Origin of the sequence: Salinicola sp. LHM (assembly GCF_034479735.1) — a bacterium.
In the GTDB taxonomy this organism is placed as follows: domain Bacteria; phylum Pseudomonadota; class Gammaproteobacteria; order Pseudomonadales; family Halomonadaceae; genus Salinicola; species Salinicola salarius.
The window spans coordinates 3,267,211-3,496,876 of the sequence record NZ_CP140261.1 but is presented as its reverse complement, the minus strand read 5'-3'; the positions used below and the strand labels follow the sequence as shown (position 1 = coordinate 3,496,876).

Annotated in this window: 194 protein-coding genes, 11 tRNA genes and 1 pseudogene (2 of these 206 running past the window's edge); 133 read left to right on the top strand and 73 right to left on the bottom strand. The window is 63.3% G+C overall.

The window, feature by feature from the left end; all coding sequences use genetic code 11:
- The 3 genes in view from R5R73_RS15925 to R5R73_RS15915 are tightly spaced (at most 6 nt apart) and all read left to right on the top strand, a layout consistent with a single transcriptional unit that may run on beyond the window.
- A protein-coding gene (locus R5R73_RS15925) for a FecCD family ABC transporter permease (protein ID WP_087718303.1) crosses the window boundary here: on the top strand, positions 1–148 show its final stretch. The gene continues 821 nt to the left of window position 1, outside the view; only the last 148 of its 969 coding nucleotides appear in the window; its start codon lies off the left edge, out of view; the stop codon is at positions 146–148.
- Positions 149–154: 6 nt separating this feature from the next.
- Positions 155–1,264, top strand: coding sequence for an iron ABC transporter permease (locus R5R73_RS15920; protein ID WP_322528014.1), 1,110 nt, complete (start codon positions 155–157; stop codon positions 1,262–1,264).
- Positions 1,261–2,151 carry an ABC transporter ATP-binding protein gene (locus R5R73_RS15915; RefSeq protein ID WP_322528013.1) on the top strand — a complete coding sequence of 297 codons (891 nt, stop codon included), beginning with the start codon at positions 1,261–1,263 and terminating at the stop codon, positions 2,149–2,151. Before R5R73_RS15920 ends, R5R73_RS15915 begins: the two co-directional genes overlap by 4 nt.
- Before the next feature lie 12 nt (positions 2,152–2,163).
- Here the strand turns inward: R5R73_RS15915 and R5R73_RS15910 are convergent, their stop codons facing one another.
- On the bottom strand, positions 2,164–2,622 hold the full coding sequence (locus R5R73_RS15910; RefSeq protein WP_208625383.1) for a GNAT family N-acetyltransferase: 459 nt from the start codon (positions 2,620–2,622) through the stop codon (positions 2,164–2,166).
- Positions 2,619–3,488 (bottom strand): DMT family transporter, encoded by an 870-nt coding sequence (locus tag R5R73_RS15905; protein ID WP_322528012.1) that lies wholly within the window; start codon positions 3,486–3,488, stop codon positions 2,619–2,621. Before R5R73_RS15905 ends, R5R73_RS15910 begins: the two co-directional genes overlap by 4 nt.
- A gap of 310 nt (positions 3,489–3,798) precedes the next feature.
- Between R5R73_RS15905 and R5R73_RS15900 the strand changes: the two genes are divergently transcribed.
- The 9 genes from R5R73_RS15900 (at position 3,799) to R5R73_RS15860 (ending at position 13,615) form a co-directional block, all read left to right on the top strand.
- Positions 3,799–3,963, top strand: coding sequence for a hypothetical protein (locus R5R73_RS15900; RefSeq protein WP_157957081.1), 165 nt, complete (start codon positions 3,799–3,801; stop codon positions 3,961–3,963).
- A 52-nt stretch (positions 3,964–4,015) separates the two neighbouring features.
- Positions 4,016–4,624, top strand: coding sequence for a DedA family protein (locus tag R5R73_RS15895; RefSeq protein ID WP_110635426.1), 609 nt, complete (start codon positions 4,016–4,018; stop codon positions 4,622–4,624).
- Positions 4,625–4,654: 30 nt separating this feature from the next.
- On the top strand, positions 4,655–5,134 hold the full coding sequence (locus tag R5R73_RS15890; RefSeq protein WP_110635429.1) for a DUF192 domain-containing protein: 480 nt from the start codon (positions 4,655–4,657) through the stop codon (positions 5,132–5,134).
- Between the two features lie 323 nt (positions 5,135–5,457).
- Entirely contained in the window at positions 5,458–6,432 is a 975-nt protein-coding gene (locus R5R73_RS15885; protein WP_110635580.1) for a TAXI family TRAP transporter solute-binding subunit, read from the top strand.
- Between the two features lie 174 nt (positions 6,433–6,606).
- A complete protein-coding gene (locus R5R73_RS15880) occupies positions 6,607–9,207 on the top strand; it encodes a TRAP transporter permease (protein WP_322528011.1) in 2,601 nt (866 codons plus the stop codon).
- Positions 9,208–9,328: 121 nt separating this feature from the next.
- Positions 9,329–9,775, top strand: coding sequence for a DUF4385 family protein (locus R5R73_RS15875; RefSeq protein WP_071231476.1), 447 nt, complete (start codon positions 9,329–9,331; stop codon positions 9,773–9,775).
- A gap of 42 nt (positions 9,776–9,817) precedes the next feature.
- Entirely contained in the window at positions 9,818–10,606 is a 789-nt protein-coding gene (locus tag R5R73_RS15870) for an MOSC domain-containing protein (RefSeq protein ID WP_071231477.1), read from the top strand.
- A 581-nt stretch (positions 10,607–11,187) separates the two neighbouring features.
- Positions 11,188–11,847, top strand: coding sequence for a carbonic anhydrase (locus R5R73_RS15865; protein WP_322528010.1), 660 nt, complete (start codon positions 11,188–11,190; stop codon positions 11,845–11,847).
- Positions 11,848–11,926: 79 nt separating this feature from the next.
- Positions 11,927–13,615 carry a SulP family inorganic anion transporter gene (locus R5R73_RS15860; protein ID WP_276231991.1) on the top strand — a complete coding sequence of 563 codons (1,689 nt, stop codon included), beginning with the start codon at positions 11,927–11,929 and terminating at the stop codon, positions 13,613–13,615.
- Positions 13,616–13,691: 76 nt separating this feature from the next.
- On the opposite strand, the gene R5R73_RS15855 is transcribed toward R5R73_RS15860, so the two are convergent.
- The 3 genes from R5R73_RS15855 to cra form a co-directional block, all read right to left on the bottom strand.
- The gene (locus R5R73_RS15855) at positions 13,692–14,174 is read right to left on the bottom strand and encodes a GNAT family N-acetyltransferase (RefSeq protein ID WP_322528009.1); all 483 of its coding nucleotides are present in this window, start codon (positions 14,172–14,174) and stop codon (positions 13,692–13,694) included.
- Entirely contained in the window at positions 14,171–16,090 is a 1,920-nt protein-coding gene (locus R5R73_RS15850) for an alkaline phosphatase D family protein (RefSeq protein ID WP_322529615.1), read from the bottom strand. The genes R5R73_RS15855 and R5R73_RS15850 overlap by 4 nt, the downstream gene beginning before the upstream one ends.
- Positions 16,091–16,286: 196 nt before the next feature.
- Complete coding sequence (cra, locus tag R5R73_RS15845; protein ID WP_322528008.1) at positions 16,287–17,270, bottom strand: catabolite repressor/activator; 984 nt, start codon at positions 17,268–17,270, stop codon at positions 16,287–16,289.
- Between the two features lie 307 nt (positions 17,271–17,577).
- On the opposite strand from cra, the gene ptsP reads away from it, so the two are divergent.
- The 4 genes from ptsP to R5R73_RS15825 all read left to right on the top strand — a co-directional run bounded on the left by ptsP (position 17,578) and on the right by R5R73_RS15825 (position 24,024).
- Complete coding sequence (ptsP, locus tag R5R73_RS15840; RefSeq protein ID WP_322528007.1) at positions 17,578–20,502, top strand: phosphoenolpyruvate--protein phosphotransferase; 2,925 nt, start codon at positions 17,578–17,580, stop codon at positions 20,500–20,502.
- On the top strand, positions 20,502–21,467 hold the full coding sequence (gene pfkB, locus R5R73_RS15835; protein WP_322528006.1) for a 1-phosphofructokinase: 966 nt from the start codon (positions 20,502–20,504) through the stop codon (positions 21,465–21,467). The genes ptsP and pfkB overlap by 1 nt, the downstream gene beginning before the upstream one ends.
- A gap of 26 nt (positions 21,468–21,493) precedes the next feature.
- The gene (locus R5R73_RS15830) at positions 21,494–23,287 is read left to right on the top strand and encodes a PTS fructose-like transporter subunit IIB (RefSeq protein WP_322529614.1); all 1,794 of its coding nucleotides are present in this window, start codon (positions 21,494–21,496) and stop codon (positions 23,285–23,287) included.
- 194 nt (positions 23,288–23,481) lie between these two features.
- Positions 23,482–24,024, top strand: a complete 543-nt coding sequence (locus tag R5R73_RS15825; RefSeq protein ID WP_276231995.1) for an O-acetyl-ADP-ribose deacetylase — start codon at positions 23,482–23,484, stop codon at positions 24,022–24,024.
- Positions 24,025–24,072: 48 nt separating this feature from the next.
- Here the strand turns inward: R5R73_RS15825 and R5R73_RS15820 are convergent, their stop codons facing one another.
- The 4 genes from R5R73_RS15820 to folB all read right to left on the bottom strand — a co-directional run bounded on the left by R5R73_RS15820 (position 24,073) and on the right by folB (position 27,389).
- The gene (locus R5R73_RS15820; RefSeq protein ID WP_322528005.1) at positions 24,073–24,765 is read right to left on the bottom strand and encodes a response regulator; all 693 of its coding nucleotides are present in this window, start codon (positions 24,763–24,765) and stop codon (positions 24,073–24,075) included.
- 15 nt (positions 24,766–24,780) lie between these two features.
- On the bottom strand, positions 24,781–26,370 hold the full coding sequence (locus tag R5R73_RS15815; RefSeq protein ID WP_322528004.1) for an ATP-binding protein: 1,590 nt from the start codon (positions 26,368–26,370) through the stop codon (positions 24,781–24,783).
- Between the two features lie 123 nt (positions 26,371–26,493).
- Entirely contained in the window at positions 26,494–27,036 is a 543-nt protein-coding gene (folK, locus tag R5R73_RS15810) for a 2-amino-4-hydroxy-6-hydroxymethyldihydropteridine diphosphokinase (protein ID WP_303856497.1), read from the bottom strand.
- On the bottom strand, positions 27,036–27,389 hold the full coding sequence (gene folB, locus R5R73_RS15805; RefSeq protein WP_087718278.1) for a dihydroneopterin aldolase: 354 nt from the start codon (positions 27,387–27,389) through the stop codon (positions 27,036–27,038). Before folB ends, folK begins: the two co-directional genes overlap by 1 nt.
- 148 nt (positions 27,390–27,537) lie before the next feature.
- Here folB and R5R73_RS15800 point away from each other — a divergent pair, with 148 nt between their 5' ends.
- The gene (locus R5R73_RS15800; RefSeq protein ID WP_322528003.1) at positions 27,538–28,221 is read left to right on the top strand and encodes a glycerol-3-phosphate acyltransferase; all 684 of its coding nucleotides are present in this window, start codon (positions 27,538–27,540) and stop codon (positions 28,219–28,221) included.
- On the opposite strand, the gene tsaD is transcribed toward R5R73_RS15800, so the two are convergent.
- A complete protein-coding gene (tsaD, locus tag R5R73_RS15795) occupies positions 28,202–29,230 on the bottom strand; it encodes a tRNA (adenosine(37)-N6)-threonylcarbamoyltransferase complex transferase subunit TsaD (protein ID WP_322528002.1) in 1,029 nt (342 codons plus the stop codon). The two genes, R5R73_RS15800 and tsaD, sit on opposite strands and share 20 nt — an antisense overlap.
- 301 nt (positions 29,231–29,531) lie before the next feature.
- On the opposite strand from tsaD, the gene rpsU reads away from it, so the two are divergent.
- The 4 genes and pseudogenes from rpsU to R5R73_RS19305 all read left to right on the top strand — a co-directional run.
- On the top strand, positions 29,532–29,747 hold the full coding sequence (gene rpsU / locus R5R73_RS15790) for a 30S ribosomal protein S21 (protein ID WP_075560838.1): 216 nt from the start codon (positions 29,532–29,534) through the stop codon (positions 29,745–29,747).
- 235 nt (positions 29,748–29,982) lie between these two features.
- On the top strand, positions 29,983–31,887 hold the full coding sequence (dnaG, locus tag R5R73_RS15785; RefSeq protein WP_322528001.1) for a DNA primase: 1,905 nt from the start codon (positions 29,983–29,985) through the stop codon (positions 31,885–31,887).
- A gap of 266 nt (positions 31,888–32,153) precedes the next feature.
- Positions 32,154–34,001, top strand: coding sequence for an RNA polymerase sigma factor RpoD (gene rpoD / locus R5R73_RS15780; RefSeq protein ID WP_071231493.1), 1,848 nt, complete (start codon positions 32,154–32,156; stop codon positions 33,999–34,001).
- A gap of 193 nt (positions 34,002–34,194) precedes the next feature.
- A pseudogene (locus tag R5R73_RS19305) lies at positions 34,195–34,500 on the top strand (hypothetical protein); the annotation flags it as partial.
- On the opposite strand, the gene R5R73_RS15775 reads toward R5R73_RS19305, so the two are convergent.
- The 4 genes from R5R73_RS15775 to R5R73_RS15760 form a co-directional block, all read right to left on the bottom strand.
- Positions 34,415–38,374: a NahK/ErcS family hybrid sensor histidine kinase/response regulator gene (locus R5R73_RS15775; RefSeq protein WP_322528000.1), complete on the bottom strand. Its 3,960-nt coding sequence runs from the start codon at positions 38,372–38,374 to the stop codon at positions 34,415–34,417. The pseudogene R5R73_RS19305 and the gene R5R73_RS15775 overlap by 86 nt on opposite strands.
- A gap of 96 nt (positions 38,375–38,470) precedes the next feature.
- Positions 38,471–38,986, bottom strand: a complete 516-nt coding sequence (locus tag R5R73_RS15770; RefSeq protein ID WP_110635484.1) for a hypothetical protein — start codon at positions 38,984–38,986, stop codon at positions 38,471–38,473.
- Positions 38,987–39,077: 91 nt separating this feature from the next.
- On the bottom strand, positions 39,078–40,862 hold the full coding sequence (locus tag R5R73_RS15765) for a sodium:solute symporter family protein (protein WP_322527999.1): 1,785 nt from the start codon (positions 40,860–40,862) through the stop codon (positions 39,078–39,080).
- Between the two features lie 6 nt (positions 40,863–40,868).
- Entirely contained in the window at positions 40,869–41,129 is a 261-nt protein-coding gene (locus R5R73_RS15760) for a DUF4212 domain-containing protein (RefSeq protein ID WP_071231497.1), read from the bottom strand.
- Positions 41,130–41,846: 717 nt separating this feature from the next.
- Here R5R73_RS15760 and R5R73_RS15755 point away from each other — a divergent pair.
- The 3 genes from R5R73_RS15755 to ttcA all read left to right on the top strand — a co-directional run bounded on the left by R5R73_RS15755 (position 41,847) and on the right by ttcA (position 45,223).
- A complete protein-coding gene (locus R5R73_RS15755) occupies positions 41,847–43,664 on the top strand; it encodes a putative nucleotidyltransferase substrate binding domain-containing protein (RefSeq protein ID WP_322527998.1) in 1,818 nt (605 codons plus the stop codon).
- Between the two features lie 11 nt (positions 43,665–43,675).
- Positions 43,676–44,293, top strand: coding sequence for a 3'-5' exonuclease (locus R5R73_RS15750; RefSeq protein ID WP_110635494.1), 618 nt, complete (start codon positions 43,676–43,678; stop codon positions 44,291–44,293).
- A 75-nt stretch (positions 44,294–44,368) separates the two neighbouring features.
- Positions 44,369–45,223 carry a tRNA 2-thiocytidine(32) synthetase TtcA gene (ttcA, locus tag R5R73_RS15745; protein WP_322527997.1) on the top strand — a complete coding sequence of 285 codons (855 nt, stop codon included), beginning with the start codon at positions 44,369–44,371 and terminating at the stop codon, positions 45,221–45,223.
- 56 nt (positions 45,224–45,279) lie between these two features.
- On the opposite strand, the gene hpxO is transcribed toward ttcA, so the two are convergent.
- A complete protein-coding gene (hpxO, locus tag R5R73_RS15740; RefSeq protein WP_322527996.1) occupies positions 45,280–46,452 on the bottom strand; it encodes an FAD-dependent urate hydroxylase HpxO in 1,173 nt (390 codons plus the stop codon).
- 273 nt (positions 46,453–46,725) lie between these two features.
- Here hpxO and R5R73_RS15735 point away from each other — a divergent pair, with 273 nt between their 5' ends.
- The 13 genes from R5R73_RS15735 (at position 46,726) to R5R73_RS15675 (ending at position 58,269) form a co-directional block, all read left to right on the top strand.
- Complete coding sequence (locus R5R73_RS15735; protein ID WP_322527995.1) at positions 46,726–47,451, top strand: alpha/beta family hydrolase; 726 nt, start codon at positions 46,726–46,728, stop codon at positions 47,449–47,451.
- A 77-nt stretch (positions 47,452–47,528) separates the two neighbouring features.
- A tRNA-Val gene (locus R5R73_RS15730) sits at positions 47,529–47,604 on the top strand.
- A 54-nt stretch (positions 47,605–47,658) separates the two neighbouring features.
- Positions 47,659–47,735, top strand: a tRNA-Asp gene (locus R5R73_RS15725).
- A gap of 104 nt (positions 47,736–47,839) precedes the next feature.
- A tRNA-Asp gene (locus R5R73_RS15720) sits at positions 47,840–47,916 on the top strand.
- 45 nt (positions 47,917–47,961) lie between these two features.
- A tRNA-Val gene (locus R5R73_RS15715) sits at positions 47,962–48,038 on the top strand.
- Between the two features lie 4 nt (positions 48,039–48,042).
- A tRNA-Asp gene (locus R5R73_RS15710) sits at positions 48,043–48,119 on the top strand.
- 331 nt (positions 48,120–48,450) lie between these two features.
- Positions 48,451–50,463, top strand: a complete 2,013-nt coding sequence (locus R5R73_RS15705) for an NADPH-dependent 2,4-dienoyl-CoA reductase (protein ID WP_322527994.1) — start codon at positions 48,451–48,453, stop codon at positions 50,461–50,463.
- Positions 50,464–50,726: 263 nt separating this feature from the next.
- On the top strand, positions 50,727–51,776 hold the full coding sequence (locus tag R5R73_RS15700; RefSeq protein WP_110635506.1) for a threonine aldolase family protein: 1,050 nt from the start codon (positions 50,727–50,729) through the stop codon (positions 51,774–51,776).
- A 323-nt stretch (positions 51,777–52,099) separates the two neighbouring features.
- Positions 52,100–54,022 carry a PrkA family serine protein kinase gene (locus R5R73_RS15695; RefSeq protein WP_071231341.1) on the top strand — a complete coding sequence of 641 codons (1,923 nt, stop codon included), beginning with the start codon at positions 52,100–52,102 and terminating at the stop codon, positions 54,020–54,022.
- 112 nt (positions 54,023–54,134) lie between these two features.
- Entirely contained in the window at positions 54,135–55,418 is a 1,284-nt protein-coding gene (locus tag R5R73_RS15690; protein WP_322527993.1) for a YeaH/YhbH family protein, read from the top strand.
- Positions 55,419–55,468: 50 nt separating this feature from the next.
- Positions 55,469–57,025, top strand: coding sequence for a SpoVR family protein (locus R5R73_RS15685; RefSeq protein ID WP_071231343.1), 1,557 nt, complete (start codon positions 55,469–55,471; stop codon positions 57,023–57,025).
- 107 nt (positions 57,026–57,132) lie between these two features.
- Positions 57,133–57,408, top strand: a complete 276-nt coding sequence (locus R5R73_RS15680) for an Lrp/AsnC family transcriptional regulator (protein ID WP_071231344.1) — start codon at positions 57,133–57,135, stop codon at positions 57,406–57,408.
- 6 nt (positions 57,409–57,414) lie between these two features.
- Complete coding sequence (locus R5R73_RS15675) at positions 57,415–58,269, top strand: DNA/RNA non-specific endonuclease (protein ID WP_322527992.1); 855 nt, start codon at positions 57,415–57,417, stop codon at positions 58,267–58,269.
- A gap of 171 nt (positions 58,270–58,440) precedes the next feature.
- On the opposite strand, the gene R5R73_RS15670 is transcribed toward R5R73_RS15675, so the two are convergent.
- The 3 genes from R5R73_RS15670 to R5R73_RS15660 form a co-directional block, all read right to left on the bottom strand.
- Positions 58,441–58,527 (bottom strand) — tRNA-Leu (locus tag R5R73_RS15670).
- A 31-nt stretch (positions 58,528–58,558) separates the two neighbouring features.
- A tRNA-Leu gene (locus R5R73_RS15665) sits at positions 58,559–58,645 on the bottom strand.
- A gap of 63 nt (positions 58,646–58,708) precedes the next feature.
- A tRNA-Leu gene (locus R5R73_RS15660) sits at positions 58,709–58,795 on the bottom strand.
- Between the two features lie 269 nt (positions 58,796–59,064).
- Here R5R73_RS15660 and rnr point away from each other — a divergent pair.
- The 10 genes from rnr to R5R73_RS15610 all read left to right on the top strand — a co-directional run bounded on the left by rnr (position 59,065) and on the right by R5R73_RS15610 (position 69,100).
- Complete coding sequence (gene rnr, locus R5R73_RS15655; RefSeq protein WP_322527991.1) at positions 59,065–61,503, top strand: ribonuclease R; 2,439 nt, start codon at positions 59,065–59,067, stop codon at positions 61,501–61,503.
- 49 nt (positions 61,504–61,552) lie between these two features.
- Positions 61,553–62,368, top strand: coding sequence for a 23S rRNA (guanosine(2251)-2'-O)-methyltransferase RlmB (gene rlmB / locus R5R73_RS15650; protein WP_322527990.1), 816 nt, complete (start codon positions 61,553–61,555; stop codon positions 62,366–62,368).
- A 265-nt stretch (positions 62,369–62,633) separates the two neighbouring features.
- Entirely contained in the window at positions 62,634–63,053 is a 420-nt protein-coding gene (rpsF, locus tag R5R73_RS15645; protein WP_071231347.1) for a 30S ribosomal protein S6, read from the top strand.
- A gap of 26 nt (positions 63,054–63,079) precedes the next feature.
- Positions 63,080–63,307, top strand: coding sequence for a 30S ribosomal protein S18 (gene rpsR, locus R5R73_RS15640; RefSeq protein WP_035472385.1), 228 nt, complete (start codon positions 63,080–63,082; stop codon positions 63,305–63,307).
- A gap of 76 nt (positions 63,308–63,383) precedes the next feature.
- Complete coding sequence (locus tag R5R73_RS15635; protein ID WP_071231348.1) at positions 63,384–64,235, top strand: hypothetical protein; 852 nt, start codon at positions 63,384–63,386, stop codon at positions 64,233–64,235.
- Positions 64,236–64,251: 16 nt separating this feature from the next.
- Entirely contained in the window at positions 64,252–64,698 is a 447-nt protein-coding gene (rplI, locus tag R5R73_RS15630) for a 50S ribosomal protein L9 (protein WP_071231349.1), read from the top strand.
- A 282-nt stretch (positions 64,699–64,980) separates the two neighbouring features.
- Positions 64,981–66,366 carry a replicative DNA helicase gene (dnaB, locus tag R5R73_RS15625; RefSeq protein ID WP_071231350.1) on the top strand — a complete coding sequence of 462 codons (1,386 nt, stop codon included), beginning with the start codon at positions 64,981–64,983 and terminating at the stop codon, positions 66,364–66,366.
- A gap of 105 nt (positions 66,367–66,471) precedes the next feature.
- Positions 66,472–66,765 carry a hypothetical protein gene (locus tag R5R73_RS15620; RefSeq protein ID WP_087718258.1) on the top strand — a complete coding sequence of 98 codons (294 nt, stop codon included), beginning with the start codon at positions 66,472–66,474 and terminating at the stop codon, positions 66,763–66,765.
- An 89-nt stretch (positions 66,766–66,854) separates the two neighbouring features.
- Positions 66,855–68,627, top strand: a complete 1,773-nt coding sequence (locus R5R73_RS15615) for a bifunctional diguanylate cyclase/phosphodiesterase (RefSeq protein WP_322527989.1) — start codon at positions 66,855–66,857, stop codon at positions 68,625–68,627.
- Positions 68,628–68,797: 170 nt separating this feature from the next.
- A complete protein-coding gene (locus R5R73_RS15610) occupies positions 68,798–69,100 on the top strand; it encodes a DUF6482 family protein (RefSeq protein WP_071231353.1) in 303 nt (100 codons plus the stop codon).
- Between the two features lie 44 nt (positions 69,101–69,144).
- Here the strand turns inward: R5R73_RS15610 and R5R73_RS15605 are convergent, their stop codons facing one another.
- Positions 69,145–69,477: a hypothetical protein gene (locus R5R73_RS15605; protein WP_276232014.1), complete on the bottom strand. Its 333-nt coding sequence runs from the start codon at positions 69,475–69,477 to the stop codon at positions 69,145–69,147.
- Between the two features lie 138 nt (positions 69,478–69,615).
- On the opposite strand from R5R73_RS15605, the gene hemH reads away from it, so the two are divergent.
- Positions 69,616–70,599, top strand: a complete 984-nt coding sequence (hemH, locus tag R5R73_RS15600; RefSeq protein WP_276232015.1) for a ferrochelatase — start codon at positions 69,616–69,618, stop codon at positions 70,597–70,599.
- Between the two features lie 52 nt (positions 70,600–70,651).
- Here hemH and R5R73_RS15595 read toward each other — a convergent pair whose 3' ends face one another.
- The 7 genes from R5R73_RS15595 to R5R73_RS15565 all read right to left on the bottom strand — a co-directional run bounded on the left by R5R73_RS15595 (position 70,652) and on the right by R5R73_RS15565 (position 76,975).
- The gene (locus R5R73_RS15595; protein WP_170835863.1) at positions 70,652–71,050 is read right to left on the bottom strand and encodes a Na+/H+ antiporter subunit G; all 399 of its coding nucleotides are present in this window, start codon (positions 71,048–71,050) and stop codon (positions 70,652–70,654) included.
- A 5-nt stretch (positions 71,051–71,055) separates the two neighbouring features.
- Complete coding sequence (locus R5R73_RS15590; RefSeq protein WP_071231356.1) at positions 71,056–71,325, bottom strand: K+/H+ antiporter subunit F; 270 nt, start codon at positions 71,323–71,325, stop codon at positions 71,056–71,058.
- Entirely contained in the window at positions 71,322–71,819 is a 498-nt protein-coding gene (locus R5R73_RS15585; RefSeq protein WP_071231357.1) for a Na+/H+ antiporter subunit E, read from the bottom strand. Before R5R73_RS15585 ends, R5R73_RS15590 begins: the two co-directional genes overlap by 4 nt.
- The gene (locus R5R73_RS15580) at positions 71,816–73,333 is read right to left on the bottom strand and encodes a monovalent cation/H+ antiporter subunit D (protein WP_322527988.1); all 1,518 of its coding nucleotides are present in this window, start codon (positions 73,331–73,333) and stop codon (positions 71,816–71,818) included. The genes R5R73_RS15585 and R5R73_RS15580 overlap by 4 nt, the downstream gene beginning before the upstream one ends.
- A complete protein-coding gene (locus R5R73_RS15575; RefSeq protein WP_087718253.1) occupies positions 73,330–73,680 on the bottom strand; it encodes a Na+/H+ antiporter subunit C in 351 nt (116 codons plus the stop codon). The genes R5R73_RS15580 and R5R73_RS15575 overlap by 4 nt, the downstream gene beginning before the upstream one ends.
- Positions 73,680–76,484: a monovalent cation/H+ antiporter subunit A gene (locus R5R73_RS15570; RefSeq protein WP_322527987.1), complete on the bottom strand. Its 2,805-nt coding sequence runs from the start codon at positions 76,482–76,484 to the stop codon at positions 73,680–73,682. The genes R5R73_RS15575 and R5R73_RS15570 overlap by 1 nt, the downstream gene beginning before the upstream one ends.
- Before the next feature lie 296 nt (positions 76,485–76,780).
- Positions 76,781–76,975, bottom strand: a complete 195-nt coding sequence (locus R5R73_RS15565; RefSeq protein WP_071231361.1) for a hypothetical protein — start codon at positions 76,973–76,975, stop codon at positions 76,781–76,783.
- A gap of 352 nt (positions 76,976–77,327) precedes the next feature.
- On the opposite strand from R5R73_RS15565, the gene R5R73_RS15560 reads away from it, so the two are divergent.
- The 3 genes from R5R73_RS15560 (at position 77,328) to R5R73_RS15550 (ending at position 81,669) form a co-directional block, all read left to right on the top strand.
- Positions 77,328–78,722 (top strand): lytic murein transglycosylase, encoded by a 1,395-nt coding sequence (locus R5R73_RS15560; RefSeq protein WP_322527986.1) that lies wholly within the window; start codon positions 77,328–77,330, stop codon positions 78,720–78,722.
- A 215-nt stretch (positions 78,723–78,937) separates the two neighbouring features.
- Positions 78,938–81,199 carry a flagellar biosynthesis protein FlhF gene (gene flhF / locus R5R73_RS15555; protein WP_322527985.1) on the top strand — a complete coding sequence of 754 codons (2,262 nt, stop codon included), beginning with the start codon at positions 78,938–78,940 and terminating at the stop codon, positions 81,197–81,199.
- A complete protein-coding gene (locus R5R73_RS15550) occupies positions 81,196–81,669 on the top strand; it encodes a hypothetical protein (RefSeq protein ID WP_322527984.1) in 474 nt (157 codons plus the stop codon). Before flhF ends, R5R73_RS15550 begins: the two co-directional genes overlap by 4 nt.
- 80 nt (positions 81,670–81,749) lie before the next feature.
- Here the strand turns inward: R5R73_RS15550 and R5R73_RS15545 are convergent, their stop codons facing one another.
- Positions 81,750–82,460 (bottom strand): 16S rRNA (uracil(1498)-N(3))-methyltransferase, encoded by a 711-nt coding sequence (locus R5R73_RS15545; RefSeq protein WP_110635546.1) that lies wholly within the window; start codon positions 82,458–82,460, stop codon positions 81,750–81,752.
- 215 nt (positions 82,461–82,675) lie between these two features.
- Here R5R73_RS15545 and purD point away from each other — a divergent pair, with 215 nt between their 5' ends.
- From purD to coq7, 4 genes are all read left to right on the top strand, one after another.
- Entirely contained in the window at positions 82,676–83,971 is a 1,296-nt protein-coding gene (gene purD, locus R5R73_RS15540; RefSeq protein WP_322527983.1) for a phosphoribosylamine--glycine ligase, read from the top strand.
- 167 nt (positions 83,972–84,138) lie between these two features.
- Positions 84,139–85,011 carry a phosphoribulokinase gene (locus tag R5R73_RS15535; RefSeq protein WP_071231367.1) on the top strand — a complete coding sequence of 291 codons (873 nt, stop codon included), beginning with the start codon at positions 84,139–84,141 and terminating at the stop codon, positions 85,009–85,011.
- 33 nt (positions 85,012–85,044) lie between these two features.
- Positions 85,045–85,389 carry a histidine triad nucleotide-binding protein gene (locus tag R5R73_RS15530; protein ID WP_071231368.1) on the top strand — a complete coding sequence of 115 codons (345 nt, stop codon included), beginning with the start codon at positions 85,045–85,047 and terminating at the stop codon, positions 85,387–85,389.
- Positions 85,390–85,466: 77 nt separating this feature from the next.
- Complete coding sequence (gene coq7, locus R5R73_RS15525; RefSeq protein ID WP_110635555.1) at positions 85,467–86,108, top strand: 2-polyprenyl-3-methyl-6-methoxy-1,4-benzoquinone monooxygenase; 642 nt, start codon at positions 85,467–85,469, stop codon at positions 86,106–86,108.
- Positions 86,109–86,231: 123 nt separating this feature from the next.
- On the opposite strand, the gene R5R73_RS15520 is transcribed toward coq7, so the two are convergent.
- A complete protein-coding gene (locus R5R73_RS15520) occupies positions 86,232–86,363 on the bottom strand; it encodes a hypothetical protein (protein WP_277354971.1) in 132 nt (43 codons plus the stop codon).
- 87 nt (positions 86,364–86,450) lie between these two features.
- Positions 86,451–86,909 (bottom strand): hypothetical protein, encoded by a 459-nt coding sequence (locus tag R5R73_RS15515; RefSeq protein ID WP_071231370.1) that lies wholly within the window; start codon positions 86,907–86,909, stop codon positions 86,451–86,453.
- 388 nt (positions 86,910–87,297) lie between these two features.
- On the opposite strand from R5R73_RS15515, the gene R5R73_RS15510 reads away from it, so the two are divergent.
- Entirely contained in the window at positions 87,298–88,065 is a 768-nt protein-coding gene (locus R5R73_RS15510) for a hypothetical protein (protein WP_110635558.1), read from the top strand.
- A 9-nt stretch (positions 88,066–88,074) separates the two neighbouring features.
- Here the strand turns inward: R5R73_RS15510 and R5R73_RS15505 are convergent, their stop codons facing one another.
- Positions 88,075–88,587, bottom strand: a complete 513-nt coding sequence (locus tag R5R73_RS15505; protein WP_071231372.1) for an opioid growth factor receptor-related protein — start codon at positions 88,585–88,587, stop codon at positions 88,075–88,077.
- 149 nt (positions 88,588–88,736) lie between these two features.
- On the opposite strand from R5R73_RS15505, the gene istA (R5R73_RS15500) reads away from it, so the two are divergent.
- From istA (R5R73_RS15500) to R5R73_RS15490, 3 genes are all read left to right on the top strand, one after another.
- The gene (istA, locus tag R5R73_RS15500; RefSeq protein ID WP_416221188.1) at positions 88,737–90,260 is read left to right on the top strand and encodes an IS21 family transposase; all 1,524 of its coding nucleotides are present in this window, start codon (positions 88,737–88,739) and stop codon (positions 90,258–90,260) included.
- Entirely contained in the window at positions 90,253–91,026 is a 774-nt protein-coding gene (gene istB / locus R5R73_RS15495) for an IS21-like element helper ATPase IstB (protein ID WP_322527534.1), read from the top strand. The genes istA (R5R73_RS15500) and istB (R5R73_RS15495) overlap by 8 nt, the downstream gene beginning before the upstream one ends.
- A 211-nt stretch (positions 91,027–91,237) precedes the next feature.
- Positions 91,238–91,936 carry a HEPN domain-containing protein gene (locus R5R73_RS15490; protein WP_071231373.1) on the top strand — a complete coding sequence of 233 codons (699 nt, stop codon included), beginning with the start codon at positions 91,238–91,240 and terminating at the stop codon, positions 91,934–91,936.
- An 88-nt stretch (positions 91,937–92,024) separates the two neighbouring features.
- Here the strand turns inward: R5R73_RS15490 and R5R73_RS15485 are convergent, their stop codons facing one another.
- The 7 genes from R5R73_RS15485 to R5R73_RS15455 form a co-directional block, all read right to left on the bottom strand.
- On the bottom strand, positions 92,025–93,050 hold the full coding sequence (locus tag R5R73_RS15485) for an IS481 family transposase (RefSeq protein WP_322527982.1): 1,026 nt from the start codon (positions 93,048–93,050) through the stop codon (positions 92,025–92,027).
- 42 nt (positions 93,051–93,092) lie between these two features.
- Complete coding sequence (locus R5R73_RS15480; protein WP_322527981.1) at positions 93,093–93,893, bottom strand: DUF3944 domain-containing protein; 801 nt, start codon at positions 93,891–93,893, stop codon at positions 93,093–93,095.
- An 11-nt stretch (positions 93,894–93,904) separates the two neighbouring features.
- Positions 93,905–94,846: a GTPase family protein gene (locus R5R73_RS15475; RefSeq protein WP_322527980.1), complete on the bottom strand. Its 942-nt coding sequence runs from the start codon at positions 94,844–94,846 to the stop codon at positions 93,905–93,907.
- A 33-nt stretch (positions 94,847–94,879) separates the two neighbouring features.
- Positions 94,880–95,911 (bottom strand): WYL domain-containing protein, encoded by a 1,032-nt coding sequence (locus tag R5R73_RS15470; protein WP_322527979.1) that lies wholly within the window; start codon positions 95,909–95,911, stop codon positions 94,880–94,882.
- Between the two features lie 305 nt (positions 95,912–96,216).
- Positions 96,217–96,636, bottom strand: a complete 420-nt coding sequence (locus tag R5R73_RS15465) for an OsmC family protein (protein WP_110630446.1) — start codon at positions 96,634–96,636, stop codon at positions 96,217–96,219.
- A 96-nt stretch (positions 96,637–96,732) separates the two neighbouring features.
- Complete coding sequence (gene murU, locus R5R73_RS15460) at positions 96,733–97,398, bottom strand: N-acetylmuramate alpha-1-phosphate uridylyltransferase MurU (RefSeq protein WP_071231378.1); 666 nt, start codon at positions 97,396–97,398, stop codon at positions 96,733–96,735.
- The gene (locus tag R5R73_RS15455; protein ID WP_322527978.1) at positions 97,395–98,426 is read right to left on the bottom strand and encodes an aminoglycoside phosphotransferase family protein; all 1,032 of its coding nucleotides are present in this window, start codon (positions 98,424–98,426) and stop codon (positions 97,395–97,397) included. Before R5R73_RS15455 ends, murU begins: the two co-directional genes overlap by 4 nt.
- 356 nt (positions 98,427–98,782) lie before the next feature.
- Here R5R73_RS15455 and R5R73_RS15450 point away from each other — a divergent pair, with 356 nt between their 5' ends.
- The 8 genes from R5R73_RS15450 (at position 98,783) to R5R73_RS15415 (ending at position 107,240) form a co-directional block, all read left to right on the top strand.
- Positions 98,783–101,248: an LPS-assembly protein LptD gene (locus R5R73_RS15450; RefSeq protein ID WP_322527977.1), complete on the top strand. Its 2,466-nt coding sequence runs from the start codon at positions 98,783–98,785 to the stop codon at positions 101,246–101,248.
- A gap of 88 nt (positions 101,249–101,336) precedes the next feature.
- Positions 101,337–102,296, top strand: coding sequence for a peptidylprolyl isomerase (locus R5R73_RS15445; RefSeq protein ID WP_322527976.1), 960 nt, complete (start codon positions 101,337–101,339; stop codon positions 102,294–102,296).
- Entirely contained in the window at positions 102,296–103,303 is a 1,008-nt protein-coding gene (gene pdxA / locus R5R73_RS15440) for a 4-hydroxythreonine-4-phosphate dehydrogenase PdxA (RefSeq protein ID WP_322527975.1), read from the top strand. The genes R5R73_RS15445 and pdxA overlap by 1 nt, the downstream gene beginning before the upstream one ends.
- Before the next feature lie 15 nt (positions 103,304–103,318).
- Complete coding sequence (gene rsmA / locus R5R73_RS15435; RefSeq protein ID WP_087718237.1) at positions 103,319–104,164, top strand: 16S rRNA (adenine(1518)-N(6)/adenine(1519)-N(6))-dimethyltransferase RsmA; 846 nt, start codon at positions 103,319–103,321, stop codon at positions 104,162–104,164.
- Positions 104,161–104,544, top strand: coding sequence for a Co2+/Mg2+ efflux protein ApaG (gene apaG / locus R5R73_RS15430; protein ID WP_087718236.1), 384 nt, complete (start codon positions 104,161–104,163; stop codon positions 104,542–104,544). Before rsmA ends, apaG begins: the two co-directional genes overlap by 4 nt.
- A 105-nt stretch (positions 104,545–104,649) precedes the next feature.
- Positions 104,650–105,498: a symmetrical bis(5'-nucleosyl)-tetraphosphatase gene (locus R5R73_RS15425; RefSeq protein WP_110630432.1), complete on the top strand. Its 849-nt coding sequence runs from the start codon at positions 104,650–104,652 to the stop codon at positions 105,496–105,498.
- Between the two features lie 197 nt (positions 105,499–105,695).
- Positions 105,696–106,025: a thiosulfate sulfurtransferase GlpE gene (gene glpE / locus R5R73_RS15420; protein WP_071231386.1), complete on the top strand. Its 330-nt coding sequence runs from the start codon at positions 105,696–105,698 to the stop codon at positions 106,023–106,025.
- 33 nt (positions 106,026–106,058) lie between these two features.
- Positions 106,059–107,240, top strand: a complete 1,182-nt coding sequence (locus R5R73_RS15415; protein WP_322527974.1) for a polynucleotide adenylyltransferase — start codon at positions 106,059–106,061, stop codon at positions 107,238–107,240.
- Positions 107,241–107,388: 148 nt separating this feature from the next.
- On the opposite strand, the gene R5R73_RS15410 is transcribed toward R5R73_RS15415, so the two are convergent.
- Positions 107,389–108,735: a gluconate:H+ symporter gene (locus R5R73_RS15410; protein WP_322527973.1), complete on the bottom strand. Its 1,347-nt coding sequence runs from the start codon at positions 108,733–108,735 to the stop codon at positions 107,389–107,391.
- 208 nt (positions 108,736–108,943) lie between these two features.
- On the opposite strand from R5R73_RS15410, the gene R5R73_RS15405 reads away from it, so the two are divergent.
- Positions 108,944–109,501 (top strand): gluconokinase, encoded by a 558-nt coding sequence (locus tag R5R73_RS15405; protein WP_322527972.1) that lies wholly within the window; start codon positions 108,944–108,946, stop codon positions 109,499–109,501.
- Between the two features lie 21 nt (positions 109,502–109,522).
- Here R5R73_RS15405 and R5R73_RS15400 read toward each other — a convergent pair whose 3' ends face one another.
- The 3 genes from R5R73_RS15400 to R5R73_RS15390 all read right to left on the bottom strand — a co-directional run bounded on the left by R5R73_RS15400 (position 109,523) and on the right by R5R73_RS15390 (position 112,438).
- The gene (locus R5R73_RS15400) at positions 109,523–110,530 is read right to left on the bottom strand and encodes a LacI family DNA-binding transcriptional regulator (protein ID WP_322527971.1); all 1,008 of its coding nucleotides are present in this window, start codon (positions 110,528–110,530) and stop codon (positions 109,523–109,525) included.
- Between the two features lie 120 nt (positions 110,531–110,650).
- Positions 110,651–111,580 (bottom strand): lysine exporter LysO family protein, encoded by a 930-nt coding sequence (locus tag R5R73_RS15395; protein WP_322527970.1) that lies wholly within the window; start codon positions 111,578–111,580, stop codon positions 110,651–110,653.
- 126 nt (positions 111,581–111,706) lie between these two features.
- Positions 111,707–112,438 (bottom strand): hypothetical protein, encoded by a 732-nt coding sequence (locus R5R73_RS15390; RefSeq protein ID WP_087718227.1) that lies wholly within the window; start codon positions 112,436–112,438, stop codon positions 111,707–111,709.
- A 165-nt stretch (positions 112,439–112,603) separates the two neighbouring features.
- Here R5R73_RS15390 and R5R73_RS15385 point away from each other — a divergent pair, with 165 nt between their 5' ends.
- Positions 112,604–113,614 (top strand): hypothetical protein, encoded by a 1,011-nt coding sequence (locus R5R73_RS15385; RefSeq protein ID WP_256961087.1) that lies wholly within the window; start codon positions 112,604–112,606, stop codon positions 113,612–113,614.
- Between the two features lies 1 nt (position 113,615).
- On the top strand, positions 113,616–114,362 hold the full coding sequence (locus R5R73_RS15380) for an HIRAN domain-containing protein (RefSeq protein WP_087718225.1): 747 nt from the start codon (positions 113,616–113,618) through the stop codon (positions 114,360–114,362).
- An 80-nt stretch (positions 114,363–114,442) separates the two neighbouring features.
- Here the strand turns inward: R5R73_RS15380 and R5R73_RS15375 are convergent, their stop codons facing one another.
- The 3 genes from R5R73_RS15375 to R5R73_RS15365 form a co-directional block, all read right to left on the bottom strand.
- Positions 114,443–114,658, bottom strand: a complete 216-nt coding sequence (locus R5R73_RS15375) for a hypothetical protein (RefSeq protein WP_087718220.1) — start codon at positions 114,656–114,658, stop codon at positions 114,443–114,445.
- A gap of 130 nt (positions 114,659–114,788) precedes the next feature.
- Positions 114,789–115,730, bottom strand: a complete 942-nt coding sequence (locus R5R73_RS15370; protein WP_087718218.1) for a 2-hydroxyacid dehydrogenase — start codon at positions 115,728–115,730, stop codon at positions 114,789–114,791.
- Between the two features lie 80 nt (positions 115,731–115,810).
- Complete coding sequence (locus R5R73_RS15365) at positions 115,811–117,217, bottom strand: PLP-dependent aminotransferase family protein (protein ID WP_087718217.1); 1,407 nt, start codon at positions 117,215–117,217, stop codon at positions 115,811–115,813.
- 196 nt (positions 117,218–117,413) lie between these two features.
- Here R5R73_RS15365 and doeA point away from each other — a divergent pair, with 196 nt between their 5' ends.
- From doeA to R5R73_RS15330, 7 genes are all read left to right on the top strand, one after another.
- The gene (gene doeA, locus R5R73_RS15360) at positions 117,414–118,613 is read left to right on the top strand and encodes an ectoine hydrolase DoeA (RefSeq protein WP_322527969.1); all 1,200 of its coding nucleotides are present in this window, start codon (positions 117,414–117,416) and stop codon (positions 118,611–118,613) included.
- A 204-nt stretch (positions 118,614–118,817) separates the two neighbouring features.
- A complete protein-coding gene (gene doeB, locus R5R73_RS15355; protein ID WP_322527968.1) occupies positions 118,818–119,885 on the top strand; it encodes a N(2)-acetyl-L-2,4-diaminobutanoate deacetylase DoeB in 1,068 nt (355 codons plus the stop codon).
- A 120-nt stretch (positions 119,886–120,005) separates the two neighbouring features.
- The gene (locus tag R5R73_RS15350) at positions 120,006–120,488 is read left to right on the top strand and encodes an Lrp/AsnC family transcriptional regulator (protein WP_322527967.1); all 483 of its coding nucleotides are present in this window, start codon (positions 120,006–120,008) and stop codon (positions 120,486–120,488) included.
- A 255-nt stretch (positions 120,489–120,743) separates the two neighbouring features.
- A complete protein-coding gene (locus R5R73_RS15345) occupies positions 120,744–122,207 on the top strand; it encodes an NAD-dependent succinate-semialdehyde dehydrogenase (protein ID WP_322527966.1) in 1,464 nt (487 codons plus the stop codon).
- Positions 122,208–122,549: 342 nt separating this feature from the next.
- Entirely contained in the window at positions 122,550–123,950 is a 1,401-nt protein-coding gene (locus R5R73_RS15340; protein ID WP_303854566.1) for an aminotransferase, read from the top strand.
- Positions 123,951–124,090: 140 nt separating this feature from the next.
- The gene (eutB, locus tag R5R73_RS15335; RefSeq protein WP_322527965.1) at positions 124,091–125,077 is read left to right on the top strand and encodes a hydroxyectoine utilization dehydratase EutB; all 987 of its coding nucleotides are present in this window, start codon (positions 124,091–124,093) and stop codon (positions 125,075–125,077) included.
- 178 nt (positions 125,078–125,255) lie between these two features.
- Positions 125,256–126,203: a cyclodeaminase gene (locus R5R73_RS15330; protein WP_322527964.1), complete on the top strand. Its 948-nt coding sequence runs from the start codon at positions 125,256–125,258 to the stop codon at positions 126,201–126,203.
- A gap of 51 nt (positions 126,204–126,254) precedes the next feature.
- On the opposite strand, the gene zwf is transcribed toward R5R73_RS15330, so the two are convergent.
- On the bottom strand, positions 126,255–127,871 hold the full coding sequence (zwf, locus tag R5R73_RS15325) for a glucose-6-phosphate dehydrogenase (protein ID WP_322527963.1): 1,617 nt from the start codon (positions 127,869–127,871) through the stop codon (positions 126,255–126,257).
- 173 nt (positions 127,872–128,044) lie between these two features.
- Between zwf and R5R73_RS15320 the strand changes: the two genes are divergently transcribed.
- The 6 genes from R5R73_RS15320 to R5R73_RS15295 all read left to right on the top strand — a co-directional run bounded on the left by R5R73_RS15320 (position 128,045) and on the right by R5R73_RS15295 (position 135,555).
- Positions 128,045–128,368 carry a YrhK family protein gene (locus tag R5R73_RS15320; protein ID WP_322527962.1) on the top strand — a complete coding sequence of 108 codons (324 nt, stop codon included), beginning with the start codon at positions 128,045–128,047 and terminating at the stop codon, positions 128,366–128,368.
- 103 nt (positions 128,369–128,471) lie between these two features.
- Complete coding sequence (locus R5R73_RS15315; protein ID WP_322527961.1) at positions 128,472–129,887, top strand: amidase; 1,416 nt, start codon at positions 128,472–128,474, stop codon at positions 129,885–129,887.
- 116 nt (positions 129,888–130,003) lie between these two features.
- A complete protein-coding gene (locus R5R73_RS15310) occupies positions 130,004–131,131 on the top strand; it encodes a lactonase family protein (protein ID WP_071230626.1) in 1,128 nt (375 codons plus the stop codon).
- Positions 131,132–131,913: 782 nt separating this feature from the next.
- Positions 131,914–133,626 (top strand): thiamine pyrophosphate-dependent enzyme, encoded by a 1,713-nt coding sequence (locus R5R73_RS15305; RefSeq protein ID WP_071230627.1) that lies wholly within the window; start codon positions 131,914–131,916, stop codon positions 133,624–133,626.
- A 93-nt stretch (positions 133,627–133,719) separates the two neighbouring features.
- Positions 133,720–134,655, top strand: a complete 936-nt coding sequence (locus R5R73_RS15300) for a DNA/RNA non-specific endonuclease (protein WP_210766246.1) — start codon at positions 133,720–133,722, stop codon at positions 134,653–134,655.
- 84 nt (positions 134,656–134,739) lie between these two features.
- A complete protein-coding gene (locus R5R73_RS15295; protein ID WP_071230629.1) occupies positions 134,740–135,555 on the top strand; it encodes an MBL fold metallo-hydrolase in 816 nt (271 codons plus the stop codon).
- Here R5R73_RS15295 and R5R73_RS15290 read toward each other — a convergent pair whose 3' ends face one another.
- Together R5R73_RS15290 and R5R73_RS15285 are read right to left on the bottom strand one after the other, a co-directional pair.
- A complete protein-coding gene (locus R5R73_RS15290; protein ID WP_071230630.1) occupies positions 135,556–136,743 on the bottom strand; it encodes an HlyD family secretion protein in 1,188 nt (395 codons plus the stop codon).
- 37 nt (positions 136,744–136,780) lie between these two features.
- A complete protein-coding gene (locus tag R5R73_RS15285) occupies positions 136,781–138,334 on the bottom strand; it encodes a DHA2 family efflux MFS transporter permease subunit (protein WP_071230631.1) in 1,554 nt (517 codons plus the stop codon).
- A 434-nt stretch (positions 138,335–138,768) separates the two neighbouring features.
- On the opposite strand from R5R73_RS15285, the gene R5R73_RS15280 reads away from it, so the two are divergent.
- A complete protein-coding gene (locus R5R73_RS15280) occupies positions 138,769–139,617 on the top strand; it encodes an oxidoreductase (protein ID WP_071230632.1) in 849 nt (282 codons plus the stop codon).
- Between the two features lie 92 nt (positions 139,618–139,709).
- On the opposite strand, the gene fucP is transcribed toward R5R73_RS15280, so the two are convergent.
- Positions 139,710–141,008: an L-fucose:H+ symporter permease gene (gene fucP, locus R5R73_RS15275; RefSeq protein ID WP_322527960.1), complete on the bottom strand. Its 1,299-nt coding sequence runs from the start codon at positions 141,006–141,008 to the stop codon at positions 139,710–139,712.
- Positions 141,009–141,529: 521 nt separating this feature from the next.
- Between fucP and R5R73_RS15270 the strand changes: the two genes are divergently transcribed.
- The 3 genes from R5R73_RS15270 (at position 141,530) to R5R73_RS15260 (ending at position 144,392) form a co-directional block, all read left to right on the top strand.
- Positions 141,530–142,774, top strand: a complete 1,245-nt coding sequence (locus R5R73_RS15270; RefSeq protein WP_322527959.1) for a CynX/NimT family MFS transporter — start codon at positions 141,530–141,532, stop codon at positions 142,772–142,774.
- A 51-nt stretch (positions 142,775–142,825) separates the two neighbouring features.
- The gene (locus R5R73_RS15265; RefSeq protein ID WP_322527958.1) at positions 142,826–143,338 is read left to right on the top strand and encodes a cupin domain-containing protein; all 513 of its coding nucleotides are present in this window, start codon (positions 142,826–142,828) and stop codon (positions 143,336–143,338) included.
- 169 nt (positions 143,339–143,507) lie between these two features.
- Positions 143,508–144,392 (top strand): NAD(P)-dependent oxidoreductase, encoded by an 885-nt coding sequence (locus tag R5R73_RS15260; protein WP_322527957.1) that lies wholly within the window; start codon positions 143,508–143,510, stop codon positions 144,390–144,392.
- Between the two features lie 96 nt (positions 144,393–144,488).
- Here R5R73_RS15260 and argC read toward each other — a convergent pair whose 3' ends face one another.
- A complete protein-coding gene (gene argC, locus R5R73_RS15255) occupies positions 144,489–145,466 on the bottom strand; it encodes an N-acetyl-gamma-glutamyl-phosphate reductase (RefSeq protein WP_322527956.1) in 978 nt (325 codons plus the stop codon).
- Between the two features lie 63 nt (positions 145,467–145,529).
- Complete coding sequence (locus R5R73_RS15250) at positions 145,530–146,750, bottom strand: pyridoxal phosphate-dependent aminotransferase (RefSeq protein ID WP_322527955.1); 1,221 nt, start codon at positions 146,748–146,750, stop codon at positions 145,530–145,532.
- A 280-nt stretch (positions 146,751–147,030) separates the two neighbouring features.
- Between R5R73_RS15250 and R5R73_RS15245 the strand changes: the two genes are divergently transcribed.
- The 3 genes from R5R73_RS15245 (at position 147,031) to R5R73_RS15235 (ending at position 149,488) form a co-directional block, all read left to right on the top strand.
- A complete protein-coding gene (locus R5R73_RS15245) occupies positions 147,031–147,912 on the top strand; it encodes a 3-keto-5-aminohexanoate cleavage protein (protein WP_322527954.1) in 882 nt (293 codons plus the stop codon).
- Positions 147,913–148,010: 98 nt separating this feature from the next.
- Entirely contained in the window at positions 148,011–148,982 is a 972-nt protein-coding gene (locus tag R5R73_RS15240; RefSeq protein WP_322527953.1) for an L-carnitine dehydrogenase, read from the top strand.
- 17 nt (positions 148,983–148,999) lie between these two features.
- A complete protein-coding gene (locus R5R73_RS15235) occupies positions 149,000–149,488 on the top strand; it encodes a thioesterase family protein (RefSeq protein WP_322527952.1) in 489 nt (162 codons plus the stop codon).
- A gap of 151 nt (positions 149,489–149,639) precedes the next feature.
- Here R5R73_RS15235 and R5R73_RS15230 read toward each other — a convergent pair whose 3' ends face one another.
- Positions 149,640–150,629 (bottom strand): GlxA family transcriptional regulator, encoded by a 990-nt coding sequence (locus R5R73_RS15230; RefSeq protein WP_322527951.1) that lies wholly within the window; start codon positions 150,627–150,629, stop codon positions 149,640–149,642.
- A gap of 214 nt (positions 150,630–150,843) precedes the next feature.
- Here R5R73_RS15230 and R5R73_RS15225 point away from each other — a divergent pair, with 214 nt between their 5' ends.
- The 7 genes from R5R73_RS15225 to R5R73_RS15195 all read left to right on the top strand — a co-directional run bounded on the left by R5R73_RS15225 (position 150,844) and on the right by R5R73_RS15195 (position 158,729).
- Positions 150,844–152,208 carry a nodulation protein NfeD gene (locus R5R73_RS15225; protein ID WP_322527950.1) on the top strand — a complete coding sequence of 455 codons (1,365 nt, stop codon included), beginning with the start codon at positions 150,844–150,846 and terminating at the stop codon, positions 152,206–152,208.
- 96 nt (positions 152,209–152,304) lie between these two features.
- Positions 152,305–153,093 (top strand): slipin family protein, encoded by a 789-nt coding sequence (locus tag R5R73_RS15220; protein ID WP_322527949.1) that lies wholly within the window; start codon positions 152,305–152,307, stop codon positions 153,091–153,093.
- A 71-nt stretch (positions 153,094–153,164) separates the two neighbouring features.
- A complete protein-coding gene (locus tag R5R73_RS15215) occupies positions 153,165–153,869 on the top strand; it encodes an HAD family phosphatase (RefSeq protein WP_322527948.1) in 705 nt (234 codons plus the stop codon).
- Positions 153,870–154,100: 231 nt separating this feature from the next.
- A complete protein-coding gene (locus tag R5R73_RS15210; protein ID WP_322527947.1) occupies positions 154,101–155,378 on the top strand; it encodes an Nramp family divalent metal transporter in 1,278 nt (425 codons plus the stop codon).
- Positions 155,379–155,455: 77 nt separating this feature from the next.
- Positions 155,456–155,878, top strand: a complete 423-nt coding sequence (gene mntR / locus R5R73_RS15205) for a manganese-binding transcriptional regulator MntR (protein WP_071230646.1) — start codon at positions 155,456–155,458, stop codon at positions 155,876–155,878.
- A 435-nt stretch (positions 155,879–156,313) separates the two neighbouring features.
- Positions 156,314–157,801: a SulP family inorganic anion transporter gene (locus R5R73_RS15200; protein ID WP_322527946.1), complete on the top strand. Its 1,488-nt coding sequence runs from the start codon at positions 156,314–156,316 to the stop codon at positions 157,799–157,801.
- A 67-nt stretch (positions 157,802–157,868) separates the two neighbouring features.
- Positions 157,869–158,729, top strand: coding sequence for a universal stress protein (locus R5R73_RS15195; RefSeq protein WP_322527945.1), 861 nt, complete (start codon positions 157,869–157,871; stop codon positions 158,727–158,729).
- A 68-nt stretch (positions 158,730–158,797) separates the two neighbouring features.
- On the opposite strand, the gene R5R73_RS15190 is transcribed toward R5R73_RS15195, so the two are convergent.
- Positions 158,798–159,403 (bottom strand): hypothetical protein, encoded by a 606-nt coding sequence (locus R5R73_RS15190; RefSeq protein ID WP_110630345.1) that lies wholly within the window; start codon positions 159,401–159,403, stop codon positions 158,798–158,800.
- Positions 159,404–159,771: 368 nt separating this feature from the next.
- Between R5R73_RS15190 and R5R73_RS15185 the strand changes: the two genes are divergently transcribed.
- The 9 genes from R5R73_RS15185 to R5R73_RS15145 all read left to right on the top strand — a co-directional run bounded on the left by R5R73_RS15185 (position 159,772) and on the right by R5R73_RS15145 (position 167,427).
- A complete protein-coding gene (locus R5R73_RS15185) occupies positions 159,772–160,302 on the top strand; it encodes a CinA family protein (RefSeq protein ID WP_322527944.1) in 531 nt (176 codons plus the stop codon).
- A 179-nt stretch (positions 160,303–160,481) separates the two neighbouring features.
- On the top strand, positions 160,482–161,546 hold the full coding sequence (gene recA / locus R5R73_RS15180; RefSeq protein ID WP_071230651.1) for a recombinase RecA: 1,065 nt from the start codon (positions 160,482–160,484) through the stop codon (positions 161,544–161,546).
- 19 nt (positions 161,547–161,565) lie between these two features.
- The gene (locus tag R5R73_RS15175) at positions 161,566–162,060 is read left to right on the top strand and encodes a regulatory protein RecX (protein ID WP_071230652.1); all 495 of its coding nucleotides are present in this window, start codon (positions 161,566–161,568) and stop codon (positions 162,058–162,060) included.
- A gap of 435 nt (positions 162,061–162,495) precedes the next feature.
- Positions 162,496–165,099 carry an alanine--tRNA ligase gene (alaS, locus tag R5R73_RS15170; RefSeq protein ID WP_071230653.1) on the top strand — a complete coding sequence of 868 codons (2,604 nt, stop codon included), beginning with the start codon at positions 162,496–162,498 and terminating at the stop codon, positions 165,097–165,099.
- Between the two features lie 74 nt (positions 165,100–165,173).
- Complete coding sequence (locus R5R73_RS15165; RefSeq protein ID WP_071230654.1) at positions 165,174–166,418, top strand: aspartate kinase; 1,245 nt, start codon at positions 165,174–165,176, stop codon at positions 166,416–166,418.
- A gap of 229 nt (positions 166,419–166,647) precedes the next feature.
- Positions 166,648–166,845 (top strand): carbon storage regulator CsrA, encoded by a 198-nt coding sequence (csrA, locus tag R5R73_RS15160; protein WP_071230655.1) that lies wholly within the window; start codon positions 166,648–166,650, stop codon positions 166,843–166,845.
- A gap of 217 nt (positions 166,846–167,062) precedes the next feature.
- A tRNA-Ser gene (locus R5R73_RS15155) sits at positions 167,063–167,155 on the top strand.
- A gap of 71 nt (positions 167,156–167,226) precedes the next feature.
- Positions 167,227–167,303, top strand: a tRNA-Arg gene (locus R5R73_RS15150).
- 47 nt (positions 167,304–167,350) lie between these two features.
- Positions 167,351–167,427 (top strand) — tRNA-Arg (locus R5R73_RS15145).
- Positions 167,428–167,594: 167 nt separating this feature from the next.
- Here R5R73_RS15145 and R5R73_RS15140 read toward each other — a convergent pair.
- The 7 genes from R5R73_RS15140 to R5R73_RS15110 form a co-directional block, all read right to left on the bottom strand.
- Positions 167,595–168,587: a tRNA dihydrouridine synthase gene (locus R5R73_RS15140; RefSeq protein ID WP_071230687.1), complete on the bottom strand. Its 993-nt coding sequence runs from the start codon at positions 168,585–168,587 to the stop codon at positions 167,595–167,597.
- 278 nt (positions 168,588–168,865) lie between these two features.
- Positions 168,866–170,371 (bottom strand): tripartite tricarboxylate transporter permease, encoded by a 1,506-nt coding sequence (locus tag R5R73_RS15135; protein ID WP_247643223.1) that lies wholly within the window; start codon positions 170,369–170,371, stop codon positions 168,866–168,868.
- An 82-nt stretch (positions 170,372–170,453) separates the two neighbouring features.
- Positions 170,454–171,002 carry a tripartite tricarboxylate transporter TctB family protein gene (locus R5R73_RS15130; protein WP_071230656.1) on the bottom strand — a complete coding sequence of 183 codons (549 nt, stop codon included), beginning with the start codon at positions 171,000–171,002 and terminating at the stop codon, positions 170,454–170,456.
- Positions 170,999–172,012, bottom strand: a complete 1,014-nt coding sequence (locus R5R73_RS15125; RefSeq protein WP_210766247.1) for a Bug family tripartite tricarboxylate transporter substrate binding protein — start codon at positions 172,010–172,012, stop codon at positions 170,999–171,001. Before R5R73_RS15125 ends, R5R73_RS15130 begins: the two co-directional genes overlap by 4 nt.
- Before the next feature lie 113 nt (positions 172,013–172,125).
- Positions 172,126–172,656 (bottom strand): chromate transporter, encoded by a 531-nt coding sequence (locus R5R73_RS15120; RefSeq protein WP_071230657.1) that lies wholly within the window; start codon positions 172,654–172,656, stop codon positions 172,126–172,128.
- Positions 172,653–173,231: a chromate transporter gene (locus tag R5R73_RS15115; protein ID WP_071230658.1), complete on the bottom strand. Its 579-nt coding sequence runs from the start codon at positions 173,229–173,231 to the stop codon at positions 172,653–172,655. The genes R5R73_RS15120 and R5R73_RS15115 overlap by 4 nt, the downstream gene beginning before the upstream one ends.
- A gap of 3 nt (positions 173,232–173,234) precedes the next feature.
- Complete coding sequence (locus R5R73_RS15110; protein ID WP_071230659.1) at positions 173,235–174,866, bottom strand: gamma-glutamyltransferase family protein; 1,632 nt, start codon at positions 174,864–174,866, stop codon at positions 173,235–173,237.
- A 194-nt stretch (positions 174,867–175,060) separates the two neighbouring features.
- Here R5R73_RS15110 and R5R73_RS15105 point away from each other — a divergent pair, with 194 nt between their 5' ends.
- A complete protein-coding gene (locus tag R5R73_RS15105) occupies positions 175,061–175,798 on the top strand; it encodes a GntR family transcriptional regulator (RefSeq protein WP_083387217.1) in 738 nt (245 codons plus the stop codon).
- Positions 175,799–175,818: 20 nt separating this feature from the next.
- On the opposite strand, the gene R5R73_RS15100 is transcribed toward R5R73_RS15105, so the two are convergent.
- On the bottom strand, positions 175,819–176,430 hold the full coding sequence (locus tag R5R73_RS15100) for an IMPACT family protein (protein ID WP_071230660.1): 612 nt from the start codon (positions 176,428–176,430) through the stop codon (positions 175,819–175,821).
- Between the two features lie 89 nt (positions 176,431–176,519).
- Positions 176,520–176,993 carry a LexA family protein gene (locus R5R73_RS15095; protein ID WP_071230661.1) on the bottom strand — a complete coding sequence of 158 codons (474 nt, stop codon included), beginning with the start codon at positions 176,991–176,993 and terminating at the stop codon, positions 176,520–176,522.
- A gap of 261 nt (positions 176,994–177,254) precedes the next feature.
- On the opposite strand from R5R73_RS15095, the gene smc reads away from it, so the two are divergent.
- From smc to R5R73_RS15075, 4 genes are all read left to right on the top strand, one after another.
- Positions 177,255–180,758: a chromosome segregation protein SMC gene (gene smc / locus R5R73_RS15090; protein ID WP_322527943.1), complete on the top strand. Its 3,504-nt coding sequence runs from the start codon at positions 177,255–177,257 to the stop codon at positions 180,756–180,758.
- A 207-nt stretch (positions 180,759–180,965) separates the two neighbouring features.
- Entirely contained in the window at positions 180,966–182,273 is a 1,308-nt protein-coding gene (zipA, locus tag R5R73_RS15085) for a cell division protein ZipA (protein ID WP_110630327.1), read from the top strand.
- Positions 182,274–182,439: 166 nt separating this feature from the next.
- Positions 182,440–184,476, top strand: a complete 2,037-nt coding sequence (gene ligA, locus R5R73_RS15080; protein WP_322527942.1) for an NAD-dependent DNA ligase LigA — start codon at positions 182,440–182,442, stop codon at positions 184,474–184,476.
- Positions 184,473–184,742 (top strand): YheU family protein, encoded by a 270-nt coding sequence (locus R5R73_RS15075; protein WP_071230665.1) that lies wholly within the window; start codon positions 184,473–184,475, stop codon positions 184,740–184,742. The genes ligA and R5R73_RS15075 overlap by 4 nt, the downstream gene beginning before the upstream one ends.
- 364 nt (positions 184,743–185,106) lie before the next feature.
- Here the strand turns inward: R5R73_RS15075 and R5R73_RS15070 are convergent, their stop codons facing one another.
- Complete coding sequence (locus R5R73_RS15070) at positions 185,107–186,420, bottom strand: 2-hydroxycarboxylate transporter family protein (RefSeq protein WP_322527941.1); 1,314 nt, start codon at positions 186,418–186,420, stop codon at positions 185,107–185,109.
- Positions 186,421–186,764: 344 nt separating this feature from the next.
- Here R5R73_RS15070 and R5R73_RS15065 point away from each other — a divergent pair, with 344 nt between their 5' ends.
- Both R5R73_RS15065 and R5R73_RS15060 read left to right on the top strand, forming a co-directional pair.
- Complete coding sequence (locus R5R73_RS15065) at positions 186,765–188,366, top strand: ATP-binding protein (protein WP_322527940.1); 1,602 nt, start codon at positions 186,765–186,767, stop codon at positions 188,364–188,366.
- 3 nt (positions 188,367–188,369) lie between these two features.
- A complete protein-coding gene (locus R5R73_RS15060; protein WP_276232070.1) occupies positions 188,370–189,101 on the top strand; it encodes a response regulator in 732 nt (243 codons plus the stop codon).
- A gap of 76 nt (positions 189,102–189,177) precedes the next feature.
- Here the strand turns inward: R5R73_RS15060 and mnmC are convergent, their stop codons facing one another.
- The 3 genes from mnmC to R5R73_RS15045 form a co-directional block, all read right to left on the bottom strand.
- Entirely contained in the window at positions 189,178–191,211 is a 2,034-nt protein-coding gene (gene mnmC, locus R5R73_RS15055; RefSeq protein WP_322527939.1) for a bifunctional tRNA (5-methylaminomethyl-2-thiouridine)(34)-methyltransferase MnmD/FAD-dependent 5-carboxymethylaminomethyl-2-thiouridine(34) oxidoreductase MnmC, read from the bottom strand.
- A gap of 202 nt (positions 191,212–191,413) precedes the next feature.
- On the bottom strand, positions 191,414–191,713 hold the full coding sequence (locus R5R73_RS15050; RefSeq protein WP_303855408.1) for a YciI family protein: 300 nt from the start codon (positions 191,711–191,713) through the stop codon (positions 191,414–191,416).
- Positions 191,713–192,264 carry a septation protein A gene (locus R5R73_RS15045; RefSeq protein ID WP_071230669.1) on the bottom strand — a complete coding sequence of 184 codons (552 nt, stop codon included), beginning with the start codon at positions 192,262–192,264 and terminating at the stop codon, positions 191,713–191,715. Before R5R73_RS15045 ends, R5R73_RS15050 begins: the two co-directional genes overlap by 1 nt.
- 110 nt (positions 192,265–192,374) lie before the next feature.
- On the opposite strand from R5R73_RS15045, the gene R5R73_RS15040 reads away from it, so the two are divergent.
- Together R5R73_RS15040 and R5R73_RS15035 are read left to right on the top strand one after the other, a co-directional pair.
- A complete protein-coding gene (locus R5R73_RS15040; RefSeq protein ID WP_322527938.1) occupies positions 192,375–193,298 on the top strand; it encodes a PHP domain-containing protein in 924 nt (307 codons plus the stop codon).
- Between the two features lie 117 nt (positions 193,299–193,415).
- The gene (locus tag R5R73_RS15035) at positions 193,416–194,036 is read left to right on the top strand and encodes an L-threonylcarbamoyladenylate synthase (protein WP_071230671.1); all 621 of its coding nucleotides are present in this window, start codon (positions 193,416–193,418) and stop codon (positions 194,034–194,036) included.
- 12 nt (positions 194,037–194,048) lie between these two features.
- Here the strand turns inward: R5R73_RS15035 and R5R73_RS15030 are convergent, their stop codons facing one another.
- Together R5R73_RS15030 and R5R73_RS15025 are read right to left on the bottom strand one after the other, a co-directional pair.
- Entirely contained in the window at positions 194,049–195,743 is a 1,695-nt protein-coding gene (locus tag R5R73_RS15030) for a methyl-accepting chemotaxis protein (protein ID WP_071230672.1), read from the bottom strand.
- A 131-nt stretch (positions 195,744–195,874) separates the two neighbouring features.
- Positions 195,875–196,762 (bottom strand): ion transporter, encoded by an 888-nt coding sequence (locus R5R73_RS15025; protein ID WP_071230673.1) that lies wholly within the window; start codon positions 196,760–196,762, stop codon positions 195,875–195,877.
- 317 nt (positions 196,763–197,079) lie between these two features.
- Between R5R73_RS15025 and R5R73_RS15020 the strand changes: the two genes are divergently transcribed.
- The gene (locus tag R5R73_RS15020) at positions 197,080–197,646 is read left to right on the top strand and encodes a heme NO-binding domain-containing protein (RefSeq protein WP_071230674.1); all 567 of its coding nucleotides are present in this window, start codon (positions 197,080–197,082) and stop codon (positions 197,644–197,646) included.
- 41 nt (positions 197,647–197,687) lie between these two features.
- Entirely contained in the window at positions 197,688–199,571 is a 1,884-nt protein-coding gene (locus R5R73_RS15015) for an EAL domain-containing protein (RefSeq protein WP_322527937.1), read from the top strand.
- Between the two features lie 253 nt (positions 199,572–199,824).
- On the opposite strand, the gene R5R73_RS15010 is transcribed toward R5R73_RS15015, so the two are convergent.
- A complete protein-coding gene (locus tag R5R73_RS15010; RefSeq protein ID WP_322527936.1) occupies positions 199,825–200,715 on the bottom strand; it encodes a CYTH domain-containing protein in 891 nt (296 codons plus the stop codon).
- 188 nt (positions 200,716–200,903) lie between these two features.
- Between R5R73_RS15010 and R5R73_RS15005 the strand changes: the two genes are divergently transcribed.
- From R5R73_RS15005 to glrR, 6 genes are all read left to right on the top strand, one after another.
- A complete protein-coding gene (locus tag R5R73_RS15005; RefSeq protein WP_071230677.1) occupies positions 200,904–201,584 on the top strand; it encodes a TIGR00153 family protein in 681 nt (226 codons plus the stop codon).
- 55 nt (positions 201,585–201,639) lie between these two features.
- Complete coding sequence (locus R5R73_RS15000; protein ID WP_071230678.1) at positions 201,640–202,908, top strand: inorganic phosphate transporter; 1,269 nt, start codon at positions 201,640–201,642, stop codon at positions 202,906–202,908.
- A gap of 127 nt (positions 202,909–203,035) precedes the next feature.
- The gene (gene argA, locus R5R73_RS14995) at positions 203,036–204,346 is read left to right on the top strand and encodes an amino-acid N-acetyltransferase (RefSeq protein WP_071230679.1); all 1,311 of its coding nucleotides are present in this window, start codon (positions 203,036–203,038) and stop codon (positions 204,344–204,346) included.
- Between the two features lie 824 nt (positions 204,347–205,170).
- Positions 205,171–206,727 (top strand): sensor histidine kinase, encoded by a 1,557-nt coding sequence (locus R5R73_RS14990; RefSeq protein ID WP_247643224.1) that lies wholly within the window; start codon positions 205,171–205,173, stop codon positions 206,725–206,727.
- Positions 206,712–207,248 (top strand): hypothetical protein, encoded by a 537-nt coding sequence (locus R5R73_RS14985; RefSeq protein ID WP_139284240.1) that lies wholly within the window; start codon positions 206,712–206,714, stop codon positions 207,246–207,248. Before R5R73_RS14990 ends, R5R73_RS14985 begins: the two co-directional genes overlap by 16 nt.
- 232 nt (positions 207,249–207,480) lie before the next feature.
- Positions 207,481–208,860: a two-component system response regulator GlrR gene (gene glrR / locus R5R73_RS14980; RefSeq protein WP_322529613.1), complete on the top strand. Its 1,380-nt coding sequence runs from the start codon at positions 207,481–207,483 to the stop codon at positions 208,858–208,860.
- 215 nt (positions 208,861–209,075) lie between these two features.
- On the opposite strand, the gene xseA is transcribed toward glrR, so the two are convergent.
- A complete protein-coding gene (gene xseA / locus R5R73_RS14975) occupies positions 209,076–210,458 on the bottom strand; it encodes an exodeoxyribonuclease VII large subunit (protein WP_322527935.1) in 1,383 nt (460 codons plus the stop codon).
- Positions 210,459–210,750: 292 nt separating this feature from the next.
- On the opposite strand from xseA, the gene guaB reads away from it, so the two are divergent.
- From guaB to R5R73_RS14950, 5 genes are all read left to right on the top strand, one after another.
- A complete protein-coding gene (guaB, locus tag R5R73_RS14970) occupies positions 210,751–212,220 on the top strand; it encodes an IMP dehydrogenase (RefSeq protein WP_322527934.1) in 1,470 nt (489 codons plus the stop codon).
- A 260-nt stretch (positions 212,221–212,480) separates the two neighbouring features.
- A complete protein-coding gene (gene guaA, locus R5R73_RS14965) occupies positions 212,481–214,055 on the top strand; it encodes a glutamine-hydrolyzing GMP synthase (RefSeq protein ID WP_322527933.1) in 1,575 nt (524 codons plus the stop codon).
- A 188-nt stretch (positions 214,056–214,243) separates the two neighbouring features.
- A complete protein-coding gene (locus R5R73_RS14960) occupies positions 214,244–214,903 on the top strand; it encodes a DNA methyltransferase (protein WP_303855228.1) in 660 nt (219 codons plus the stop codon).
- Entirely contained in the window at positions 214,900–216,507 is a 1,608-nt protein-coding gene (locus R5R73_RS14955) for an Eco57I restriction-modification methylase domain-containing protein (RefSeq protein ID WP_303855230.1), read from the top strand. Before R5R73_RS14960 ends, R5R73_RS14955 begins: the two co-directional genes overlap by 4 nt.
- The gene (locus R5R73_RS14950) at positions 216,500–219,088 is read left to right on the top strand and encodes a DEAD/DEAH box helicase family protein (RefSeq protein ID WP_322527932.1); all 2,589 of its coding nucleotides are present in this window, start codon (positions 216,500–216,502) and stop codon (positions 219,086–219,088) included. The genes R5R73_RS14955 and R5R73_RS14950 overlap by 8 nt, the downstream gene beginning before the upstream one ends.
- Before the next feature lie 54 nt (positions 219,089–219,142).
- On the opposite strand, the gene R5R73_RS14945 is transcribed toward R5R73_RS14950, so the two are convergent.
- Complete coding sequence (locus tag R5R73_RS14945; RefSeq protein WP_322527931.1) at positions 219,143–220,384, bottom strand: FAD-dependent oxidoreductase; 1,242 nt, start codon at positions 220,382–220,384, stop codon at positions 219,143–219,145.
- Positions 220,385–220,672: 288 nt separating this feature from the next.
- Complete coding sequence (locus R5R73_RS14940) at positions 220,673–221,488, bottom strand: helix-turn-helix transcriptional regulator (RefSeq protein ID WP_322527930.1); 816 nt, start codon at positions 221,486–221,488, stop codon at positions 220,673–220,675.
- Positions 221,489–221,595: 107 nt separating this feature from the next.
- Between R5R73_RS14940 and R5R73_RS14935 the strand changes: the two genes are divergently transcribed.
- The 5 genes from R5R73_RS14935 to istB (R5R73_RS14915) all read left to right on the top strand — a co-directional run bounded on the left by R5R73_RS14935 (position 221,596) and on the right by istB (R5R73_RS14915) (position 226,555).
- Positions 221,596–222,405, top strand: coding sequence for a sulfite exporter TauE/SafE family protein (locus R5R73_RS14935; protein ID WP_322527929.1), 810 nt, complete (start codon positions 221,596–221,598; stop codon positions 222,403–222,405).
- A gap of 287 nt (positions 222,406–222,692) precedes the next feature.
- Positions 222,693–223,109 (top strand): helix-turn-helix domain-containing protein, encoded by a 417-nt coding sequence (locus R5R73_RS14930; protein ID WP_322527928.1) that lies wholly within the window; start codon positions 222,693–222,695, stop codon positions 223,107–223,109.
- The gene (locus tag R5R73_RS14925; RefSeq protein WP_322527927.1) at positions 223,109–224,176 is read left to right on the top strand and encodes a type II toxin-antitoxin system HipA family toxin; all 1,068 of its coding nucleotides are present in this window, start codon (positions 223,109–223,111) and stop codon (positions 224,174–224,176) included. The genes R5R73_RS14930 and R5R73_RS14925 overlap by 1 nt, the downstream gene beginning before the upstream one ends.
- 89 nt (positions 224,177–224,265) lie before the next feature.
- On the top strand, positions 224,266–225,789 hold the full coding sequence (gene istA, locus R5R73_RS14920; protein WP_416221188.1) for an IS21 family transposase: 1,524 nt from the start codon (positions 224,266–224,268) through the stop codon (positions 225,787–225,789).
- The gene (istB, locus tag R5R73_RS14915) at positions 225,782–226,555 is read left to right on the top strand and encodes an IS21-like element helper ATPase IstB (protein ID WP_322527534.1); all 774 of its coding nucleotides are present in this window, start codon (positions 225,782–225,784) and stop codon (positions 226,553–226,555) included. Before istA (R5R73_RS14920) ends, istB (R5R73_RS14915) begins: the two co-directional genes overlap by 8 nt.
- A gap of 280 nt (positions 226,556–226,835) precedes the next feature.
- On the opposite strand, the gene R5R73_RS14910 is transcribed toward istB (R5R73_RS14915), so the two are convergent.
- Together R5R73_RS14910 and R5R73_RS14905 are read right to left on the bottom strand one after the other, a co-directional pair.
- Complete coding sequence (locus tag R5R73_RS14910; RefSeq protein ID WP_322527926.1) at positions 226,836–228,074, bottom strand: DUF3322 domain-containing protein; 1,239 nt, start codon at positions 228,072–228,074, stop codon at positions 226,836–226,838.
- A 10-nt stretch (positions 228,075–228,084) separates the two neighbouring features.
- A protein-coding gene (locus tag R5R73_RS14905; protein WP_322529612.1) for an ATP-binding protein crosses the window boundary here: on the bottom strand, positions 228,085–229,666 show its end. It continues 1,796 nt past the right edge of the window; 1,582 of the gene's 3,378 nt are visible here — the last part of the coding sequence; its start codon lies beyond the right edge, outside the window; it ends in the stop codon at positions 228,085–228,087.

Below are 229,666 nucleotides of genomic sequence, written 5' to 3'. Positions count from 1 at the left end.
GCTGGGGCCGATCATGATTCTCAGCGCCGACATTCTGGCGCGACTGTTGGTGGCGCCCTCGGAGATGCCGCTGGGTGTGATTACCGCGCTGGTCGGGGCGCCGGTGCTGATCGCTGTCGTCCGTGCCCACCGATTGCCCGCGCTGTGACGCCTGATGAAGACTCGTACCCTGACACCGCCCGCCTGCCCGATGAATCGTCCTGATGCCGGCGTGACGCCTCCGCCCGGCTCGTGGCGCCTGAGCTGGGCGCTCGGCGAGCGCGACTATTCGATCCTGATCGAGCGTCGCGCCTGCTTCGTCTGCCTCGGCTTGCTGGCTGCGCTGCTGGCCGTTTCGCTTCTGTCGCTATGCCTGGGCACGCTGACGTTGAGCCCGCGGGAGGCGCTGGCCGGCGTCTTCGGTTACGGCGATCCGGTCAGCGCTTTCGTCGTCCAGGAGCTGCGTCTGGTGCGATTGGCCGCGGGTGTCGCGACCGGCGCGGCGTTTTCGCTCTCCGGCTGCCTGATGCAGACGCTGGCCCGCAACCGTCTGGCCACGCCCGGGATCGTCGGCATCGACAACGGCGCCACGGCCTTTGCCGTTGCCTCGGTCGTGGGGCTCGGCACGAGCCTGGCGCCGCCGCCGATGGCGCTGGCGGGGGCCGCCACGGCGACGGCCATTACCTTTGCGCTGGCCAATGACGTCGGGACGCGCGGCTATCGCTTCATCGTGACGGGGATTGGCGTCGGCGCGGTCTTCGGGGCGTTGACGCAGCTGCTGATGGCGCGGGTCGCCATCGACACCGCCAACGCCGCCTATCCCTGGACCGTCGGCAGTCTCAACGCCCGCGACGGTGCCGCGCTGGTCTGGCTCTGGTACGGTCTGGCGATCGGCCTCGTGGTGGCGTGCTATCTCTCCCGGGCGATGCGGATACTGCGCTTTTCGGACGCCGTGGCCCAGGGGCTGGGCTACCGCGTGCGCGCCTGTCGTTACACGGCGCTGGTGGTGTCGGTGGCGCTCGCAGCACTGGCGGTCGCGGTCGCTGGCCCGGTCGGGCTGGTCGGGTTGATCGGCCCGGAAATCGCCCGCCAGCTCTCTTCGCACCGGGGCGTTTCGCTGATCGCTTCGGCACTCTCCGGGGCGATCGTGATGGTCGCCGCGGATCTGGTCGGGCGGTTACTGCTGGCGCCGATCGAAGTGCCCGTCGGTATCGTGACCGCGATCGTCGGGGCACCGTTTCTTCTGTGGATACTGTTACGTCCTGCACCGAGGTTCCAGTCATGAACTCGTTTGCCGCTATCTCGTCCGATGCGTCACTGTCGAATGCGTCGCCCTCGAACGTGTCGCCGGACGTCGCACCGCCCCTGGCCGCGCGCCAGCTCTCGTTGAGCTACGGGCGGGGCAGCGCGCGGCGCACGGTGATCGATGCGCTCGATCTCGAGCTCCCTGCCGGGCAGGTGACGGCGATCGTCGGCCCCAACGGCTGCGGAAAGTCGACGCTACTGGCGAGTCTGGCGCGTCTGCATGTGCCGGATCGGGGCGCGGTGCTGCTCGACGGTCACGATATCCAGCGTCTGCCGGCGCGCGAGATGGCGCAGCGGCTGGCACTGCTGCCGCAGGAAACTCTCGCGCCGGAAGGCCTGACCGTCGCCGAGCTGATCCGCTTCGGACGGCAGCCGCATCAAAGTCTGTTCAAGCAGTGGTCGAGGGACGACCGGCGCGTGGTCGACGAAGCGCTGGCGGCGGCGGATCTGCACGCGCTCGCCGACCGGCCTCTGGATGCCATGTCCGGCGGTCAGCGCCAGCGCGCCTGGATCGCCATGGCGATCGCCCAGCAGACGCCGCTGCTGCTGCTCGACGAACCGACTTCCGCGCTCGATCTCGGCCATCAGCTGGAAGTGTTCGAACTGATTCGGGACCTGGCCGCGGCAGGCAAGACGCTGGCAATGGTGGTCCACGATCTGGTCAGCGCCTGCCGCTTTGCCGACTACCTGGTGGCGATGCTGGACGGCAGGATCGTCGCTGCCGGCAGACCGAGCGACGTGGTGACGACGGCGCTGGTTCGCGATCTCTACGGCGTGGAATGTACCTTGATGCAGGATCCGGCTACCGGCAGCCCGCTCTTGACCAACATCCGCTCGGCTCGTCACTCCGCGGAACCATCCACCTAGGGCGGGTCCGGCTCAGGCGTTGGCATCTTCGACCAGCACGCGGGAAAACTTGACGATCTCGTCGCGGCGATCGGCCCAGCCCAGATGCTGCCAGAAGCGGTGGGCTTCGTGATTGTCCGCCAGGGTGTCGAGATGCACTTTCTCGATGCCCGCTTCCAGCAGCGCCGCCAGGCAATGATCGACCATCGTCCGGGCGAGCCCCAACTGGCGATAGTCCGGATCGACCATGACGTGTTGCAGATAGCCGCGGCGGCCATCGTGGCCTGCCATGGCGCAACCCACGATGCCTTCCCCGTTGGCCGGGCGCGCCACGAAGCTCAACCCCGGGTTGCGCTCCAGATAGCGTTGCGTGGCCGCGTAGCCGTCGGCGGTTCTCAGCACCACGCCCGGCGTGCGTAGCATCATCGCGGTGAAATCCGCGTGATCGTCGAGTGTCATGGGCAGGATATCGGGGAGGGCGGGATGACTCATGAAACGGGCCTCGGCTTGCGTTGACGGCGAAAACGGATGTTGATGATGGCCAGCCCGGCGATGACCATGACGCCGCCCGCGACCTTGTTGATGCCCAGCGGATCGTCGAGCAGCCAGACGCCGAGCATGACGGCGAACACCGGCATCAGCAGCGTCAGCGGCACCACGCGGCTGACGGGGTGCTTCTGCAGTAGCCGGTACCATAGCCCGTAAGCGGCGATCGAGGACATCACGGCGGTATATACCACCGCGCCCCAGCCGGCCCAACTGGCCTGGCGAAGCGCCAGCCACTGGTCGTCCTCGAAGATCCAGCTGCCCAGCGCGACCAGGGGAATCGCGAACAGCGAGATCCAGCCGGTCATGGTCAGCGGCGCGATGGGCGGGGCGAGCTTGATGATCATGGTCGAGACCGCCCAGAAAAAGGCGCTGGCGAGCAGCAGGGCGGTGGGGGCCGGTGGCGGCAGCGACGGGCCTCCGGCCAGCACCACGACGCCACCGAAGGCGAGGATCAGGCCGACGACCCGGCGGGGCCCCAGCTTCTCCTTGAGAAACATCGCTGCCAGCAGGGTGGCAAACGGGGTGCCCATCTGGACCAGAAGTGCACCGGTACCGGCTTCGGATTGCTGGAGCCCGAGAAACAGCAGCGGGAAGTGCAGGCCGCCGAAGGTGACTGCCAGCAGCAGGATCCAGGGGAGTTGCTGACGCGAGATCCGGGTGAACGGCACGACCAGCACCGCGACCAGCATGAAGCGCAGTACCGTCACCAGCAGCGGCGGCAGATCCTCGACCCCGAGCTTGATCACGATGATGTTGAAGGCCCAGATGATGATGATGCCGAGACCGATCAGTAAATCCTTGAGGGGCACGCGCAGTACTCATCGTTGAATGATGTGGTTGGAAGACGTCGCTGAAAGGCGTCGTCGAGACGTTGCTAAATGGCGTCGATATTCCATTGTCTCAACGACTCGGGCGAGAGCAAGGTTATTTTGAGATGTCACGCGACCGGCCATGAAACGCCGACAGGCCCTGGCATGCCATCGCAAGAGTCACGGGCGATGTCCGCCTGCCGGCGGCGAACTCGGCATCCCGCTATCCGAGGAATGCGCTACCATGCGTCAACGTCTTCCGAAGGTTGACGCCCCGATTTCGAAATCATCGCCACCGAGAGCCCGGAACATGTTCAAGGGAATCGTCTTCTGCCTCTGTTTTCTCGTCGTCCAGCTGTTCGTGCTGTCCTACATCGACCATCGGGTCGGCCAGGGTGAATCCGCCACGCGTCAGGCGGCCACGGCGCAGAACGGCTCGCGCCAGCGCGAATCCGGGACGGAGGAGCAGGCGTGACGGCATGGCACTGGCGTGAGAGGCATGGCATCCCGCCGGCGGGAGCCGTTGCATGTATTCACTGATTCAGCAGGCGGTCGATACGCTGAGCTACTTCGGGCTGGTGCTGCTGATGTTCGCGGAGAACCTGTTCCCGCCCATTCCCTCCGAACTGATCATGCCGCTGGCGGGTTACCTGTCGAGCCAGGGAAAGCTTTCGCTGATCGGCGCGATCGTGGCGGGCACGGTCGGCTCGGTGCTGGGAGCACTGCCGTTCTACGGCGTCGCTCGCTGGTTCGGCCATGACCGGATGTCCGCTTTCGTCGAGCGACACGGCCACTGGCTGGCGCTATCGCGGCGGGACCTGGATCGCGCCGATCGCATCTTCAAGCGCCACGGTGGCTGGATCGTCCTGTTTGGCCGGCTGGTGCCCGGCGTGCGGTCGCTGATTTCGTTGCCGGCCGGGGTCTACGCCATGCCGATCGGGCGCTTTTTGCTGCTCACCGCGTCGGGCAGCGCGATCTGGAGCGCCTTCCTGGCCGTGGCCGGTTATCAGCTGGCCGAGAATTTCCGCGCGCTGGAAGCCTATATCGGCCCGGCGTCGAAGCTGGTGCTGGGTCTGCTGGTGCTGGCCTGGCTCTATCATATCGGTAAGCATTACTGGCGCCGTCGCCACGGGTGAGGCGGCACAGCAACGGTGAGGAGGAAGGGCATGCTGGCGAGGGTTCGGGACTGTGGGGTATGGGCATTGTGCGCGCTCTTCGCGGTACCGGCATGGGCGGAGACGTTGCCGGGCCAGACGGTGACCCTCGACGACGGCCGGCATGAGCATACGCTGCATGTCGAGGTGGCGCGGACGGCATCCGAGCGCGCGCGCGGGCTCATGGAGCGCGAGTCGCTGGCGGAGAACGCGGGCATGCTGTTTCTCTACGACCGCGAGCAGCCGGGCAGCAACGCTTACTGGATGTACAAGACCAGGATCCCGCTGGATATCGCCTTCATCGGCGGTGACGGCATGATCCGCTCGCTCAGGACGATGCCTCCCTGTCATGCGACCTCGTCTCGAGAGTGCCCCGTCTATCCGGCAGGCGCGCCGTTTCGGGCCGCGCTCGAGGCCAACGCCGGCTACTTCGACGCCCATGGCCTGGCCGTGGGGGATCGAGTCGATCTCTCCGCCTGGCTGACGCCATGACGGCATTCGCTTCCGGCATGAGGCATGCCGATCGTGAAAGGTCATTGGCGCGAAACGAGCCCCGGAGCCTCTGGAGGCGGTAAGCAATGGCAATGGCAGGCCAACCGTTGGGCGAGACGGGCGGCAGACCGTCATCTCGCGGTTTTGCCTGGCTCGAACTCACTATATGATGGCGCGCCGTCAGGGATAAGATATGTTGCAATAGGCAAGTCCACGGGCACGGTGCGATTCGAATCACACCCTGACGCACGCCGGCCAGCCCGTTGTCTTCGCGGTCGGGAAACCGATCAACACAATAAACGGGAAATCTTCGAGGTATGCGCATGAAACGCCATGCATTAACCGCAGCCGTTCTCTCCTCCGCCCTGATGGGCGCCGCATCGATCTCCACGCCGGCCATGGCTCAGGATCAGCAGTACATCACCATCGGTACCGGTGGCCAGACCGGCGTCTATTACGTCGTCGGCCAGTCCGTCTGCCGGATGGTCAACCGCAGCGCCGAAGAGAGTGGTATCCGCTGTAACGCACCGTCCACCGGTGGTTCCGTTGCCAACATCAACGGCATCAAGTCCGGCGAGCTAAACATGGGTGTCGCCCAGTCCGACGTCCAGTACAACGCCTTCAATGGTGAAGCGCAGTTCGACCAGCCGATGGAAAACCTGCGCTCGGTCTTCTCGCTGCATGGCGAGCCGCTCACTATCCTGGCCCGCGAAGACGCCAACATCCATTCCATCCAGGATCTGAAGGGCAAGCGCGTCAACATCGGCAACCCGGGTTCCGGCCAGCGCGCCACCATGGAAGTGCTGATGGACGCGGAAGGCTGGGACACCAGCGTGTTCTCGCTCTCCTCCGAGCTGGGCGCCGCCGAGATGGCTTCCGCGCTGGCGGACAACAACATCGACGCCATGGCGTACGTCGTCGGTCACCCCAACGGTGCGATCCAGGAAGCGACCACCACCGTCGCCTCCAACCTGGTGCCGCTGAACGACGAGGCCGTCAAAGGGCTGGTCGAGAAGTTCCCCTACTACAGCATGTCCACCATTCCCGGCGGCATGTACGAGGGTAACCCGGACGACGTCGAGACCTTCGGTGTGCGCGCGACCTTCGTCACGTCTGCCGACGTCGACGACGAAGTCGTCTACCAGACCGTCAAGGCCGTGTTCGACAACTTCGACCGCTTCAAGCGTCTGCACCCGGCATTCGCCAACCTGACACCGGAAGACATGATCAGCCAGGGGCTTTCCGCACCGCTGCATGAAGGCGCCAAGCGCTACTACAAAGAGCAGGGCTGGCTGTAATTGCCCACGGCGTCATTCCTGACGGAATGCGTTGAATCTTCGGCGCGGCGGTTGGTTGCAACCGCCGCGCCGTTGGATCGATACCCCGCGACGTCGACCGTCGCATCGAATCAAGCGCGAAATGATGTCTCCCGATATCCTTTCGCCTACCGGCTGCCAAGTCAGGATCTGCTCATGACGGATAACAAGGCTTCTGGCCCCGATCAGGCCAAGCTGGACGAACTGGCTGCGACCGACACCGGTGGTCGCAAGCTGACCGGAACGCCCAACCGCATCCTGCTGGGTGTGGCGGCGCTGTGGTCGCTGTTTCAGCTCTGGATCGCTTCGCCGCTACCCTTCATCGTCGGGTTCGGCGTCTTCAGCGCCACCGAGGCGCGCTCCATTCATCTGGCGTTCGCCGTTTTTCTCGCCTTCATGGCCTATCCGGCGTTCAAGCGCTCCCCGCGCGAGCGCATGCCGATCCTCGACTGGATCATGGCAATCGTGGCGGCATTCTGTGCTTCCTATCTCTACTTCTTCTACGCACAGCTGTCCCAGCGTCCCGGCGCGCCGATCCTGCAGGACGTGATCGTCGGCGTGGTGGGGATCGTGCTGCTGCTCGAGGCGACACGTCGTGCGCTCGGCCCGCCGCTGATGATCATCGCGCTGATCTTTCTGGTCTACTCGCTGGCCGGACCGTACATGCCGGGCATGCTGGCCCACCGTGGCGTAAGCTTCTCGGGGCTGGTCAACCATCAATGGCTGACCACACAGGGCGTCTTCGGCATCGCGCTGGGGGTCTCCACCAGTTTCGTGTTCCTGTTCGTGCTGTTCGGCGCGCTGCTCGACAAGGCCGGTGCGGGCAACTATTTCATCAAGGTGGCGTTCTCGCTGCTGGGACACTATCGCGGCGGTCCGGCCAAGGCGGCCGTGGTCTCTTCCGGTTTGACCGGTCTGATTTCCGGTTCCTCGATTGCCAATACGGTCACCACCGGCACCTTTACCATCCCAATGATGAAGCGCGTCGGCTTCAGCGCGACCAAGGCCGGTGCGGTGGAAGTCTCTTCGTCCGTCAACGGTCAGATCATGCCGCCGGTGATGGGCGCGGCAGCCTTCCTGATGGTGGAATACGTCGGTATTCCCTACATCGAGGTGATCAAGCATGCGTTCCTGCCGGCGGTAATCTCCTATATCGCGCTGCTCTACATCGTCCATCTCGAAGCGCTGAAGGCGGGCATGCAGGGGTTGCCCAGCGGTAATCCGCAGCGGCCGTGGCTCAACAAGATCCTCGGTTTCCTGACCGGCCTGGTCGGCATCATGGCGATGGCATTCGCGGTCTATTACGGTATCGGCTGGCTCAAGCCGGCGCTGGGCGGTGCGGCGCCCTGGGTCATCGCGCTGGGTGTCGGCGTGATCTATGTGGCGTTGATGAAGCTCGGTTCCCGTTATCCCGAGCTGGAAGTGGACGATCCCTCACAGGAAATCACCCAACTGCCGCGCACCCGGCCGACCGTCATGGTGGGTCTGCATTACATCCTCCCGGTGATCGTGCTGGTGTGGTGTCTGATGGTGGAACGTCTGTCGCCGGGCCTGTCGGCATTCTGGGCGACCGCCTTCATGATCTTCATCATCCTGACCCAGCGGCCGATCGATGCCTTCTTCCGCGGCAAAAGCGACCTGGCCAACGACATCAAGCGCGGCGGCATGGATCTGTGGGACGGGCTGATCGATGGTGCCCGCAACATGATCGGCATCGGTATCGCCACCGCCACCGCTGGCATCATCGTCGGTGCCGTGGCCCAGACCGGCGTCGGCCTGGTGCTGGCGGATCTGGTCGAGACGCTGTCGATGGGCAACCTGCTGCTGATGCTGCTGCTCACCGGCGTGCTCAGCCTGATCCTGGGCATGGGCCTGCCAACGACCGCCAACTACATCGTGGTGTCGGCGCTGCTGGCGCCGGTCATCGTCCAGTTGGGCGAGCAGAACGGCCTGATCGTGCCGCTGATCGCCGTCCACCTGTTCGTGTTCTACTTCGGCATCATGGCCGACGTGACGCCACCGGTGGGGCTCGCCTCGTTCGCGGCGGCGGCGATCTCCGGCGCCGATCCGATCCGGACCGGCTTCCAGGCGTTCTACTACAGCCTGCGAACGGCGGCGCTGCCGTTTCTGTTCATCTTCAATACCGACCTGCTGCTGATCAACGTCGACTGGCTCCACGGGATCCTCATCTTCATCGTGGCGACGGCGGCGATGCTGATCTTCGCCGCGGCGACCCAGGGCTTCATGCTGGTCAGGAGCCGCTGGTACGAAAGCCTGCTGCTGCTGCTGGTCGCCTTTTCCTTGTTCCGCCCGGGTTTCTGGATGGACATGGTCGATGCCCCCTATGAAGAAGTGCCGCCAGCGCAGTTCGAGCAGGCGCTGGGGGAGATCGGGCCTAACGAACACCTGATGACACGTATCGAGGGTCTCGACGCCTACGGCGCGCCCACCAGCTTCGTGATCCAGGTGCCGGCGACGGAAGGCGACACCGGTGCCGAGCGGCTCTCGAGCCTCGGCCTGCATCTGATGCAGGAGGAAGGCAAAGTGCTGGTCGACATGACCGATTTCGGCAGCCAGGCGGAAAAGCTGGGCTTCGATTTCGATCAGGAGATCGTCTCGGTGCGTATCCCCACGTCGCAACTGCCGAAAGAGCTGATGTGGATCCCGGCGCTTTTGCTGTTCGGGCTGGTGGTAGCGCTCCAGCGACGTCGGCGCGAGCCCAGGGCCAACAAGCCCCAGCAGGTCGCGGCGACCTGACGTAGCATTAAAGGCGTGGCAACATGACGGTCGTCTCCTCGGAGACGGCCGTTTTTCGTCCCCGCGATGTCTCGCGCCGCCTTCGCCGCGCGATCCGGTCGCGACCCTGAGCGAGGTGACCGTGAGTTTCCCCGATGCGTCCATCGATTATCGTCGGCATCCGGAATGCTATCGGATCGGCCACGGCGAGCGCGGTGTGTTCCATGTCCAGCCCTACAAGGATGAGCTGCTTCCGTTGTGGGCCATCCGCAACGAGGCCGACGCCAGACAGGCCGTCGCCGAGCTGCACGCGCGGTATTGCGACTATCGTGAACGAGGCGACTTCGTGGGCATGGACATGGCGCGGAAATATCTGCAGATGGGATATACCCGCGCGCGACGCTATGCGCGCTACCCGGGTGGGCGCAAGAAGGACGCCCAGGGCCGTCTGCGCCAGCCGCGCAACGTCGATGCCGAGAAGGCTCGCATCGCCGAGTGCTACCGCGAAAGACTGGATCGCGTGCGCGCCGACGAGGTCTATCAGCAGGCCAAGCGCGAGCATCAGCGTCGCCTGAAATCCAGGCGCTGATCGCCCCGAATCAAAAGATCATCTTTGCGACAGGAGCCTTTCATGCCAGCGCTTGCTGCCATTCATCGTTATCCGATCAAATCCACGGCCGGCTCGTCGCTGCAGCGCGCTCGGGTCGAGGAAGAGGGCCTGGTCGGCGATCGCCGCTTCATGGTGGTCAAGCCCGACGGCACCTTCCTCACGGCGCGCACGCATCCCCAACTGCAACTGGTGCGGGCGCAGTTCGATGGCGAGCGTCTGACCTTGACCCACGGCACGCTGCCGCCGGTGGATGTGGCGCGCCAGGAGTTCTCGGGGCAGCCGTTCGACACCCAGGTCTGGGCCGACCCTTTCAGTGCGACCACCACGCATGCCTCGCTCGACGACTGGTTCAGCGAGGCCGCGGGCGAGCCCGCACGGCTGCTGTGGCTGGGGGAGCGATCGCCGCGCTATCGGGAGTCGATCGGCGTGAGGGTCAGCTTCGCCGACGGCTATCCGCTGCTGCTGATCTCCGAGGCCTCGCTGGAAGATCTCAATGCCCGCACCGACGGGACTCATGTGATGGCCCAGTTCCGGCCCAACCTCGTCGCGACCGGCACCGAGCCCTACGCCGAGGATGGCTGGAAACGCATCCGGATCGGCGACGTGACGTTTCGGGTCGATGCGCCATGCTCTCGCTGTGCCATGGTGACGGTCGACCCTGCCAAGGGTGAAAAACGGGCCGACAAGGAACCGCTCAAGACCCTGGCGGGCTACCGCCGAGGCGAGAAGGGCAAGGTCTATTTCGGTCAGAATCTCGTGGCGGAAAATAGCGGTGACATCGGCGTGAACGACCCGATCGAGGTGCTGTAATCGTCGCTGTGACATGAACCGGGCATGAACGTTATCGGCGGGTAACGTTCATGCTCTCCGAGCCCCCTTGCTGGCATGAAAGGGTTCATCTTCACGCAAGGTTGTCGTGCCTTCTGTTACATTAGATTTTATTAAATTTCTGATGTTTCCCACCTTCCTTTTCCCTCCCTGAAGCCTACTGTCATGCAGGGTTCATAAACGCGATCGACGGCGGGTGGAAGGCCCGATTTTACGTTTCTTGACAATTGGCAGCTGTCAGCCCAGCAAGACAAGACGATGATTTCGTCGTCATCCTTCGTTATTCCTGAATCAACATTCAATCACGTAGCCTTACAAAATTTGCAGGCTGCAAAGCGGTTTTTGCTTGCCCATTCTGCCTCTCCACCGTACGACTAAAAGCCAGGTCTGCGCCTTTCGTCTCATGCTCGAGTCGCCGCAATGACGACGACGGCCAGGCCGACATTACCGCTGGGAAGTCGAGCTCGAATGCCGAAACGACCGTGTGAAAACCGGGTTCGTCGATCGTCGCTATCGCCACTACACAAAACGCCACTGCACAACACTGCACAAGGAGTGCCTCCATGCAATTCTGCGACCGTCTGCTTCTCGAGAACCGGGCCTGGGCCGATGACATGATGGCCTCCGATCCCGACCTGTTCGAGCGTCTGAACCAGGGGCAATCGCCCGCCGCGCTGTGGATCGGCTGCTGCGACAGTCGGGTGCCGGCGGAGCAGATCTGCAATGCCAGGCCCGGAGAGCTCTTCATCCATCGCAATATCGCCAATCTGGTGCATGAAGACGATGCCAACGTGTCGAGCGTGCTCGAGTACGCAATCAACGCGCTGAAGGTGGATCACATCATCGTCTGCGGGCACCGCGGCTGTGGCGGCATCCAGGCAGCGGTGGGCGGCGGCGACGCCCTTCGGACGTTGCCCCATGTCGACAGGCATCTGGGGCAGGTCAAGCAACTGGTCGCCGAGCGGGGCGCCGAACTCGCGCAGTTCTCGCAACTCGGCGACAAGGTCGATCACCTGGTCGAGCTCAACGTGATCGCGCAGATCGAACGGCTTGCCGGCCTGAAACTGATTACCGAGAGCTGGCAGGCGCGGCGGGCGCCGAGCCTGCATGGCTGGGTCTACGATCTGGCGAGCGGGCACCTGGAGGAAGTCTATCGTCGCGAGGTCGAGGGAGCGGAAGACAGGCTCGACGAGCAGCACTGGCAGCACGTGGCGGCTGGTTAAAAGCTGATCTTCGAGAGCAACCAAGAGCAATAAACCACGCCATTTTCACGCTGTGACTCAAGGATTCGAGGACACGACAATGACGGCATCGAGACAGACGGCATCGAGACAGACGACATCGATCCAGAAGACATCGGCCCAGAAGACATCGAGACGGACGACGCCCGCAGCGTCGGCGTCTCAAGACGGCTCCGATACGTTCCATGACACCGGCCACGACAGCCCCGATACCTTCTCGTTCCGACACCTCTCCCGCGATGTCCCGGCGGGCATCGTGGTCTTCCTGGTCGCGATTCCGCTCTGCCTGGGGATCGCGCTGGCCTCCGGCGCGCCGCCCATCGCGGGGCTCGTCGCCGGCATGGTTGGCGGCCTGGTAGTGACGATGTTCAGCGGCTCGGCGCTCAGTGTCAGCGGCCCGGCAGCGGGACTGACGGTGATCGTGCTGGATGCGATCGAGCAGTTGGGCAGCTTCGCCGCATTTCTGATAGCAGTCATATTGGCCGGCGTACTGCAGCTCTTGATGGGCGTGTTCAAGCTCGGTCGTATCGGTGCCTTCGTGCCAACCTCGGTGATCAAGGGCATGCTGGCGGGGATTGGCCTGATTCTGGTGCTGGGGCAGTTTCCGATGGCGCTGGGGCATCCGCTGGACGACATGCCATCGATAACCGATCCGGTGGCGCTGTTCAGTGGCATCTCGCCGCTGGCGACCGGGATCGCGCTGTTCAGTCTGGGCCTGCTGATACTCTGGGAGCAGCCGGTGATCAAGCGTCATCGCGTGCTGGCACTGATCCCGGGGCCGCTGCTGGTGGTGCTCGGCAGCATCGCGATCGATCGCCTGGTCGGCGGTGCGATGCCTGGCTGGGCGCTGGGGGCAGGGCACCATATCGATCTGGGCGGGTTGTCCGGCCCGGCGGAACTGATCGGGCAGATGACCCATCCCGACCTCGGCGCACTGGCCAACCCGGCGGTCTATACGGTCGCGATTACCATCGCCATCATCGCCAGTCTCGAGACCCTGCTGAGCCTGGAGGCCATCGACAAGCTCGATCCTCTCAAGCGCCACTCGCCGCCGCATCGCGAATTGAAGGCGCAGGGCATCGGCAACATGGTCTGCGGGCTGGTGGGCGCACTGCCGGTGACGGCGGTGATCGTGCGCAGCTCCGCCAATGCCAACGCGGGTGGCCGCACCCGGCTGTCGAGCCTGATCCACGGCAGCCTGCTGCTGGTCAGCGTGGCGTTCCTCGCCATGTGGCTGGAGCTGATTCCGCTGGCGACGCTGGCGGCGATCCTGCTGCATACCGGCTACAAGCTGGCCAGGCCGGCGCTGTTCCTCGATCAGTATCGCGAAGGCATGCGCCGTTTCATCCCGTTCACCGTCACGGTGATCACGATCCTCGCCACCGATCTGCTGATGGGCGTGCTGGTGGGGCTGGTGTGCAGTCTCTACTTTCTGCTGCAGTCCGGTTACCGCTCGGCAATCGCCTGCACCCGGCGCGGCGATCACATGCTGCTCAAGTTCCAGCAGGACGTCTCGTTTCTCAACCGCGAAGAGATGCGCCAGTGTCTCGATACCGTGCCGGACAACGGCGAGCTGATCATCGATGCCATCGGTGCCAACTACATCGATCCGGATATTCGCGAGGATATCGACCGTTTCGTCGAGCACGCCGCGGCCAGGGGAATCGTGGTCGAACTGCGCGATGTCGAAGGGACGACCGGCACGTTTGGCGATGTCGAGGCGCTACCGGGCACCGCTCGCGCCGGTTGACGAAAGCGCGACACCGCGCGCCCACCGCCGCGTCCTCTACCGGGCGCGGCGGTGGGCGTATCGAGACGAAGGCGCGTTACAGCGACTTGCGCAGATAGATCCGCTTCAGCCCCCGCTCTTCGGCGCGGTGCGTCTCGACATAGCCGTAGCGTCGATAGAGCGCCAGATTCTCGTGCATCTGCTCCTGGGTATAGAGCGTGATGCTGTCGAACCCGTGGTCGCGAGCGTACGTTTCCGCCATCTGCATCAGTCGCTTGCCGAAGCCTCGGCCTTGCGCGGCGGGGGAGACCGCCACGTTGTCCAGCAGCAGCGTATCGGGCTTGGGAATCAATACGAGAAGTCCGACCGGAGCACCGTCGTCGCTATCGCAAGCGTCATCGACATCGAACAGCAGGTTCACGTAGCCGGCGGCGATGTAGGGCGCATAGCCGTTATCATCGACGTCGCGCATCGGCCCTGGCGTCATGCCGATGCGGGCAACGTAATGGCCATAGGCGGCGTCGACCAGCGCCTCGACAGCGGCGAGATCCGGGGCCCGGGCCAGGCGGATCGTGCTCATCGGTGTTCCTCGTGGAAACGAGTGTCGCAGTCATCGGCGCCCAGTTGCATGACTTCCCGGGGCGCGCCCTGATCGTCGAGCAGGACCTGGCCGATACCGGCCCGGTTCCACAGCCGCTCGCCCTTCGAGGCGCGTTCGGGATAGTAGGGATCCACTGCCATGCGACGCCGCTTGGTGAGCCAGTTGAGCGGCGACCAGGGCGCGTAGAGCCAACGGTTGAGGCGGTCGAACCAGTCGAGCAGGGTGTCGGGGAAGGTGTTCTTGAGGCCGCTGCTGGTGATCTGCCACATGCGGGGGCTGTTGCGATGCTGGCGAATGGTGATGGCGTAGACGAACGAGTAGTGCACGTCGCCGGAGAGAATCACGTAACGCTGGGGTGTGCGGCTGTGGCGCAGGATGTTGAGCATGGTGTGGGCCGCGCCGGGATGCGCCATCCAGTTCTCCGCGTCGACCAGCAACGGCTTGCCGAACCAGGTGAAGACGCGCTGGATGCCTTCGATCAGCTTGACCCCGAAGATCGGCGCCGGAGAGACGATGATCACCGAAGGTTCCTCTAGCAGTTCCTGCTGGAATTCGCTCAACGCCTCCCAGTCCATCAGGCCCGAGGGGTGATGCCGGCGACGCTCGCTACGCCAGCGCCGGGTGCGTGTGTCCAGCACCACCAGGCGCGGCGTCGAGTCGAGGGTGTAGCCCCAGCCGGTGAAGCGCAGCAGGCGCGTCACGAGCCGGTTGTGCGTCTCGCAATCGAGCCGGCCGTCATGGCCGGCCGAGTCGAGCCATTCTCGGCTGGCGGCCAGCGGCTCGGCCAGGCCGTCGGGATCGTTGCCCCATCCCTGACACAGCAGGTACGCGATCAGCGCATTACCCACGATCCGGCGCGAGAACGGATGTTCGTAGACTGCGGCCTCCCAGGCGGCGGAGAGATTCCAGTCGTCGGTGACGTCATGGTCATCGAAGATCATCAGCGTGGGCAGATGGGCGAACAGGCGCGCCACGCCCGGCAGGCCGGCAACGAATGCATCGATGTGGCGCTGTTCGGCGCGGTAGCGATCCTGCTCCTCGGCGGCGAGTCGAGGAACCTCCACCTCGATCAGACGCCACGGTGTCGGCGACCACACCAGCAGATACATCGCCAGCAGCTCGGCGAAGGTGATCAGGTGATTTTCCGCGCTGGCAGTGGTGAAGATCGGCTTGCGCACGCCGCCGAAGAACTTCTCGCGCAGGGCCTCGGTGGAGCGGATCGCCGGCAGCAGATCGTCGCGGTGATAGTAGGTTTCGTCGCGGGCGTAGAGCTCGCTGCCGCTGGCGATCTCCGTCCCCTCCAGGCACTCGTCGTAGAGCCCGAGCCGGGCGATCAGTGCATGAATGGCGGCGAGCATCGGGCCGGCCACGTCGTCGGCGTAGATCTGGTCGCCGGTCATCAACAGCGCCGCCGGCCGCGCGGCGCTGTCGGCGTGGCGCTCGCTCAGCCAGCGGTCGGCGCGAACCAGGCCATCGGCGCTGGCGTGATGCGGCTTGCGGCAGGAGCCGTGGAGCAGATTGTCGTAGCGCGAACGCAGCACCAGCGTAGGCAGCGGCTCACCGTCGTAGCAAAGGGCCTCGCCCCAATCCCGCATCGAGCGCCAGCCGGTGCCTTTCCCTTCCTCATTCACGCCCCCTTCGGCATTCACGCTCCCTTCCGCATTCGCACGATAGGCGAGGTCGTAGGCGATGCGGACATCCCGGGGCAGGGCGTCGTCGAGCGGCAGGTCGATCAGGTGAAGATGTGCGTGGCGACCGACGGCCAGGCGAGTCGTGGCCGACTCGAGATCGTGGTGCTGCGAGAGGTCATCGGTACATAGCGTCAACTGAAGTTCTAGCGGGCGCGAAGCGACCAGCCACATCACCAGTCGCTGCGGCATGGCGCGACGGAGCATCGGCCCGGCCAGGATGTCGGGAAGATCGTCTGACAAGTGTCGTTCCTGATACGTCGGTGGACTACGCTCTGTCCGAAAATGGCTGCGCTCGCCAGCTTTCAGCTAGATTGCAGACAAAGCTCAAGCATACTTCAGTCGCGACGTTCAGCCCACGCTCTGCCGTGGGCGATCCGTCTCGCCCGGCATTCACCGTCGTTCAACGTCGACGCTTGAGCGTCCTGTCGATCACGTCCAGCCCCGGCACGTACTGGCCGCGGGCCGCCTGCATGGCGCGCGCCAGGGCCTGTTCGGCGACCCGGTCGTGATCCTGGGGGAGCGAGTTGACCTTGCACGGCAGGAAGTCGAGCAGCCGATCGTCGCCGAATGTCGCCAGATGCAACTTGGCGGGTGGCGCACCGTGTTCGAGCAGAACGTCGAGCAGCCCGTCCATCAGCGTGTAGGAGGCGGTGACGATGGCATCCGGCAAACCGCCCTCGTCCAGCAGGCGGCGCATCAGTGCGGCGCCGCTGTCGCGATCGTAGCGTTCACCGCTGAAGCAGCGCGGGCGGCACAGAGGCCTGTCGAGCAGGGCGTCGAGGAAGCCACGCCGCCGCTCGGTGCTGATCGACAGATTCGGCACTGCGTCCAGCCACACCACGTCCGACACGTCGTCGGCCAGCACCGAACGGGTCAGCATTTCCCCGGCAGCGCGACCGTTGGTGACGATGTTGACGAATCGCTCGGGGTCCAGCGGGCGGTCGATGGCGATCACCGGCAGCCCCTGGGCCGACAGTTCGGTATAGAAGGGATCCTCGGGGCTCAGGCTGCTGGCGACCAGCAGCACGTCGCAGCGCTGGGCGCGCAGCGACTTCGCGACTTCGCGCTCGCTTTGCGGATCGTCGTCGGAACCGGCGATCAGCAGTTGATAGCCCTGCTGGCGCGCGCCGTGTTCGAGCCGCTTGGCCAGGCGCGCATAGCTGCCGTTCTCCAGATCCGGCACGATCAGGCCCAGCGTCCGGCTGTCGCCGCCGCGCAGGGCCGCCGCCTGGGCATCGATCCGGTAATCGTGGGCACTGGCGATGGCCAGCACGCGGGCTACCGTGGCCTCGCTGATGCGACGCGTCCTGGCCTGGCCGTTGAGCACATAGCTGGCGGTGGTACGAGAAACGCCGGCCAGTCGGGCGATATCGGCAAGCTTCATGCAAGGCTCCTGCAACGTTCATGATCGACGATGACGCGTCCGCACGGTGGGGAACGATACCGCGTCGGGCCGCCCCGGCCCAGCCTGATTTTACGCTCGGCGCTATCCGGCCCGTTCCGTCGCAGAGATCGGCGGCGAAGGTCTGCGGCGAAGGTCTAGCTTGTCAAACGGCCGACGAACGGAGAGCATGTCGACACGACAGGTGACACGATTCAGCAAAAAGTCGGAACATCGCGATGTCCCGGTGGTATCGGAAGCGCCGCTGCCCCATGCTACGGACATCGAACGACCATTCGGAGAGATCGTTATGCTGACCCTCCAGCCGCAGGACGCGGCGCTCAATTGCCAGGCCGACAGCTGGCAGGATGCACTGGATCAGGCCGCCGCGTCGCTGCACCGGGCCGGCCTGGTCGAGGCGAGCTATCGCGACGCGCTGCACACCCGCGAGGCGCAGGGTTCGACCTTCCTCGGCAGCGGTATCGCCATTCCCCACGGCACCCCGGAAAGCCGCGAACAGATTCACCGCACCGGCGTGCGGCTGCTGCAGTTTCCCCAAGGCGTGACATGGCACGACGGCAACCGCGTCTATCTGCTGGTGACGATCGCCGCCGCCAGCGACGAACATCTGGACGTGCTGCGGCGATTGACGCACGTGCTCGACGACGAGAGCGTGGCCGAACGCCTGGCCAACGCCGACACGGCCGAGGCGATGGTCGCTCTGCTGGCCAAACCTCGGCTCAAGGCGCGTCTGGATGCCGGCACGCTCTGCCTGGGCTTTCCGGCGCGGGACCGTTTCGAGCTGGCGCTGGCGGCGGCCGCGCGGCTGCGCCAGGCCGAGTGCGTCGATGCGCGCTTCGTTGCCGCGATCACCGAGCAGGAACCGATCCCGCTGGGCCAGGGGCTGTGGCTGGTGAGCGCTGCCGCAGGCGTCAGTCAGCCGGCGCTGGCGCTGGCGACGCCGGAGCGCTCGTTCACCGGCCCGAAAGGCGTGGTCAATGGCGTGTTCTGCGTGGCGGCGCAAGGCGACGTTCATCGGGAGCTGCTGGAGCGGCTGGCGGATCTGCTGGATAGCGGCGAAGGCGAAGCGCTGGTCGACGTCGATGCCGACCACGTTCTGGCGCGGCTGTCCGGCGAGTCGAGCCACGCCGAGACTGCTCGCGTGACACTGCTCAACGCTCACGGACTGCACGCCCGCCCGGCCAAGCTGCTGGTCCAGGCGGCCCGCGAGCAGTCCGTGCCGGTTCGCGTGCGGCTGATGGAAGGCGCGGCGGAGACGGTTTCCGCCGCCAGCCTGACCAAGGTGATCGGGCTCGGCGCCCGGCGCGGCCAGACGCTGATCTTCTCCGCCGAAGGCGGGGGCGAGGGTAAGAGTGCCCAGGCAGCATTGGCGGCGATGGTCGCCGCCGTCAAGGGTGGGCTCGGCGAGTCCGTTCGGCCGCTGGCGGATGCCGCCGGCGCCAGCCACGTCTCGCGGCGCGATGCCGTGGGCGAGGCAACGGGCGAGATCCCCGGAACGGCGGCACCGGAGCCCATCGCCGACGATACCGCGTTGCCCGCCACCGCCGCCTCGCCGGGGCTGGCGATCGCGCCGGTCTTCGTGATGCGCGCGCCCAGCTTCGACTATCCCGAGCGGGCCCGCGATCTGGCGCCGGAAAAACAAGGTGGCGCAGAACGTCAGCGCGAGCGCCTGCGCGCCAGCCTGGTCGAAGCGCGTGACCAGTTGCGGGCGTTGATCGGCACCGCCAAGGGCGGGGACGTGGCCGAGATTCTCTCCATGCATGCCGAGATGCTCGATGATCCCGAGCTGCACGAGGCTGCCTTCGAGGGCATGCGCGACGGCATGAGCGCCGAAGCGGCGTGGTGGCAGGCGATCGATACCGCCGCCCGCGCCCAGGAGGTGCTGGCGGATCGGCTGCTGGCCGAGCGCGCCGCCGACCTGCGCGACGTGGGGCGTCGCGTGCTGGGCGTGCTGTGCGGGGTCTCCATGCCGGCACCGCCGCAGCGCCCGTACATTCTGGTCACCGACGATATCGGCCCCTCCGACGTGGCGCGCCTCGATACCGCCCAGGTGCGGGGGCTGTTGACCGCCCGTGGCGGCGCGACCTCGCACAGCGCGATTCTGGCGCGCGCTTTGGGTATTCCTGCCGTGGTCGGTGCCGGTGAGCGAGCGCTGACACTCGCCAACGACGATGAGCTGATTCTCGACGGCGATCTCGGTCGCGTGATCGTGCGGCCCAGTGCAGAGCGCCGCGATCGTGCCGAACTGCGACTCAAGGAGCTGGGGCGGCTGCGTCGCGAAGCGCACGGCCTGCGCTTCGAAGAGGGCCGCACGGCGGATGGCCGGCGTATCGAAGTCGCTGCCAATCTGGGCAACACCGCCCATGCCGAAGATGCGGTCGAACATGGCGCCGAAGGCGTCGGATTGCTGCGCACCGAGTTCCTGTTCATGGCGCATCCCGAAGCGCCGGATCTGGAGACCCAGATCGGCGAGTACCGGCGTGCCTTCGATGCGCTCGACGGCCGCCCGCTGGTGGCGCGTACGCTGGATGTCGGCGGCGACAAGCCGCTGCCCTACTGGCCGGTAGCGGCGGAGGACAACCCCTTCCTCGGCCTGCGGGGCATCCGGCTGGCGCTGACCCGCCCGGACGTGCTGGAAACCCAGCTGCGGGCGCTGCTCACCGCCGCCGGGGATCGTCCGCTGCGGATCATGTTCCCGATGGTCAAGGACGTCGACGAGTACCGTCAGGCCAGGGCGATCGTCGACCGGCTGCAGCAGGAGATTGGCGCGTCCGATGTCCAGGTCGGCGTGATGATCGAGATTCCCTCCGCGGCGCTGCTGGCGCCGAGCCTGGCGGCGGAGGTCGACTTCTTCTCCATCGGCACCAACGACCTGACCCAGTACACCCTGGCGATCGACCGCGGCCATCCCGAGCTGTCGTCCCAGGCGGACGGCCTGCATCCGGCGGTGCTGCGGCTCATCCGCATGACCGTGGATGCGGCTCACGCCGAGGGCAAGTGGGTCGGCGTCTGCGGCGAGCTGGGCTCGGACGCTGCCGCCGTGCCGGTGCTGGTCGGGCTAGGCGTCGACGAGCTCTCGGTCTCCGTGCGCCAGGTGCCGATGGTCAAGGCACGCCTGCGCGGGATCACCGAGGAGAGCGCCCGCCTGCACGCCGAGACGGCGCTGGCCCAGGCCACCAGCCAGGCCGTGCGCGATGCGCTGGAGGCGCTCTAATGGCGCACGTGCTGGTGGTGACGCTCAATCCGGCGCTGGATCTGTCGATCCAGCTGCCGCGGCTCGAGCCGGGCGCGGTCAATCGCACGCGGTCGTCGCATCTGGCGGCGGCCGGCAAGGGCCTCAACGTGGCGCAGGTGCTGGTGTCGCTAGGTCACCGGGTCACGCTGTCCGGCTTTCTGGGGGCGGACAACGACACTGCGTTCGTCCAGGCCTGTCGGCGCGACGGGATCGAGGATGCCAGCCTGCGTCTGCCCGGCGAGACCCGGATCAACGCCAAACTGGCCGAGGACGACGGTCGCGTGACCGACATCAACGGCCCGGGCATCGAGGTCTCCGAGGCGGCGCTGGCCGAATTGACGGCCGATCTGGTCGCGCGCTGCAAGGCGACATCGCCGGCTGCGGTCGTGGTGACCGGCAGCCTGCCGCCGGGCGCGACGCCGGAGGCGCTGGCGGCGCTGATTCGAGCGCTCAAGGCCAGCGGTGTGCCGGTCTGGATCGACACCAGCGGCCCGGCCCTGACCGCGGCGCTGGCGGTATTGCCCGACGCGGCCAAGCCCAATGAACAGGAACTGGCCGACTGGGCCGGCGGCCCGCTGACCGATCCGGCGGCCCAGCTCGATGCGGTCCGGCGTCTGCACGCTTCCGGCGTCGAGGAGGCGATCCTGTCGCTGGGTGGTGACGGCGTGCTGTGGGTCAGCCGGCGCGGAGAGTGGCGCGCCACGCCGCCCCGGGTCGAGGTCCGGAATACGGTGGGCGCGGGCGATACGCTGCTGGCCGCCCTGCTGCATGGCGTGATCGCGGATCAATCACCGCAGGAGGCGCTGCGCCAGGCGACGGCACTGGCCGCCGAAGCGGTGCGCCATATCGGTGTCGGCAATCCGCACGCCGGCGACTTCCAGGAATTACTGCAACAGACGAGCGTCAGCCGCTGCGGCGAAGCGCGCGTCGGGGGGAATGCATGAACGGGGAACGTATGGATGGGGAGCGCATGAACGTCATTCTGATTACCGCCTGCCCCAGCGGCATGGCGACGACCTTTCTGGCTGCGAGACGCCTGGAGCAGGCCGCCAAGCGTCGCGGCTGGGAGGCCCGGACGGAGATGCATGGCGAGCTCGAAGCCGTCACGCCGGTGTCGGAAGCGGCGATCGCCGCGGCGGATCTGATCGTCGTCGCAGCAGAGCGGGTGCCCGAAGCCGCTCGCTTCGATGGCAAGCGGCTCTATCGCGCGCCGATCCAGCAGGCGCTGCCCGACCCCGAGGCATTTCTCGAACGCGCCGCCCGCGAGGCGACGACGTTCGATGCCGCCAGCGAGCCCGCGGCGCCTCCGACGGCGAAGTCGCCCGAGGCTTCCGGCGTCAAGCGCATCGTCGCGGTCACGGCCTGCCCGACCGGCGTGGCGCACACCTTCATGGCGGCCGAAGCGCTGGAGCAGGCCGGGCGGGCGCTGGGCCATCGGATTCATGTCGAGACGCAGGGATCGGTGGGTGCGCAGAACCCGATCAGTGACGAGGATATCGAAGCGGCGGATGTGGTGCTGCTGGCCTGCGACATCGAGATCGACGACGCCCGCTTCGCCGGCAAGCGGGTCTATCGCACTTCCACCGGCAGCGCGCTCAAGCAGCCGCAGCAGACGATCCAGCGCGCGCTGGACGAGGCGCAGGTGGAGTCGGCCGGCAGCGAGCGCAAGAGCGGCGGATCCCCGAAGAGCGCCAAGGAGCGTGGGTTCTACAAGCACCTGCTGACCGGGGTCTCGTTCATGCTGCCGATGGTGGTGGCGGGCGGGCTCTGTATCGCGCTCTCGTTCGTGTTCGGAATCAAGGCCTTCGAGCAGGAAGGGACGCTGGCGGCGGCGCTGATGCAGATCGGCGGCGGCACCGCCTTTGCGCTGATGGTGCCGGTGCTGGCCGGTTACATCGCCTATTCGATTGCCGACCGTCCGGGCATCGCGCCGGGCATGATCGGCGGGATGCTGGCTTCGACGCTGGGCGCCGGCTTCATCGGCGGGATTCTGGCCGGCTTCCTGGCCGGCTACTCGGCCAAGGCGGTGACGCGCTACGTCAAGCTGCCGGCCAGCGTGGAGTCGCTGAAGCCGATCCTGATCATTCCGCTGCTGGCGAGCCTGGTCACCGGCCTGATCATGATCTACGTGGTCGGCACGCCGGTGGCGGCGGTTCTGTCGGCATTGACCGCTTTCCTCAACGACATGGGCTCGACCAACGCGGTCCTGCTGGGCGTGCTGCTCGGCGCGATGATGTGCTTCGACCTGGGCGGGCCGGTCAACAAGGCAGCTTATACCTTCGGCGTCGGGCTGCTCTCGACCGAGACCTACATGCCGATGGCTGCGATCATGGCTGCGGGCATGGTGCCGGCCATCGGGATGGGCCTGGCGACGTTCCTGAGGCGCAGCCGGTTCGCCCAGGCCGAGCGCGAGGCGGGCAAGGCGTCGTTCGTGCTGGGGCTCTGTTTCATCAGCGAGGGGGCGATACCTTTTGCCGCCAAGGATCCGCTGCGCGTGATTCCGGTGTCGATGGTCGGCGGCGCGGTGACCGGGGCGCTCTCCATGTGGTTCGGCGTCAAACTGATGGCACCGCACGGCGGCCTGTTCGTGCTGCTGATCCCGAATGCCGTCAACCTGGCGCTGCTCTATCTGCTGGCCATCGCTGCCGGCTCGGTCATCACCGGCGTCGGCTACGCCCTGCTCAAGCGTGGCGAGGCAGGCATGACGCCGGCCGCTGCCTCGTCCGAGCCCACGCCCGCCGAGGCGAGCCGTCAGGCCTCCTGATTCGAAACGGCTCTGGTTCGGAACGGCTCTGGTTCGAAACGGCTCTGGTTCGAACCGGCCTAGGTTCGCCAGCGTCGGCATCGCAGCCTACATTGTTTGAAACGATGGGTTGGCAAACACGGGTTGGCAGCGATTCGGTCGTTGCCAACCTTTTGCGTTTTGCCAATCGGGTGTTCGTGAACTGGAGGGAGGCTATGAAGATTCACTGGCAGGGCGACCGTCTGGTCGTTGCCGAGGGCGATATCACCCGCTTCGATGGTGATGCGATCGTCAATGCCGCCAACAAGAGTCTACAGGGCGGTGGTGGCGTCGATGGCGCAATCCATCGCGCAGCCGGCCCCGAACTTCTCGAGGCGTGCCGCGAATTGCGACGCACGACCTGGCCGGAGGGGCTACCCGTGGGCGAAGTGGCGATGACGCCGGGGTTCCGGCTGCCGGCCTCTCATGTGATCCACACCGTGGGGCCGGTTTTCGCCAAGTCGGCGGATCGCTCCGAACAGCTGGCCGACTGTTACCGTAACTCGCTGCGACTGGCGGAAGAGCATCGATTCACGCGGCTGGCGTTTCCGGCCATCTCGACCGGTGTCTACGGTTATCCGGCCGATGCAGCTGCCGCCATCGTGGCCGGCGTGATGCGCGAGCTGCTGCCCACGCTTCCCGACCTCGAGGTGACGCTGCTGTTCTTCTCGGCGGCGAATGTCGATACCTTCCTGACCCACGGCGCCCCGGGCGGCTGACCGGGGCCGGCGCTTGCCGGCCAGCGTCGAGACCGGGCCGGGAAGGCATCACTCCTCGGGCTGATACTTGTAGCCGACGCCGTAGACCGAGCGGATGATGTCGCGGTCCGGCCAGACATCGGCGATCTTGCGCCTGAGCTTCTTGACGTGACTATCGACGGTACGCTCGGAAACGATGCGATGATCGCGATACATGTGATCCATCAACTGGTCGCGGGAGAAGATGCGGCCCGGACTATGCATCATCACCTTGAGGAGCTGGAACTCGACGGCGGTGAGATTCAGATCCTCGCTGCCCGCCATCGCGCGCCAGCCATCTTCGTCCAGCGTCAGGCGGTCGCCTTCGGAGAGCGACTCGTCCGCGCCGGTGGTGCCGTAGCTGCGGCGCAGCACGGCCTTGACGCGAGCCACGACTTCCCGGGGGCTGAAGGGTTTGCAGATATAGTCGTCGGCGCCCAGTTCGAGCCCCAGCAGGCGATCCACTTCCTCGACACGGGCGGTCAGCATGATCACCGGAATGGTGGGAAATCGTTCGCGGATCTGGCGGCACAGGGTGAGGCCATCGGTGCCGGGCAGCATCAGGTCGAGCAGGATCAGCATCGGCTGGTTCTCCTCCAGCCACGCCATCACGGCGTTGCCGTGATCGATGTGATCGGAAGCGTAGCCGCTCTTCGACAGATAGTCGGCGACCAGGCGTGCGATCTTGGGTTCGTCCTCGACGATCAGAATGGTGTCGTTCATCAAACCGGCTCCCTGTCAGTTGGCGTGGCTGCCGTGTCTATCGGATGGTTCGTTATATCGCTTGCTGGATCTTTCATCGGGCTGTTCGTGGCACGGCGCATGGGCGGGCGGACCGGATGAATCGTCGGCGCGCTCGGTGAATGATTCCGTGGCCATGTCGGCGGGAAGCTCCCGCGGAAACGTCAGCGTCCAGCGCAAACCGCCGAGTGGCGAAACCGAGGGCACCAGCGTGCCGCCCTGCGCTTCGATCAGCGCATTGGCGATCGACAGCCCCAGGCCGCTGCCACCGCTGCGGCGATTGCGCGACCCTTCCACCCGGTACAGCCGTTCGGTCAGGCGGGGCAGTTCGTCCTCCGACACGCCGGGGGCGGTGTCCTCCCAGACGACGGTCGCCTGATCGCCATGGCGCTTCAGCGTGACGCGCAGCGTGCCGGGGCTGTCGGTATAGGCGATGGTGTTGGACAGCAGGTTGTCCCAAAGCTGACGCAGACGCTGGCTGTCGGCACGCACCCACAGCGGTTCGGTTTCGAGCTGAAGCGCGAGGCCGAGGCTTTCCAGTCTCGGCTGACTGTCTTCGAGACGCTGCACCAGCGACTCCTCGAGATCCACGGGCACGAGGTGCATGTCCAGCGCGCCGGCGTCGCTCTGGGCCAGCAGGCGCAAGTCCTCGACCAGATGCCCGAGCTGGTCGACCTCCTGCTGCAACGATCCCAGGTTGTCCACCGACAGAGGGCGGACGCCGTCCTGCATGGCTTCGATTTCGCCTCGCAGCACTGCCAGCGGCGTGCGCAGCTCATGGGCGATATCGGCGACCCAGCGCTGGCGCGCGCGACGGTTGGCCTCGAGCGTCTCGGCGAGCTGGTTGAAATCCGCCGAGAGACGCGAGAGCTCGTCGCGGCCGCGTTCGGAAAGGCGCACGCTGTAGTCTCCCAAGGTCAGGCGGCGCGTGGCCAGGGTCATGAGCCGGGCACGACGGCCCAGCCACCAGGCGAGCCCGCCGGCCAGGAGCAGGGAGGCGAGAAACAGCGAACCGACGATGATGGTCAGGTTGCGCTGCTGGCGCTCGAGAAAGATCTGGTCCATCCGCGCCATCAGCCGTTCCGGCGGCAGGTAGCCCAGTTGGCCGACCAGCTTGTCACCACTGCGGATCGGCACGAAATGGGGCTCCGGCGGCGGCGGCATGTCCAGGTCGCCCCGGGGAGGCGGCTTGAGCAGGGGCTCGCCGATCACCGGATTGCTCAGCTCGTCGAGCAGGACATAGCCGCGGGCGTCGGAAAATTCGCGGTCGATCCCGCTGGGAGGGCGCTTCTCGCTGGACCAGAGCTGGCTGCGCACCAGACTTTGCCAGGCGCGAGGATTGTCGCGCAGCCACTGCCAGCTGCCGCGCTGTGTCCACTGTTCGCCCAGTGCGTTGGCCAGTGTCTCGGCGCGTGTCGACTGGCTGCGCTCGAGATAGTTGACGAAACCTTCGTCCAGGCTGCGCGAGACGAACACGAACACCAGTCCGCTGATCAAGACGTTGGTGATCAGGATGATGGCGAACAGTTTGATGCCGAGACGCGACAGTCGAGGCCAGTCGCGCCATCTGCTATACGATAAGGACATGGGATCCGGCTTTTTCACGGGCGGTATCGATTCCTCCAGTGTGTCTCAACGCGCAGCAGTGACAGTTCAGACAATGGGCAAAGAAGATGGAGATTGCGAGTGCTTCATCGTTGCTGGTTGCCGTCAGGCATCGGTGGCGCGGGAAACGAGTCGGCCTTTCCACCGGAAGTCCACCGGCCAGTGAGGTTGAGCGCGGGATTGATCGGCGGCGTCGAAGGCGGCCCATAGCGCCCCGAACGTGCGGCCGTCGACCGGATGGGCGTGGGAGGGCAGCAGGTCGGCCAGCGGGTGCAGCACGAAAGCGTAGCGCAGAATGTCTTCGCGCGGCAGGCAGGCGTCGCCATGGCGGCCGACGGCCTCGCCCCACAGCAGCAGGTCGATGTCCAGCGTGCGGGCGACGAACTTGGTCGGGCCGGCGGGCCGGCCATTGTCGCGCTCGATGCGCTTGCAGCGGTCGTTGAGCGCGGTCGGCGACAGCTCGGTCTCGAACGCCACCACCAGATTGTAGAAGGGGCGATCGTCCTCGAAGCCGACTGCGGGACTCTCGTAAACCGGGGAGAGTCGTAGCGGGGCCGGGTCGGCGAGGGTTGCCAGCGCGTCCAGGGCGCGGGTCAGGTGATGCCGGCGTTGGATGTTGCTGCCCAGCCCGAGAACGGCCAGCGGCATCAGTCGGCACTGCGCTCGATGCGAATGCCCACGGCGCGTGCCGCGGCCACGGCGCCGGGCTTGCGCACGGTCAGGCGTAGCTGGCGGACGCCGAATTCGTCGATCAGCAGTGCCGCGACGCGCTCGGCGAAGGTTTCCACCAGGCCGTGGGCGTTGGCGTCGGCGTAATCGGCAAGACGCTGACAGATGGCGGCGTAGTCGAGCGTCCGGTCGAGGTCGTCGTCCCGGGCGGCCGGGCGGATATCGGTGCCGAGTTCCAGATCCAGCTCCAGGCGTTGGCGCACCGTACGTTCCCAGTCATAGACGCCGATGACCGTCTCCAGGCTCAAGCCTTCGATCAATACCTGATCCACGCTAACTCCTCGTCGGCAGCGATGCTTTTGGCGGTGATTGCCATCGGCGGGCCGTTCCCGCTCGACGCAACGGCCATCGATTGTACGCGAGGAGAGTGGCAGAATCAGGGCTCGATGATGACCGCCACGCGGCCAGGGGAGTGTTGTCTTGCCACCGATCCTTGTTACCGGCCTGCTGGTGGGGGCCGGCTATCTCAGCGGTTCGCTGCTCGGGGCGATCTGGGTATGCCGTGCCTGGGGCCTGCGCGATCCTCGCTGGGCGGGCTCGGGGAATCCGGGATTTTCCAATGTGCTGCGTGCCTTCGGCTGGCGGCCGGCGCTGGTGACGCTGACCATCGATGCCGCCAAGGGCATGCCGGTGCTGTGGCTGGCCTGCGCGGCGTCGCTGTCGGTCTGGTCCCAGGGGCTGGTCGGCCTCGGCGTGCTGATCGGGCACAGCTGCCCGGTCTGGCATCGGGGGCGCGGCGGCAAGGCGGTGGCTAGTGCGTTCGGCGTGCTGCTGATGCTGGCGACGCCAGTGGCGCTGATCTGCGCGACCTGCTGGTTCCTGCTCGCCTGGCGGGTGCGCACGGCGGCGGTGGCCTCGCTGGCCACGGCGTTGATGGCGCCGCTGCTGAGTTATTGGCTAGTGCCGCCGATGACGGGCGTCATCTGCGTGTTCTCTCTACTGGTTCTGGCTCGGCACGCCTGGAACATCCGGTTGTGGCGGGAGCGACGCCGCGAAACGCACGAACCAGCGCTGGCCGATCCGTTCGACGAAGAAGATGCCCTGTGCGATCGCCGCGGGCTCAGGCAACAGGACGGCCAGCAGGTCAGACCGCAGGAGGAGTGAGCTCCGCCAGCGGCCAGCGTGGGCGAGGCTGCAGGGTCTGGCTGCGCTGGCCGGCGGCGAGACGCTGCGCGCCGGCGTAGGCGATCATCGCGCCATTGTCGGTACAGAAGTGGCCACGCGGGTAGAACGCCTGGGCGCCCAGTTTGGCGAGTGCCGTATCCAGCGTCTCGCGCAGGCGCCGATTGGCGCTGACGCCACCGGCAACGACCAGGCGTTTCCGCCCGCTCTCCTTGAGGGCGCGCCGGCACTTGATCACCAGCGTGTCGACCACGGCATCCTCGAAGGCGCGGGCGACGTCGGCGCGCGCCTGGGCGTCGAGGGCGTCCTGTTCGCGAAGCGTGCGCAGTGCGGTCAGGGTGTGGGTCTTCAGTCCGGAGAAGCTGAAATCGAGCCCCGGCCGGTCGGTCATCGGGCGGGGAAAGCGAAAGCGCTCGCTGCGCCCCTGCTCGGCCAGCGCGGCCACCTGCGGGCCGCCGGGGTAGGGGAGTTCCAGCATCTTGGCGACCTTGTCGAACGCTTCGCCGGCCGCATCGTCGACGGATTCCCCCAGCAGCCGATAGTCGCCCAGGCCGCGGACGTCCACGAGCTGGGTGTGCCCACCGGAAACCAGCAGGGCGACGAAGGGAAACGCCGGCGGATTCTCCTCCAGCATCGGCGCCAGCAGGTGGCCTTCCATGTGATGCACGCCGAGTACGGGGATTCCGAGTGCGCGCGCCATGCCGTGAGCGGTGCAGGCACCCACCATCAGCGCGCCGACCAGGCCGGGGCCGGCAGTGTAGGCGATGGCATCGAGATCGCGCTTGGCCAACCCGGCCTCGTCGAGCACCTGATCCACCAGTGGCAGCAGCTTGCGGGTGTGATCGCGGGAGGCGAGTTCCGGCACCACGCCGCCAAATTCGGCATGTAGCGCTATCTGACTGTAGAGCGCATCGGCCAGTAGCCCGGCCTCGGTGTCATAGAGGGCGACGCCGGTTTCGTCGCAGGAGGTTTCGATGCCCAGCACGCGCATGATCGGGTGTCCGTCGGGGTCGTGAAGCGAAAAGGGGCGTTAGTTTACGCTGTCGAAAAGCCATTTGCATTGGTTCCGGGGCGCGACTAGAATACTCTGCTCTGTAGAACTGGGTCGTGCGCCTTTAACACGTCCTCGGCTGTCGATCGATCTCGTGAGACAGATCTGGGCCGGGAAGATCCGGATAGCGACACGTCAGGATTCGAAGCCTTTCGCGGCGTTGTCTCGAATTTCTCGGGTCGTGCGTTCAAAAGGGCGTGCGTTCAAACCGAACTCAATTCCCAAGGTAGGTGAGTGCTTCATGCCCGCTGTTAAAGTACGTGATAACGAGCCGTTCGACGTCGCGCTGCGTCGCTTCAAACGCTCCTGCGAAAAAGCCGGAGTCCTGTCCGAAGTCCGCCGTCGCGAAACTTACGAAAAGCCCACTGCAGTCCGCAAGCGTAAAGCCGCGGCTGCCGTGAAGCGTCATGCCAAGAAGTTGCAGCGTGAGCGTAAGCGTTTCGAACGCTTGTATTGATCCGTACTGCGGGTGACTTCGGTCACCCCAGAGGGACGATCAAACGGCCGCCGTTCAGGTGGCCGTTTGTTTTTGTTCCGCTGCCATTGCGCCAACGTCCATGGGATCAAGATCCATGTCGGCGCGGATGCAGTGTTTTCTTGCCTGTCCTATCTTCAGCTGGATATCTCTCCATGACAGGCATGGCAGTTCGCAGCCTGGCCTGCGAGCGGATCCCCCGAGAGCGTCTGATGATATGGCCGGACAGATTTCCCAACGTTTCATCGATGACCTGTTGGCCCGTACCGACATCGTCGATGTGATTTCCGAGCGGGTGCAGCTCAAGAAAAGCGGGCGCAACCACAGCGGCCTCTGCCCGTTCCATCAGGAAAACTCCCCGTCGTTCACGGTAAGCCACGACAAGCAGTTCTATCACTGCTTCGGCTGCAGCGCGCACGGCAATGCGCTGCGGTTTCTGATGGAGTTCGACAATCTGCGCTTTCCCGAAGCGGTCGAGCAGTTGGCATCCCGGGCAGGTATGCAGGTCGAGCGGGAAGGCGGCGAGGATCCGGGAGCGCGTCAGCGTCAGCAGAAGCGTGAAGAGGGCGTCAATCTGCTGGAGCTGGCTTCGCGCTTCTTTCGCGAGCGCCTGGCGCTCGGCGGCGGACGCCAGGCCCGGGAGTATCTCGATCGTCGCGGCCTGAGCCAGGAGATCATCCGGGATTTCGGCATCGGTTACGCCGAGGACGAGTGGGAGTCGCTCAAGCGCTATCTGCTGCAACAGGGCATCAGCGAAGCGGTCCAGGTCGAGTACGGGCTGCTGGTGCACCGCGAAGAGACCGGACGCACCTACGATCGGTTTCGTGACCGGGTGATGTTTCCGATTCGCGACTGGAAAGGCCGCACCATCGCCTTCGGTGGCAGGGTGCTGGGCGATGCCAAGCCCAAGTATCTCAATTCGCCGGAGACGCCGGTCTTTCACAAGGGACGCGAACTCTACGGACTGTTCGAGGCGCGTCAGGCCAATCGGCAGCTCTCCCGGGTTCTGGTGGTCGAAGGCTACATGGATGTGGTCGCGCTGGCGCAGTTCGGCATTCGCAACGCCTGCGCCACCCTGGGTACGGCGCTGACGACGGACCATCTGCAGCGGCTGTTCCGGCTGGTCGACGAGGTGGTGTTCTGCTTCGATGGCGACAACGCCGGCCGTCAGGCTGCGCGTCGCTCGTTGCAGACGGCGCTGCCGTCGATGATCGATGGGCGGCAGGTGCGATTCCTGTTCCTGCCCGAGGGCGAAGACCCCGATACGGTGGTTCGCCAGGAAGGTCAGGAGGCGTTCGAGAAGCGCATCACCTGCGCCAGCCCCCTGTCGGAGTTTCTGTTCGAGCAGGCGGCGGAAGGGCGTGATCTCAAGCAGGTGGAAGGGCGCGAGCGCTTCGTGACGGCGGTGCTGGACGCCCTGAAACTTTTACCGGAAGGCGTGCTCAAATCGCTGCTGGTCAAGGAGCTGTCGGTCAGAAGCGGGATAGACCAGTCGCACTTCGCCGGCTGGCTGGAGAAGCACGCGATGCCTGAGCCGCGCCAGGCGATGACGCCGGACGCTGGCTACGAAGCGCTGATGATGACCTCGGATGGCGATATCGACGCCACTTCAGACCCGGGCGTGACGGTCGATAATAGCAATAATCGTGCAAGGCGGCGCGGACTCCCGGCATCTCGCCCAGGAACTGCTACGCTTTCTCTGAGCATTCCGGCTCGGATATTGCATCTGTTGTTGCACGAACCGGGATTGGTCGAGGGGCTGCCGGAGACGGTCGAGTGGTGTCCGATCGAAGCATCCGATGGGCGCTTGTGCCGCGAAGTGGTGCAGTTGTTGCGCGCCGGACGCTATCGCAGCCCCCAGGTACTACTGGCTCACTTCCACGGCAGCGCGGACGGTGAGCGCCTCGATCAGCTGGCGCGTCGTGAACTGGAAATTCCGCGCGACGTCCGGGCCAGCGAGCTGGAAAACTGGGTACGTTATCTCGAGCGCGAGAGCGCCCGTTTGACGCCGGTGGAGGAGTACCACCAGCTGCTGGAAAAGAGCCGTCAACCGGGAGCGCTCAGCAGCGCGGACAAGCAGCGCCTGAGAGAGCTGATCGGAAAGTTGGCCGGAGGGCCGTGAGCCACGAGGTTCGTGGGGGTACGAATGTCGCGATTGAAATCAGGACTACTAGCAAGGAAGCGTGGAGTGGTCAATCGACAGGGCGGTCGAAAGGTTGAAATGGCGGTGATCGCCACCAGATAGGTTAACCAAGCACACTAGCACACCTGGCAGGCAAGGTAATAGAAGCTGGCAGCAAAAAGCGGGGGCGCGCTATACTAGCCGGCTTTTGGGTCGTCGCGCCGTCACCCCAGGTGCTTCATTCTTCTTCGTCGAGTAGGGTTTCTATGGCTGGAAATGCGCAGCAGTCACGTTTGAAGGAGCTGATCGCACGCGGCAAAGAGCAGGGCTTCCTGACTTATGCCGAAGTGAACGATCACCTCCCCGAAGATATCGCTGATCCGGATCAGGTGGAAGACATTATCTCCATGATCAACGACATGGGGATCAATGTCGTCGAGGAGGCACCTGACGAAGACACGCTGATGATGTCCGACGATTCCACCGACGAATCCGCGGCGGAAGAGGCCGTGGCGGCGTTGGCAGCGGTGGAGAGCGATGTCGGACGTACGACCGACCCGGTGCGCATGTACATGCGCGAGATGGGCACGGTGGAACTGCTGACCCGCGAAGGCGAAATCCTGATTGCCAAGCGCATCGAGGAAGGCCTGCGGGAAGTCATGTCCTCCCTGGCCTATCTGCCCGGCGCGGTGGATTCCATTCTCGACGTCTACGATCAGACCCAGGACGAGGAAGCTCCCGGACGCCTCTCGGATCTGTTCTCCGGTTTCATCGATCCTGACGAAGGGATCCCCGGGGTCGCCGAAGTCGAGATGCCGGAAGAAGTCGAAGCCGACATCAGCGGCGACGAAGACGACGAAGACGACGAAGACAGCGAAGACGACGACAACGCAAGCGAAGGCGGCCCCGATCCCGAAGAGGCACGGGTGCGCTTCGAGCAGATTCGCGAGCAGAACGAAGCGGCCAAGGCGGCTATCGAGAAGCACGGGCGCGGCTCCGAAGAAGCCGATATCGAGCAGGCGCGTCTGGCCGAGCTGTTCTCGCCGATCAAGCTGTCGCCCAAGCATTTCGAGCGTCTGGTCGGCCAGGTACGGATCAGTGTCGATCAGGTACGGAGCCAGGAAAAGGCGATCATGCAGGTGTTCGTCAAGCAGGGCAAAGTGCCGCGCAAGACGTTCATCAGCTCGTTTCTGGGCAACGAAACCGCCGAAGGCTGGTTCGACGAATTCATTGCCAAGAACGGCAAGTATGCCGATCGTCTCGAACCGTTCCGTGGTGACGTGCAGCGCGCCCAGCGCAAGATCGGTTTCGAGCAGGAAATGGTGCTGCTCGACGTCGGCCAGCTGAAGGAAGTCAATCGCCGTCTTTCCATTGGCGAGGCCAAGGCGCGGCGTGCCAAGAAGGAGATGGTCGAGGCCAACCTGCGTCTGGTCATCTCGATCGCCAAGAAGTACACCAACCGCGGTCTTCAGTTCCTGGATCTGATCCAGGAGGGCAACATCGGCCTGATGAAGGCGGTGGATAAGTTCGAGTACCGCCGTGGCTACAAGTTCTCCACGTATGCCACCTGGTGGATTCGCCAGGCGATCACGCGTTCCATCGCGGACCAGGCCCGCACCATCCGTATTCCGGTGCACATGATCGAGACGATCAACAAGCTCAACCGCGTATCGCGGCAGATGCTGCAGGAGATGGGCCGCGAGCCTACCCCGGAAGAGCTGGGCGAGCGTCTCGAGATGCCGGAAGACAAGGTACGCAAGGTGCTCAAGATCGCCAAGGAACCGATCTCCATGGAGACGCCGATCGGTGACGACGAAGACTCGCACCTGGGCGACTTCATCGAGGACAGCACCATGGTGCTGCCGATCGACTCCGCCACCGGCGAAGGTCTGATCGAGGCCACCCGTAACGTTCTCGGCGGCCTGACCGCACGCGAAGCCAAGGTGCTGCGCATGCGCTTCGGCATCGACATGAACACCGACCACACGCTGGAAGAGGTCGGCAAGCAGTTCGACGTCACCCGCGAGCGTATCCGTCAGATCGAAGCCAAGGCGTTGCGCAAGCTGCGTCATCCGTCGCGTTCCGAGCCGCTGCGCTCGTTCCTCGACGAGTAGGACATAGCCGCAAGCCACGGGCTTCGGGCCGCGAGCAAAAGCTAGTTGCCTTGCTGTGCGGAGTGGTTTGATTTCGGCTTTGAATAAAAAATGTCAGCGGCGCTAGCGTCGCTGACATTTTTTTGTTCAAGGACGGCATCCTGATTTTCGAAGCCCGAAGCCCGAAGCCCGAAGCCCGAAGCCCGAAGCCCGAAGCCCGAAGCCCGAAGCCCGAAGCCCGAAGCCCGAAGCCCGAAGCCCGAAGCCCGAAGCCCGAAGCCCGAAGCCCGAAGCCCGAAGCCCGAAGCCCGAAGCCCGAAGCCCGAAGCCCGAAGCCCGAAGCCCGAAGCCCGAAGCCCGAAGCCCGAAGCCCGAAGCCCGAAGCCCGAAGCCCGAAGCCCGAAGCCCGAAGCCCGAAGCCCGAAGCCCGAAGCTTAGTCGCTCGACAGCCTCGCCGCACGACTCGCCTGCAGCGTTCGCGTCAGCAGGGCGCGCAGGGCGGCCGGGCGCACCGGCTTGAGCAGGATCTGGTAGCCGCCGCGCTTGATCTCCTCGGCGACTTCTTCGGTACGATCGGCGGTGATCACGATGCCCGGTACGGCTTGCTCGCAGAGCTCTTCCAGTGCTTCCAGGGCCATCATGCCGGTGACTTCGTTGTCGAGGTGGTAGTCCGCGAGAATCGCGTCCGGATCGCCACCCATGTTGCGAAGCGCCGACTTGGCGCCACCGATGGAGGTGGCCGTGTAGACTTCGCACTCCCAGCCTTCCAGCATCGCCTTCATGCCTTCGAGGATCAGGCGTTCATTGTCGATACAGAGAATGCGCGTGCCGGCCAGCTTGTTGCTGACCCGCTTGTTGGATGACGTCTCTTCCGGGGTGGCGGCGCCGCGACGATCGGCGATCATCGGGACGGAGACCGAGAACACGGTGCCTGCGCCGACCCGGGAGCGGACGAGAATCGGATGGTCCAGCACGCGGCTCATGCGCTCGGAGATCGACAGGCCCAGGCCCAGTCCGCGCTCGCTCTCCTTGTGGCGGGAGGCCTGATCGAGACGCCGGAATTCCTGGAAGATCTCGCTCAGCTTGGATTCCGGTATGCCGGGACCGGTATCCCAGACCTCGATCATTACCCGCCCGCCGGCGCGCCGGCAGCCCAGCAGGACGCGTCCCTGCTGGGTATAGCGCAGGGCATTGGACAGGAAGTTCTGAATGATGCGTCGCAGCATCTGGGCATCGCTGTCCACCCACAGGCTGGTCGTGACCATGTCCAGATCGAGGCCGCGATCGTCGGCCATGACTTCGAATTCGGCGCGCAGCGGACGCAGGATATCGGCCAGCGGGAACTGGCTGCGGCGCGGCGTGAGCGCGCCGGCGTCGAGCTTGGAGATGTCCAGCAGCGTGCCCAGCAGCTCCTCGGCAGCCTGCAGGGAGTTGTCGATATGGCCGATGGTGCGGCCGTGATCGGGATCCTCGATCTGCTGGCCCAGCGCCGAGGTGAACAGCCTGGCAGCATTGAGCGGTTGCAGCAGATCGTGACTGGCGGCGGCCAGAAAACGCGTCTTCGAAGCGTTGGCGTCCTCGGCGGTCTGCTTGGCCTGGCGCAGCGCCTGTTCGGCCTCGGCGCGAACGCGGTTTTCCTGGCGCAACGCCGCGTTGGCCTCCGATAGCGCCTGGGTACGCTCGCGAACCCGCTCCTCGAGGTTTTCATTGGTCTCGCGCAGGGCGATCTCTGCCAGCCGGCGCTCGGTGATGTCCTGATAGAGCGCGAAGAAGCCGAGGATCCGCCCCCCTTCGCCGAAGTGTGGCGTATAGGTCACCAGCATGTAGCGAATGCCGCCGTCGCCGTCGTCGAGAGAGATCTCGAAGGTGACCCGCTCGCCGCTCAGCGCACGCTGCATCCAGGGCGTGCGCTGACGCGCCGTCTGCGGCGGCAGTACCTTGTCCGCCCGCTCTCCGATCACCGCGTTGCGGTCGATCCCCATTGCCGCTTCGTAGGCGCGGTTGGTGAAGAGATAGCGACACTCCTTGTCGAAGTAGGCGATCAGCGCCGGCACGTTGTCGGTGTAGATACGAATGTTGCTTTCGGAGCGGATCAGCGCTTCCTCGGTGCGCTTCTGCTGCGTGATGTCCTGATAGGTGTAGACGAAGCCGCCACCCGGCATCGGGTTGCCCAGCACCTCGAGCACCGAGCCGTCGGGGCGGTAGCGCTCGTAGCGGTGCGGCTGGCCGCTGCGGATGTTCTCGATCAGCTGCTCGACGTGTTCCTCGGGGTCGCCGGGGCCGTATTCGCCGTTGTGGGCGTTGTAGCGGAACACCTTCTCCATCGGCGTGCCGACACGGATCAGGTTGTCGGGGAAGCGGAAGATTTCCAGATAGCGCTGGTTCCAGACCACCAGGTTGAGGTTCTGGTCGACCACGCCAATGCCCTGGTTGATGTTCTCGATGGTCGCCTGCAGCAGCGCCCGGTTGAATTCCAGCACTTGTGACGCTTCGTCGACGATCGAGATGACGTCCGAGATACCGATACCGCGGCCCTGGAGCGCGGAATTGACCACGATGCGGGATGACGACGCGCCAAGTACCGAGGCCAGCAGGCGTTCGGTGAACTGGATGACGTCGATCGAGGCTCGGGTGTTGTTGTCCATGGGCTTGGCGTTGCGCCGGGCGTAGTCCTCGAAGGCACGCTCGACCTGCGACTTGCCCAGGAAGCGCTCGCACAGCACCTTGAGGTCGCCCATGGTCGTGGCGCCCGTCCAGGGGCGGTTGACCGTGGTCTGACGGGTTTCGATGCTGTCGACGAACAGCGAGGCCTGAATGCGCTCGACGACCCGCTGCGGGGTCAACTGCGAGATGAAGATGTAGAAGAACAGGTTGAAGCCCAGCGACAGCATCACGCCGTGGGCGAAACTGTCGGTGACGTTGAGACCGAACAGATGCAGCGGCGAGAGCCACTCCAGCCCCAGCGGGCCGCCGGCCAGCCACGCATCCGGCAGCAGGTTGGCCTGGATCAGCGCCGGCATCAGCAGGGTATAGGCCCAGATCGCGAAACCGACGTTGAGACCGGTCACCACGCCCAGGCGATTGCCGCGCTTCCAGTAGAGCCCGCCAAGCAGCGCCGGGGCGAACTGGGCGGCGGCCGAGAGCGACAGCAGGCCGGTGGCGGCGAGCGAGCTGTACTCGGCGACCAGCTGGTAGAACAGGTAGGCCAGGGCGAGAATGACGACGATGGTGAGGCGTCGGGCGCGCAGCACCAACCGGCCGTAGTCCCGTGGCTGCTCCTCGAACCAGCGCAGCCGGAACAGCGCCGGCAGCACGATCTCGTTGGAGATCATGATCGCATTGGAGACGACGGCCATGATCACCATGCCGGTGGCCGCCGAGAGACCGCCGACGAAGGTCATCATCGCCAGCCACGGCTGGTCGGCGACGATCGGCAGGGCGAGGACATAGCTGTCCGGCGAAATGCCCTCGCCGGGAAACAGCGACAGCCCTGCAGCAGCCAGGGGCAGGACGAAGAAGCCGATGGCTACCAGATAGACCGGGAACAGCCAGCGGGCGCGCTTGGCATCGTCGGTGTGGGTATTTTCGACCACCGTGATATGGAACTGGCGGGGAAGGCAGAACACCGCCAGCATCGCCAGCAGCGTCTGGGTCCAGAAACTGGTATCGAAGTTCTGCTCGGTCAGCTGCTGCTGCAGCTTCAGATAGGTATCCGCGCGCGTCAGCAGTTCGCCCAGGCCATCGAACATGCCCCAGGTGACGTAGGCGCCCAGCACCAGAAAGACCAGCAGCTTGACCACCGATTCGAAGGCGATGGCCTGGATCAGCCCTTCGTGATGCTCGGTGGCGTTGGTATCGCGGGTGCCGAAGAGGATCGCGAAGACCGCCATGAAAATGGTGATGTAGAAGGCGGTGTCGTCGACGATCGGCGCCTTCACTGCATGGCCGTCGCTGGTCATCACGCGGAAGGCGCTGGAGACGGCTTTCAGCTGGAGGGCGATATAGGGCAGCGTGCCGATCAGGGCGATCAGGCTGGCAAAGGCGGCCAGCGATTGAGACTTGCCGTAGCGCGAGGCGATGAAATCGGCGATCGAGGTCACGTTCTGGCGCTTGGCGACACGGATCATCTTGGTGATCACCGGCCAGAACAGCAGGAACGCGAGCACCGGGCCGACGAAGATGCTGGCGAACGACCAACCCGATGTCGCGGCCTGGCCAACGCTGCCGTAGAAGGTCCAGGAGGTGCAGTAGACCGCCAGTGCCAGGCTGTAGACGATCGGCCGGCGGCTTGCGGCGCCGTGGCGTCTGGCGTGCCGATCCCCGCGCCAGGCAATGACGAACAGCGTGGCGACGTAGAGCAGTGCCACGACGATCAATAAACCGCCTTCGAACATGAACTCTCTCCCTTGATATGCGGCCATTCTAGGGCAACGCCTACCTCGAGGGCAGCCGCGATCCTGGGTTTGATGTCGATGGTGCCGCGTGCCGGATCAGCTTTCGGAGCAGACCGTCTCGAGTGGCGGGTCGTCGCCCGCGAGATGACGCAAACGGCCGATGTCGGGCTGGCGGCTATCGCCCACGAGCGGGACGCTCTCGCGAGCGCTGCAATTGACCAGATACGCCTGGTGGGTCAGCACGTCGCGATACTGCATTTCGAAACGATAGAGAACGAACTCGACGAGGCGCTCGCCGTTGGCTTGCGATTGCACCAGTTTGTCGCGGTCGACGACGCTGAACGCCGTCGTCAGCGGATAGAGGTAGGTCCATGGGCGCCATAACATCCGGCTCTTCTCGGTCGATACCACTTTCGCTGATTCGGGCAACTGCTGGCGCTTGTATTCATACCAGCCGTATTCGTAGTTGATCTGGTAGGCCAGTAGGCCCAGCCCCGCGCAGGCCGGGATGATCCAGCGCGGCAGACGTTTGCCGCTGAGAGAACGTAACAGTAGCGCCGCGCCGGCGGCGCCCAGGCCGGCGGAGGCTGCCGCGACCAAATGCCATATCATGGTGATTCCTTGCTCAAAGAATCGGGCTTCCCGCTGGGAAGCCCGATTCGAGTGGTGCCAGTTAGCCTGACTCTTCAGGAAGCATTGTCGCTTAGTGATCGATCGCGGCACCAGCCCCCTTGGGATAGCGCACGCTCTCCACCAGATCCTGAATTTCCTGCGGCGGCTCCTCGGTGACGCTGGAAACCATGTAGGCCACGGCGAAGTTGAGGATGGCGCCTACGGAGCCGATGGACAGCGGCGAAATGCCCATTACCCAGTTGGCTTCGGTGTCCGGCAGGTTGTTGGTATCGGGAATGAAGAACCAGCCCTTGTAGACGAAGATGTATACCAGGGTGAAGATCAGGCCCGAGAGCATGCCGGCGATCGCTCCCTTGTTGTTGATCCGCTTGGAGAAGATTCCCATCATCAGCGCGGGGAACAGCGAGGCGGCGGCGATACCGAAGGCCAGTGCCACGACCTGGGCGGCGAATCCGGGAGGATTGACGCCGAGGTACGTCGCGACCACGATCGCCACGGACATCGAAATGCGGGCTGCCCGCAGTTCGCCCCTTTCGGTGATCCTCGGATTGATCGCCCCTTTGATCAGGTCATGACTGATCGCCGAGGAGATCGCCAGCAACAGCCCGGCGGCGGTGGACAGCGCTGCGGCCAGGCCGCCCGCGGCGATCAGACCGATCACCCAGCCGGGCAGGTTGGCGATTTCCGGGTTGGCCAGCACCAGGATGTCGTTGCTGACCTCCAGCTCGTTGCCCTGCCAGCCGCGCCCGGAGAAGTCGGCGCTGTTGTTGTACATCTGGATGTTGCCGTCGTTGTTCTTGTCCTCGAAGGTGATCAGCCCGGTCTCTTCCCAGGTGCGGATCCAGCCGGGACGGTCCGTGTAGGCGATGGAGTTGGCTGTGACCTCTTCGACGTTCTCGATCTGACCCGCCGCCATGTCCGGGTAGATGGTGGTCACCAGGTTGAGGCGTGCCATCGAGGCCACGGCCGGCGCGGTCAGATAGAGCAGGCCGATGAACACCAGCGCCCAGCCGGCGGACCAGCGTGCGTCGGCGACCTTGGGAACGGTGAAAAAGCGCATGATGACGTGCGGCAGCCCCGCGGTGCCGATCATCAGCGATAGCGTGAACAGCACCATGTTCAGCTTGTTGTCGACCATCGCCGTGTATTCACTGAAGCCCAGTGCGGAGACGACTTCGTTGAGCTTGGCCAACAGCGGCTCGCCGGAGACGCTGTGATCGGAGAACAGGCCGAGCGGCGGTATCGGGTTGTCGGTCAGTTGCAGCGAAATGAACACCGCCGGGATGGTGTAGGCGATGATCAGCACGATGTACTGAGCCACCTGGGTATAGGTGATGCCCTTCATGCCTCCCAGGACCGAATAGAAGAACACGACAATGGCGGCGATGATGAGGCCGGTGGTCGCGTCGACTTCCAGGAAGCGCGAGAAGGCTACGCCGGCACCGGCCATCTGACCGATGACGTAGGTGAGCGAGGCGATGATCAGGCAGACCACCGCGACCATTCGGGCCGACCTGCTGTAGAAGCGATCGCCGATGAACTCGGGAACGGTGAACTTGCCGAACTTGCGCAAGTAAGGAGCCAGCAGCAGAGCCAGCAGGACATAGCCTCCGGTCCAGCCCATCAGGAAGGTGGAGGCGCCATAGCCTGCCGAGGCGATGATGCCCGCCATGGAAATGAACGAGGCGGCGGACATCCAGTCGGCGCCGATCGCCATGCCGTTGGTGATGGGGTGTACCCCGCCGCCTGCGACGTAGAAGTCCTTGGTCGAACCGGCCTTGGCCCAGATCGCAATGCCGATGTAGATGGCAAAGGAGCCGCCGACGAAGAGAACGTTGATGGCAAATTGACTCATGCAGGCTTACTCCCCGAGACCGAATTGTTTGTCCAGCCGGTTCATCTTCCAGGCATAGAAGAAGATCAAGCCGATGAAGATCAGAATGGATCCCTGTTGCGCGAACCAGAAACCCAGGTCAGTGCCACCGATGGATATGCCAGCCAGCAAGGGTCGTAACAGGATGGCGCAGCCATAGGACGCCAGCGCCCAGACGATCAGGCAGCCGGTTATCAGGCGAAGATTCGCCTTCCAATAGGCAGCAGCGTTGGATTTGTCATCTGCCATATTATCGTTCTCCGCGTCATTGAAGCTGGGAAGTGTTCCGAGTTTATGCCCGCCGGCGGGGCAGCCGCTCGACTACAAACTACATTTATCATGAGTGATTCACATGCGTACGAATTTTCCGCGGGAAGATTCGATCGACAGGCGCTTTTCGATCACTCGTTTTATGGAGACTAAAGTCGCCTTTATTCGCGCCTTGGCTCGTCGACGGGATACGTTATCGACTTGCCATCTCCCTATAGTGCTCAATAGCAATATTGATTAACGAAAACAAGGTGTTAAATCTTCTACCTTAGTATCGTGGAAACGATTGACTAATGTCTTATATATAGTTGATTGGATATAAAGCCGCTGTTCAATGATTTTTGATTGAGGTCTATAAGACCATGGTCTAGCCAAAAGTGCGGGGCGTTGATTTCGGCTGGGTGTAGATATTCTACTTTGCTATAAAAGTGACAATTCACGATCAATAAAAAATGGGAGATTCGTTAAGTTATAATGAGCTGGCAAACAAATCGCTAAATGTAGAGTGTCGGAAGGATATCGGAAGAGTATGCAGAGCGCCGTAGATTGCGTCTCTGCCTGCGCATCGCTGCATGGGCTTTTTCAAGGGTGAATTCTCGTGGCTGAAATGATACGACAGTTCGAGCATGCCTTCCTCGAGCCCGCTCGCGGCAGGGTGCTCGGCAAGAGTGCCATTGCGATGACGGGAGCCGCCTGATGGTCGATATGGACCTTTCCCAGCCGCCTTTCACGCTGCTCGACGATAGCGGGCGTGAGCGTGTCGTTCGTGGCGTCGATCTGCTCTACTTCAATCGCGGCGAGATCATTCTCGATGCCGGCCAGCCCGGCGAGTTCGTGTACATCATCCACAAGGGAGAGGTCGCGGAGCTCGACCCCCACGCGCCGAGCGATCAGGCGCGCATTGCCCATTACACGGCTGGCGACCTGTTCGGTGCTATCAGCATTCTCAAAGGGTCCAGCCGATATCGCTTCAAGGTGGAGCAGGAAAGCCTCTGCTATGCGATGCCCAAGACACTCTTCGAGCACCTTTGCGACGATTACCCGGCTTTCGCCGACTTCTTCCAGCGCGGGCTGGCGCAGAAGACCCGCCTGCTAGCCGAGCGTCGCGCCGAAAGTGGCGTGAACATGGCGGGTTTCATGCTGGCTCGGGTCAGCGCCTGCATGCGAGCGCCGTTGATCGTCGAGGCGACCACCAGTATTGCCGCGGCGGTCAACCGGCTCAACGAGAGCCATGCCGACAGCTTGCTGGTCGGCAAGGACGGTCGCTTCGGGGTGGTGACCAAGACCGATCTGCTCAATGCGTTAGTGATGGAAGGCGCGACGCAGGCGCGTCCGGTGGTCACCATTGCTCACTTCGAGCTGGTTTCCGCCGCTCCCGATCAGTATCTGTTCGAAGCGCTGGTGCAGATGACCCGGCATCAGGTAGCCAGGGTGGTGGTGGTCGAGCAGGACCGGCCGGTTGGCGTGGTGGAGTTGACCGATGTGCTCAGCCATTTCTCGAGCCGTTCCTACATGGTCAGTCTCGAGCTCGAGCAGGCCGGCGATCTCGAGGCCCTGGCTCGCGCCAGCGCACGGCTGCCGGAGCTGGTCCAGGCGCTGATGGCCCAGGGGATCAAGCTCCGCTTCGTCATGGATCTGCTGGCGGCGCTCAACGGGCGTATCGTCGACAAGGCCTATCAGCTTCTCGTCGCCCCCCGCTACCGCGCTCAGAGCTGTCTATTGGTAATGGGCAGCGAAGGACGCGGTGAGCAGATCCTCAAGACCGATCAGGATAATGCGCTGATCGTCACCGACGAAAGCGATTGGCCCGATCGCGAAATCGCCATGCAGCGTTTCACCGAGACACTGTATACGCTGGGCTACCCGCCCTGTCCGGGCAATATCATGGTCTCGAACCCTGCGTGGGTAGATAGCGAGAGCGGCTGGCGAAGGACGATCACGCGCTGGGTCGAGCGCCGTGACGGCGCGTCGCTGATGAATCTCGCCATCATGCTCGATGCCCGTGGCGTCGCCGGCGATACTCGTTTGCTGGATCGCGTGCGCGAACATCTCTTCGCCAGCTGCTCCCACGATGAATTGCTGCTTTCCTACTTTGCTCGGGCCGCGCTGCATTTCGCCGCGCCGTTGACCCTGTTCGGCACGCTCAAGACGCCCAGGCACGGTATCGACATCAAGAAAGGCGGTATCTTCCCGATCGTGCACGGGGTGCGCACCCTGGCGCTGGAATGTCGCATCAACGAGACATCGACCCTGGCTCGGCTGGCGGCGCTTGCCGAACAGGGACGGCTGGAAGCGGACTTTGCCGCGGATCTCGGCGAGGCGCTGGCGCTGTTCATCGAACTGCGCCTCAAGCAACAGCTGGCCCAACTCGACGGACGGCAGAACAGCGACGAACCCAATCTGGTCGTGGTTCAGTCCCTGTCGTCGCTGGAGCGCGACCTGTTGCGCCAGGCGCTGCATATCGTCAAGGATTTCCAGCAACGTCTGACGCACCGTTTTCATCTCGAATACTGACGAGGACTGCGATGATACGTTCGCTACGCCGTGTGGCCGATCGCCGCCGCCAGGCGGATGGCCGCTATGGCTGGCTGTTCAGTCCCTACACCGGTGACGAGATGGTGGCCATCGACTGCGAGACCACCGGCCTCGATACCAGGACCGCCGAACTGGTTTCGATCGCTGCGGTACGCATTCAGGGCGAGCGCGTGCTGACCAGCGGCTCGCTGGATCTGCGCCTTCAGCCGCCGGCCAGCCTGCGCGGTGATTCCATCAAGATCCATCGCATGCGCGGGGTCGACTTGAATGATGGTGACGAGCTGGGGGAGGCGTTGGAAAAGTTCCTCGATTTCATCGGCAATCGCCCGCTGTTGGGTTGGTGCATCGATTACGACCGAGCGGTGATCGACCGTCAGCTTCGGCCGCTGTTCGGCTTCAGCCTACCCAATGCATGCCTTGACGTGGCACGGCTCTATCTGCGCGAGATGCATCGGACGCGCCCGCAGCTGGAGCCGACGGTAAATTTCGAGTCGGTCGCCGAGGCGCTCAATGTGCCGGTGATGGGTCGCCACACCGCCCTCGGTGATGCGACAACCACGGCCTTGATGTACATACGCCTGAAGAAGGGCGCGCTGACGACAAGTTAGCGAGGGCGCATCGCAAGTCGCCGGGCGCAGTGATAGCATGAGCGCGCCTTCATACCCATATGTGTCGTTCGACCCATGCAAGCATCTACCGTTACCCAGAAGTACGAGTTCAACAAGCTGCAGAAGCGCCTGCGCCGTCAGGTCGGCAACGCGATCATCGATTACGGGATGATCCACGAGGGCGACAAGGTGATGGTGTGCCTTTCCGGCGGCAAGGACTCTTACACCATGCTGGAGATTCTGATGAATCTGCAGCGTAACGCGCCGGTCAATTTCGAACTGGTCGCGGTCAATCTCGATCAGAAACAGCCGGGTTTTCCCGAACACGTGCTGCCCGAATATCTGGATGCCAAGGGGGTGAACTACCACATCCTCGAGCGCGATACCTATTCGGTGGTCAAGGAGAAGACGCCGGAGGGCAAGACCACCTGTGCGCTCTGTTCGCGGCTGCGTCGCGGCTCGCTCTACGGCTTCGCCGAGGAGATCGGGGCGACCAAGGTGGCTCTCGGGCACCACCGCGAGGACATTCTGGAGACGCTGTTCCTCAACATGTTCTTCGGCGGTTCGCTCAAGGCGATGCCGCCCAAGCTGCTGTCGGACGATGGCAAGAACATCGTCATTCGCCCGCTGGCCTACTGCCGCGAAGCCGATATCGCCGAGTTCGCGCGCCAGATGGCGTTCCCGATCATTCCCTGCAACCTGTGCGGCTCGCAGCCCAACCTGCAGCGTCAGGTGGTCAAGGAGATGCTGGCGGAGTGGGAGATCAAGCATCCCGGGCGGCTCGAGACCATGTTCAAGGCGGTGACCAACGTCGCGCCCTCGCAGCTTGCGGATCGCGACCTGTTCGATTTCGAGGGGCTGGAGGCGAAGCAGCGTCAGATGCAGAAAACGCGGATCGATGCCTTCGATCTGCTCGCCCGCGAAGCCTGAGCGAACACGGTGCCCACAAGGCCCGCCGGAGGTGATCTCCGGCGGGCCTTGTGCATTCATGCCAGCGGACCGCCAAGTATCGTCTTGCTCATTCCGCCCATGATGTGGGTGCCGTCCTCTTCGGCCAGTTCGGCGTACCAGGCGCGTGTCTTGGCGGGATCGGCGCCATGGGTCGTGTCGGCACGCTGGCGTGCGCGCGTGACGATACTGCCGACGCGCTGGACGCGGGCACGGTCGTAGGCTTGCAGGGCGGCGGGAATGTCGCCATCGGCATCATCGAGGGCGCGAGCCAGCACCCAGGCGTCTTCCATCGCCTGACAGCCCCCCTGGCCCAGATCCGGCGCCATGCCGTGCGCCGCGTCGCCGAGAATGGCGGCACGTTCGCCGATCAACGTCTCCAGCGGTTCGATGTCGTGAATCTCCACGCGGGCCATCGCGGCGGGGTCGAGGCGTTCGATCAGCCGCTGAACCGGCGGTGCCCAGCCGGCGAAATGCCGTGCGAGCTCGTCACGATAGCTGGCGGGGTCGTTGGTCGTGCCGGCGGGCAGCGGGACGTCGAAGAAACAATAGAACTCGGGCGAGGCGCCTTCGCCGCTCATCGGCATCATCGAGACGCGCTGATGGTCGCCGACGTACTGCACCCACTGGTCGAGCGGGGCGAGATCGGGCGTGGCGGCGACCCGCACGTTCCAGTTGACGTAGCCGCAGTAGCGACGCTCCACGGCATGGCCAAGCGCCCGTTCGCGCAATCGGGAGTGCGTGCCGTCGGCGATCACGATCAGGTCGGCCCGGCGCGTCGAACCGTCGGAGAGGGTGGCTTCCACGCCGCTGTCGTCGCAGCGGTAATCGGTACAGGCCAGACCGAGCGTGACGTTGTCCGACCCCACGGCATCCAGCAGCAGCTGCTGGAGCGACGCCCGCGCGATGGGGCAGGCACGCTGTCCCACCTGGTCATAGAGCGGCTGCAGGCTGAAATGGGTCAGGGGCTGGCCGTCCTTGGTGAAATAGGCCATGTCGTCCATGCGCCCGCTGGCCTGCTCGACGGCATCGCCCAATCCCAGGGCCTTGAGCACCTTGACGCCGTTGGACCAGACCGAGATGGCTGCGCCCACCGGGCGAAGCTCGGCGACGCGGTCGATGACCTCGACCTGATGGCCTGCCTTCTGGAGCGCCAGGGCGGCGGTGAGCCCGCCCATGCCGGCGCCGATGACGAGAACGTTCAGCGTCATGGGAATGTCCTGGTTGTTGTCGTTAGCTTGTTGTCGTTGGCTTGTTGTCATCAAGGAATGCGTCGTTGAACGACGTATCCTGACAAACCTGTCATGCGAAATGAGCACGACCAGAAAACCTGACCGATTGATCAGGTTTTGTCATCCTACGCAAAAAAGAGGCCGCATGGGAATGCTGGGGCATCGTCGGGCTTGCCGCGAGGCCTCACCGATTCCTCGCTGGCACCGGCCGAAACGGCATGATCTGCCGGAACCGATCGACAAGGGGGCACGATGACCGGAACGGCCGCAGTTCCATCACTCGAGACTCAGGATAGCGAAGCATTACGTGCAGCGCTGGCAGCGGGCGACGGCGCGCACCATGAGGCCGCCCTGGGCGGATTCGTCGTCGAAGGAGAGGCGAGGCGTGCGCGCCTGATGCTCTGTCACGGGGCAGGGGCCGGGCACGATTCCCCGTTTCTGGTCCGGTTGCGCCAGCAGTTGGCCACACGCGGCATTCAGGTCGTGGCGCTGGAGTTCGATTACATGGCGACCATGCGCAAGGAGGGCAAGCGACGGCCGCCGCCCAGGATCGAAAGACTGGTGGCGGAGCTGGCCGAATGGCGTCGGGCGTTGCTGGCGCTGGATGGCGAGACGCCGCTGTGGGTCGGCGGCAAGTCCATGGGAGGCAGGGTCGCCAGCCTGCTGGCCACGCAAGTCGAGGTGGCGGGGCTGGTCCTGTGTGGTTATCCGTTTCATCCCCCCGGCAAGCCCGCGCGCCTGCGACTCGATCACTGGCCGGAGATTCGTTGCCCGCTGCTGTTGCTCCAGGGGACGCGCGACCCGTTCGGGCGACGTGACGAGGTAGAGGGATACGATCTGCCGGCACAGACGGAGTGCCACTTCCTGGAGGGCGGAGACCACGATTGGAAGCCGCCCAAACGCCACGCGCAGACGCAGTCGACATTGATCGACGAGGCTATCGGCCACGTGGCGCGGCGGCTGAGCGCAAGTGAATGATCCGGATGGAAAATAGTGATGTGAAAAGCTGTTGACTTTCGACCGGTCACAGGTAGAATGCAGCGCCACGTGACCACGGGTGGTTAGCTCAGTTGGGAGAGCACCAGCCTTACAAGCTGGGGGTCACAGGTTCGAACCCTGTACCACCCACCATTACGTTTTCGTAATGCTCGGGATCACGTGTTGCAAGAAGCAATTGGAAAATGCGGACCGGTAGTTCAGTTGGTTAGAATGCCGGCCTGTCACGCCGGAGGTCGCGGGTTCGAGTCCCGTCCGGTCCGCCATTTCCATCGACATTGACAAGCCCCAAAGGCATGCAATGTCACCCGCTAGTCGCGTAGTTGGTATCGTTGGTCTGCGTTTCGACTCATACCCCGATGCATCGAGTGGACCGGTAGTTCAGCTGGTTAGAATGCCGGCCTGTCACGCCGGAGGTCGCGGGTTCGAGTCCCGTCCGGTCCGCCATACTTCGCATTGCTGGTGCTTGTTGTATCGAATTGTTTGACGTCTGGGTGGTTAGCTCAGCTGGTTAGAGCACCAGCCTCACATGCTGGGGGTCACAGGTTCGAGTCCTGTACCACCCACCACAGCGGACCGGTAGTTCAGCTGGTTAGAATGCCGGCCTGTCACGCCGGAGGTCGCGGGTTCGAGTCCCGTCCGGTCCGCCATCGACGTCTTCTGTTCCGATCATCTCCTCGCCGTTTTCCCCGCTGTTGCGATGTCGTCAAGCCGACGCGTGACTCATTCGATGTTTTCACGCCATTCGGCGGTCTTCGCGCCATTCGATAGTCTTCGTGCCCCAGCCTCGCTCGTATTTTATCGATCTGTCTTGTTTTGCCTTGTCTTGTTCCGTTCGGCTCAGCGCTGCTCGTCCTCGGCCGCACCTTGATACCGCTTTGGTGGAATGGTTCCCGTCGGCGTTTTCGTTACACTGATGTTCATACGTGCGTTTGAAAGCCGCTATCGGCGGTAAGCGCCCCGACATGAGTGGATCCGACCGTGACGCGTTTTCCCCATCTCTTTCGCCCTCTGCAAGTCGGCTCGTTGACACTGCGCAATCGCGTGGTGATGGGGTCGATGCATACCAATCTGGAAGAAGTGCCGAACGGCTTCGAGCGTCTGGCGGCGTTCTATGCGGAACGGGCGCGTCATGGTGTCGGCTTGATCGTTACCGGCGGCATCGCGCCCAATGCGGAAGGGGCGGTCTTCCAGGGCGCAGCCAAGCTCACCGATCGCGCCGAGGTCGAGCGGCATCGTCCCGTCGTGGAAACGGTTCACGCCCACGGCGCTCATGTCTGCCTGCAGATACTGCATGCGGGCCGCTACGCCTATTCGCCGGATCTGGTCGCGCCCTCGGCGATCGCCGCGCCGATCAACCGTTTCACGCCACGTGCGCTGAAGGGCGACGAGGTCGAGCGGCAGATCGACGACTTCGTCCGCTGCGCCAGGCTGGCCCAGGCCGCCGGGTACGACGGCGTCGAGATCATGGGTTCGGAAGGTTACCTGATCAATCAGTTCCTTTGCCGCCGTACCAACCATCGCGATGACGCCTGGGGCGGCGATAGCGCGGGGCGCCGGCGCTTCGCGATCGAGATCGTGCGACGGATTCGCGAAGCCTGCGGCACGGATTTCCTGCTGATCTTTCGACTGTCGATGATCGATCTGGTCGAGGAGGGCAGTACCCGAGAGGAGATCGTGGCGCTGGCGCAGGCGATAGAAGGCGCCGGGGCGGACATGATCAACAGCGGCATCGGTTGGCATGAGGCGCGGGTGCCGACCATCGTCACCAGTGTGCCGCGTGCGGCGTTCGTTCCCGTCAGCCGGGCGGTACGCGAGGCGATTTCGATACCGCTGATCGCGACCAATCGTATCAACATGCCGGCGGTGGCGGAGGCGGTGCTGGCCGAAGGGCATGCCGATCTGGTGTCGATGGCGCGTCCCTTCCTGGCCGATCCGGCGTGGATGAGCAAGGCCGAGCAGGGCCGGGTCGACGAGATCAACACCTGTATCGCCTGCAATCAGGCCTGTCTCGATCACACCTTCAAGGGCAAGCTGACTTCCTGCCTGGTCAATCCGCGCGCTTGCCACGAAACCGAGCTGACGCTGACACCGACCGATACGCCCAGACGGATCGCCGTGGTGGGAGCCGGCCCGGCCGGGCTGGCTGCCGCCGTTGCCTGCGCCGAGCGTGGGCATCGGGTCACGCTGTTCGAGCGTGATTCAAGGATTGGCGGCCAGTTCCGGTTGGCGCAGCGGATCCCGGGAAAGGAGGAGTTCGCCGAGACTTTGCGCTATTTCACCACTCAGCTGACGCTGCGCGGCGTGGAATTGTGTCTCGATACCCAGGCCGATGTTCAGCAATTGCGGGGCTTCGACGAGGTTGTCATCGCTACTGGCGTCAAGCCTCGCGAGCTCGAGATCGAAGGCATCGATCACCCCAGCGTGCTGCCCTATCCCGTGGCGATCCAGCATCCCGAGCGAGTGGGGCGACGAGTGGCGATCATCGGTGCCGGCGGGATCGGTTTCGATGTGGCCGAACTGCTGGCCCATGCGGACTCGCCTGCCGAGGACGTCGAGCGCTGGTGCGACGAGTGGGGCGTTGACCTGTCGGTGGCTACCGCTGGCGGGCTGAAGCCGCGGGTGCCGCCAGCGGTGCCGCGCCAGATCACGCTGCTACAGCGAAAGGCCGGCAAGCCGGGCGAAGGGCTTGGCGTGACCACCGGCTGGGTTCATCGTGCCGCGCTGCGGGCGCGCCGGGTCGAAACGTTGTCGGGCTGCATCTATCAGCATATTGACGATGATGGATTGCATGTCAGCGTCAACGGGGAGGCCAGGCTATTGGCGGTCGACAATATCGTGGTCTGTGCGGGTCAGGAGTCGCAGCAGACACTTCATGAGGCGCTGGTCGCAAGCGGCGTGAGGGCTCATCGAATCGGCGGTGCCGATCTGGCTGCTGAGCTCGATGCCAAGCGTGCCATCGAGCAGGGCGTGCGACTGGCGGCGAGTCTATGAGCTGGGGCCGGTTGCGTTGAGTCAGCGTGAGTGGCGAGTGCTCGTGCGCTGCCGAGCGTGGAAGACAGGTGTTAGACTGGAATTTCACCAGTGAGCGCGAGCCGTGCGACGGCGACCCCGTCGCTCCCCGGGTTGCGCTTCTTGTTATTCAGGCTGCCGTGTCTCGTGACCGCCATGCCTGACCCTCAGAAAACGCAGACTCTCGTGCCGTGATCGGCCTTGGTCGCTTTTTCTCGATGGAGGGATCGTACAAGGACCCCCAGATGACATCCGATTGTAGCCCTCGCTATCTGGCGAGCGATAACACCTCCGGCATCTGCCCGGAAGCCCTCGATTACTTGATCCGGGCGAATGCCAGCGATGATCTCGCTTACGGCAACGATGCCTGGACCCACCGCGCCGCAGACCGCTTCCGCGAACTGTTCGATTATGACTGTGACGTCTTCTTCGTCTTCAACGGCACCGCCGCCAACTCGCTGTCGCTGGCGGCGCTGGGCCAGAGCTATCACAGCGTGATCTGTCACGAACTGGCTCATATCGAGACCGACGAGTGCGGCGGGCCGGAGTTCTTTTCCAACGGCTCCAAGCTGCTGACCAGCCCCGGCGAAGATGGCAAGCTGACGCCCGAAGGCATCGAGCGGCTGGTGGTGAAGCGTAACGACATTCACTATCCCAAGCCGCGGGTCGTCTCGATCACCCAGGCCACCGAGGTGGGCACCGTCTACTCCCGCGAGGAGCTGCTGGCGATCCGCACCGTCGCGGACAAGTACGACCTGCGTGTTCACATGGACGGGGCGCGCTTCGCCAATGCCTGCAGTGCCTTGGAGGCGTCTCCGGCAGAGCTGACCTGGCAGGCCGGTGTCGACGTGCTCTGTTTCTCCGGTACCAAGAACGGCTTGCCGATGGGCGAGGCGATCCTGTTCTTCAACAAGGAACTGGCCGAGGACTTCGCCTACCGCTGCAAGCAGGCGGGACAGCTGGCATCCAAGATGCGCTTCATCGCCGCCCCTTGGCTGGGGCTGCTCGAGTCCGGCGCCTGGAAAAGCAATGCCGATCATGCCAATGCCATGGCGCGTTATCTCGCCGACGGGCTGGCCGCGCTACCCGGTGCTTCGCTGATGTTTCCGACGCAGGCCAACAGCGTCTTCGTCAGCCTGCCCGAGCCGGTCATTTCGCAATTGCGCGCCAAGGGCTGGACCTTCTACACCTTCATCGGCGCTGGCGGTGCGCGATTCGTGTGCTCCTGGAATACCACGTCAGAGCTGCTCGACCAGCTATTGGCCGACGCCCGGGCCGCTTTCGACGCGCCCTGATGCAGGCCGGCGCCCTGAGGGCTCGGGCGCCGGTTTTCCCGTCTTTTTCTCCTTGCTCGATTCGCAAAAGAATTTTGTCGTGATTTTTCTGTGAGTTACCGAAAACCGCGCGATGCGGCGCGTTTTATCGGCGCAAAATTCCCCGTGCATCGAAACCGGATCGTGGTAGCGTGTTCTAAAGCGTGTGTTCCGACGCTGCGTTGAAAAGACTCGCGAAACGGGTCTGCCCGACGCTTCGTGCATCTGTCTATGCTGTTAGTCAGCTAGCCCGGCTGGCAGGGCATCCGTCCTGCGCGGTTGGGGGTCATGACCAGGAGGCTTCCATGAGCATCTTCGATCACGTGCAGAGCCGTTACGAACAGGTTCAACAGGAAGAAATGAGCCTGCAGGAATATCTAGAGCTGTGCCGGAAGGATCCCCGTGTCTACGCCAACGCCGCCGAGCGGATGCTGAGTGCCATCGGGGAACCGGAAGCGATCGACACGGCCAAGGATCCTCGCCTTTCCCGTATTTTTTCCAACAAGGTCATTCGCCGCTATCCCGCCTTTGCCGAGTTCTATGGCATGGAAGAGGCGATCGAACAGATCGTTGCCTACTTCCGGCATGCGGCTCAGGGGCTCGAGGAGCGCAAGCAGATTCTCTACCTGCTGGGCCCGGTCGGTGGCGGCAAGTCGTCGCTGGCCGAGCGCCTCAAGCTGCTCATGGAGCGTGTGCCGTTCTACGCGATCAAGGATTCGCCGGTCTACGAGTCGCCGCTCGGGCTGTTCTCGCCGGAAGAGGATGGCGAGTTGCTCGAGAAGGAATACAACATTCCGCAGCGCCATCTGCGGGGGCCGATGTCGCCCTGGGCCGCCAAGCGCCTCAAGGAGTACGGCGGCGATCTGTCGCAGTTCCGCGTGGTGCGTCTGCATCCGTCGCGACTCAATCAGATTGCGGTGTCCAAGACCGAGCCGGGCGACGAGAACAATCAGGATATCTCGTCTCTGGTGGGCAAGGTCGATATCCGTCAGCTGGAGCTCTATTCCCAGGACGATCCGGATGCCTACAGCTTCTCCGGCGGCCTGTGCAAGGCCAACCAGGGGCTGATGGAGTTCGTCGAGATGTTCAAGGCGCCGATCAAGGTGCTGCATCCGCTGCTCACGGCCACTCAGGAGGGGAACTACAACCCTACCGAGGGCATGGGGGCGATTCCCTTCGATGGCATTATCATGGCTCACTCCAACGAGAGCGAGTGGCAGCAGTTCCGTAACAACCGCAACAACGAGGCATTTCTCGACCGCGTCTATATCGTCAAGGTGCCTTACTGCCTGCGCGTTTCCGAAGAGATCAAGATCTATCAGAAGCTGCTGGAGCATTCGTCGCTCAACGAAGCCCCCTGCGCGCCGGATACGCTGCGCATGCTGGCGCAGTTTTCGGTGCTGTCGCGGCTCAAGGAGCCGGAAAACTCAAGCATCTATTCGAAGATGCGGGTCTACGATGGCGAGAACCTGAAGGATACCGATCCCAAGGCCAAGTCGATCCAGGAGTACCGTGACGCGGCCGGGGTCGATGAAGGCATGAACGGACTCTCCACGCGTTTCGCCTTCAAGATCCTCTCCAAGGTGTTCAACTTCGATGCCCACGAGATCGCCGCCAACCCGGTGCATCTGCTTTACGTGCTGGAGCAGGCGCTGGAACGCGAACAGTTGCCCAAGGAGGTCCACGAGCGCTACCTGCGGTTCATCAAGGAGTACTTGGCGCCACGCTACGTCGATTTCATCGGCAAGGAGATCCAGACTGCGTATCTCGAGTCCTATACCGAGTACGGCCAGAACATCTTCGACCGCTACGTGACCTACGCCGACTTCTGGATCCAGGACCAGGAGTATCGCGATCCGGAGACCGGCGAGCTGTTCGACCGGCAGTCGCTCAACGAGGATCTCGAGAAGATCGAGAAGCCCGCCGGGATCTCCAACCCCAAGGACTTCCGCCACGAGGTCGTCAATTTCGTGCTGCGCGCCCGCGCCCACAACAACGGCATGAACCCGAGCTGGCAGTCCTACGAGAAGCTCCGCGGCGTGATCGAGCACAAGATGTTCGCCAATACCGAGGAGTTGCTGCCGGTCATCTCGTTCAATGCCAAGGCGTCGGCGTCGGATCAGCGCAAGCACGAGGATTTCGTCGATCGCATGGTGCAGCGCGGCTACACCGAAAAGCAGGTGCGCCTGCTCTCCGAATGGTATCTGCGGGTGCGCAAGTCGCACTAGCGCGTGGTTAGTTGATGTCAGCAGGAGCGGCGGCTGCGAGTCGGGCCGCGCTCCCCGAGGCTGAAGGCCATTCTCGGATGGCCGCTATCGCAGCCAGTCTGCGGGAGGTGCCATGAGTTACTTCATCGATCGACGCCCCAACGCACGCCACAAGAGTGCGGTCAATCGTCAACGGTTCTTGCAGCGCTATCGTTCCCACATCAAGCGCGCCGTGGAAGAGTCGGTGAATCGGCGCTCGATCACCGATATGGAGCGCGGCGAAAAAGTCTCGATTCCCACCAAGGATATCTCCGAGCCTTCGTTTCAACATGGGCCGGGTGGCCGGCGTACGGTTGTGAGTCCGGGAAACAAGGAGTTTGCCGAGGGAGATCGATTGCGCCGCCCCGGGGGCGGAGGCGGTGGTGGCGGCAGTGGCGAGGGTCAGGCAGGGAATCAGGGCGAGGGCATGGACGAGTTCGTGTTCTCGCTGTCACGAGAAGAGTTTCTCGATTTCGTCTTCGATGGCCTGGAGCTGCCGCATCTGGAGCGCAAGCAGCTGCAGGTCCTGGAGGAGACCCGGCCGGTAAGGGCAGGCATCTCCAAGGAGGGCGTGCCGGCGCGCATCAATATCGTGCGTTCGATGCGCGAGGCCCAGGCCCGGCGTATCGGCATGCGGGCGCCATTGAAACGAGCGCTGCGCGAGGCCCAGGAGGCGCTCGACATCGAAGAGCGCAAGGACCCGGTGTTGCGCAATCCGGCGCGTATCGATGAGCTGAAATCCGAAATCACCCGGCTGGAGAAGCGGATCGCGTCGATTCCGTTCCTGGATACCTACGACCTGCGCTACAACCACCTCACGCATCAGCCGATGCCATCGAACCAGGCCGTGATGTTCTGCATCATGGACGTCTCCGGCTCGATGACCCAGGCGCACAAGGATATCGGCAAGCGCTTCTTCCTGCTGCTCTATCTGTTTCTCGAACGCAATTACGAGAAGGTCGAGCTGGTGTTCGTGCGCCACCACACCGTGGCCAAGGAGGTCGACGAAGAGGAGTTCTTCTATTCGCGGGAGACTGGCGGCACGATCGTCTCCAGTGCCCTGACGCTGGTCAACAGCATCATCGAGGCGCGCTACGCGCCCGAACAGTGGAATCTCTACGTGGCCCAGGCCAGCGACGGCGACAACTGGGATGACGACTCGTCGACCTGTCTCGAGCTGCTCAATGAATCGTTGATGCGCAAGTTGCAGTACTTCACCTACGTGGAGATCACGCCTCATGCCCACCAGGCGCTGTGGGAGGCCTACGATACGGTGCGGGCGGCCTATCCCGAGCGCTTCGCCATGCAGCAGATCGTTCAGGCGGAAGATATCTATCCGGTCTTCCGCGAGCTCTTTCGGCAGCGTGCGCAAGGCTGACATCGATATCGCGGGCAGCAGGATGGGACGGACGCAGCGAGGAAACCACGATGACGCGACGCAAGCCCATAGCCACCGGCTCGGATTGGAACTTCGAGGCGCTCGAGTCCTACGAGCGTGCCATCGCCGAGTTGGCCAGGGAGTATCGGTTGGACACCTATCCCAACCAGATAGAGATCATTACCTCCGAGCAGATGATGGATGCCTACGCCAGCGTGGGCATGCCGATCGGCTATCACCACTGGTCGTTCGGCAAGCAGTTCCTGTCGGTGGAGCAGGCCTACCGTCGTGGCCAGATGGGGCTGGCCTACGAACTGGTGATCAATTCCGATCCCTGCATCGCCTATCTGATGGAAGAGAATTCGCTGATGATGCAGGTGCTGGTCATCGCGCACGCCTGCTACGGGCACAATTCGTTCTTCAAGGGCAACTATCTGTTCCGAACCTGGACCGATGCCTCGGCGATCGTCGATTACCTGGTCTTTGCGCGCAGTTATGTGGCCAAGTGTGAAGAGCGTCACGGAGTCGAGGCCGTCGAGCAGTTGCTCGATGCCTGTCATGCCCTGCAGAACTACGGCGTCGATCGCTACAAGCGGCCTTCGCCGATTTCGGCCGATGAAGAAGCGCGTCGTCAGGAGGAGCGGGAGGCGTATCTGCAGACGCAGGTCAACCGACTCTGGAGCACGATTCCGCCGGTAGTGAGCGAGCTGGCCCAGGAGCCGCTGCATGATCACGAGAACGATCCGCTGGGGCTCCATCGTCACGGTCGCTATCCCAGCGAGCCGCAGGAGAACCTGCTCTATTTCCTCGAGAAGAATGCGCCGCTGCTGGAGCCCTGGCAGCGCGAGATCGTGCGTATCGTGCGCAAGCTTGCCCAGTATTTCTATCCGCAGCGTCAGACCCAGGTAATGAACGAGGGCTGGGCGACGTTCTGGCACTACACCTTGATGAACCGCCTTTATGACGACGGCCTGATCGACGAGGGCATCATGCTCGAGTTCCTGCAGTCGCATACCTCGGTCATCACCCAGCCGGGTTTCGACAGCCCTTATTTCAACGGCATCAATCCGTATGCGCTGGGATTCGCGATGTTCAGCGATATCCAGCGCATCTGCCGGGCACCGACCGAAGAAGACCGCGAGTGGTTCCCCGACATTGCCGGCAGCGACTGGCTGGAGACGCTGCATTTCGCGATGCAGAACTTCAAGGACGAATCGTTCATTCAGCAGTTCCTGTCGCCCAAGGTGATTCGCGATCTCAAGCTCTTCAGCCTGGTCGATGATGACCGCGACGACAGCCTCCAGATCGAGGCGATTCACGACGACCGTGGCTATCGCCGGATCCGCGAGGCGTTGAGCGTGCAGTACGCGCTATCCGCTCGCGAGCCCAACATCCAGGTCTGGGAAGCCGACATTCGTGGCGATCGATCGCTGACGCTGCGCCATGTGCAGGATCGTCGGCGTCCGCTGGGGCAGAGCCTGTTTCCGGTCATGCGCTATCTGCACCAGCTGTGGGGATTTCCCATCAAGCTCGAATCGACGGAAGAAGGCGATATCGTGCGCCGCTATCAATGGCCGATTCCCGAGCCGACGCGAGAATCGGCGTGAATACGCCCGTGCGGCATGCCCAGTCGCAGAGCTGATATACTCGCCCGATCGCTATCATTCTGGTTATGGGTCTGCCGGTTGCGGGCCTGATTCGGTGGGAGAGGGAAATGCAGAACGCCGTCATTCTGATCAATGTTGAAAAGGGCCGGATTCGCGGTGTCGCCGAACAGCTGGCCGACCTGGAGGGAATCAGCGAAGTCTATTCGACCTGCGGTCGCTATGACCTGATCGCCATCGCCCGCACGCGGGATTTCGAGTCCCTGGCCACGCTGGTGACCGAGCGCCTGATGAGCGTCGAGGGGATTCGCGATACCGAGACGCTCAATGCCATGCAGGTGCATTCGCGCCACGATCTCGATGCCATGTTCTCCGTCGGCCTCTGAGTTCCGGTGGCGCGTCGTCGAAGGCGAGGGCTGCTGGGGCAGTTGGCTCGCTCGTCTCGGATAGGGCTTGTTTTTGTCGTCGTCATCAGCGGGCTGTGGTACTGGCAGGAAGGCGATGTTCGCGACCGGCTAAGCTGGATGGGCGTGCCCGAGTGGCAATGGAACGACTGGCGGGGCTGGAACCGTGTGCTGCGCAACGACGGCTTCCTGGTGGGGTGGTCGGACGTGCGGGGCGAGGCGTTGTGGGCGGGCTATGTCCTGAATCGTGTCGATGACCCCCATAGTCAGCCGCGGCCCGATCGCTTCGAGTCCGACTGGCGTAGCCTGTGGCCGATCAGCAGTGATGACTACACCCATAGTGGCTACGATCGGGGGCATCTGGCGCCGAATTATGCGATGTCGGTCGTTCACGGCCGCGATGCGCAGCTGGCCAGCTTCCTGATGACCAACATCACCCCGCAACGGCCCAAGCTCAATCGGCAGCTGTGGCAACGCCTGGAAGAAGCCGTCATCGATGACTTCGTGCCGCGTTTCGGTCGCGTGTGGGTCATTACCGGGCCAGTCTTCGATGATCAACTGCTGCATCGGGTGGGCTTTACCCAGATCCCCGTGGGCTTCTACAAGATAGTGGTCGTTCCCGATCAAACGCCGCGGGCGCTGGCGTTTTTCATGCCCCAGAACGTGGCCGGCAACGAGCCGCTGGACCGTTTCCTGATCACCATCGACGAACTCGAGGCGCGTACCGGGCTCGATTTCTTCCCGCAACTGGCCGACTCCGTCGAGCGTCGAATGGAAGGGCGCGTAGAGACCGCCGGTTGGGGGCTGGAGGCCGTTTCGACACGTCCGGGGCGTTATCAGTAACGTCCGTGGGCGTCGTCGAGCCTGCGTCTTGATGCCGAGCGTTGATGAAACAGAAAGGTGTTGATGAAACAGGAGGGCGTTGAAAAACGGGAAAAGCTAGAGAACGGGAGAGGCAGAAACAATGACAAGAGGATGAAGCAGAGTGTCGCGAGGAAACGATCACATGACACATGGTGCCCAGGAGAGGACTTGAACCTCCACGTCCGTAAGGACACTAGCACCTGAAGCTAGCGCGTCTACCAATTCCGCCACCTGGGCGTGTCATGCAAATCTGATACTGCAGTCTGGATGGTGCCCGGAAGAGGACTTGAACCTCCACGTCCGTAAGGACACTAGCACCTGAAGCTAGCGCGTCTACCAATTCCGCCATCCGGGCTTATCCGGCCTTGAATGCATGGCTTTCGCGAATTTTCATTCCCGAAATCCCCACCGTAAGCGATGGTGCCCAGAAGAGGACTTGAACCTCCACGTCCGTAAGGACACTAGCACCTGAAGCTAGCGCGTCTACCAATTCCGCCATCTGGGCCAAGGCGCGATGCATAATACCGACTCTGTGTCCGAATGCAAGCCTCTCGTGTGCGGTATCTGTTTCGCTCCGGCATCACCTGGTGTTGCGGCGATACGCGCCGTCGGCACGGCAATTGGTCACGTTGGACAGTGCATGGTTGGGTCGAGCAGACGTGGCCGCTATACTTGGGGCATGAATCCCAAAAAATCGAACGGCCCAGGCCGCCCGCCGCGTGACTATTCTCTACAACCCAGGCCCCGCTGGCTCAACGCAAGGATGATGGTTGCATGACTCATTGGACGTTGAACGATGATCCGCACGCGGCTCGCGAAACCCAGAAATACGATAACCCCGTGCCCAGTCGCGAATACCTGTTGTCGCGTCTGGAGGAGTACGGCAAGCCGATTACTCATGAAAACATGAGCGCCATGCTGGGGCTCGAGGACGAGAACCAGCTGGAAGCCGTGCGTCGGCGCCTGGCCGCCATGGAGCGCGACGGTCAGATCCTCAGGGACCGCAAGGGCGCCTATGCCCTGATCGACAAGCTCGATCTGATCAAGGGCCGGGTGCAGGGCCACCGGGACGGCATGGGCTTTCTGATTCGCCATGATGGCGTCAAGCCCGACCTGGTGTTGCCGCCGCGCCAGATGCGCCGCGTCTTCGATGGCGACGTGGTGCTGGCACGCATCAGTGGTCAGGATCGTCGTGGCCGCGCCGAAGGCACCATCGCCGAAGTGCTGGCGCGCAATACCCAGACGCTGGTTGGCGTGTTCCGTCAGAACACTTCGGAATTCGCCGTGCTGATACCGGAAAATTCCCGCATCAACCAGGAAGTGATCATCCCGCACAGCGTCAGCGGTGGGGCAAGAGACGGCCAGATCGTGTCGGTGCGCATCACCCAGCAGCCGGAAACCCGCAAGCAGCCGGTCGGCGAGGTGGTGGAGATCCTGGGGGAGAGGATGGACCCCGGTCTCGAGATCGATATCGCGATTCGTTCCCACGATATCCCGGCAGAGTTCCCGCCGGAAGTGGAGCATCAGATCGCTGGCATGTCGGCCGAAGTGAAGGAAGAGGACAAGGTAGCGCGCATCGACCTGCGCGAGATGCCGCTGGTAACCATCGACGGCGAAGACGCCAAGGATTTCGACGACGCCGTCTGTGCCTGGAAGACGAAATCCGGGAGCTGGAAACTGGTCGTGGCGATTGCCGATGTTTCCCATTACGTCCGTGGCGGCAGTGCGCTGGATAACGAGGCCCACATTCGCGGCAATTCCGTCTATTTTCCCGGGCAGGTCGTGCCGATGCTGCCGGAGCTGCTCTCCAACGGGCTCTGTTCGCTCAATCCGCACGTCGATCGCCTGACCATGGTCTGCGAGATGAACATTTCGCAGAACGGCACGATCAGCCGCTACAAGTTCTACGAGGCGGTGATCCAGTCTCATGCGCGGCTGACCTACAACCAGGTCGGCACCATGCTGGAGGAGCCGGACAGCGAAGAGGGAGTGGCGCTACGCGAGCAGTATCGCGAGCTGGTGCCGTCGCTCGAGAATTTGCACGCGCTCTACAAGGTGCTGCGCAAGGCGCGGGAAGTGCGTGGCGCCATCGACTTCGATACCACCGAAACGCAGATCGTCTTCAACGACGAGCGCAAGATCGAGAAGATCGTTCCGCGCACCCGCAACGACGCCCACAAGCTGATCGAGGAGTGCATGCTGGCCGCCAACGTGGCCACGGCTCGCTTCCTCGACAAGCATGACCTGCCCGCGCTCTATCGTGTTCACCAGTCGCCAGCCTCGGAGCGACTGGAGAACCTGCGCGTGTTCCTGGGTGAGCTGGGCCTGACCCTGGGTGGCGGCGACGAGCCGACGCCCAAGGACTATCAGGCGCTGCGAGAGGTGATCCAGGATCGCCCGGATTTCGACATCATCCAGACCGTGATGCTGCGTTCGATGAGCCAGGCCGTCTATTCGCCGCAGAACGACGGGCACTTCGGGCTCGCCTATCAGGCCTATGCGCATTTCACCTCGCCGATCCGCCGCTATCCCGATCTGCTGGTCCATCGTGCGATCCGTTCCGTCATCCGGGGACCGCGTCAGACCCAGACCGTGCTGCGTGCCGAGGGTGCGCCAGTGGAAAAACCCTCCACCTGGTGCCCGTATACCTTCGAGCAGATGATCGAGCTAGGCGAGCACTGCTCGATGACCGAGCGCCGCGCCGACGAGGCGACCCGTGACGTGACCGACTGGCTGAAGTGCGAGTTCCTCTCGGACAAGGTCGGCGAGGTCTACGAAGGCACGATCGCCTCGGTGACGCAGTTCGGAATTTTCGTGCGCCTCGACGACGTCTACGTGGAAGGGCTGGTGCACGTCACCTCCCTGCCATCCGACTACTATCACTACGAAGCCGAGAAACACCGCCTCAAGGGCGAGCGCAGCGGCGTGGCCTATCGCCTGGGCGACGGCGTGACCGTTCGCGTGGCGCGGGTGGACCTCGACGACCGCAAGATCGATTTCGATCTGGCCGACGCGACACCGCGTCATCACCGCACGCCACGCAGCCACAAGCCCGGTGGCGGAGCCGGCGACAGCGCTGCCCCGGCCAGGAAGTCGTCGGGCAAGAATCGCCCCGGCAAAAGCGAGCGTCAGGGCGCCTCTGCCGGCAACGAAGAGGGCGGTGCGCCCAAGCGCCGGTCTCGTGGCCCGCGTCAGCGTCGAGGCAAGCGATGAGCACGTCGATCGTTAGAGGCGCACCGGATGGTCCAAGGTGGGTGATGCCATGAGTCGTTCAGCGAACCGGCGTCAATCGGCCAGAACGGGGGAACGTCCCCGCACTCCAGACGGGCTGGAGCCGGTCTATGGCGTACATGCCGTTCGGGCGTCGTTCGAACGGGGCCAGCCGCCCAAGGTGCTGTGGATTCAGCAAGGGCACGCCGAGCACCGCCTGGAAGCCCTTTTACAGCTGGCTCACGCGGCGGGCTGTGATTTGAAGCGGGTGACGCGAGAAACACTGGACGGGATTTCCAACCAGGCCGCCCATCAGGGGGTGATCGGGTTCTGCGAACCGCTGGTCGCGGAGAGCGAAACTACCTTGTGGTGGCGTCTCGAGCAATGGCTGGCGGACAAGCCCCCTCTGCTGCTGATTCTCGATGGCGTCACTGACCCGCACAACCTGGGCGCTTGTCTGCGCAGTGCCGATGCTGCCGGCGTCAATGGCGTGATCGTGCCCAAGGACAAGTCTGCACCGCTGAACGCCACCGTACGCAAGGTGGCCTGTGGCGCGGCCGAACTCGTGCCGGTGTTTCAGGTCACCAACCTGGCGCGCTGCATGGAGAAGCTCAAGCAGCAGGGCGTCTGGATCACCGGCACCGCCGGCGAGGCCGATGCGCTCGTCTATGACGCCGATTTCACCGTGCCCTGTGCGCTGGTGATGGGCGCGGAAGGCAAGGGCCTGCGCCGCCTGACTCGCGAAGCCTGCGACGGCCTGGTCAAATTGCCGATGCAGGGTGGGGTTTCCAGTCTCAATGTTTCGGTTGCCACCGGGATTTGCCTGTTCGAAGCCGTCCGCCAGCGCGGGCTCGTTGCCGCCGGTTAAACTTGCACCCGGTGGCCCCTGTCTCTACAATTGCGCGGTTCTATGGGCAGGCTATGCTCATGGAATGCGGTTCTGTTCCGGAGTGCCTGATGCGCCAGGCTCGCCTGACGGCTCGGAAGCGCCGGGATAGAGCGCCAATTGGTCTGAATATTCGGATATAGATGCGGTCGAGTACCGCAATCCGGTATCGACTCCTTGCTTCTCGTGGTGGCCCTCTATTGATGATCGGCACCGCGCGGAAGCTGCCAAACCGAAAGGAGCTAACATGCGTCATTATGAAATCGTGTTCATGGTCCATCCGGACCAGAGCGAGCAGGTTCCCGCCATGGTCGAGCGCTACACCAGCCTCGTGACCGAAAACGGTGGCACCGTGCATCGTCTCGAAGACTGGGGTCGCCGTCACCTGGCTTACCCGATCAACAAGATCCACAAGGCACATTACGTGCTGATGAACATCGAATGCAGCGGCGAGACCCTCGACGAGATCGAGAACATCTTCCGCTTCAACGATGCCATCATCCGCAGCATGATCGTGCGCAGCAAAGAGGCCGTGACCGAAGCCTCGCCGATGATGAAGCCGGCTGAAGAAAAGAGCCGTCGCCGTGACGACAAGTCCTCCGAGCGTGGCGATCGTGAGCGTTCCGAGCGCCCCGAGCGTTCCGAAACTGCCGCAGAAACCAACTGATCCGATTTCGCTAAGGAGAGACTCTCATGGCACGTTTTTTCCGTCGCCGTAAGTTCTGCCGCTTCACCGCCGAAGGCGTGAAGTACATCGACTACAAAGACATCGATACGCTGAAGGCCTACGTCACCGAAACCGGCAAGATCGTTCCGAGCCGTATTACGGGTACCCAGGCACGCTACCAGCGTCAGCTGTCCACCGCTATCAAGCGGGCGCGTTACCTGGCGCTGCTGCCGTACTCCGACAGCCACCAGTAAACCCTGATTCGATATCCTTGATCGGTAAACCCGGGTTCCGGTAAACCCAGGTTTCGGTAAACCACAGCGAGGCATCATGCTGGTACTGGCCCGTTGGATCATGCGCGGTACGCCGCAGGCCGTTGCGGCAGCCGCACTGACAGCGCTGGTGCCTTGGCTATTCTGGTTCAGCGCTGCCGTGGCGGGGCTCGTCACGCTGCGTCGAGGCATGACGACCGCAGCACCGGTACTGATCGCAGCGGCGCTGCCTGCCGGCTGGTGGTGGGTGCAGGGCGACGCGGTGCCGCTGGCCAGCATTCTGCTGGTAACGCTGATGGCGACGGTACTGCGATCGCGCATGCGCTGGGCGGAAGCCCTGATCGTCGGCAGCGTGGTCTGCATGGTGATGGTCCAGCTGGGGATCTTTCTCCCGGCGGGCGGCACCGGATCGCTGCTGACGGAGCTTCGCCAAAGCTCGTCAGAGGTTGCCCGCATGCTGGATCAGCTATCGGCGCAGGGCGTCGATACCGAAATGATGGCAGCGCTGGTGATCGGCGGCGCGACCGGCCTGGTGGTATTGCTCGCCGGCATTGCCTGCCTGGCATTGGCTCGTAGCTGGCAGGCCGGGCTCTACAATCCGGGCGGGTTCCGCGAAGAGTTTCACGCGCTGAGGCTCTCGCGGAAGCAGCTCCTGCTGCTGATCGCGCTGATGGTACTGGGTGTAGTGCTGGCCGTCCCCGCTGCCAGCCTGCTGGCTTGGGTGCCGTTACTGGTCGCCGGTGTGGCGCTGGTACATGGGTTTATCGGTTTGAAGGGAATGAGCGGGTTCTGGCTGGTAGGCTTCTATGCCTTGCTGTTGACCACCTGGCCCACGATTCTGATTGTACTGCTGTTGGCGTTGGTAGATACCTTCGCGGATTTTCGCGGTCGTCTGACACGCAGTGATTGACGAGAGGTTCACGAGAATGGAAGTCATTCTGCTCGATAACATCGGCAAGCTGGGCGATCTGGGTGACAAGGTCACCGTCAAGCCCGGTTACGGCCGTAATTACCTGGTTCCCTACGGCCTGGCCGTACCGGCAACCAAAGACAACGTCGAAGCGTTCGAAGCGCAGCGCGCCGAGCTCGAAGCCCAGGCTGCCGAGCGCAAGGCTCAGGCCGAAACACGCGCCGCTCAGCTCGCCGAAATCGAGCTGTCTCTGGTCGCCAAGGCGGGTGACGAAGGCAAGCTGTTCGGTTCCATCGGTCCGCGCGATCTGGCCGAAGCCATGGCACAGGCCGGTATCGAAGTCGCCAAGAGCGAAGTTCGCATGCCGGAAGGCCCGCTTCGTCAGACTGGCGAATACGACATCGCGCTGCAGCTGCACGCCGAAGTCACTTCCAGCGTTCGTGTCGTGGTCGTAGCCGAGTAAAATCTCGACTGCTATCGTCGATTGACGTCTGGCTCAAGGCACGCAGGGCTCACGCCCTGCGTGCCTTTTTCGTGATCTGCCGGCGTGGCGATGGCCGCGACCGGCCAGGGTCTGTTGCTATTTCAGCGTGAACTGCGTTGCCGCGCCGCATGGCGCCATTTGCCGCGCCACCTTAAGGCGGGCATGAAACGGCAACAGGCCCTAGGTAGAATAGGCCCAGACCAATTTCGCTTGTCCAGCGCACGATCATTCAGCGCAAGATGACATAGGTGAACGCCAAGCATGAACCAACGCGTCGACAACGATCAGGAAACCGCGCAGCTGAAGGTACCGCCGCACTCGCTCGAGGCGGAGCAGTCGGTACTGGGCGGGCTGATGCTCGACAACAGCAGCTGGGATACGGTGTCGGAACGTCTGGTGGCAGACGACTTCTACCGCCACGAGCACCGGTTGACGTTCAATGCGATGGCGGAGCTGGCCGAGAGCGCACATCCGCTCGATGTCGTGACCCTGTCGGAAGCGCTCGAACGCCGGGATCAGCTCGAAAGCGTAGGCGGGCTCGCCTATCTGGCGGAACTGGCACGCAATACGCCCTCTGCAAGCAATATCCGCGCCTATGCCGATATCGTTCGCGAGCGGGCGACGTTGCGCAAGCTGATCCAGGCCTCGCGCCAGATCGCCGACAGCGCCTATTCGCCGGAAGGGCGGCTGCCGGACGAGCTGGTCAACGAAGCCGAACGGCTGGTATTCCAGATCAGCGAGTCCCGGCCCAAGTTCGGTGGCCCCATCGGCATGAGCCAGCTGCTGACCAAGGCCGTCGATCGGATCGACGAGCTGTTCAACATGAAGGGCCAGATGACCGGGATCTCTACCGGGTTCCGCGATCTGGACGACATGACATCGGGTCTGCAGCCGTCGGACCTGGTGATCATCGCCGGGCGCCCGTCGATGGGCAAGACGACGTTCGCCATGAATCTGGTCGAACATGCCGTCGTCTCCAATGACAAGCCGGTCATCGTCTTCTCGATGGAGATGCCCGCCGAGTCATTGATGCTGCGCATGCTCTCTTCCCTGGGCAGGATCGATCAGACACGCGTTCGAACCGGCCAGCTCGAGGACGAGGACTGGCCGCGGTTGACCTCGGCGGTCAACCTGCTCAAGGATCGCCAGCTGTTCATCGACGACACTCCGGCGCTGTCCCCCAACGAATTGCGCTCCCGCGTGCGCCGAATCGCTCGCGAGCACGGCAATATCGGTCTGGTGATGATCGACTACCTGCAGCTGATGCAGGTGCCGGGGCTTTCCGAGAATCGTACCGCAGAGATCTCCGAGATTTCGCGATCGCTGAAGGGCATCGCGAAGGAGTTCAACTGCCCGGTGGTGTCGCTGTCCCAGCTCAACCGATCACTGGAGCAGCGTCCCAACAAGCGGCCCGTAATGTCGGATCTGCGTGAGTCGGGTGCCATCGAGCAGGATGCCGATGTCATCGCCTTCGTCTATCGTGACGAGGTTTACAATACCGACAATCCCGACAACAAGGGGTTGGCGGAGCTGATCATCGGCAAGCAGCGTAACGGCCCGATCGGTACCGTCCATATGGCATTCATCGGCAAGTACACCCGTTTCGAGGATCTGGCGCCGGATAGTTACGGTCAGCACTACGAATAAGTCGGTACGTCCAGTTCGCGATACGTCCAGTTCGATACGTCCAGTTCGATACAACCGAAACATGTCGGCAGCGCCGACGTAGAAAAGACATCAAGGAGTCAAACCATGGCAGGCGGTTTTCAGCGGGGTCGTCGTCAGCGTGTGCCCAAGATCGAAGTACGCGGCCAACTGGAAAAGCTCGAACGGGAAGGGCCGTTCAAGGAGTGGCTGGGCATGCCGGATCTCTACCGTCACTGGCTGACCGTCGACGGCGAGCTTTACAGCTACCAGACGGAAGACGCCGAATTGCCGGTAGCCGTCGGTGATCGGGTCGTTTTCCGCTACAAGGAAGCCAAGGCAGGAAAGTGGATCGACCGCAACTCCCTGGGCAAGGCGATCGATCCTTCCGCTTACCAGTAGGCTGTCGATCGGTCCCTGAAACGGCGCGCTCTTGCCATGTAATGTTTTGTGTCACCATGTTGTCATGACCTTGCGGCTCAATGGCGTTCATGGACCAATCCGCCGTTTCTCTTGCCCCCGGCTCTCTCGAAGCCCTGATCGCCCAGCGCGATCTAAACGTGCACTTTCAGCCTATCGTCTCCGTCGCCACCGGTCGGGTGCTGGCTTACGAGGCATTGTCCCGCGGGCCGCGAGACTCTCGCTTCTCCAGCCCGCTGGCAATGTTCCAGACGGCCCGTGGCCGCGGTCTGCTGGCTTCCCTGGAGCGGGTCTGTCGCGAGAGGGCCTTCGAGCGCTGGGTCGAGACGGGACTGGATGAACTGCTGTTTCTCAATGTCAGTCCGGAAGTGCTGATCGACCCGGCCCACATCAGCGGCCAGACGTTACAACTGCTGTCCGATCATGGCCTGACACCGTCCCAGATCGTCATCGAAATTACCGAGCAGTCTCCCGGCATCGATCCAGAACTGATGGCCGAAGCCGCCGAGCATTATCAGTCGATGGGGTTCTCCATTGCGCTCGACGATCTTGGCGACGGCTATGCCGGACTCAGGCTCTGGTCACAGCTCAACCCCGACTACGTCAAGCTGGATCGCCACTTCGTGGCGGGAGTGGATCGCGACCGCGTGAAAAGGCGCTTCGTGCGGTCGATCATCGACATCGCGCACAGCCTGGGAAGCCGCGTGGTTGCCGAGGGCGTCGAACGAGAGGAGGAGCTCGATACCCTGCTCGAACTCGGGGCCGACTATTGCCAGGGGTGGCTGTTCGCTCGTCCCGAACCGGCGCCTCATCGATCGCGTGACGTACTGGATTCGCGTCTGATCGCCCTGGCGGCATCGCGTCGTCCGGCGGCGGCAGCCACGGAAATTCGCCGGCTATGCGTACCCTTGCCGGCGCTGATGGCCACGCTCAGCATCGGAGAGGCCGCGGAGCGCTTCAGCCGTCTGCCGGAGGCCAATGCCCTGGCGGTGGTCGACGAGCAGGGAGTGCCGGCGGGCTTGCTCGGGCGCCGGCAATTGATGGCCTTGCTCGGCAACCGCTTCGGCTTCGATCTCTACGGCCGCCAGTCCATCGACAAGGTCATGCAGAGACGGGCCCTCTGCGTCGAGGCGGGGGAACCGCTCGAGCGTGTATCGCGCAAGGTGACCGGACGCGACGACTCGACGCGTGACGAGGACTTCATCATTACCGATGGCGGGCGCTATCTCGGCATCGGACATGTCATCAATCTTCTGCAGCTCTTTACCGAACAGCAGGTCCAGATCGCCCGCCAGGCCAATCCGCTGACTCAGCTTCCGGGAAATCGGCCGATCCGTGCGGCGCTGGAACATTATCGAGGCCAGGCAAGACCCTTCGTTGCCTGTTATCTCGATCTGGACCATTTCAAGCCGTTCAACGATCGTTTCGGCTACGCAATGGGTGACCAGATGATCCTGACACTGGCGAGAGTGCTGAGCGATGCGGCGGGGCGGAACGACTTCCTGGGCCATCTCGGGGGCGACGATTTCATTCTTCTGTTCAACGACGACAGCCGCTTGCAGTCGAAACTGAGCCGGATCCAGCGCTGCTTCCGCGATGAGAGCCTGCAGTTGCTGCCGGAATCGGAACGGCAGGCGGGCGGCTTTCATGCCAAGGATCGCTTCGATCAATGGCGATTCTTCCCCATCACCCGGCTTTCCATCACGGCGTTGCGGGTACCGCCCACCGCGCGGATCGACAATTTCGGTGATCTCTGGAGCCGCTTCAAAGGTGCGGCCAAGCGGGCCGAGAACGGGCGCGTTGTCGTGACCGTTCGCACGAATAGCGACGAAATCCCGCGCTGAACTCTCGTGGTGCAACATAGTCTTAATAAAGATGAGGCTCAATTGGCCGATTGGTCCCGGTAAGGCCGAGGCGGATTCCGCATCGGCACTCGGGAAGCGGCTAGTCAAAGGTTCGGCAAGGAGTGCCGGCCTGCCGTAACGATTCCATACTCAACCCACAGGAGGGAACCATGGAGCTCAAGGAGCTTGAACACTATCAGCGACACCATGAAGACTTTGAAATACGGGTCATCGCCCATGCCGGCAGTCGCTACTATCAGGTCATGCTGGAGCCCGGGGATGGCGCCACGCAGGCCTTGACCCGGCGCGGCAAGCCGATGCTGTTTCGTTCGCTCGAGGACGTCTACGGCGAATTGAAACGGGCCGGCATCCATCGTGCCTACCTGGTTCAACAGGTCGCCAACGACGAGATCGTCGGCCACGAGCCGCATTATCATGATCCGCTGCTGTCGCGAATGCCGCTGGTCTTCTGATCCGGAAAGCGTCGGCTAGTCGACACGTCATTCATCAATCCATTTCATTCGCCAACCATTTCATTCATCAATTCAGTTCCCTCCGGCGAGTCGAAGAGTGACTTGCCTCGACACGGAGGGAAGTTCGCCGTCCACGCCTTTCCCCTCGTTCCTCTCCAGCTTCTCTGCCCCCCGTTGAAACCGTCCAGGATGCCGAAACGATCGCCGAAGTGCGCTTCGATCAGCACGTTGACTTGGCTTGTGATGTCGTTCCGATACGGATACGGCGGCCGCTCGGCTTTCTGGAGCAGATTGCTGCTGGTTGCCATCGTCTTCGGGTCTGCTGTATGAACCTGATACCCTTTGTCGCGCAGGGTATCGGCAAAGTGGCGCATCATCGACAATATCAGCGGGCGGACGCGCCCATGGGTTATCCATAACTTATACACATGGTATTGATCGTATAAGATGATCGGGCCGGTTCACGCGGCAGTGGTAGAATTTCGTCCAAAGTCGGCAGGGAAAGGAGTGGTTTTATGGCGGCCCGTTTCGGAGTGCTGCTGGTCAATCTGGGAACGCCCGAGGCACCCACGCCCAAGGCCGTGAGGCAGTACCTTGGCGAGTTTCTCGGCGACCCGCGGGTCATCGATGCGCCGCGCTGGCTGTGGTGGCCGATTCTGCATGGCGTCATTCTTCGCATCCGCCCGCCCAAGGTCGCCAAGGCCTATGCGTCGGTATGGCAGGAGGAAGGCTCGCCATTGCTGGCGATCGGCCGCCGCCAGCAGCGAGCGCTACGCGAGCGGCTGGCGAGCCATATGGGCGAGTCTATCCCGGTCGAGCTGGCGATGACCTACGGCAAGCCGAGCATGGAGGAAGCCGGCCTCAAGCTGCGCGAATCCGGCGTCGATCGTATCCTGGTGCTGCCGCTCTATCCGCAATTCTCGCGCACCACTACCGCTGCCGTATTCCAGCGGCTGGCCAAGGCGCTGGACCCTTGCCCGCACCTGCCGGAGCTGCGCTTCGTGCGCGACTATCACGATCACCCTGACTACATCTCGGCTCTCGCTGCCAGCGTTCGCCAGCACTGGGAGGCCAACGGCGACCGCGGCCGGTTGCTGATGTCCTATCACGGCATCCCCAAGCGCTATGTCGACAACGGCGATCCCTATGCCAGGCATTGCGAGAAGACCAGCCGGCTGCTGGCGGAAGAGCTCGGACTGGGCGAGGGCGAGTGGTTCCAGAGCTACCAGTCGCGCTTCGGGCGTGAAGAATGGCTCAAGCCCTATACCGACGAGACGCTGAAGGCATGGGGCGCGGACAAGACCGAATGCGTCGACGTCATCAGCCCGGCCTTCGCGGCGGACTGCCTCGAGACGCTCGAGGAGATCGACGCCGAGAATCGCCACTACTTCCAGGAAGCCGGAGGCGGGCGCTATCGCTATATCCCCGCTCTCAACGATCGTCCGGAGCACATGACTATGCTGACCAGGCTGATCGAACAGCACACCGCCGGCTGGTGACGCCGGCGGCGCGCGCCGTCTCGGAAAGGCGGTGCGTGCCTTTCAGGGGCCTTCAGGGGAGAGGAGAGTCGCCCTGGGGAGCTTCCTCGATGGTGTGCTTGGGTTTCTCGCTCTCCAGCTCGACCGGATTGCCGCGGGTGCGAGGATCCGGCTTGAGCTTGTGGTGCAGGGCGCTCTTGGCCAGCATGTGTGCCGACACCGGCGCGGTAATGAACGCGAAGATCGTGATCAGCAGTTCCTGAACGATCGGGCCGTCTTCCTGGCTGAAATAGATCAGCGAACCGATCAGGGTACAGCCGACCCCCAGCGTCGTCGTTTTCGAAGGGCCGTGCAGCCGCATGTAGAAATCCTTCAGATGCGTCAGGCCCAGCGAGCCGATGAAGGCGAACGCGCCCCCGGCGATCAGCATGAAGGCGATCACGCCCTCGATGACCGTATTCAGCATCGTCATCCCTCCTATTCGATGATGTCGCCGCGAAGCAGGTACTTGCAGACGGCGATGGTGCTGACGAAGCCGAGCATCGCGATCAGCAACGCCGCCTCGAAGTAGTCCTTGTTGTCGACCCAGATACCGAACAGCACGATCAGAGCGATCGAGTTCATGTACATGGTATCCACCGCCAGAATGCGATCCGGCAGGCTCGGTCCGACCACGGCACGATAGAAATTGAGCACGACGGCAGCGCAGAACAGCGCCAGCGCGATCCACAGAGCCATATCGATCATGATTCGAAGATCTCCAGCAGTGGGCGCTCGTAGCGCTGGTGAATGTCGTCGATCAGGGCGTTGATATCGCCCACGTCCAGCGCATGAATGAGCAGGGTCTTGCCATCCAGGCGCAGGTGGGCCGAGACGGTACCCGGCGTCATGGTGATGGTGCTGGCCAGGATGGTGATCGGGAAGCTCTCCTTCAGCGTCAGCGGATATTCCACGAAGGCGGGGCGCATCCGGCCGCGGGGATCGAGGATCAATTTCGAGACCTGCAGATTGGCGGTCACGATGTCGCCCAGTACCCGAAAGAAGTAGCCGACCAGCTTCAGAGGACGCTTGATGGTCGGCTGGCGCTCCCAGAACGGTCGGCAGATCACCGGAATCAGGATCGCCAGGACGCCCCCGAGAATCCATTGCCCGAGCGCCACGCTCTGCTGCAGCAACAGCCAGACGACCAGCAGCAGCAGAGACAGCACCGGCATCGGCAGCCAGCGAATGGGAGGAATCATGAGTCACCTCCGGTAACGTTCGGGGAGAGAATCGCCTCGCTGTAGGCGCTTTGATCGAGCAGCTGCGTAGCACTGGCATCGGTGAAGCGAGTGATCGGCCCGGCCAGGATCGAGAGTATCGGCGAGGCGCCGAGCAGCAGGATCAGGCCCGCCAGCATCGCCGTCTTCAGCCTGGGGCCGTCGTTGTCGCCGCGGCCCGCTTTCCAGAAGACGGTGGAGCCGCTGCGCGCCATGGCGACGAGACCGGCGAGGCTCGACAGCAGCAACAGCGACCACAGCCATGGCTGTTCGCTCGGCAGGGCCGAATCGAGCAGCAGTGCCTTGCCGATGGCGCCCGAGAACGGCGGCAGCCCGATGATGGTCGCCGCACCGATGAAGTAGAACAGACCCAGCAGCGCCGGCTGGGTGACGCCCCGGCCGGGCACGATACGCGCCCCGGCCTTGCCGCGCTGTTCACCGATCGCATCGGACAACAGGAACAGGCCGCCGCTGACCAGCGTGGTGTGGATCATGTAGTAGAGCAGGGCGGCAATGGGCGCCTCGCGATTCATGCTGACGCCGACCAGCAGCGTGCCTACCGAGATCAGCAGCAGATAGGCTACCTGATTGCGCAGATCCCGCGCCGACAGGACGCCCAGCCCGCCGAGGGCCAGCGTCGCCAGCGCGAACCACCAGAGCCAGGGCTGAACGAAATTGGCGAGCTCGCCTGCGCTGTCGCCGAAGATCAACGTGTAGACCCGCAGAATGGCGTAAATCCCCACCTTGGTCATGATCGCGAACAGGGCGGCGACGGGCGCTGGCGCGCTGCTGTAGGCCCGCGGCAACCAGAAGTAGAGCGGCAGGATCGCCGCCTTCAGCCCGAACACCACCAGCAGCAGAAACGCCCCCGCCTTGAGCAGACCAAGACGATCCGGGTCGAGCGCGGCCACCTTCTGAGACATGTCGGCCATGTTGAGCGTGCCGGTCGTGCCGTAGAGCACCCCGAGCGCGATCAGAAACATCGCCGAGCCTGCCAGGTTGAGCGCCACGTAATGGAATCCCGCCTGGGTGCGCTCCTTGCCGCCGCCGTGCATCAGCAGCGAGTAGGAGGCGATCAGCAGCACTTCGAAGAAAACGAACAGATTGAAGATGTCGCCGGTCAGGAAGGCGCCGTTGATCCCCATCAACTGGAGCTGGAACAGGCCGTGAAAATTGCTGCCCTTGCGATCGTCGCCGGCACAGGCGTAAGCCACGCTGCCTAGCGCCAGGAAGCTGGTCAGGCACACCATCAACGCGGAGAGTCGATCGAGTACCAGCACGATACCGAACGGCGGCTGCCAGTCGCCCAGGGCGTAGTAGGTGATGTCACCGCTGTCGCTCTGGACCACCAGCATGGCACTGACTGCCAGCAGCAGCGCCGTGCTGACCAGGGCGATCGCCCGGCGAGGCAGTACGGCCGAGTCCCGCTTGACCAGCATCAGCAGGCCGCTCAACAGCGGCAGAAGGATCGGAAGGATGATCAGATGATGCATCACGACTTGTCCTCCTTCGACTCTTCGCCACGCTGGTCGTTGACCTGATCGCTGCCCAGGTCGCCGCGCACGCGCATCGCCAGGATCACCGAGAACGCGGTCATGGCGAAGCCGATCACGATGGCCGTCAGCACCAGGGCCTGTGGCAGCGGGTCGGCGTAATAGTCGACGCCGTCACGAATCACCGCCGCGCCATTGGTGGTCAGGCCGCCGGTGGAAAAAAGGAACAGGTTGACCGCGTAGGAGAGCAGCGTCAGCCCCACGACCACGGGGAAGGTGCGGCCACGCAGCGCCAGGTAGAGCCCGCTGGCGGCCAGGAAACCGGTTACGGTGGCAAAGAGCGCTTCCATCAGACGGTCTCCTTTTCATTCTCTTTGCTGGGACGGTGCCGTGTCGTCAACTTGCCCAGATTGGCCAGAATCATCAGCGTGGCGCCGACGACGGTGAGATAGACGCCGAGGTCGAACAGCATCGCCGTGGCGAGCTCGATCTCGCCGATATAGGGAATCGAGAAGTGCCCGAAGGCAGAGGTCAGGAAGTTGTGGCCGAAGGCCCAGCTGCCGAGTCCGGTCAGCGCGGCGATGGCGACACCGACCACGGCGATCGGCTGGTACTGGAACGACATCCGCTGCTGGGTCCAGTCGACCCCGCGGGCGATATACAGCAGGATCAAGGCCACGGCCGTCACCAGGCCGGCGATGAAGCCACCACCGGGTTCGTTGTGACCCCGCAGGAAGATGAACACCGACACCAGCAGCGCCAGCGGCAGCAGACTCTGCGATACCGTACCCAGCAGCATGGGATGCAGATCCCGGGACCAGGGGCGCCCTTCGCTGTCGCTCGAGGGCATGAACAGACGCAGGCGGTTTAGCAGCTTGTAGATGCCGATGGCGGCGATGCACAGCACCGTGATCTCGCCCAGCGTATCGAAGCCGCGGAAATCGACCAGGATGACGTTGACCACGTTGTGGCCGCCGCCGCCACTGACACTGTTCTCCAGGAAGAAGCCGGAAATGGTGTCCAGCGGTCGCGTCAGCATTGCGTAGTTGAGGCTCGCGACGATGCCGCCGAAGCCCGCCGCCAGCAGAACATCGCGGACCACGCGCGCGCCGCTGGACTCCTTGGGCGTGCGCTGGGGCAGGAAGAACAGCGCCAGCATCAGCAGGATGACCGTCACCACCTCGACCGCCAGCTGGGTCAGGGCGAGATCGGGGGCCGAGAAGCGGGCAAAGGCCAGCGAAACCATCAGCCCCACCACCGACAGCATCATCAGCGAGACCAGACGTCGGCGATGCAGTACCGCCGTGCCCAGGCCCGCCAGAATGGTGATCAACGCGCCCGCGATCAGCAGGCCATCGAGCGCCTGGAGCTGGCGCGGCCCGCGCAACTGGGTAAGGTCCAGCAGGCCGCTGCCGGTGAGGAACAGCACGGCGATGATCAACCACAGCATATAGCGCTGCAGCGAGCCGTTCTCGAAGCGATCGATCGCTTTCTGGGTCCACTGCAGCAGGCTGCGGACGTTGTGTTCGAAGATCATCAAGGCGTTGCGCTGCGGGAACTGGCGCTGGAAGGCGAACAGCTTGCGACGTACGGCGTAGATGCCGACCCCGCCGGCCAGGGCGATGACACTCATCAGCAGGGGCAGATTGAAGCCGTGCCAGATCGCCAGGTGCAGCTCCGGTCTCGGCGGCAGAATCGTGACCTGTGCGGCAGCGTCGAGCAGCCCGGTGACGATCAACGCGGGCAGCAGGCCGATCGCGACGCACAGCGCGACCATCAGCAGCATCGGCAGGCGCATCAGGAAAGGCGCTTCGTGAGGTGTCTTGGGCAGCTCCTGCGCTTCCGGGCCGAAGAAGACGTTGCGCACGTAACGCAGCGAATAGGCCACCGACAACACGCTGCCAAGGGTCGCGAGCACCGGGATCAGCCAGGCCAGGCCGCCGAGGATCCCGGTTTCCAGCGTCTCGGTCAGCATCATCTCCTTCGATATGAAACCGTTGAGCAGGGGAACGCCGGCCATGGAAGCCGCGGCGAGACCGGCCAGCGCTGCCGTCATCGGCATGCTGCGTCGCAGGCCGCTCAGCTTGCGGATGTCTCGCGAACCGGTCTCGTGATCGACGATGCCCGCCGACATGAACAGCGTCGCCTTGAACATGGCATGGTTGAGAATATGAAACAGCCCGGCCGCCACCGCCATCTTGCTGTCCAGCCCGAACAGCATGGTGATCATGCCCAGATGGCTGACGGTGGAAAATGCCAGCACGCCCTTGAGATCGTACTTGAGCAGCGCGAAATAGGCGGCGTAGATCATCGTCACCAGCCCGGTCAGGGTGACGATATAAAGCCAGAGCTGCGAGCCGGCCAGTGCCGGATGCATGCGCGCGAGCAGGAAGACCCCGGCCTTGACCATCGTGGCGGAGTGCAGGAATGCCGAGACCGGCGTCGGCGCCGCCATGGCGTGGGGCAGCCAGAAATGGAACGGGAACTGCGCCGACTTGGTGAAGGCACCCAGCAGCACCAGCAGCAGCGCCGGCAGATAGCGCGGATCGGCCTGGATCAGATCACGGCTGTCGAGCACCGTCTGCATGTCGAAGGTCCCGACGATATGGCCGATCAGCAGGAAACCGGCCAACATCGCCAGCCCGCCCATGCCGGTGACGGCCAAGGCCATGCGGGCGCCGCGTCTTGCCTCGCTCTGCTGGTACCAGTAGCCGATCAACAGAAACGACGACAGGCTGGTCAATTCCCAGAACACCCACAGCAGCAGCAGGTTGTCGGCCATGACGATGCCGATCATGGAGGTCATGAACAGCATCAGGTAGGCGTAGAACCGAGGCATGCTGTCGTCCGGCGACAGATAGTAGCGGGAATACAGAATGATCAGCAGCCCGATGCCCAGGATCAGCAGCAAAAACAGCAGCGAGAGCCCGTCGAGCCGGAACGCCAGATCGAGCCCCAGTTGCGGCACCCAGCTCATGCTGAAGTGATACACCTTGCCGGAGATCACTCCAGGCGCATGCGCAATGACGATGCCCAGCGCGATCGCAGGGAGCAGCGCGGTGGACCAGGCGTTGAGCGTGCGTTGCCGGTTGTTGCTCAGCAACGGTACCAGGCTGCCCAGTAGCGGCAGTAGAACGATCAGCGGCAGTGACATGAAATCGTCGCTCTATTCTTGGATCAGGGAGGCTCGATCATCGGTCCGGCGCAGGGCGACGTTCCGGTGGGTTCGAGCTTCGTTCTCGCGTTCATCGCGATCGGTCCGCGACCGTATCTCGCTCCAGTGTAAGCGATGTTGCCAGCCGCACGAGCGTAGGTCGCGAGACTATGGCAGAGAGTCGGTGCGGTAGGGATCTTCCCCGCGTGACATGCTTGTGTTCGCGGGCAAGAGACGACGGCGAGCGGCGATCCCGCAATGGCGGCGCGCATGGCGCCACGGGACTCGTCGCCGGATCAGAGACGCTGGGGCGGATCGGTCAGATAGGGGCGGCGCACGCCGCGAGGCGCCAGCATCCAGGCGGGGGTCTGGTTCAGGGTCGTGATCGTGCTGGCACGGGACGGCAGAGCCCGGGCACCGATACGAGTCTGGGCACCAATACGACAGGTCGCGCATGTCAGCGACAGCTGGCTAGGCATGTGGCCCGGCATGGTGTCTCTCCTCCCTTCAGAAAGCGCCCGATCATAATTTGCGATACGCGAAATTATTGAAAGTATTGATGATTTATGAGAATCGGGCGACAGCGTTGAACCGACTTTACCACGCCGATATGCCCCTAGCCATAGGGGGCGGTACCGGAGAAGGTCACCTGGGCAGAGTCGCCGGAGGGCGTCGAAAAGAGGGATTCGGGCCGTGAGCCTGGCGCTTCCTTCGGTGTATCCGGGTGTCGGGGCGATCACCGTTCGAGGTTTCCGGGGCGGCGGGATACGCTACACTGCGGGAGCAATTTGGTTGGCGTATCCACGCCGACATACAGGATATTCAGCATTAAGGATGTGCTTCGTGAAGCGTTCACTGCCGGTCAAGGCTCCTGCCACACTCTCGCTCTGTCTTTGTCTAGCGCTTCTGGGATGTCAGAGCGTTGCCGATACGAATACTGCGTCGAACGCCGCGAGCGCGAGCGGCGCCGTGGCCGGAGAGGCCTCGTCATCGTCGTCTTCCGCCACCCCGGAGTCGGCCTCCTCGGGCTCGGCTGATGCTGCGGACAACGCTGCCGAGCGTGCCGAGGCCAGCGCTGATGCTGACGCGAACGCAAGCCCGGAGACCCCGAAGGATCCGGCAGCGTTCGACGCCTGGGTGGCCAATTTCCGGCAGCGGGCCGCCGCCGAAGGTATCGACCCGGCAACCCTGGCCGAGGCGTTCGACCCGGTCAGCTATCAGCCCCGCATCCTCGAGTACGACCGCTCCCAGCCCGAGTTCACCCGCCAGATCTGGAGCTATCTCGACAGTGCCGTCTCGGCGCAGCGCGTCTCCACCGGCCGCGAACGTCTTGCCGAACATCGCGCTACGGCGGATCAGGTGGCGCAGCAGTATGGCGTACCGGGGGAGGTGATCGTCGCCATCTGGGGAATCGAGAGCAATTACGGCAGCAACTTCGGCAACTTCGAGACCATCGACGCGCTGTCGACGCTGGGGTTCGATGGCCGCCGCCAGTCGTTCGCGCGCGGCGAGCTGATGGCCGCGCTCAAGATCCTGCAGAACGGCGATATCGACCGCGATCGCATGCGGGGTTCCTGGGCCGGGGCGATGGGTCATACCCAGTTCATCCCGAGCAGTTTCCTGGCCTACGCAGTGGATGAAGATGGCGACGGCCGTCGCGATATCTGGGGCAGCATTCCCGACGTAATGGCGTCGACCGCCAACTATCTGGAGGCTTCCGGCTGGCAGCGGAGGCAGCCCTGGGGCGTCGAAGTCACATTGCCGGACGACTTCGACTATTCGCAGACCGAGCTGTCGGTACGCCACGACGCCCGGGCGTGGCAAACCCAGGGGGTAAAGCGTCTCGACGGCAGCCCGCTGCCGGACTTCGATCAGGCCTCGGTCATCGCGCCCGCCGGCGCCAAGGGGCCGGCGTTCCTGGTCGGCCACAACTTCCGCGTGATCATGCGCTACAACGCCTCCACCAGCTACGCGCTGGCGGTGGCGACGCTGTCGGATCGACTGGCCGGACGGCCAGGCATCCAGGGCGAGTGGCCGCGCGAAGAGCCGGCCTTGTCACGCGATCGCATTCGGCGCATGCAGCAGGGGCTCAATGACCACGGCTTCGATGTCGGTACGCCGGATGGCCTGGTCGGCCCCAATACCCGTGCCGGATTGCGCGCCTACCAGCGCAGCATCGGTGTCATTCCGGACGGTTACCCCACGCAGTCGCTGATCCGGCGCCTGACCGAGAGCTGAACCGGCAGGGAAGGCTGAGCCGGAAGCAAGCGCTGCTCCGAGTGCGGATCCGGCAGGGCTCGCTGTCTGGCTGTCCGGTCAGCCCTCGAATTGGCGCCGGTTTGATGGCCATTCCAACCCATGCCCGCGATCTGCCGACTGGCAGACTGTGGGCGCGAAACTCCAGAGGCGGTCAGCGGTAGAGCGGCAGACTGCCTCGAATCATCGAGGAAGTCATGGGCGTCCAACGTTTCACTGCCAGCAATAGCCGCGAAGCCATGCGTCAGGTGAGGGCGGCGCTGGGGGATCAGGTACTGATCCTTTCCAACCGTTCCGTCGAGGGTGGCGTCGAGATCATCGCCATGCCCGAGCAGGAGCATGAGCAGACGCTCTCCAGCCTCGAGTCGCCGGCGGCGGAAGCTCCCGCTGCGGAAGCGCCGGCGCCGGCTCCGACCCCCAACCCGACCCTGGAAACGCTGCAGGCCCTGAACCGCCAGTTGCTGGAGGACGTGCGCGCCATGCTTGGCGGGGGCATGGCTTCCTCGCAGAGCGACGCAGCATCGTTGACGACCGCATTGCGCCAGCGTCTGATCCAGGCCGGCTTCAGCGCTTCGCTCGCCGACGAGGTCATTCAGGACCCGCCGGAAGAGCTGCGCGACGAACAACCGGAGTCCCCCGCCGCGAAGGCCTGGCTCGTGCGCCAGCTGCGCGCTCGCCTGTCGCTGCTGGATGACGAGGAAGCCCTGTTCGAGAGCGGCGGCGTGTTTGCCCTGGTCGGTCCCACCGGCGTCGGCAAGACCACCACCACCGCCAAGCTGGCTTCCCGCTACGTGATGCGTCACGGTCCGAAGGACGTCGCGCTGGTGACGACGGATAGCTACCGTATCGGCGCGGCCGAGCAACTGCGCATCTACGCCCGGCTGCTGGGCTCGGAAGTCCATGCGCTCGAGGAAAACGGCAATCTCGGCGACCTGCTCACGCGTCTGACCCAACCACGCCGGGCGCTGCTGTCACGCAGCGGCGGCAAGAAGCTCACGGTGATCGACACGGTGGGCATGAGCCAGCGGGACCAGCGTCTGGTGGGCGAGATCGCACGGCTGGGAGCCGGCCCGGCGCCGGCTCGACGGGTGCTGGTACTCAACGCGGCCAGTCACGGCGACACCCTGGCGCAGGTCATCGAGGCCTGGCAGCAGGCCTCGCAGGAGGCGGGAGAGCCGCTGTGGGGCTGTATCCTGACCAAGCTCGACGAAGCGGCGCGGCTGGGGAACGTACTGGACGTGGTCATTCGCCACCGGCTCAGGCTCTGCTACGTCTCCCGCGGGCAGCGCGTGCCGGAAGATCTCGAGCTCGTCGATGCCGACGCCCTGCTCGACGAAGCGCTGGCACTGGCCGGCGATTCGCCCTTCGTCAGCGAGGCGGCGGCCACGGTGCCTCCGCAGCAGGCGCGACAGCAGGCGCTCTCGCGCGGCGTTCTGCGCCAGCGCGATGCCCTGGTCACGACGCTCGATACCTTGAGACAGCACAACCTGGGCATGACGCTGCTCGAGCAGATCTGGCGCCGTGCCAAGCGCTCGACGCAAGCCGGGAGCGACGAGTTCGCCCGGCTCATGGCGGGCGCCACCCAGCAGAGCCTGCTGTCCGCGGCGGATGTGCCCCACGCGCTCTACTGGTCCAAGACCACCAGCGTCAGTGGCGCCGAACAGGCAATGCCGCTGGTGTCGCTGGATCATCACGGCATGCCCCAACCGCTGACCTGGCCGCGACACCGGCTCCCCGCGGGCAGTGCCGAACAGTTTCGCTGGGCCGACGATCTCGGCGCGGGCTGGCATCTGCTGGCGCAACTGCCGGCCGTCGCCGACCTCGAATGTTTCGAGGCCGCCGGGCGCGGCTGGCTGGCGGCCGTGACCGGCGCGCGCCGGATTCGTCATGCCGGCGAATGGCTGCCGCTGTCCCGGGCGATGACGCTGGGCGAAGCCGTCGAGCCGCAACCCCTGCGCCACCAGGGGCGTGCCGCCACTCTTCACCTGACGCGGCTGGAAACGAGCGTCAGCCAGCGGCGCCAGGATGCCTACAGCCTGCCGGTGGTGGCGTGGTACGGCGAAATTCGCGACGCCGACGATGGCCGCAGGCTGGCCAGACGTTACTGGCTGAGCAGCAGCCAGGCGGGGCTCGATATCGCATCGCGCCTGCCCCCGGCGGTCATGGTCGAGACCCTGCCCGGGCTGACCCGGCAGGCCGATCAGGCAATGCAGGAGCGCGGACTGGTGAAAGATCGGGAGCAGCGCTGGCAGCTGGCCTCGACGCTGGCGGCGCTGGCGGTGCGCTTGAGTGCGGAAGAGGCGGGCTGGGCGATGGACGTTCGCGCACGGCTTTCCGGTATCGCCCAGCGCCGTTGCGGTCGTCGGCCCAAGGCGCTGATGGAAGCGCTGATGGATACGCTGAGCGCCCATGACGCACTGATGGGGCTCGACGCCAGTGGCCGGGTGCAGGCGGCATGACCGATCAGGCGGCAGGGCTGCGCGCCTGGGCTGCTCCCGGTTCCGTGTCGCTGGGGGTGATCGGCGAACCGGACGACGAGGCGCTGATGCAGGCGTTGGCGCAACTACCAGCTCCTGCGGGCCGGCGCTGGCAGGTCACGCTGGAAGCTCAGGCCGCGTCGGCGACCGTGCGGGCCTGGGTGCTGTGGGTCGATGCCGCGCAGGTCGACGTGGCCGATCTCTACCGGCGGGTGAAGCGGACGCTGGCACCGGTTGCCTCGAGCGCTGGCCCTGCCGTGCCTCTGCTGCTGTGGGTGCAAGACGCCGGCAACAGCGGGACCAGGCCCACCCTGGATGCCGCGACGGCGCAGCTGCTCACCAACCTGGGCACGACGCTGCGGCGCTTTCTGAATATCGAACTCATCCGCGACCTGGCTGACTGGCAGCGCCGCCTGCCCGAGGAGTTACCGAAGCCGGCCACGGATTTTTGACGCGTGCATGAATGTTCTGACGCGCGCGGGCGCTCTCGGCCCAGCCGCCACGCCGCGGCATCGGGCCGGCAGCCGGCGGCTCAGAACAGTCGAGACAGTAGCGCCGTCACGGCCGTCTCGACGCGCAGGATGCGCTCTCCCAGATGGATCCCCTCGAAGCCCAGTTCGAGAAACTTCTCCACCTCGTAATCGACGAAACCGCCTTCCGGACCGATGGCCAGCAATGTGGCATCGCTGATGCCGCGCGGGCAGGCCTGAGCCAGCCCGGGGTGGGCCAGCAAACCGCGATGATCCGCGAGCATGGCTGGCAGTCGATCTTCCGCGAACGGCTTGAAACGGGTTTCGAACGCGATCTCCGGCAGCCGGGTATCACGGGCCTGCTCCAGCCCGAGCAGCAGGTGCTGGCGGATCTTTTCCGGCTTCAGCTCGGGAGATTGCCAATAGCTCTTCTCGACGCGGCGGGTATGCATCAGCGTCAAGCGTTTGACCCCCAGCGCCGAGACGTGCTCCAGCGTTCGCGCCAGCATGCGCGGCCTCGGCAGTGCCAGCAGCAGATGAACAGGCAGCGGCGCCGGCGGCTCGCGATCGAGCGTGACCCGGAACTGTGCTTCGGTATCGGTCAACGACAGCAGCTCGCCGCGGCCGATCAGGCCGTTTAGGGCGCCCACGGTCAGGCAGTCTCCCGGCGCGGCGCGGTGGACTTCGCGGAGATGGTGCAGGCGGCGCGGATCACGGAGACAGGCGTGAGTGTTGTTCGCCCAATCTTCGGGCTGGAGCAGAATCAGGTTCATGGAGATGGCGGTTCAGCGCATGGCAACAGGGAGTCGGGCAGGCGGCCATTCTGCCTGAACGGCGCACGCGAACATAGCACGCGAATATAGCCGCCCAGGGCCAGCGGGATGCCGAACACAGCGGCGAGCAGGACACCTTTCTGACATAATGCCCGTTCACTCTCTCACTCAGCCACTCACTCAGCCAATCAAGGCTCGACAGAAGAAGGTTAGCGATGAAGGTTCTGATCATTGGCGGGGGCGGGCGCGAACATGCGCTGGCATGGAAAGCGGCACAATCACCGCAGGTCGAGACGGTTTTCGTGGCACCGGGCAATGCCGGCACCGCGCGGGAGCCGGGGCTGACCAACGTTGCCATCGATGTCATGGACAGCGAAGCGCTGATCGTCTTCGCGCGTGACAACGCCGTCGATCTGACGATCGTCGGGCCGGAAGCGCCGCTCGTCGCCGGCGTCGTCGACGCGTTCCAGGCAGCGGGGCTGGCCATCTTCGGCCCGACCGAGGGCGCCGCGCAGCTCGAGGGCTCCAAGGCATTCACCAAGGACTTCCTGGCACGCCACGCGATTCCGTCCGCCGACTACCAGACGTTCAGCGAGGTCGAATCCGCTCTGGCCTACCTCGGGCGGAAGGGCGCGCCGATCGTGATCAAGGCCGACGGGCTGGCCGCGGGCAAGGGCGTGGTAGTGGCGATGGCCGAAGCCGAGGCCGAAGCGGCGATCCGTGACATGCTCGAGGACAACGCCTTCGGCGATGCCGGAGCGCGGGTCGTGATCGAGGATTTCCTCGAGGGCGAGGAGGCCAGCTTCATCGTCATGGTCGATGGCGAGCACGTGCTGCCGATGGCCACCAGCCAGGATCACAAGCGCGCCGGCGACGGCGATACCGGGCCCAACACCGGTGGCATGGGCGCTTACTCGCCGGCGCCGGTGGTCACCGATAGCGTTCATCGACGCATCATGGATGAGGTGATCCTGCCCACGGTGCGGGGCATGGCCGCCGAAGGCCACCCCTATACCGGCTTCCTCTACGCCGGGCTGATGATCGATGCCGACGGCGCCCCTAGAGTGATCGAGTACAACTGTCGTTTCGGCGATCCGGAAACCCAGCCGATCCTGATGCGGCTGAAGAGCGATCTGGTGGCGCTGTGCCAGGCCGCGCTGGAACGGCGTCTCGATCAGGTCGAGTGCGAATGGGATTCCCGTGCCGCCGTGGGCGTGGTGCTGGCGGCGAAAGGCTATCCCGGCAGCTATCGCAAGGGTGACGAGATCACCGGGCTCGACGCGGCGGACGCGGCCGGCTGCAAGGTGTTCCACGCCGGTACCCGCATGAGCGACGATGGTCGCGTCGTCACCAGCGGCGGGCGCGTGCTATGTGTGACCGCTCTCGGCAACACGGTCGGCGCGGCGACGTCGCAGGCCTATGCCGGGCTCGAGATGGTCCGCTGGGACGGCGCCGAATATCGCCGCGACATCGCCCATCGCGCCATTGCCCGAGAACGTCAGTCGTCCTGAACGATCGGGCGTCATAGAGACAAGGAAACCCGCCATGCAGCGTGCGATGCGCCAACGACCGGCCAATCGCCGGCTCGATCTGTCGAGCTATTGCGGGGCCAAATCGAATGGCCGCGGCAGCGCGCTGATCTGGCGAAAGCGAGTTTGGCGAAACAGAGAGGCATCGCATGTCGCGTGAATTTCCGATCATCGCGGTGACCGGCTCGTCGGGAGCCGGTACCACCACGGTCAAGCGAACGTTCGAGCGCATGTTCGCCCGCGAGGACGTGCACGCCGCGTTCATCGACGGCGATGCCTTCCATCGCTACTCGCGGGCGGAGCTGGCGCAGATTCTGCAGACCGAGCCGGAGCGCAAGGCCGAGCTTTCTCACTTCTCGGTCAACGCCAACCTGCTCGACCGGCTCGACGCGCTGTTTCAGGAGTACGGCGAGAGCGGCAAGGGGACCTACCGCCACTACATTCATGCCGAAGACAAGCGCATGATTGAGGCGGGCTGGCAGGTCGGCACCTTCACCGACTGGCAGCCAATCCCCAGCGGCACCGACCTGATGCTCTACGAGGGGCTTCATGGTGGCCTGGTGACCCACGAGGTCGACATCGCCCGCCACGTCGACATGCTGATCGGCGTGGCGCCGACGATCAATCTCGAATGGCTGCAGAAGATCGATCGCGATACCAAGCTGCGGGGCTACTCCCAGGAGGCGGTCATCGACACGATTCTGGGCCGCATGCACGACTACGTGCGCTATATCCAGCCCCAGCTCTCCCGTACGCACATCAACTTCCAGCGCGTGCCGACGGTCGATACCTCCAACCCGTTCGAGCTTCAGGACGTACCCAACGATGGCGAATCCTTCGTGGTCATCCGCTTCCGCGACCCGGCGGCCGTCGACTTCCCCTATCTGGTCACCATGATTCATGATGCCTTCATGAGTCGCCCCAACACGCTGGTCGTGCCCGGCGCGCGACTGTCGCTGGCGATGGATCTGATCCTCGCGCCGCAGGTACGACAGCTGCTGGCCCAGCGACGCTTTCGCTGAGGCCGGGACATCATTTCGATATCAGGAGTTCTCATGGAGCCGACACTTTTCAGCAAGATCATCGATCGCGAGATACCGGCAGACATTGTCTACGAAGACGACGAGGTACTGGCCTTCAACGACATCGACCCCAAGGCACCCACGCACATTCTGATCATCCCCAAGAAGCCGATCGCCACCCTCAACGACATCGAGGAAGAAGACCTGGCGCTGATCGGCCGGCTGCAGTACACCGCCGCCAAGCTGGCCAAGCAGCTCGGATTCGCCGAGGACGGCTACCGCGTGGTGATGAACTGCAACGAAGCGGGCGGGCAGTCGGTCTATCATATCCACATGCATCTGCTGGGCGGGCGCCGGATGCAGTGGCCGCCGGGCTGAGGGCAACGGCGCAACGCGCGCCGGCCCACTCGACAGTGACCGACCTTGTTCAGTTGCCAGACCGCCAGGAGACTCCGATGACACGCCAGATTTCCCGTGCCGACAATCTGATCCATCAGTTCGATACCGTGCTGCGCACGCTGGTACCCAAGGCGGCCCAGCCGAGTCGCCCATCCCCGGCCAACGTGCAACCCGAAAGCTTTCTCGACGAGGAGCAGCGTCGTCAGGTCGCGGGGTTGATGCGCATCAACCATACCGGCGAGGTCTGCGCGCAGGCGCTCTATCAGGGCCAGGGCCTGACGGCGAAGTTGACCGAGACCCGCGAACGCATGGAAGAAGCCGCCGCGGAGGAGATCGATCACCTGGCATGGTGCGACCAGCGCCTGCAGGAGCTCGACAGCCGCACCAGCTATCTCAACCCCGCGTTCTACGCCGCCTCCTTCGGCTTGGGCGCGCTGGCCGGCGCGATCGGCGACCGTGTCAGTCTCGGCTTCGTCGCCGCCACCGAGGAGCAGGTGGGTCGCCATCTCGAGTCGCATCTGCGCAAGCTGCCGATCGACGACAAGCGCTCGCGGGCGGTACTGGAGCAGATGTCTATCGACGAAGCGCAGCACGAACGCTGGGCGCTGGAATCCGGCGGCAGCCGCTTCCCGCTACCGGTGAAGTGGGGCATGCGGCTGGTGTCGAAGGTCATGACGAAAAGCGTTTATCGGATCTGAACCGGGCTTCGCCCGAAGCTGTAAGCCATAAGCTTGAAGCCGCAAGAAAGGCCAAAAGCAAAAACCAAATCGTTTGATTTGATAAGTGGACGTGGTTTGAGCTTGGCTTCCAGCTTGCACTGGTCACATTTCCGCTTCGGATGTGTCGCCACGAGTCGTTCTCTCGCGCTTGAGTTCGCTGTATTCACGGTAATGTTCATAGGCCGCCTTGGCGACCACGGCCAGCCCGATAGCGGCGAGAATGTTCTTGAGCATAGGTTTTTCCTTGGTTAGGTCGACAAGCGTATGCACTGTCATTGGCAAACTGGTTCGAAACGTGCCGGTCAGACGTTGGAAACACCGCTACCAGGCGGAACGACAGCTATTTTCGGGACTGTCCAGGGGCTTGAGAACGGCAGCAATATTCTTGGTTGGCAAAGTGACCTTGCTGCCTTCAGCGGAAATCTGTAACCGATTGGCCTTGCGCAGCACTTCCCAGAAAGCGGGGAAATTGGCACCGCAAACGTGGCAGTCGGTATAGAAAGGGTTGGTGTAGGTCTCGCCATCGACGATTACATCGAACCCCTCATCCTCCGAACTATATGACTTGCCATGAATGGTGGCGTAGGCACTGACATAGCCGTCTTCCGCGTAGTCTGGGCAGGAAACGTTCAATTCGTTGCCATTGCCGTCATCCACCAGGTGCTCACTCACGCCCATACCCCAGCCGGAGGTCCACTCGTAGGTGCCGGCGGTGGCTGAGCGGCCTGCCGCAATCATGGCGCAGAACAACAGGAACGAAAGGCACAAACGTTTATTCATGGTGATCTCCAGCGTCTTCGGGGTTTTAGGCAACCATCAACCGATACGGCCTAACCATGATGGGATGAAGAAAGCCACTCGATGCCAAGCTGCCATCTTTCCCTCAGCGTTGCCGGCCTGGAGTCCAATTGATCATGCTCGCACTGCGGACACTGGCGGAACCAGCTCCGGCCCGGCACGAGAACATCACTGGAAGGCAGGGTGATTTTCTCCCACTCGCAGGCAGGGCAAGAGAAATGGATTGGCTTGGCAGGGATAGGCATGATTTTCCGTTCTGGTTGCCGATTCGATAGCCACTATGCCAGCGCAGGGCGACAAGCTGTGTCGCTTGAATCGATCCATTCAGATCGTCGGTGGTAGTGTTTAAAGCCTATATGGAGAGTGATAAGTGAAAGTCACCCAATATGAATCCAAGACGCTGTATTACAGCAACCCGGATAGGGAGCGAGGGGCACGCGTTACACGTGACATGATGGTGAGGTTATGCAGTGCCTTGGGAGACGTTTTCAATGAAGAAGATACACGGGAGTTTATTGGAAATACACGGATTCCCAATGAACGTGAATTATACGGATTGTTGGTCAAGGCACTAATCAGAGAGTTCGAATCGGAAGTTGGTCATGTGGCGACTGAAGTTCAGGTAGCCAGGGAATCAGAAGGCGAGAATGGCAAGGGGCGAGTAGATATCATTTTCGATTATCGAAGCACGAGCTTTCTTGTCGAACTGAAAGTCATCAGGGCTTCAGCCAATGCCCGCTTTATGGAACAGGAAGGTTCTCCAACGCAGCGCTTGGTCCGTCCATGGAGGAAGGCCGTTAAGCAGCTACGAGAGCTTGATACGACCAGTTTGGGAAAGGCGCTGAAAAAGAAAGTAGTTAAACTCCCTATGGCTATTTACCTGCATATTGATAGTAAAAAATTGCAAGACGAGATCCCTAAATGGCAGGATCTCTCTGTTACAACCCATCATAATATCGTGAATCATCTTGAAGCCTCTGCCTACAGCAATGAGACTGAGACCTGTTACTTTAGTTATTATCAGTCATTGGGAAGGCCGGTCATGACTTCGAAGCGACGAGATAGTCTGGTCGAGGGCATACCAAGCGTAGGGTTCTATGGCTTTACCATCATTGCCGGTATGCCGGGAGAAAAGTGATAGTGCTACCTATGCTTCATGCGCTCTTGCCCAGTATTGAATAGATGTATCCGAAACGATGCCCTGTTCCGTACCGATCTTGATTACGGCTGACTGAAGGGCCTGGGCCAAGGATGGCTGATGGCAGAGGTGCAGGCTGCGGATGATCCGCGAGATACGCAGATGGTTGTGGCCGCCCCGTTTCAGCCAGATATGCTTGCGCATGTTGAGTTCGGGCAGCGCCTCAATGATGAGCTCCCGGCGAGTCAGCCCGAAGAACGCCAGCATCACATCTAACGAGCTGTGCTGGTTGGCCCGAAGTACTTCGTCAGCAGCGAAGGCGGCCCGCTCCCTCTCTCCCAGCAGCGGCGCGAAGCCATTGAAACGCCCCGCCTCTGGAATCGGAAACAGCCACTGAATATAGTCATGGGTATGTTCCAGCCAAAAGGGTGACATTGCCCAGATAACTTCGATGTAGCGTCCCTTATGGTCTGGAGATTCTCCTCGATAGAAGTTGACCAAAGGTGAATTGGCCTGGCTCATTCGGCTTCCTCGTTACCTGCTTGAATGTCAGAGTGGGAGATTTTACGCGCTATTTTATAGAGCGACAATTACTCTGGCCGGCCGACGACAACTACTGTGACCGGTTGCCCTAAGCTTGACCGCTTGTCCCGACCCACCAGGGAGCCGGTATGGCGGTCACCAGCCAACAGGTCACGCTCTATATGTCGCAACGTCAACAAGGCCAGACCCAGGAGGTCGCCGCCGCCAAGGCCGGCCTCTCCGTCAGAACCGCTCGCCGCCTCGAACGCCGGGCCGAGTCCTCCGAGCCGCCGGCATCACGGCACTGGCGAACCCGGCCCGACCCCTTCGCCGATGTGTGGGAGACCACGCTCGTCCCCCAGCTGGCCGCCGCCCCGGGCTTGCAGGCACTGACCCTGCTGGAGTGGTTGCAGGAGCAGCACCCCGGCCAGTACCCGGACAGCCTGCTGCGAACCCTGCAGCGCCGGGTCAAGGGCTGGCGAGCCGCGCACGGCCCGGAGAAAGAGGTAATGTTCCCGCAAACCCATGGCCCCGGGCTGCGCGGCCTCTCCGACTTCACCGAGCTCAAGGGGATTGTCATTACCGTGGCAGGGGAGCTGCTTGATCACCGGCTCTACCACTTCCGCCTGGCCTACAGCGGCTGGTGTTATGTCCGGGTGGTGCTCGGTGGCGAGAGCTACCCGGCGCTGGCTGAAGGCCTGACCCGTGCGCTGGAGCGGCTTGGCGGTGTCCCCGCGGAGCACCGCACCGACAGCTTGTCGGCGGCCTTCCGCAACCTCGGCCGGGAGGCGGAAGCCGACCTCACCGAGCGTTATGCTGCCCTGTGCGCTCACTACGGCATGACGGCCACCCGTAATAACCCAGGGCGCGGCCATGAAAACGCCAGCATCGAGTCGCCACATGGCCACTTCAAGCGGCGCCTGCAACAGCGCCTGACGCTGCGCGGCTCCCAGGACTTCGCTAGCCTCGATGACTACCAGGCCTTCCTCGATGAGGTGACCACCGCGATCAACCGCCGCAACGCGGCCCGGATCACCGTCGAGCGTGGCGCGCTGCAGCCACTGCCCAGCCGGCCCGGTACCGACTACAGCGAGGTGACGGTGCGCGTCACTACCTCCAGCACCATCCAGGTGCGCAAGGTGCTCTACTCGGTGCCGTCCCGGCTGATCGGCGAGAACCTGCGGGTGCACCTTTACGATGATCGCTTGGTGCTGCATCACGCACAGCAAGCATTGCTGACGCTGAGGCGGCTGCATGCCACGCCGGAAAGCGGCCGGTTGCGGGTCATCGATTACCGCCATGTGATCGGCTGGCTGGTCCGCAAGCCCCGGGCGCTGGCGGGGCTGACGTTCCGCGACGACCTGTTGCCGAGTGCGGAGTGGCGCGAGCTGTACGCCCGGCTGACCGCCGCCTTGCCGGTCGCCGAGGCCTGCAAGCGCATCGTTGGCGCTCTGGCGTTGGCCGCCGAGCAGGACCAGGCCGAGGCGATCGCCAGTTACTGGCTGGGCGCCCTGGCGCGCGGGAAGAGCCCGACGCTGGCCGAGCTCCAGGCCCGCTTCGCCGCCACGCCGAGCGCCACGCTGGTTTTCCCCCAGGTGACTCAGCATGACATCGCCAGCTACAACCATCTGGTGCCCAGCGTGCCGACCACAGAGGTGTGCTGCCATGCCTGATGCCCAGACGCTGCCGCTGCTACTGCGACAGCTCCGCCTGCCCACCATGGCCGCCTGCTGGCCCCAGCTGGAAACCCGCGCCCGAGCCGAAAACTGGAGCCTGCCACAAACACTGGCCGCCCTATGCGAGCACGAGCTGGCCGAGCGTGAGCGACGCCGGCTGGCCCGGCACCTCAAGGAGGCCCGGCTGCCGGTGGGCAAGACGCTGGAGTCCTTCGAGTTCGACGCCATCGCGGCCGAGCAGCGCCAGCAACTGAGCGCCTTGGCCGGCGACACGCAGTGGGTCGACCAGGCTCACAACCTGCTGCTGTTTGGGCCCTCCGGCGTCGGCAAGAGCCACGTGGCGGCCGGGCTCGGGCATACGCTGGTCGACCAGGGTTACCGGGTGCGCTACGCCACCGCCTCAAGCCTGGTCCAGGAGCTCCAGGCTGCCAAGCAGGCACTGCGCCTGAGCGACGCCCTGATCAAGCTCGACAAGTACGCCGTGCTGGTGATCGACGATATCGGCTACGTCCAACGCAGCGAGGCCGAGACGTCAGTGCTGTTCGAGCTGATCGCCCATCGCTACGAGTCGGCCAGCCTGATCATCACCGCCAACCAGCCGTTCAGCGCCTGGGACAGTATCTTCCCCGACAGCATGATGGCCGTGGCCGCCATCGACCGGTTGGTGCACCACGCCACGCTGATGGAGCTGAGCGGGGAGAGCTACCGTAAGCGTGCTTATCAACGACAATTACAAGGAGGAAAAGCTGGGTCGTCGGACTGACGACAACTACCCCACCCAACCGGCCATTTTAATTGTCGCCAAGCGGCCAAAGTAGTTGACGTCGCATACGCTATTTGCCGGTTCAATAGCCACTATGCCAGCACAGGGCGGCAAGCTGTGTCGCGCGAATCGCTCCATTCAAAGCCTCGAAAAGCCGCCTTGTCGCCTATTGTTTGATATCGTTGTGTGACTCTCCGTGAAGGAACGTCACATGCAATACGCGACCCTGAAACAGCGCCACCGCCAGGAACGAGATAGCCAGCCCGTGAATCTCAGCCTGCGATTGCATCGTGCATTGAGCTGGCTCAACCGCGCCGAACAGTTCGAGGATGACGACGGACGTTTCATTTTCTTGTGGATCGCCTTCAATGCCGCCTATGCCACGGAAATCGACGAGCGCTACCGTCTTTCCGAACAGGCGACATTCAGGGAGTTCTTGAAAAAGCTCTGCGATCTCGACACCAGCCAATGCCTTTCCAATCTAGTCTGGCAGACATTCCCAGGCGCCATTCGCGTACTGCTGGATAATCCTTATGTTTTCCAGAGTTTCTGGGATTTCCATAGTGGCAAGATAGACGAGGCCGAATGGCAGAAACGCTTCACGGAGGGCAAGCGGCGTGCCCACCAAGCGCTTGCCAACGGCAATACCCCTGAACTGCTCGGCGTCGTCTTCAACCGTATCTACACCTTGCGCAACCAACTGATTCATGGAGGTGCCACCTGGAATAGCGCCGTCAATCGTGATCAGCTACGAGACTGCGTCAGACTCATGAGCCAGCTTGTTCCGCTGGTGATTACGGTGATGATGGATAACCCGCATGCCCTGTGGGGCGATGCGTGTTATCCGGTGGTGGGAGTAATGTTTTTCTTGTTTGTAACGAAGCCTAGGATTTCACTTGGGCGACACTAATGTTTCTTGTGGTTCTAATAGCACCGCTATATTGTATTATTTTTATGTGGTGCTTTTGATGGATGACAAGAAAAATTGCCTTGACGTCCTATAAGTCGTGAATCACTTGTTCATCTCTTCTTCTATATCTGTCGGGTCCCGTGTGATTAACCACCCGCCTGGTAAATAAGTCAGGCCGTTTAGTCTGCCATTCTTTCATCATCGCAATAGGTGATTGATGGTGCAGTGCCTTCTGCGGGATGTGGTGATTGTACAGCCAGGTATAGCGTTTCAGCGTCTGTTCCAGGTCCTCGCCTGAGGCATAGCTCCGAGTCGCCAGCACGTCGCTGATGCGGCCGTTGAAGCGCTCCACCATGCCGTTCGTTTGCGGCTTTCCCGGCTTGATCAGGCGGTGTTCGATGTCATGTGCCTGGCACTCCTGGTCAAACGGATGCCGGCCGCTGGGCTTGCGCTCACCTGCACGTGTGAAGCGATCGGTAAAGGATTTGCCGTTGTCAGTCAGCACCGTCTGGATCTTGAAGGGCGCCTTCTCTTCCACCTGCTTCATGAACGCGCGAGCATCCTTCGCGGACTGACTGCTTCGGATCTCCAGATACACCCAACGCGTGGCGCGATCGATGGCGACGTACAGGTAGCGTTTCTGCTGCTCGTCGGGCATCCGAGGCAGGTGCTTGATGTCGATGTGCACATACCCCGGTTCGTAGTCCTTGAAGGGCTTGTGCCTCGGCTTCTCGTCATCTCCGATGTCCTGCCGAGCCAGTTCCGCCAGTGTCGGCACGCCGCGCCGCTGGAGCATGCGATGCAGGCCGGAGCGAGACAACCGGGAGTTTAGGAACTCACGCGCCACGACGAGGAGATCATCCAGGCCGAGGCGAAGGAATTCGCGTGCTGCGATCAGCACCTCCTCCTGCTCGGGCGTGAGCGTGGCCAGCAGGTTGTGACGCGTGTGCGATCGATCATGGACATCGTCACGGTAGCGCCAGCGCCGTATGGTCGCGGTGGCGACGCCATACTGGCGAGCCAGCTCGCTATCCGTGATGCTGGAGGGCGCTGCCTGGATCTCGGCCCGGATCTTCGGTGTCGTGGTCGCTTGTTTATGCAGCTTGATGTCCATGAACTTGCTCCCGGATGAATTGCTGAAGAAGCTCTCTCGCTGCTAGCAGAGGATAACTTCTATAGGCGATCCGATCATCCGGGACCCTACATATATATCTTTCAAGATGCCATCCCGTTCGGCTTGGTGTTTTTTGCGAAGTAGAGCCACTTGAATGACTGCTGGCATTGTGACCCGATAGGCAGGCCCAGCAATATCCACCACAGTCCAAGCCCCCGTCAGTGCCCATCCTACAGGACCAGTTAACAGTGCTGTAGTTCTCATCAAGGCGGCATTTCCTGCAAGAGCCAGTCCACGGCCTAGGACCGCTCGACTCACTGCATTGGCAACAATAACCGTCAACTGAAAGGACCTGAATCCCCCAGCCTTGAACGCCAGTTGGATCGCGGCAGAGAGGGCGTGCGGAGTGAACGTTTCCAAGTTGGCGATGCCGATGGTTTTAGCAAATTCGGCGCGTTCTGCATCCGACATCTTCTCCAACGTATCGTCGAGGATTTTTTCCAGCAGTTTGTTTTCGATTTCCAAAACACTGCCTTTTTTGTCATATTTAACTTTTAATTTGTCACAGACATCGGTTAATACCTCTTTGTATAGGACGCCTTTCCCTGCTCTTAATAGTGTCGCCAGGCTGTTTGCGCCAAAACATTGCAGTTCGGCAGCAATGAAAGGCCAGTACTTGGAGTGATCTGGGTAATAGAGCTTATATGAATCGCTTTGCGTCAGTTCTTCTGTCCAGAGAGGGTCTCCCCCCTTGTCTTTGGTCAAGCATTCCACTAGATCATTCAAATCGGCGCTCGACATCTCTCCGAGAAATTTTAATTCCGAATCTTCGCGATAGGCCATTATTTTTATCCTTATTTTGCTTTTTTAATCAAGGAGAGGAGTGTTGTGATAGCCAATTTTATGTTGTTAGGGTCGATAATAATGTCCCCTAATTCCTTTGCGAGTTTTTCAGTTATATCTTTGGCTATCTCTTTTATTGAATTCCAGATAGACTGTTCTGCCTTTTCATGGTAGTCGTCTTTACCATCATTGGATTGGAAGTTGGCCTCGTTTTTGTTAATATTGAAGGCAATAGTTACTCTCTTTTTTTTGGGCAACCTATCCAGTATGAAGCTAAGAAGTTTCTGCAAGTTGTATGGTCTTGATAACACTTCTCCACCAATCATGCATCCGGCCGAGTAATAAATAGGATCGATATCCAAGCCTGTATCATTTTTAATGCGATTTTTGACGGTCTGGGAGAGTTCATCCAATCGTTCGACCAATTTGGATTCTGGCTTGTTCTCTTCCTTGTTCCAATAATGACCCTTCATGGCTTGGTCCGCTTGGTTTAGACCAATCAAAATACGGTTCTGATCACTCTCGTCCAGATTGGGTAGGATAACATCCCTGATCAAGATATAAGCAGAACTGAAGTCCCGGCTTCCAGCATCCAGGATCAGAAATACCAAGTCAATCAGGGGTTGATTATTCTCATCCTTTCGATGCAGTAGATCGACGATTTTCTCCTGATGTGCCTTGTCCTTTTCTGGACTGTCGCCCAGCCCTGGCGTATCCCAGATGACGAGGTTTTCCAGTGCATAATCGCCAATTTCCATGGTTTCGGGTGTAGTCCCCTCTCCAACCACGGCATCGCTTTTCTTCTCATGGCTTTGGAATAAGGCATTAATAGTCGAGCTTTTTCCTACGCCGGTTCCGCCTACTAACAAGACGTTGATCTTGGTTTGGCGGATGCGGTCACGGATTTTGCGAAGTTCCTCATTGCTGAGTTCTGAAAGGGGGTTGTATGTCATTTTATATTCCTATCTAGTGTTGATGGTTAGGGTTTACAGACTGTATCTACTTGTAGCCATAGTTGGGGAATACCGCGAAAGCATATGATGACCTTTTTCTATGATTGAATTCCTCATCTGGATTGGAGCATAAACAACGATGTTTTCCCCTAACCCAAACACCCACCACAAGGTTTCCTGATCATCGGGTACCTTGGCGTGCAGCCGATACCAGTCGCTGTCTGGCAGGGCTTCCAGCCGTTGTTCGGCACTCAATGGGGTTTCGCTCAAAAGCCAGGCGATCGATGGAGAAACATCGGCAATCAGTTCGACTTCCGTTATAGGGGCCGGGTTGTTGAATCCACTGTTCAAAAATTCGTCGATATCGAACGAGGCGTATTCTTTTGCTGGTGTGTCGAGGCATTCCACGTGTTTGATACGGTGAAGGGCGAATTGGCGCGGGTCGTCGTAGCCTTCGACGGTAGCGATCAGATAGCTGATGGAGTGGCGGGAGACGAACCCTGCCGGATGAATCATCAGTTCCTTGAGCGTTTCCTTGCTGCGGCTGAGGTAACTGACTTTCAGGCATTGGCGTTCCAGCAGCGCCATCGACACGGCCTGCCATACGGCACTATCTACCTGTGCCGGTTGCAGGGCCTTGCCATTGGGTTTGGTGCGCACCCGACGCGCCCAGTCGGCTAGGCCATTTTCTTCAAGACCATCGAGATAATCGCGCGCGCGACGAAATTGCGGTGCCAGTAGATCGAGCACGCTTTGAGGCAGTAGAGATGTCAGGTGGCCTTCCGCCAGGTAGAGGGCCAGGGCAGCGGATGGGTCAATGTCCCTGAGATCCAGTGAGGCGTCCTTGGTGAAGCTCCAGCGATAGGGCGTTACGCGCTCGTCGCACATCAAGGAGAACATGCTCGAGAGTCGATTCAGATCACGTTGCACGGTACGCATGTCGACTGAAAACCCGCGGTCGCGCAATTTTTCCAGCAAGGTAGTCGTGGCGATATAGCCGGGTGCGCGGGGAATGTGACGTAACAACGTCAGCAGACGGGCGATAGTATCTTTAGCTTGTGACACTCACAGACCTTTCGATTCGTAAATGAAAGTCATCTCACGCTAGCAAGAAAGGGCGACAAATCTTGTCGCGCTATGGCGTAAATGGCTTCTTTCGAATATCGGCCGGCGATATTGTAACTGGAGGGTAAACGGTAAAATCGAGGAGAAATTGGTGGGCAGGATGGGGAGGGGAGAATGAGGTGGAGATGGGGCATATAACGAAAATGCCAGCGATAAGCATCGCTGGCATTTTGCGTTTGCGGCAGGAGCCTGCTCTTCGCGTCTCGCGTCTCGCGTCTCGCGTCTCGCGTCTCGCGTCTCGCGTCTTACGCCTCGACGATTTCGTAGGAGTGGGTGATTTCCACGCCGCCCTTGGCGAGCATCAGCGAGGCGCTGCAGTATTTCTCGGCGGAGAGGTCGACGGCGCGCTTCACCACGGCATCCTTCAGCCCTTTGCCGGTGACGACGAAGTGGACGTGGATTTTGGTGAACACGCTGGGGGTGCCGTCGAAGCGCTCGGCTTCCAGGGTGGCGACGCAGTCGGTGACGTTGGCGCGGGCCTTTTCGAGAATCTGGATGACGTCGAACGACGTGCAGCCGCCGAGACCCATCAGCACCATTTCCATTGGCCGCGGGCCGGTGTTGCGGCCGCCGTGGTCCGGGTTGCCGTCGATCACGACACTATGGCCGCTGCCGGATTCGGTGACGAACTGGCGGCCGTCGGTCCATTTGACTGTGGCTTTCATGAGGAGAATTCCTTGCTGGGGATTCGTTGTCGAATCACGTGTTGATCGATGAGGGCAGGATAACATTCCCGGCGCTTGCTGGTGATGTCCGCGCCGTCATGACCGCAGCCTGGCTTCCAGTTCGGCCAGCCGTTGCGGGGTGCCGACATCGACCCAGTCGCCGCGATGGTGCCAGCCGCCGACACGGCCCTCCTGCATGGCCTCGGTCAGCAGCGGCGCCAGCTTGGCGACCATGCCGATCGGCAGATCGGCAACCAGTTGGGGGCGGATGACGCCCAGGCCGGCGTAGATCAGGCGCGGTTCGCCTTCGGCATGCAGGCGGCCGTCGGTATCGAGGTGAAAGTCGCCGCGACGGTGGAAATCGGTGGTGTCCACCATCACCAGCGAGGCCAGGTCGCCTTCGGCCAATGCCAGCCGCTCGAGGGGGAAGTCCGTCCAGACGTCGCCGTTGACCAGTGCGAAAGGCGCTCCGCCGAGCGCGGGCAGCGCCTTGCGCAGGCCGCCGGCGGTTTCCAGCGGGGTCTCTTCGACGCTGAAGGTGAGCGAGACCCCGTAACGGTCGCCGTCGCCGAGCGCATCGATGATCTGCTGCGCTCGGTAGCTGACGTTGATCACGATGTCGTGAATCCCCGCCGCTGCCAGACGTTCGAGATGATGGACGATCAGCGGTTTGCCGGCGACCGGCAGCAGCGGCTTGGGGCAGTGGTCGGTGAGCGGGCGCATGCGGGTGCCGAGGCCGGCGGCGAGAATCATCGCCTTCATGAGTCGCCTCCGCCGCCGTTGGCCGCGCGGTGCTCGGCCAGGCGCGCTTCCATGGCCGGGCGATAGCTTTCGCGTAGCCAGGCGTGGAAGTCGCCGAGGGCGGGCAGTGCTTCCAGTCCGTCGTCGAGATGCGCGTAGAAGTGGGGCAGCCATTCGAGATAGCGCGGCTTGCCGTCGCGCAGGCAGAGCCGGCAGAACTGGCCGAGGATCTTGAACTGGCGCTGGGCGCCGATCGCCTCGACGCTCGTGCGGAACGCTCGGGCGTCGATGTCAGGTGCGATGCGCCCCGCGGCGAGGCAGCGCTGGCGGAAGCCTTCGATCCAGTCGTCCATCTGCTGGCGCGACCAGCGATGGTAGCGCCCCCGCAGCAGCGAAATCAGATCGTAGCCGAGCGGCCCGGCCAGCGCGCCCTGGAAATCGATGATCCACAGCCGGTCCTCACGGATCATCAGGTTCATGGCGTCGAAGTCGCGGTGCACGGCGACGGTGGGGAGTCTGGCGATGCTGTCGAGCAGATGGCGCTTGACCTCCGGCCACTGTGGCGGCGTTTCGATCCCGAGCCAGCGCGTCAGGCCCCAGTCGGGGAAGCGGTCCATCTCTTCCTCGAGAAACGCGGGCTCGTAGCGCGGCAACGAGGAGAACGGTGCGCGCTGTTCGATGGCGTCGAGCAGGTCGAGCGCCTGCGCGGTGCCCGCCCGCGCGCCGGCATCGGTATCAAATTGGTGATGCAGGCTATCATTGCCGAGATCGTCGAGCTCGATGAATCCCTGTTCGAGGTCGACGGCATGGATCGTTGGCACCGGTAGCCCTGCGGCGTGCCATTCCCGGCCGATGGCCACGAAGGGGCCGCTATCTTCCAATGCCGGCGGCGCATCCATGACGATCCGGGTGGTGGCGTCGGGAAAGGTGACACGGCAGTAGCCGCGCAGGCTGGCATCGCCGGCGACCGCTTTCCATCGGCATTCATCGGGTGAAAGATGGTGCTGGGTGGCGATCCAGTGACGAAGGGAGTCGAGGCGCAAGGTCATGCAGGCTTCCGGTCGTGATGATAGGGCGTGTCGATGCGTCGCCGCGGCCAGCTCGCGTGGCGAGTTGACGGGCCGGAGATGGCACCGCATGCTGGGCCCTAATCTGGGTGCGCCGTGCGAGTCGTCGATGCATCGATCGGGTGCAGGGCGATACGTTTTCGAGCGCGACGGCGAGACATCGAACGGCTGGCGAGCAGTGTGCCGCGTTTGGCCCGCATCGCCAAATCGAAAGGTGCCGTCGAATTCGATGTAATAGACGCGGTAGACACTCGGACGGTTCAACAAGGAATGGCTTCGCGGCAACTCCCGTCGAGGTCTGTATAATACCGACTCCACTCGGCAAGGACACAGAGGACATGGGCAAGCGACTGGTCTGGACTGCCCTGACTGGCCTGATTTCATCGACGGCCCAGGCGGCGCCCCCCGCACCGTTACCCGCGGATCAACTGGATTGGGCGCCATGGGGCGATCAAGCGCCGGCCGGCGCCCTGTGTGGTGGCCGCTATATCGAACCGGGCTATTTGCTGCCCGAAGGCAAGACCCCCGAAGAGGTGCTGTCCGACTCGGGATCGGCTCTGTACGGCAACGACGGTGAAACCATCCTGGGCGGGAACGTCGTGCTGCGGCGCGGCGAGAGCCAGCTGGAATCGCCGCGGGTTCGCGTCAATGCCGCGCGCGACACGGCATTCGCCGACGGGCCGCTGGCCATTCGCTATCCGGGCATGCTGGTACGTGGCGAAGAAGGCCAGGTATCGCTCGACAGCGATGCCGCGCGTATCGATGACGCGCACTACGTGGTTCACGATCAGCGGATTCGAGGCGACGCCCAGTCGATGCAGCGTCTCGCCGATGGCCGCTACCGCATGCGTGAGGCCAGCTTCACTACCTGCGCACCGGATAGCCGGCTATGGCGTCTGGTGGGAAGCGACGTCACCATCGATCGCGAGCAGGGGTTCGGCACCGCATCCAACGCGCGGCTGGAAATGGGAGACGTCCCCGTCTTCTACTGGCCTTGGGTGCGTTTCCCCATCGATGATCGGCGTCAAAGCGGCTTTCTATGGCCGACGATGGGAATCTCCAGCGACGGTCTCGATTACAGCCAGCCCTACTATCTCAACCTGGCGCCCAATTACGACGCCACGATCACGCCGCGGGTCATCTCCGATCACGGCTTCATGCTGGGTGGCGAATTCCGCTATCTGTTCGGCAGCGACCAGGGCTCGATCGAAGGCTCCTACCTGCCCAACGACAACGGTGGCGAGAGCGACAACCCCAACGATCCCGACGACGCCTTCGACGGCGAGGATCGCTGGTACGTCGATTACAGCCACTACGGTCGGTTCACCGAACGGCTGGATTACGCCATGCGCTACGGCGCCGCGAGTGACGGGCGCTACTTCGATGACTTCGGTCGCGACTTCGGCGAGCAGGATACCGAGTATCTCGAACGCCTGGCGCGGCTGAGCTATCAAGGCACGACCTGGAATCTCGATGCGCGGGCGCAGGGCTACCAGCGGATGGACTACCCGCTGGACGAGGACGACCGTCCTTACTATCAGTTGCCGAGCCTGACCGCCAACGCGCGCTGGCAGCAGGACAACGGCTTCTACCAGGAGTGGAACTCCAACGCGACCTACTTCTGGCGCGATCTGCAAGGCGTCGACAGCGACGGCTTCTGGGAAGACGAGGAAACCGGCAACACGCGTCGCATACTGCTGCGCGAAGCGGCCAACGGTTCGCGAATCAACCTGACACCGGCGGTCGGCTGGCGTGCTCAGCCCAGCTGGGGTTTCCTCGAGCCGCGCTTCCAGCTCTGGCAGACCAATTACGAACTCGACTACGGCAACCGGGATACCGACCGCGACGAGAGCCTGTCGCGCACCGTGCCGGTCTACTCGGTCGACTCCGGGCTGATCTTCCAGCGCGACGTGTCGCTGTTCGACAGCGACTGGAAACAGACCTTCGAGCCGCGTCTCTACTACGCTTACGTGCCCGAGCGCGACCAGTCGGAGTTCCCGGAGTTCGATACCGACGAGCGTTCGGTCTCCTGGAGCCAGCTGTGGTCGCCTTACCGGTTCACGGGCGCCGATCGCGTGGGAGACGTCAACAAGCTCTCTTATGGGGCCTCGACGCGCTTCCTCGAGGACGATACCGGTCGTGAGCGGCTGTCGCTCTCTGTAGGGCAGAGTGCCTACTTCTCCGATCGCAACATCGACATTGAAGGCGATCCGGATACGTTGCCGGACAAGGAAACCAACTACGAGGACTGGTATCGCGCCACCCGCGATCGTTCGCCGGTCATCACCCAGCTCGATTGGCGCATCAACGACCAGTGGCGCTCGCGTTACGAGTGGTTCTACGATCCCGATCGTTCCACCACCGAACGAACGTCGGCGTATCTCCAGTATCTGAGTCCTGTCGGTCACGTAGTGAACCTTGGCTACCGTTGGCAACTCCAAGGGTTCGATCCCTCGGGTGAGGCGGAGGATCGTCTGGGCTACGACCGGGAAGATTTCGACGTGTCGTTCGCCTACAAGGCGACGTCGTCCCTGGATCTGATCGGCCGCTACCTCTACGACAATACCAACAGCCGCGATCTGGAAACCCTGGCCGGTGTCCAGTTCAACAGCTGCTGCAGCGCGGTGCAGGTGGTATGGCGCGAATGGGTCGAGGACAATGACACTGCCAACACCATCGAAGACGATTACACCGACCGAGGCCTGTTCCTGCGTTTCGTGTTCAAGGGGCTGGGCGGCGTCGGTCAGGAAGCCGACAGCTACTTCGCGCAGGCCGTGCCGGGTTACGAAGCGACGCAGTTCTGAAGCATCGAATCGTCGAGAGATCGCAGTCAATCAATGTTTACGGCGAGCCCAAGCGGCTCGCCTCTCCATCAAAGCAAGAGAGGTAGGCATGCGTCCTAGAGTATGGATCCCCCTGGCGCTGGTAATGCTGCTGTCGCCGTTGTCCGCGATGGCGGAGGTGGTGCCGCTGGATCGTATCGTTGCCGTGGTCAACGACGATGCCATCATGCACAGTCAGCTCGAAAGGCGTGTCGTCCAGGCGCGCGACCAGCTGCAGGCCAACAATATCCCGATGCCGCCGGGACAGGCACTGGAGCGTCAGGTGCTGGATCGCATGATTGTCGAGCAGATCGAGCTGCAGATGGCCGAAGATGCCAATCTGAGCATCGATGAAACCCAGCTCAACAGCACCATGCGTGGCATTGCCGAAAACAACGGCATGAGTCTGGACGAGTTCGCCAATACGCTGGAACAGCAGGGCCAGAGCCTGGCCGAAGTGCGCGAGCAGGTTCGGCGCGAGCTGCTGATTCGCCAGGTACAGCAGAGCCGGGTCGCCAGCAGGGTCACGGTGTCGGATCGGGAGGTCGATCGTTTCCTGAGCCAGCGCAGCGAAAACAGCAACGTTGCCTACCATCTCGCTCAGATCCTGGTCGCCGTGCCCCAGTCGCCGACGCCGGATCAGGTCACCCAGGCGCAGGCGGAGGCGCAGAAGCTCTATCAGCAGCTGCGGGATGGCGCCGACTTCCAGCAACTCGCCGTGGCCGAGTCCGACGACGCCCAGGCGTTGCAGGGGGGCGATCTCGGCTGGCGCCAGTCGGCGCAGATTCCCACCATCTTCTCCGACGTCATTCCCGATCTCTCTCCGGGAGAAGTCAGCGAGCCGATCCGCAGCCCCAGCGGCTTCCACCTGGTCAAGCTGATCGAGACCCGTGGCGGTGACAGTGGCCAGATGAGCCGGGAGCAGGCCAGCCAGGCGATCTTCCAGCGCAAGGTGAGTGACGAGCTCGAGGCGTGGACGCAGGAAATCCGTGCCAGCGCCTACATCGACAACCGTCTCGACCGGAACTGATGACATTGCCGGTACTGGCATTGACCACCGGCGAACCGGCCGGTATCGGTCCCGAGCTCGCCCTGGCGGCGGCGCGGGACTGGCAGCAGCTGGATGCAACGGTAGTCGCCGTCGGCGACCCGGACCTGCTGGCCGAACGGGCAAGGCGGCTGGGCTGGTCGGTCGAGCTCGACGTGCTAGCTCCCGGCGATGCATTGCCGGCGCCAATCAATGGCCGGCTGCCGGTCTGGCCGGTGTCGCTGGCAGCGCCCTCGACGCCAGGACGGCTCGATCCCGCCAACGCTGGCTACGTGCTGAAGACGCTGGATGTCGCCATCGAGGCCTGTCAGCAGGGCATCGCCGATGCGATGGTGACGGCGCCGCTGCACAAGGGCGCGATCATCGAAGGCGGGCATGTCGGCTTCACCGGACATACCGAGTATCTGCGTGACGCCTGCGGTGTCGAGGAGGTGGTGATGATGCTGGCCACCGAACGCACCGCCAGACCGCTGCGGGTCGCCCTGGCCACCACGCATCTGCCGCTCTCCCGGGTCTCGAGCGCGATCACCGGCCCCGGCCTGATACGTGTCGTCCGGATCCTGGCGGCCGAGCTGGAGCAGCGCTTCGACATCGCGTCGCCGCGCATCCTGGTCTGCGGGCTCAACCCCCACGCCGGCGAGGATGGTCATCTGGGCCGCGAGGAGATCGAGGTCATCACGCCCGCGCTGAACCGACTGCGCGAAGAAGGGCTCGACCTGATCGGGCCGTTACCGGCGGATACGCTGTTCACGCCGCGCCATCTCGATCACGCCGATGCGGTGCTGGCGATGTATCACGACCAGGGCCTGCCGGTGCTCAAGTATGCCGGGTTCGGGCAGGCCGCCAATATCACGCTGGGGCTGGGCATGGTACGGACCTCCGTCGATCACGGCACCGCACTCGATCTTGCCGGCACTGGCCTGGCCGATGTGGGTAGCCTCCGGGTGGCACTGCAGGTGGCCCGCCAGATGACGGCCCGCGTTCACTGAAGGAATTCGTTTTTCATGTCTACACGCTCCTCCGACCGTTCTCCGATGCCGCGTGCCCGGAAGCGTTTCGGTCAGAACTTTCTCCGCGATAGTGGAGTGATCTCCCGCATCGTGCGTGCCATCGCCCCGCGTAGCGGCGATCGCCTGATCGAAATCGGCCCCGGCCAGGGCGCGTTGACCGGCCCGATCCTCGAAGCGGCCGGCGCGCTGGAAGTGATCGAGCTCGATCGCGACCTGATCCCCGGATTGCGGGTGCAGTTCTACGACTACCCCGATTTCAGGATTCACGAAGGCGACGCGCTCAAGTTCGATTTCCACGCGTTGTCGCAGCAGGATGGCAGGCCGTTGCGGGTGGTGGGCAACCTGCCCTACAACATCTCCACGCCGCTGATCTTCCATCTGCTGGCCGCGCGCGGCGCCATCCAGGACATGCACTTCATGCTGCAGAAGGAGGTCGTCGAGCGCCTCGCCGCCGAACCCGGCGGGCCGGACTGGGGGCGACTGTCGGTGATGACCCAGTATCACTGCGCGGTCGAATCGCTGTTCATCGTGCCGCCCGGTGCCTTCGTGCCCCAGCCCAAGGTGGACTCGGCGATCGTGCGATTGACGCCCTATGCCGAGCTGCCGTCGCCCGCTCACGACGAGGCCCATTTCGCCGACGTGGTGCGGGTGGCCTTCGGCCAGCGGCGCAAGACGCTGCGCAACAATCTCAAGGGGGTGATCGACGCCGAGGCGCTGGAGTCGCTGGGCATCGACCCCGGCCGCCGCCCCCAGACGCTGCGCGTCGAGGAGCTGGTCGCCATCAGCAATCACCTGACAGGCAGCGCGACGAGCCACCCAGTGACGGAGAAGACCTCATGAGCGAGACGACACCAGACATCACGGTCGACGTCGAGCCAGCGTTTCGCGAGGACGAATCGTCGCCCAACGACAAGCGCTTCGTGTTCAGCTACACGGTGACCGTTCACAACCATTCCGACCGCAGCGTGCAGTTGCTGTCGCGTTACTGGAAGATCACCCAGGGCCATGGCAAGGTGCAGGAAGTGCGTGGCAACGGCGTGGTCGGCAAGCAGCCGACGATCACCGCCGGGCACAGTTTCCGCTATACCAGTCGCGCGGTCATCGAATGCCCCGTCGGCGTCATGCAGGGCAGCTATACCTGCATCGATCTGTCTACCCAGGCTTCCTTCGACGTCGCCATCGCGCCGTTTCGGCTGGCCGGCCCCAACCAGATCCACTGATCGACGCGGGCGAATCGACCCTCGCGGCCGCGTCTCGAACGGCATCGAATCGCCAATCCGATCGCGCCATCAATACGAGATCGCATCATCAACACGAGGAAGCGCATGGCGACCTACGCAATTGGCGATCTGCAGGGCTGTTATGCCGAATTCGAGACCCTGCTCGAACGTCTCGACTTTTCGCCCTCACGGGATCATCTGTGGCTGGCGGGCGACCTGGTCAACCGCGGCCCGGACTCGCTCGGCTGCCTGCGCAGGAGCGTCGCCCTGGATGGCGCCGCCAGCGTGGTATTGGGCAATCACGATCTTCACCTGCTGGCGGTGGGACGTGGTCACGGCAAGCTCAAGCGCAACGACACCCTGACGGACATTCTCGAAGCCCCGGACCGCTCGGAGATGCTCGAATGGCTGCGCGGCCAGCCGCTGCTGGTCGCCGATCGCGAGCGTAGCCCTGTCAAAAATGGCTATGTGATGACCCACGCCGGCCTGCTGCCGCAGTGGTCGCTTGCCGAAGCCATCGAACTCGCCGCCGAAGCGGAAGCGGTCCTGCGCGGCGACGACGTGGATGCGTTCCTGAGCGTGATGTACGGCAATCGTCCTGCCCGGTTCACGCCCGAGCTGACCGGCGAGGATCGGATTCGAGCCATCGTCAACGTCTTTACCCGCATGCGCTTCATCGCCGACGACGGCACGCTGGACTTCGCTGCCAAGGAGGGGCTGGACAGCGCCCCGGCCGGGTTCGCGCCCTGGTTCACCTATCCGCGTCACGATGAACTTGCCGGCGGTGGCAGGCTCACGCTGCTGTTCGGCCACTGGGCGGCGCTGGAAGGGCAGACGCCGGGAGCGCGAATCAACGCGCAAGCGTTGGACACCGGTTGCGTATGGGGCGGATCATTGACCGCACTCGATCTCGACAGTGGCGAGCGCATTAGTGAACCGTCGCGTCAGCCCTAAAGACCAATCCCGACACTGAATGTTAGGGAAACGCTGAATAAATCGGCGAGCAGGATGAAGCGCAAGACGCACGGAGCGCAGGAGCCGGAGCCTATGGGGTATAGGTGAGTATTCCGACCGGGCTGGCGCTCCAGCACCGCGCAACGCAGCGATTCGCCTGCGCAGCTATTTAGGCAGTGTTTCCCAAGGAGCGATCCATGACAACCCCGTCTTTCCAACATCTCGACCCGGCGACGCTGGCGCAGTGGCTGAGCGAGGGGCGCTCATTGCAACTGGTCGACATCCGCGATCCGCTGAGCTTCTCGCAGGGGCACATTCCCGGCAGCCGCCACCTCGACAACACCACGGTGGCGGAACTGGTGGACAACACGCCCAGCGAAACGCCGCTGGTGGTGGTCTGCTATCACGGCCACTCCAGCCAGCAGGCCGCGAGCTGGCTGGCGGGCCAAGGCTTCGACGAAGTCTACAGCCTGGATGGCGGCTTCGTGGACTGGGCGCATCGTCGACCCGAAAGCGTCGAGCGCTAGACGGTCTTATCGAACCCAACCCGGAGCCGGACGATGAACTCGCAACCCGATTCGCGTCTCGACCCTCAAACCGATCCCAGGCTCGACGGGCTCAAGGTCTATCTCGTGGGCGGCGCCGTTCGCGATGCCCGCCTGGGCTGGCCGATCGGCGACCAGGACTGGGTCGTGGTCGGCGCGACGCCGGAAGCGATGCGCCAGCGCGGGTTCAAATCGGTCGGCCGGGACTTTCCGGTCTTTCTGCACCCCGACACCCACGAGGAGTACGCGCTGGCCCGCACCGAGCGCAAGCAGGGACGCGGCTATACCGGATTCGAGGTCCACGCCAGCCCCGACGTGACGCTGGAGGCCGATCTGGCGCGGCGCGATTTCACCATCAATGCGATGGCCGAGACACCGACCGGCGAGCTGGTCGACCCCTACGGCGGCGCTGCCGATCTCGAGGCCAGGCAGCTCCGGCATGTTTCGGCCGCCTTCGTCGAGGACCCGCTGCGGGTATTGCGAGCGGCCCGGTTTCTGGCCCGCTATCGCAAGCTGGGTTTCACCATCGCCCCGCAGACGATGACCCTGATGCGCCAGCTCACCGACAGCGGCGAGATGTCGTACCTGGTTGCCGAGCGCGTCTGGACCGAGACGCACAAGGCGCTGGGGGAAGCCGATCCCGCTGCCTATTTCCAGACGCTGGAATCCTGCGGCGCCCTGGCGGAGCTGATGCCGCCCCTGTCGACCCCGGCGTTGGAACAGGTGCTGGCGCGACTCGAGCACGTCCCCGACGCATCGGCTGCCTGCCCGCTGACGCTCTGGCGCTGGGCGCGGCTCGGCGAGCACCTGCAGGACGACGAGCAGTCCCGGCTCAACGACGCCGTCAAGGCACCCAATGCGTTCCGTGATGCCATGCGGCTGGCAGCGCTGTCCTACCGGTTGCGCCAGCAGATCGGTGGGCAGCGGCCCGGTGTCGAAACGGACCATGCCGGCACGATCATGGCCTGGCTCGACGCCATTGATGCCTGGCGACGCCCCGAACGGGTCGCGCCCTTGCTGGCCCTGATCGCCCACGACGACGGCAGCCTGGCGGACGATCTGGTGCTGGCCTGGCGGCTTGCCTCGCAGATCGTGCCGAAGGCGCTGCTCGACGAAGGCTTTCGCGGGCCGGCGCTGGGCGAAGAGCTATCCAGACGGCGGAAGGAAACAGTGCGGGAAGCGCTGGGAACGTCATAAGGTCGTTGGCCCGATGTCGGTCCGGCCCATAGAAAACGCCTGATTCATGAAAGACGCCTGATTCATGAAAGACGCCTGATCCATGAAAAACGCCCGCTGCGGAAAACTCTCCACAGCGGGCGTCTTGTATCGCATGGCGCGTGTCGGGTCAGACGAACAGCCCGATGATCAGCGACATGACCAGCCCGACCAGCCCGATGATGGTCTCCATCACCGTCCAGCTTCTCAGGGTCTGCGCTTCGGTGAGGCCGAAGTAGCGGTTGACCAGCCAGAACCCGGAGTCGTTGACGTGGCTCAGTACCGTGGCGCCGGAGGCGATTGAGATCACCAGCAGACCGAGCACCGGGCCGTCGAGGTTGAGCGTGGTGATGACCGGCGCCATCAGGCCGGCAGCGGTAATCATCGCGACCGTGGCCGAACCCTGAATCACGCGCACCGCGGTGGAGATCAGGAACGCCAGCAGGATCGGGGGCAGGGCGCTTTCGGCCATGATGTTGCCCATCACTTCGCCCACGCCGGAATCGATCAGCACCTGCTTGAAGACGCCGCCGGCCCCGGTGACCAGAATGATGATGCCGGCCGGCTCCAGCGCCTTGGTGGCGACTTCCATGACCTGCTCCCGCTTCATGCCGCGGCGGGTGCCCAGCAGCGTGAAGGCAAGCAGCGTGGCCAGCGTCAGCGCCACGAACGGGTGGCCGAGGAAGGTCAGGGCGGCCAGGACCGGGCTATCTTCCGCCAGGATCACGCCGGAAACGGTGTTGAGCACGATCAGCGCCAGCGGCAGCAGGATGATCGACAGGATCAGCTTGAAGCTGGGCAGACCGGTGGTATCGACATCGTTCTTCGGCAGCTCCATGTAGTCGGGGATCTGCGCATCGATGCGCTTGCCGATCCAGCGTCCGAACAGCGGCCCGGCGATGATCATGGCCGGCAGGCCGGCGATGGCGCCGAACAGGATCACGTAGCCGAGATCGGCACCGATCAGCTTGGCGACGGCGATTGGGCCCGGCGTCGGGGGAATGAACGAGTGGGTCACGGCGAGACCCGCCAGCAGCGGAATGCCGTAGTAGAGCAGCGAGCGACCGGTGCGACGCGTCAGGGCGTAGATCAGCGGCACCAGGATGATGAAGGCGACATCCAGAAACACGGGAATTGCTACCAGAAAACCGGTGACGCCCATCGCCCACTGCGAACGGTTTTCGCCGAACTTGTCCAGTAGCGTATTGGCCAGCCGGTCGACACCGCCGGAGACCTCCAGCATCTTGCCGAACATGGCGCCAAGCCCGACGACGGTCGCGACGAACCCCAGCGTGCCGCCCATGCCTTTCTCGACGGTATCCAGCAGTTCCTCGACATTCATGCCGGTGGCCAGCCCGACCAGGCCACTGACGACGAGCAGGGCGACGAAGGCGTGCAGGCGCAGCTTCATGACCAGATAGAGCAGCACGATGATGCTGCCCAGCGCGGCAAGGATCAGGGATGTTGGGCTATCCATGTCAAACGAATTCCTTGGTGAGAGCACACGGTGCCAAGACGGGATATACGCCCTTGGTGGCGTTGTGCTTCGCGGTGGAGTTGGCGAAAATGAATGTTACCGGTAACAGCTGGATCTCAACAATGCGCCTAAAGGTGTAGAGACAACCGTGGCCGAATCGGTTTAGGCCGATAGGCGAGTCAGCAAAACGAAACGGCACGAATCATACATGCATCAATCGGAAGGCAACGTCATGGACGCAAAGATGGGTCAGCGCATCGTCGTGATGGGCGTATCGAGCTGCGGCAAGACCGAAGTCGGGCAGCGGCTGGCGACCGCACTGGGTGGGCGGTTCCTGGACGGGGACGATTATCACTCGCCGGAAAGCGTCGCCAAGATGTCTCGCGGCGAGCCCCTCAACGATGATGATCGGGCCGGCTGGCTCGAACGGCTGGCGTCGTTTCTGGCCGAAGCCAGGGCGCAGGGCGAAACGCTGGTCATCGGCTGCTCGGCGCTCAAGAAGCGCTATCGCGATACCCTGCGCAAGGGCGACGAGGCGTTGACGTTCGTCCACCTTGCCGGCAGCCGCGAGCTGCTGCTGCAGCGCATTCAGTCGCGCCAGGATCACTTCTTCAAGGGCGAGGCGATGCTCGACAGCCAGCTGGCGACACTCGAGGCGCCGGGCGATGACGAAGCCGTCACCGTCGATATCGCCGGCACCCTCGATCAGGTGGTCAACGAAGCGGTATTGAGGCTCGAGAAGCGCTTTCTCGCCGCCGAGAGCTGAAGTCCGGAGGCGTGATGTCGGTCACAGACTGCCGCCACGCCGAATCCGGAACCCCAGGTTCTCGCTGGTGGGCTGCAGTGGCGCACCCTGAAGACGTGCCAGCAGGCGCCTGGCGATGGTCTCCCCGATGCTGCGCCGGGGCGTGACGACCGTCGCCAGTGGCGGCGCGGTCGCCTCGGTGATGTCCAGCCCGTTGAAGCCGGCCAGGGCCAGCTGATCCGGCACGTTCAGGCGGCGACGCTGGCATTCGAACAGCGCCCCCGCGGCCAGGTCGTCGTTGCCGCAGAAAATGCCCTCCAGATCCGGCCAGCGCTCCAGCATGGAGGCCAGCATCTCTCCGCCCAGCCGATAGGAAGACGGATGCGGCGTCGTCAGGCAGCGCTCGGCCGACAGCCCCGCCTGGCGCATGGCCGCCTCCCACCCTGCCATGCGCAATTGCGCCCGATAATCCATGCGTGCGCCCAGAAAGCCGATCTTTCGGTGGCCCCGATCGAGAAAGGCCTGCGTCATCGCCTTGCCGGCTTCGTGCTGATCGAGCCCGACATTGATATCCAGCGGCGTCTCGGTCAGCTCCAGCGTCTCGACCACCGGCACGCGCGCGCGGGCCAGCAGGCGACGGGCGTGGTCGGTATGGCGGGTGCCGGGAAGAATCAGCGCCTCGACGCCATAGCTCAAGTAGGTATCGATCAGCCGCTCTTCCTCGAGGATCGAGTAGCCGGTATGGCCGATCAATACCTGATAGCCGGCGTGGCTCAAGCCTTCCTCGATCCCGCGCTGGATCTCCGAGAACACGGCGTTGGAGAGCGAGGGGATCAACAGCGCGACACTGTGCGACCGTCCGCTGGCCAGGGCGCCAGCGGAATGATTGGGAATGTAGCCGAGCTCGTCGATGGCGGACTCGATGCGCAGTCGCAGCGCCGCGGAGACGAGATGCGGCTCGCGCAGGGCGCGCGACACCGTGATCTTGGTAACGCCGACGCGTTCGGCAATATGCTGCAGCGTCACGCGTCCTGAAGAACGACGTGGCATGGAGATCCCCGCAAATCGATTATTCTGTCCGGTGTTACCGGTAACTTTCGGGGGAGATTATCATGCCGAGGCTGGCGAGCACCCTAAGCCCATGGTCGTAGAGAACGGCGTCGACGCGGGTCAGAACGACAGCAGCAACAGAATCAGCGGCGGCGACAGCAGCGACAGCAGAAAGCCGCTGACGATCGCCAGCGGCACGCAGGTGATGCCGCCATACTGCTGGATCACTGGCAGGCTGACGTCCATGGAAGTGGCGCCGGCGTAGCCGATCGCCAGCGGCACGGCGCGCCGAACGAACAGCGGTACCAGCAGGAAAGCGAGCAGTTCGCGGGCCAGATCGTTGAAGAAGGCCGCGCCGCCGAGCACCGGACCGAGCTGGTCGCCGATCAGAATCCCCGATAGCGAATACCAGCCGAACCCTGCCGCCATCGCCATGCCCTGATTCCACGGCAATTGCAGCAGCGGCGCCGCGATCAGCCCCGCCAGCATCGAACTCAGGAATACCGTCACCGCGATGGCCAGCCCCAGCCGGTTGAGCAGGATCTGGCGCAGCCCCAGCCCGGAATTGCGCAGCTGGCAGCCGATCAGGAAGAGCAGGGCGTAGAGCGCCCAGGTCGCCAGCGTTCCCGCCAGCGAGGCCAGATGCCAATCCAGAAGATGGGCGCCCGCGCCGAGACAGACGCCGAGAAGCACCACGCCCGCCAACTGCAACGAACCCAGCATCGCCTGCAGCTTGCCGGCGGGGGCCGCGCTGCCTTCGCCGTCCGTCGGCGATTTTCGACGGGCCAGTCGTCGGCGGGCGAGCCAGGCCAGCGCCAGCAGGTTGATCGGCGTGATCACCAGAAACAGCGTCAACGCGGTCGTCCCGATGCGCGACAGCTGGCCGAGCAGATCCTCGAGCCCGCCGAGGCTCACGCCCATCAGCAGCAGAATCACGTAGACCGAGGCGCCGACGCCTTGATCGATCGCCTGACGGATCCCGGCCTGGCGTACGGGTATCAGGTAGCCCACGATCAGAGGGAGCAGAATCCACAACAGTCCAAGCAGCATGCCGACTCCAGGCGCGTATCAAGGGAAAGCGAGCACAACACGAAAACGGACGCCGATAAATCGGCGTCCGTGATTGGCTAAAGACTCTAGAGGATGTGGGATAAAGAGGGAAGAAGAGCTGAACGGTTATTGCTCGGCAGTGCTTCTTGCGGCGTTGTCCGCGGCGTCGCTCAGCCGATCCAGTGTCAGATCGGTCAACGTCAGGTGGCTGCGCGCTTCATCCTTCTTGACGTAGCGCATCTCCAATAGCAGACCCGGTATCTCTCGGTGGAAAGTGAAGTAGATATGGCGGTCGCGCTTGTCCGGATCCCAGGTATCCACGGTAACGCCGGGAAACGTGCCGGCCGGCGTCTCGATATCGCTGCGGTCGGTCACGCGATAGAAAAGCCGCTCCGTCTTGCCCTTATGGTTCTGGTAGTCGAGTTCGCAGGGCGACACCTGCGGGTTGGCGCAGCGAGCGTCAGGCGCCTTGCGCGACAGCTCGAACAGAGCAGTCTGGCGATCCGGCAACGCCTGCAACTGATCCTTGTCCAGATGGTAGTCGTCACCGATGCCGACCAGCGAATACGCGCTGGTGTAGTCCAGCGCCTGCACCCGACCGCCATCCAGCCGGAACTGGCCCCGTTCCTCGCCGCTGGCGACCTTGATGCTGGCGCGCATGTCGCTCTCCCATACCTCGCCGGGGGAGGAGACATCGTCCTGGCGCGACAGCGTATGGGTGATCGTCGCATCCGGCCAGCCGCTGATATCGAGCCGGTAATGGGCGGTGAACGGCGTCGGTGCGGCAAGTGCCAGCGAGCTGGCAGCCGTCAGCAGCAGCGTGGCAAGGGTCTTGATCGTTAGAAATCGGTATGACATGAACATCCTTGAAAGCGAATCGGTGATCTGTCCGTATCAGACGCCGATCGAGGTGAGACGTTCCGGGATGCAGATTGGCTTTCTCAATTGGCGAATGGACTCATGTGGATGCCATCGTAATGTTAATTCGCGTTACTGTATGCAAGAGGCGGAATGGAGCATGCAATGACGGAGAGCAAGTGCCTGATAGATCGTGACGGGGTTGATCAAGGGCCAGATCAGATTATCGATATCGCGGACTGGCCGATGTACGGGGACTACGAAGTTTACCCAGTAGGCGCCCGGGATAAGTCGTTGCTAATTTCTCCGGATCCTGCCCCTCATACCTTCTGTCTGCCAGGGCATCGCTATCTGTTCAAAGAAGCGATCAAAAGCGTCAAGAATCCTGGGCAGCCACGGCATCCTGACCAGTACTGGGCCGAGGTCATCGCTTTTCGTATCGGGCGGTTCATGGGACTGACGCTGCCGCCAGTATTCGTAGCAATCGACTCATCGAGAGACGAGCCTGGCACGATCAACGAGTGGTTCATGGGCTATCCGGATAGCGGAGAGGAGCGCCACGTCCCAGGCGGTGACTATATGCAACGCTTGATTCCTGGTTATGACCGCGAAAAGGGGCGTGAGCACAATCTATCCACCATCCTCTCCCTCAGCCGGGCATTGGCACGCACTGGCACGCTCACTCATGATTGGGAGATATATTGGGGGTTGTGTTTATGCTTCGATGCACTGATTGGCAATACGGACCGTCATCAGGAAAATTGGGGATTGATATGGCGTGACAATGGCTCGACCGGGCGTTTCACACCATACTTCGATAATGGCACCAGCCTTGGTCATGAGTTGCAGCCGCAGAAGATGGGGCGCATGATGCGCGACCCCAATGAGCTCGATGCCTATCTGAACCGGGGGCGGCACCAGATGCGTTGGTCCAGAAGTGAACCGTCGCGACTACCGCTGATCGAAGGCGTGGAGCGCTACTGTCGCCGCTATCCGGCTGTGAAGCCGGTCCTGATAGAACGTCTGCGCGGATGGAGTCATGAGTCATTGAAAGCGATGCTTCATGAATTGATGCTTTTCGACATGCCTCATCCTTTGACCGAGCAACGTGCCGAATTCGTTACTTTACTGACCTCAACGAGGAGAGAGCGCCTGCTTCAGGCTCTGGAGAACTGACATGAATCGTCTAATCGAACATCTGGTAGAACCGCAACGCTTGCTGCTGTGTTGGCAGGCGCGTGAGAGCAAGAACCGCTCTCGCTACTGCGTGGGCCAGTTGGTCAAGCATGGCGATGACGTCTGGCTTCAGTACGGCATGGATGAACAGGATATGGCCGAGGCCATTGAAATGGGATTCCAGGGTTATCCAGCATTCCCTCTGAACCGGGCAGAACATCGGCATCATGTTCTTGACGCTTTCATGCGGCGTTTACCGCCGCGTAGTCGGCGAGACTTCGGTCGTTATCTCGAACTGCGCGGCATTCCGCCGGATGCTGACATCAGTGACTTCGGTCTGCTGGGGTACACAGGCGCAAAATTGCCCAACGATGGGTTCGAGCTGGTACACCCCTTCGACAACGCACCCGCAGCCTTTGAGATGCTGCTGGAAGTGGCCGGTTTTCGGCACGAGACACAGATAGCGGTTTCTCAGCTTCAGACAGGCGAGCCAGTTCGATTCGTTCCCGAGCCTGACAATACTTATGACCGCCTGGCTATCCGTATTGAGGCCCAGGGACACAAGCTGGGTTATGTGCCGCGCGGGCAGCTTGAACTGCTGCACCGAATGATAGGTCAGGGTGCGGGTCTGGAAGGCATGATTTTTCGTATCAACGGCACCGATGACCGCCCCCTCGTCTATGTATTGACGAGCGTCACCCGAGATCAGTCGGCTATACCGAAAACCACCCAGCGGCTGAAAGCCTAACCAGTCGCCAGCCGTTTATAGCTAGTTCATTGCCATTCCCGATTGGCCCTCGCTTTCGTGAGGGCCAATTTGTATGGCGGTTACTGACTCGTGGCGTTGGCTACCACCGCCTCGGCTAGCCGGGTGCGGGGCTCACCGGCTTCACCCAAGCGGGCCTTGAGCTGGTCGCAGAGGGCCATTAGCCCGTCGACTTTTTTGACGATGCGATATCGTTCATTTTCAGGAGGAGCTGGCTCAAGAGCCGGCGTGATGAACCTGGTACCGATATCGCGTTCGGTAAGCGTCTTCTTGTTCACCGCATCCCTCGCAGACGAGTAGCCCAGCCGGTTGTAAATCCGACTTTACGTTCTGAAACAGAGGCTATCATCGTCTTTGGGTGAAATCAGGTGGCCCGGCCGAAAATGGCGATGCCGGCTCCCGTCTCGCTCAATACCCCGCTTCGGGATCGATGGTTTCGACCGCCTTGCCTTTCGACATCGCGTCCAGCGCGTCGGCGACCTGGTCGGCGGCGGCGCCGATCGGCGTCGGCCCGGCCATGTGCGGGGTGATCAGGATGCGGGGGTGGCGCCATAGCGGGCTGTCCGCTGCCAGCGGTTCGTTGGGGAAGGCGTCCAGCAGCGCGCCGCGCAGGCGACCTTCGGACACTCCATCGCGCTCTCCATAACCCAGTGCTTCGAGCAGGGCGGGCTCGTCGATCAGGGTGCCGCGACCGGGGTTGATCAGGCTGGCGCCGACGGGGAGCTTGGCCAGGTTGTCGCGGTTGATGATGTGGCGCGTCGCGGGCGTGTCCGGCAGCAGGGTAACCAGCGTCTTGACCTGGTGCAGCAGGGTATCGAGCCCGTCGTCGCCGTGATGGCAACTGATCCCGTCGATCCGTTTGGGCGAGCGGCTCCAGCCGTGAACGGGATAGCCGTCGGCGGCGAGCATCTTCGCGACACGGGTGCCGATCGCGCCGAGGCCCAGCACGCCGATGGGCCAGTCGGGCTTGTCGATCACCGGCACTTCCCGCCATTCGCTCGTCGCCTGTTGTCGGCGATAGCGGTCGAAGTCGCGCTGGAAATGCAGCACGCCGTAGCGGGTGTAGTCACCGATCAGTTCGCCCATGCCGGCGTCGCGCAGCTTGACGATGGGGATCTCGCGGGGCAGCGATGGGTTCTGCAGCAAGGCGTCCACTCCGGCGCCCAGGTTGACGACGCCCTTGAGCACCGTCTGCTCGTCGAAGACCGAGGCCGGCGGTTTCCAGGCGACCAGGTAATCCACCTGTGGGTTGCCGCTGTCCGCCGCGACGTGGAACTCGGCATTCGGCAGGCGTTCGAGCAGGATGTCGCGCCATTGCTCGGCGTCGTTGTGGTAGATCAGGACTCGCATCTGGGCTCCGTCGCCGTTGTCTTGTTGGAGCCGGTCATCATCGCAGGTTATGGGCGGCGAAAGAAATCGCCGCTCGCAGCTCAGTACGCGATCTCCAGCATCGGCGGCGGCGCTTCGCCCAGCAACTGGCTCAGTACGTCCAACCCGCTGGAAAGCCGGGCCAGATCCGGCTCCGCTCCCAGGCTGATGCGCACGCGACGCGGCATGGCGGACTGCTCGACCAGAAACGGCTGGGCGGTGGTGATGGCGACGCCTTCCTGGCGGGCCTGCTGCTGCAGTTCCTCGGCGCGCCACGGCTCCGGCAGCGTCAGCCACACATGCAGGCTGCTGGGGCGCGATTCGATGGTATGGCCCGCCAGCTTGCGCGCGGCCAGCGCCTGCCGTTCCGCCAGCAACTGGCGCTGCTCGTGGGCGAGCGTGTCGACCATGCCGCTGGCCAGCCAGTAATCCGCCAGTTCGAAGATCAGCGGGGTCGCCATCCAGCTGGTGGCGCGCAGGCGCGGCAGGGTGTGATGCATCTGGCCGCGCGGCACGGTGAGATAGCCGGCGCGCAGCCCGGGCACGGTCGACTTGGTCAGGCTGGTGACATGGAAACTCTGCTGGGGCAGGCGAGCGGTCAGGGACTTGAGGCCCGGCGGTTCCAGCAGCGCATGAACGTCGTCCTCGATCAGCCAGACGTCGTGACGCAGCAGGATCTCGGCCACGGCGTCGCGACGGGCGTTCTCCATGGTCGCGCCGGTGGGATTGAGCTGGGTCGGCGTCAGGCAGACGGCACGCGGCCGGAATTTCACGATGGCCGCCTCCAGCGCTTCGGGGATGACGCCCTGCTCGTCGATCGCCACGCCGTGAAGCTGGAAGCCCAGCGTGCGCGCGAGCGCGATCAGGCCGTGGTCGGTCAGCGTCTCCGTCAGCACGACATCGCCGTGCTGGACGACCGTGGCGATCGCCAGCATCAGGCCGTGGGCGGCGCCGTTGCAGAGTAGCCGGTCGTCGGCCTCGCCGGGCACGCCGAGGCGCTCCTTGAGCCAGGCGTTGGCGCGCTCGCGCTGATGCTGCAGGCCGGCGATCGGGCGGCAGGCGCCGATCACGTCGGCGTGGGCGGTCTCGGCGAGCTCCGCCAGCGCATCGCGAAAGCGCCGATGGTGGGAAGGCGGGCAGACCGGATGCGCGATCGACAGGTCGATGGGCGCCGCATCGGTGACCGCCGCCGGGGCGCGCAGGTATTCGTTCTCGGAATCGCCTTCGGCATCGCGAATCCAGGTGCCGCTGCCGACCCGGGCCTGGACGAGGCCGCTCTTCTCGGCCTGTTCGTAGGCGCGGGAAACCGTCTGCACGCTGACGCCCAGCGTCTCGGCGAGCTCGCGGTGCGTGGGCAGGCGCATACCGGGAGAGAGCACGCCGTGGCGGACCGCTTCGGCGAGGGCGCGGGCGATGGAAAGATATTTGGGGCCGTGGCCGCCGAGGAAGGGCGTCAGATCGATTGTCATGATGCAATAAAGCCTTTGACGGCACGCTGAGCGACGATGCTACTATCGTCCTCGATGCATTGACCGATAATTGTCATGAATGTTGATAGTTAAATCATGACAATTTCACACCCGGTCGGCAAGCGGCAGGACACCCGGCACGATCCCCTCGACCGCCGATGTCCCTACAATTTGGTCCCGTTAGTCGAGTGGCTCCATGTTTCAGGTTTCTTTACCTTTCTCGCGTGAAGAGTACGCCAGTCGTTTGCACAAAGTGCGCGTTTCCATGGCGAGCCGCGGAATCGATGTTCTCGTCGTCAGCGATCCCTCCAACATGGGATGGCTGACGGGTTACGACGGTTGGTCGTTCTATGTGCATCAGTGTGTGCTGGTGGGTCTGGAAGGCGAGCCGGTCTGGTACGGGCGACGTCAGGATGCCAACGGCGCCTGGCGCACCTGCTGGATGGACGCCGAACGCGTGCGCTACTACCCGGATTACTACGTCCAGAACCCGGACATGCATCCGATGGAATATCTGGCCCAGTCGGTGCTGCCGGAGTATGGCTGGCATACCGGCAATGTCGGGCTGGAGATGGACAACTACTACTTCTCGGGCAAGGCCTATACCAGCCTGCTCAAGGAGTTGCCGCATGCCCAACTGGTCGACGCCACGGCGCTGGTCAACTGGTGCCGTGCGATCAAGTCGCCGCAGGAAATCGCCTACATGCGCACGGCGGCGCGAATCGTCGAGTGCATGCATACGCGCATCCTCGAGATGATCGAGCCCGGCCTTGCCAAGAGCAAGCTGGTCTCCGAGATCTACCGGGTCGGCACCGAGGGCTGGACCGACGAGCACGGCACGGTCCACGGCGGCGATTATCCGGCGATCGTGCCGTTGCTGCCGACCGGCAGCGATGCCGCCGCGCCGCACCTGACCTGGGACGACACCCCGTTTCGCAAGGGCGAAGGGACGTTTTTCGAGATCGCCGGCTGCTACAAGCGCTACCACGCGCCGCTGTCGCGAACCGTCTTCCTCGGCAAGCCGCCGCAGGACTTCATACGCGGCGAATCGGCCCTGCTCGAGGGGATCGACAACGGCCTGGCGGTGGCCAAGCCTGGCAACCGCTGCGCCGATATCGCGCTGGCGCTGGGCGCGGCGATGGACAAGTACGGCTTCGACCGGGGCGGCGCGCGCTGCGGCTATCCGATCGGGATCAGCTATCCACCGGACTGGGGCGAGCGCACCATGAGCCTGCGCCCCTCCGACGAGACGATCCTCGAGCCCGGCATGACCTTCCATTTCATGCCCGGCATGTGGATGGACGACTGGGGGCTCGAGATCACCGAAAGTATCCTGATCACCGAAAACGGTGCCGAGCCGCTGTGCAATTTTCCGCGCCAGCTGTTCGTCAAGTAAGTCGCGTCAGCTGTTCGTCAAACAAGAACGTGCCGGGCGTCCGTGAAAGTCGATCGTTCGTGAAAGTCGATCGTGGAACAAGGCCAAACAGCGGGTCTGGAGCCCGCCACGAATCCGGCCCGCCCGGCTATTTTGCTACTTTTCAATGACGCACCTGCAGCGATCCGCCAGGGCGCGTCATCCGCTTCATTGAGGAGAGTTCGCATGTCCGCAACCCTGCGTCCCAGCCCGATCAGCGCCACCGTCGACTTCGATGCCCAGGGCGTTCAGCACGGTTTTCTCAAGCTGCCGATCTCGGTCGACGAGTCGGCCTGGGGCGCGGTAATGATCCCGATCACCGTAGTCGCCAACGGCGAAGGCCCGACGGCGCTGCTGACCGGCGGCAACCACGGCGACGAGTACGAGGGCATCACCTCGCTGCTGAAACTCGCCAGCACGCTCGAGGCGAAGGACGTGCGCGGTCGCGTGATCATCGTGCCGATGATGAACACGCCGGCGGCGGAAGCGGGCAGGCGGACCTCGCCGCTGGATGGCGGCAACCTCAATCGCAGCTTCCCCGGCGATCCCAACGGCGGCGTCACCTCTCAGATCGCCGACTACTTCAATCGGGTGCTGGTGCCGATGTGCGACGTGGCGCTGGATCTCCACTCCGGCGGTCGCACGCTGGACATCGTGCCGTTTGCCGCCGCCCACCGGCTCGACGATCTCGCCCAGGAGAACGCGAGCCTGGCCGGCGCGGTCGCCTTCGGCGCGCCCTACGCGATGATGATGTTCGAACTCGACGCCACCAAGCTATACGACACCGCGGTGGAGTCCCAGGGCAAGACCTTCGTCACCACCGAACTCGGTGGCGGCGGCACCTCGACGCCGGAAAGCCTGGCCATCACCGAGCGCGGCGTGCGGAACTTTCTGTTGCACTATGGTTTATTGAAGACGGGTTTAATCGAGGGCGAGATCGAGAAGCCAACGGAGCCGATGATCTACGTCGATATGCCAGATGCCAGCTGCTACGTCCAGAGCGAGCACTCCGGCCTGCTGGAGTTGACGCTGTCGCTGGGTGATACGGTCGAGAAGGGCGAAGTGATCGCCCGGGTCTACGACATGACGCGCACCGGCGCCGCGCCGGTCGAATACCGCGCCCAGCGCGACGGCATCCTCATCGCCCGGCGGTTCCCGGCCAAGGTCGGGATGGGCGATACCATTGCCGTGGTGGCCGAAGTGGTCGAGTCGCTGGAGCGTGCTCAGAACCAGACCCAGACCAAACGCCAATGAGCGAAGGTCAGACGAGGCGAGCGCTGTTGAAAGAGCGGAGTTTACGAGGGGTAAATGAGCATTTTGAAACAGCGCTCAACGATGTATGGCCGAGCGTAATCAGTTTGGATGGTGTCTGGTATGAAGCTTGATCGCTACGATTTCAAAATCCTCGAGATCCTCAGTCGCGACGGCCGCATCACCAAGTCGCGGCTGGCGGAGGCGATCAGTCTTTCCGTCAGCCCGTGCTGGGAGCGGGTCAAGCGGCTGGAAAAAGCCGGGGTCATCGAAGGCTACAGTGCCCGGATCAATCCCGACGCCATCGTCAAGCGCACGCCGGTGTGGGTGCAGATCGAACTCAAACAGCACAACGCCGAAAGCTTCGCCCGCTTCGAGCGCATGGTGGCGGAGACCGATGCCGTGGCCGAGTGCGTCGCGGTGGGTGGTGGCGTCGACTACCTGGTCAAGATCGCCGCCGACAGCATCGACGCTTATCAGCGCCTGATCGATGCCTGGCTCGTCTCCGATCTCGGCATCGAGCGCTACTTCACCTATATCGTCACCAAGACGGTCAAGCGCGAAGGGCCGCCGGTATTATCCGGGCCAAATGAATCGTTTGTCTGAAATCGGATGACAATGAGCCCGGCCTTGGCCGGGCTCATTGGTTCTTGCCTATATTCCGCCAAAAAAACCGAAACTCCCCCGCCAAAAAAACCGCAACTCCTGGCCGGGCTTTCGAAAGAAAGCGTGGCGCAAAGCGGTCGAGACAAGAAAATTCCCTCTCGCCGAGTCGGTACCATGATCGTACTCGCAGGATAGGCCACTTGTTCTGCCCCACCGCCGACAGCCTTTTTTGTCCAGAGCCAAGCAGGAGGCGATATGAAACTCAACGATCCCCGGCTTTTCCGCCAGTATGCCTATGTCGATGGTAAATGGACCCATGGTAGCGAGGGCCGCGAGGAAGCGGTCGTCGATCCCGCCACCGGAGAAACCCTGGGCCATTGCGCCCTGCTCGAAGCGGCACAGATCACCGACACGGTGACGGCGGCCGAGAACGCCTTCGCCGAGTGGCGGGCGATCAATGTCCACGAGCGGGCCGAGAAGCTCAACGCCTGGTACCGCCTGCTGCACGAACACAAGGAAGACTTGGCGCTGCTGATGACCTACGAGCAGGGCAAGCCGCTCGACGATTCCCGTGGCGAGGTCGACTACGGCGCCAGCTTCATCCAGTGGTTCGCCGAGGAGGCCAAGCGCGCCTATGGCGTGACCATCCCGAGCCATATCCCCAACGCCGCATTGGGCACGATCAAGGAGCCGGTGGGCGTCTCGGCGATGTTCACGCCCTGGAACTTTCCGCTGGCGATGATCACCCGCAAGGCCGGTGCCGCGCTGGCGGCGGGCTGCACGGTGGTCGTCAAGCCGGCCAACGAGACGCCATATTCCGCGCTGGCACTGGCCGAGCTGGCCGAGCGGGCCGGGATTCCGGCGGGCGTGTTTAACGTGGTTACCGGCGATCCGGCCACCGTGTCCGAAGTGCTGTGCAACGACAACCGCATCCGCAACATCTCGTTCACCGGCTCGACCCGCGTCGGCAAGCTGCTGATGCGCCAGAGCTCGTCCAGTGTCAAGCGCATGTCGCTGGAGCTGGGCGGCAATGCGCCGTTCATCGTCTGCGACGACATGGACCCGGACGCCGCGGCGAAGGAAGCGGTCGCCGCCAAGTTCCAGACCGCCGGCCAGGATTGCCTCGCCGCCAACCGTATCTTCGTTCAGCGTGGCATCTACGATGCCTTCGTCGAGCGGTTCGTGGCGCACATGGAGGCACTGAAGGTCGGCAACGGTCTCGAGGAGAACGACATCGGGCCGCTGATCCACAAGCGGGCGGTGGACATGGCCAAGGGTATCGTCGAGGACGGTATCAGCAAAGGGGCGCGCCAACTGGGCGGAGAGGGCCAGGCGCCCGGCGAGAACTTCTTCATGCCGACGCTGCTGGCCGATATCACGCCGGAGATGCGCGTGTTCCGCGAGGAGACCTTCTCGCCGGTCGCGGGTGTCTGTGCGTTCGATGACGACGACGAAGTCATTCAGCTCGCCAACGATACCGAATACGGGCTCGCCGCCTACGTCTACACCCACGACGTGCGTCGAATCTGGAAGCTGATGCGCGGGCTCGAGTACGGCATGGTCAGCGTCAACAGCGTCAAGATGACCGGCGCGCCGATCCCGTTCGGCGGCGTCAAGCAGTCCGGCCTCGGTCGCGAGGGCGGCGCCGCGGGGCTCGATGAGTATCTCGATACGAAGTACTACTGTCTGGGCGATATGCCGTCGGCCAGCTCTTCTTGAGCCAGCGCGGAATCGCTGACTGCGCGAGCGAATCGCCGCGTTGCCCGATACTCGGAGTCCTCACCTATAACCCATAGGCTCCGGCTCCTGCGTGTCGTGCGCCTTGCGCTTCGCCCGCTCGCCTAGTGCTTACGCGCTGTCTCGTGAACGGCGGCGCGTTGTTCTGACGGTGTCGCGCCCGCGCGTCGCTGACATGGATAATGACCGGCTGGACGCCACTGGCCGGTCCAGAGATAACATTCTACAAGCGGGTATTACACAAGGATCGCTCCGATCGCTGCGCCCGCCCCTGAAACGCCGTCCGGACAGATGGCGGCGTTTCGTTTTGGTTAAGGAAAGGTTATGACCGATACTCGTGCTCTGATCGAAAACGATCGCCGCCACGTTTTCCATGCGTCCACCCATCTGCGCGATTACGCCCAGGGCGATGCGCCGGGGCGCGTCATCACCGGTGGCAAGGGAATCTCCATCGTCGATCGCGATGGCCGCGAGATGATCGATGCCTTCGCCGGGCTCTACTGCGTCAATATCGGCTATGGACGCACCGAGATCGCCGAGGCGATCTATGCCCAGGCCAAGGAGCTGGCGTACTACCACACTTATGTCGGCCACTCCAACGAGCCGCTGATCGCGCTCTCCGAGCGCATCGCCAAGCTCGCCGGCAACGGCCTGAACAAGGTCTACTACGGCCTCTCCGGCAGCGACGCCAACGAGACTCAGATCAAGCTGGTGCGCTATTACCACAACGTCATCGGCCAGCCGAAGAAGAAAAAGATCATCGCGCGCCAGCGTGGCTACCATGGCTCCAGCATCGCTGCCGGTTCGCTCACCGGCCTGCCGGCGTTCCACCAGCATTTCGATCTGCCGATCGACGGCGTGCTGCATACCAAGGCGCCTTACTACTATCGGCGTGAGCGTGGCGACATGAGCGAGCGCGAATTCTCCGCCTACTGCGCCGAACAGCTCGAAGCGATGATCCAGCGCGAGGGGCCGGACACCATCGGCGCCTTCATCGGCGAGCCGGTTCTGGGAACCGGCGGCATCATCCCGCCGCCGGAAGGCTACTGGGACGAGATCCAGGCCGTGCTCAAGCGCCACGATATCCTGCTGATCTGCGATGAAGTGGTCAGTGGCTTCGGCCGCCTGGGCAGCGAATTCGGCTTCCAGCACTACGGCATCCAGCCGGATCTGGTGACCATCGCCAAGGGGCTGACCAGCGCCTACCAGCCGCTTTCCGGCGTCATCGTCGGTGAACGGGTGTGGAAAGCGCTGGAAGACGGCACCGGCGAATATGGCCCCATCGGCCACGGCTGGACCTACTCCGGCCACCCGCTGGGTGCCGCCGCCGCCATGGCCAACCTGGACATCATCGAGCGCGAGAACCTGGTGGGCAACGCCGCCGAAACCGGCGCCTACTTCAACGCCCAGCTCAAGAAGACCTTCGGCGAGCATCCGCTGGTCGGCGACGTCCGCGGCGAGGGGTTGATGGCCGCGCTGGAATTCGCGCCCACCAAAGGCGAGTACACGCCGTTCGAGCCGTCGCTCAAGGTCGGCGCGCGCGTTGCCGCCGCAGCGCTCGAGGAGAACCTGATCGCTCGCGCCATGCCCAACGGCGACATCCTCGGCTTCGCGCCGCCGCTGGTGATCGACCGCGGCCAGGTTGACGAAGTGATCGCCCGCGCCAAGCGTGCCATCGACAAGGTGACCGACGAGCTGACGCGTAGCGGTGATCTCAAGGGCTAAGTCGAAGCCATCGCCACATCGTCTTGCCATAGCCACATCGTCTTGCCATAGCCATATCATCTTGATGACACGACAAGCCTGCGGCAGGGTGGAGAGATCCACTCTGCCGCACTTGTCTTACCAACCGGGATTCCCCAACGATGTCCGACCCCGTCACGCTTCATGACATCTACCTGGCCCGAAGCCGCATCGCCGGCCAGGCAATGCGCACGCCGCTGATTCTCTCCCAGAGCCTGTCGACGAGATTCGATGCCGAGGTCTATCTCAAGCTCGAGACGCTACAGCCGAGCGGCGCGTTCAAGCTCAGGGGTGCGCTCAACAAGATCGCGTCGCTGTCGCCCGAGCAGCTCGAGCGTGGCGTGACCACGGCTTCCACCGGCAACCACGGTCGCGCGGTGGCGTGGGCCGCGAAGCGTCTCGGTGCCCGCGCGATCATCTGTGTCTCCGAACTGGTGCCGGCCAACAAGGTGGCGGCCATCGAGGCGCTGGGCGCCGAAGCCCGCGTGATTGGCCGCTCTCAGGACGATGCCTTCGTCGAGGCACGGCGGCTGGTGAGCGAAGAAGGCATGGCGCTGATCGAACCCTTCGACGATCCGCTGATCGCGGCCGGCCAGGGCACCATCGGGCTCGAGCTGATGGAAGACCTTCCCGAACTCGACCGGGTGCTGATCGGGCTTTCCGGTGGCGGCCTGCTGGGCGGCATCGGCCGCGCGGTGAAGGGCATCAACCCGAAGGTAAGAGTCACCGGCGTGAGCATGCTCGAGGGCGCGGCGATGATCGAAAGCCTGGCCGCCGGCAAGCCCGTCGAGGTCGAGGAAGAGGCATCGCTGGCGGATTCGCTGGGCGGCGGGATCGGTCTCGACAACCGCTGCACCTTCGAGCTGGTCCGCGAGGTGATGGACGATCATCACCAGGTCTCGGAAGCGGCCATCGCCCGCGCCATGCTCCATTTCTTCGAGCAGGAGAAGATGCTGGTGGAAGGCGCCGCGGTGGTCGGGCTCGCCGCCATCGAAGAGCACGCCATCGATATCCGTGGCGAAAAGGTGGCGCTGATCGTCTCGGGCAATGGCGTGGACGCGGATACGTTGATGCGGGCGAAGACGCTGATCGACTATCCGGCGCGCTGAGCGACTGAAAACTGCCTGCGCTCGGCCATACGGCGTAAAAAATTAGCTTAAAGTACTCATTTACAACCCGTAAATTCCGTCTTCGCGCTAATTTTTGCCTTGTCTGGCCTTCGCTCGCCGACTTTTCAGACTCGCTCAGTCTTAACCATAGCTATTGAACGGGTTAAAAGGATTGAATATGGAACTCTATAACCGCGAACAGATTCAGGATGTCGTCAGCCTTGATCGCGACGCGCTCGAGGCGGTCGAAGCCGGCTTTCGCGCGCTGGGCGAGGGCAATGTCGTCCAGCCGCCGATCCTGTCGATGGCGATCGAGGAGGCCAACGGCGAGGTCGACGTCAAGACCGCGCACATCAAGGGCAATGAGCGCTTCGCGATCAAGGTCAGCCCCGGCTTCTTCGACAACCCGAAACTGGGTCTGCCGAGCCTCAATGGGTTGATGATCGTGTTCTCGGCGAAGACCGGACTGGTCGAGGCGGTGCTGTTCGACGAAGGCTATCTCACCGATATTCGCACCGCGCTGGCCGGCGCCATCGCCGCCAAGCATCTTTCCCGCGCCGACAGCAAGCGCGTCACCGTGCTGGGTGCCGGGTTGCAGGCGGAACTGCAGGTCGCCGCGCTCAAGCTGGTACGCGACATCGATACGCTGGATGTCTGGGCGCGGGACGTCGCCAAGGCCGAAGCCTACGCGGCGCGGATGCAGGAAAAATACGGGCTGGCCGTGGCGGTGCATACCGATATCGCCGACGCCTGCCGCGAGGCGGACATCATCGTCACTACCACGCCGTCGCGAGAGCCGCTGTTGAGCGGCGAGCATCTGCGCGAAGGCGTTCACGTCACCGCCATGGGCTCCGACAGCCCGGAGAAGCGTGAGCTGGACACCTCCGTCATGGAGCGGGCCGATCATTTCGTCGCCGATACCCGCGCCCAGAGCGAGAACAACGGTGAGCTCAAGGCCTACGCCGGCCACCAGCCACCGTTCACCGTTAACGAGCTGGGCAAGGTGATCGCGTCCGGCAAGAGTCTGCGCACGGCGGACTCGCAGATCACCGTCTGCGATCTCACCGGTACCGGTGTGCAGGACACCGCCATCGCCGGTTTCGCGCTGAGCCGACTGGTTTCCTGAGACGTTCGAAAGACGTGTGAAGCGCTCGGCGGTTTCGCCGAGCGCGGAGTCTCATGAAGGCGACTTCTCGCCACGCTTCGGCACCGGTGCCACGCCAGGGCCGGTGGGCTCGCCGACCTTGTGCCACAGACGGCCGTCGCGCTGGATCAGTTCATGGGCGCCGCTGGGGCCGTCGGTGCCTGCGGCATAACCTTCGATGCCCGATTTTTCGCTCTCCGATTCTCCGGTCCCCGATTCGCGGGACCAGGCTTTCAGAAACGGCTGCACGGCGCGCCAGCCGTTCTCGATGGTATCCGCACGCTGGAACAGCATCTGGTCGCCGGTCAGGCAGTCGTAGATCAATGTCTCGTAGCCGGTGACCGCCGGCAGGTCGAAGAAATCCTTGTAGGCAAAGCCCATCTTGACGGTGTCCATTTCCAGCTCGGGGCCGGGCCGCTTGGCCTGGAAGTCGAACCACATGCCTTCGTTGGGCTGGATCTGGATGATCAGCCAGTTGGAGGCCATCCGCTCCACGTCGGTGTTGCGAAACTGCGCGTAGGGCGCCGGCTTGAAGCAGATCGCGATCTCGGTGTCCCGCGCGCTCATGCGCTTGCCGGTACGCAGATAGAACGGCACGCCGATCCAGCGCCAGTTGTCGACCATCACTTTCATGGCGACGAACGTTTCCGTCTGGCTGTCGGCGTCGACACCTTTCTCCTCGAGGTAGCCGGGCACCTGGCGGTCGCCGAGCGTGCCAGCCTCGTAGCGTCCGCGCGCCGAGTTGTGAGCGGCCTCTTCCGTCGTCCAGGGGCGAATGGCGCCCAGCACCTTCGATTTCTCGCTGCGCAGGGCATCCGCGCCGAACGCGGCCGGGGGTTCGATGGCGACCATGGCGAGCAGCTGGAACAGGTGATTGGGCACCATGTCGCGCATGGCCCCGGCCTTGTCGTAGAAGGCGGCCCGCTCCTCGACGCCGACCGTTTCCGCGGCGGTGATCTGGATGTGGTCGATGTAGTGATTGTTCCAGAACGGTTCGAACAGCACGTTGGCGAAGCGGGCGACGAGGATGTTCTGAACCGTCTCCTTGCCGAGAAAATGATCGATCCGGTAGATCTGATCTTCCCGCATCACGTCGAGCAGCTCGGCATTCAATGCCTGGGCCGATTCGAGATCGTGGCCGAACGGCTTTTCGACGATGACCCGGCGGTAGTTTCCGCCTTGCTCCGTCAGTAATCCGGCCTGGCCCAGTTGCCTGGCGATCTCGCCAAAGAAGCGGGACGCGGTCGCGCAATAGAAGATTGCATTGCCGCTGTCGGATGACGCAATCGCGTCCTCGATCTGGCGGTAAATCGCCTCGTCGGTGAAGTCGCCCTGCAGATAATGGAGCCGCTGCTCGAATTCGCGCCAGCGCGATTCGTCCAGTGCGCTGCCGCGGCCTTCCGAGTGGTGATCGGCGGCCTTGTCGGCAATGAACTGCTTGAGATGGGCGCGAAATCCCGCGTCGTCATGCTCGGCGAGATCGACGCCGACGATCCGCATGTTGGGATCGATCAGCTGATCCCGGTCCAGATTGTAGAGCGAAGGAATCAGCAGCCGTTTCACCAGATCGCCGCCGGCACCGAAGACGAACATCGTGGTGTTGTCGGCCGCTGGCGTCTGCTCGTACTGCGCTTGCATCGAATGGGACACGGACTTTCACCTCTTCATGTCGGTTGCCGGAGCAGGTCGTCTCGTTCGACTTCATCATGGAAGACAATCCGCACGGGAGCCAGTGAATCCGCTTCGAGCCGGGCGCTGCCTTTGCGGAGCACGGTGGGCTGGACCAGAATGTCGTGATCAATCTCGAAGGGAGCGAAAGTGACATGAACGAGAGGACACGACAGCGTGACGCCCATTCAAACAGCACCAATGAACCACTGACTCTTCACTTCGGCCGGGATGAGCTGGTCATTCGCCAGCGCTATGAAGTCGTGAGCATCGTCAACGATATTCTGATCGGTATCTGGTTCGTGATCGGCAGCATTTTCTTCTTCTACGACTCCCTGACTTATGCCGGTACCTGGCTGTTCGTGATCGGCAGTATCGAGATGTTGATTCGTCCGGTCATTCGCCTGCTTCGGCGCCTGCATCTGCAGCGCATGAACGCCGCATCGCCCTCTCCATCCGAGGCCGAGCACGATTTCTGACGTGCTGAAAGTCGTCATCCTTCCGGTAGCGACGTTGCGCGTCTTTCAGGACGCCGACTAACCTTGGCGACATGAAACTCGTACCACAGGACGTGGAGGAATCGTGAGCGACACCGACCTTGGCAATCTGGACGCTGGAAAACTCGAGCAGCTCTATCGAACCGGCGAGGCTTCGCCGCTGGAGGCGACGCGGGCGGCGCTCGACCGTATCGACCGCTTCAACGACGCCGTGAACGCCTACGTTCATGTCGACCGCGAGGGGGCCGAGAAGGCGGCCAAGGCTTCTGCCAGGCGCTGGGGGCAGGGCAAGCCGCTGAGCGCCATCGACGGCATTCCCGTCTCGATGAAGGATCTGGCCGAGGTGGCCGGCATGCCGGCGCGTGGCGGCTCGCTGACCACATCGGAATCGCTCTGCGAGGAAGACTGCCCGCCGGCCCGCATGCTCCGCGAAGCCGGGGCGGTGATTCTCGGCAAGACCAACACGCCGGAGTTCGGCTGGAAAGCGGTGACCGACAACCGGGTGTTCGGTGCGAGCTACAATCCCTGGGATACGCGCCTGACGCCGGGCGGCTCCTCCGGCGGGGCCGCTGCCGCTGCCGCGCTCAACATGGGCGTGCTGCATCAGGGGGGCGACTCCGGCGGCTCGATCCGCATTCCCGCCGCGTTCACCGGCGTCTTCGGCTTCAAGCCCACCTACGGCTGGACCCCGCAATGGCCGCCGGCGACAGAACCTTCGCTCTCTCATATCGGCCCGTTGACTCGCAGCGTCGACGACGCGGTGCGCATGCTCAACGTGATCGGGCGCTACGACTATCGTGACCCTTACGCCACGCGGGGCCAGCCGAAGGATTGGGGGGCCGATCTCGGCAAGGATCTGCGCGGGCTGCGCATCGCCTACTCGCCGACCTTGGGCTATGCCGAGGTCGATGACCAGGTCGCCGCTCGCGTGCGCGAAGCGGCTCGCAATCTCGAGCAGCTTGGCGCCGAGATCGAGGAGATTCACCCGGGGTTCGAGTCGCCGATCGATATCTTCCAGAAGCTCTGGTTTACCGCGTCGCTGGATTTCTGGTCGAAATGCAGCGACCGGCAGCGCGAACAGCTCGATCCGGGCCTCGTTGCCAATGCGCGTACCGCGCAGCAGTGGAGCGCGCTCGACCTGTTCCAGGCGCTGGGTCGCCGAGCCAATTTCACCGAGGGCCTGGAGCGCTTCAATCAGGATTATCATCTGTTGATGACGCCGACCGTACCGATCGAGCCGTTCGAGGCGGGTCACGAAGTCCCGCCCGGCAGCGGCATGCGCGACTGGGAAGAGTGGGCGCCATTCTCCTATCCGTTCAACCTGAGCCAGCAGCCGGCGGCGTCCGTTCCCTGCGGTTTCACCGAATCCGGCCTGCCGGTGGGGTTCCAGCTCGCCGGTGGCAAGCACGATGATGTCCGCGTCCTGCGAGCCTGTCACGCCTACATGAAAGCCCATCCGCCGCGGTTTCCGCGCGTGCCCGATCCCGCGCAGAAGTTGTAGCGACACGATTGCAAGTTGGCTCGACTCGCTTGTCTCAACCAAAGGGGCATAGGGTTTGTATGACAATTGAGCTTGAATGAATAGACGAAACATTCAACCCGAACGGATGGAACCCAATGACTCGGACGACGCTCGCTGCACTAACTGCCGGATTTTGTTTGACGCTGCATGGGGTTGCCGCTCAGGCGGCGACTTACGTCTATGTCTCGAACGCGGGCGATGGCGTCATCTCCAGCTACTCCCTGGATCGCGACCGGGGAGCGCTGGAGCCGCTGGCGAAGACACCGACAGGTGGCGAGGTCATGCCGTTGGCGTTGAGTCCCGATCATCTTCATCTCTATGCGACGCTGCGCAATGAACCTCCCCAGGTAGTGAGCTTTCGTCTCGACCCCACCAACGGCGAGTTGAGCCGTCAGGGCGCGGGTTCTCTGCCGGCCAGCATGGCGAACGTGGACGTCGACCCCAGCGGTCGCTACCTGTTTGCCGCCTCCTATAGCGATGATCTGCTCAGCGTCAGTCCTGTCGATGCACAGGGCGTGATCGGTGATGCTCAGGCGACGCTGCCGACGGGCCAGCGCGCGCACGCCATGCACGCCTCGCCTGACGGTCGTTTCGCCTACGCCACCAACCTGGGCGAGGACCAGCTCGTGCAGTACCGCTTCGATGGCGCAAGCGGAAAGCTGTCCCCGTTGTCGTCGGCCGCGGTGTCGACCCCGTCTCAGACCGGGCCGCGTCACTTCGTGTTCTCGCCCGATGGACGCTTCGTCTATGTATTGGGGGAATTTTCCGGTGCAGTCACGACTTACGCCTACGACGAGCAGAGCGGTCAGCTCACCGCACTGGGCACGGCAACGGGCGTTCCAGCGTCCTCGAAGCTGATTCGCGGCATGGCCCGCGAGGACATTCCCGCCGGTGACGACACGCCACGTATCTGGGCGGCGGACATCCACACGACGCCGGACGGCCGCTTCGTCTATATCAGCGAGCGTACGCGCAGCCGCATCAGTGCCTTCGAGGCTGATCCGGATAGCGGCAAATTGACGTTCCTGCGCACCACCGAGGTAGAGAAACAGCCGCGCGGTTTCAACATCGACCCGAGCGGGCGCTTCATGGTCGTCTCAGGACAGCTCGACGATGAGGTGGGCCTCTACCGAATTGCACCGCAGACAGGAGAGCTGACCCGGGTCGACGAAGCGCCAACCGGCAAAAACGCCAACTGGGTCGAGATCGTCACCTTTGACTGAGCACAGGCCGTGGCGTAAACGCCGGTATTCCGTGAAGCCGCGCCATCCCGTGGCGAAGTCACACCACTGACCCGAACAGGCATCGCCACCTCGAGTAGAGAGTTCGTGCCAAGGAATCCCCGGTCGAATGATTCGATCGGGGATTTTGCGTTTGTTGCCCTGGTCGTCAGGCGCCACTGATGGCACAGGGCAAAAGGCGCTCCGTCACTGACGAATATCTCGAAGCGGGATGAATCCGGCCCATATCCTGCGTTTGCCATCGAAGGTCATGGCGGTCTGCATCGTGTCGATCTGCATATCGACGCGTTCTTCGCTCTGTATTCATTGAGCCCTGTAACCCAGGTTGTCCCGTCCGGCCATGCGAGGATGTCGCAAGGTCGCCGTCGCCTGTTCCCTCATGGCTCGATAGGTATCGTGCCTGCCTTCAAGCGCGGGAACGATGGAGCCCTGTACGTAGTGCGTGATCAGACCAGGCGCGTGGCAATGTCCGCTACGACTCTGGGTCCGCTACGACTCTGGTGACGAGAAACCGCTGGAGGCCTTCGATGGCTCTTTGAGCGACGGATGCACTCGATTGGCAAACTCGATCCGCCTGTCAATTCGATCGGACGGTAAAATCCGAGCGGCCAGCTACGCTTGAGGAGAGCGCCGCGAGAGTGAGTCGCCGTTCAGTTGTCTTTCATCCCAGTTCATCGGGCCGCTATGGCATCGACTGCCGGAGACCATGCACGAACCGTGAGTATGGCGCTGCTGGCTTTCGTTGCCGCGAAAGGAGTCGCATCATGAGTCATCAGAATGTCGCTGAAATCATTGTCGAAACGCTTGCCGAGGCGGGCGCCAAGCGCTGCTATGGCGTGGTTGGCGACACCATCAATCATTTTACCGACGCGATCCGGCGCAGCGATCTCGAATGGGTGCATGTCCGCCACGAGGAGGTCGGCGGTTTCGCCGCCGGTGGCGAAGCCTACATGACCCGGGAGCTGGCGCTGTGCGCCGGTACCTGCGGTCCGGGAACGCTGCACTTCGTCAACGGGCTGTTCGAAGCCCATCGCAGCGGTTCGCCGGTAGTGTTGATCGCTTCTCAGGTCGGCACCGCCGATACCGGCATCGGCTTCCCGCAGGATGTCGACCCCAAGCCGATCTACGAGCAGTACAGCGTCTTCTGCGAGACGATCATCAACCCCGACCAGGCGCGTAGGATGACAGCGTTGGCAGCACAGGCGGCGTTGTCGAAGAACGGCGTGGCGGTGCTGATCGTGCATGGGGACCTGTTCACGCAGAAACCGAGCCAGGATCTGCCCTATCGGGTGCATCGTTTCGATCCGATCGCTCGTCCGAGCGCCGAGGAACTGGTGCCGGCCATCAAGGCGCTCAACGCCGGCGGCAAGATATCCATTTTCGCGGGCTCCGGCTGTCAGCACGCGCGCAATGAGGTGATGGCGCTGGCGGCCAAGCTGAAGGCGCCCGTGGCGTGGACCTCGAGGGCCAAGGATTTCATCGAGCCAGACAACCCGTTCGAGGTCGGCATGACCGGCGTCTTCGGGCTGGCCGGCGGTTACCATGCCGTTGCCGAGTGCGACACCTTGCTGCTGCTGGGCTGCAGCTTCGCCTGGACCCAGTTCTACCCGGAGAAAGCGACGATCATTCAGGTCGATATCGATCCGCAGCAGATCGGCAAGCGACATCCCGTCGACGTCGGCCTGCTCGGCAGCGTGCGCGATACCTGTGCTGCGCTCGCCCAGATCGTCGACGAGCATAGCGACACGAAATGGCTGGAGCGGTGCCGCAAGAGCTATCACAAGGCACTGGAGCGCGATGCGCACGAGTCCAGCGACGACGGGCTGATCCATCCGCAGGAACTGACGCTGGCGCTCGACGAAGCCGCCCACGACGATGCCATCTTCACCGCCGATGCCGGCAGCCCGATGGTTTGGATGCTTCGGCACATTCGTACCAACGGGAAGCGCCGCACGCTGTCGAGCCTCGTCCACGGCACCATGGCCAATGCCTATCCCCAGGCGATCGGCATACAGAAGGCGTTCCCCGGGCGTCAGGTCATCGCCATGTGCGGCGATGGCGGCATGACCATGCTGATGGGCGATCTGCTGACGCTGAAGCAGGAGAAGATTCCGCTCAAGATCGTCGTCTTCAATAACAGCTCGCTGGGCTTCGTCGAGCTGGAGCAGAAGGTCGACGGCCTGCTCGACAGCTACACCGATCTGGAGAATCCGGACTTCGGGCTGCTGGCTCACTCCATCGGTCTGTGGGGTCGGCGGGTCGAGCAGGAGCACGAACTCAAGCACGCCATTGCCGAATGGCTGGCCCATCCGGGGCCGGCGATTCTCGATGTCAAGGTCAATCGCATGGAGCTGGTGATGCCGCCCAAGGTCGAGCCGGGGCAGGTGACCTCCACCGCGCTCTACTCGGGCAAGGCGGTGCTCAACGGTCGCATGAGCGATGTGGTCGATCTGATGAAGAGCAATTTCTGGAAGTAGGTCATGTTCCCCGGGCCTGTCAGCGTGTGGTAACGATCCGCTGACAGGCTGACGGCAATGCCCGATGAATTGTGGTTGGCCAGGAGAACCCGAATGAGCCAAGTCAATGATCGTCCCCGGTTGCGCGACATGCGTCGGCTGGTCGATAAGCGACCTTTCACGCCGACGGCGGCATTTGACCACCCGCGAGCGCAGGCGACATCCCTCGAGGAATTGGCTAATCGTCAGGGCTACGACAAAAACTTTCTGAGCAAGATCGTCGTTCCCCTGCCAGCGCCCGTGGGCGATCTCTTCGAGGATGTAACGCCAGTGGCCGGTAGCGAGGAAGGCAGCCTCGATTACACCCACTTCTCCATCGTGATGTCTCGCTCGCGAAGGCTGGCGATTTTCACTGCGCTCAATCTCGACGGACGTGAGCTGGTCGACGTGCCGCGAGAGAATGACGACTGGCGGTTCGATCCGCGGCTGGCGGAAGATCGGCAAGTTGGCGAATCGCTTTATGCCCGCAATCCACTGGATCGCGGGCATCTGGTGCGCCGGACCTCGGCCAACTGGGGCAGCGACGCCGAGCAGGCCAATGCCGATACCTTCCACTTCACCAACTGCACGCCGCAGATGGCTGGCTTCAATCAGCAGACGTGGCTGGGACTGGAGGATTATCTGCTCGAGCACGCCAGAGCGGACCGTCAGCGCATCAGCGTCTTCACCGGGCCGGTGTTTAGAGAAGGCGACCGCCGATATCGCGGCGTCCAGATCCCCGAAGCCTACTGGAAAGTGGTGGCGTTCATGGGTGAGGACGAGCGGCCCTCGGCCACGGCCTACATGATCGAACAGGCCGATGACCTGGACCAGCTAGGCTTCATGTTCGGGCAGTACAAGACCTACCAGCGCAGCGTGGCACGTATCGAGACGCTGACGCAGCTCGATTTCGGCGAGCTGGCGAATTTCGACGGCTTTTCCAACGAAGAGCGAGAGACCGGCACGCGTATCGAAGCCGAGATCCGCGGACCTTCGGACATCCGAATCTGATTCGCGGAGGCGAGCGGCGGGTGCCGTTCACTTCCAGCCACGTTGAACAGGGACGAGGGAGCGTCTTTCATCAAGGAGGTCGAAATGCGTAATCACGGTTTTATCTGCGCCACCTGCGGTGTGCAATATCCTTCTAGCGAGTCACCGCCGGAGCACTGCGCGATCTGCGAGGACGAACGCCAGTACGTGCCCATCGAGGGGCAGCAGTGGACGACGCCGAGTGAGCTGGCGGCCGGTCACAGCAACCTGTTCCGTCATATGGCGCCGGGCTTGACCGCCATCGGCACGGTTCCCCATTTCGCCATCGGCCAGCGCGCCTTTTTGTTGCGCACGCCAGCCGGCAATGTGCTGTGGGACTGCCTGACGCTGCTCGACGAGGCCACCATCGAAATCATCGAAGGGCTCGGCGGGCTCGATGCCATCGTGCTGTCGCATCCACACTACTTCAGTACCATGGCAGAGTGGGGGCAGGCGTTCGACTGCCCCGTTTACGTTCACGCGGCGGATCGTGACTGGGTCACCGTGCCGGATGCGCGCATCGAGTTCTGGGAAGGGGAGTCACGCGAGATACTGCCCGGTATCGACGTATATCGACTGGGCGGTCATTTCCCCGGTGCCAGCGTGCTGCACTGGCCCGAGCACGAAATACTACTGACCGGCGATACGCTACTGATCACGCCGGACCGCATGGCATCGTTCATGTGGTCCTATCCCAACAACATTCCGCTGGACGCGGGAACGGTCGAGAGCATTGCACAGCGTCTCAGGCCGATAGCGTTCGACAGCGCTTACTCCGCTTTCTGGGGTCGCGAAATTCTGATCGATGCCAAGCATGTCATCGAGGAATCGGCGCAGCGCCACTGTCGGGCGCTGCGGGGCCAGCCCAACGTCTCGACGTGATCAGCTCGCCGAATCGGTATCGGGTCGAGAAGTCGGCCGGGATTCGCCGTCACCGCTGATATCGATGTCTACCTCGACCATCATGCCGGGGCCAATGAGATCGATGGGGCCATCGTCGAAACGGATGCGCACGGGAATTCGCTGGGTGATCTTGGTGAAGTTGCCTGAGGGGTTGGGGTCCGGTAACAGCGCGAACTGGCTGGTGGCGGCACGACCGATGACGGCGACATGACCGCTGAAGGTCTGATCGGGAAAGGCGTCGACGGTGATAGCGACGGGCTGGCCGACGCGTAGCGCGCCGATGTCGGTTTCCTTGACGTTGGCCTCCACCCACAGCTTCGAGGGGTCGTGCATCATCAGGATCGGCTGGCCGGCACTGACGTACTCGCCCTGATCGATCAGCGTCTTGTTGATCACGCCGTCGATCGGGCTGTCGATCTGCAGATCGGCGATGCGAAGCTGCTCCTGCTCCAGTTTCGCCTCGGCTTCGGCCAGCTCCTGGCGGGCAATCTGCACCTGCTGGCGCAGTACGTTCGGATTGGGCAGCGGCATCTGCGAGCCATTGATGAAGCCGACCTGAGCATTGTCGGCTAGTGCCTGGCTGACCTGAACCTCCTGCTGGGCCTGGGCATGTTCGGCGAGCGCTGCCTGGTAAGCGTAGTAGTCCTGATCACGGCGCTGTTCGGAAACGGAGTGCTTCTTATACAGCGTATCGGAACGCCGGAAGTCCCGCTCGGCCTGGGTCAGCCGTGCTTGAGAGGCCTTCTCGGCGGCCTTGCTGGCCTCGAGCTGGCGGTGCGTCAGGTTCATGCCACCTTTGAGCTGCTTCTCGGCCATCGACAGCCGCGCTCTCTCGTAATCCAGCCGCGCCTGTTGCGTGGCCACGTTGGCCGTCAACGCCTCAAGCTTGCGCTGATCCGGCTTGTCGTAGAGGGTCGCCACGGCATCACCGCGATGCAGCGTATCGCCCTCGGTCAACTCGAACGTCGTTACCCAGCCGCCCAACCGGCTGCTGACGGTCACCTGATCGGCCATCACGCGCGCATCCTGGGCGCTGACGTGCGACAGGCGATGGGCGATGGCCAGGCCGATCCAGATCAGACACAGCACCACGACGATGGCGAGTATCAACAGTTTGCCGCTGCGTGGCAGGCGGCGCTTGGCGGGTCGAGCTGAGTCAGCGGTCATGGCGCAAACGGGTCCTTCGATGATCGAGTGAACGGAATCAGGTGCGAGGCAGGCCCCGCCAACGGCTGAGCAACAGCGAGGGCACGACGACGAGAAACAGGCTACCGATCAGAATCCAGAAGCCATCCTGATAGGCGAGGATCGAGGCCCAGATCGACTCGATGCGACCCATCAGATAACCGGCCATCGCCTGCTGCTGGGTATCGGGCACTCCCAGGCGGCCGACCAGTTCGGATAACTGGCCCAACTGCTGCCGAGCGATGGCGTTGTCGGCATTGACGCCGGCGTTCAGGTATTGGCCGTGAAAGGCGGTCTGTCGATCCAGAAGAATGACCAGGCCTGCCGTGCCCAGAGCGCCGCCCAGTTGCAGAGCGAAGTTGATCGCACCCGAGCCATGGCCGGTGAGATGGCCGGGCAAGCCCGCGATGGCGTTGGACAACGTCGGCGGCGGGAACGCGGCCATGCCGACCGATAGCACGGCCATGGCCATGGCGAGATAGAAAAACGAGGTGTTCCAGTCCATCTGCGCCATCAACCACACCGAGAGCAGCGCACAGGCCAGCCCCGGCAGGGTGATCCAGTGCGGTGGATAGCGGTCGCTTAGCCAGCCGACCAGGGGTACCAGCACGGCGAGGACCAGCGTCGAGGGCAGGAATATCTTGCCTGCGGTAATGGGACTGTAGTGCAGCACCGCCTGCACGAACTGGGGCAGCAGGTACATGATGCCGTAGAAGGTACCGCCGAACAGGCCCATCGCCAGCGTGCCGACGACGAAGGTGCGGTGGCCGAAGATCGCGAGATCCAGAAGCGGATGAGAGATCCGGTTCTGCCAGGCGACGAAGCCGGCGCCGCAGAGCGTGGCCAGCAGAACCAGTTCCGACACGCGCGGGTCGTACCAGCCCCAGCGTTGACCGTTGGAGAGCGCCGCCAGCAGCGAGAAGACGGCGACGAACAGCAGCACGACACCGGCCCAGTCGAACGGCGGGCGCGGTCCTTTGTGTTCCCGCGATGGCAGGAAGAAGAAGCCCATCACAATGGCCGCCGCGCAGATCGGCAGGGTCACGAAGAAGACGTAGCGCCAGGTGAAATGCTCCACCAGCCAGCCGCCGATTACGGTGGCCAGCGTCAACGGCAAACCCAGACACATGCCGTACATGGCGGTCGCCATGCCGCGACCTTCGGGCGGATAGGCCGCGAACAGCGCCTGCATCGCCACCGGCCGGATCAGCCCGGTCATGCCGCCTTGAACGATCCTGGCAGCGACCAGCGCGGCCATGCCCTGACCCAATCCCCCCAGGATCGAGGCGGCGATGAAGGCCAGCAGCAACCCGATGAAAGTCGCTCGTTGGCCGACGGCGGCAACCAGCCATGGCGCCACCAGCAGCGATACGGTCGTCGACGCCAGAAATCCAGTGGAAAGCCACTGGACCTGGGAGTCGCTCATGCCGAACGCCCCCTTGATGTAAGGGATGGCCACGTTGACGATGGTGATCGACATGCCCAGAGCTACCAGGCCCAGCATGACGGTAAGCGTGACCCAGAGCTTGTAGCGCGGGCCGTAGCGCTCGAAGAACTGCTCGACCTGCGTCATGCGTCGTCATCCCGGCTATCGATGGTGGAGGCCGTCCGGCGGGTGAAAGGCAATGGTTGTCCTTGTTCGTTTCGTTGACGCGATACCGTCCAAGGCCACGCGGGTAGACGAGGCAGTGAGCATCCAACCTGGGCAGGAAAATCGATCCGGAAGCCCCTGACAGGGCGTGGAGTCCGGCGTCTAAGAAAGCAGGCGAATCGATAACGCGTCTATTTTTTGCTCGCTAATCGATTATCCCGATTCAGTTGTCTGACTTTCAAGGTGCTTGCGACTAAGGTCGCGGAACGTGCTGATGCTTCGACATCGGCGCGGATGGCAGCGCGCAGGCGCCAATCGCTGCGGTATCGTCTACGCTGGGAATTCACGTTCATCGACGACGCCGTTCTGTCAGTGGCGTTTTCATTCTTCGGCGTCGTGTCTAAAGGAGGTGTTTCATGTCCATGCCCAATTCTCCCGTGTGGCTTATCACCGGGTGTTCCACCGGCTTCGGCCGCGAATTGGCGAAACTGATTATCGAACAGGGCGGGAAAGTCATCGTGACGGCGCGTTCCCGGGAGCGCGTGGCCGATCTGGTCGAAGGCGTCGAAGATCGCGCACTTGCGCAGGCATTGGATGTCACCGACGACGCGCAGATTCGCAAGGCCGTCGATGCCGCCGAGGCCAAGTTCGGGCGGATTGATGTACTGGTCAACAATGCCGGCTACGGTTATCAGGCTTCCTGCGAGGAGGGCGAGGATTCGGCCATTCGCGATCAGTTCGAGGCCAACGTCTTTGGCCTGTTCGCGATGACGCGAGCGGTATTGCCCGGCATGCGCGAACGCCGCGCTGGTCACGTCATCAACATCAGTTCGGTGGCGGGCTTCATCGGCTTTCCGGGTTCGGGCTATTACGCCGCCAGCAAACATGCGGTGGAAGGATGGTCCGACTCGCTCAAGACAGAGGTCGAGCCGCTGGGTATTCGTGTCACCTGTGTCGAGCCGGGGCCGTTTCGCACCGACTGGGCCGGCCGCTCCCTGCAGCAGACGCCGAGCCGGATCGACGACTACGCCGATACGGTCAAGGCGCGTATGGAAGGTACCAGCGGCAATAGCGGCAAGCAGCCGGGTGATCCGGTGCGCGCCGCCCAGGCGATGATCGATCTGGTGGCGCATCCCCAGCCGCCACGCCACCTGGTGCTGGGCGCTTGGGGCGTCGACAAGGTGATCGAAAACCTTGAGGAGACACTGGCGGAAATTCGCGAGTGGCGCGCGGTAGGCGAAGCGACCGATTATCCGGAAAGCTGAGCGGGAAATACCGACGGCAGTAGCGTGTCGGTAGACTGAGTGACCAGAAACGCCCCTCCATGGAGGGGCGTTTCTGGTTTACTGCCGAAGCGTTACGAAGCGGTCTTGGCTTCAGCCTGGACCGAGGGGTGCGGGTTGATGACCCGGGAGCCGCGGAAGCCATAGAAGGCGATGAACAGGTAGCAGATCAGCGGCAGCACGAAGGCGTGATGGATGCCGACCGTGTCGGCGATCGCGCCCTGGGCGACAGGGAGAATGGCGCCGCCGACGATGGCCATGATCAGCAGGCTGGAGGCCTTGCTGGTCAGCGGGCCGAGCTTGGCGATCCCCAGCGTGAAGATGGTCGGGAACATGATCGAGTTGAACAACCCGATGGCGACGATGCTCCACATCGCGATGTGGCCGGAGGTCAGCATGGTGGTCAGCACCAGCAGCGCCGCGACGATGGCGAACAGGCCCAGCAGCAGGCTGGGGCGGAATCTCTGCATCAACGCCGAGCCGATGAAACGGCCGATCATGGCGCCGCCCCAGTAGTAGGCGACATAGCTGGCAGCGCTGCTTTCACTCATGTTGCCGATCTCCGGCAGCGACAGATAGTTGATCATGAAACTGCCTATGGAGACCTCGGCGCCGACATAGGCAAAGATGCCGATCACGCCGAACAGCACGTGCGGGTGGCGCAAGGCCTGGGCGGCGGTGACGTTCTCGGTCGGGCTGTCGTCGCTGGCCTGCTCCTTGAAGTTGGGCAGCTTCCACAGATAGACCACCACTGCGAGGATCGCGAGCACGGCAGCCAGCAGCAGGTAGGGCAGCTGCACACTCTGGGCCTGCTCGACCTTATAGGCCATCCGATCGGCGGCGGACATGTCGGCCAGCTCGCTGGCGCCCAGTACCGCCGCTCCCAGAATCAGCATGCCGCCAAAATAGGGCGCCAGCGTCGTGCCCAGCGAATTGAACGCCTGCGCCAGGTTGAGCCGGCTGGAAGCGGAGCCCTCCGGCCCCAGCAGGCTGACATAAGGGTTGGCTGCGACCTGCAGCATGGTGACGCCGCTGGCCAGCACGAACAGCGCGGTGAGAAACAGCGGGTAGGAGGGCGCCCGGGCGGCCGGGTAGAACATTACCGCCCCCACGGCCGCGACGAGAAGCCCGAGACTGATGGCATTCTTGTAGCCGACCTTGGCCAGTACCTTGCCCATCGGTAGCGACATGATGAAATAGGCGCCGAAGAAGGTGAACTGGATCAGCATGGTCTGGGTGTAGTTCAGCGAGAAGACCGCTTTCAGGTGAGGAATCAGAATGTCGTTGAGACAGGTAATGAAACCCCACATGAAAAAGATCGTCGTGACGACGACAAGCGCGCTGCGATAATTCGGCCGTTGCGTTTCGGGCATGATCGGAATCCTGTTGGTGGAGCGTCCAGAGAGGTGGCTGCGGACTCGAGGTTAATCGTGTCAGCACGCGTGCTGGAGCGGAATGATGCATTAAGGAAGCCAGCTTATAAAGTATGCGTTCATTATTAGAACGTTAATATGACGAACGCCAGTCGATGAATTATCAGCAATGACGAACGCCATTAACGGCATCGAGAGGTCGAGGTTTCGTATTGTTTTTTCTTCATTGGCGTAAGTTGGTCGAAATCTCGGATGGCTTGATTGCTTTGTCGTAAATTAACCACGACGTGTCGTTGCAATATGATCTTTTAGACGGACGCGTTTGCGCGACCTTTGTGCCGGACGTCGCTCATGAGAGACGCCCAGCCTGGCCATCGCAGGTCCATGCCACGGGAAGCGGCCTGAAAGACTGAACGGAGAGTGCGGTTCTGTTATTTTCTGGCGCTTGTCCATCGCGCCGGTTCATCGCGCGCATTTTCCCGCGCCAGGCTAGCCGTGGCGCTCGTTCATCAGGTGGCGTCATGGCCCAGCGCTCGCGTGTGCAATCTTCTTTTCGCTCATCGATTTTGTCTTCGAACCTGCCTTGGGGCGCCTTGACGCTGCTGTGGCTGGTCGGTCTCTACATGCGGCTGCCGATTCTGATCGCGCCCCCGCTGGCCGGAGAGATTGCCGAATCGCTGTCGCTGGGCAGTGCCGCCGTCGGCGCCCTGACGACGGTGCCGTACGTGGTACTGGCATTGAGCATGATGCTGGCGGTGCGATTCGCCCGGCGTATCGGCATGCTGCGCGCCCTGGCGTTGGCGCTGGCAGTCGTGGCGATCGGTTCCGGCGCACGCGGGATCACGCTTTCCGCGCCCTTGCTGTTCGGCGCCTCGGTGGTCATGGGGCTCGGGCTGGCGGTCATGCAGGTGACGATACCGGCGCTGCTGCGGGACTGGACACCGGCCCATCTGGCGCTAGGCAGTTCGGTCTATCTCAATGGCATGACCGTCGGCGAGCTGATCGGCGCGGGGGGCACGCGCCCCGTCGTGCTGGCGCTGGCCGGGGGGAGCTGGCAGGTGGCGATGCTGCTGTGGTCGCTGCCGGCACTGGTGATCGTCGCGCTGCTGGTGTGGCGCCTGCGACGGCGTCCGCAGCGCCCTGACGAAATCGCCAACCCCGAAGAAGCACCGCGTCGCTCGATCTCGTTGCGCACCGCTCGTGTCTGGCTGATGGGCGTGCCGCTGGCGGCCTCGGTGGGGCTTTTCATGGCAACCAACGCCTACATGAGCAGCATTCTCGATGCCCGCGGAGAGGCGGATCTGCTGGCGCTGGCGCTGCTGCTCTACAACGCGAGCCCGCTGGCGGCCTCGCTCTCCATGCTGTGGCGGGGGCGACGCTGGGTTTCCCGCCGCTGGCCGCTGGGGCTGTTCGCCACGCTCGGCGTTCTGGGTCTGGCCGCCTTCCTTGTGCTGGAGGGATGGCCGGCGCTGGTCGCGCTGGTGATTTCCGGCTTCGGCATCACCCTCGAACTCACGCTGATCATGGCGCTGCCCCCGTGCCTGGAACGAGGTGACGCCGTGGCTTCGCTGACCGCCGGCATGTCCTTCGTCGGCTACTGTCTGGCTTTCGTCATGCCGATGATCGGCGGCTGGCTGGCGGAGGCGTTCGCCAACGAGAACCTGGCGCTCTGGCCGATGCTGCTGTTTGCCGCGCTGAGCCTCTGCGCGATCCCGCGCATGCCGATGTCGGCAAAGGAGGCTGGCGATTCCGCGGCTATCACCTAGGTTTCCAGGGTGTCGAGCCGAAAACCTGGATCTGGAATCGAGGAGGAAACCATGACGACGCCCCAACCCGAGATGCTGATTCTGGAACCGGATGCGGCGAGCGGCTTCCCCAACTCGCCGCTGCCGGTGCTGCTCTATCGCCAGGTCCTCGATGCCTCCGAGGAGAACCCGGCGGCGCGGTTCGAAGCGCTGTTCGACCATCACCGGTGGCCGCCGCAGTGGCGCTACGGTCTCTACGATTTCGACCATTTCCACTCCACCGCCCACGAGGCGCTGGGCGTCTTTCGCGGCCGCGCGCATATCCGTCTCGGTGGCCCCAACGGTAGCGAGCACGATATCGCTGCCGGCGACGTGCTGGTACTGCCGGCGGGCGTCGGTCACGCCTGTCTCGACGCCAGCGAGGACTTCACCATGGTAGGCGCCTATCCGCCGGGGCAGTCGTGGGAAGTGGAGCGCGGCAAGCCCGGCGAGATCGAGGCCGCCTGCCGGCGCGTCGCTGCAGTGCCGCTGCCCGACGACGATCCGGTTGGCGGGACACTGCTGTCGTCCTGGAAGGCACGGTAATTGTCTTGGAAAGTAAGGTAATCGTCTTGGAGAACGGTAATCGATCCGGAGAGGCCGATCATCCGGGCTCGGCACGATGACGTCGCCCCTGGCCTCGAGCGAATCTGCCTTGAAGTGCGCGACGTTCGTCTATAGTTAGGAGCCTACACTTTTTCCAAGGGTCAACCCGATGTCCGATTCTCGTTCCGTCGCCGTGCTGGGCCTGGGGGCCATGGGGCACGCCTTCGCGGCCAATCTGCTGAAAGCCGATTTCGATGTCACCGTCTGGAACCGTTCTGCCGACAAGGCAGAGGATCTGGTCGAGGTAGGCGCGCGGCTGGCCGATTCGCCGGCCGATGCCGTCGCGCGAGCCCAGGCGGTGATCCTGATGCTGCCGGATCTCGCCGTGACGCGTGACGTGCTGCTGGGCGGCGGCGCGCTGGCCGCGATGCCGGCGAGCGCGACGTTGATCCAGATGGGCACCCTCGGCGTGGCCGAGACCGACCGCCTGATCGCCGAGACCGGCGATGCGCGTGACGACGTCGTCTTCATCGACGCGCCGGTTTCCGGTACCAAGGCACCAGCGGAGCAGGGCAAGATCGCCATCCTGGCCAGCGGCGATCGCGAGCGTGCCGCTGCCGTGGTCGAGCCGATCTTCGACGTGCTGGGCAAGCAGACCCACTGGCTGGGCCAGGCCGGCCAGGGGGCGCGGATGAAGATCGTCGTCAACGCCTGGCTGGTCTCGATGATGCAGGGAATCGCCGAGACCGCGCATCTCGCCGACACGCTCGGCTTCACCACCGACGATCTGTGGCAGGTGCTCGATGGCGGGCCGCTGGCCACGCCCTACATGAAGCTCAAGCTGGACATGATCGCCAGCGGCGACTTCGACCCGCAGATGGCGATGCAGTGGGGGCTGAAGGATGCCGGGTTGGCGTTGGAAGCGGGCGATGGCAAGGCACTGCCATCGCTGACGCAGATCCGCAATCTCTGGTCCGATGCAGTCAGCGCCGGATATGGCGAGGAGGATATCGCCTCGATCCACGCCTATCTGGAGAAGTATCGGCACCGATAAAGCGGTGCCATCACCTTCGGCGAGACGCGACGCCGAACCGGAGGGCCGGATGATGTTCGAATTCGGCCCGGCGATTTTCGTTTCAGACCTCGGACCTCAGACGCTCAAACCCGTCGTCTCGTCCACGCCCAGGTGAACGTTCATGTTCTGCACCGCGGAGCCGGCAGCACCCTTGCCGAGGTTGTCGAGCCGGGATACCAGGCAGACCCGCTCCTCGTTGCCGAACACGAACAGGTCGACGCGGTTGGTCTCGTTGGCGCCCCGGACGTCGAAGAAGCCGTTGTCCAGGTTGTCGATCTCCTCGAAAGGCCTGACCTGGACGAACGGCTCGTCGGCGTAATGGGCGCGATAGGCGTCGAGCAGATCTTCCGCCCGCACCCCGGCCGGCAGATGGGAAAGCTGCAGCGGTACGTTGACCATCAAGCCTTTCAGAAAGGGGCCGACGATCGGCGAGAAGACCGGCGGCCGGGCCAGACGGCCGTGCTGCTGCATTTCCGGCAGGTGCTTGTGGCCGAGCGCCATGGCGTAGGGGCGCGGCGCGTCGAGGCGGCCCTCGCTGCTGGATCTTTCCTCGATAGCGGCTTCGTAGTCCGCGATCATCTTCTTGCCGCCGCCGCTGTAGCCGGTAAGCGAGAAGGCGGAGAGCGGGTAGTCCGCCGGCAGCAGCCCGGCATCCACCAGCGGGCGCACCAGCAGGATGAACGCGCTGGCGTGGCAGCCGACATTGGCGATGCGCTTGCTGGCGCGAATCCGCTCCCGCTGGCCGTCGCTCAGTTCGGGCAGCCCGTAGACCCAGTCGGGATCGGTGCGGAACGCCGTGCTGGCATCGATCAGGCAGGTCTCCGGATTCTCGACCATCGCCGCCGCCTCGCGGGAGGCCGCGTCCGGCAGGCACAAGAAGGCGACATCGGCGGCGTTCAGCAGCCGTGCCCGTTCGGCCGGATCCTTGCGCTTGTCGCTGTCGATGCGCAGCAGCTCGATGTCGTCGCGAGCCTGGAGATAGTCGAACAGCCGCAGGCCGGTGGTGCCTTCCTGTCCGTCGACATAGACTTTGAACAAGTCCTTGAGTGCCATGAGCGTTTTTCCTGCCGTTGATCTTTGACGATGCCGCGATCGCGATATTGTGCGGATTCGGGCTCAGCTTGTCATGCCGTTGAGCGGTCTGGCCGCCAGTCGGGATTCTCCCTGGCACTCCTGGGCGCAGCGCTCGATTCGCCGGCAGGCCTCGCGCAGGCGCTCGGCGTCCACGGTCAGGCTCAGGCGCACGAAGCCCGCGGCGGAGGCGCCGAAGGCCTCGCCCGCGAGTACCGAAACGCCGTGCTCTTCGAGCAGCCGGTCGGCGAAGGCGTGCGTGCCGAGCCCGGTGGCGCGGATATCGATCATCATGAACATGCCCGCGGCGGGCGACAGCGTGGCGACGATCTCACTGTCGCGCAGCGTCTCGACCACGGCATCGCGGCGTTCCCGGTAGGTATCACGCATCGCGGCCAGCGCTGCCGGCGGTTCGTCCAGCGCGGCGATGGCGGCGTCCTGGATGAACGGCTGGCATCCGTAGAGCATGCACAGGGCGAGGTTGACCAGGTGCGACATCAGCTCGCGGGGGCCGACGACCCAGCCGAGCCGCCAGCCGGTCATGGCATGGGACTTGGACAGGCTGCTGATGACCACGGTGCGCTCGCGCATGCCCGGCAGGCTGTCGGGGCTTGCGTGTTCGCCGTCGAAGATCAGATCGGCATAGACCGCATCGACGATCAGCCACAGATCGTGTTCGCGACAGAGCGTGGCGATCGACTCCCACATCGCCGGCGTCAGGCACTGGCCGGTGGGATTGTGCGGGCTGTTGAGCAGGATCGCCTTCGTGCGCGGCGTGATCGACGCCTCGATGGCCGCCACCCGCGGCTGGAAACCGTCGTCGGCGGACAGCGGCACCCAGACCGGCACGGCGGCGGTGGCCTGCACCACGGCCTCGTAGGTGACGTACGCCGGCTCGGGGATGATGACTTCGTCACCCGGATCGAGCAGGCACTGGGCCGTGGCGTAGAGGCCGCACTGCGCCCCCGCGAGCACGGCGACGTGTTCCGCGTCGGTCTCGGCATGGCCACCGTGGCTGCGGTGGAAGGCAGCGATGCGCTCGCGCAGGGCGTGCTTCCCCTGCACGTCCGCGTAGTGGGTGGCGCCACTGCGCAGGCTGGTGACGGCGGCCTCGACGATGGAAGGCGGCGTGTCGAAATCGGGGTCGCCGACCGACAGGATGATGACATCCTCGCCGCGGGCCTGACGCGCCTTGGCGCGGAAATGGATGTTCCAGGCGCTGGCGCCTTCGCCAGCGATGCGCTGTGTCAATGCGGAATAGGGCATGGCGGTTCCATGTTGCGGGCAAGGATATCTTGGCAGCCTAACGGTTCGTCGGCTTGGCGAACAGAGCGTCCAGCCCATGCAGTGGCGGTAGCGTTATGCAACGAAAGTTTTACAGGATACGAATTGCCGGTTGTCGCTTCCGGTCAATGTCGCGGCGCCTCATGACAACAGGTGAGCCTATTCGATATCCACAATGAGAGCCATCCCAACGCACCTGCCGGTGCACTCATACACTGCCCCGTGCCGAGATCGGCTCGGGGCCGGACCGAGAGGCTCTTCCATGAATCGCGACGTCATCCTCACCTGCGCCGTTACCGGTGCCGGCGATACTGCCGGCAAGCATCCGGATCTTCCGATCACTCCGAAGCAGATCGCCGACAGTGCGCTGGACGCCGCCCGCGCCGGGGCCAGCATCGTTCATCTGCACGTTCGCGATCCGAAAACCGGCGGCGCTAGCCACTCCACCGATCATTTCCGTGAAGTCGTCGAGCGCATTCGCGAGTCCGATGTCGATGCGGTGATCAACATCACTGCCGGTGGCGGCGGCGATCTGTTCCCCGAGATCCGCGACGGCGTGATCTACGGCCTCGAAGGCACCGACCTGCAGACGCCGGCCGAGCGCCATGAGCCGGTCGGCCAACTGCTGCCGGAACTGTGCACGCTGGATTGCGGCAGCTTGAACTTCGGCGACATGGTCTACCTCAACAGCGCCGACTGGCTGCGCGAGCATGCGCGTCTGATCCAGCAGGCCGGGGTCAAGCCGGAACTCGAATGTTTCGATCTGGGCCACGTCTGGTTTGCGCGTCAGCTGGTCGACGAAGGGCTGATCGACGGCGATCCGCTGTTCCAACTCTGCCTGGGCATTCCCTGGGGCGCGGAAGCGGACACCGAAACCATGCTGGCGATGCGCAACAAGCTGCCGGAGAACGCGATCTGGTCGGCGTTCGGGATCGGCCGCCAGCAGTTTCCCATGGCGGCGCAGTCGATGATCATGGGTGGACACATGCGGGTCGGCCTGGAAGACAACCTCTATCTGAGCAAGGGCGTGTTTGCGACCAACGCGCAGCTGGTCGAGCGGGCCGCGACCATCGTCGAGAATCTCGGCGGCAAGGTGCAGACGCCGCATCAGACCCGTGAAAGCCTGAAGTTGCGCCAGCCCTGATTGCTTGCTGATTCTCCCCTGGGTTCGCGCCCACGGAACCGGCCGCCGCATCGTCCGGCGGCCGCTACCTTTTTCCCTACCCGATTTCGAGAGATGTGATGAACGCTACCACGCTTCCCAAGACCGTCGCCGTCATCGGCACCGGGGTGATCGGCAACGGCTGGATCGCCCGCGCCCTGGCCGCCGGCTGCCGTGTGACCGCTTTCGACCCCGACCCCGCTGCTGCCGAGCGCACTCGTGCCTTCGTCGAGCGTGCCTGGCCGTCACTCGAGCGACTCGGGCTTGCCGATGACGCCGACCCGCAGGCGCTGACCTTCGTCGACTCGCTGGAAGCCGCGGTGAAGGGCGCCGAGCTGATCCAGGAAAACGTGCCCGAGCGACTGGCGCTCAAGCACGACGTGCTGAGCCAGCTCGACGCACTGGCCGAGCCGGACGTGGTGATCGGCTCCTCGACCTCCGGCATCAAGCCCAGCGACCTGCAGTCCGCCTGCCAGAAGGCACCGGGCCGCGTGATCGTGGCGCATCCGTTCAACCCGGTCTATCTGCTGCCGCTGGTGGAGCTGGTCGGTGGCGAGCACACCGCGCCGGTGGTGATCGAGCGCGCTCAGGCGCAGTACGCCGCGCTGGGCATGCGTCCGCTGGTGGTGCGTCGCGAGATCGAAGGTCATGTCGCCGACCGGCTGATGGAAGCGCTGTGGCGCGAGGCGCTGCACCTGGTCAACGACGGCGTCGCCACCACCGAGGAGATCGATGCGGCTGTGGTCTACGGCTGTGGCCTGCGCTGGTCGCTGATGGGGACATTCCTCACCTTCCATCTGGCCGGTGGCGATGGCGGCATGCGCCACATGCTGCACCAGTTCGGGCCGGCGCTGAAACTGCCGTGGACCAAGCTGGAAGCGCCGGAACTGACCGACGAGCTGATCGACAAGGTGGCCGATGGCTGCGAGCATCAGGCGGCCGGACGCAGCGTCGCCGAACTCGAGACACGCCGCGATGCGTTTCTCACCGAGCTGCTCGAGCTGACTCAGAAATACTGGCCGGAAGCCGAAGGGCTCCAGGGCCGGATTTAATGAACGAGACGGATTTGATGAGCGAGGCACATCCGATGACCACGATCCCGGACGATCCGCTGTTCAAGACCCGGGTGCAGGACGCTTGGGTCGACTACAACGGCCACATGAACGACGCCGAATACGCCCGGGTCTTCTCGCTGGCGGTGGAGGCGCTGATGGATCGCGTCGGGCTCGACGAGGCCGGCCGTGCCGAGCACGGCTACACGATCTATACCCTCGAGACGCATCTCTGCTATCGCCAGGAAGCGCATCGTGGCGAAGCGCTGGCGGTGGCGCTGACGCTGCTGGATAGCGACGCCAAGCGTCTGCACGTGCTGTTCACGCTGACCAATGCCGACGGCGATACGCTGGCGACCAGCGAGCAGATGCTGATGGGGATCGACGTGGCGAGCGGTCGCCCGGCGCCGCTCCCCGAGCCGGTAGCCGCGCGCGTCGAGGCACTGCCGAAAATCGGAAGCGAATGGCCGAAGGCCGCCGGCCGCAGAATCGGGATCCGACGCTGATCGGTTCACCGGCTGTCTGAAACACCAACGACCCCGCTGAAAACAGCGGGGTCGTTGCGTTGTTGCGTTGCATTTTTGCGTTGCGTTGTTGCACTGCGAAAAGTCGCTGGTCGGTCTCCAGGGCTCCGGTGGCCGTCTTCCCAGGTGACGGTCAGGATGTGGGCGTCGTGGGCGTCGCGTCAGGGCGGCGCGTATCGCTCGGCGCCTGGGCGTAGCGCTGGCGGTAGGCGCGGGAGAAGCTCGAGGCCGAACTGAAGCCGCAGGCCAGGCCGATGCTCAGGATGTCGCGGTCGGTCTCCTCGAGAAGATGACGGGCGCGGTCCAGGCGCAGTTCGAGATAGTAATCCCGCGGACGCTTGCCGAGTTCCTCGAGGAACAGGCGCTGGAGCTGACGCAGCGACAGGCCGATGCGCTCGCTGAGCGCCGTCATCGACAGCGGCTGCTCGAGGTGCTGCTCCATCAGCGCGACGGCATCGACCAGCGGGCGGCGATGCGTGCCCAGGCGTTTCGCCAATGGCAGGCGTTGATGGTCCTGGCGCGGGCGCAGGCGGGCGTGGATCAGCTGTTCGGAGATAGCGTCGGCCAGGTCCTGGCCATGGCGACTGGCGATCATGCTCAACGTCATGTCCATGGCGGCGGCACCGCCGGCGCAGGTGAAGCGGCGGTTGTCGATCTCGAACAGCGATTCCACTGCGTCGAGTCCCGGGAAACGCTCGCGAAAGGCGGGCAGGCTTTCCCAGTGCAGCGTCAGGCGATGGCCGTCGAGCAAGCCGACCTCGGCAAGGATCAGCGGGCCGGTATCGATGCCGCCCAGCAGGCAGCCTTCGCTGGCCTGGCGATGCAGCCATTGCGACAGGCGACGCGACAGGTCGCGCTCCGGCTCGAAACCGGCACACACCGCCAGGGTCGGCAGGGAAGGGGCGTCGGCCAGGCCGCAATCGACGAGCAGGGTCATGTCGTTGCTGGCGGTGACCGGCTGGCCGTCTTCGCTGATCAGCAGCCACCGGTAGAGCTCGCGGCCGGCCAGCCGATTGGCGATTCGCAGCGGCTCCACCGCCGAGAAGAACGCCATCATCGAAAAGCGCGGGACCAGGAGAAAGCCCACGGGCTCGGGGAAGGGGCCTGCGTAGTCCAGGCGCATGATTCGTTACTCCGAAGCGGCGGAACAAAGCGGTGGGCTTTGGGGGTCCGTACGACTGCTGCGCTCATGATGACAAAAAAACCAAGGGAAAACACAAGGCGCGGGAGCCGAGCCGCCAATGCCGGCACTTGCTCTGGATACGCTCGGGCGTCGGCGAGCCGATCGGCACCATGATCCAGCGGCACGAACCCGGGAAACTGGCTACGCTGCGAACATGACCGATTCCACGAGCCACTCTCGCAGACTTTTGACGCACCGACAGCGCTGCGCCTGTTGGCTCGTCTGCCTTTTGTTGGGCGGCATCCTGGCAATGACGGCGCTGGCCCAGTCGCCGGCCGCGAATCGGGCGCTGGTGCTTACCCTCGACGACAGCATCAACCCGGCGACGCGGGATTACGTCGAACGCGGCATTCGCCGCGCCGAGTCGATGGACGCCGAACTTCTGGTCATCGAACTCGACACGCCCGGCGGCCAGGTCGAGTCGATGCGCCGGTTGGCGCAGACGATCCTCGCCGCCAGGGTGCCGGTCGCGACCTACGTCACTCCGAGCGGGGCACGGGCAGCCAGCGCCGGCACCTATCTGCTCTATGCCAGCCCCATCGCGGCGATGACGCCGGGCACCCATCTCGGTTCGGCCACGCCGGTGACTCTGGGCGGAGAGACGCTCGAGGACGCCAACAGCCAGGCGATGCGCCAGAAGATGATCGAGGATGCCGTGGCCACGATTCGTGGCTACGCCGAGCGTCACGGCCGCAACGCCGACTGGGCCGAGCAGGCGGTACGCGAGGCGGCCAATCTCGGCGCGAAGGAGGCCCTCGAGCGCAACGTCATCGACGTGGTGGCCGTGGATCTCGATGATCTGATGGCGCAGCTGGATGGCAGGCAGGTCGAGCTGGAAGACGGGATGCGAACGCTCTCGACCGCGGAGATCGAACTCGTTCGCGAAGCGCCGGACTGGCGCACGTCGCTGCTTTCATTGATCGCCAACCCCACCGTGGCCTACGGCCTGCTGTTGATCGGCTTCTACGGGCTGGTGTTCGAACTCGCCAGCCCCGGCACGCTGGTGCCGGGCGTCATTGGCGGCATCAGCCTGATGCTGGGGCTGTTTGCCTTCCAGGTGCTGTCGATCGACCTGGCCGGCCTGGGACTAGTGCTGCTGGGATTGGCCATGATCATCGGCGAGGCCTTCCTGCCCAGCTTCGGCGCGCTCGGTGCCGGCGGTATCGCTGCGTTCGTGATCGGTTCCATCCTGTTGATGGACGAGGCCAACAGTGCCGTGGCGTGGCCGCTGATCGGTGGCACGGCACTGGTGGCGGCCGGTTTTTTGCTGTGGGGGGTAATGCGTCTGATGAAGGTTAGGCGACGCATGCCCTTGACCGGGCGCGAGGAGTTGATCGGTGCCGAGGCCGTGGCGCTGGGGGATTTTTCCGCCGAACGCGGTAAGGTGCTGCTGCACGGAGAGCGCTGGCAGGCGCGTGGCAAGGGGCCTATCCGGAAAGGCGACAGGCTGCGCGTCATGGCGCTGGACGGCTTGACCGTCAGCGTGGAACCCACGAGCGTCGAGCGTCCGTCGACGTAAGCCCGATTCTGAAGCCGGTCACGTAGTTGACCACATGGTCGACCGCGTGGTCGAACCGAAGAGACGACGGCCGGCTTTCCCCATGGAGGAGACGAGATGATGTTCGCCTATCTGGTACCTGTGGTACTGCTGATCCTGCTGTTGCTGGCTTCGATCCGGATTCTGCCGGAATACCGTCGCGGCGTGGTGTTCTTCCTGGGCCGCTTTCAGGACGTCAAAGGCCCCGGTCTGTTCTTCCTGATTCCGGTGGTTCAGAAAATGGAGGTCGTGGATCTGCGCGTCATTACCATGGACGTGCCGGAGCAGGACGTCATTTCCCAGGATAACGTCACCGTTCGCGTCAACGCGGTGCTCTATTTCCGCGTCGTCGATCCGCAGAAGGCGATCATCCAGGTCGAGAATTACGTCAACGCCACCAGCCAGCTGGCCCAGACCACGCTGCGCTCGGTACTGGGCAAGCACGATCTCGACGAGATGCTCTCCGAGCGCGACAAGCTCAACGATGACATCCAGGAGATCATCGACGCCCAGACGGAGGCCTGGGGCATCAAGGTGGCCAACGTCGAGATCAAGCATGTCGATCTCGACGAAAGCATGATTCGCGCCATCGCCCGCCAGGCCGAGGCCGAACGCGAACGCCGGGCCAAGGTGATCCATGCCGAAGGCGAACAGCAGGCGGCCGAGAAGCTGGTCGAGGCGGCCGATATCATGTCGCGCAACCCGGCGGCGCTGCAGCTGCGCTACCTCCAGACCATGAGCGACATGAGCAACAAGAACGCTTCGACCATCGTCTTCCCGCTGCCGATGGACATCATGGAGGCGTTCAAGACCATGGCGGGATTCGATCCCCGAAAGTCCGACTCCAGGCCGCCGGAAGAGATCTGACTCCGGGTCACCGTGGCGGCGGGAGCGTGTATGCTTGAGATTCATTCCGCCGATAGAACAGGGAGTCTCGCTTGGCCACGTCACAACCTCCTTCGCCACACCGGCCATCCGCGCTCGCCATCTTCGATCTCGACGACACGCTGCTCGACGGCGACTGCACGCATCTGTGGCTCGAGTGGATCATCGATTGCGGCTGGGTCGAGGATGGCGAGGCGCTGCTGGCACGGATGCGCGAGCACGACAGACAGTACCACGCCGGTACGCTGAACATGACCGATCATCTGCGTTTCACGCTAGCGCCGCTGGTCGGCCGTTCCCGTCAGGTCGTGCGGGAACAGGTCGAGGCGTTCGTCGGTGCCAGGGTGCGTCCGCGCCTGATGCGGGAAGGGGTGGAACGGCTCCAGACACACAGCCGGGATGGACACGCCACGCTGGTGATTTCCGCCTCGATGCACCATCTGGTCGAGCCCATCGCGCACGCCGTCGGCGCAGACGGTGCGCTAGCCTCGCTGCCCGAGTTCGATGCCGACGATCGCTTCACCGGCGAGCCGACCGGCATCCAGACCTACCAGCGCGGCAAGCTCGAGGCGTTTGCCCAGTGGCTCGACGCTCACGACACCGGCTTCGCCGAAGGCTGGGAGACCTGGGGCTACAGCGATTCCTTCAACGACCTGCCGTTGCTCGAATTCGTCGATCATCCGCATGCCACGCAGCCGGACGAGCGCCTGCGCAAAACCGCCGAGGCGCGGGGCTGGCCGATTCTGCGGTGGCGCTAGTTTTCTTGCGACTCCAGATTGCGGCTGGAAGCCGCCTGGGCCTGCCCGTTGTCGCGACGCAGGGTCATCGGGCTTGGGTGAGATAACCATGGGAATCAATCGTCCTGATTGAAATAACTCATGACGGGACACCGTTGCGTCGTTGGTAACTGGGGTATATTTTGTCAACCAAGGTTTAACTTGATAACCAGGGGATCATCACCTTGGCGTTGACCATCTCCAGAGGCAATCGTGTCCAACTCCTTGACCCAAGCCCGTGACGAACATCTGACGGCGCCAGCAACTGCCCGGCGTCGTTCGACGCTGTCGCGCTTTCTGCCGTTCTTCGGGCCGGCAATGATCGCGGCGGTGGCCTATATCGATCCGGGCAACTTCGCCACCAACATCGAAGCCGGCTCGCGCTATGGCTACGTGCTGCTGTGGGTCGTGCTGTGGGCCAACCTGATGGCGATGGTGATCCAGACGCTGTCGGTGCGGCTGGGGCTGGCAACCGGCAAGAATCTGGCGGAGATGATTCGGGAGCGCTATCCGCGGCCGCTGGTCTGGTTCTACTGGGTCCAGGCCGAACTGGTGGCGATCGCGACGGATCTGGCCGAATTTCTGGGCGCCGCGCTGGCGTTCAACCTGCTGTTCGGCATGTCGATGCTCGAAGGGGCGCTGCTGACCGGGGCGATCACCTACGCGGCGCTCTACATGCAGCGTTTCGGCTTTCGCCTGCTCGAGATCATCATCGGCAGCATGCTGCTGGCGGTGGCTGCCGGGTTCGTCATCCAGATCGTCATGGGGCGCCCCGAGGCCGCGCCGGCGCTCGAGGGCTTGCTGCTGCCCGGGTTTCCGGATGGCTATGCGGTATTTCTCGCCGCCGGCATTCTGGGCGCGACGGTGATGCCGCACGTCATCTATCTCCACTCGTCGCTGTCGCAGCGACGCGTCGCGACCCATACCGACGAGCAGCGTCGCCGTGCCATGCGCTACTACCGGTGGGACGTGGTGATCGGCATGGGAATCGCCGGTGTCATCAACCTTTCGATGCTGGCACTGGCCGCTTCGGTCTTCTTCGGCAATGGGCGTACCGGCGTCGCTACGATCGAGCAGAGCTACCAGTTGCTGGCGCCGCTGATGAACCAGGAGCTGGCGAGCACCCTGTTCGGCTTCACGCTGCTGATGGCCGGGCTGTCCTCGTCGATCGTCGGCACCCTGGCGGGGCAGGTGGTGATGCAGGGCTTCGTTGGCTTCACCATCCCGCTGTGGCTGCGGCGCCTGATGACCATGCTGCCGGCGATCGTGGTGATCATGCTGGGATTCCCCGAGCAGCAGGTTCTCGTCGCCAGCCAGGTGGTGCTGAGCTTCGGGATCCCCTTCGCGCTGATCCCGCTGATCCACTTTACCGCCCAGCACCGTCTGATGGGCAATCTGACCAGTCGCCCCTGGGTGACCGGGCTGGGATGCGTCATTGCGGCAGTCATCATCTTGCTGAATGGTTATGTGTTGGCCTTCGAGTTGCTGTAGGCTCTCTAAGGACGCGCGCGGGCGGACTCCTGAACGACCCCCGCCGCCCATCATTTCTGCCCGTCGACGAGAACACCATGTCAGCAACGCCACGCCCACGTTATGCCCGCTTCGAGCGCACGCGTCTCGATCACCAGCAGGAGCTGGTGGAAGATTACGTGGAGGAGATCGCGCAGTTGCACCGCGACCACGGCGAGGCCCGGGCCAGCGATCTGGCCGAACGGTTCGGCGTCAGTGCCGCTGCGGTCTCCAAGGTGATCGCCCGGCTCAAGCGTGACGGTCTGGCCGAGGCGCGCCCGTATCGTGGCGTCTTTCTGACCGAGAAGGGCAGCGAACTGGCCGAGAAGGTCGAGGCGCGCCACCAGCTGGTGCTGTCGACACTGCTGGCGCTCGGTGTACCGCCCCATGTGGCCGAAGCCGATTCCGAAGGGATCGAGCACCACTGCAGCGATGCCACCGTCGAAGCCATGCAGCGCTTTCTCGAAGTGCATGATCGCTGATACGCCGATACTTTCCTGATCTGCCGATAGCCGTTCCCGGGAATTCCGTCTGGGAACCTTTCGACGTTGATGGTAGACTGCGGCGCGCTATCAGCCACGATCATTCCACGACATATTCGACAAGGTCGATTGTCATGCCAGACCGATTCGACAATGTCATCGCCAGTATGACGCCACCCTAGCGTAACGCCCCACCCCGGCGTGCCTCTTGCGCGCGCTTCGCTGTCTCCGATACCCCTGTATCGGCACGACGGCATGTTCTTGTTCGACCCATTCAAATCCAACTCTTGCCGCGACTGCGTGGCCGTCGTTCGACTGCACGCTGTATCGATCCCGTCGACGACCGGGCGATACCGGTGGCCATTCCGCTTTGGCTGACGGGCGGATCGGCGCGATCGGCAACGGCCTATCGCGGCTCATGACAGGGAACTGCCCATGTTAGAAACGATAAAACAGCACTGGTTTTCCAATATTCGCGCCGATGTGCTGGCCGGCACCGTCGTCGCGATGGCGCTGATCCCCGAGGCGATCGCCTTCTCGATTATCGCCGGCGTCGATCCCAAGATTGGTCTCTATGCATCGTTTTCCATGGCGGTGGTGATCGCTTTTGCCGGCGGTCGGCCGGGGATGATCTCTGCCGCCACCGGCGCCACGGCGCTGTTGATGGTGACCCTGGTGCGCGATCACGGTCTGGAGTACCTGCTGGCTGCAACGCTGCTGACGGGGGTAATCCAGATCGTGTTCGGCTATCTCAGGCTGGGCGAGCTGATGCGCTTTGTGTCGCGCTCGGTGGTCACCGGTTTCGTCAACGCCCTGGCCATCCTGATCTTCATGGCGCAGCTGCCGGAACTGACCGGCGTGACCTGGCATGTCTACGCGATGACGGCGGCCGGGCTCGGCATCATCTACCTGTTTCCGTACCTGCCGGTGGTCGGCAAGATGTTGCCATCGCCGCTGGTATGCATCGTGGTGCTGACGATCGTCTACATGGTCAGCGGCATGGATATCCGTACCGTGGGCGACATGGGCGAGCTGCCGGATTCCCTGCCGGTGTTTCTGTGGCCCGACGTGCCGCTCAATCTCGATACGCTGATGATCATCCTGCCGTATTCGCTGGGCATTGCCGTCGTCGGCCTGCTCGAGTCGATGATGACTGCAACGATCGTCGATGAGCTGACCGATACCTCGAGCGACAAGAACCGCGAGTGCAAGGGACAGGGCATCGCCAACATCTTCTCCGGCCTGCTCGGCGGCATGGCGGGCTGCGCGATGATCGGCCAGTCGGTGATCAACGTGAAATCCGGTGGACGCACGCGTCTCTCCACGCTGGTGGCCGGTATCTTTCTGCTGATTCTCGTCGTCTTCCTGGGCGACTGGGTCTCGCAGATTCCGATGGCCGCCCTGGTCGCGGTGATGATCATGGTTTCGATCGGGACGTTCAGTTGGGAGTCGATCGTCAACCTGCGCCGCCACCCGATGTCGACGAACATCGTCATGATCGCCACCGTCGCCGTCGTCGTCACCACTCACAACCTGGCGATCGGTGTGCTGGTCGGCGTGCTGCTGGCGTCGCTGTTTTTCGCCAACAAGGTGGGGCAGATTCTCTACATCGGGAGTCGCATGGACGATGACGGCAAGACGCGCAACTATGAGGTCGTGGGACAGGTGTTCTTCGCATCATCGACCCGCTTCAATGCCGGCTTCGATTTCAAGGAGGCGGTCGAGCGCGTCACGATCGACGTTTCCCGCGCCCACTTCTGGGATATCACGGCGGTCGAGGCGTTGGACAACGTGGTGATCAAGTTCCGCCGCGAAGGCGCCGAGGTCGAAGTGGTGGGCATGAATCAGGCCAGTGCCACTCTGGTCGATCGTTTCGGGGTGCATGACAAGCCGGATGCCGTAGAGAAGCTCATGGGTCACTGACCCCGATTATCGGGCCGAGCTGGCCCGCTTTCGATCATCAACCAAGAACGGCTGAGAGGAGAATCCCATGAGTGAACGCCAGGTTCTTGCCTGCATCGACGATTCGCGTCACGCTTTCGCGGTGTGCGCCGCGGCTTCCTGGGCCGCCGAACGGATCGGCGCCCCGCTCGAGCTGATGCACGTGCTGAGCAAGGCGCCATGTCTCGGCGCTACCGATGCCAGCGGGCAGATCGGACTCGGAAGCCGCGAGCACCTGCGCGAACAGCTGACCGAGCTCGACGAGCAGCGTGCCAGGCTGGCTCAGCAGCACGGTCGCGAATTGCTGGGAGCCGCCCGCGGCCAGGCCGAGCGCCTGGCCCCGAATACCACGGTCTCCACTGCGCTGCGTCACGGCAATCTGATCGAATCCCTGGTCGAGCGTGAGCCTCAGGCACGCCTGGTCGTGCTGGGCAAGCGCGGCGAGTCGGAGGATGAAACGCTAGAGCATCTCGGCGGCAATCTGGAGCGGGTCGTGCGCACGCTGCATACCCCGATTCTGGTGACGCCTCCGGAATTCCAGCCGCCTTCGAGACTGCTGCTGGCTTTCGACGGTGGCCGGACGACCCGCAAGGGCGTCGAGATGATCGCCGAGAGCCCGCTGCTCAACGGTCTGATCTGTCACGTGATCATGGTCGGGGCCGGTACCGACGATCAGCGAGCCCAGCTCGAGTGGGCGCTGAATCGGCTTCGCGAGGGGGAAGTCGACGCCCAGGGCACGATTCTGGCCGGCGACGTCGACGAGATGCTCGCCGACTACGCCGACCAGCATCAGATCGACCTGATGATCATGGGAGCCTACGGCCACTCGCGGATTCGCCACCTGCTGGTCGGCAGCACCACGACGGCCATGCTGCGCCATGCGCGGACGGCAACGCTCATTCTGCGTTGATATTGGTACCGCACTGACTGGGGTACCTGTAACCGACCGATCGCCACGACGCTCGTCGTGGCTTCCGATCAGACGTCGTGGCGGGAGGGCGGCGCCGGCTGATGTTGCAGAAAGCGCGACAGCCGCTCCGCCTGACTCTCGCCGACCTGACACAGCTGCCAGGCGATTTCGGCGTACTGCATGAGTGTCGGCAGCATCAGCTGCAGGCGATGTGCGTCGTTCTCGTGGCGCTGTGCCTCGGCGTCCAGCCATTCGAAGAGTTGCGCCAGGCGAGTGTAATTCACGTCACCCCGGCCGCTGTTGCCGCGCAGGGCATCGACCGCCAGACAGCGCATGACGCTGCGCTTGTTGGGATCGAGACCCTCCTTGTCCAGCAACGCTTCGGCATGCTGTACGAACTGGCTCATCAACTGGGACAGTTCGGCTGCTTCCAGCTGGCGGCGCACCGCATCCTGGCTTTCGATCAGCGCCTGCTGCTGGTGCGTCAGCCCTCTCACCAGAATCACCAGTTGCACGCAGAGCCAGCCGGCCAGTACCAGCGTCAGTAGATACAGGCCCAACGGTGCCAGCGCATCGGCCGGCAGCGGCCAGCGCAGGTCGCTGGCGAGCACGCCGCCAGCGGCCAGCGCCAGCAGCACGATGATGATCAGAGCAATGGAAATGCCAGATTTCATGCGATGTCCATAAAAGAGGGGCGTCTAGAAGAGGGCGCCTAGAAGAGAGACGTCGTCTCCATGACGCTTTATCGGCGCTGGATGGCTATCCTTGAGCATTGTCTAAAATGGGTCTTCATGCGTCCCGTATAGGGAGGCATTGCACACGTGGCCAATTCGAATGTGGGTTCATCCTCTGCATTGCACGAATGCCGATTCTCCGCATACTGAATGGCAGTTGGCTTCCTGTGGTCTTTGGGCGCTTTCATTCAGATACGATCATCCGGAGAGCGTTTCGGGAATCGTGCCGCCGATAGGACAACCATTGTCATTGACAGAAGCGTGTCGGGATTAGAAGAAGCGTGTCGGGATTAGAAGAAGGAGAGGTCATGTCACTGGAATCCACGGTGCCTTCCGAGGTCCAACTGGGGTGCGACGAGCTGTCCCGGCGTCTGGGCGAAGCCTGTCTGGCACGAGGCGTTCGGGTGACGACGGCGGAATCCTGCACCGGCGGCGGCGTCGCCAGCGCCATCACCGCGATCGCCGGTAGTTCCGCTTATTTCGAAACCGGTTACGTGACCTATTCCAATGCCGCCAAGCAGCGCCTGCTGGGAGTCTCGAACGTGACGCTGGAGACGCACGGCGCCGTCAGCGAGGCGACCGTGCGCGAAATGGTCGCTGGCGCCTGCCGTGACAGCGGCGCGGAGCTTGGCGTTGCGGTCAGCGGCATTGCCGGCCCGGAGGGGGGCAGCGCCGAGAAGCCGGTGGGTACGGTGTGGTTCGCCTGGGGCGATGAAAGAGACCAGCACGTACGCTGCCTTCGCTTGCCCGGCGATCGCCAGGGCGTGCGTGAGCTGGCCGTGTCGGTGGCATTGGCAGGATTGATAGAATCGCTGTCGCAAAGTGGCCCTGACGCATGATCCGCATCGGCGACGACACTGACGTCGCGACCGTTATCAGAACTTGATCGAAAAACTTCGAACGGGGATAGGCGCGCGACGGTTTTTTCGCCATACTACTGTCTAATCATACAGTATGTGAGCCGAGCGCCGTGACCGGCGTTGCCCCGTCTCACCCTGCGCATTCATAGGAGACGTTCATGGCACAGGACGAAAACCGCAGCAAGGCACTCAATGCGGCTCTGTCACAGATCGATCGCCAATTCGGCAAAGGCACCGTGATGCGCCTGGGTGACACCCCGCGTACCGCGATCCCGGTAGTCTCGACGGGCTCTCTGGGGCTGGATATCGCACTGGGTGTCGGTGGCCTGCCTTACGGCCGTGTCGTCGAGATCTTCGGCCCGGAATCTTCGGGCAAGACGACGCTGACGCTGTCGGTCATCGCCCAGGCGCAGAAAGACGGCAAGACCTGCGCCTTCATCGATGCCGAGCACGCGCTCGATCCCAGCTATGCCGAGAAGCTGGGCGTCAATCTCGACGACCTGCTGGTATCGCAGCCCGATACGGGCGAGCAGGCGCTGGAAATCTGCGACATGCTGGTGCGCTCGGGTGGTGTCGACGTCATCATCATCGACTCCGTGGCGGCCCTGACGCCGCGTGCCGAGATCGAAGGGGAAATGGGCGACTCCCACGTTGGTCTGCAGGCGCGTCTGATGTCACAGGCGCTGCGCAAGATCACCGGCAACATCAAGAACGCCAACTGCATGGTGGTGTTCATCAACCAGATCCGCATGAAGATCGGTGTCATGTTCGGCAGCCCGGAGACCACCACCGGTGGTAACGCGCTGAAGTTCTACTCCAGCGTGCGCCTCGATATTCGTCGCATCGGCTCGGTCAAGCAGGGCGACGAGGTCACCGGCAACGAGACCCGGGTCAAGGTGGTCAAGAACAAGGTGGCGCCCCCGTTCCGGCAGTCCGAGTTCCAGATCCTGTACGGCAAAGGCATCTACCACGCTGGCGAGGTCATCGATCTCGGCGTCCAGTGCAATCTGGTGGACAAGGCCGGTGCCTGGTACAGCTACAAGGGCAGCAAGATCGGTCAGGGCAAGGCCAATGCCGCGCAGTATCTCGAGGAGCATCCCGAGACGATGACCGAGATCGAAGACCAGATCCGGGCCCAGCTGCTCGCCACGCCGACGACGCAGGAAAAGGCGCCCGAGGCTGCCGCTGCCGAAAGCGACGACGCCAACGATTCGTTGCTGTAAGGCTTTCCGGGAGCTACGGATGTTCGGTAACGGCGGCGGCGAGCCCTCAGGCGGCGCCAGGTCCCGCGAGGTCTCCCCCCGGGACATGGCTATCCAGTATCTGGCCCGGCGCGAGTACTCTCGCGCCGAGCTGGTGAGCCGGCTGAGCGCCAAAGGCGTCGACGGCGACGATATCCATCGCGTGCTGGGTGATCTGGCCGATGAAGGTCTGCAGTCCGATGCACGCTTTGCCGAAATCTTCGTGCGCTCGCGTATCGCGCGGGGGCAGGGGCCGGTCAGGATTCGCGTCGACATGGGCCAGCGCGGCATCGCCGAATCGCTGATGATGTTGGCTCTTGAGGCGGAGTCCCCCGATTGGCGGAGCCTGGCTTGCGAAGCACTGGCCAAGCGTTTCGACGGCCCTGGCGCAACGCCACGGGAACGCGCCAAGCGCGAGCGCTTTCTGGCCGGGCGCGGCTTCGAATTCGATCAGGTTCGCCACGCCATGAGGCATGCCTGGAACGACGGAGCGTGATCTTCGGTTCCTGAAGTTCGGCCTTCTGGATCTCTTTCGCGGGGTCGCTCACAGCCTCGTGCCACTGGTTCAAAGCGGCACGATATCTCGAACGTTCCACCGCTTCTCTTCCCGCATCTGCTCTCCTCCCCACGCCATCTTCGGATGCCTCGTCTTCCGGTTTCCCGTCAGGCCGGCGAACCGTCTCCGGTACGTCTGATATCGCTTTTCCCGGCGAAACGCATCCGGTTTCTTCGGCGACTGGCAGCGAAGAGGCCGAGTTGTCGAATCCCGCCGACAGTGGCGTCGCACTCGACAGACTATCGGCCCTCCACGTTATACTAATGCGCTTTGCGATGGCCGGAGAGGTGTTGATAGCGCCTTTCCGTTGCCGGATTTTGCGTCGCCACGTGGTCTGCTAGCCGCCGTGGACGCGCCTATCGCCACGGATTGTTTATGAAAAGTGCAGATATCAGACAGGCTTTCCTGAGCTTCTTCGAGGAGCGCGGACACACCATCGTGCCTTCCGCCTCCCTGGTGCCGGAAAACGACCCGACGCTTCTCTTCACCAACGCTGGCATGGTGCCGTTCAAGGATGTGTTCCTTGGTCGGGATCCGCGTCCTTACGTGCGTGCCACGTCGGCACAGCGCTGCGTGCGCGCCGGCGGCAAGCACAACGACCTGGACAACGTCGGCTACACTGCCCGCCATCACACCTTCTTCGAGATGATGGGCAACTTCAGCTTCGGCGACTATTTCAAGGCCGATGCCATCCGTTATGCCTGGACGTTCATCACCGAAGTGCTGGGTTTGCCCCAGGACAAGCTCTGGGTCACCGTCCATATCAGCGACGATGAAGCGGCCAGAATCTGGATCGAAGACATCGGCGTCGATCCGGCGCGTCTGTCGCGTCTGGACGAAGACAACTTCTGGCAGATGGGCGACACCGGCCCTTGCGGACCCTGCTCGGAAATCTTCTACGATCACGGTCCCGAAGTCTGGGGTGGCCCGCCGGGCAGCCCGGAAGAGGACGGCGATCGCTATATCGAAGTGTGGAACCTGGTTTTCATGCAGTTCGACCGTGACGCCTCCGGCAAGATGACGCCGCTACCCAAGCCGTCGATCGATACCGGCATGGGCCTGGAGCGCATGGCGGCGGTGATGCAGGGCGTGCACTCCAACTACGAAATCGATCTGTTCCGGAACCTGTTGAAGGCCGCGGCCGAGCTGACCGGCCACGGCGATATCAAGACGCCTTCGCTGCGCGTCATCGCCGACCATATCCGCTCCTGCGCCTTCCTGATCGTCGACGGCGTGCTGCCGTCCAACGAAGGGCGCGGCTACGTGCTGCGTCGCATCATTCGCCGTGCGATACGCCATGGTCACAAGCTGGGCGCCAGCGAGCCGTTCTTCCACAAGCTGGTCGCGGCGCTGGATGCCGAGATGGGCGAGGCCTATCCCGAACTCCATCAGGCTCGCGATCAGATCGAACGCGTGCTGCTAAAGGAAGAGCAGCAGTTTGCGCGTACCCTCGATCACGGCATGGGGCTGCTCGAAGAGGCGCTTTCCGCGCTGGAAGGCAATGTCCTGGCGGGCGAGACGATCTTCAAGCTCTACGATACCTACGGCTTCCCCTACGACCTGACCGCGGACGTCTGCCGCGAGCGTGGTGTCACGCTCGACGAGGCCGGCTTCGAGCGTGAGCTGGAGGCGCAGCGTCAGCGCGCGCGGGCCGCCAGCCAGTTCGGCGGCGACTACGGTGCCGCGCTCGAACTCGAAGGCAGCACCGAGTTTACCGGTTACGACCGTCTCGAGGATTCGTCGACGGTAACGGCGATCGTCGATGAAGAGGGCAATGCCCTCGACGCGCTCGAGGCGGGCCAGAAGGGCGTCGTGGTGCTGGATCGCACGCCGTTTTACGGCGAGTCCGGCGGCCAGGTGGGGGATACCGGCTATCTGCAGGCCGGTGGCGGCCGTTTCCAGGTCACCGATACCCGCAAGCAGGCCGGACATCATCTCCACGAAGGCATCATGATCGACGGCCGTTTGGCCGTGGGCGAGGTACTCACGCCCCAGGTGGACGCCACGCTGCGTCAGGCCACCATGCGCAACCATTCGGCCACTCACCTGCTTCACGAGGCGCTGCGCCTGACGCTCGGCGACCACGTGCAGCAGAAGGGCTCGCTGGTCAGCGCCGAGCGGCTGCGTTTCGATTTCAGCCATTTCGAACCGGTCACGCCGGAACAGCTGGCGCAGATCGAGCGTATCGTCAATGCTCAGGTGCTGGCCAACGCGCCGACGCAGACCGAATTGATGACGCTCGACGAGGCCAAGGCCAAAGGGGCCCGCGCGCTGTTCGAAGCCAAGTACTTGGATAGCGTGCGCGTACTGACGATCGGCAGCGACGACTTCTCGATCGAGCTCTGCGGCGGCACGCATGTGGCGCGCAGCGGCGATATCGGGCCTTTCCATATCGTCTCGGAGTCGGGCACGGCCGCTGGGGTGCGCCGCATCGAGGCGGTCACCGGCGAGGGCGCTCTGGCCTGGTTCGATGCCCAGTCGCGGGAGCTCAATGCGGTCGGCGAACGGCTGAAAGCCAAGCCGGAGCAGGTCGTGGAACGCCTGGATGCCGTGCTCGAGCGTCAACGCTCGCTGGAAAAGGAGCTCGAGCGACTCAAGGCCAAGCTGGCGAGCGCGGCAGGCAACGACCTGCTGGCCGAAGCACAGGACGTTGCCGGGGTTCGGGTACTGGCAACGCAGGTCGAGGGAATCTCGGGCAAGGAGCTGCGGAGCCTGCACGATCAACTCAAGCAGAAGCTGGGCTCGGGAGTCCTGGTGCTGGCGACGGCTCAGGATGGCAAGGTCAGCCTGATTGCCGGCGTGACCGACGACCTGACCGCCAAGGTCAAGGCCGGCGAGCTGGTCAATCACGTCGCTGCGCAGGTGGGCGGCAAGGGCGGCGGGCGAGCCGACATGGCGCAGGCCGGCGGTAGCGATCCGGCCCAGTTGCCGGCTGCGTTGAAAGCTGTGCAAGACTGGGTTGCCGCGAAGCTGGGCTGAGCGCAGCCGAGCTAAATGCATTCACGGCCGGCGCCAGCGCCGGCCGACAACGCTAGGGAGCGATAAGCAGACTCATGGCGCTATACGTACAAAAGTTTGGAGGTACATCGGTCGGCTCGGTCGAGCGGATCAAGGCGGTAGCCGAGAAGGTCAAGCGGGACCGCGACGCGGGGCATCAGGTCGTGGTTGTGGTGTCGGCAATGAGCGGCGAGACCAACCGGCTCATCGAACTGGCCAGCCAGATCAACGAGGACCCGACGCCTCGCGAGATGGACATGCTGGTCTCGACCGGGGAGCAGGTCACCATTTCGCTGCTGGCCATGGCCTTGCATCAGCTGGGCGTGCCGGCGACCTCCTATACCGGTGCTCAGGTAGGAATCCGTACCGACAGCGCGCACACCAAGGCGCGGATCCAGCGCATCGAGACCGATGAGATTCAGGACGATCTGAACGATGGTCAGGTCGTCGTCGTCGCGGGTTTCCAGGGCGTCGACGAGGAAGGCAACATCACCACGCTGGGGCGCGGCGGTTCGGACACGACCGGTGTCGCCCTGGCCGCGGCCCTGAATGCCGATGAGTGCCAGATCTACACTGACGTCGACGGCGTCTACACCACGGACCCCCGTGTCTGCTCCAAGGCTCAGCGCCTGGAGAAGATTACGGTCGAGGAGATGCTGGAACTCGCCAGCCTGGGCTCCAAGGTGTTGCAGATCCGCGCCGTGGAGTTCGCCGGCAAATACAACGTACCGTTACGCGTGCTTTCGAGTTTCGAGGAAGGACCGGGCACGCTGATCGTGGCAGACGAGGAATTCGAATCGATGGAAGAACCGCTCATTTCCGGTATCGCCTTCACGGCGAACGAAGCCAAGCTGACCCTGCTCAATACTCCTGATGTGCCCGGCGTGGCCTCGCGCATCCTGGGGCCGATCGCCGATGCCAATATCGAAGTCGACATGATCGTGCAGAACGTGGCCCCGGCTGGCGACTACACCGATTTCACCTTCACCGTGGCCAAGGGCGACTACAAGCAGACCATGCGGATTCTGCAGAATGACGTCATCCCGGCGCTCGGCGGAGGGGAGCTGCGTGGTGACGAAAACATCGCCAAGGTCTCGCTGGTCGGTGTCGGCATGCGTTCTCACGCTGGCGTCGCGTCCAGGATGTTCCGGGTGCTCTCCGAAGAGAACATCAACATCCGCATGGTATCGACATCCGAGATCAAGATCTCCGTGGTGATCGACGAAAAGGCAATGGAACTTGCCGTGCGCGCATTGCACACCGCTTTTGGCCTCGATAAAGACAGTATTCAGAGCGAATAGCTGAATAACACCTTCAACAATGTCTCAGGCGTTCTACGCTAAGGGTGAGTTGGAAGGAAGTGAAAGGAACATGCGTTCTTTCAACGTTGCCGCGGGTTTGCATGGAACGGCGTCATTGGCCTGAAGGCCCGTATGACGCATAATCGCTTCTCGGGTGGCAGGCTTGCCTCGCGGAAGCCCGAGAATGTGACCCGAGAATGGAAGAAGGCCCTGAGAAGGAGATCAGATAATGCTCATCCTGACCCGTCGCGTGGGAGAGACTCTCATGATCGGCGACGACATTACCGTCACGGTTCTGGGAGTGAAAGGGAATCAGGTGCGTATCGGCGTGAATGCGCCCAAGGATGTGGCCGTCCACCGTGAAGAGATCTATCAGCGCATTCAGCGCGAGAAATCCGAAAACGAAGACGGCGATCCTGGCGCGTGAGTGCTGGATAGGCGCTTTGGTTCCGTCTGGGCTGGTGAAGTCGTCCCCTTTATCGGCTCGGGCTACCCCTGAAGACCTTCTTCGTCCACAGGTATCAGCCTTCTATACTTGGCTTTCTGGTAACTTCTTCATCCTCTAAGGTTTTTTTCGAAAAAAGTTTGTCTGTTGGCTGGACAACACTCATCGGAATCGGTAATCTACGCGCCGTGCTGATCGGGGAGAGGTGGCCGAGTGGCTGAAGGCGCTCCCCTGCTAAGGGAGTATAGGGTTTATAGCCCTATCGAGGGTTCGAATCCCTCCCTCTCCGCCATTTCCGGGAAATCGGAAACCGCGATCAACACAGTGTGAAGAAAGACAGTGTAAAAGAAGTTAGTGGATCAAGCGCCCGTAGCTCAGCTGGATAGAGTACCTGACTACGAATCAGGTGGTCGGAGGTTCGAATCCTCCCGGGCGCGCCACTCACTGAAGTCGGGTAAACCGACATTGCTGCTTCACAAGATTTCAAGCGCCCGTAGCTCAGCTGGATAGAGTACCTGACTACGAATCAGGTGGTCGGAGGTTCGAATCCTCCCGGGCGCGCCATATAGACGAAAACCCCCGCACTCATGTTCTCATACAGGGTGCGGGGGGGTTTGTTTGTCGGGTATTTGATCGGCGGTATCTGGCCGATCGCGGCCGAACGCCGCCGGGGCTTCGGCGCGCCGGCCACATATGGCGGTTTAGCCGGCTGGAGACGGTGAGGACGCTTTCTAGGCGAGCGCTGTCGAGGTGTCGCTAGTCGATGGCGGAGCCGGCTCGGAGGCGTTCAGGCCCGCGAGGAAGGCATCCAGTGCTGTCTCCCGGCGCAATGCCATGAAGCGCGTCGCCGCCTCCGTATCTCGGCCGCGCATGATGTTCAGCCACTGCTTCAACAGTGACACGATCACCTTCTCCGGCATTCCCGCGCTTCGTTTTGCCTCGGCATAGCGGTTCAGCATGGCGCTACGTACCGACCACGGCGTAGCGGGCAGGCGCTCGCCGCCCGAGATCTGCCAATGACGAATACGCCGTGCCAGCCAGGGGTCTGCCAGCATGCCGCGGCCCAGCATCACATCACGGCAGCCCGAGAGCGTGCGCGCCTTCCAGTAATCCTCCAGCGACCAGATATCGCCATTGGCCACCACCGGCACGCTCACGGCGGTTCGAATCCGGGCTATCCATTCCCAGTGAGCCGGCGGGCGATAGCCCTCGCGTCGCGTTCGGGCGTGAACGACCAGCTCGTCCGCACCGCCGGCTTCGGCCGCTTGCGCGCAGGCCAGGGCCAATTGCTTGTCATCGAAGCCGAGGCGCAGCTTGGCATTGACCGAAACGCCGAATCGCTTCCCGACATCCGATACCGCCGCGACGGCAGCGTAGACGCGCGCTGGCGTACGCAGCAGCGACGCACCGCCATCGTGACGGTTGACGGTCTTGGCCGGGCAGCCAAAGTTGAGATCGAGCCGCGTCGCCCCCTGTGCGATGGCCTGTTCGGCATTGGCCGCCAGTGCCTGCGGATCGGAGCCGAGCAACTGCAGCGTGACGGGCGTGGCCGAGGGCGTGATCGGCCCGCACGAACCTGCTGTCGCCAGCTCGGGGCAGTGGCGCAGAAACACCCTCGGCGGCAATTTCGCATCGACGACCCGCACGAATTCGGTGACACACCAGTCCAGCGCGCCGTCCTCGCTCAACAGCGCACGGGTGTCGGCATCGATGACACCCTCCATTGGCGCCAGACCGATTCGGCCTGTCGCCGAGGCGGCTCGGGAAAACGGCGTTTCGCCACGAAAATTGAGCGTGTCGCCACGAAAAGTGGCCGTATCTGGATAGGGGAAAGGCTGTGCCATGCGACCTCCGATGATCGGTCGCCATGTTAGGGCCTATTGCCGTTTCATGCACGGCCGCGCTGAACCGGCATCAGGCCCTGGCACATCTCTCGCTGAGAGCGAATGAAAAGATGAACGGATGAGCGGTACGCCCAGTGCGGGAGTACCGCTCGCTTCTGTCAGGCGCGGGCGGCGGCTCGTTGCTGGAGGATGCGTCGGGCCGTAAACGCCACCGACAGCACGGCCAGAATCAGGAGCCCGGCCGAAATCGGCCGCGTGAAGAACAGCGTCCAGTCCTCGTCGGCCATCAGTGCGCGACGCAGATTGGTCTCGGCGATCGGCCCGAGAATGACGCCGAGCACCAGCGGCGCCAGCGGATAATCGAGCTTGGCCAGCAGATAGCCCACCAGGCCGACGCCGATCAGCAGGTAGAGGTCGGTAACCCGGTTGTTCAGCGCCAGCGCGCCGACTGCGCAGCAGACCAGTACCACCGGTACGATGATCGACTTGGGAATCTCGGTGATCCGCAGAAACCAGCGCATGCTGATCAGACAGAAGGCCAGCACCATGCCGGCGGCCAGGAACATTGCCAGAAACATGCCATAGACCAGATCGGCGTTGTCCATGATGAGTCTGGGGCCCACGCTGACACCTTGAACCATCAAGGCTGCCATGAGTACCGCATCGACGGCGCTGCCGGGAATGCCCAGCGCGATCATCGGGATCAGACCGCCGCCGGCAGTCGCGGAATTCCCGGACTCGGAGGCCACCACGCCGTCGGCTATGCCGGTACCGAAGCGTTCCGGTGTCTTCGAGGCGCGTTTGGCCTGATCGTAAGCGATCAGATTGGCGATACTGCCACCGGCGCCAGGTACGGCACCGATGACCACGCCCAGCATCGAAGAGCGCAATAGATTCACCGGACGGCTCAGCACTTCACGCATCACCGCGAAAGGGTGGAATCGTATCTTGCCGCCCACCAGCGCTTTTCCTTGATGGAGTTCTTCGGGATTCTCGACTTCGCTGGCGAGTTGGCTGACCGCGAAGATGCCGATCAGCACCACCAGGAACGGGATACCGGCAGCCAGCACATCGACACCGAAGGTGAAGCGGGGAACGCCCATCATCGGATCCTGGCCCACGGTCGCGATGAAAAGTCCCAGCAGGCTCATCATCAACCCCTTGAGGATCGATTTGCCCACCAGGCTCGCCACCACGGTGACCGCGAACAGAATGAGCGAGAAGTACTCCCAGGGGCCGAGTTTGACCGCGATCATCGCCAGCGGCGGGGCGGCGACGATCAGCACCACGGCACTGACCAGGGCGCCGAAGAACGAGGCCCAGATACCCAGCGCCAGCGCCCGTCCTGGCTCACCCTTGCGCGCCATCGGGTAGGCATCGAAGGTGGTCGCGACGGCGGAAGGGGTGCCGGGAATGCCCAGCAGGGCGGCACTGATCAACCCGCCCGAGCCACCGCCGACATACACGGCAAGCATGGTGGCCACGCCCTGAAGCGGCGACATGGTAAAAGTCACCGGCAGTGTCAGCACGATCGCCATGGTAATCGTGAAACCGGGAATGGCGGCGGCCACGACACCTGCCACGACGCCAATCATCATGCTGACGAGGGTCGCCAGCGAAAACAGTTGTTCGACGCTGCTGAGCAGCGCATCTGTCATCGGCATGGAAAGCTCTCTTGATCCCGTTGATCTTGTTCGATTCGGATCGGCAGTTCCGGGCGATCGACCCGGGGTTACCGGCTTCGGATTACCACAGGCGTCCCGGAGGTAGCGAAATCAGGAACACTTGGCTGAACAGCAAGTGCAGGCCAAGACCGAAGACGACGGCGATGATCGCGGCGATCAACAATCGGCGGCCGCGACGAGCCCCCAGAATGAACTGGACCGCGAGCAGGAACAGCAACGACGCCAGAGCGAATCCGATCCACGGCATGAGCAGTGCGTAAACGGAAAATGCCGCCAGCGTCGCGAAGGCCAGGCGTCGCTGCAGGAACCACTGTCTTGCACCGACGCTCGCCGATCGGTCAGTGTTGCGCAGCGCCGTCATCGACTGCACCACGATCGCCAGGTTGAAGATCACCAGCGCCCCGAGAACCAATCGCGGGAACGAGCCGGCACCCAGCGGTTCCCACATCGATGATGGCAAGTCGCCGGCCTGCACGAACAGCCCGAGGAATAGCGCGGCCAGGGCGATGTTGAAAATAACGTTGGCGAGCGCCTTGCCGCGCTCGCTGCTGGCCTCCCGCGCAGGGCGGGAGACCATCTCGGCGTTATCGTTCATCTTGCCAGCGTTCATCTTGCCAACTTTCCAGAGAGGCGCTTGATCGTTGCGTCGACGTCAGAGAGATAGTCGGCGTAGGCCTGAGGCCCCATGAAGTCGACCTCGGCGCCGGTGTTATTGACCCGCTTGATGAACTCGGGATCTTTGGACATCGCTTCGAAGCCCTGAGCCAGCGTCTCTACCTTGGCCGGGTCGATCCCCTTGGGAGCAACGATGCCGCGGTTGATGCTCAGGTTGAGATTGTCGTAGCCGAGTTCCTTGAAGGTCGGTACGTCGGGCGTCTGCTTGAGGCGCTCCTTGCTGCCGACGGCCAGGAAGCGCAGATCCCCATTCTTGACGAACTCCAGACTCGACGAGATATCACCGATCGAGGCGTTGATATGGCCGCCGACCAGCGCGCGAATGCGAGCGCCGGTCCCCTCGAAGCCGACGTATCGGAACTGTGCCCCGATGGCGTCCTCGATCATCGCCGCGTGCACGTGAGGAATGCCGCCGAGCGTGGCGCCAACGCGAATCTCGCCCGGGTGCGCTTTGGCATATTCGGCGAAATCCTCGAAGGTCTTCCAGTCGCTGTCGGCATTGACCACCAGATACTGGGGCGATGAGGCCAGCGAGGCGATCGGCTGGAAGTCGTCCCAGTTGAGCTGAGTCAGGCCGGTGGCGTTGGAGGCCATCAGCCCTTCATGGATCTGGCCCACGGTGTAGCCGTCGGGATCTTTCTGCGCCAGCTCCTTGAGGCCGATGGTGCCGCTGACGCCAGGCATGTTGATCACCGGCATCGGCTGGCCGAGATCTTTCGGCGCAGCGTTGGAAATGATGCGCATCAGGGCATCGCTGCCGCCGCCGGGTGACCAGGGCACGATGAACTCGATGGCATGGTCGGGATAGTCGTCGGCTTGTGCGAGCTGGCTGGTCGCCAGTCCGGTCGCGCCGAGTCCCAGCGTCAGAGAGGCGATCGCGCCACTGGAGGCGAGCATTCGGCCCAGCTTGCCCTGGGCGGCATTACGGAGTACGTCGTAGAACATGAGTTGTCCTTGTTTGGCTTGTAGATTTTGACGTCGTATCGAATTTTTCCGTTAACTTTCTTCGCTTCTTGTATTGCTGCTTGTCGAGGACGCAAGCGCTCGCGCTTCGGCCTCTACCCGAGCAGTAGCCCTCCATAGATCAGTCCCAGAAGAACGGCCCACACCGGATGGAGCTTGAGACGCCAGAGCATCACCACGGCGATCGCGCCGATGATGACGGTGTGAATCCAGCCGGAGTCACTGACGCCTTCGTTGAGGAACGACCAGGTGAGATAGCCCATCAGTACCATGATCACCGGTCTGACCCACTGGCTCATCGACTTGACCTTGATCGAATCCCGGTAGCGATACAGGGTCCCCAGCGCTACCAGCATCAGGATCAGTGAAGGGGCAACGGTGGCGAACGTGGCCACCAGTCCGCCGCCGATGCCGGCCACGTCATAGCCGATATAGCCGGCCATTTTTGTAGCGATGGGGCTGGGCAGGGTATTGCCCAGCGCCAGCGTCTCGGCGAACTGCTGGGAAGTCATCCAGCCATAGCGGCCAACGACTTCGTTCTCGACCAGCGGAATGATCGCCGGCCCGCCGCCATAGCCGATGATGTTGGGAATGAAGAAGGCGACGAAGAGATCCCAGTAGATCATGACTTCGTCTCCCCGCTGCGCTTGCGCCACCGTTCCGGTCGCAGCAGTGCGGCAATGAGGATCGCGCCAATCACCAGGCCTGGATGAATGCCGAGTCCATAGATCAGGCCGCCGGCAATCGCCCCCATGATCAGGGTCGCGATCCAGCCGAGCACGATGCGGGATTTCTGGAAGAAGTCCCAGGTGAGCTGGGCCATCATCACCATGACCACCGGAATGACGCCTTCGCTCATGCCCTGGATCCAGCGCTGATCGCGGTAACGGGTGAACAGCCCCAGCAGTACCACCATCGCCACGATGCACGGCACGATGACCGCCAGAACGGCATTGAGGCAGCCGACCACGCCGCCGACCCGATAACCGATGGTGCCGGCCATCTTGGTGGCGATGGGGCCGGGCAGGGTGTTGCCGATGGCCAGCACGTCGCCGAACTCCTCATCGTTCATCCACTGATAGCGAGTGACCGCCTCGGCGCGAACCAGCGGAATCATCGACGGCCCGCCGCCGAATCCGAGCAGGCCGATGCGCAGGAACGCCACGAACAGATGACGCTGGGTTGTCAAAGACGAAGACATGGATCAGAACACCGCGATGCTGGAGTCGGTGCGCGGCTCGGTGCCGCCGCAATAAACCCCGCTTCGAGGGTCGCGCAGGATGATCTGGCCGCGGCCATAGGCGGTACTGTCCACGGCCATGGTCATCTGGTGGCCGCGTGCCGCCATCTCGCGGATCACGTGAAGCGGATAGCCGGGTTCGATGCCGATCTTGCGTCCACCCATCCACTGCCAGCGTGGCGCATCCAGCGCCGCCTGCGGATTGAGATCGAAGTCGACCAGATTCATGACGACCTGCATGTGTCCCTGGGGCTGCATGAAGCCGCCCATGACGCCGAACGGGCCGAGCGCGGTATCGCCCCGAGTCAGGAAGCCCGGGATGATGGTATGGAAAGTGCGCTTGCCGGGCGCCAGCACGTTGACATGATCCGCCTCGAGGCTGAAGCCGTGGCCCCGGTTCTGCAGCGAGATACCGGTTTCGGGCACCACGACGCCGGAGCCGAAGCCGTGATAGTTGCTCTGGATATAGGAGACCATGTTGCCATCGCTGTCGGCGGTCGCCAGATAGACCGTACCGCCGGCCTGCGGCTGGCCGGGTTCGGGGTCGATGGCATTCTCGCCGATCAGGCGGCGGCGGGTATCGGCATACTCGTCGCTGAGCAGCGAAGCGACGCTCGTGCGCATGTACTCGGCCTGGGTGATGTGATGGTGGCCATCGGTGTAGGCCAGCTTCATCGCTTCCAGCTGACGATGCAGCAACTGCGGGTCGTCGCGGACCGTGACATCGAACCCTTCCATCATGCGCAGGGCCATCAACGCGACCATGCCCTGACCGTTGGGCGGAATTTCCCAGACGTCATAGCCCCGGTAGTTGACCGAGATCGGCTCGACCCATTCGGGGCGATAATCCGCAAGGTCGTCGGCGCGAAGGTAGCCGCCCGTCGCTTGCGAGAACGCATCGATCTTCTGCGCCAGTTCGCCGCGGTAGAAGCTTTCGCAGCGGCTCTCGGCCAGAGCTTCGAGGGTTCTGGCCTGAGCTTCGTTGCGATGGAGTTCACCAGGGCGAGGCGCATGCCCTTCGGGTGCGAAGGCCTCCAGCCACGTCGCAATGGCAGGATCGCTTGCCTTGGCACGAAATTCGATTTCGGCGCGTTGCCAGAGCTGGCTGATCACCGGCGAAACCGGGAAGCCTTCCCGGGCGATGCGGATCGCCGGCGCCAGCAGGGTGGCGAAATCCAGCTTGCCGTACTGCTTCGACAGCTCGGCCCAGGCAGCAGGAATGCCGGGGACGGTGACCGGCGTCCAGCCGTGCAGCGGCATCTCGTCGTGGCCGGCGGCCTTGACGGCTTCCGGCGTCAGCCGCTTCGGCGCGTGGCCGCTGGCGTTGAGACCGTGGAGCTTGCCATGGCCGTCGTTGCCTTCTGCAATCCAGACCAGGGCAAAGGCATCACCGCCGATTCCATTGCCGCTGGGTTCGACCACGGTCAGCACCGCTGCCGTCGCGATGGCGGCATCGATGGCATTGCCGCCCTGGGCCAGCATGTCTCGCCCGGCCTGGCTGGCCTGGGGCTGCGATGCCGCGACCATGCCGCGATCGGCATAGGTGGCGCTACGGCGAGAGGGATAAGGATTGTTGTGGTCGAAAGTGAGGGACATGGCGTTTCTCGATTATTTTGAGCCGATTCATCGTAAGGCGCATCGCTGAATGCGAAGGTCATACGGTAAATTGATGTTAATCGTTTATGATGTAAAAAATCGATTTTTTACTATGGCGTCGAATTCTTGTGCAGGTCAAGACCTGAGTCGGCAAGATAGTGAGTTTCTGTCACTGGATCGGAAGGTCAGCACTTATGAGAGCTGAAGCACCCACCGCCAACACGACGGCCAGCCAGCTGTACACGGCCTTGAAGCGCGATTTGATCGATGGGCGTTTCGCCGCCGGGCAGAAGCTGGCGATCACCACGCTCAAGCAACGTTACCGGGTCGGGCTCAGCCCGCTGCGCGAGGCGCTCAATCGATTGGCTGCCTATGGCCTGTTGGTGCAGGAAAACCAGCGTGGCTTCCGGGTTCCCGCATTGACGCGTGCCGAGCTGGACGACATCGCCGAACTGAGGCAGCGTTTCGAAGGGCAGGCGCTGGCGCAGGCGCTCGAGGCGGGCGACGATGAATGGGAAGCCGGCCTGCTGGCGGCGTTTCACCGTCTCAAGCGGGCCGACGAGACGCCGGATCAGCTGGAGCACTGGGAGCAGATGCATCTGCAGTTCCATCGTCATCTGCTGGAGCCCTGCGGTTCACCCTGGCTGTTGCGTTTCATCGAACAGTTGCACGACCAGTTCGATCGCTACCGGCGCATGGCGCCGGCCAACAATGCGGTGCGAGAGACACTCAACGACCAGCACGGCCAACTGGTCGATCTGGCCATGGCGCGCGATACCGCCGCGGCGCGAGCGCTGCTCGAAGAGCACATACGGCTCTCCTACGAAGTGGCGCAGGGGGCTTGCCAAGAAAACGAGACGAGCGAAGGGAAAGGCGGGGCGACAGGGAAAGGCGGAGCGACAGGGAAAGGCGGAGCGACAGGAAAAGCATGACGATGATCACAACGGCGTGATCAGAGCTGCACGAGTGCTCCTTTCAGGCGCCGCTCCAGCACGGCCAGCGAAATGCTGTCATCGGCCGGCCACTCCAGTAGCAGACGCGCCCCCTGGCTATCGTAGTCGGCGCTGACCACCGGGATGTCGTGCTCCGCCAGCCAGCGGCGGGCTTCCGCTTCGTTGCTGAAATCGACCTGGATCGTCACGTCGCGACGCTCGGTGAATTCGCGCCGGGGCAGGGTATCGAGTGCCTTGAGCACGGCCTGGGTGTAGGCGCGCACCAGCCCTCCGGTTCCCAGCTTGGTACCGCCGAAGTAGCGCGTCACCACCGCACCGATCTGCCCCAGTCCGCTGCCTTCCAGCGCCTGAAACATGGGGCGTCCGGCGGTGCCGCCCGGCTCGCCGTCATCCGAAAAGCCGATCGCGATCTGCTCGCCGGGCGCGCCGGCAATGAAGGCGGAACAGTGGTGGCTGGCATCGGGATAGGTCGAACGCGCGTCGTTCAGCAGCGTGTCGAAGGCGGCGTTGTCGGGTGCGTGACAGAGCCAGCAGATGAAACGGCTCTTCTCGATCTCGACGGTATTGGCGTGTCGCGCACGCGGAGCAAGATCGGGAATCGGGTAGCGCATGGAGATCTCTTGGCTGACTCGGCTCAAGCCTTTCGCTCGGCCTGGAAGATTTTCGCCCGGCCTGGAAGACTTGGGGCGATTCCGGGGAATCAGGCCACCTGGGGTGGGTTGCGCATCACGCCCATGACCAGGCCGAGTACCTGCACATCCTCGTTCTTCAGGTAGATAGGCGGCATGCTGTCGTTGGCGGGCTGCAGGCGGACACCAGATTTCTCAATGAACAGCTTCTTCAGTGTCACTTCCTGATTGTTGATCAGGACTACCGCCGTTTCGCCGTTTTCGGCCGACTCATAGCGCTCGATGATGATGACATCGCCATCGAAGATGTTGCTGTCGATCATCGAGTCGCCGCGGACGCGTAGCGCATAGGTGTTTCGACGGACCAGCTTCGCGGGGACATGAACCGTGGCGTCGTCGAGGCAGGCTTCCATCGGCAGCCCGGCGGCGACCTGCCCGAGCAGGGGAATCTCGACCAGATCGGTGGCATCGATGGGTTCCCAGTTGCCGTCGATCAGCGGCAGGTTCGGCTGGCGCTGCAGATAGCTCGGTGCGGCGTTTGTCATCGTCTTCTCCCGAGGTGGTGTCGACATCATAGCAAGGCAAACGGCATCGGCAAGTCGGCCCGGTGTGAGCGGTAGTCGTTCGCCTTCGCCATGGCGGCATTGCTCGGCGGGCGGCTGGATGGCGTCGAGATCGATGGCGCCAGGACATTGACGCTGGATATCGACCACACGGTGCCTTAGGCTCTGCCGAAACCGGCGATGGCGGGCTACCGACCGGGTAGTTCGCCATCGCCATATCGGTTCAGGAGCTCGATTCCCTGCATGCGTCTCAAGTCCATCAAGCTGGCCGGCTTCAAGTCGTTCGTCGATCCGGTCACGGTGCCGTTCGACAGCAACATGACCGCCATCGTCGGACCCAACGGCTGCGGCAAGTCCAACGTCATCGATGCCGTGCGCTGGGTCATGGGCGAGTCCTCCGCCAAGACCCTGCGCGGCGAGTCGATGACAGACGTCATCTTCAACGGTTCCACCGGCCGTTCTCCCGTCGGCCAGGCCTCCATCGAGCTGATCTTCGACAATCGCGACGGCGATCTCGGCGGTGCCTATGCCGGCTACAACGAGATCGCGGTCAAGCGCCAGGTCACCCGCGAGGCCCAGTCCAGCTATTTCCTCAATGGCCAGAAATGCCGCCGCCGCGATATCGCCGACATTTTCCTGGGCACCGGGCTCGGGCCGCGTTCCTACGCGATCATCGGCCAGGGCATGATTTCCCGGCTGGTCGAGGCGCGGCCGGAAGAGCTGCGCAACACGCTGGAAGAGGCGGCGGGAATCTCCAAGTACAAGGAGCGCCGGCGAGAGACCGAAAACCGCCTGCGGCGCACCCAGGAGAATCTCGAACGTCTCGACGATATCCGCGAAGAGCTCGACAAGCAGCTCGAACGGCTCAAGCGTCAGGCCGAAGCGGCCAAACGCTATCGCACGCTGAAAGAGGAAGAGCACCGCCTGCGGGGAGAGCTTGCGGTACTGCGGGAACGCGCGCTGCGCAGCCAGCAGCGCGAAGAGGAGGCGCGCGTGCGCGACTGCGAGATCCAGGTCGAGCGCGAGATCCTCGGCCAGCGCCAGTGCGAAACCCGGTTGGCGGAAGGCCGAGAGGCCCACGATGCGGTGGCGGCGGAGCTGGAAACGCATCAGGCCGAGTTCTACCAGACCGGCGCCGATATCGCCCGGCTGGAGCAGTCGCTGGAACACGCCCGGCAGCGTGAGCAGCAGCTCGCCGACGATCAGGAGAGCGCCCGACGCGAGCGCGATGCGCTGGCACAGCTGGTCGAGCAGGACGAGGCGCGCCGTGCGGAACTCGACATGCGACTCGAGACGCTGCTGCCCGAAGCCGAGATCGCGGATGAATCGCTGCTGACGCTGGAGTTGCAGCTGGAAGAGGCCGAGGCCCGGGCCGACGAGCACCGGCAACAGTGGGAAGCGTTCAGCGAGCGGGACCGGGACGCTCATCACCGGGCCGAGCGTGAGCAGGAGACGATCCGGCGTCTCGAACGCCAGCTCGAAGAGGCGGCCCGCCAACTGGAGCGGCGCCGGCAGCAGCGATCCGAACTGCCGGATGTCGGTGATCTGGAGGCGGAAAGAGACGCGCTCAGGGAAGCCCTGGCAATGCTGGACGAACGGCAGCAGGCGCTGGAGATTCGTCGCGAAACGCATCGGCAGTCCCGCGAGCGGGCTCGGCAAAGCCAGGCCGAGGCGCAGGCGGCAAGGGACGGCGAACGCGAGCGTCGACATCGCTGCCAGGGAGAGATTGCCTCGCTGGAGGCGCTGATCGATGCGGCGCTCAACGATGACGACGCCAGTCTGGCCGAACAGCTCGGCGATCACCCGCTGGGCAACGCGCCGCGAGTCGCCGAGCGTCTTCAGGTGACGGCGGGCTGGGAGCGCACCGTGGCCTGGGTGCTCGCGCCGTGGCTCAAGGCGCGTCTGGCGGATCCGGGAGCAGTACGTGAACCGCTGAATTCACTGACCAGCGGAGAACTGCCGGTGGTGTCGGAACAGGCACCGGAGACCGCGCCTTCCCGATCGCTGGGCGCCCGGGTCGAGGGCGCCGGCGCGCTGTCGACGCTGCTGTCGGCGATCCATTGCGTCGAGGATCCGGAAGCGGCCTGGCAGATGGCCGCCGACCTTCCCGCGGGGCAGAGCGTGATCACGCAGGATGGCCTGTGGCTAGGGCGGGGCTGGGCCCGGCGTCTCGGCCGGGACGACGCCAACGCGGATAGCGTCCTGCTGCAGCGACAGCGCCGCGATGCCCTGATCGAGGAAATCGCGACGCTCGACGCCACGCTGGCCGAGCATGAAACAGGGATCGCTCGCTGGCAGGCCGAACTCGAGGCCAGCGAAGCGGCGCTGGAATCCTTGCGACAGGACGAACGCGAAATCGCCCAGCAGCGTCAGGCGCAGTCGACCCGGCTGGCGACGCTGGAAAGTCGTCTCGAACATGTCGCCTCGCGGCTGCAGGAGTTCGATGCCGAGCAGGCCCACGGACAGGAGCGACACGCGGAGCAGGAGCTGGAACTGGAGAACGCGCGGGAGCGCTGGCAGCAGGCGCTCGATCAGGTCGAGGCCAACAGCGCCGAGCGCGACGCGCTGCAAGCGGCCCGCGAACAGAGCCAGTCGCGGCTCGCGGAGCTGCGTCAGCAACAGCAGCAGACCCGCCAGACCCAGCAGCAACTGGCGCTCGAACGTCAGCGTCTCGAGGCCCAGCGCGGCGAACTTCGACAGCAGGCCGAGCGCAGTGGGGAGCAGCTGTCGCGACTCGACGAACGCGTCGAACTGCTGCGGGAACAGCTGGAAACCTTGCGCGAACCCGACGACGATCAGCGTGAACGGCTGGCGCAATTACTCGAGACGCGATCCCGACAGGAGGCCACGCTCAACCGCTGCCGGGATCGCGCCAACCAGATCGGCGAAACGCTGCGCCAGACCGAGATAGAGCGTCAGCAGCACGAGCGCAACCTGGAAGGGCTCCGCCAGCGGTTGCAGGAAGGCCGGATGCAGGTGCAGGCGTTGACGCTCAAGGCGGATGCGCAACAGGAGACGTTGGCGGAGCAGCAGCAGGACGCCCGACACTTACAGGAAAATCTCGATCCCAATGCCACGGAATCCGCCTGGCAGACCCGTCTGGAAGAGACCGGCGAACGCATTCGGCGGCTCGGCGCCATCAACCTGGCGGCTATCGAGGAGTACGAGCAGCAGGCCGAGCGCCGCGATTATCTCGAAGCCCAGCACGCCGAGCTGAGCGAAGCGATCGAAACGCTGGAGCGCGCGATCAAGCGTATCGATCAAGAGACACGCACCCGTTTCAAGCAGACTTTCGAAGAAGTGAACCAGGGCCTGATGGCACTTTTTCCCCGAGTCTTCGGCGGCGGGACTGCATGGTTGACGCTCACGGGAGAGGATTTGCTGGAAACGGGCGTGGCTATCATGGCGCGCCCTCCAGGCAAGAAAAACAGCACCATTCATTTGCTGTCCGGCGGCGAAAAAGCGTTGACGGCGCTGTCGCTGGTGTTTGCCATCTTCCAGCTCAATCCGGCCCCTTTCTGCATGCTCGACGAAGTCGACGCGCCGCTCGACGATGCGAACGTGGGGCGCTATGCGAAACTGGTCAAGGAAATGTCAGAGAGCGTGCAATTCATCTTCATCACGCACAACAAGATTGCCATGGAGGCGGCAGAGCGTTTGATGGGCGTGACGATGCAGGAGCCGGGGGTGTCACGCTTGGTATCGGTGGGCGTGGAAGAAGCGGCATCGATGGCGGATACATCCTGATACTGGCGAAAATAGCCAAACCGGCTTACGGCGTAATAGGATATCGCGCACGGGATGAATTGAAGGGTGATTGCTGGTGGGCAAAACTTCGCTTGACAAAGAAAAAAAGTGGCCCATTTTTGACAAATCACGCTATGCTAGTGCGGACATGCATGAGCATGTTGTCCTCTTCCAGCATAGTGGCACCGCGAACAGGCAAGACGACCCATGGAACTAAGAGAGTGGCTGATCATCCTGGGGCTGGTTTTGGTGGCGACCATCGTGATCGATGGTTTCCGTCGTCTTCAGCGCCAACGTCGGGTTCCACGCCTCGATCAGACGATCGAAGACAGTGAGATCGACGGCGGATCCGAAAGGGATCCGGAGCAGGCGGCCCGCGAGGCCGAGGTCAACTGGGAATTGCCCAATGGAGGGGCACGTGTCGTACGTCCGGCGACGTTTGAACGCAGCGGCAACGGCTCGGAGCCGATCAGGCCTTCCGAACCCAAGCGGCAGGCGCGAATTCCGAAAGAGGAACTGCAGAGCAGTATCGTCGATCGCCGAACGCGCTCTTCGTTTGCCGACAAGCAGCACAGTGTCGATGTGCAGCAAAAGTTCAAGAATGCCGTTCGTGCCGGTGCCAAGCGTGTCAGTGATTCGGCGCATCGCCTGAGTCACCGACGCGACGATGCCAGACGCGACGATGCCGGCCGTGAACCGGAAGCAGTCAGTCGCGACGCCGAAGCGGCGCGGATTCAGAAAGCTGAACGCCATCAGCAACCAGGTCCGGCGTCTCGGGAGGCCGATGCCGCCGATCACGCCAGCCGCCTGAAGATCACGACGCTGGTGCCGCCGGAAGGTGCGCCAATGGCGTATGACGGTGACCGTGGAGCCGATGAGGTGCAACCGGTCGATCAGTCCGAGCCGACCCTTGCGGAACGCCGTGTCGAACCGGAGATGGCCGAACGGCCCGTCGCGCCAGCCGACGAGCTCAGCGTGTCGCCACGACACGACGTCGTGACGCCGCATCCGGCGGTGGAGCGCGCCAAGCGTCACCACGTGAGTGCCGCCCGCGCTCGCGAGACCCTGTCGCACGCCGAAGAGATCATCGTCATCAGCGTATTGGCGAGAACCGACGACGGATTCGACGGTGCCGACCTGCTCAACCTGATGCTGGCCTGCGGCCTGCGTTTCAGCGAGATGGGCATTTTCCATCGCTACGAGACCGAAGCCGATGACAGCGAGCTTCAATTCTCGATGGTCAACGTGGTCAAGCCGGGCGTCTTCGATCTCGACAGCATGCAGGAAATCGTGACGCCGGGGGTTTCCTTCCTGATGCCGCTGCCGGGCGCCAACGACACCGCGGCCGCTTTCGAGGCGATGCTGGAAACCGCGATGGTGCTGGTGCGCAACCTCGGTGGCGAACTCAAGGACGAGAACCACAGCGTGATGACCGCCCAGACGATCGAGTTCGCGCGCCAGCGGGTGCAGGAGTTCGAGCGTCGCCATCGGCTGCATCGCTATCAAGCCAATTGAGTTGGCAAAGGCTCGAACCGAGCCGAACTTGACGACGGGGCCCTTCGAGGCCCCGTCGTCGTTTCGTTTCAGGGGCTCGGGCTGGGTCCGGCCCTGACGTTACGGCAGCCATGACCGGCTTCCGCTACAATGCGGGTCACTTTGTGCAGCGATCGAATCGAGCGTCATGAGCCAGATCCCCCAAGCGGTCCTCGAACGGGCCGATGCCCTGCGCCAGCAGTTGGACGATGCCAACTACCACTATTACGTCGAAGATCAGCCGCAGATACCGGATATCGAGTACGACAAGCTGCTGCGCGAGCTGCAGTCGCTGGAAGCCGATCATCCCGAACTGGTGACGCCGGACTCGCCGACGCAGCGCGTCGGTGCCTCGCCAGCCGAACGCTTTCGGGAAGTGACGCACGCCGTGCCGATGCTGTCGCTCGATAACGCGTTCAGCACGGAAGAGCTCGAGGCATTCGTCAAGCGTGTCGCCGACAAGCTCGAAAGCGATCCGGAGACGCTGAGTTTCTGCTGCGAACCCAAGCTCGACGGGCTGGCGGTATCGCTGGTCTACGAGAACGGCCGGCTGGTCCAGGGCGCGACGCGCGGCGACGGGCGGACCGGCGAAGACGTCACACTCAACCTGCGTACGCTCCACTCCATTCCCCTCAAGTTGCGCGGCAAGTCGGTGCCGTCGCTGATCGAGGTGCGCGGCGAAGTCTATATGCGCCATTCGGGTTTCGAGGCGATGAACCAGCGCGCGCGGGAGAACGGCGACAAGGTCTTCGCCAACCCGCGCAACGCCGCTGCCGGCAGCCTGCGGCAGCTGGATTCCTCGATCGCCGCCAAACGGCCACTCGAATTCTGCGCCTATCAGGTCGCACGGCTCGAGGGCGACGATAGCGCGCAATCCCATTCGGATTACCTGAAGCGATTGCGCGAGCTGGGCTTTCGCACCAGCCCGCTGCTCGATGTTGTCGAGGGTGCGAGCGGTGTCGTCTCGTTCTGCCGGACGCTGGGCGAGCAGCGCGAGACGCTCGACTACGACATCGACGGCGCCGTGCTGAAGGTCGACAGCCTGCGCGATCAGCGCGAGCTGGGCTTCGTCTCCCGCGCGCCGCGCTGGGCCATCGCCTACAAGTACCCGGCCCAGGAACAGACCACGACGCTCAACGACGTGGCGTTCCAGGTCGGCCGCGTCGGCACGCTGACGCCGGTGGCCAAGCTGGAGCCGGTGCAGGTCGCCGGCGTGACGGTCTCCAATGCCACGCTGCACAACATGGACGAGGTCGAGCGGCTTGGTGTGCGTATCGGCGATACCGTAATCGTGCGGAGAGCCGGCGACGTCATTCCGCAGATCGTCGGTGTCGTCGAGTCGCAGCGCCCGGAGGGGACCCGCGCCATCGAGATGCCGACGGCCTGCCCGGTCTGCGGCTCGCAGATCGAACGACTGGAAGGCGAGGTTGCGGCACGCTGTTCCGGTGGTCTCTACTGCCCGGCGCAGCGCAAGGAGGCATTGAAGCACTTCGCCAGCCGGCGCGCGCTGGATATCGACGGTCTCGGCGAGAAGCTGATCGATCAGCTGGTCGAGCGCGACTGGGTCAAGACGCCGGCGGATCTGTTCCGGCTCAGGGCCGAGCGGCTGGCCGAGCTTCCCCGGCTGGCGGAAAAGTCCGCCAACAATCTGGTCAACTCCCTTGAGGCAGCCAAACACACCACGCTCGCGCGTTTCGTCTACGCCATCGGCATCCGTGAGGTGGGCGAAGCCACGGCGGCCAGCCTGGCGCGCCACTTCGGTACGCTCCAGGCGCTGCGCGAGGCCTCCCTGGAAGCCTTGAAGGCCGTCGACGACGTCGGCCCGGTGGTGGCCCACCATATCCATACGTTCTTCCGACAGGCGCACAATCAGGAGACGCTGGACGATCTTTTGAAGGTGGGCGTGACCTGGGAAGAGGAGGATATCGGCGAACGGCCGCAGCCGCTGGCAGGGCAGACCTGGGTGCTGACCGGCACACTGGAGGCGATGACCCGTGACGAAGGCAAGGAACGCCTGCAGGCGCTCGGCGCCAAGGTTGCCGGCAGCGTCTCGAAGAAGACCGCCACCGTCGTCGCCGGCCCCGGCGCCGGCAGCAAGCTGGGCAAGGCCGAAGAGCTGGGCGTCGAGGTGATCGACGAAGCCACGTTCATCGAACGGTTGAAGGCATGGGAGGCAGGAACATGAGTGGACGCTTCATCGAAGTCCCGCACCGCATGCTGCCCGCGGAGACGCTGGATGCGCTGCTGGAGACGTTCGTCACGCGGCAGGGATACGACACCACCGATGTCGCGACGGACATGCATGACTGGGTGCGGGATCTCAAGCGACAACTGGAGCGGGGCGAGCTGCTGATCGTTCATGACCTGCAGACCGAGAGCACCGAAGTGATGACCCTGACCCAGTGGCGCAGCTTCGGGCGGGACCTGGCCGATGACGAGGAGGAAGGCTAAACGGTGTGTCCGTTTTGCCAGGTGACTAATTCGAGCAGCATTTGCTTACCACTGACCGAGCATCAACCGCCCTTTTGCTCATTATTGCGAGGGGCAAGCCCCTCGCGCTCCCCTTTCTTGACGCCCCAGACGGCGAGACCCTGAACGCCAACCGCCCGCGCTCGGGTCGGCGCGAAAGGGCATCCTGCCCAACGCGCCTCTCGCGTCATCCATGACGCGAGACCCGGCGCGGCGATCGTCGTTCAGCGCCGTTCTGGAAGGCGTCATCGGGTGGGGAATTCAAGCGTATCGGTTTATCAGCAAACCAAAACGGCGCCTCCGTTCTTGAGAACGGGGCGCCATTGTCGTTGCGGTCAGAGCCGGTTCAGGTGAAGAATAGCGGCACCACGATGCTCGAGATGAGCAGGATCAGCGCACCACCGAGGCGTGACGAAATCTGCGCGAACGGCATCAGTTGCATGCGCTTGGCAGCGGAGAGCACGGCCACGTCCCCGGTGCCGCCCATGTTGGCCATGCACAGCCCGGCAGTGATCGCGGACTCGATCGGGTAGAAGCCGACCAGCTTGCCGACCAGGCCGGCACCGAAGGCTGCGCCGGCGACGACGGCGAACACGATCAGCACGTAGGTGATGGAGATGGCGTCGATCACCTGGCCAAGATCGGTATAGGCGATGCCGATGCCAAACAGCAGGGCAAAGGTCCAGTTCTTGGCGACGAACTGGAACCACTGCGCCGCGGCGTCGTTGATCGATTCCGGCACGACGTTGGCGATCTTGAGAACGGCGACCAGAATGATCATCAGTGCGTACGGATGCAGCGGAATGAACCCGCCCAGAATCTCGCCGGCGACGAAGAAGGTGAGTGCAGCGACGACGCCGATGCCCAGCTTGGAGAGCTCCAGCTTGCTCTCGCGCTCTTCGATTTCCACGCCCGGCATCATCTGGCCGTTGCCGGTCAGGCTCGGCATGCGGTTGGCCAGGCCATTGAGCAGGCCGGCGATGATGATGGCGAAGACGTTACCCAATGCCAGTGCCGGTACCAGAATGGAGATGTAGTAACTGGCCGGCTGACCCAGCAGTTGCTCGTAGATCTGGCTCATCGGTACCGCACCGGCGCCCATGCCGCCGCCCATGATCGGCAGGGCGATGACCACGACCGCGTCCTGCGGCGAGAAGCCCATCACCCAGCCGACGGCGATCGCGAACAGGGCGGCGAACAGCACGGCGCAGACCAGCGGCAAGGCGTAGCGCGAGCCGACCTTGACCAGCACGCGGGAGTCCATGCCCAGAATGCTGCCGGTGATCAGCGCGGCGATATAGAAATTGAGGAAGCCGCCGCCTTTCATGAACTGGGTCACGTTGTCGACGACGCCGGTCGGCAGCCACTGCACATAGACCAGCGCGGCGGCGCCGAAGATAGCCAGGATCGCGCCGCCGCCGAGATAGCTCTTGACGATCGGCAGCCGATCACCGATGAAGCCCATGAGCTCACCGAGGATCATCATCACCAGCAGGGCGCCGATCATTCCGGTCGGGATCGTGTCCGTCGCCATGGAGATGATCAAGACAATGGTGGCGATGGCGAAAAGCGGTAGGGGAATGCCGAAAATCGGCGTCGACAGCCAGCTGTCTCGATGGCCGGAATCGGCCTGTGCAGTTTGCGTCACGGTTGAAGTCATGGTTGGCTCCCCATGGATTCTCGCCCAAAGGGCGGTAAGCGGGATTCTTGCCCGGCGGGCAGTACGGTGCCGAGGATAGTGACCTCACGGTGTCGACCAAGTTTTAGGAAATTATTAAAGCCTTTATAAACTATTGAAAGAAACGTGCTCGAAGGCTGCACAGGCCTGGCCTGGAGGGTATACCACCATGGTCTAAAGCCATGGCGGTTACCGGCTGGTTACCTCAAAGGGCAACTGGCGGGTCGGTATCGCAAAGAGGAGTAGTGGAAGATGTCCGAATTGGCTCGACGCGGCGGCAGACCTGGCGAGATCGAGTCCATGCGCCCGGCTGGTGGGAACGTGGCGTGAAACGGCTACGTCTGAGTGCCCAGATATTCATCCTGGTCGCCAGCATGATCGTGCTGACGCTGGGCGTGGCGCTGTTGCTGTTCAACTACCAGCTGCGCGCCAATCTCGAGGACACCCAGGGCGAGAGGGTGATGGGGCTGGCGACGGTGCTGGCCGACCGCAGTGATATCAAGGCGGCGCTCTCCGCCCGCCCCATCGTCCACGACCCCGATTCCGCCCTGCGTCAGCAGATCGAGAGACTGCGCGAGCGCCTGGGGGTGGATTTCATCACCGTCATGGATCTCGATCATCTACGCCTGACGCATCCCGATCCCGACGAGGTCGGGCGGCACTTCCGGGGTGGCGACGAAGACCCCGCGCTGGCCGGGGAATCCTACGTCTCTCGCTCGGAGGGCACGCTGGGCGTCAGCATTCGCGGATTCTCGCCAGTGTTCGATGCCGGCGGCACGGTCATCGGTGCCGTCTCGACCGGGGTCACGCTCAGCCGTGTCGGCCTGTTGCTGGCCGAGCGGCGCCAGGGTTTGCTGCTGGGTATCTCACTACTGATGCTGATCGGGGCCTCGGGCGCCTGGTGCCTGGCGCGCTATATCAAGCGGATCCTGCTGGGATTCGAGCCGCACCAGATCTCCCAGTGGGTTCGGGAGCGTCAGGCGATGCTCTCCTCGCTGCACGAAGGAGTCCTGGCGATCAATGGCGAGGGAGAGATCACGCTGGTCAATCCGGCGGCCTGCCAATTGCTGGGTTCCTCGGCGGCGGAGGACGGTTCGGGGATTCCGGCCGCGACGCTAAAGGAGCTGTTCGACAGCGGCGTTTCCTCGCTCGACCGCCGGCTGACGCTGAACGGGCGAGCGCTGATCGTCAATCGGGTGCCCATTCGCGGCGAACGCGGCGCCGACGGGAGCGTGGTGACGCTGCGAGATCGCAGCGAAGTGAATCGGCTCGCCGAAGAGCTGACCGGCGTCAGCCGATACGCCCAGGCGCTGCGCGCCTCCACCCATGAATTCAAGAACCGGTTGCACGTCATCCTGGGGCTCGTGCAGTTGCGTGATCTGGGGCGCCTGGAGCGTTATCTGCGCGAGCTGGACGACACCCTGATCGCGCCGGCAGCGGCCCGGATCGCCGGGGTCAGGGATCCGGTCCTGGCCGGCTTTCTGCTGGCCAAGGGAAGCGAGGCCAGAGAGCGGCGAGTGGCGTTCGAGATCGATCTGGAAAGCGAGATTCCGGCGCCCGACGAAAGCGAGACCATCCATCTGCTGGTATCGATCATCGGCAATCTGGTGGAGAACGCGTTCGAGGCGGTAGCCGGGCGCGAGGCGCCCCAGGTGAGCCTGACACTGGGCGTCGACGCCGGCGCGCTCTCGCTGCACGTGTCGGACAACGGCAAAGGCATGGCCGAGGATCAGCAGCGGCTCGCCATGGAGCAGGGGGTTTCTTCCAAGGGCGAGGGTCGAGGCTATGGGTTGGCCATGGTCAAGACGCACGTGGAATCGCTCGGTGGCTCGCTGGCTCTCTATTCGACGCTGGGGCGTGGCACGCTGATCGAGGTGACAGTACCCTATGCGATGGCGGTAACGCGGGTAACCGACGGAGTGACGTGATCCATGCGCGTATTGGTAGTAGAAGATGATCCGATGGTGATGCGGCTCAATGTCGAGTTTCTCAATCGCATTGACGGCATCGATCTGGTGGCGCAGTGCGAAGACTTGCCGGCGGCCAGAGACTTGCTGGCGCGGGAGTCGGTGGATCTGCTCCTGCTCGATGTCTATCTCCGCGGGCATAATGGCCTCTCGCTGGTGCGCGACCTGCGTCGCCAGGCCAGGGATATCCAGATCGTGCTGATCACGGCGGCTTCGGAAATGGAAACCGTGCGTGAAGCCAAGCATCTCGGCGTCAGCGACTATCTGGTCAAGCCCTTCGAGTTCGAGCGCTTCAAGGAGGCCCTGACCCGCTGTCTCGATACCCACCGGCGGCTGTCCCGGCTGCCGGCGCGCGCACACCAGCGCGATCTGGATGCGCTGTTCCGTCGCGACTCGGTCGCTGCCCAGCCGGCCCGCCCCGGCGACCTGCCCAAGGGGCTGACGACCAACTCGCTCGCCCAGGTGGCGAGAGCCGCCGCCGAACAGGACGGCGAACCTTTCACCACCGAGGCGCTGAGCGAGAACACCGGCATGTCGCGGGTATCGGTGCGCAAGTACCTCAAGCATCTGGTGGATCGCGGCGTGCTCGAGGAGTCCTTCCATTACGGCCAGATCGGCCGCCCCTCCTTCACCTACCGCTGCCTCGATGGCGAGACGCTGGCGCATCTGGGAGAGACCGGCATGCCGGGCTCGTGAGGCCAGCAAACCTGATTGACGATTCCCTTGGGCAATACGGCGTCAATCGGCGGCTCCCCGGAACGCAGAGGGCGTCTCAGCGCCCGCGAATCAGGTCGGCAATGATGCGTCGACCGGGGTGGAGGTGATCCACCAGTCCGCGTTCCAGCGGCATTGGTTCATCGTATAGCCGCGAGGCGATCAGTTCGGCACACAGCGGGGCGCTGACCATGCCGCGGGAGCCGTGCGCGGTCGTGACCCACAATCCCGGGTAGTGGCTGCCGGGGCAGTCGAAGCGGCGCCTGGCATCCTTGCCCAGCGCGGCGTAGTCGTTGCGCCAGCGTGCGACGTCCGGCAGCGGCCCGACGTAGGGCGTCTTGTCCGGGCTGGCGGCACGAACGCTGGCGCGGCCGCCGCAACGGGCGGGATTGATTCCGGCAAACTGGCGGGCCAGCGTCGGAGCCGTCCGGGCCAGCTCGTCGAGATTGCGGCGATGATCCGATTCGCGCAGCGTCGTATCGGCATCGTGGGGCGAGAAGGTCGCGCCGAAGGTGAGCATTCCGTCGCGGGCCGGCATCACGTAGCCGTCGGCGCAGAGTACGCGCTCCAGGGCCGGACCGTTGCCGGACTCGGCCTGCTGCGGTAGCGCCAGGGTGGACACCTGGCCGCGAACCGATTGCAGCGGCAGGCCATCGAGCCAGTCGCGGCTGGCGTGGCCGGTGGCGAACACGACCTGGTCGACGCACAGCGGGCTCTGGCCCAGCTGCAACTGCCAGCCGCTTTCCGTCTCCCGCAGTGAACGAAGTTCGGCCTGGCGTATTTCGACGCCGGGCGTCGCGGCGAGGTGACGACACAGCGCCACCGGATCCACCCAGCCTGCCCGGGGATAATGGAGGGCAGCCTGGTCCAGATCGATGCCGGCGAGTGACGTGGCGTCGGCGGGCTCGCTGGCGGAGACGACCGTCGACGGCAGATCGTAGAGGTCCAGGAACCGGCGCTGGCGTTCGACGCCACGCGCGTCCCCGGCCAGTTGCAGCAGCCCGCAGTCCGACCACCAGCGGCGCTGGGGATCGAGGCGCGCCAGCCAGCGCTGCGTGTAGAGCAGCGCGGCGAGATAGAAGCGGCTCTGGAGATTGGGTTCCACCGCCAGTTTGACGTAGAGCGCGGCCTGGGGATTGCCGGAGGCCCCGGCCGCGATGCCCGCGCGATCCACCAGCGTCACCCGACTGCCCCGGCGCGCCAGTGCCGCCGCCACGCTGGTGCCGGCGATACCGGCGCCGATCACGGCCACGTGCGCCGCCGGCCGAGCGGGCGGCGGCTGAAACCAGGGGGTCGCCGCTCGGGCGGGAATGGCCTCGGACGCAGGTCGCGTCGACTCGTCCCGCTCGCCGCGCAGCATCTCCCGCTTGCGGCCGAAGCCCGGCACCTTGCGCCAGTGGAAGCCGGCCGCGGCCAGGCCACGGCGAACGAACCCCGCGCAGGTGAAAGTGGCAAAGGTCGCCCCCGGCCGGCTGGCGGCGGCCATGGCCTCGAACAGCTCAAGGCGCCACATGTCGGGATTTTTCGACGGCGCGAAACCGTCGAGGAACCAGGCGTCGACCTGGCCGTCCAGCTGCGACAGGCAGTCCGCGGCATCGCCGAAGTGAAGGTCCAGGATGACGCGGGCATCCAGCTGCAGCCGGTGGACACCAGCCACGGCCGGGGGCCACTGCTCGAGCAGCGAAGCGGCCCGGGACGATAGCTGCGGCCAGCTGCGCCAGGCGCGTTCCAGCGCCTCGCGGGTGAGCGGATGCTTCTCGGTCGAGACCAGATGCAGCCTGGCCTCGGCAGGAGCGTTCTCATCGAAGCACGCCCAGGCGCACAGCATGTTGAGCCCGGTGCCGAAGCCGGTCTCGCCGATCGTGAACGGCCGCCGAGCCCGCCAGGCGGCCAGGCGTCGTGGCAGATCGTTGTTGTCGATGAAGACGAAACGGCTCTCCTCGCGGCCATCCTGACGCGAGAAATAGACATCGTCGTAAGCGGTCGAGAAGGGAGCCTCGACGTCGCCATCGTCGACACGCCAGTCCAGTTCGGCATGTCGGATGGAGTAGCGGATGGCATGGCGATGAGGAGGAACCGAGTTGCCGGTCATGGTTTCCACGTCCAGCGCCGCCAGGCAATCGCTTCAGGAAAGCCAGGCGGCGAGCTGTATAAAAATTGAACACTTTCCGCCAGGCGGCGGCTTGTCGGCGGCACGGAAAGACGTCCGCGGGATCTTAACAGTGTTATCCACAGCCATTGTGCAAAACCGTGACGCGAGCGGTTGTGGATAACGGGCGACGGGTGCTTCCGGCTTACGGCAGTACCCGCTTGAACGGCTTGACTTGCACTTGGGAGTAGACGCCGGCCGCGACGTACGGATCGGCGTCGGCCCAGCGCTGCGCGGCTTCGAGCGATTCGAACTCGGCCACGATCAGGCTGCCGCTGAAGCCGGCCTCACCCGGATTGTCGCTGTCGATTGCTGGATGAGGCCCGGCGAGCACGAGTCGGCCTTCGTCCTTCAGCGCTTCCAGACGCTCGAGGTGCGCCGGGCGAACCGAGAGCCGCTTTTCCAGGCTGTCGTCGACATCGTCACTGATAATGGCGTATAGCATCAGGAACCTTCCTCCGATTGTGATTGCGAAAGATGGCGGGCCAGGAACAGGGCCTGCCCGACCACGAACAGCAGCGTCAGTCCCAGCATGCCGAAAAGCTTGAAGTCGACCCAGGTCGCCTCGTCGTAGTAGCTGAAGACATAGACATTGAGCGCCGCCATGGCGAAGAAGAACAGCACCCACGCCAGATTGAGCCGCCGCCACACGGCCGCGGGCAGCGCTACCGCCTTGCCCATCATCCGCTGGGTCAGCGTCTGCCCGCCGAACAGCGGCGACAGCAGAAACGCGACGCCGAACAGTGCATTGATGACGGTGGGTTTCCACTGAATGAATGCCGGGTTGCGAAACGCGATGGTGGCGCCGGCCGAGGCGATCACGATGATCGAGGTGATCAGCAGCATCTTCTCGATGCGGCGCTGACGCCACCAGACGATGCCCAATTGCGCCACGGTAGCGGGAATCAGCACCATCGTCGCCATGATGATGTCGCCGCTCAGGTGGTACACGGCGAAGAAGATCGCGATGGGCAGAAAGTCGAACAGCAGTTTCATACGGGCTAGGCCTCTGGCGGGTGGTGGCGGCGCAGACGTTTGACCCGGCTCGTCGCGCCCGTCACCATAGTCGATCTATTCTGACAAAGACGCTGGCTGGCGTCATGCCCATGAGCGTTTTTCCCACCGATGATCGCGAGACTCGTTCGTTGACGCTGCCAGAAACGCTGGAAAGCGTTCGCGGGGTCGATCTGCACCTGCACTCCACGTCTTCCGACGGCAAGCTTTCACCCACCGAACTGGCGGACCTGTGCCATGCCCGCGGGATGACGCACGTCGCGCTGACCGACCACGACACGCTCGATGGCGTCGAGGAAGCGCGACAGCGATGCCGTCACCATGGCATCCACCTGATGGCGGCCGCCGAGCTCTCCTGCCAGTGGCGGGGCATCGCGCTTCACATCGTGGCGCTGTTGCCCCACGGCACCTCCCGCGCCCTCGATGCCGGCCTGGCGTCGCTGGCCCACGCCCGCGAGCTGCGATCCCGAGAAATTGCCCACCGTCTGGAAAAGGTCGGCCTGGACGACGGGCTCGCCAGGGCGCGGCGGGAAGCGGGAAGCGAGCGCCCGCTGGGGCGGCCGGATTTCGCGGCAGCGCTGGTCTCCGCCGGCGTGGTGCCGGATATCAAGACGGCGTTCAAACGCTACCTTGGCGCCGGCAAGCGCGGCGACGTCAGGATGCACTGGCCGGAGTTGGCGACGGTGGTCGGCTGGATTCGCGACGCCCAAGGCATCGCCGTCGTTGCGCATCCGCTGCGCTACGGCATGACCCGGCGCAAGCGCGACCTGATGTTCTCGGCCTTCATCGAGGCCGGCGGCGAGGCGGCGGAGCTGGTCAGCGGCTACCAGAATCCGGATACGACCCACGATCTGGCCCGGCAGCTCGACTTCCATGGCCTGTACGGCTCGATCGGCAGCGATTTCCACTATCCCGGCGGTGCGCTGTCGCCGGGAACGATCAGCCCGCCGCCGCGTTCCCACGTCGAGCCGGTGTGGTGTCATCCGTCCCTGCGAGGCTTTGCCTGCGGCGAATGACGCGGCGTCTGTTACGCTGAAAGGCGGTGACGCTCGGAAAAGCGAGGGTCATCCTACGGACGACCGCTGTCATGCGTGTCGTGGCGGGTTTCCAAAGCGGTTTCAGGAGAGCGTGCAATGACCCAATTCTTCCAGATTCATTCGCAGAATCCGCAGAAGCGCCTGATCGATCAGGCCATCGAGATCCTGCGCCAGGGCGGCGTGATCGCCTACCCCACCGACTCCGGCTATGCGCTGGGTTGCCGGCTGGGTGAAAAGAAAGCGATCGAGAAGATCAAGTGGCTGCGCCAGCTCGACGACCGCCACAACTTTACCCTGGTGTGCTCCGACCTGTCGGAAATCGGCACCTACGCCAAGGTCGACAACAGCGTGTTCCGCCTGCTCAAGTCGCATACGCCCGGCGCCTACACCTTCATTCTCACCGCTACCAGCGAAGTGCCGCGTCTGCTGTTGCATCCCAAGCGTCGTTCGATCGGTGTCCGGGTGCCGGACCACAAGATCACCCACGCCCTGCTCGATGCTCTCGGCGAGCCGCTGATGAGCGTGACGCTGATTCCGGTGGGAGAGACCTTGCCGATGACCGACGCAGAAGAGATCCGCGAGCGCTTCGGGGCGCATCTGGAGCTGATCATCGACGGCGGCGCCTGTCAGCTCGAACCGACCACCGTGGTCGACCTGCGCGAGATCCCGCCGGTGATCGTCCGCGAAGGGCGGGGCGATTCCGAAGCCTTCCGTTAAGCGAAATCTCTATCAAGCCGGTAACGGTTCAGGGGCCTTGTGCCTCGTATCGGCGACCGACCTCGAGTCGACGGTCGAGTCCGTATCGGCGGGCGCGGCAGGGGAGAGCGGTTCCGGTAGGAGCGTCGCGGCTGCGGCAGCGGGTGGCGGTGCCATCAGCTTGAACGCGTCGCAGCGTTCCTGCTGGCGCTGAGCGCGGTCGTCGAGATCCCGCGTGGCGTGGAGCGTTCGCTCCGCCAGCGCGACATTGCGCTGGGTGGCGGCATCGATGGCGTTGATGGCCTGGTCGATCTGGCGAATGCCGTCGCGCTGTTGCTGGCAGGAGAGGGTGATGCCGTCCAGCAGCTCGCTGAGCTGCTGACTGGAGCCCATGGCCGTGGTCAGCGTTTCCCCGGCGTCGACCAATACGCGGGTGCCTTGCTGTACCTGGCGATGCGTGCCTTCGATCTGCTCGCGAATCGTTCCGGCGGCCTCGGCGGAGCGAGCCGACAGGCGGCGAACCTCTTCGGCGACCACCGCGAATCCGCGCCCCTGCGTGCCGGCCCGGGCGGCCTCGACCGATGCGTTGAGCGCCAGCAGGTTGGTCTGGAAAGCCAGCGAGTCGATCATGGCGATCACTTCCAGCGAGGCCTCGGAGCGAGCCCGGGCAGCTTGCATTTCACTGATCGCCGTCGAGACCTGTTCTCCGCTGGAATCGATCCGGCGCTGGTTTTCCGCCGACAGGGCCCGCCCCTGATCGGCATGCTCTGCCGTGTGCGAGACGGTCGCGGTGATCTCTTCCATGCTCGCCGTGGTCTGCTGCAGCGCCTGGGCCTGCTGTCGGCTCTGATCGTTGAGGGCGTGGCTGGCGTCGGTCAATCCCAGCGCGTCGTCACGTAGTGCCCGGCTTCCCTGCTGCAGCTGAGAGACCAGATCCAGCAGCGCGAGCTGCATGGCATCCACGCCGGATTTGAGCAGTGCCATTTCGCGCACGCCGCGGGTCGACAGGCGCGTGCCGAGATTGCCCTGGGCGATATCGGCGCAGTGCCGTCTGACTTCGCCAAGCGGGCGCAGCAGATGGCGCTGGAACAGGTAGAAAGCAAGCAGGACCAGCAGCGCGGTGACCGCTGCGGTCGCCGATAGCCCTAGCTGCAGGTGACGAACGTTGCGTGCCATGGCCTCGGCGCCCGACGCCGCGTTGGCGTTCGCGGCGGCGGTCAGCGTTGCGAGACTGGCATCCAGCGCCGCGGTCAGGTCGCTGGCTCGCTGCACGCTGGCCTGGTACGCCGAGACGTCCCAGGCCTTGAGCGAGTCGAAACCGGGCTGTATGCCGTCTTCGATCAGTGCCTGGAAACGGCTTTGCAGGTCGCGATTCGTTCGGCTCTGCTCCGAAGAGGGGTTGCCCGTCGGGGAAAGGTCGGCAAGCCGCTGTTTCGCGTGGTCGAAGGTGGCTTCGGCCTGTGCCCAGGTCTTCTTGGCGGGCTTGACGCGCAGGCGGTTGTAGTCGGTCTGGTAGCTGTCCAGCAGGACGCGGGTCTGCATCAGCGCCGCGTAGATCTCGCGCGCGGTGCCGAGCTGGACGACATTGAGCGCATGGACGGAATCGAAGGCATCCCTGGCTTGCTTCATCGCCAGGTAGCTGCCGCCGCCAATCAGCGACGTCAGCAGGGCGAAGAGCAGCAGCATGGCGATGAGGCCGCCCCGCAGCGTGAAACGAAACGATTTCATGACAGACTCCCGATGAATACACACCGCTCGAGGCGGGCTCGAAGGAGTCTGTCGCGGTCATGTCACAGAATGATGACAACGGTAACGTTTCTCTGGCCCAAGGTCAGTGCGACAGGGGCAGTGCGACAGGGTCAGTGCGACGGTTGGTCGTCGTTGGCCGGCGTCTCGTCCTCGTTGCGCGCGTTCGGGTCCGGCGTCTCTTCATTGAGCCAGGTCCCGCAGAAGCGGCAATATCTGGCGTCGCGCTCGTGACCTTCGCGGCCGCAGCCCGGGCAGGCTTCCTCGGAATAGCGCTCGCGCTGGATCGAGCGAATCACTTCGGCCGAGAAGACCCCGGTCGGCACGGCGATGATCGAGTAGCCCAGGATCATCATGAAGGCGGAGATGAACTGCCCCAGTGGTGTCACCGGGGCGATATCGCCGTATCCCACCGTGGTCAGCGTGACGATCGCCCAGTACATCGAACGCGGCATGCTGGTGAAGCCCGCCTCCGGCGGCTCGATCATGTAGATCAGAGCGCCGAAGATCGTGATGATCAACAACACCGTGGTCAGAAACAGCAGGATCTTGCGCTGGCTGCGCTGCAGCGCCTGCATCAGCATGCGGCCCTCGCCGACGAACTCCATGAGCCTGAGAACGCGGAACACGCGCAGGACGCGCAGGACGCGCACCACCAGCAGCGATTGGGCGCCGGGTATCAGCAGGCTGAGCCAGGTCGGAAGAATCGCCAGCACGTCGAGAATGCCGTAGAAACTGCGCAGATAGCGCCAGGGCCGTTCGAGACAGTAGAGCCTGAGCGCCAGCTCCAGCGTGAAGATCAGCGTGAAGCCCCATTCCATGACATAGAAAATGTCTCCGAAGCGTTCATGCAGCCCCGGCACGCTGTCGAGGAAGACGGTCCCCACGCTCACCAGAATGAGGGTGATCAGCGCAATGTCGAAAGCCTTGGCCTGTGGCGTGTCCGATTCGAAGATGATCTGGAATAGCCACTTGCGTAGCGATGAGTCGCCCGATTGCATCGATTGAGTTCCCGTCCCTGGTGTTGAGTGGCGCCGTAGCGCGCGCCTGGCAATTCGTTTACGGCACATTTCAGTTCTCGGCGTGGATACCGATAATACTAAGATTACTTAGAATTGCTGGATGTCATTGGCCGTCAGCTCATGCGCATTTGAAGTTCGTCGAGTCATTGCGTTGTACCGGTACTATTTTCAGCCACCTGTCCCAGCCACCTGTCCCAGCCACATGTCCCAGCCACATGTCCCAGCTACATGTCCCAGCCACATGCGATGTATCGGAACCATGCCCAGGCATAAACTGACGCGAGGGTAGTATTTTCATGATCGGGTTGATTCAACGTGTTCTCATTGACCATGTCGAGGCCAACTACGGCGAAACGGCCGTACAGGTGATCGCGGAGCGGGCAGGCGTGCCGTCGCCTGGACGACGTATCGACACGGATTACGACGATGCCGATACGCTGGCGTTCTTCGCCGCGGCCGGCGATTACCTCGAACTCGATCATGAGGCGCTGATGGCGCTGTACGCCGATCTGTTCATCCAGTGGACGCGCCGACACTACCCCATGTTCTTCTCGATGGCCGAATCGGCGCAAGCCCTCCTGGGGCGCCAGCCGGCCATCCATGCGTCCCTCGGCGCCGGTGTGCGTGACCCCAAACTGCGTAGCCGGGTGAATGACAAGTTTCGGGTCGTCGAACAGAGCGCTTCGTGGCTGGTCATCGAGTACCGCTCGCCGAATGGGCTCTGTTCGCTCTACCGTGCCATCTTCCCCCGGGTGCTCGAGGAGTATGGTCAGACCGGCGAGCTGGTCGAGACGTGCTGCCGGCATCGCGGTGACGATTGCTGTCGATTCGAAATGACGTTTGCGGAAGAGGCAGCGGCATGAGAAGAGGGCCTGGGGGTTCGGACGCGTGCGAGCGGCACCTGATGGCAGAAGTCGAGTCCATCAGCAACCAGCTATGTCAGGCCGTGGACGGCAATTTCGAGTTTTACGTCCATACCGACAGTGATGAAATCGCGGTGCAGAAGCTGGCTCAGCTCAATAACTTCGTCCTCGATTCGGTACGACGCACGATCCGGGATCTTCAGGCCTCACGCGACGAGCTCGAAACCCGCGTCGAGGAGCGGACGCAACGGCTGAACCTGGTACTGACCGCCACCAACGATGGTATCTGGGAGTGGGATATCGCCAGTGGCAACATCACGTTGTCGCAGCGCTGGTCCAGCATGCTGGGGTTGCCGTATGCCGCAGGGCCGCAGCATCCCGATGAATGGTTGCGTCGGGTTCACGACGACGACCGCGCCAAGGTCCAGCGGTCGCTGTACCAGCATCTGGACGGGTTGACCTCGTCGGTCAATGTGGAATACCGCATTCGCGACGCTTACGGCGGCTGGCGCACGATGCTGTGCCGAGGGTTATGCCAGCGCGATGATCGCGGTGTGGCGATTCGCATGGCCGGCACCCAGACCGACACCACCGAACAGCGTCTCGTTGATCCGCTGACGCTGCTGCCCAACGGCGATTATCTCGACCTGCTGCTGCGAGAACGCCTGTCGCGGTCACCGCAGTCACCGTTGGCGCTGGTCAAGTTCCAACTGCTCAATGTGGCCTCGCTGTTCGAAGGCGTGGCGGTCGAGGAGGCCATCACTGCGCTACGGGGTCTGGTTCAGCAGATGCGCCGCCAGTTGCCCCCGCAAGTGGCTTTGATCGCCTTGCCGGAACATACCTTTGCGATGATTTTCGAGATCAATGACGCCGAATGGCTCGATTACGCCCTCGAGCCGCTGGAGGCGCTGCTTGCGCAACCAGTGGAGATAGACGGGCAGCAGGTCTGGCTGTCGCATGTCAGCGGAGTGGCGGTATTGAGCCCGTCAGAGCCGGTGAGTGTCGACGAATGGCGCCATCGGTCGCGTCTGGCCCTGGCCAATGCACGCCAGTCGGATATCGGCTCGCGGCGCTATTACAGTGAATCGCTGCGGCAGTGGGAGCGACAGAACAGCCAGGCCGAGCAGTTGATTCGCGGGGCGCTGGCGACTCGCGGGGTTCGCTGCTTCGTGCAGCCGATCATCGATGTTTCGAAGGGCGAGGTGCGCTGCTTCGAGGCGCTGATGCGCCTGCAGGCGCCCGGCGGGAAAATCGTGGAGCCTGGCAGCTTCATCGAAGTCGCTGAACGTTCCGGATTGATCTCCCCGCTATGGGAAGCGCTGATGAAGCAGGCATTGCCGATGCTCAAGGACGATGCCATCCGTCAGCGCTTCGGCGACCGCTTTCTGTTGAGCGTCAATCTCTCGACGCGCCAGGTGATGGACCCGAGCCTTCTCGACACCCTGCTCGAGGCATTGGACCACCACGGGATTCCCTGTCATCGACTCCAGATCGAAGTCACCGAAACCTCGGTGCTCAGCGATCCGGTCAAGGCGTTTCGCATTCTCGACCGGATCCGGGCTGCCGGCATCCGTGTGGCGCTGGACGACTTCGGCAGCGGCTATTCTTCGCTGGCGCAGTTGACCTCGATGCCGATGGATACGGTCAAGATCGATCGCGAGCTGGTCACGGACGTCACCACGCTGCCGCGCAAGCGCCATGTGCTGTCGGCAGTGATCGCGCTCTGTCAGCGCCTCGACTACGGCATTGTCGTGGAAGGTGTCGAGGAGTGCGAAACCCTGAACCTTCTGTGTGCATGGGGCGTCACCGACATTCAGGGCTATGTCTACGCCCGGCCGCTATCGCTGGATCGGCTGGTCGATGACTTCCCGTCACTCAAGCCTTGTCGGCCTGACATTGATGCCGAGAGCGCTAGGGTCTGTTGACGTTTCAGCGCGAACCGCGTTGCTGCGCCAAATGGCGCCAGGCCAGGCGCGGGATGCAGAGAAGGGTGGTTCCCTTTTCCAATCCCGCAACGCCGCATGGCGCCATTTGCCGCGCAACCCGAAGGGCCGGGCCAGTTTTTGCACGGTGCTGCGTTATTCGTCGTTCATTTGGAATGACCAAACTACGCTCCTCACGCCTTGCCCCGCACAAAAACTGGCTCCGGCGCGGCCGTGCATGAAACGTCAACAGACCCTAGGGATCCTGACGCCTGAGAGCCAGCCAGTCCTGGCCGCCCCAGGGTACGACCCCCTGGTTCAGGGCGGTGTGAATCCGCTCGATCGCCGGAAGGCGGTCGTCATGTCGACGAGGGGCTTCCCGCCACTGGCGAACGAGCCGTTCGCACTGTGCTTCGGCGCTGGCGAGCCAGGCAGCATGCTGGCTGTCCTGCCAGTTGTCGATCGCGTCGATCAGCGTATCCACGGAAACCTCTCGATGCGAAGAAGGTTCGGGCCATCCGCTGCCCAGGCAGGCGGCACGGCTGGCCTTGCTGTGGTTGGCCGGGCGCGCCGGTAGCGGCGTCGCCTCCGGAGTCGACGGTTCGCACAAAGCCTGCGCCAGCTCCCAGAGCTGCTCGGGGCGCCCGCGCTTGAGTTCGAGCTCGAGTTCGCAGATCGGCAAACTGGCATCGCCGGCGTGAATGGTGCCCTGATCCAGCGCTATCTCGATATCGCTGCCCTCGGCCTGGTAACGCCAGAGCCGACGCTCGAAATCCGTGGTGAAAACCGGGCGCAGCGTGGCCAGATCCAGATCGGCGAGGGCAGGGTGCTCGAGGGCGCGCAGCCCGTTCACATCGAGGCCCACGGCATTGCACTCGGCCTCATCGATAGACCACTCCCATTCGCCCCGGCTCGACAGCCCACCGCGGCTCTCTGCGGCACTCTTGAGAGTCTGCAGACGTTGCGCTCCCTGGCGACGGACCCGCAGCGCGACCCGGCGCGACTGCAATATCGCCTCGGCGGTGTCGTAATACTGGTTGCCCAGGGAGACCGTGCGCGAGGCCATCTTCCTCAACAGGGGGTGATCGATCAGGCGGGCAGGACCCTCGGGCGACAGTGCCAGTTTGAGTTCGATCTCGTCGCTCATGCATGCTCCGCAGTGATTGTCTGTTCTTGAAGGAACGGCCATCCTGAATTGAAAGACCGTCCTGGACAAAAGACGAACGCTGTCTCGAATACAAGACAGGACGTCGGTATCAACATGAATTTTTCATGACGCATCCAGATGCAATCATTATACTGACGCCGCCACTTCCAACGCATCCAGGCCACGTTATGGTGAGTACCAATCCGTTCTCGGCGCTGTTTGGACGATCGCCGTTCCAGCCGCTTCTGGCTCATATCGTCAAGACCAGCGAGTGCGCCAGCCAGTTGTTGCCATTCTTCGATGCCGCGCTGGGTGGTGATTGGGAAGAAGCGCGCAAGCACCGCGAAGCGATCACCCGTCTCGAACACGATGCGGATGAGCTCAAGACGCAGCTGCGCCTCAATCTGCCCAATACCATGTTTCTGCCCGTCTCGCGCTCCGATCTGCTGGAACTGATCAGCGTCCAGGACAAGATCGCCAACAAGGCCCGGGATATCACCGGCATCATGCTGGGCCGGAACATGATCATTCCCGAGCCGCTGGCGGAGCCGATGCGCGACTATCTGCGTACCGCCGTGGCCACCGTCGACCAGGCGCGCAAGGCGCTCGAGGAGCTCGAGGATCTGCTCGAGTCCGGTTTTGGCCGCAATGTCTCCGATGTCATGCAGGAACTGATCAAGGAGCTGCATGATCTCGAACACCAGGCCGATGACCAGCAGATCGATATTCGTCGCCAGCTGTTCCAGCTCGAGGCGGAATTGCCGCCGGTCGATGTCATCTTTCTCTATAAAATCATCGAATGGATCGGCGAGCTGTCCGACCGCGCCGAGCGCGTGGGCAGCCGCCTGCAGATACTGACGGCCCGCTGATCGCGGGCTTTGTCATTCTATGCCTTCGTCACGCCACTCAAGCGAATAAAAGCCTATGTCCATCATTGCGCAATACGGTGATGTCTTCATCATTCTTGCCTGTGTCTTCGGTTTCTTCATGGCATGGGGGGTTGGAGCGAACGACGTCGCCAACGCCATGGGAACCTCGGTCGGCTCCAAGGCGATCACGATCAAGCAGGCGATCATCATTGCGGTGATCTTCGAGTTCCTCGGCGCCTGGTTGGCCGGCGGGCAGGTCACCGAAACGATCCGCAAAGGCATCATCGACCCGGCCCTGCTCGAGAATGACCCGCAGATGCTGGTCTACGGCATGCTGGCTTCGCTGCTTGCTGCCGGCTCCTGGTTGCTGATCGCCTCGTTGAAGGGGTGGCCGGTTTCCACCACGCACTCGATCGTCGGCGCCATCGTCGGTTTCGCGGTGGCCGGGCTGGGCGTGCAATCGGTCAGCTGGGGCGCGGTGGGAACGATCGCGCTCAGTTGGGTAACGTCGCCGCTGATCGCTGGCGTGTTCTCCTTCATGCTGTTCCGCTCGGTGCAGGTGCTGATCTTCGACAACCCCGATCCGTTCGCGGCGGCCAAGCGCTATGTGCCGGGCTATATTTTCCTGGTCGGTTTCATCGTCTCGATGGTGACCCTGGTCAAGGGGTTGTCCCACGTTGGCCTGCAGCTGACCTTCGGCGAGAGCCTGCTGCTGGCGGTGGCGTTCGGCGTGATCATCATGATGTTCGGCCTGCTGCTGGAAAACCGGATCAACCGCGGTGACCGCCGTGCCCGCAGCAACTACGACTTCTCCAGCGTGGAGCGCATCTTTGGCGTGCTGATGATGTTCACCGCCTGCGCCATGGCCTTCGCCCACGGCTCGAACGACGTCGCCAACGCGGTCGGTCCGCTGGCGGCGGTGATCAGCGTGGTCGAGAACGGCGGCGGTGTTTCCGGCGCTGCCGCCATGCCCTGGTGGGTGCTGGTGCTCGGCGGCGGCGGGATCGTGGTCGGCCTGGTGACCTACGGCCACAAGGTCATCGCCACCGTCGGCACCGGCATCACCGAGCTGACCCCGAGCCGCGGTTTCGCCGCGACGCTCTCCGCCGCGTCGACCGTGGTGCTGGCCTCCGGCACCGGCCTGCCGATCTCGACCACGCACACCCTGGTCGGTGCCGTGCTCGGCGTGGGCCTGGCGCGCGGCATGGCTGCACTCAACCTGCGCGTGCTCGGCTCGATCGTGCTCTCCTGGCTGATCACGCTGCCGGCGGGTGCGCTGCTGTCGATCGCCTTCTTTTTCATGTTCAAGGGCATGTTCGGCTAAAGCCGATTCGCATCTACCGACCCGTAGCCGCCGGTGCTGGTCTACCGACCCAAAGACGCTCTGGTATAGTTCGAGGCAGACCCCTCGCGGGTCATGCCTCATAGCCCACAGCCGGAGCGTCTAATCCTTGGACTCGCGTTTTCCCTTCGTCGACTGGTTTCGTCATTCATCGCCTTACATCAACGCCCACCGCGGCAAGACCTTCGTCATTCTGGTCGAAGGCGAGGCGATGGCGTCGTCGCGACGTGGCCAGCTGCTGCAGGATCTGGCGTTGCTGCATACGCTCGGCGTTCGGGTCGTGCTGGTCTATGGCATCCGGCCGCAGGTCGGCGCCGCGCTGGAAGCGGCCGGGATCACGCCGGTGCGCATCGGCGGGCGCTGGGTCGCCGATCGCCAGGTCATGGATCACGTCGAACGCATTGCCGCGGTAAACCGTCTCGAACTCGAAGCCCAGCTCTCGCTGGGGTTGCCCAATACGCCGCTGCATGGTGTCGAACTCACCGCCGTCTCCGGCAATCTGGTGACGGCGAAGCCGCTGGGCGTGCGCGGCGGGGTGGATTTCGATTACAGCGGCGAAGTCCGCCGCGTGCGCAGCCAGGCGATCGAGAGCCTGCTCGCCGGCGGCAATCTGGTGATCCTGCCGCCGCTGGGATACTCCCGCACTGGGGAAGTCTTCGATCTCGACGCCTCGGAGATCGCCCAGCATGTCGCGGTGTCGCTCAAGGCGGATAAATTGATCCTGCTGGGTGAATCGGCCGGGCTGCACGACGACAGCGGCCAGTTGCAGCGCCAGCTGACACCTGACGAAGCCGACACCCTGCGCGAGCGGGCGACACCCGGCAGCGAGCTTGCCCGCCATCTGGGCGCGGCCTGCGGCGCGGCCCGTCACGGTGTCGGCCGTACCCACCTGCTTTCCTGGCACGATCACGACGCCCTGCTTGGCGAGCTGTTCACCCGCGACGGGGTCGGCACCATGATCACCCAGAACCGCTACGAGCAGTTGCGGCAGGCGGTGCTGGACGATGTCGGCGGCCTGCTCGCGCTGCTCAAGCCGCTCGAGGCCAGCGGCATGCTGGTGGCCCGGACCCGGGAGCGGCTGGAGCACGAGATCGAGGATTACATCGTGATCGACCGCGACGGCATGGCGATCGGCTGCGCGGCGTTGCACAGTTACGCCGACGCCAGAATGGGCGAACTGGCCTGTCTGGCCGTGCACGACGACTATCGGCGTGGTGCCCGGGGCGAGACGCTGCTTGCCGAGATCGAGCGTCGCGCCCGGCGACAAGGGCTCACTGAGCTGTTCGCCCTGACCACGCATACCACGCACTGGTTCGTCGAACGCGGCTTCTCCCTGGCCACGCCGGAAGCGCTCCCTGCTTTGAAGCGCGAGACCTATAACCAGGCCCGACGCTCCAAGGTCTTGCTGAAGTCGCTCTAGAGCGACACCCCTGACCGCGTAGATTGCGCTTTGGCGTATCCAAATGGAGACGCTTTAACTTTTTGATTTTTCTCTTATATTCTGAATAGGGCAAAAAGGTGTCTGCTTATGGAGACGTTTTTGAGCCCGTTTTTGCGTTTCTTCGGGGCAGAGACGGCCGGCAATCCGTTGTCGAATAATTTGCCGTATTTAAGCTATTGATTTAAATAGTTTTTTATAAAACTGGCACGGCTGTCGCAATACTGTTCATCGAGAGCGACGAGATGATCTCTCCGGAAGTCATCTCGGCGGATCTTTTCAGGCCCCCAACTACCCTGTGCAGGGCCTGGCAAGATTCGACAGCGTCTGCTCCACGCGATGTGTGACTTAGGTTGCGATGAGACGGGTGCGGCCCATCGGGCAAGGAGATGCACCATTAGGGCAAGGATGCCCCGGCAAGGATGCCTTCCCCCTCGAAAGAGGGGACCCATTGCGACCGGTCGCAGCGTTTTTCGAAACGTTTTTTTCGTAATCACGCTTTCGGAAAGCCAGGCGACCGGTTCAGACACGAAGCAGCGGCTCGCCGCCACGATATTCGATAGCCCCTGAATGGCCGAATCGAATACCGGCTTCGGGGCCTACGGGGCTCTCGGGCCCTTCAGGCCAGGGGAGCGATCTCGAATGACTGATTCAGGCAGTGTTTCAAGGTCGTTCTCGACCCTTCAGTTCCCTGCGTACCTTGGGCCGGCTCTGCCGGCCTTCTTTTTTTGTGCAGTTTTTTCGAGCCCACGCCAGTGTGGCCCAAATTAGACATCGATAATAATGCTATTCTTGCGGAACGATCCATGACCCCGATGGGCATCCTGCATAGAGCGATTTTCATGACCACCAAGCTCTCCCGACGCTGGCGTCCTCGCTCGCTACTGCAACTCGTGTTGCTGGCCTTCGTCGTCGTCATGTTGCCGATAGCGGTGCTGATGTTTCAGGCCGGGCAGGCATTGTCACAGCTGTCGACGCTTGCCGACCAGAGCGCCCGGGAAGCCGTCGAAGAGACGCGCCGGGCACGCATGTTGAGTACGCTGGCGCTGCAGATGGAGCGCAGCGCCCGCCAGTACGCAGTCATCGAGGAAGAAGGGCTGCGCGACATCTACGACCAGAAGGTTCGACAGTTCGGCGAGCTGCTGCAACAGCATGAGTCGTTGATGCGCAATAACCCGGATTTTCAGTCGCTGGCCGAGCGCTACCAGCAGTTGCGCTATCTGCCCCAGGCCTCGGTGGAGGATATGAGCGCGTTTCTGGAGCGCTTCTCCGGTTTTGCCTCGGAGTCCGATGCGGTCAGGAAAGCCACCAACGATCTGATCGACACGCGCATCGCCAATATTCGCGAGCAGGCGGATGCGGTCAAGGCGCGGCTGTGGATGCAGACCGCGGCGCTGGTTTCCGCCAGCCTGATGCTGATGCTGTTTTTCACCTGGTTGATCACGCGTCCCATCCGCCAGCTCGAACGGCGTATCTTCGGTTTGGGCAGCGGCGAATGCAGCGACACGCCGATCCGTATCCAGGGGCCGGCGGAGCTGGTCCAACTGGGTGACCGGCTGACCTGGCTGTCCGGGCGGCTTTCGGAGCTGGAAGCCCAGAAACAGCAGTTTCTGCGCCACATGTCGCATGAGCTGAAAACACCGCTGACCAGCGTCCGGGAAGGGACCTCGCTGCTGTCCGACGGTGTGGCCGGCGAGCTCAACGAGCGCCAGAGTGAAGTCGTCAGGCTGATCGACGAGAACGGGCAGGAACTGCAGACGTTGATCGAGCAGTTGCTGGACTACAATCTGTTGCAGAACAGCCGCCGAATGAAAGTCACCTCGTTCGATGTCGCGACGGTGATCCAGGAAGTGCTGTCCAAGCACCGGCTGGCGCTCGACAACAAGGGGATGCGCGTCAAGAGCCCGCATCATCCGCTGAAATGGCAGGCGGACCGTGAGCGAACGGCGCGCGTGCTGGACAATCTGATCTCGAATGCCATCGCCTATGGCGACGACGGTGGTCAATTGGTGATTCGTGTCTCGAACCAGCATGATTGGTTGGTACTGGATGTCGCCAACAGCGGCGAGCCCATTGCCGAAGCCGATCGCGAGCACCTGTTCGAAGCCTTCTACCAGGGCAGCGTGAGACGCAAGGGCCCGTTGAAGGGATCGGGCATCGGGCTTTCGGTCGCCGCGGACTGCGCCAAGTTGCAGGATGGCCAATTGGCGCTGGTGGACGATGCCGAGCTGCCGGTCTGCTTCCGTCTTACCCTGCCGTGGGCGGATTTCCCGACGCATGGAACGCAATACGAAAATGACGCCGCACCGGACGAGACGCTGCCGGGCGGTGATTCAAGGAAGGAAACATGGTCAGTCAAATGAGAACGACGCTTGCCCTGTTCGGCGTGATGGCGCTGGCAGGCTGTCAGTCCCTTACCAGTGAGCCCGTGCCCTACGGTTGCGGCGAGATCCCGACCTACGCCGATAACGTATGCCTGGTCGATACCTGGGTCGAGTTCGGCCTGCAAGCGCAGCGCGGGGATGACGACTGGCGCGAAGAGACCCTGGCCAGGGTCGGCCAGGGCCGCATGGACCAGAAGGCCGTGCGCGCCGTGGTGCTCTCCTGGGATGGCCCCGGTGAATGGCGGGAAGCCTCCGATCTCTACAAAGCCTCCATCGACGCCGCGCCTTCCCGATTGCAGCCGCTGCTTCGGCAATGGCTGAACGGTCTGGAAGCGCGGCGACAGCTCTATGCGCAGCGGGGTGCGAGCCAGGGCGGCCGGCGCGACGACACGCAGGCACTGAAAGACGAAAACGAGAAACTAAAACAACAACTCCAGGAGATGTCGGACAAGCTGGATGCATTGACCGACATCGAGCGGACCATCAACGCACGCGATTGATCTCCGAGGACGCTCGCGACCGATCTTCAAGACAAGATCCCCGCGAATATCAACACACACGTAAAACCAGGCCATCCGTGCGACCCAGGCGATACCGGCGTCGCACGACCGCGTCACATCGAGCGTGACACGCCTTTATCGGCATCGATAGGGTGAAGCGGTGGCAGGAGGTGCCCATCCCATGTCATTGAATATCGAAACACCCAAGACCCGACCGGTGAGAACCCCGGCCATGCAGCCGGGCAAGAGCAGCAACACCGCCCACATTCTCCTGGTCGACGACGACACCAGCCTGCTCAAGCTGCTGGGCATGCGTCTGGAAAGCCGCGGCTTCCGGGTGACCACGGCGGAGAGCGGTCGCGAAGCGCTGACCCACATCGAAGAGACCTCGCCGGATCTGGTGCTTTCCGATCTGCGCATGGACGAAATGGATGGGCTGACCCTGTTCCACGAGCTGCAGCGGCGGGTGCCGGGTATTCCGGTGATCATCCTCACTGCCCACGGTTCGATACCGGATGCCGTCAGCGCCACCCGTCAGGGCGTGTTCAGCTTCCTGACCAAGCCGGTCGATCGCGACGAACTGTTCGAAGCGATCGACGAAGCGCTCAAGCAGACTCCGACCACGCGAGGCGAGGGCGGCGAAGCGTGGCGTTCGAAGATCATTACCCGCAGCCCGCAGATGGAGCGCGTGCTCGAACAGGCCTACATGGTCGCCGCCTCCGATGTCAGCGTGCTGGTGACCGGCCCCAGTGGTACAGGCAAGGAGCTTCTCGCCAACGCCATGCACCAGGCCAGCCCGCGTGCCGACAAGCCGTTCGTGGCGATCAACTGCGGCGCGCTGCCGGAGCAGCTGCTGGAGAGCGAGCTGTTCGGTCACGCTCGCGGCGCCTTCACCGGCGCGGTCAGCCAGCACGAAGGCCTGTTCCTGGCTGCCGACGGCGGCACGCTGTTCCTCGACGAGATCGGCGACATGCCGCTGCCGCTGCAGGTCAAGCTGCTGCGCGTATTGCAGGAGCGCCAGGTTCGCCCGCTGGGCAGCACCAAGTCGTTTCCGATCGACGTGCGGATCATCTCCGCCACCCACCGGGATCTCGACCGCGCCATGCACGAAGGCGACTTCCGCGAGGATCTCTACTACCGCCTCAACGTGGTCAATCTCAAGCTGCCGCCGCTGCGTGAGCGAGCCGAGGATATCCCGCTACTGGCCAAGCACATGGTGGCCCAGATTTCGGCGCGGCATAAACCGTTCGTCAAAGGCTTCTCGCCGGAAGCGCTCAACCTGCTCGCCTCGAGCGGCTGGCCCGGCAACGTGCGCCAGCTCGTCAACGTGGTCGAGCAGTGCGTCGCCCTGACCAGCACGCCGATGATTCCGGAAGCGCTGGTGTCGCAGGCGCTGGCCGCCGAGGAGAACGCGCTGCCCTCGTTCAGCGAGGCGCGCGCCGGGTTCGAACGCAGCTACCTGATCAAGGTGCTCAAGATCACCGAAGGCAACGTCACCCAGGCAGCGCGCATCGCCGGACGCAACCGCACCGACTTCTACAAGCTGCTAGCGCGTCACGACCTCGATCCCGGCTCTTTCAAGCCGAGCGCAATGCCGGATCCGGGCGATTGATCGGTTGCCACGCGCCGTCAGGTCGTTGGAGATAGACGCTGAGATAGAGCCGGAGACAAAAGAGAGAGCCACCGTCGGCAATGAACTGCCGGCGGTGGCATTTTGTTGGTGACCTGTCGCCAATTACCGAAATTACCGAACGGTAATTTTTCGCGAAAAATGGCGGTTGAACGCCGATTTCTTACCGAGCGGTAATTTTCTGCTTCTGGTCTGCCTCAGCGCTTCAGCCGTCGCTTCACTTCCAGTTTCAGGCGGCCTTCGCCGAGACGGGCCGTCAGCGTCTGGCCGGGCTGGGTCTGGCTGGCGGCGCGGACAACCTGGCCGCTGTCGTCCTGCAGGATCGAATAGCCCCGGCCCAGCACGGCCAGCGGGCTGACCGCATTGAGCTCGCGGGCGATTCCCTGCAGGTTCTGGCGCTCCTGCTGCAGTTTCCGCCGCTGGCCGGCTTCCAGCCGCTGCCGGAGCTGTTCGACCCGTTCGCGAGCCTGGCGCAGCGTCCGGCTCGGGTCATGCAGCGTGAAGCGCCGAGTGGCGGCATCCAGCCGCTGGTGATCGCGTTGCAGGCGCTGGCGCATCGCCAGTTGCAGCCGGCGATCCAGCCCCGCCAGATGCTGACGCTGCTGGGCGAGGCGTTCGCCGGGATGGCGCAGCCGCGCGCGCAGATGATCGAGCCGCTGGGACTCGGCGTTGAAGCGCCCGCGCCAGGCCTGATGAAGCCTTCTCCGCTGCTGATTCAGCGTCGCCTCGAGATCGCGGCGATCCGGCACCAGTCGTTCGGCGGCGGCGGAGGGCGTCGGGGCGCGCACGTCGGCGGCGAACTCGGCCAGGGTCACGTCGACCTCGTGGCCGATGGCGGCCATCACCGGCAACTTCGAATGGAAGATCGCCCGTGCCAGATGCTCGTCGTTGAACGCCCACAGGTCTTCCAGGCTGCCGCCACCGCGGGTGATCAGAATCGCATCGAAAGGGTCGCTTGCGTCTTCCCGTCGCGCCTGACGATTGGTTCTCACCTGACGATTAATCAGGGCCAGCGCCCGGATCAGCGCTGGCGGCGCCTCCCGGCCCTGCACCGGCGACGGAAATACGCTGACGCGAACCATCGGCCAGCGCGCCCGCAGCACCGCCAGCACATCGCGAATCGCCGCGCCGGTAGGGGAGGTGATCAGTGCCAGATGCCGGGGCGGGTAGGGCAGCGGCCGGGCGTTGGCGAATACGCCCTCGGCGCTCAGCTGTCGTTTGAGCCGCTCGTAAGCCGCCATCAGCTCGCCTTCGCCGCTGGGCTGCACGGCATCGACGATCAACTGGTAATCGCCCCGCGGCTCGAAGATCGACACCCGCCCGCGCACCTTGATCCGGTCGCCATCCTTCAACGGCGTGCGGGAAAGGCTCGCCCGGTTGCGGAAGAACGCGCACCTGAGCTGCGCCCTGGCATCCTTCAGCGTGAAGTAGATGTGGCCGGAAGCGGGCCGCGCCAGCCCGGAAATCTCCCCCTCGACCCAGCAGTCGCCGAAGCCTCGCTCCAGCATCTGGCGGGCCTGGCGGTTGAGATCGCTGACGGAGATCGCCTGCGGCGACGGCGTTGTCGTGAACGCGGACATGGCGTGATCCGGAAAGAGAACGTGTGAATGACGAATGGCGGCCAGACTAACACGAAGCCGCCCGGCATCGCCCCGACTCGACGACACGACACGACCCGCGACTGCCATTGAGCAGCGTCGGCCAAGCGACTATAATGCGCGATTAACTTTTCGCGGCTCCCGGTTCATTGCCGAGTCCACACTGCAAGAACGGTCCCCAGGGGCTTGTCCCAGGGCATTCACCTTCAAGGACCATCGCGGTGCCGCAGGCTGTCACAGGCTCCCCACCACCTGCCAAATTGGGTTTCCGACCATGCTACGTATAGCGCAAGAAGCTCTTACGTTCGATGACGTATTACTCGTACCCCGCTACTCGGATGTCCTGCCCAGAGACGTCGACCTCAAATCCCGCCTGACCCGCAACCTGACCCTGAACATTCCGCTGCTCTCTTCGGCCATGGATACCGTGACCGAAGCGCGTCTGGCGATTGCCATGGCCCAGGAAGGCGGCATCGGCATCATCCACAAGAGCATGTCGATCAACCAGCAGGCCGCCGAGGTCCGCAAGGTCAAGAAGCACGAAAGCGTTATCGTCAAGGACCCGGTCACCGTCGGTCCCAACGCCAAGCTGCAGGACCTGCTGGAGATGGCCAAGGAATACGGTTATTCCGGCTTCCCGGTGGTCGAAGGCGAGACCCTGGTCGGTATCGTCACCGGGCGTGACATGCGTTTCCAGCCGGATCACAGCGACAGCGTCGAAGCGATCATGACCCCGCGCGACAAGCTGGTCACCGTGCTCGAAGGCACCCCGCTGGACGTGATCAAGTCCAAGCTGCAGGAAAACCGCATCGAGAAGATCCTGGTCGTCGACAAGGACTTCCACCTGCGCGGCCTGGTCACCGTGCGTGACATCGAAAAAGCCCGTACCTACCCGATGGCCGCGAAAGACGCCGATGGCCGCCTGCTGGTCGGCGCCGCCGTCGGCACCGGCCCGGAAACCCCGGACCGCATCGCCGCGCTGGTCGAAGCCGGTGTCGACGTGCTGGTCGTCGATACCGCCCACGGCCACTCCAAGGGCGTCATCGACCGCGTGCGCTGGGTGAAGGAGCACTACCCGGAGCTGCAGGTGATCGGCGGCAACATCGCCACCGGCGAAGCTGCCGTGGCGCTGGCCGAAGCCGGCGCTGACGCGGTCAAGGTCGGCATCGGCCCCGGCTCCATCTGTACCACCCGCGTCGTCACCGGCGTCGGCGTTTTGCAGATCACCGCCGTCGCCAACGTCGCCGAAGCGCTCAAGCCGTTCGACATCCCGCTGATCGCCGATGGCGGCGTGCGTTACTCCGGGGATATCGCCAAGGCGATCGTCGCCGGCGCCAGCACCGTCATGCTCGGCAGCATGCTCGCCGGCACCGAAGAAGCGCCGGGCGAAGTCGAACTGTTCCAGGGCCGGACCTACAAGGCCTATCGCGGCATGGGCTCCATGGGCGCGATGTCCCAGACCCAGGGCTCCTCGGATCGCTACTTCCAGAGCAAGGACGAAGGCGTCGAAAAGCTGGTGCCGGAAGGCATCGAAGGCCGCGTGCCCTACAAGGGCCAGATGAGCGCCATCGTCCATCAGATGATGGGCGGCCTGCGTGCCTCCATGGGCTACACCGGCTGCCACAACATCGAAGAGATGCGCACGCTGCCGGAGTTCGTCAAGATCACCGGTGCCGGCATCACGGAATCCCACGTGCATGACGTGCAGATCACGAAAGAAGCGCCAAACTACCGCGGCGCCTGATCGTTCGTGATTCAGGAAACCATCTGCGCTCGCTCAGGCTTTGTTGAACGGCGGCTCGATATGCTCATTTACCAACACGTAAACTCCGCTATCTCGCCGCCGTTCGCCTCCCCTGAGCATCGCTCGAAAGGTTTCTTTTCATGGTCGAGTCCATCTTGCATGGGCTCGATCATCGAAACAGTTTCCAGCCATTTCCGGCTTCATCAGCGGCGCCTAACAGCGCCGCTGCTTGTTTTAGGTTCACTTCCAGGGCTCATCCGATGACCGACATCCATTCGCACAAGATCCTGATCCTCGACTTCGGCTCCCAGTACACGCAGCTGATCGCGCGCCGCGTGCGCGAGATCGGCGTGTTCTCCGAGATCCGCGCCTTCGATATCACCGAAGAAGAGATCCGCGAATACAACCCCAACGGCATCATCCTCTCCGGTGGGCCGGAATCGGTCTCCGAGCTGGGCTCGCCGCGCGCGCCTGCGTGCGTGTTCGAGATGGGCCTGCCGATCTTCGGCATCTGCTACGGCATGCAGACCATGGCCGAACAGCTCGGCGGCGCGACCGAAGGCTCCAACAAGCGCGAATTCGGCTACGCCCAGATCAGCGTTTCCGCGGAAGACGACCTGCTCGGCGGCATCAAGGATCATGTCGACCATGACGGCGGCGCCTTGCTGGACGTGTGGATGAGCCACGGCGACAAGGTCGCTCGCGCACCGGCGGAATTCACCGTTACCGCCTCCACGCCGAGCTGCCCGATCGCCGCCATGACCTGGCCGGAAAAGCGTTTCTACGGCGTGCAGTTCCACCCGGAAGTGACCCATACCCTGCAGGGGCAACGCATTCTCGAGCGTTTCGTGCTGGATATCTGCAAGGCGGAAAAACTCTGGACCCCGGCGCAGATCATCGAAGACCTGACCGAGCGCGTCCGCGAACAGGTCGGCGACCGTCACGTGCTGCTCGGCCTCTCCGGTGGCGTGGATTCTTCCGTGGTCGCGGCGCTGCTGCACAAGGCGATCGGCACGCAGTTGACCTGCGTATTCGTCGACAACGGCCTGCTGCGCAAGCAGGAAGGCGACCAGGTGATGGAAACCTTCGGCCAGCACATGGGCGTCAAGGTGATCCGCGTCGATGCGGAAGACGAGTTCTTGGGCAAGCTGAAAGGGGAGAACGACCCCGAAGCCAAGCGCAAGATCATCGGCAACACATTCATCGATGTATTCGACCGTGAAGCCGCCAAGATCGACGGTGTCGAATTCCTCGCCCAGGGCACCATCTACCCGGACGTGATCGAATCCGCCGCCAGCAAGACCGGCAAGGCCCACGTGATCAAGTCGCACCACAACGTCGGCGGCCTGCCCGAGACCATGAAGCTCAAGCTGGTCGAACCGCTGCGTGAACTGTTCAAGGATGAAGTGCGCAAGCTCGGCCTCGAACTCGGCCTGCCGTACGACATGGTCTACCGCCACCCGTTCCCCGGGCCGGGCCTCGGCGTGCGTATCCTGGGTGAGGTGAAGAAAGAATACGCCGACATCCTGCGCGAAGCCGACGCCATATTCATCGAGGAACTGCACAACGCCGACTGGTACCACAAGACCAGCCAGGCATTCGCTGTGTTCCTCCCGGTGAAATCCGTTGGCGTCGTCGGCGACGGCCGCCGCTACGAATGGGTCATCGCCCTGCGCGCCGTCGAAACCATCGACTTCATGACCGCAAGATGGGCGCACCTGCCGTATGAGCTGCTGGAGAAAGTCTCCAACCGCATCATCAACGAGATCAGCGGCGTCTCCCGCGTGACCTACGATGTCAGCAGCAAGCCGCCCGCGACGATCGAGTGGGAGTGAGGGACTAGCAGGTCTTTAGAAGCCTTTCCTGATTATATGGAAAGGCTTGCCTTGTCTTTTGAATAATACATCGAGCGTGGCCAGACGTGCCCCGTCTGGTGCCGTTATTGTAGTCATCCACATTAAGAATCAGAACACCGTTAGCCCGCAATGATCGAGAGGGTATACCGCACGAAGCGGATAAGCCTATGAATTATACTAAATCCAAACAGCGCGTAGCCGATCACGGGGAGGTGTTCACTCCGCCGTGGATGGTGGAAGCCATGCTCGACCTTGTGAAGGGCGAGACGGAGCGTATTGACTCCCGATTCCTGGAGCCGGCCTGTGGAAGCGGCAATTTCCTCGTGCAGATTCTGCGGCGCAAGCTCGCCGCGGTGGAGCTCAAGTACGGCAAGTCTGGTTTTGAAAGACGTCACTACGCGCTACTCGCGCTGATGTGCCTCTATGGCATCGAGCTGCTGCCGGACAATATCGCCGAGTGCCGTGCGAATCTACTGGTGGTCCTCGCGGAGTACCTTGGTGTGGACGCCTCGGACGATTTCTATCGTGCAGCCTCCTATGTGCTGTCGCAGAACCTTATCCAAGGTGATGCGTTGAAGATGCGCACCCACTACGACCGACCGATCACCTTTGCCGAATGGGGCTATCTGGGAAAGGGAAAATTCCAGCGGCGTGATTTTCTTCTCGACGTCCTCGCTACATCGTCACTGTTTAGTGCAGAGGATTCGCTCTTCGCCCACCTCGGCAAACAAGAGATCTTCCAGCCGATAAAGGCCTGGCCACCCATGGCAATAAGCGAGCTGGCCGCCACTGGGCTTGCCGGTGCACAAGAGGGGACGCCGTTATGAGCGGGCAGGCTGCCTTCACGCTGCGCGGACGCAATCCAGATGTGCTGACTTGCATCGCCAATCTCTCGAACGATGAGGTTTTCACGCCTCCGGAGTTCGCCAACCGGATGCTAGACACTCTGGAAGAGGCATGGGCGGCAGACCACGGCGGCGCGAACCTGTGGGCGGACGAGACGGTAAAGTTTCTCGATCCTTGTACGAAGTCGGGCGTGTTCCTGCGCGAGATCACCAGCCGCCTCACCAAGGGGCTGGCGGACAAGATTCCGGGTCTCGAAGCCCGCGTCGATCATATCTTGACCAAGCAGGTGTTCGGCATCGGCATCACGCAGCTCACGAGCCTGCTGGCGCGCCGCAGCGTGTATTGTTCGAAGCACGCCAATGGCCCCCATTCAATCGGCAAGAGTTTTACGTGCGATGCTGGCAACATCTGGTTTGAACGGATGGAACACACCTGGGAGGGTGAGCGGTGCCGATTCTGTGGCGCCAGCAAAACGATGCTCGACCGTGGCGAAGGGCTGGAGTCCCATGCCTACGCTTTCATTCACACCGACGACATCAAGGCTCGAATGGCCGAGCTGTTTGGGGGCGATATGCAGTTCGACGTGATTATTGGCAACCCGCCGTATCAGTTGAGTGACGGCGGCTACGGGACGAGTGCCGCACCGATTTATCACATGTTTGTGGAGAAGGCCTTCGATCTTGACCCGCAGTACGCTGTGTTCGTTACGCCGTCACGATGGATGGCTGGCGGCAAAGGACTAGATAAGTTCAGAGAACACATGCTCTCCGACAAGCGGATGCGGCATATCGTGGATTACCCAAAGCTCTACGAGGGCTTTCCAGGAGTGAAGATTCGCGGAGGGATTTCATACTTCCTGTGGGACCGGGAGCACAGCGGCCCGTGTGAGGTACAGACGATTTGGGACGGCCAACCAACAGGGCCAGCGGTGGCACGGCATCTCGATGCCTACGACATTCTGGTACGGCGCAATGAAGCCGTACCGATCTTGGAAAAAGTTAGAGCCAAAGGCGAACCTACGCTCGATGCTCGCGTGTCAAGCCGTAAGCCTTTCGGTCTGGCCACGAATTTCAAGGGAAAGTCGTCCAAAACTGGCCTGCAAAGACCAGTCAAGCTTTTCGAAAACCAGAAGGTTGGCTGGGTCGAGCGTAGCAGCATTCCGACGAATGCCTCGTGGATTGACGAATGGAAAGTTTTAATGACGCGCGTTCAGGGTACGAGCGCCGCGATCGAAACCAAGTTTCTTAGCAAGCCCATCATTGCAGAGCCCGGGACGGCATGTACCGAAACTTACCTGGTCGCAGGGCATTTCAATAGTAAGGAGGAAGCATTGAGTTACGCTGCTTATCTGCGTACTCGTTTCGCTCGCTTCCTTGTTTCGCTCCGCAAGTCCACCCAAGACGCACCGAGAAATGTCTATGCTTTCATACCTGACCTACCGCTGAACCAAACATGGTCGGATGCAAAGCTTTACAAGCGCTACGGGCTGACCACGGACGAGATTGACTTCATCGAATCTCAAGTCGCGGAGCACGATAGAGAATTGTCCGACCAAGAAACTTCTAAGAACAGTGACGATGAATAAAACCATCGATGAAATCCTCGCCCCTAAGCCGCAAGTCCGCCCGCGCATCTACGCCTACTCCATCGCCGACGAGGCACACGAATTCCTTCTCAAGGTGGGCCAGACCACGCGCGACGTGAAGCGTCGTGTCGCCGAGCAGCTCAAGACCGCCGCCATCCAAAACTACCGAATCGAGCTCGACGAGCCCGCCGAGCGAGATAATGGTAGTAGATTCTCTGATTTCGAAGTCCGTGCCGCGTTGGTGAGGAAGGGGTTCGAGAGTACCACCGGCGAATGGGTGCGCTGCTCGGTCGCGGATGTGCAGACGGTACTGGCCGAGCTACGCTCTGGCCAGCGTTTCACCGGTACGCACCACCAGACCTTCACCATGCGCGACGAGCAGGTTGAAGCGGTCAACAAGGCCTACGATTACTTCCAGTCCGTCTGGAAGGAACAAAAGCAGACCGTTCCGCGCTTCCTCTGGAACGCAAAGATGCGCTTCGGCAAGACCTTCGCCACCTACCAGCTCGCGAAGAAACTCGGCGCGAAGCGTGTGCTCATCGTGACGTTCAAACCTGCCGTCGAGGATGCCTGGCAGACGGATCTCGAAAGCCACGTGGACTTCGATGGCTGGCAGTATATTTCACGCAACTCGGGTGGCGATCCAACGCAAGTCCCGGCCAATCAACCGCTCGTCTATTTCGGCTCCTTCCAGGACCTGCTCGGCCGCGACACGGTGGGGAACATCAAGGCCAGAAACGAATGGATTCACACGATCAACTGGGACCTGGTTGTTTTCGACGAATACCACTTTGGCGCCTGGCGCGATAATGCGAAGGAGCTTTTCGAGGGCGAGGAAGACGTCAAGGGGGAGATTAAGGCGGAGTATGGTACGACCCTTTCCGGTCGGACCGCCAAGAGTGTCAGTATTGAAGACTTCGAGCGGGAATTTGAGGAGCTTGCCGAAGCCGAGACCGATTTTTTGCCGATCACCACCGACGCCTATCTCTACCTTTCCGGTACGCCGTTTCGGGCACTGGCCTCGGGCGAGTTCATCGAGGAGCAGATCTTCAACTGGACCTACACCGACGAGCAGCGGGCTAAGGAAGCGTTTTCTGTAAACCATCCTGACGAGTGGAATCCTTATGGCGCCTTGCCCCAGATGCGGCTCTTGACCTATCAGATGCCAGATGAGCTGCTGGGGATCGCCAGCGCCGGGGAGTTCGACGAGTTCGACCTCAATGCGTTCTTCGAGGCGTCCGGGATCGGCAGGGAGGCGCGATTCAAGCACCAAAGCGACGTGCAGAAGTGGCTCGACATCATCCGCGGCCAGTACCTGCCAAAGGCGTCTGACTACCTGAAAACCGGCACGCGTCCGCCTTTCCCGTATTCGGATGTGCGTTTGTTGCCCTATCTCCAACATTCGTTCTGGTTCTTGCCCAACGTGGCCGCCTGCCACGCGATGGCCAATCTGTTGGCCGAAAAGCACAATGTGTTTTGGCACGTCTATAACGTCGTTGTGGCCGCCGGCGCTTCGGCGGGTATCGGTCTCGACGCGCTACCGCCGGTGCGCCAGGCGATCGGCAGCGGCTTTGATACCAGTACTATCACGCTCTCCTGCGGTAAGCTCACCACTGGCGTTACCGTGCCGCAGTGGTCGTCCATCCTGATGCTGCGCAACCTGAAGTCGCCTGAGTCCTACTTCCAGGCCGCATTCCGCGTGCAGTCGCCGTGGTCCATCAAGAACCCCAACGGCGACGACCCGAACCAGGAAGAGATCCTCAAGCCAGCGTGCTTCGTGTTCGACTTCGCGCCAACGCGCGCGCTGCGCCAACTCTCCGAGTACGCCATCGGACTGTCGCCCAACGAGCCGAACCCGGAGAACGCAGTGAAGGACCTAGTGTCGTTCCTGCCGGTGTTGGCCTACGACGGCGCGAACATGACGCAGATCGATGCCGGTGGCATTCTCGATATTGCCATGGCGGGCACCTCGGCTACGCTGCTCGCCCGCAAGTGGGAGAGTGCGCTGCTGGTGAACGTGGATAACGACACACTGCGGCGCATTATGGATAACGCCGAAGCGATGGCCGCCGTGGAGCGCATCGAAGGTTGGCGAGCGCTGGGCGATCACATCATAGAGACCATCATCAACAAGAGCGAGAAGGTCAAGGAGCTCAAGAAGAAGGCCAAAGAAGAGAGTTTGTCGGCAAAGGAGAAGAAGGAACTCAGCGCCGAGGAGAGGGAGTACAAGTCCAAACGCAAGCAGGTGCAGGAGAAGCTGATCAAGTTCGCGACGCGGATCCCCGCGTTCATGTACCTGACCGATTTCCGTGAGAATACGCTCCAGGATGTTATCACCCGACTCGAACCGGATCTGTTTCTCGCCGTGACCGGCCTGACGGTGCAGGACTTTCACATGCTCGTGAGGCTCAGGGTTTTTAACACCGAACAAATGAACCAGGCCGTGTTCGCTTTCCGCCGCTATGAAGATGCCTCGCTCCACTACACCGGCATAGAGAGCCACTCGGGACTGGCGAATTACGGGCTTTACGACACCGTGGTGGCGAGGGAAGCAGCAGCGCCATACGACATAGCGGGCTAACAACAGTATGCAACGGGCGCCCTTGTGGCGCCCGCTTTCTTAGTAACTTCACATTCAGAAGCGGTCGACGCGGAACGGGGTCATATCCACTGCGGGCGCTTCGCCATCCATCATCTGAGCGAGCAGTTCGCCGGTGGCCGGGCCCAGGGTAAAGCCCTGATGGCCGTGGCCGAAGGCGAGCCATAGTCCTGCCTTGTCGGGGGCCGGGCCGATCACCGGTTTCATGTCGGGCAGGCAGGGGCGGGCGCCTTTCCAGGGCTGGCTGTCGCGACGCTTGCCCAGCGGGAACAGCTTGCGTGCCACCTTCTCGGCGGCGGCCAGCTGCTTGTACTGGGGCGGCGAGTTCAGATCGGCCAGCTCGGCGCCGGTGGTCAGGCGAATCCCGGCGCGCATCGGCTCGAGCAGGAATCCCTTCTCCGTGTCCATCACCCAGTGGTTGAGCTTGGCCTCGTTTTCGGCGGAGTAGTGCATGTGGTAGCCGCGTTTCACGAACAGCGGCACTTTCATGCCCAGCCTCGTTAGCAGTTCACCGGTCCAGGGACCCATGGCCACTACGATTTCCTCCGCCTCCAGATCCCCCTCGCTGGTCTTGACTTGCCAGCCGCCCTCCACCTGCAGCACGTCCTCGACGCTGGCCTGCTTCACCTGGCCGCCCTGTTCGGCAAAACTGCGTGCGTAGGCTTGCACCAGGCCGCCGGGGTCCGAGACCATCCAGGGCTGCGTCCAGTGGATCGCCCCGATCAGCCCCTTGCCCAGATGCGGCTCCTTGGCGTAGAGCGCCTCGGCGTCTAGCATTTCATACTCGACCCCGAAGCGCTCGTGATTCTCCTGGGCCACTTGCTGGCGTTCCTCGAACTCCTTGCGGGTGCGGTAAAGCTCCAGCCAGCCGCCCTTGCGCACCATCGCTTCGGCACCGGCGGCCTCGATCATCGGGGCGTGGGCCTCCTGGCAGCGCATGATCAGCGACGCCCACTCGCGCACGATGCGCGCGTAGCGCTCACCGCTCGAGTTCAGCCAGTAGTCCAATAGCGGGCCCGCCGCACTCATCATGCCGATGGGGCGATAACGGATGTCCACCTCGCGGTTGGGCAGCACCCGCAGCAGGGTGCCGATATCGCGCGGAAAGGCGTAGGGGCGCACTGCCTCACGCTGGATGATGCCGGCATTGCCGAAGGAGGTCTCGAGCCCCGGCTCGCGGCGGTCCACCAGCGTGACGTCATGACCGCGACGCACCAAGTGCCAGGCCACGGATACGCCGACCATGCCGGCACCCAGAACGATAATATTGCGGGCCATGGAAGTCTCCCTGCCGATGGATACGGAAAACTCCGCCGAGAGGCAGAGCCGTCATGCATGGAAGTTTATCAGCGCTTCCCATAAGATCGGCTATGTGCTGTTAATTAAGATTTTTGCTCTATTAATTAAACAATAAGGAGATCATTTATCTGTGAATGGTTAATTTAACAGAATTATCTGTGTACCCGTCTCCTGGGACCTGCGCGCGCCATTATCGAAGTGTTGAGTCAGTGCACTGAGGGCCGCTAGCCTAGGCGTCCTTAGCACGTTGTGAGCCTGGTGGCGCGGCTACGCTTCAGTCTGCGAACCATGGTTGGGCAGTTCCTCTCCCTGACGAGTAGCCGCGCGGACAAAGGCGGTCGGGGGTTGGCCGAGCACCTTGCGAAACATGCTGGAGAAGGCGCCGGGGCTGTCGTAGCCGAGTTCCAGCGCGGTACGGGTAACGGAGCTACCGGCTAGCAGTCTGGGGAGGGCTGCCATCAGGCAGGCCTGCTGGCGCCATACGCCGAAGGACATGCCGGTCTGCTGACGGAACAGGCGATTGAAGGTTCGCTGGCTGCGGTGCAGTTGCCGCGCCCACTCCTCGGGCAAGCTACGGATACTCGGCTGGCCGAGAAAGTTTCGGCACAGGCTGGCCAGTTCGGGATCGTGCGGCAAAGGCGCAAACAGCGGCAGCGACGGCGCCAGTTGGAGCTCGTGCAGCAGAAGTTGGGCGAGGGCACCATCGCGACCGTTCTCATCATAGAGCGCGGGCATGTTGGCGGAGGCCAGCAGCAGCTGATGCAGCAGCGGCGACACGACCAGCACTTCGCAACCGGGGGAGGGGCGCGGAGCCGCGTGGGGCTCGATATACAGGCTACGGGTACTGACGCCGTTCATCCGCACCCTGTGGCGCTTGCCCGCCGGCAACCAGACGCCACTATAAGGCGGCACCATCCAGGTGCCGTCATCGGTATCCACTTCCATCAAGCCTGTCATGCCGTAGAGAAACTGGGCGCGGCGATGGGTATGAAAGTCGAGAAGGGTGCCGGGACTGTAGTCGGTGCCGATGGCTACGATGGGCCGGGCTACGCGATCCACGTCCGCCAGAGGGATATTGAGCATTGTCGTCAGCGTGGCCGAAATACAACGATTATTGGCCAGGCGACGAATGTCGGCCACCCCTCATCGGAATATCGTTCCTGTCGTTGAGTTCAATCAGGAGCGTTCCGATGTATGGCCTATTGCTTCTCTGCGGCGGGCTGGCCGGTGTGACGACCGTGCTGTTCGGTTTCGGTGGCGGCTTCGTCGTCGTTCCCTTGATGGTTACCTTGTTGATTGCCGTGCACGGGCTGGATAGCGCGACCGGGCAGGCGGCCATGCATATCGCGGTCGCCACTTCGACCGCGCTGATGATCTTCGCTGCCTCCCTGTCGACATGGCGTCACCATCGGCGGCGAACCGTGCAATGGCGCCTGGTGCGTCCGCTGGTGGGTTATATCGCCATCGGTGCCGTGCTCGGGGCGGCCGCGGCGGTGTCGGTGAGTGGAGAGTGGGTGCGCTGGATGTTCATCGGCTATCTGGCGATCACGATTGCGGACGCCATCCTGCGGCCCGGTTTTCTGCACCAGGCGAGTGGGGAGGTTCGTCCCATGGGCCGTCTGACGACGGTGATGACAGGCATCTTCATCGGCATGGTCGCCGCCCTTCTGGGCGTGGGCGGGAGCGTGATGACCGTGCCGCTGATGCGTCGCAGAGGCGCCAGTATGACGGCGGCGACGGCGATGGCCAATCCGTTGTCGCTGCCCATGGCGATCAGTGGCACCGCGACCTATGTGTTGCTGTCGGCCGGCGATACCCCTCTGGGCGCCTGGTATGCGGGGTATGTGGATCTGCGCGCCTTGCTGGCACTGGCGGTGGGGTCGTGGTTCGGCATCCGCCTGGCATCGCTGGGGATCGGGCGCATTCCCGATCGCGTTCATGCCGGGGTCTACCTGCTACTGCTGACGGTCGTGCTGGTGGTGATGGTCGTCATGAGCTGAGACGATTCGGATTTTCACGACGGCGGCTGAGCGAATACGTTCCATAATCAGGGGGTCCCTTGGCGTAGGCGGCAAGTGGCCAGCCGGCAGGCTGCCAAAGCTTTCAATGTCGTCGCGCCAGCTGCAATGCTTGGGATTATTCGTAATCATCTATATTTGAGGTAAAAAATCCAATAAATGTTCAAATATGGCATATTGGTATAGCGTTGCGCTTGATTTGCTTCTGTTGAGGTGGTCAAATTTGAATCTTAAAAAGAATCTATAGTTCATATTTGGATGGTTTGGGTATGGTGTCTTCAGGTTCCAATCGCTCTGGCAGCCAGGTTGCAATGCCGCCTCCCGTGGCGCGTGCCCTGAGTAATCTCGGCCATGATCTATCAACGGCTCGCCGCATGCGTCGATTGACGCAGGAAGACCTGGCGCAGCGTATGGGGACATCACTCAGTACGGTCCGACGCATGGAAGATGGTTACCCTGGGACCGCATTGCACACGTTCCTGCGCGCCCTGCATGTGCTTGGTCGCCTCGAGGATGTGGTCAGGGTCATGGCGCTGGAACAAGACACATTAGGCCTGGAACTGGCGCAGGAACAGTTGCCCCAACGGGTACGGGCAGCCGGTGGGAAAAAACAGAAGGCAAGGCCATCGGAGGAGTCGGGGAGAGAAGGCGGTGCCACTGGTGGCGATGAGCTCGAGGGCTTTTGATGGCGACCAGGAAAGCACAACGCCAGGATCTCGACATCCATCTCGGTACGGATGGCAAACTTATCGGACGCCTGTACCTGGGCAGCGGAAAGCGCAGCGCCTTCCGCTACGACGAACGCTGGTTGCAGGACCCGCGGTTCTTTACGGTATCACCAGACCTGCAGCCGGTTCCCGGAGTCCAATATCCACAGGGCGTGTTTTTCCGGGCGTTGGAAGACACGGCGCCGGATTCCTGGGGGGAGCGGGTTATCCGCCGCGCGCACGCCAAGTCGCGTCAGCAGGGGCGTGACGTCCCGCCGTTGGCGCCGGTCGATTTTCTCACCTGGGTCGATGATGAAGCACGTGTCGGGGCCTTGCGCCTCTTCGATCCTCAGCGCGGTATCTATCTGCACACTGAGGGCGCTCATCGTCATGTTCCTCCGCTGGTGGAGCTGGACAAGGTTCTTCATGCCGCTCGGGCGCTGGAAGAGGGTGTGGAGAGTGCGCAAGATCTGCAATATCTCCTCGGGCAGGGAACGTCGTTGGGCGGCGCGCGTCCGAAGTCGACGGTCCTGGATACCGATGGCTGGCTGGCTCTAGGCAAGTTCCCGAGTCAGACGGACCAACGTGACGTGATTCGGGGGGAGGTGCTGGCTATGAACCTGGCGATTCGGGCAGGCATTCGTGCCGCGTCGGCGCGTGTGGAGCTCATCCAGGGCACGGCCGTGGCGGTGATTCGCCGATTCGACCGTACCGGTGGAGGACGCATCCCGTACGTGTCGGCCGCTACCATGCTGCAGACGAGCGGACGCGACGACGATCACGCCTATACCGAGCTCGTGGACATATTATTGCAGTCCGGTTCCGACCCTATCGCCGACATTCACGAGCTGTGGCGACGTCTGGTTTTCAATTTCCTCATTTGCAACACGGATGACCATCTGCGTAATACAGGGCTGCTTTATGACGCTCGGCGTCGTGGTTGGCGTCTCGCTCCGGCATTCGATCTCAATCCCATGCCGGGCGATCGCCGTGAAAGCAAGACATGGTTGACCGAAGACTCTGGCCCGATCGATAGTCGCCTATAGAGCGACAATTACTCTGGCCGGCCGACGACAACTACTGTGACCGGTTGCCCTAAGCTTGACCGCTTGTCCCGACCCACCAGGGAGCCGGTATGGCGGTCACCAGCCAACAGGTCACGCTCTATATGTCGCAACGTCAACAAGGCCAGACCCAGGAGGTCGCCGCCGCCAAGGCCGGCCTCTCCGTCAGAACCGCTCGCCGCCTCGAACGCCGGGCCGAGTCCTCCGAGCCGCCGGCATCACGGCACTGGCGAACCCGGCCCGACCCCTTCGCCGATGTGTGGGAGACCACGCTCGTCCCCCAGCTGGCCGCCGCCCCGGGCTTGCAGGCACTGACCCTGCTGGAGTGGTTGCAGGAGCAGCACCCCGGCCAGTACCCGGACAGCCTGCTGCGAACCCTGCAGCGCCGGGTCAAGGGCTGGCGAGCCGCGCACGGCCCGGAGAAAGAGGTAATGTTCCCGCAAACCCATGGCCCCGGGCTGCGCGGCCTCTCCGACTTCACCGAGCTCAAGGGGATTGTCATTACCGTGGCAGGGGAGCTGCTTGATCACCGGCTCTACCACTTCCGCCTGGCCTACAGCGGCTGGTGTTATGTCCGGGTGGTGCTCGGTGGCGAGAGCTACCCGGCGCTGGCTGAAGGCCTGACCCGTGCGCTGGAGCGGCTTGGCGGTGTCCCCGCGGAGCACCGCACCGACAGCTTGTCGGCGGCCTTCCGCAACCTCGGCCGGGAGGCGGAAGCCGACCTCACCGAGCGTTATGCTGCCCTGTGCGCTCACTACGGCATGACGGCCACCCGTAATAACCCAGGGCGCGGCCATGAAAACGCCAGCATCGAGTCGCCACATGGCCACTTCAAGCGGCGCCTGCAACAGCGCCTGACGCTGCGCGGCTCCCAGGACTTCGCTAGCCTCGATGACTACCAGGCCTTCCTCGATGAGGTGACCACCGCGATCAACCGCCGCAACGCGGCCCGGATCACCGTCGAGCGTGGCGCGCTGCAGCCACTGCCCAGCCGGCCCGGTACCGACTACAGCGAGGTGACGGTGCGCGTCACTACCTCCAGCACCATCCAGGTGCGCAAGGTGCTCTACTCGGTGCCGTCCCGGCTGATCGGCGAGAACCTGCGGGTGCACCTTTACGATGATCGCTTGGTGCTGCATCACGCACAGCAAGCATTGCTGACGCTGAGGCGGCTGCATGCCACGCCGGAAAGCGGCCGGTTGCGGGTCATCGATTACCGCCATGTGATCGGCTGGCTGGTCCGCAAGCCCCGGGCGCTGGCGGGGCTGACGTTCCGCGACGACCTGTTGCCGAGTGCGGAGTGGCGCGAGCTGTACGCCCGGCTGACCGCCGCCTTGCCGGTCGCCGAGGCCTGCAAGCGCATCGTTGGCGCTCTGGCGTTGGCCGCCGAGCAGGACCAGGCCGAGGCGATCGCCAGTTACTGGCTGGGCGCCCTGGCGCGCGGGAAGAGCCCGACGCTGGCCGAGCTCCAGGCCCGCTTCGCCGCCACGCCGAGCGCCACGCTGGTTTTCCCCCAGGTGACTCAGCATGACATCGCCAGCTACAACCATCTGGTGCCCAGCGTGCCGACCACAGAGGTGTGCTGCCATGCCTGATGCCCAGACGCTGCCGCTGCTACTGCGACAGCTCCGCCTGCCCACCATGGCCGCCTGCTGGCCCCAGCTGGAAACCCGCGCCCGAGCCGAAAACTGGAGCCTGCCACAAACACTGGCCGCCCTATGCGAGCACGAGCTGGCCGAGCGTGAGCGACGCCGGCTGGCCCGGCACCTCAAGGAGGCCCGGCTGCCGGTGGGCAAGACGCTGGAGTCCTTCGAGTTCGACGCCATCGCGGCCGAGCAGCGCCAGCAACTGAGCGCCTTGGCCGGCGACACGCAGTGGGTCGACCAGGCTCACAACCTGCTGCTGTTTGGGCCCTCCGGCGTCGGCAAGAGCCACGTGGCGGCCGGGCTCGGGCATACGCTGGTCGACCAGGGTTACCGGGTGCGCTACGCCACCGCCTCAAGCCTGGTCCAGGAGCTCCAGGCTGCCAAGCAGGCACTGCGCCTGAGCGACGCCCTGATCAAGCTCGACAAGTACGCCGTGCTGGTGATCGACGATATCGGCTACGTCCAACGCAGCGAGGCCGAGACGTCAGTGCTGTTCGAGCTGATCGCCCATCGCTACGAGTCGGCCAGCCTGATCATCACCGCCAACCAGCCGTTCAGCGCCTGGGACAGTATCTTCCCCGACAGCATGATGGCCGTGGCCGCCATCGACCGGTTGGTGCACCACGCCACGCTGATGGAGCTGAGCGGGGAGAGCTACCGTAAGCGTGCTTATCAACGACAATTACAAGGAGGAAAAGCTGGGTCGTCGGACTGACGACAACTACCCCACCCAACCGGCCATTTTAATTGTCGCCAAGCGGCCAAAGTAGTTGACGTCGCATAGTCGCCAAATACTCATGGAGGGGGCGCCGTACTTCAGGTTGAGTGTACAGGAAGCGGTGGCAATCTGGGATGAAGTGGCAGAGGCCGTAGAAACATGGCGCTCCTTGGGGAAGAACATAGGTATGAAGAGTCGGGATTTGACCGATTTTTCGCCCGCTTTTGAGTCTGGTTTGTGAGCTGTGTCGTGGGCTTTGAGATGCAATTTTAAAATTTTATTTCTGATTCTTGATAGTCTGTGACGGTATTTCTTCGGGAAAGCATGGCGCGAGATGACACAGCGTTTGGCGTAGCCAGCCGGGCGTAATGTGTTCCTGTTCCAGGCGCAATCTCGGGGCAAGCCAGTCGTCGCGAAGCGCCCGATATAGATCCTGTTCGCTGTCGTCGAGGTTGGGCAATTCGCCCGTGAAGCGCTTGCTGTCATCTTCCTCGCCCCATAGCTCGCGATGCGCTTCCAGGGTGGCGCGATCCATCAACAGCGAACGCGCCTCGGGCAGGTAGTGGCGCAGCCGGTGGAGAATCGCGAAACCATGGGTGTCGATATCGCCCCAATAATAGAGATGACGCTTCGCCAGCCAGGAAACGTCCGCGAGAGTTTCCACGCCATAGCCCAGACCGAAGATCACCAACGACTGAGGATGATTTGGGAAGGCGAGACCGTTGATTTCGTTTTCGGTAATGAAGACGGTCTCCACGGGGAGTTCCAACCGAGCGAACTCTGCCACCGGCACCGTCAGGTCGGTGAGTCCCTGGATTGCCAGGCATTCGTCGAGCAGACGAAAGCGCACGCGGAGCGGTTTGTCGCGCAGCCCGTAGCGGCGGTTGAAGCCGCGCGCGCCGATGGCCCGTGCGTCGATGGCGTCTGCTGGCATTACCTGATCAAGCAGCTCCGCCAGCAAACCTCGGTGGGATTCGATGAACTTGCTGTGTACGCCGGGAATTTCCAGCTCGCGCAGGTAAAGGCCGGGTCGGGGATGATCGCGAAACCAGGCCAGCACGGCCAGCGTCCTGGGCCAGATCGTGGCGTGTTCGAGCAGCCGCAAGGGGTGCTTGCTCAGCCAGACGTGAAGCGTGGGAAAGCGATGCAGGGTGTCCTCGGCAAGTTGCGAGAAGCGCTCGGCGTCCGCTTGTCGGCCGAGCCAGCGCAGGGCATCGTCTTCCGTCTCCACGCTAATAGCGTCCGGCAAGTCGTTGGCGCCCTGCACCCGGTGGCGGCGTTGCCGCCAGTGCACCGTATAGCCGAAGCCTTTCTTGTCCCTGGAATCCTCGCGCAGGACACGCACCCAATCGGCGACCTCGGCGAAACGCTCGGTGAGATCTCGGGCGGCGGGCTTGCGCAGCCGCAAGCTCAGGGGAAACGGCGATTCGCTGTCCAGGCGGGCGCGCAGGATGTCGCCCCGCTGCCAATGTTTCTCCATCTGCTGGCGCAAATTGGTCGGCGATGTCCAGCTCATGATTGCACACTCATGGCTGTACGCGAATCCGCTCGTGGGCGGCTTTTTCCGCCAGGTACTCCTCGATGCCGAGATTGCGTACCTGGGACTCGCGACCCTCGCGGTTGTGTACGAAACCGACGCTGTGTACGTAGGGCTCGATGACATGAATCTTCTGCAGCGGCGTGACGATCAGCAGTTGCAGATTGAGCCGCTTGAACAGCTCCAGCCCGTAGCGGGCGGATTCGTCGGAGCCGCGGCCAAAGGCTTCATCGATGACCACGAAACGGAACGAACGGGAGCGCTGCTCGCCCCATTCCAGCCCGAACTGATAGGCCAGGCTGGCGGCCAGCACGGTGTAGGCCAGCTTCTCCTTCTGGCCGCCGGACTTGCCGCCGGAGTCGGAATAGTGCTCGTATTCCCGGTCGTCCTCGCGCCAGCGTTCCGAGGCGGAGAACACGAACCAGTTACGCACGTCGGTGACTTTTTTCGTCCAACGCTTGTCCAGTTCGCCGGTGCCCTCGCGGCCACGGAAGCGCTCGATGATATGTTTCACCTGCAGGAACTTCCGTTCGGTGTACTGTTCTTCCTCGCTGCCGCTGAGCGCGCCCTCGGTGCAGGCCCGCAGCTCCTGTTGGAAGTCGCGCACTTCGTTGTCGGTGGTGGGCTCCGCCAGCAGCGTGATGAAGCGGCCCGGGTTGTAGTCGATGCCCTTCAGGGAACGATTGATGATGTCGATGCGCTCGCGGATCGCCTCGCGTTCCTTGTATAGCTGCCCCTGAAACGCCGCCACCTCGCGGATAGTGTTCTCGTTGAGGAGTTCCTTGAAGCGGCGCTCGAAGCGGGGCAGATCGTCGCGCTGCAACTCCTCCAGCATGGCGCGGTAATCGCCGCCGGCGGCCAGGGTGGCATCCACCTCGCGGCTTTCCAGCGGCCATTCGTGCTGGTGGCGCTGCATGGCGCTGACGATCCTCTCGCTCAGTGTTTTCAGTTGCTTGTCGTGCTGATCGATGCGCTTTTGCAGCCAGTCGCGCAGCTCGCTTTGCTGGTTGTCGCAGGACTCTACCGTCAGGGTGCGCTCGCCCAGCGCCTCGTCCCGATAGCCCGCGAGTGTCTCGAAACAGGCGCGTTGCGCCTCGTCGGCCTCGACCAACAGAGCGGTGCTCTCCCCTCGCTGGGCGGTGGCGGTCTCGGTCTTGTTGTGGTTGGCGCCTTCCTCCTTGCCCAGGGCCGACAGGGCGTCCTCGGTCTCGCTCAGGTTCTGCTCCAGCTCCTTGAGCTGCCGCTCCAGTTCCCGCAGCAGGTCGTTGGCGGCCTCCAGCACCTGGCGCTCGCGTTCCAGCTGCTCCAGTCGCCGTGCCAGCGGTTGCCAGTCCAGCTCCTCGAAGTCGGTGAACATGGCGAGCTGATCCAGCTTGCGCAAGGCATCTTCCAGGGTCTTGCGCTGCGTCTCCCAGCCTTGAATCCGTCCGGCCAACGCTTCGCCGCGCCGGGCCAGCGATTCCGCCTCCGCTTCCAGGGCGCGGATCTTGGCCTGGTTGTCCCAACCCAGCACGTAGCGGCTGGCGTCATCGAGGCGGTGGCGATCATCCTTTTCATGGCGACCGCCGGGG

What these genes read in the sequence shown, in the direction of transcription:
- R5R73_RS15920 (WP_322528014.1), top strand. Translation starts at nt 155, where the DNA reads ATGAAGACTCGTACCCTGACACCGCCCGCCTGCCCGATGAATCGTCCT.
- R5R73_RS15915 (WP_322528013.1), top strand. Translation starts at nt 1,261, where the DNA reads ATGAACTCGTTTGCCGCTATCTCGTCCGATGCGTCACTGTCGAATGCG.
- R5R73_RS15910 (WP_208625383.1), bottom strand. Translation starts at nt 2,622, where the DNA reads ATGAGTCATCCCGCCCTCCCCGATATCCTGCCCATGACACTCGACGAT.
- R5R73_RS15900 (WP_157957081.1), top strand. Translation starts at nt 3,799, where the DNA reads ATGTTCAAGGGAATCGTCTTCTGCCTCTGTTTTCTCGTCGTCCAGCTG.
- R5R73_RS15895 (WP_110635426.1), top strand. Translation starts at nt 4,016, where the DNA reads ATGTATTCACTGATTCAGCAGGCGGTCGATACGCTGAGCTACTTCGGG.
- R5R73_RS15890 (WP_110635429.1), top strand. Translation starts at nt 4,655, where the DNA reads ATGCTGGCGAGGGTTCGGGACTGTGGGGTATGGGCATTGTGCGCGCTC.
- R5R73_RS15885 (WP_110635580.1), top strand. Translation starts at nt 5,458, where the DNA reads ATGAAACGCCATGCATTAACCGCAGCCGTTCTCTCCTCCGCCCTGATG.
- R5R73_RS15880 (WP_322528011.1), top strand. Translation starts at nt 6,607, where the DNA reads ATGACGGATAACAAGGCTTCTGGCCCCGATCAGGCCAAGCTGGACGAA.
- R5R73_RS15870 (WP_071231477.1), top strand. Translation starts at nt 9,818, where the DNA reads ATGCCAGCGCTTGCTGCCATTCATCGTTATCCGATCAAATCCACGGCC.
- R5R73_RS15865 (WP_322528010.1), top strand. Translation starts at nt 11,188, where the DNA reads ATGCAATTCTGCGACCGTCTGCTTCTCGAGAACCGGGCCTGGGCCGAT.
- R5R73_RS15860 (WP_276231991.1), top strand. Translation starts at nt 11,927, where the DNA reads ATGACGGCATCGAGACAGACGGCATCGAGACAGACGACATCGATCCAG.
- R5R73_RS15855 (WP_322528009.1), bottom strand. Translation starts at nt 14,174, where the DNA reads ATGAGCACGATCCGCCTGGCCCGGGCCCCGGATCTCGCCGCTGTCGAG.
- R5R73_RS15850 (WP_322529615.1), bottom strand. Translation starts at nt 16,090, where the DNA reads ATGCTCCGTCGCGCCATGCCGCAGCGACTGGTGATGTGGCTGGTCGCT.
- cra (WP_322528008.1), bottom strand. Translation starts at nt 17,270, where the DNA reads ATGAAGCTTGCCGATATCGCCCGACTGGCCGGCGTTTCTCGTACCACC.
- ptsP (WP_322528007.1), top strand. Translation starts at nt 17,578, where the DNA reads ATGCTGACCCTCCAGCCGCAGGACGCGGCGCTCAATTGCCAGGCCGAC.
- pfkB (WP_322528006.1), top strand. Translation starts at nt 20,502, where the DNA reads ATGGCGCACGTGCTGGTGGTGACGCTCAATCCGGCGCTGGATCTGTCG.
- R5R73_RS15830 (WP_322529614.1), top strand. Translation starts at nt 21,494, where the DNA reads ATGAACGTCATTCTGATTACCGCCTGCCCCAGCGGCATGGCGACGACC.
- R5R73_RS15825 (WP_276231995.1), top strand. Translation starts at nt 23,482, where the DNA reads ATGAAGATTCACTGGCAGGGCGACCGTCTGGTCGTTGCCGAGGGCGAT.
- R5R73_RS15820 (WP_322528005.1), bottom strand. Translation starts at nt 24,765, where the DNA reads ATGAACGACACCATTCTGATCGTCGAGGACGAACCCAAGATCGCACGC.
- R5R73_RS15815 (WP_322528004.1), bottom strand. Translation starts at nt 26,370, where the DNA reads ATGTCCTTATCGTATAGCAGATGGCGCGACTGGCCTCGACTGTCGCGT.
- folK (WP_303856497.1), bottom strand. Translation starts at nt 27,036, where the DNA reads ATGCCGCTGGCCGTTCTCGGGCTGGGCAGCAACATCCAACGCCGGCAT.
- tsaD (WP_322528002.1), bottom strand. Translation starts at nt 29,230, where the DNA reads ATGCGCGTGCTGGGCATCGAAACCTCCTGCGACGAAACCGGCGTCGCC.
- rpsU (WP_075560838.1), top strand. Translation starts at nt 29,532, where the DNA reads ATGCCCGCTGTTAAAGTACGTGATAACGAGCCGTTCGACGTCGCGCTG.
- dnaG (WP_322528001.1), top strand. Translation starts at nt 29,983, where the DNA reads ATGGCCGGACAGATTTCCCAACGTTTCATCGATGACCTGTTGGCCCGT.
- rpoD (WP_071231493.1), top strand. Translation starts at nt 32,154, where the DNA reads ATGGCTGGAAATGCGCAGCAGTCACGTTTGAAGGAGCTGATCGCACGC.
- R5R73_RS15775 (WP_322528000.1), bottom strand. Translation starts at nt 38,374, where the DNA reads ATGTTCGAAGGCGGTTTATTGATCGTCGTGGCACTGCTCTACGTCGCC.
- R5R73_RS15770 (WP_110635484.1), bottom strand. Translation starts at nt 38,986, where the DNA reads ATGATATGGCATTTGGTCGCGGCAGCCTCCGCCGGCCTGGGCGCCGCC.
- R5R73_RS15765 (WP_322527999.1), bottom strand. Translation starts at nt 40,862, where the DNA reads ATGAGTCAATTTGCCATCAACGTTCTCTTCGTCGGCGGCTCCTTTGCC.
- R5R73_RS15760 (WP_071231497.1), bottom strand. Translation starts at nt 41,129, where the DNA reads ATGGCAGATGACAAATCCAACGCTGCTGCCTATTGGAAGGCGAATCTT.
- R5R73_RS15755 (WP_322527998.1), top strand. Translation starts at nt 41,847, where the DNA reads ATGGTCGATATGGACCTTTCCCAGCCGCCTTTCACGCTGCTCGACGAT.
- R5R73_RS15750 (WP_110635494.1), top strand. Translation starts at nt 43,676, where the DNA reads ATGATACGTTCGCTACGCCGTGTGGCCGATCGCCGCCGCCAGGCGGAT.
- ttcA (WP_322527997.1), top strand. Translation starts at nt 44,369, where the DNA reads ATGCAAGCATCTACCGTTACCCAGAAGTACGAGTTCAACAAGCTGCAG.
- hpxO (WP_322527996.1), bottom strand. Translation starts at nt 46,452, where the DNA reads ATGACGCTGAACGTTCTCGTCATCGGCGCCGGCATGGGCGGGCTCACC.
- R5R73_RS15735 (WP_322527995.1), top strand. Translation starts at nt 46,726, where the DNA reads ATGACCGGAACGGCCGCAGTTCCATCACTCGAGACTCAGGATAGCGAA.
- R5R73_RS15700 (WP_110635506.1), top strand. Translation starts at nt 50,727, where the DNA reads ATGACATCCGATTGTAGCCCTCGCTATCTGGCGAGCGATAACACCTCC.
- R5R73_RS15695 (WP_071231341.1), top strand. Translation starts at nt 52,100, where the DNA reads ATGAGCATCTTCGATCACGTGCAGAGCCGTTACGAACAGGTTCAACAG.
- R5R73_RS15690 (WP_322527993.1), top strand. Translation starts at nt 54,135, where the DNA reads ATGAGTTACTTCATCGATCGACGCCCCAACGCACGCCACAAGAGTGCG.
- R5R73_RS15685 (WP_071231343.1), top strand. Translation starts at nt 55,469, where the DNA reads ATGACGCGACGCAAGCCCATAGCCACCGGCTCGGATTGGAACTTCGAG.
- R5R73_RS15680 (WP_071231344.1), top strand. Translation starts at nt 57,133, where the DNA reads ATGCAGAACGCCGTCATTCTGATCAATGTTGAAAAGGGCCGGATTCGC.
- rnr (WP_322527991.1), top strand. Translation starts at nt 59,065, where the DNA reads ATGACTCATTGGACGTTGAACGATGATCCGCACGCGGCTCGCGAAACC.
- rlmB (WP_322527990.1), top strand. Translation starts at nt 61,553, where the DNA reads ATGAGTCGTTCAGCGAACCGGCGTCAATCGGCCAGAACGGGGGAACGT.
- rpsF (WP_071231347.1), top strand. Translation starts at nt 62,634, where the DNA reads ATGCGTCATTATGAAATCGTGTTCATGGTCCATCCGGACCAGAGCGAG.
- rpsR (WP_035472385.1), top strand. Translation starts at nt 63,080, where the DNA reads ATGGCACGTTTTTTCCGTCGCCGTAAGTTCTGCCGCTTCACCGCCGAA.
- R5R73_RS15635 (WP_071231348.1), top strand. Translation starts at nt 63,384, where the DNA reads ATGCTGGTACTGGCCCGTTGGATCATGCGCGGTACGCCGCAGGCCGTT.
- rplI (WP_071231349.1), top strand. Translation starts at nt 64,252, where the DNA reads ATGGAAGTCATTCTGCTCGATAACATCGGCAAGCTGGGCGATCTGGGT.
- dnaB (WP_071231350.1), top strand. Translation starts at nt 64,981, where the DNA reads ATGAACCAACGCGTCGACAACGATCAGGAAACCGCGCAGCTGAAGGTA.
- R5R73_RS15620 (WP_087718258.1), top strand. Translation starts at nt 66,472, where the DNA reads ATGGCAGGCGGTTTTCAGCGGGGTCGTCGTCAGCGTGTGCCCAAGATC.
- R5R73_RS15615 (WP_322527989.1), top strand. Translation starts at nt 66,855, where the DNA reads ATGGACCAATCCGCCGTTTCTCTTGCCCCCGGCTCTCTCGAAGCCCTG.
- R5R73_RS15610 (WP_071231353.1), top strand. Translation starts at nt 68,798, where the DNA reads ATGGAGCTCAAGGAGCTTGAACACTATCAGCGACACCATGAAGACTTT.
- R5R73_RS15605 (WP_276232014.1), bottom strand. Translation starts at nt 69,477, where the DNA reads ATGATGCGCCACTTTGCCGATACCCTGCGCGACAAAGGGTATCAGGTT.
- hemH (WP_276232015.1), top strand. Translation starts at nt 69,616, where the DNA reads ATGGCGGCCCGTTTCGGAGTGCTGCTGGTCAATCTGGGAACGCCCGAG.
- R5R73_RS15595 (WP_170835863.1), bottom strand. Translation starts at nt 71,050, where the DNA reads ATGACGATGCTGAATACGGTCATCGAGGGCGTGATCGCCTTCATGCTG.
- R5R73_RS15590 (WP_071231356.1), bottom strand. Translation starts at nt 71,325, where the DNA reads ATGATCGATATGGCTCTGTGGATCGCGCTGGCGCTGTTCTGCGCTGCC.
- R5R73_RS15585 (WP_071231357.1), bottom strand. Translation starts at nt 71,819, where the DNA reads ATGATTCCTCCCATTCGCTGGCTGCCGATGCCGGTGCTGTCTCTGCTG.
- R5R73_RS15575 (WP_087718253.1), bottom strand. Translation starts at nt 73,680, where the DNA reads ATGGAAGCGCTCTTTGCCACCGTAACCGGTTTCCTGGCCGCCAGCGGG.
- R5R73_RS15570 (WP_322527987.1), bottom strand. Translation starts at nt 76,484, where the DNA reads ATGTCACTGCCGCTGATCGTTCTACTGCCGCTACTGGGCAGCCTGGTA.
- R5R73_RS15565 (WP_071231361.1), bottom strand. Translation starts at nt 76,975, where the DNA reads ATGCCGGGCCACATGCCTAGCCAGCTGTCGCTGACATGCGCGACCTGT.
- flhF (WP_322527985.1), top strand. Translation starts at nt 78,938, where the DNA reads ATGGGCGTCCAACGTTTCACTGCCAGCAATAGCCGCGAAGCCATGCGT.
- R5R73_RS15550 (WP_322527984.1), top strand. Translation starts at nt 81,196, where the DNA reads ATGACCGATCAGGCGGCAGGGCTGCGCGCCTGGGCTGCTCCCGGTTCC.
- R5R73_RS15545 (WP_110635546.1), bottom strand. Translation starts at nt 82,460, where the DNA reads ATGAACCTGATTCTGCTCCAGCCCGAAGATTGGGCGAACAACACTCAC.
- purD (WP_322527983.1), top strand. Translation starts at nt 82,676, where the DNA reads ATGAAGGTTCTGATCATTGGCGGGGGCGGGCGCGAACATGCGCTGGCA.
- R5R73_RS15535 (WP_071231367.1), top strand. Translation starts at nt 84,139, where the DNA reads ATGTCGCGTGAATTTCCGATCATCGCGGTGACCGGCTCGTCGGGAGCC.
- R5R73_RS15530 (WP_071231368.1), top strand. Translation starts at nt 85,045, where the DNA reads ATGGAGCCGACACTTTTCAGCAAGATCATCGATCGCGAGATACCGGCA.
- coq7 (WP_110635555.1), top strand. Translation starts at nt 85,467, where the DNA reads ATGACACGCCAGATTTCCCGTGCCGACAATCTGATCCATCAGTTCGAT.
- R5R73_RS15520 (WP_277354971.1), bottom strand. Translation starts at nt 86,363, where the DNA reads ATGCTCAAGAACATTCTCGCCGCTATCGGGCTGGCCGTGGTCGCCAAG.
- R5R73_RS15515 (WP_071231370.1), bottom strand. Translation starts at nt 86,909, where the DNA reads ATGAATAAACGTTTGTGCCTTTCGTTCCTGTTGTTCTGCGCCATGATT.
- R5R73_RS15505 (WP_071231372.1), bottom strand. Translation starts at nt 88,587, where the DNA reads ATGAGCCAGGCCAATTCACCTTTGGTCAACTTCTATCGAGGAGAATCT.
- istA (WP_416221188.1), top strand. Translation starts at nt 88,737, where the DNA reads ATGGCGGTCACCAGCCAACAGGTCACGCTCTATATGTCGCAACGTCAA.
- istB (WP_322527534.1), top strand. Translation starts at nt 90,253, where the DNA reads ATGCCTGATGCCCAGACGCTGCCGCTGCTACTGCGACAGCTCCGCCTG.
- R5R73_RS15490 (WP_071231373.1), top strand. Translation starts at nt 91,238, where the DNA reads ATGCAATACGCGACCCTGAAACAGCGCCACCGCCAGGAACGAGATAGC.
- R5R73_RS15485 (WP_322527982.1), bottom strand. Translation starts at nt 93,050, where the DNA reads ATGGACATCAAGCTGCATAAACAAGCGACCACGACACCGAAGATCCGG.
- R5R73_RS15480 (WP_322527981.1), bottom strand. Translation starts at nt 93,893, where the DNA reads ATGGCCTATCGCGAAGATTCGGAATTAAAATTTCTCGGAGAGATGTCG.
- R5R73_RS15475 (WP_322527980.1), bottom strand. Translation starts at nt 94,846, where the DNA reads ATGACATACAACCCCCTTTCAGAACTCAGCAATGAGGAACTTCGCAAA.
- R5R73_RS15465 (WP_110630446.1), bottom strand. Translation starts at nt 96,636, where the DNA reads ATGAAAGCCACAGTCAAATGGACCGACGGCCGCCAGTTCGTCACCGAA.
- murU (WP_071231378.1), bottom strand. Translation starts at nt 97,398, where the DNA reads ATGAAGGCGATGATTCTCGCCGCCGGCCTCGGCACCCGCATGCGCCCG.
- R5R73_RS15455 (WP_322527978.1), bottom strand. Translation starts at nt 98,426, where the DNA reads ATGACCTTGCGCCTCGACTCCCTTCGTCACTGGATCGCCACCCAGCAC.
- R5R73_RS15450 (WP_322527977.1), top strand. Translation starts at nt 98,783, where the DNA reads ATGGGCAAGCGACTGGTCTGGACTGCCCTGACTGGCCTGATTTCATCG.
- R5R73_RS15445 (WP_322527976.1), top strand. Translation starts at nt 101,337, where the DNA reads ATGCGTCCTAGAGTATGGATCCCCCTGGCGCTGGTAATGCTGCTGTCG.
- pdxA (WP_322527975.1), top strand. Translation starts at nt 102,296, where the DNA reads ATGACATTGCCGGTACTGGCATTGACCACCGGCGAACCGGCCGGTATC.
- rsmA (WP_087718237.1), top strand. Translation starts at nt 103,319, where the DNA reads ATGTCTACACGCTCCTCCGACCGTTCTCCGATGCCGCGTGCCCGGAAG.
- apaG (WP_087718236.1), top strand. Translation starts at nt 104,161, where the DNA reads ATGAGCGAGACGACACCAGACATCACGGTCGACGTCGAGCCAGCGTTT.
- R5R73_RS15425 (WP_110630432.1), top strand. Translation starts at nt 104,650, where the DNA reads ATGGCGACCTACGCAATTGGCGATCTGCAGGGCTGTTATGCCGAATTC.
- glpE (WP_071231386.1), top strand. Translation starts at nt 105,696, where the DNA reads ATGACAACCCCGTCTTTCCAACATCTCGACCCGGCGACGCTGGCGCAG.
- R5R73_RS15415 (WP_322527974.1), top strand. Translation starts at nt 106,059, where the DNA reads ATGAACTCGCAACCCGATTCGCGTCTCGACCCTCAAACCGATCCCAGG.
- R5R73_RS15410 (WP_322527973.1), bottom strand. Translation starts at nt 108,735, where the DNA reads ATGGATAGCCCAACATCCCTGATCCTTGCCGCGCTGGGCAGCATCATC.
- R5R73_RS15405 (WP_322527972.1), top strand. Translation starts at nt 108,944, where the DNA reads ATGCATCAATCGGAAGGCAACGTCATGGACGCAAAGATGGGTCAGCGC.
- R5R73_RS15400 (WP_322527971.1), bottom strand. Translation starts at nt 110,530, where the DNA reads ATGCCACGTCGTTCTTCAGGACGCGTGACGCTGCAGCATATTGCCGAA.
- R5R73_RS15395 (WP_322527970.1), bottom strand. Translation starts at nt 111,580, where the DNA reads ATGCTGCTTGGACTGTTGTGGATTCTGCTCCCTCTGATCGTGGGCTAC.
- R5R73_RS15390 (WP_087718227.1), bottom strand. Translation starts at nt 112,438, where the DNA reads ATGTCATACCGATTTCTAACGATCAAGACCCTTGCCACGCTGCTGCTG.
- R5R73_RS15385 (WP_256961087.1), top strand. Translation starts at nt 112,604, where the DNA reads ATGACGGAGAGCAAGTGCCTGATAGATCGTGACGGGGTTGATCAAGGG.
- R5R73_RS15380 (WP_087718225.1), top strand. Translation starts at nt 113,616, where the DNA reads ATGAATCGTCTAATCGAACATCTGGTAGAACCGCAACGCTTGCTGCTG.
- R5R73_RS15370 (WP_087718218.1), bottom strand. Translation starts at nt 115,730, where the DNA reads ATGCGAGTCCTGATCTACCACAACGACGCCGAGCAATGGCGCGACATC.
- R5R73_RS15365 (WP_087718217.1), bottom strand. Translation starts at nt 117,217, where the DNA reads ATGACAATCGATCTGACGCCCTTCCTCGGCGGCCACGGCCCCAAATAT.
- doeA (WP_322527969.1), top strand. Translation starts at nt 117,414, where the DNA reads ATGTTTCAGGTTTCTTTACCTTTCTCGCGTGAAGAGTACGCCAGTCGT.
- doeB (WP_322527968.1), top strand. Translation starts at nt 118,818, where the DNA reads ATGTCCGCAACCCTGCGTCCCAGCCCGATCAGCGCCACCGTCGACTTC.
- R5R73_RS15350 (WP_322527967.1), top strand. Translation starts at nt 120,006, where the DNA reads ATGAAGCTTGATCGCTACGATTTCAAAATCCTCGAGATCCTCAGTCGC.
- R5R73_RS15345 (WP_322527966.1), top strand. Translation starts at nt 120,744, where the DNA reads ATGAAACTCAACGATCCCCGGCTTTTCCGCCAGTATGCCTATGTCGAT.
- R5R73_RS15340 (WP_303854566.1), top strand. Translation starts at nt 122,550, where the DNA reads ATGACCGATACTCGTGCTCTGATCGAAAACGATCGCCGCCACGTTTTC.
- eutB (WP_322527965.1), top strand. Translation starts at nt 124,091, where the DNA reads ATGTCCGACCCCGTCACGCTTCATGACATCTACCTGGCCCGAAGCCGC.
- R5R73_RS15330 (WP_322527964.1), top strand. Translation starts at nt 125,256, where the DNA reads ATGGAACTCTATAACCGCGAACAGATTCAGGATGTCGTCAGCCTTGAT.
- R5R73_RS15320 (WP_322527962.1), top strand. Translation starts at nt 128,045, where the DNA reads ATGAACGAGAGGACACGACAGCGTGACGCCCATTCAAACAGCACCAAT.
- R5R73_RS15310 (WP_071230626.1), top strand. Translation starts at nt 130,004, where the DNA reads ATGACTCGGACGACGCTCGCTGCACTAACTGCCGGATTTTGTTTGACG.
- R5R73_RS15305 (WP_071230627.1), top strand. Translation starts at nt 131,914, where the DNA reads ATGAGTCATCAGAATGTCGCTGAAATCATTGTCGAAACGCTTGCCGAG.
- R5R73_RS15300 (WP_210766246.1), top strand. Translation starts at nt 133,720, where the DNA reads ATGAGCCAAGTCAATGATCGTCCCCGGTTGCGCGACATGCGTCGGCTG.
- R5R73_RS15295 (WP_071230629.1), top strand. Translation starts at nt 134,740, where the DNA reads ATGCGTAATCACGGTTTTATCTGCGCCACCTGCGGTGTGCAATATCCT.
- R5R73_RS15290 (WP_071230630.1), bottom strand. Translation starts at nt 136,743, where the DNA reads ATGACCGCTGACTCAGCTCGACCCGCCAAGCGCCGCCTGCCACGCAGC.
- R5R73_RS15285 (WP_071230631.1), bottom strand. Translation starts at nt 138,334, where the DNA reads ATGACGCAGGTCGAGCAGTTCTTCGAGCGCTACGGCCCGCGCTACAAG.
- R5R73_RS15280 (WP_071230632.1), top strand. Translation starts at nt 138,769, where the DNA reads ATGTCCATGCCCAATTCTCCCGTGTGGCTTATCACCGGGTGTTCCACC.
- fucP (WP_322527960.1), bottom strand. Translation starts at nt 141,008, where the DNA reads ATGCCCGAAACGCAACGGCCGAATTATCGCAGCGCGCTTGTCGTCGTC.
- R5R73_RS15270 (WP_322527959.1), top strand. Translation starts at nt 141,530, where the DNA reads ATGGCCCAGCGCTCGCGTGTGCAATCTTCTTTTCGCTCATCGATTTTG.
- R5R73_RS15265 (WP_322527958.1), top strand. Translation starts at nt 142,826, where the DNA reads ATGACGACGCCCCAACCCGAGATGCTGATTCTGGAACCGGATGCGGCG.
- R5R73_RS15260 (WP_322527957.1), top strand. Translation starts at nt 143,508, where the DNA reads ATGTCCGATTCTCGTTCCGTCGCCGTGCTGGGCCTGGGGGCCATGGGG.
- argC (WP_322527956.1), bottom strand. Translation starts at nt 145,466, where the DNA reads ATGGCACTCAAGGACTTGTTCAAAGTCTATGTCGACGGACAGGAAGGC.
- R5R73_RS15250 (WP_322527955.1), bottom strand. Translation starts at nt 146,750, where the DNA reads ATGCCCTATTCCGCATTGACACAGCGCATCGCTGGCGAAGGCGCCAGC.
- R5R73_RS15245 (WP_322527954.1), top strand. Translation starts at nt 147,031, where the DNA reads ATGAATCGCGACGTCATCCTCACCTGCGCCGTTACCGGTGCCGGCGAT.
- R5R73_RS15240 (WP_322527953.1), top strand. Translation starts at nt 148,011, where the DNA reads ATGAACGCTACCACGCTTCCCAAGACCGTCGCCGTCATCGGCACCGGG.
- R5R73_RS15235 (WP_322527952.1), top strand. Translation starts at nt 149,000, where the DNA reads ATGAGCGAGGCACATCCGATGACCACGATCCCGGACGATCCGCTGTTC.
- R5R73_RS15230 (WP_322527951.1), bottom strand. Translation starts at nt 150,629, where the DNA reads ATGCGCCTGGACTACGCAGGCCCCTTCCCCGAGCCCGTGGGCTTTCTC.
- R5R73_RS15225 (WP_322527950.1), top strand. Translation starts at nt 150,844, where the DNA reads ATGACCGATTCCACGAGCCACTCTCGCAGACTTTTGACGCACCGACAG.
- R5R73_RS15220 (WP_322527949.1), top strand. Translation starts at nt 152,305, where the DNA reads ATGATGTTCGCCTATCTGGTACCTGTGGTACTGCTGATCCTGCTGTTG.
- mntR (WP_071230646.1), top strand. Translation starts at nt 155,456, where the DNA reads ATGTCAGCAACGCCACGCCCACGTTATGCCCGCTTCGAGCGCACGCGT.
- R5R73_RS15200 (WP_322527946.1), top strand. Translation starts at nt 156,314, where the DNA reads ATGTTAGAAACGATAAAACAGCACTGGTTTTCCAATATTCGCGCCGAT.
- R5R73_RS15195 (WP_322527945.1), top strand. Translation starts at nt 157,869, where the DNA reads ATGAGTGAACGCCAGGTTCTTGCCTGCATCGACGATTCGCGTCACGCT.
- R5R73_RS15190 (WP_110630345.1), bottom strand. Translation starts at nt 159,403, where the DNA reads ATGAAATCTGGCATTTCCATTGCTCTGATCATCATCGTGCTGCTGGCG.
- R5R73_RS15185 (WP_322527944.1), top strand. Translation starts at nt 159,772, where the DNA reads ATGTCACTGGAATCCACGGTGCCTTCCGAGGTCCAACTGGGGTGCGAC.
- recA (WP_071230651.1), top strand. Translation starts at nt 160,482, where the DNA reads ATGGCACAGGACGAAAACCGCAGCAAGGCACTCAATGCGGCTCTGTCA.
- R5R73_RS15175 (WP_071230652.1), top strand. Translation starts at nt 161,566, where the DNA reads ATGTTCGGTAACGGCGGCGGCGAGCCCTCAGGCGGCGCCAGGTCCCGC.
- alaS (WP_071230653.1), top strand. Translation starts at nt 162,496, where the DNA reads ATGAAAAGTGCAGATATCAGACAGGCTTTCCTGAGCTTCTTCGAGGAG.
- R5R73_RS15165 (WP_071230654.1), top strand. Translation starts at nt 165,174, where the DNA reads ATGGCGCTATACGTACAAAAGTTTGGAGGTACATCGGTCGGCTCGGTC.
- csrA (WP_071230655.1), top strand. Translation starts at nt 166,648, where the DNA reads ATGCTCATCCTGACCCGTCGCGTGGGAGAGACTCTCATGATCGGCGAC.
- R5R73_RS15140 (WP_071230687.1), bottom strand. Translation starts at nt 168,587, where the DNA reads ATGGAGGGTGTCATCGATGCCGACACCCGTGCGCTGTTGAGCGAGGAC.
- R5R73_RS15135 (WP_247643223.1), bottom strand. Translation starts at nt 170,371, where the DNA reads ATGCCGATGACAGATGCGCTGCTCAGCAGCGTCGAACAACTGTTTTCG.
- R5R73_RS15130 (WP_071230656.1), bottom strand. Translation starts at nt 171,002, where the DNA reads ATGAACGCTGGCAAGATGAACGATAACGCCGAGATGGTCTCCCGCCCT.
- R5R73_RS15125 (WP_210766247.1), bottom strand. Translation starts at nt 172,012, where the DNA reads ATGTTCTACGACGTACTCCGTAATGCCGCCCAGGGCAAGCTGGGCCGA.
- R5R73_RS15120 (WP_071230657.1), bottom strand. Translation starts at nt 172,656, where the DNA reads ATGATCTACTGGGATCTCTTCGTCGCCTTCTTCATTCCCAACATCATC.
- R5R73_RS15115 (WP_071230658.1), bottom strand. Translation starts at nt 173,231, where the DNA reads ATGTCTTCGTCTTTGACAACCCAGCGTCATCTGTTCGTGGCGTTCCTG.
- R5R73_RS15110 (WP_071230659.1), bottom strand. Translation starts at nt 174,866, where the DNA reads ATGTCCCTCACTTTCGACCACAACAATCCTTATCCCTCTCGCCGTAGC.
- R5R73_RS15105 (WP_083387217.1), top strand. Translation starts at nt 175,061, where the DNA reads ATGAGAGCTGAAGCACCCACCGCCAACACGACGGCCAGCCAGCTGTAC.
- R5R73_RS15100 (WP_071230660.1), bottom strand. Translation starts at nt 176,430, where the DNA reads ATGCGCTACCCGATTCCCGATCTTGCTCCGCGTGCGCGACACGCCAAT.
- R5R73_RS15095 (WP_071230661.1), bottom strand. Translation starts at nt 176,993, where the DNA reads ATGACAAACGCCGCACCGAGCTATCTGCAGCGCCAGCCGAACCTGCCG.
- smc (WP_322527943.1), top strand. Translation starts at nt 177,255, where the DNA reads ATGCGTCTCAAGTCCATCAAGCTGGCCGGCTTCAAGTCGTTCGTCGAT.
- zipA (WP_110630327.1), top strand. Translation starts at nt 180,966, where the DNA reads ATGGAACTAAGAGAGTGGCTGATCATCCTGGGGCTGGTTTTGGTGGCG.
- ligA (WP_322527942.1), top strand. Translation starts at nt 182,440, where the DNA reads ATGAGCCAGATCCCCCAAGCGGTCCTCGAACGGGCCGATGCCCTGCGC.
- R5R73_RS15075 (WP_071230665.1), top strand. Translation starts at nt 184,473, where the DNA reads ATGAGTGGACGCTTCATCGAAGTCCCGCACCGCATGCTGCCCGCGGAG.
- R5R73_RS15070 (WP_322527941.1), bottom strand. Translation starts at nt 186,420, where the DNA reads ATGACTTCAACCGTGACGCAAACTGCACAGGCCGATTCCGGCCATCGA.
- R5R73_RS15060 (WP_276232070.1), top strand. Translation starts at nt 188,370, where the DNA reads ATGCGCGTATTGGTAGTAGAAGATGATCCGATGGTGATGCGGCTCAAT.
- mnmC (WP_322527939.1), bottom strand. Translation starts at nt 191,211, where the DNA reads ATGACCGGCAACTCGGTTCCTCCTCATCGCCATGCCATCCGCTACTCC.
- R5R73_RS15050 (WP_303855408.1), bottom strand. Translation starts at nt 191,713, where the DNA reads ATGCTATACGCCATTATCAGTGACGATGTCGACGACAGCCTGGAAAAG.
- R5R73_RS15045 (WP_071230669.1), bottom strand. Translation starts at nt 192,264, where the DNA reads ATGAAACTGCTGTTCGACTTTCTGCCCATCGCGATCTTCTTCGCCGTG.
- R5R73_RS15040 (WP_322527938.1), top strand. Translation starts at nt 192,375, where the DNA reads ATGAGCGTTTTTCCCACCGATGATCGCGAGACTCGTTCGTTGACGCTG.
- R5R73_RS15035 (WP_071230671.1), top strand. Translation starts at nt 193,416, where the DNA reads ATGACCCAATTCTTCCAGATTCATTCGCAGAATCCGCAGAAGCGCCTG.
- R5R73_RS15030 (WP_071230672.1), bottom strand. Translation starts at nt 195,743, where the DNA reads ATGAAATCGTTTCGTTTCACGCTGCGGGGCGGCCTCATCGCCATGCTG.
- R5R73_RS15025 (WP_071230673.1), bottom strand. Translation starts at nt 196,762, where the DNA reads ATGCAATCGGGCGACTCATCGCTACGCAAGTGGCTATTCCAGATCATC.
- R5R73_RS15020 (WP_071230674.1), top strand. Translation starts at nt 197,080, where the DNA reads ATGATCGGGTTGATTCAACGTGTTCTCATTGACCATGTCGAGGCCAAC.
- R5R73_RS15015 (WP_322527937.1), top strand. Translation starts at nt 197,688, where the DNA reads ATGGCAGAAGTCGAGTCCATCAGCAACCAGCTATGTCAGGCCGTGGAC.
- R5R73_RS15010 (WP_322527936.1), bottom strand. Translation starts at nt 200,715, where the DNA reads ATGAGCGACGAGATCGAACTCAAACTGGCACTGTCGCCCGAGGGTCCT.
- R5R73_RS15005 (WP_071230677.1), top strand. Translation starts at nt 200,904, where the DNA reads ATGGTGAGTACCAATCCGTTCTCGGCGCTGTTTGGACGATCGCCGTTC.
- R5R73_RS15000 (WP_071230678.1), top strand. Translation starts at nt 201,640, where the DNA reads ATGTCCATCATTGCGCAATACGGTGATGTCTTCATCATTCTTGCCTGT.
- R5R73_RS14990 (WP_247643224.1), top strand. Translation starts at nt 205,171, where the DNA reads ATGACCCCGATGGGCATCCTGCATAGAGCGATTTTCATGACCACCAAG.
- R5R73_RS14985 (WP_139284240.1), top strand. Translation starts at nt 206,712, where the DNA reads ATGGTCAGTCAAATGAGAACGACGCTTGCCCTGTTCGGCGTGATGGCG.
- glrR (WP_322529613.1), top strand. Translation starts at nt 207,481, where the DNA reads ATGCAGCCGGGCAAGAGCAGCAACACCGCCCACATTCTCCTGGTCGAC.
- xseA (WP_322527935.1), bottom strand. Translation starts at nt 210,458, where the DNA reads ATGTCCGCGTTCACGACAACGCCGTCGCCGCAGGCGATCTCCGTCAGC.
- guaB (WP_322527934.1), top strand. Translation starts at nt 210,751, where the DNA reads ATGCTACGTATAGCGCAAGAAGCTCTTACGTTCGATGACGTATTACTC.
- guaA (WP_322527933.1), top strand. Translation starts at nt 212,481, where the DNA reads ATGACCGACATCCATTCGCACAAGATCCTGATCCTCGACTTCGGCTCC.
- R5R73_RS14960 (WP_303855228.1), top strand. Translation starts at nt 214,244, where the DNA reads ATGAATTATACTAAATCCAAACAGCGCGTAGCCGATCACGGGGAGGTG.
- R5R73_RS14955 (WP_303855230.1), top strand. Translation starts at nt 214,900, where the DNA reads ATGAGCGGGCAGGCTGCCTTCACGCTGCGCGGACGCAATCCAGATGTG.
- R5R73_RS14950 (WP_322527932.1), top strand. Translation starts at nt 216,500, where the DNA reads ATGAATAAAACCATCGATGAAATCCTCGCCCCTAAGCCGCAAGTCCGC.
- R5R73_RS14945 (WP_322527931.1), bottom strand. Translation starts at nt 220,384, where the DNA reads ATGGCCCGCAATATTATCGTTCTGGGTGCCGGCATGGTCGGCGTATCC.
- R5R73_RS14940 (WP_322527930.1), bottom strand. Translation starts at nt 221,488, where the DNA reads ATGCTCAATATCCCTCTGGCGGACGTGGATCGCGTAGCCCGGCCCATC.
- R5R73_RS14935 (WP_322527929.1), top strand. Translation starts at nt 221,596, where the DNA reads ATGTATGGCCTATTGCTTCTCTGCGGCGGGCTGGCCGGTGTGACGACC.
- R5R73_RS14930 (WP_322527928.1), top strand. Translation starts at nt 222,693, where the DNA reads ATGGTGTCTTCAGGTTCCAATCGCTCTGGCAGCCAGGTTGCAATGCCG.
- R5R73_RS14925 (WP_322527927.1), top strand. Translation starts at nt 223,109, where the DNA reads ATGGCGACCAGGAAAGCACAACGCCAGGATCTCGACATCCATCTCGGT.
- istA (WP_416221188.1), top strand. Translation starts at nt 224,266, where the DNA reads ATGGCGGTCACCAGCCAACAGGTCACGCTCTATATGTCGCAACGTCAA.
- istB (WP_322527534.1), top strand. Translation starts at nt 225,782, where the DNA reads ATGCCTGATGCCCAGACGCTGCCGCTGCTACTGCGACAGCTCCGCCTG.
- R5R73_RS14910 (WP_322527926.1), bottom strand. Translation starts at nt 228,074, where the DNA reads ATGAGCTGGACATCGCCGACCAATTTGCGCCAGCAGATGGAGAAACAT.